We start from the raw sequence: 230,661 nt of genomic DNA, 5'->3' as shown, positions 1-230,661 counted from the left end.
GCGGGACAAAGGCGCGCGCTCGGTGGTCACCGTGAGTGCCGCGGGTTGACACAAGAGGCATCATGCGATCACTCCACCCCGATCAGCATCACGGCGTCACTCTGACCGCCGGGGTAACTCACGAACTCCACCTCCGGCCGTTCCGCCCGCAGTCGCTCGGCGAGCTCCGCCGCCAAATCGGCGGGCGCGCTGTCGCCGGCCAGCACGGTGACCAGCTCCCCGCCGACGGCCAGCATCCGGTTCAGCACCGCCAGAGCCGCGCCGAGCACACGCTCCCGCGGCGGCTCGGTGCCGCCGACACGCTCGACCAGCACCACTTCGCCGTCCACGAACCCGATCAGGTCCCCGGCGTGGGCCCGGCCCACCCAGGTGATCGACTCCTCCCGCGCGACGGCGAGCTCACCGCGGCGGGTGGCAGCCGCGGCCTCGGCCATGGCCACCACGTCGTCGTTCGCGCGCCGGCCGGGGTCGTGCACCGCCAGCGCCGCCAGCACCTGCACCGGGGACACGCACGGGATCACCACGACGTCCCGGTCGCCGATCATCCGATGCCCGGTGGTGGCGTCCACGGCAGCGGTCAGCTCCGGCGTCGCGGCCAGCACGGTGACGTGCCCGACCGCGCGCTCGGTGATCAGGCCGAGCAGTTCCTCCACGCTCGGCACCGTCTGAGATCGGACCGCGAGCACCGCGATCCCCTCGGCGCGCAACAGTTCCGCCAGCGGCTCACCGTGGACCACGGCCACCACCTCGCGATCCGGCCCGGCCGGCTCCAGCGGGGTCGGCGTGATCAGCGGCTCCACCCGCACCTGGCGGGGACGGCCGTAGTCCAGCCCCGCCTCGATGGCCGCGCCGATATCCGCGCAGTGCACATGTACCGCGTAGCCGCCGCTGCCGTCCCCGGCCACTGTGACGCTGTCCCCCAGCCCGCTCAGCCGCCGGCGGAAGGCGGGCAGGTCGGGCTCGCCCTCCAGCAGGTACATGACCTCCCAGGCGTATGGGGCGGGACCGGCCTCGGGAGCAGGTGCGGCCTCGCAGGAGCGGACGGGCTCGGTCGACGTGCCGCTGACCACGCCGGCCAGCGCGTCCAGCACCGCGACCAGCCCGCGGGCGCCCGCGTCCACCACCCCCGCGGCGGCGAGCACGGGCAACTGCCGCGGAGTCTGCTCGAGCGCCTCCGCGGCGGCCTTCGCGGCGAGCGTGGCCACGTCGCCGGGCGGGCGACGCTCGCCCGCCACGGCGCTCGCGACCGCGTGCATCACGCTCAGCATCGTGCCCGCCACCGGCCGCGCCACCGCCTCCGTGGCCACCTTGTCCGCGTGCACGAAGGCCTCCGCCAGCGCGGAACCGTCCAGCTCCGGCAACCGCCCGGCCGAGGCGGCCAGGCCGCGCAGCACCTGGGACAGGATCACGCCGGAATTGCCCCGGGCCGAGCGCAGGGCGCCCCGCGCGAGCACCGACAGCGCATGCCCGGCCCCGGTGACTTCGGGCTCGGCCGCCAGTGCGGCCTCGGCGCCGGTCATCGTGTGCAACAGGTTGGACCCGGTGTCGGAGTCGGCGACCGGATAGACGTTGATGTCGTTGATCGCCGGGCACAACACGTCGAGGCTGTGCACGCAGGCCCGCGCCCACGCCGCCACCGACGCCTTGTCCACGCCAACCTCCTCCCAGGTCAGCCCCAGGGTAGCGACCCGGTCGGACAGTTCCCGGGCCTACTGGTTACTATGGTCGAGCTTGACTTTCCCTGATCAATTGAGGAGTTCGACGTGGCTGCCGTGTGCGACGTCTGTGGCAAGGGACCCGGCTTCGGTAAGTCGGTCTCGCACTCCCACCGGCGTACCAACCGCCGGTGGAACCCGAACATCCAGACCGTGCACGCCAAGATCGGTCTGTCCCAGCGTAAGCGCCTGAACGTGTGCACCTCGTGCCTCAAGGCCGGCAAGGTGACGCGGGGCTGACCGCGAAGCTTGGGTGGCGAGTGCTCGTGGAGAGCACTCGCCATTTTTTCGCGGTCAGGTGTCTTTTGGGGGTCGAACCCCCAAACCCCCGCCAGGGGGCGAGCCCCCTGGACCCCCGGCGGTGGTCACCTTTACGAGTTGAGTCCTGAGTCCCGCTTTGCGAGTTGGGGGTCCGTGGGGCGTTCGTTCCGTCGTTGGGGGCTTTTGGCGTGGATGAGGTGATGAGGGGCGGGCGGTTTTCGGCGCCGGTACGGCGTGGGTCCGTTGTGGAGCGTACGGCGAGTAGTCCGAATGTGCGTGCTCTGCTGGGGCAATTCGAGCGCGTCGGGTTCGAGTTGGCGCCTCGATATCTGGGCAGCTCGGATGACGGGACCCGCGACTTCGTCGGGTTCATCCCGGGCGAAGCGGCACACTACCCCTTGACCCGGCAGCAGCGGTCGGACGAGACCCTGGTCTCCGCGGCTCGGGCCGTGCGGGCGATGCACGACGTCACGGAGGATTTCCTCGCCCGCCTGCCGGTCGACGGTTGGCGCTATCGAGAGGTCGGCACACCCAGTCGCGTCGACTGCATCGGACACCACGACCTCGCCCCGTGGAACATCCTCTTCGACGGCACGCGCGTGACCGGCATCATCGACTGGGACTTCGCCGCCCCCTCGAACCGCGCCTGGGACCTGTCCTACCTGGCCCACCGATTCGTCCCACTGTCCTCGCCCCGGCTGACCAAAGCGTTCGGCTGGTACGCGGAACCGGACCGTGCCGCACGTCTACGGCTACTCGCCCGCACCTACGGCCGCGAGATCACGCCCGCCGAACTCCTCGATCTGGCCGTGGTACGGCTGTCCGCGATCGCCGCCAACATCGAGCAGCGGATCCGCGACAGCGATCCGGCGTTCGCGGTGCACCGCGACGAGCGGCACGCCGACGGGTACCGCGAGGACGTCCAGTACATCCTCCGGAACCGCGAGGCTTTGCTCCGCGGCCGCTGAGCCTCGTTCTTTACGGCAGTTTCCAGTCGACGGGGGTGGCGCCTTGTTGGGTGAGCAGGTCGTTGGTGCGGGAGAAGGGGTGTGAGCCGAAGAAGCCGTTGCGCGCCGACAACGGGCTGGGGTGCACCGACTCGACACACGGGTAATCGCCCAGAAACCGCTTGAGGCTGCGCGCGTTGCTGCCCCACAGGATCGCGACCAGCGGCTTTCCGCGCCCGGCGAGCGCGCGGATCGCCTGGTCGGTGACCTCTTCCCAGCCCTTCTTCTGATGCGAGTTCGGCTTGCCGGGCTGCACCGTCAACGCCCGGTTGAGCAGCAGCACGCCTTGCTCGGTCCACGGCGTGAGGTCACCGGTGGACGGCATCGGGTGGCCGAGATCGTCGCAGAACTCCCGAAAGATGTTCTGCAGGCTCTTGGGCAGCGGCCGGACATCCGGCGCGACCGCGAAACACAACCCGATCGGGTGGCCGGGAGTGGGGTACGGGTCCTGCCCGACGATGAGCACCTTCACCTCGTCGAACGGCTGCTTGAACGCCCGCAGCACGTTCTCCCCGGACGGCAGGTACCGCCGGCCCGCCGCGATCTCGGCGCGCAGGAACTCGCCCATCGTCGCGATCCGGTCGGCCACCGGGGCCAGCGCCTGTGCCCAACCCGGATCCATGATCTCCTGCAACGGTTTCGCAGTCACTGCCCCTCCGCGAGTTCGCGCGCGCCCGTGTCCTGTGCGGGCTCGGCCCCCACACCCCGGCTGGGGGCAAGCCCCCAGACACTCCGCCCTGTGGGGGCTCCGCTCCCACACCCCCGACTGGGGGCAACCCCCTTGACCGTGTCGACCCGGCTACTCATCACGGTGCGCACCTTATCGTCCCCGCGGAGTCGTCGATCACCCGTCCAGCCGTCGCAGCTGCTCGCGGAACAGCTTGGCCCGCCGCACATAGCTTTCCACCACCTGCTGGATGGACTCCGGACCGAAGAAGGTGTTCGGCCGCATCTTCGCGGGGACCCCGAGGGCGATGTGCCCGCTGTGCACGTGCGACCGGTACGAAAGCACCGCGCCCGCGCCGACCATCCCGCCGTCCTCGACAACGCTTCCGTTGAGCACCACCGAACCGGATGCGATGAGACAGCCGGTGCCGATCCTCGCACCTTCGACGTGTACCGCGTGCCCGATCGCGGAGCCCGGGCCCAGAATGGTCGGCTCCTCGCGCGTGCAGTGGAGCACGCAGCCGTCCTGCACGTTCGACCGCTCGCCGATCTCGATGTACCCGTAGTCGCCGCGCAGCACGGTCTGCGGCCACACCGAAGCGAACGCGCCGATGCGCACGTCACCGATCACCGTCGCGTCGGGATGGACATACGCCTCGGGGTGGATGCTGGGCTCCTTGTCGCCCAGTGCGTAGATGGCCATGGCACCTCCAGTTCACGCCACCCCGATTGGATCACGAACCGGCCATTCGCTCCCACTGTCCATAGTCGACACCCGGGTGCCGGAGCTCAGGCGAGGTGCTTGGCGAAGCAGACGCAATCCGGTTCGTCCCGGTAGATCCCGAAACCCGGGATCCGGTGGTAGCCCGACGACTCGTAGAGGGCGATCGCCTCCGGCTGCTTCTGGCCGGTTTCCAGCCGGACTCGGGCCAGCCCGGCTTCGGCGGCCGTCCGCTCCAGTTCGGCGAGCAGCGCGCGGGCGAACCCGTTGCCCCGGGCGGAGGCGGCCACGTACATCCGTTTGATCTCGGCCTCATCGCCGTGCACACGCCAGCCACCGCAGGCCACCGGGGCGCCGTCGAGATAGCCGACGAGGAAAATACCTTGCGGTGGCGCGAATTCCGCCGGATCGACCGGCGTGGTGTCCGGCCCGCCGTAACGCTCGACGTACTCCTGCTGGACCTCGGCGATCAGCTTCACCGCATCCGGGGCGTCGAAAGGCACCATACGAAGCTCCATGGCACTGATCATCGCCAGTGTTCCCAACCACTTTCCTCGTGATAGGGCTCACCATCGACCGTCAGGCCGGAATCCGGCACCGTCACCGCACCGATCCGCCGCCAGCCGTCGGGCAGTTCGGCGAACGGCGGGAAGGTGGCCGCCAGCGCGTGGTCTTCACCACCGGTCAGCACCCACCGCAACGGGTCGGCGCCGAGCGCCGTGCCCACCTCGGTGAGCCGTCGCGGCACGCCCACCTGGTCGGTGCGCACGTCGATGCCGACCCCGGAAGCCTCGGCGACGTGCCCGAGATCGGCCAGCAGGCCGTCCGAGATGTCGATCATCGAGGTCGCTCCGGCGCCGGCGGCCGCGGGACCGGCCGTGTAGTCCGGCTCCGGTACCCGCTGGGCGTTCACCACATTGACCGGTGACCGGAAACCGCGGCTGAGCACCGCAAGCCCCGCGGCCGCCCAGCCAAGCCGGCCGTGCACCGCGACGATGTCCCCGGGCCGCGCGCCCGAGCGCGTCACCGGCGGACGACCGCCGAGATCACCCAGCGCCGTCACGCTCACCACCAACTCCTCGGCACGCACCAGGTCACCGCCGGAGACCCCCACACCGGCCCGGTTCGCCTCGGCCCACATGCCGTCGACGAGCTCCGTGACCAGCGACGCGGGGGTGTCGCCGGGGCAGCCCAGCGCGACCAGGACCGTCGTGGGCACCGCGCCCATGGCCGCCACGTCGGCCAGGTTGACCGCAACCGCCTTGCGCCCCACCTGTTCGGGCGTCGACCAGTCCAGGCGGAAGTGCACGCCCTGCACCAGCATGTCCGTGGTGGCGACCACCCGGCGGTCCGGCGCGCTGAGGATCGCGGCGTCGTCACCCGGGCCCAGCAACGTACTGTCCGGTTGTCTTCGACTCTCGGTCACCGTCCGGATGAGACCGAACTCACCGAGGCCGGCGACCGTGCCGTCATCCGTCGTCATCGGACTTTCTCCTCTGTCGTCACCAAAGTGAGATCACCTATCGTCGCTGCGAGTGGGGTAGGTTCGTATTTCTCGTTCCTACCTTGAGTCCGATGAGGAAGACGAAGGGGCGCGCCGTGGTTCATGCATACATCCTGATCCAGACCGAAGTCGGAAAGGCCGCCGCGGTTGCGGAGGAGATCGCCAAAATTCCCGGTGTCGCCACATCCGAGGACGTGACCGGCCCCTACGACGTCATCGTCCGTGCCGAAGCCGACAGCGTCGACCAACTGGGACAGCTCGTGGTCGCCAAGGTGCAGGGCGTGGAGGGCATCACCAGGACGCTCACCTGCCCCGTGGTACATCTTTGACCATGCAGGACACCGCCGGCGCCCCGCCCCGACGCCTGATCGTCGTCGCGGCGGTGGTAGCCGTCATCCTGGCTGCCGGCATCGCGGTGGCCGGAATTTTCGCCCGTTCCGGAGGGCAACCCGGCACGGGACCGCTCGCGCTCCCGTCGGTGCCGGCGCCGGAGGCGGGTTCGCCCGAGTGCGCCACCCTGCTGGGCGCGCTTCCCCTCGAGTTGACCTCCGGCGGCACCACGCTGGTCCGCCGTGAGCTGGCCGCGCCCGCCCCGGCCGCGACCGTCGCCTGGGGCGAGCAGGAAACCGTCGTGTTGCGGTGCGGACTGGAACGGCCGCCGGAGCTGACGCCGACCTCGCAGTTGCGGGTCGTTTCCGGCGTGCAATGGTTGCCGGTACTCGGCGACGGCTCGACCACCTGGTACGTCGTGGACCGGCCCGTCTACGTCGCACTGACGGTACCGGGCTCGGTGGGAACCGGACCGCTGCAGGACGTCTCCGGCGCCGTCGCGACGAAACTTCCCCCGCAGCCGCTGCGGTTCTGAATTCGATCACCACCAGCCGCCGGGCTGGGAAAAGCTCGATTTCCTCGAGGACGTCGACGAACCTATCCGGGTACTGCCGGGCTTCCTCCCTCGAGGCGTCACGAAGATCCTTGGCGCGGACTGCGAACCGGCAGAGAAATCCGATGAACTCGTCGAGGCCGGCGTTCACGATTTCGCCGTGCGGTTCTTCCCCGGGCAGGTAGACCAATACGGCATACCCGTCACGAAGGTCGAGACAAAAACGCCCGTGATCGTCGCCGGGCAGCCGCCCGGGCACGATGGCCTCCTTGCGGTCATCCGGCACGTCGAATCGAGTAATGCCGAAGAGGCCGGGCGATCCAGAAGTCTCCGTGGTGAAGACCGCGTCGCCGCGAGTCCCACACTCCCGTAGCGCGAGTCCCACACCCCGGTAGCGCGAGTCCCACACTCCCGTAACGCGAGTTCCACCTTCCCGTTGGACGGGAACGTAGGACTCGCGCTACGGGAAGGTGGGACACGCACGACGGGAACGGGGGACACGCACGACGGGAAGGTGGGACTCGCGGGACGGGAACGGGGGACTGGCCCGGGCGTTAACGCAGGCCGGTGCCACGGGCGAGCGCGGTCTCCACGAGGGTGGTCAGCAGGGTCCGGTAGTCCATGCCGGTGACCTGCCACATCTTCGGATAGGCCGAGGTGGCGGTGAAACCCGGCATGGTGTTGACCTCGTTGATGGTCAGCTCGCCGTCCTCGCCGACGAAGAAGTCCACCCGGGCCAGCCCCTGGCAGTCCAGCGCCTCGAACGCCTGCACCGCCAGCGCGCGCAGCCGCTCGGTGACGACGTCGTCGAGCTTGGCCGGAATGTCCAGTTCGGCGTCTTCGCCGATGTATTTGGTTTCGAAGTCGTACCAGGCCCCCGCGTCCTCCGACAGCACCCGGATCTCGGCGGGCAGTGATGCTTCGATGCGGCCGTCCGGGAACTCCAGCACGCCGCATTCGACCTCGCGGCCGGTCACCGCGGCCTCGACGAGCACCTTCGGATCGGTCTGGCGGGCCAGTTCGATCGCGGCGTCCAGCTCCGCCCAGTCACCGACGCGGCTGATCCCGATCGACGAGCCCGCCCTGGACGGCTTCACGAACACCGGAAGGCCGAGCCGCTCCCGCTCCGCGGTATCCAAAGTAGACTGTCCACGACGCAGTGACGCGTAGCGGCCAACCGGAAGTCCCTCCGCCGCAAGGAGTTTCTTCGCATACTCCTTGTCCATCGCGGCCGCGCTGGCGAACACCCCGGCGCCGACGTACGGGATCCCGGCCATCTCCAGCAGGCCCTGGATCGTGCCGTCCTCACCGAACGCGCCGTGCAGCACCGGGAAAACCACGTCCACGCCACCGAGCGCCTCGGCTCCCGGTTCGACGGCGACCAGCTCGCGCACGGTCGGGTCGCCGGCGAGCACCAGCGCCTGCCCCCCGTCCACGGACGGCAGCTCGCGGCCGCGGATCTGAAGCGCGTTCGGATCCGAACTGCCCAGTACCCACCCGCCTTCCGGGGTGATGCCGATCGGCACGACCTCGAACCGTTCCGGATCGAGATTTGCCAGCACGCTGCCCGCCGATACGCAGGAGATGGTGTGCTCGGTGCTTCGGCCGCCGAACACCACGGCCACCCGCGTTTTCCGTGCGCTCATTGCCCCTCCGCGAGTTTGCGCGCGACCGTGTCCTGTGGGGGCTCCGCCCCCACACCCCGGCTGGAGGCAACCCCCCAGACACTCCGCCTAGCGGGGGCTCCGCCCCCACACCCCCGGCTGGGGGCAAGCCCCCAGACACTCTGCCCTGCGGGGGCTCCGCCCCCACACCCCCGACTGGGGGCAAGCCCCCAGACCCCCTTGACCATGTCGGCAGGGCGCTTCTGACGAGGTCGGGTCACGTCATTCACGATGGCGCCCCGCCGCCCCGACCGCGGGGCCTGACGGCGGCGCGCTCCATGGTCGGCTTGGGAGCCGCCGCGGCGGCTTGACACTGGCCTGCTCATGAGCGATCACCCTACCGGGGGCTCAGCACAACAGCCGGACGAGCACGGTCAGGGCGTGGCGCAGCGACTCGCGGGAACAGCCCGCGTATCCGATCGCGACACCGAAGGCGTAGGGCTTCCCGGCGAAATGCCGGGCGAGGCCGTCGAGGCGGATGCCGCGAGCCTGCGCCGCGGCCAGCCGGTCCCGTTCCATTTCCGCCGAAGCGAGTGGTACTACCAGATGCGCCCCCGCGTCGTCACCCAGCACCGCGATGTTCGCCGCCTTCAACGCGCCGACCAGCAGCGCGCGCCGCTCGGCCAGTTCCCGACGCAGCTTGCGGAGGTGACGGCCGAGATCCCCGTGCCGGGCCAGTTCCACCAGCACGCGCTGCCCGGCCGGCGCCGGGCGGATGCTGGTGTGGTCCCGGTAGGCCAGCACGGCCGAGGTGACCGCGCTCGGGGCCACCATCCAGCCCGTGCCCAGCGTCGGGGTGAGGATCTTGCTGGTGGTGCCGAGATGCACGACCACATCCGGGGCGAGCGCGGCCAGCAACGGCAGCGGCGCGACGTCGAAACGCAACTCACCGTCGTAGTCGTCCTCGATGACCAGGAGGTTGTCCGCCCGGGCCCGCTCCACCAACTCGACCCGGCGGGCCGCGCTCATCCGCGCGCCCATCGGATAGTGGTGCGCGGGCGAGCAGTAGACGGCTCGGGCGTTCGACGGGATCCCGTCCGGCCGCATTCCCTGCTCGTCGACCGGCACCCCGACCACGCGCAGCCCGGCCGCGGTCATCACCTGCACCGCCCGCTGGTAGCCCGGCTCCTCCACGGCCACCACGTCGCCCTTGGCCAGCACCGAGGTGGCCAGCTCCACCACGGCCGCGGTGGTCCCGCCGGTGGCCACCACGGAATCGGTGCCGACGGCGAGACCACGGTGCCGCAGCAGATGTTCGCCGATCGCCGCGCGGTACTCGGGCAGCCCGGCGCGCGGCGCGCGGGTCAGCGGCGGCGCGTCGGCAGCGGCCCGCCAGGCCCGGCGCCAGGCCGCCCGGTCGATGCCGGCGGCCCACGGCGTGCCGGGACTCAGGTCGAGCAGGTCGTCGGTTTCGGGCGCCGCGCCTGGCAGCGCCGGATGCGCAGGGCGGTCCTTGGGCGGCGAGGTGGTCACGTAGGTGCCGGAGCCACGCCGGCCCGCGATCCAGCCTTCGGCGTGCAACTGCTCGTAGGCGGCCGACGTGACGGTGCGGCTCACCCCGAGCCGCTGCGCGAGCGCGCGGGTGGACGGGAGCCGGTCACCGCCCCGCAAATGCCCGTTGGAGGCGGATTTTCGCAGCGCGTCCGCGAGTTGCACCGCGAGCGGCACCTCGGATTCGCGGTCGAGCGTAACGGGAAGCGCGGTAGGCACGGGCGGGATTGGACTTCCTCTTTGATCCAGCAATGGCCCTTTGACAAGGCCACTATACAAGGCAGGCTTGGCCCGTGACATCCGTGAGTCGACCCGCGGCACTCACCCCGACCACCGAGCGCGCACCTCCGTCTCGCCAGGGGGACGGCGGGCGCCCCATCGCAAACCTTGACCCGACCCCTTAGGCAGCGCCCCGTCGACATGCTCTGCCCCCACAAGGCAGAGCGTCTGGGGGCTTGCCCCCAGACGGGGGTGCGGGGGCGGAGCCCCCACAGGACACAGTCGCGCGCAAACTCACGAAGGAAGGGCCCCATGACCAGCTTGTCACCGACCCCGCGGAGCACCCTCAGCCGCAAGAAGGAACGCGCGGCCACCGACCGCCAGGCCCTCTACGACGTGCTCGACGAGGGCCTCGTCTGCCATCTCGGCCTCATCCTGTACGGGGCACCGGTCGTGCTGCCGACGGGATACGGCCGCGACGACGACCGGCTGTATGTACACGGTTCGACCGGTGCGACGAGCATGCGCGCGGCCACCGGGGGCATCGACGCCTGCGTGACGGTGACACTGCTGGACGCGATCGTCTATGCGAGGTCCATCAACAACCACAGCATGAACTACCGCAGCGCGGTGGTGCACGGATGCGCGCGCCCGGTCGAGGAACGTGCCGAGAAGCTGCACGGGCTGCGCGTGATCACCGAGCACCTGGCGCCCGGGTCGTGGGACCACGCGCGGGAGGTCAACGCCAAGGAGTTCGCCGCGGTCGAGGTGCTGGCGCTGGATCTCACCGAGGCGTCGGTCAAGATTCGTACCGGCGCGCCCGTCGACGACCCCGAGGACGTCGCGACCGGCACCGCATGGGCCGGCGTGCTGCCGGTCCGCACGACGTTCGGGGAACCGATCCCGGCCGATTACGTCCCGGCGGGCTCTCCCATCCCCGCCCACGTGGCGGGGCGGTGCCTCGATTCCTCGCGCACCGGACCGGCGACCGGGTCCAGCTGAAACGCTCGCATGCGCCGGCCGCCCGAGCGGTAGACATGGATGCTGACCGCCGGATCCGGGCCTTCGTTGCGGACCTGGTGTACGTAGCCGGGCCCGAACACGCGGGACTGCCCGGCCGCCAGCCGGTGTAGTTCGGTGATCGCCCGGCCGTCGGGGGCGCGCCGCGCCACGGTCTCGCTCAACCGTCCGCTCACCAGGGTGAACGCACCGGTGGAGCCGGCGTGGTCGTGCAGGCCGGTTTGTTGTCCGGGAAGCCAGCTCAGCAGCCAGATTTCCTGGTCGCCGTCGCTTTCGACGAGCGCGGAGAAGCGCCGGTCGGGGTCGTAGCGGAGCAGGCCACGCCAGCGGTCGCGGTCGCTGGCGTAGGCCAGCGCGACGCGCACCGGATGGCGCAGTAACGGGTTTTCCGGGATCGAGACGGTGTTTTCCGGAACAGCGAACATGAAGCGGTGTCCTTGGGTGGGTGGGGCGGTTTCGGCGGATGGGGCGGGTCACCGGCAAGGACACAGCGCGCTGGCGACCCGGCGGAGGCCGACCCAGCCTCGCCGTGCGGTAGCGCCACGCGTCAACATGCCCTCGAGGAAACCAGCCCCGCGCGCGGTCCGTCAAACCGGTTCCACCAACCGGGTAGGCCACCCGCACCGGCCACTATGGACATCTGACTGGCCGGTGACGACCCGCCGGAACAATTCACGACCACTCGTGTTTTCGTTGCCGCCCAAGCAGTTCCGCCCCCACCTTGCGGGGGTCGACGCCCTCGTGGCACACCCGCCGCATCGCTTCGGTGAGCGGCATGTCGACCCCGTGCGCCAGCGCCAGCTCGTGGATCGACGTGCAGGACATCACACCCTCCGCGACCTGCCCGCCGGTGGCCTCCTGCGCCTGCGCCACGGTCTCGCCACGGCCGAGACGTTCCCCGAACGTGCGGTTGCGCGACAGTGGTGACGCGCAGGTGGCCACGAGATCGCCGACCCCGGCCAGCCCGGCGAAGGTCAACGGGTCCGCACCCAGTTTCGCGCCGAGACGCGCTGTCTCGGCGAGCCCGCGCGTGATCAGCGTCGCCATCGTGTTGGCGCCGTAGCCGAGGCCCGAGGCCATGCCGCAGCTCAGCGCGATCACGTTCTTGCACGCCCCACCGAGTTCACAGCCGATCACGTCGGTGTTGGTGTAGGGCCGGAAGTACCCGGTCGAACTCGCCCGCTGGATCGCCATCGCGCGGTCGTGATCGGCGCATGCGAACACCGCCGCGGCGGGCTGTTCGTGCGCGATCTCCCGGGCCAGGTTGGGTCCGGAGACCACCACGACGTCGTCGGCGACCACGCCGGTGACGTCGGCGATCACCTCGCTCATCCGCTTCAACGTGCCCAGTTCGACGCCCTTGGCGAGGCTGACCGGGATCGCGCCGGGCGGCAGCAGTTCGCGCCAGGCGAGCAGGTTCGCCCGCAGGCTCTGGCTGGGCACCGCGAACACCACCGCCTCGGCTCCGGCCAGCGCCTCGCCCGCGTCCGCGGTCGCGGCCAGCCCGGCGGGCAACGTCACGCCGGGCAGGTACCGGGAATTGGTGTGGCGGCGGCCGATCTCTTCGGCGACCTCCGCCCGGCGCGCCCAGATCGTCACGTCACGACCGGCGTCGGCGAGCACCTTCGCGAATGTCGTTCCCCAGGAACCCGCGCCGAGTACGGTGATGCGGCCCACGGCCCCTTCCGGCTCAATGGTCATGTGGACGCGTGCCCCTCATTTCGTGGCCGACTTGGGCTTCTCCGCCGGCGGTTGCTCGCCGCGGATCTCGGCCAGCAGGCCGGTCACGCGATCCATCAGCAGGTCGGTCACCTCGCGCAACACCGCCGCGGTCGGCTCCTTGTCGCGGTATGCGGACAAGTCGACTGGCTCGCCGACCGCGTGCGTCACCGTCTTTCGCGGGAAGAGCCGGAGCTTCTTGCGGTAGAAGTCGAGCACGTCCTGGGTGCCCCAGCGGGCGATCGGAATCACCGGCACGTCGTTTTCCAGCGCCAGCCGGGCAGCCCCGGTGAAGGCCCGCTTCGGCCAGTGACCCGGCTCCTTGGTGACCGTGCCCTCCGGATAGATCACCACCATCTTGCCCTCGCGCAGTGCCTGATGTGCCGCGCGCAGGCTGTCGCCCGCCGTCGACGACCCCCGGTAGACCGGAATGCCGCCGGAGCCGAGGAAGATCCGGCCGAACACCGGCGCGGAGGCCACGCTGTCCTTGGCCATGAACCGGGGCACCCGCTTGTGGCGGTGCACGAACACCGCGTCCACCGCCGGGTCCATGTGGGAGACGTGGTTCAGCACCAGCAGCGCCCCGCCCTCCCGCGGGATCCGCTCGCCTCCCTGGTAACGCCGCCGCGCGAGCCAGCTGACTGGATAGAACAGGGCAGCGGCGGCTCCCACCCAGAAGCCACCCTTCTCGCGACCGGACAAAGCGCTCCTCCTGCTGTGGTGTGTGCGGCTTGGAGGTGATCCTAGGCCGCCGCATCGGGAAAGATGGGGACGTGGCCCCGGTCGACCTGATCGTTCCGTTGAAACCGCCCCGCCTTGGCAAGACCAGGCTGCGGGGCGCGGTCGACGAACCCGCCCATGCCGACCTCGTGCTGGCGCTGGCGGCGGACACGCTTTCCGCCGCGCTCTCCGTGGTGCGCCGGATCCTGGTGGTCGCGGCCGACCCGGCGGCGGTGGCGCCGCTACGCCGGCTCGGCGTCGAGATCACGCGTGAGGACCGCCCAGGAGACCTCAACGCGGCCCTGCGGCACGGCGAAGCGCTGCTGCGGGCCGACGACCCGGCCTCGGTGATCGGCGCGATACAGGCGGACCTGCCCGCCCTGCGCTCCGGCGAACTGGCCGCCGCGCTCGCCGAGGCGGCCGGGCGCCGGGTGTTCGTCGCCGATGCCGACGGCACCGGCACGACGCTCCTGCTGTCGGCTCCGGGTGGCCCGCTGGACCCGGAGTTCGGGGCCGGTTCCGCCGACGCGCACGCCGGCTCGGGCGCGATCGCCCTCCACACCGCGGCGCCGACCCTGCGCCGCGACGTGGACACGCCGGCGGATCTGGCCCGCGCCGAGGAACTCGGCGTCGGCCGGTGGACCGCCGCGGTGCTGTGGGACCGGAGGGTCGCGTGAAGCTCTTGCGGCCGTTCGACGAGCTACTCAAGTTCGTCGCGCGGGTCGCCGCCGAGCTGTTCGAGGGCACCAGCGGAGTATCGGCAAACGAGGCCGTTTTGAGGAAGAATGCCAATGTGAGCAGCGAAGAGTTCCCCCCGGCCGAGCGCACCGGACGTCCGGGCGCGGCGGCTGCACCCCAGTTTCGCGCCGTTCCCTCCGCGCCACCGGCGGTCACCGCGACGGCCCCGGAGGAGGGCGCGCTGCCCGACGACCGGTACTTCAACCGGGAGCTGTCCTGGCTGGACTTCAACGCCCGGGTGCTGGCACTGGGCGAAGACTCGTCCGAGCCACTGCTCGAGCGGGCGAAGTTCCTGGCCATCTTCGCGTCCAATTTGGACGAGTTCTACATGGTCCGGGTGGCCGGGCTCAAGCGCCGCGACGAGACCGGGCTGCCGGTCCGCAGCGCCGACGGGCTCACCCCGCGCGAGCAGCTGGCCTACATCGCCAAACGCAACCAGGACCTGGTCGCCCGGCACACCCTCGCCTTCGAGGACGGGGTGCGGGTCGAACTGGCCAAGCACGACATCCACATCGTCAACTGGACCGACCTCGACGGCGCCGACCGGGCCCGGCTGTCGGCCTACTTCATCGAGCAGATCTTCCCCGTGCTCACGCCGCTGGCCGTGGACCCGGCGCACCCCTTCCCCTACATCTCGGGCCTGTCGCTCAACCTCGCGATCACCGTGCGGGACCCGGAGGGCGGCACCGAGCGGTTCGCCCGGGTGAAGGTGCCCAACAACGTGCCGCGGCTGATCCGGGCGGAACGGCAGCGGGAGACCCGCACGGCGACCTTCCTGCCGCTGGAGGAACTGATCGCCGCGCACCTCGGCGACCTGTTCACCGGCATGGAGGTCATCGAGCACCACATCTTCCGCGTCACCCGCAACGCCGACTTCGAGGTCGACGAGGACCGTGACGAGGACCTGTTGCAGGCGCTGGAACGCGAACTCGCGCAGCGCCGGTTCGGCCCGCCGGTGCGCCTGGAGATCGCGCAGGACATGAGCGACCACATGCTCGACCTGTTGCTGCGCGAGCTGGAGGTGGACCCGCGCGACGTGGTCGAGGTGCCCGGCCTGCTGGACCTGACCTGCCTGCACCAGTTGTCCAGTTTGGACCGCAAGGAACTCAAGGACCGCCCTTTCGTACCGGCCACGCACCCCGCGTTCGGTGAGCACGAAACACCGAAGAGCGTGTTCGCCACGCTGCGCGAGGGAGACGTGCTGGTCCACCATCCCTACGACTCCTTCTCCACCAGCGTCCAGCGGTTCATCGAGCAGGCCGCGCACGACGACCAGGTGCTGGCGCTCAAGCAGACGCTCTACCGCACCTCCGGTGACTCGCCGATCGTGGACGCACTGATCGACGCGGCCGAGGCGGGCAAGCAGGTGGTGGCGCTGGTGGAAATCAAGGCCCGCTTCGACGAGCAGGCCAACATCACCTGGGCACGCACGCTGGAGCGCGCCGGGGTGCACGTGGTGTACGGGCTGGTCGGCCTGAAGACCCACTGCAAGATCGCGATGGTGGTGCGCCAGGAAGGCTCGGCGATCCGGCGCTACTGCCACCTCGGGACCGGCAACTACAACCCCAAGACCGCCCGGATGTACGAGGACCTCGGGCTGCTCACCGCCGACCCGGCCATCGGGGCCGACCTGACCGACCTGTTCAACGTGCTCACCGGGTACTCGCGGCAGGAGACCTATCGCAACATTCTCACGTCACCGGGCGGTATCCGGCGCGGCATCCTGCGTCTGATCGCGGAAGAGATCGAGCGCAAGCACGCCGGAGAGGACGCCGGTATCCGTATCAAGTGCAACTCGCTCGTCGACGAGCAGGTCATCGACGCGCTTTATCACGCGTCCCGTCACGGCATCACGGTCGATGTGATCGTGCGGGGTATTTGCGCGCTGAAACCCGGGGTGCCGGGATTGAGCGAGAACATCTCCGTCCGTTCGATTCTCGGCCGGTTCCTGGAGCATTCGCGGATCTTCCATTTCCGGGCCGGCGAGACGCACTGGATCGGCAGCGCCGACATGATGCACCGGAATCTGGACCGCCGGATCGAGGCGATGGTGTCGGTCCGGGACCCGAAACTCACCGTGCGGCTGGACCGGATCCTCGACTCCGCGCTGCATCCGGAAACCCGCTGCTGGGTGCTCACGTCTTCCGGTGAGTGGACGCCGTCGCCGGCCGACGGCTCCAAGGTGCGCGACCACCAGGTCGAGTTGCTGAAGGCCAGGCAAGGAGTGGACGGGTGAGGAAGGAGCGGTCTGGCGAGACCAGGGCGGCCGGTGCCCTGCTGTGGCGGGAAACCCGGGACGGGGTGCGGATCGCGGTGGTGCACCGGCCCGCCTACGACGACTGGTCGCTGCCCAAGGGCAAGCTCGATCCCGGTGAGACGCTGCCGGAGGCGGCGGTGCGGGAACTGGCCGAGGAGACCGGATACCGCGCCACGCTCGGGCGGCGCCTGCGCACGGTCCGATACCCGGTGGCCGACGGCACGAAAACCGTCGTCTTTTTCAGCGCGGCCGCGGGCGCGGGGGCCTTCTCTCCCAACGGGGAAGTCGACGAGTTGCGCTGGCTGAGCCCGCACGAGGCGGAGACGATGCTCAGCTACGGTACCGACGTCGACGTGGTGCGCTCGTTCACGCTGCTGCCTGCCTCGCTGACGACTCTTCTCCTCGTCCGGCACGCGAAGGCCGGGAAGCGGGACGAGTGGGGCGGAGAGGACGATCTGCGGCCGCTTTCGCCCGCCGGGCTGCGGCAGGCGCAAGGGGTGCGGAAACTGGCGCCACTGTTCGGTGTGGACCGGGTGTTCTCGGCGCCGCCGTTGCGGTGCAGGCAGACCGTCGAGGGCATCGTGACGGATCTCGGGGTACAGATCGGACTCGAACCCGCACTGTCGGAACGCGGCTACCTGGCGGACCCGGCGCGCGGGCGGTCCCGGTTGAGCGCGATCGTCGCCGCGGGCGGGACGCCGCTGGTGTGCAGCCAGGGCGGGGTCATTCCGGACGTCGTCGGCCTTCTCGCCCGGCGTGCCGGCATCGAACTGCCCACGGGCAAAGGAGACGCCCTGCCGTGCAAGAAGGGTTCGGTGTGGGTGCTGTCCTTCCGTCCCGCCGCGGACAACGGCGGCCCCCTACTCGCGGCAGCCGACTACTACCCCAGTGCGCTGCCCTCTCCCACGCCGGTGCGGCGCTGAGGGAGGAAGGGGGTCTGGGGGCTTGCCCCCAGTCGGGGGCGTGGGGGCGGAGCCCTCACAAGACACAGCGGTCTGGGGACTTGCCCCGGACGACCCGGCCTGCCGGGAGTCGCATTGGGACCCCTTCGACCCCCGGCAACACGTGAAGAACACCCGGCCCAAACGTAAAGGCAGGGCCCGCACTTGGCGAAAGTGCGGGCCCTTGCCGTTCCTGTGAGAGATTGCCGGACTTACTTCTTCTTCCTGGCGGCGGGCTTCTTGGCCGCCGTCTTGGCCGCGGTGGCCTTGGTCGCGGTGGCCTTGGCCGCGGTCTTCGGCGCCGCCTTGGCCGCCGTCTTGGTCGCCGCCGTCTTCTTCGCCGTGGTGGTCTTGGCCGCGGTCTTCGGCGCCGCCTTGGTCGCCGCGGCAGCGCGGGTCCGAGTGGTGGTACCGCGCGTGGTGGTGCTGCGGGTGGCCGTCGGCCGGGTGGTGGTCGCCCGGCTGGTGGTCCGCGTGGCGGTGCCCGTGCCACGGGTCGACGCGGTACCGGCGCGCTTGACCGCGGTGGCCTTCGGCAGCTTCTTGGCGCCGCTGATGACATCCTTGAACGTGGTGCCGGCGCGGAACGCGGGCACGTTCGTCTTCTTCACACGCACGGTCTCACCGGTGCGCGGGTTGCGCGCCGTGCGGGCGGCGCGAGCGCGCTTCTCGAACACACCGAAGCCGGTGATGTTCACCTTCTCGCCCTTGTTCACCGTGCGGATGATGATGTCCACGAGACCGTCGACGGCCTCGGACGCAACCTTCTTGTCGCCCAAACGCTCGGAGAGCGCCTCGATCAGCTGGGCCTTGTTGGCCATTACAGTCCTCCATGAAGAACTACTTGTCATACGGCCACATCGGCCGACTTGCGCACACGGTATTACCAACCGACGGAAAATTCCAAACGGCACGCGGAATTTTTTCTCGCTCGGGCCTGGTTTCCGCCTCTTGAGCGACCCTCCAGGGGGCTTCCGCGTGCCGTGGAACGCGCCGCAAGTAGCTCCGGATTCCCTTGCTGAGCAGCGAATCTCCGGCTAGGAGGCGGCCGGAATCGTGGTCACCGGCCGCCAGGCGGGCCGCCCGGCCTCGAACTTGTCGATGTCATCGGCGTGTCGCAGCGTCAGCGCGATGTCGTCGAGCCCTTCGAGCAACCGCCAGCGGGTGTAGTCGTCGATCTGGAACGGGGCGGTGAAGTCCTTGGCTCGCACGGTCTTCTCCGCCAGGTCCACGGTGACCTCCGTCCCCGGCTCGTTCTCCAGGATCTTCCACAGCTGCTCGACATCGGCCTGCTCGCACTGGGCGGCCAGCAAACCCTGCTTGCCCGCGTTGCCGCGGAAGATGTCGGCGAACCGGGACGAGACGACCACGCGGAACCCGTAGTTCATCAGCGCCCATACGGCGTGCTCGCGGGACGAACCGGTGCCGAACTCCGGCCCGGCGACGAGCACGCTGCCCGAGGAGAAGGGTTCCTGATTCAGGATGAAACTCTCGTCCGCGCGCCAGGCCGCGAACAGCCCGTCCTCGAAGCCGGTCCGGCTGACCCGCTTGAGGTAGACGGCCGGGATGATCTGGTCAGTGTCCACGTTGGACCGGCGCAGGGGCACCCCGACGCCGGAGTGGGTGTTGAACGGCTCCATGGCAAGACTCCTTGTCTGGTCTCCAGTCCGATCTGGGTGGGTGCTAGCTGCGGCCGGCCTCGACCGGCAGGTCCTCCGGGGAGGACAGCGTGCCGCGGACCGCGGTTGCGGCGGCCACCAACGGGGAAACCAGGTGTGTGCGGCCCCCCTTGCCCTGCCGGCCCTCGAAGTTCCGGTTGGAGGTAGACGCGCTCCGCTCGCCGGGCGAGAGCTGGTCCGGGTTCATGCCAAGGCACATGGAGCAGCCTGCCTGCCGCCACTCGGCGCCCGCGGCGAGGAAGACCTTGTCCAGCCCCTCGGCCTCCGCGGCCTGCCGCACCCGCATGGAGCCCGGCACCACCAGCATCCGCACCCCCGAGGCCACCTTTCGGCCACGCAGCACGTCCGCGGCGGCCCGCAGGTCCTCGATCCGGCCGTTGGTGCAGGAGCCGAGGAACACCGTGTCCACCGCGATCTCCCGCAGCGGCATGCCCGGGCGTAGATCCATATAGGACAGGGCCTTCTCCGCCGCGACCCGCTGGTTCTCGTCGGCGATCCGGGCCGGGTCGGGCACCGTCTCCGCCAGCGGCAGTCCCTGTCCGGGGTTGGTTCCCCAGGTGACGAACGGCGTCAGCTCGCTCGCGTCGAGGTGCACCTCCGCGTCGAACTCGGCGCCGGGGTCGGTGCGCAGCTCGCGCCATTCGGCCAGCGCGGCGTCCCAGTCGGCACCCTTCGGCGCGTGCGGGCGACCTTTCAGGTAGGCGAAAGTGGTCTCGTCCGGCGCGACCATGCCGGCGCGCGCGCCCGCCTCGATCGACATGTTGCAGATGGTCATCCGGGCTTCCATGGACAGCGCTTCGATCGCGCTGCCCCGGTACTCCAGGACGTAGCCCTGGCCGCCGCCGGTGCCGATCTTCGCGATGACGGCGAGGATGATGTCCTTCGCCGTGACGCCGGGGCGCAGCTCGCCATCCACGGTGATCGCCATCGTCTTGAATGGACGCAGCGGAAGCGTCTGTGTGGCCAGCACGTGCTCGACTTCCGAGGTGCCGATGCCGAAGGCCATCGCCCCGAAGGCGCCGTGGGTGGAGGTGTGGCTGTCGCCGCAAACCACTGTCATGCCGGGCTGCGTCAGGCCGAGCTGCGGGCCGATCACGTGGACGATGCCCTGCTCCGCGTCGCCCATCGGGTGCAGGCGGACGCCGAACTCCTTGCAGTTGCGGCGAAGCGTCTCGACCTGGGTGCGGGACACCGGGTCGGCGATCGGGAGCTCGATGCCTTCGGTGGGCACGTTATGGTCCTCGGTGGCGATGGTGAGGTCGGGTCGCCGGACCTTGCGTCCCGCCAGGCGCAGCCCGTCGAACGCCTGCGGGCTGGTGACTTCGTGCACCAGGTGAAGGTCGATGTAGAGCAGGTCGGGCTCCGCGCCTTCACCACGGCGCACGGTGTGCGCGTCCCACACCTTCTCGGCCAGTGTGCGGGGCCGGGTGGCGGTCATCTGCGCTCCTCCCACGAGGTAGGCGGGAATCGGGCGGCCCGCCGCCGGGCGGCGGCACCGAAGACTTCCCGGAATGTGGACTTCCCATGATTCGGGAAGATAGTATCGCTTCGTGGGACAGCATAGCCCTTCTCAACAGCACAGTGGAATCGGAGTTCTGGACAAGGCCGTCGCCGTATTGCAGGCGGTCGCGGAAGAGCCCTGCGGGCTCGCCGAACTCTGTTCCCGCACCGGACTTCCCCGTGCCACCGCGCACCGGCTGGCCGTCGGCCTCGAGGTGCACCGGTTGTTGCGCCGCGGGCCGGACGGCCGGTGGCGGCCCGGCAACGCGCTCGCCGAACTCGCCGGCGGCAGCACCGATCCCCTGCTCGACGCGGCCGGTTCGGTACTGCCCAAACTCCGCGACATCACCGGGGAAAGCGTCCAGCTCTATCGCCGCGACGGCGTCCAGCGCGTCTGCGTGGCCACCGCCGAGCCCATGAGTGGCCTGCGCGACACCGTTCCGGTGGGCTCCCGCCTGCCGATGACCGCGGGCTCCGGCGCCAAGGTGCTCGCGGCATGGGCGGATTCCCACACCCAGCGCGCGATTCTCGCCGACGCCGTGTTCGGCGAGCGCACCCTGTTGGAGGTCCGGCGGCGCGGCTGGGCGCAGAGTGTGGCCGAGCGCGAGCCCGGGGTGGCCAGCGTTTCCGCGCCAGTACGGGACTCCGGCGGCTCGGTCGTCGCCGCGGTCTCCGTTTCCGGTCCGGTGGAACGCATCGGGCGCAAGCCGGGCGTGCGCTGGGCGGCCGACCTCCTCGCCGCCGCGGACGCCTTACAGGAACGCCTCTGAGGCACCTTGTTCAGCGTCGGGGTGGTCGGTGTAACTGAGAACGCAGATCATTTCGCGCCGTGGCGAAGCGAATCCGCGTAACGTGGACGGGTGTTTGTCCTGCCGCCGTCGATTCGATCCCGGATCGACTCCTGGCTGGCGTCCTGCCGCCGACTACCACTGCACCTGCTCGTCCTCTGCCTTTTTCTCGCCGCTCTTCTCGTCATGGCCGGGTCGTGGGTTCGAGCCCGAACCAACGCCTGTCGACCCCGGATCGACTCCTGGCTGGCGTCGTGCCGCCGACTACCACGACGCCAGCTCCTGCTCTGCCTTTCCCTTGCCGGCGTTCTCGTCGTGGCCGGGGTGTGGGGCGGAATTGCAGCGCTCCGTGACACACCACAGCCGCCGCGTGCCGATCCGCCCCCGCCGTTCGTCGTCCCGGAGCTGACGCCGCCATCACGATCGGCGATCCCGGCCGCCGCGCAGATTCCCGCGGAGCGCGATCCATGGCTCGCGTATCTCGCGTCCGCAACAGACGTGCCGCTGCGAGCCTTGAGCGCCTACACCGACGCGGAGGCGAAAACGCGGGCTACCGATCCCGGTTGCCACGTGACCTGGGCGACCCTCGCCGGGATCGGGCGGACCGAGTCACACCACGGGAACCACGGCAACTCCAGCCTCGGCGCGGACGGCGTGGCCTTCCCGCCGGTGTTCGGCCCCGAGCTCGACGGATCTCCTGGGCTGCTTGCGATCGCCGATACCGACGGTGGCCGGCTCGACGGCGATCCCGTCTGGGACCGCGCGGCCGGGCCCATGCAGTTCCTGCCGCAAACCTGGCAGAAGTGGGGCATGCGTGCCTCCGGCGACGGCGCCGCGCCCGACCCGCAGAACATCGACGACGCCGCGCTGACCGCCGCGCGGTACCTGTGCGACAAGGGTGGCGATCTCGCGAACCCGGCCGGCTGGTGGGGGGCGGTCCTGACCTACAACAACTCCGTGGCGTACGGCCAGGAAGTGTTCAGCAACGCCGACGCCTACGCGCGGGCCGCACTGAAGCCATGAAAGTCGCGCCCCAGCGGGGAACTCGGCGACCTCAAGCCGGCACACGGGCGCCGGTAACCTGCGACACAGCTGCCCGAACCCGGAACACACAGGCCTGAACCCGGAACACACGCGCCTGAACCCGGAACTCGGCCGCCCGAACCGGGGACACGCGCGCTGGAAGCGGGGACACGCATCGAGATGGCTAGTTGACGCAGTTCTGGCCGCCGGCGGTGATCGGTGGCGGAGTGTTACTTGTGGACGGTGGCGTCTCGATCGACGGTGGCGAGCCGGCGACGCCGTCGTGGGCCGCCTGACTGTCCGGCCCGGTGTACTCGGAGCCGAGCAGGATCCGCAGATGCCCGGACCGCAGGCCGGGATCGGCCGTGACGCCGACCCCGCGGCCCAGGTACTCGGCGACCTTCTCGGCATCCGCGCGCGCTCCACTCGCGTACTCGACCACGGTGGCCGTTGGCGACGCGACGTTCGCGGTGGTGCCGGCGGTATACCCGTGGCCGCTCAGATCCCCCAGCACGCGGGCCGCCAGGCCGTCGGCACCGGTGCCGTTGTCCACATCGATCGTCACCCCCGCCGTCCCCTGCAGGCTCAGCGGTGACCCACCGGACACATCGGGCGCTCTGGACTGCACCGCCACCGTCCCGGCCGCACCGATCGCACGGGCGATGAACGTCTTGACCGCGGCCGGATCGACCTCGACCGCGCTGCCGTCCGACGTCTGATAGTCCACATTGATCACCGGGATGGTCTGGAACTGGATCTTGCCGGCGCTGAGGTTGCGCAGTTGCTCGGCGAACGACAGCACATCCCAGCCCTGGTCGATGGTGACGCTCCTCTTGAGCGCGTCGACGAGTTGGTTCAGCTTCGCCGGATTGGCCAGCGTGCCCGCGGACAACACGGTGCGCGCCATGCTCGCCATGAACGCCTGTTGCCGCCTGATCCGGTCGAGGTCGCCGTCCGGCAGGCCGTGTCGCTGGCGCACGAACGCCAGCGCCTGCGCGCCGGAGACGGTTTGGGGTCCGGCCGGGAACCGCGCGCCGGAGTAGCTGTCGTCGACCGGGGCGTTGAGGCACACCGGAACCCCGCCCACGGCCTGGCTGATGTCGTAGAAACCGACCAGGTTCACCGAGGCGAAGTGGTTGATGGTCAGGCCGGTGAACTGCTGCACCGTCTGGATCGCGTTCTTGGCGCCGGCCTGCGCGGCTTCGACGTTCAACTGTGCGCCGCCGACTCCCCGGGCACGCAGGCTGTCCGCCGCGGCGACCTGAGCGTAGGTGTACGCGGAATTAATCTTGTGCATGCCGTAGCCGCCGGCCAGCCGCACGTAGGAGTCGCGCGGGATCGAGAAGGCGACGACGTTCCCGCCGCCGGCGGGAACGTGGATGAGGATCATCGTGTCGGTATTGTCACCGCCGTCCCCGCTGCCCCCTGCATGCAGTTGATCCAGAATGGACTGCGGGAGCGGGTTGCCCTGGGCGTCGGTCCGCGTGTCCAGGCCGACCAGCAGGATGTTCTGCTCGTCTGCGGTGCCCGCCGCGGCACCCGGATCGATGACGTCCGCTATCGACAGGCCGCTGATCAGCCGGTGCAACTGGGCCCAGCCCAGGAAGGTGACGCCGAACACGAGCAGAGACACCATGCCGACCGCCACCCGGCGAACAACACGTGACACAGCCACTCCATCAGTCAATCACTAGCGGTATTCCGACACCGTAAAAATTAAGTAGAGAGACCTATTCAAAACGCGAGACAAGCACGCTTGGTGACACGGCACAACGCTGTACGTGGGCGGGGAGGCAGGCCGCCATCGCGGTCGACTGGCAGCCGACAAGGACACGTCACGGCCTGGCTACCCGAACACGTTCCGAAATGATGAGAACAAACGTTCGAGCGGGTGTACCTTGGAGTTATGAGCTTCGGGCTTCAAGGATCGCTGTTCGGCGTAACCGACGCCGTCTCAGTCGGCCCGCTCGACGACCTTCGCCGCACCCAGCTCGCCCAGGGCGCGTGGATCGACCTGCTGCCCGGCTGGCTCACCGGCGCGGACGTGCTCTTCGAGCGCTTGGCCGCCAACGTGCCCTGGCACGCCGAACGGCGGCGGATGTACGACCGCGTGGTCGACGTACCCCGGCTACTGTGCTTCTACGACCAGCATGACCCCCTGCCCGATCCCGTGCTGGCCGCCGCGCGATCCGCCCTGAGCAAGCATTACGCGGACGAGCTGCGCGAGCCGTTCCGCACCGCGGGCCTGTGCTTCTACCGGGACGGGCGCGACAGCGTGGCGTGGCACGGCGACACGATCGGCCGGGGCGCCAAGGAGGACACCATGGTCGCCATCCTGTCGGTCGGCGCGCAGCGCACCCTGCTGCTACGGCCACGCGGCGGCGGGGCGACCGTCCGCCAGTCGCTGGGGCCCGGCGACCTCATCGTCATGGGTGGCTCGTGCCAGCGCACCTGGGAGCACGCCATCCCCAAGACCAGCCGGCCGCTCGGTCCCCGGATAAGCATCCAGTTCCGCCCCCAAGACGTCCGCTAGAGCTGTTGTGGAACTCGGTGGTATTTCAAAGCGGCGGAGCCGCTTGCTGTGGGCCGTGCACTTGCACCGCTGCGGGTTCTGAGGCGGTTCCTGGCGAGGACAGCGCCGACGTGGTGAACTGGGACATTCATGAGGAGGCGATCCCGGAGCCAGGGACCGCCTCAGGTTCCGCCACCCGCACCGCAACGCAAACCAAGTTCAATACAGTCCTAGAAGCGTGCCCACTTTTGGCGGGCGGTGGCCCACGCGTGGTCCCACTGGCTGCCGCGCCGGCGGTCGAGGATCAGCCGGCCCGCCCAGTACCCGGCCACCAGCACGGACGCCGAGGCCAGCCAGAAGAACGCGCCGACGACGATGCCTGCGGTGGTGATCTCGGTGGAGTTCAGTGGTGCCGGCGCCGGGTCACCGGACGCCGTGAGCCACAACGGGACGGGCTTGCCCGCCGGGGTGCCCGGGTCCGCCGGGATGGCCCCGGTCCGCTCGGACCCGTCGGGTGCGGTCCACCGGGCACGCACACCGGGAGAGCCGTTGTCGACGATGCTGTTGTCGGCAGCCGGCGTCGGCACCGGCACGGCCTCGAGCAACGTGGCGGTGACGAGGTGGCGGGTGGCGTGCTGTTGCTCGGAGATCGCGGCCTGCCCGCGATAGGTTGCACCACCGACGAAGACCGCCAGCGGTAACGCGATGAGCATGCCGAGCACGACGACGAGCAGCATCGCGCCCTCGACCCGGTCAGAACGCCTGGCCAGCGGGTTGCGACCAGGATGAATACGGCGCCAGAATCGGGCAGACCACCCGAACGGTCCGTTCATTGGCTTCATTCCCCCTTTCTCGTGGACATGGCCCACACTGTGCCGATACCCACTTTGCCGCGCGAGTACCCGAATCGGCTCGCAAACGAGACCGAGGCCGCTGTGAGCTACCCGTCACAGCAGCGGGAAAGGATCACGCTTGGCACACTCAATGCTGGCACGGCCGGGGCGGATCGCAACATCATCCGAAAGCATGGCCCTTCGCGGTAACGCTACGTCAGGTCTGAACCACGAGGTGCCCGGCGCGGACCGGTCAAGCATCCATGCCGCCCATGTCCGGGAACGAGCCGCCCCGGCCCGCGCCGGCTGCGAAACGGCCCGCCCCGGAAACCGCGTCGGCCGCCAGGGAAACCGTTCCGTGCCGCCATTCCCCGGCCATCGCCGCCTCCTCGGAAAGACCCTCCTGGTCCAGTACCGAAAGCCGGTCCCGGCGTAAACAGGTCTGCGGGAATCGCGCGAGGCCGGCGGCGAGCTCCTCGGCGGCCGCGCGCTCTTGGCCGGCCGGCACCACACGGTTGGCCAGCCCCATCCGCAATGCCTCCGCCGCGTCTACCGCCCGCCCCGTAAGGATCATGTCCATGGCGTGGCTCGTGCCGATGAGCCGGGGCAGGCGCACGGTGCCGCCGTCGATCAGCGGCACCCCCCAGCGACGGCAGAACACCCCGAACACCGCGTCCTGAGCGGCGACCCGGAGGTCGCACCACAGGGCCAGTTCCAGCCCGCCCGCCACGGCGTGCCCGGCGACGGCGGCGATCACCGGCTTGCCCAGCCGCATCCGGGTCGGCCCCATCGGGCCGGGTCCGTCCGCCTCGACCCGGTTCATCCGGGCGGTGCCGAACGCCTTGAGATCCGCGCCGGCGCAGAATGTGCCGCCTTCGCCCCACAACACCGCGACGAAGGCACTGTCGTCGGCGTCGAATTCATCGAAGGCGCGGTGAAGCGCGGCGGCGGTCGGACCGTCGACGGCGTTGCGCGCTTCGGGCCGGGACAGGATCACCGTGGACACCGGACCGTGACGCTCGACGCGTACTGTCTGCTCATTCATGACGCCGACCGTAGCCCCCGTACGCAGGCGAAACCTTGTAGGTCTGGACCATATGGATCAAGGCGCGCGGGAATCCGGGGCCGGCGGCTGGGCCGGGACGTCGGATCGCACGATGGCCACCGGGCAGGGTGCGTGGCGGGTCAGCCGCTGGCTGGTCGAACCGAGCAGTAGTCCGGTCACCGCACCGTGTCCGCGGCTGCCCACCACGATCAGCCGCGCGTGCTGCCCGTAGTCCAGTAGCACGGGCCCGGGCCGGCCGCGCACCACGACCTGATCGACCGGCACGTCCGGAAACCGTTCCCGCCACGGGGAAATCTGGTCCTCCAGCGCTTGGCGCTCCCGCTCGTGCTCGGCGGCCGCGTCCGCGGGGATCCCGCTCCAGGTCCGCACGACCGTCAGCGGCGCGCCGGCCAGCGCCGCCTCGGCGAATGCGAAGTCCAGCACGACCGAGTTCGCCGGTGAGCCATCGACACCGACGAGCACCGGACCGCGCTCCGCTGCCGCGCCACGCACCACGACGAGCGGGCAGCGGCCGTGCACCGCCAGCGCCAGCCCGAGCGAGCCGACCAGCAGGCCGCCGGCCGCGCTCAGCTGCCGCGAACCGAGCACGGCCAGGCTCGCGTGCCGGCACTCATCGAGCAGCACCACTCGCGGATCGCCGGTCCGGATCTCCGTTTCCACGCTCACGTGCTGCTCGGCCTCGGTCGCCGCTCTCGCCGCGCGGTCGAGCAGTTCGGTCCCGAGACGCCACATCTCGACGCGCGCCTGGGCTCCGGTGAGCTCGAATTCGGGGAAGTCCCAGCCGGGCGTCCAGTAGACGTGCACGAGCCGCAACGGGACACGGCGGCGTGCCGCTTCCCGTGCACCCCACTGCACGGCGTCCATTGCGGATGCCGAGTCATCCACGCCCACCAGGACCTGGTCGGCCATCTGACCAGCCTTTCCGAGCCGGCGGAACGGAAGGGAGGGGAGGAAGTCACTAATCCGGTTGCCGGTGGTCGCCCCGGCACGTGATGCTGTGGCGCACCGAGAACGAAGTGGCGGGCCGGCGGGCAGTCCGGCTACCCGCACACGTTCCGAACAGCGCAGAAGGGATGCCGAGAATGTTCACCGCGGTCGAGGGTGGGCGGGTACCGATCAGGATGTGGGCCGACCCGGCGTCGGTCGAGGACGCCGCCATGCGTCAGTTGCACAACGTCGCGAACCTGCCGTGGGTACATGGCCTGGCCGTGATGCCCGACGTGCACTACGGCAAGGGCGCGACGGTCGGCAGCGTGATCGCGATGCGCGACGCGGTGTCCCCCGCGGCCGTCGGGGTCGACATCGGCTGCGGGATGAGTGCGGTACGCACGTCACTGACCGCCGCGGACCTGCCGGACGACCTGGGTCCGCTGCGGCGGCGGATCGAATCGGCGGTGCCGGTGGGATTCGCCATGCACACCAGGCCGGTGAACCCCGCGGTCGTGCCCGGCCTCGGCGGGTGGGACCAGTTCTGGTCGTCGTTCCAGCATCTGCACGAGGGCGTCCAGCGCCTGCACGACCGCGCTCGGAACCAGCTCGGCAGCCTCGGTGGCGGCAACCACTTCATCGAGGTGTGCCTCGAGCAGGGCGGCCCGGACGCCGGCCGGGTTTGGCTGATGCTGCACTCGGGTTCCCGGGGCATCGGCAACGAGTTGGCCAAGCGTCACATCGACGTCGCACGGCGGCTGCCGCACAACGCGGACCTGCCCGATCGCGACCTCGCGGTGTTCGTCGCCGGCTCCCCGGAGATGGCGGCCTACCGGCGCGACCTGTTCTGGGCGCAGGAGTACGCGGCCCGCAACCGCGCGACCATGGTCGCGCTCGTCCAGCGTGCCCTGGCCGAAACGGTGCCGGGCGTGCGTTTCGACGAGCCGATCTCGTGCCACCACAACTACGTCGCCGAGGAAACCTACGAGGGCGTCGACGTGCTGGTGACCCGGAAGGGCGCGATCCGGGCCGGCTCTGGTGATCTCGGCATCATCCCGGGCAGCATGGGCACCGGCTCCTACATCGTGCGGGGTCTCGGCAACGAGACCTCCTTCCACTCGGCTTCGCACGGTGCGGGGCGCCGGATGTCGCGGACCAAGGCGCGCAAGACGTTCAGCGAAGCCGACCTCGCGGCCCAGACCACCGGTGTGGAGTGCCGCAAGGACGTGGGCGTCGTCGACGAGATTCCCGCCGCGTACAAGGACATCGAGTCGGTCATCGCCGCGCAGGAAGATCTGGTCGAGGTGGTCGCCCAGCTCAAGCAGGTCGTCTGCGTCAAGGGCTGACCCCGCCCACCCAACCCCGCACACACCTCCCCCAACCCGGCACACACCCGCCCGAACCCGGCACACACCCGCCCGAACCCGGCACACACCCGCCCGAACCGGGAACACACCTGCCCGAACCGGGGACACAGAACAGAACCCGTGTCCCCGGCTCAGGAACCCGAATTCCCGCTCCAGAAGGGTGTGTCCCCAGCTCAGGAGGATGAGTTCCCGATTCAGGAAGGTGAGTTCCCGATTCAGGAAGGTGAGTTCCCGATTCAGGAAGGTGAGTTCCCGATTCAGGAAGGTGAGTTCCCGGTTCAGGAAGGTGAGTTCCTGGGTCAGGAAGGGGAGTTGTCGGTTCAGGGGGTTGTGGGTTCGGGGCGGAGACGCTGGGCGAGCGGCGTTGAGATCGTCCATTGTGGCCGGATCTCGTGGTGCGCCGGCCGGCCCGGCCGATCAGCCGTGAATGCCGGTGAGGGCGAAGAACTCCTGGCGCGAGCGGGCGTCGCCGCGGAGGCGGCCGTGGAGGGTCGAGGTGACCGTGTTGGACCCGGTGGCCTGCACCCCGCGCAGGGTCATGCAGGTGTGTTCGGCCTCGATGACGACCCCGACGCCCTTGGGGTTCAGCTGCTCACGCAGCCAGTCCGCGATCTGCTTGGTCAGCCGCTCCTGCACCTGCGGGCGGCAGGCGAAGTACTCGACGACCCGCGCCAGCTTCGACAGGCCGAGGATGCGATCGCCGGGCAGATAGCCGACGTGCGCGACGCCGACGAACGGCAGCAGGTGGTGCTCGCATACCGAACGCACGGGAATCGACCGCGCGAGCACAAGCTCGTCGTACCCCTCGTCGTTGGGGAACGTGGTCAGGTCGAACGGCCGGGGCGCGAAGAGCTCGGCGTAGGCGGAGGCCATCCTTCGCGGCGTGTTCCGCAGCCCTTCCGAATCGATCGGTATGCCCAGCGCGGTGAGGAACCGCGCGGCCGCCGCTTCGGCGGCATCCAGGTCCGGGCCGGTCTCCGGCTCGTGGACCACGTGCAACGCGGACGAATCGTGCATCGGGCGCCTGCCTTTCCCTATAAGACCAACCGGTGTTGGTCTTATTAAACGCAAGGGTCACGGGTTGCAGGTAGCCACGGTAGACGAACGGTTGCGACTATGACTTTGGGCGATACTGCGGACGCGCTGCGTGTCCGCGGGTAGCTGGCGTCAGGTTCCGGGCGCGACCACGGTCTGAGCCATCAGGATCCGGTGCGCCTCCTGCGCCGCCTTCGCGGCCCGGCCGCCGCCAGGCTCCTCCCCCGGAGGCTCCTCCAGGCCGCGGGCCAGCGCGGACACCGCCTCGGTCAGGGCCTGCACGGTATCCTCCAGCGCGGTCAGGCGTAGCTGTTCGGCCGGCGCCCGGGGTGCCGGTGCCGCGACGGGCACCTCGCCCTCGAGTTGACCACGCAAACCGGCGGGCAACACCGCGAAGACATGGTCGAGCTGCCCAGGCGAAAACCGTTCCCGCAGCGCACCCGAAACCGCGGCGGCGGTGTCCGGCACGTCGGCCGGGCCGATCCCGGCCTCCCGGGCGAACAGGCTGGTGAACTGGTTCGAGTCGTAACGAATCGGCACCCGGCTCGGCGCCCATCCCTCGAAGTACACCCCGCGCAGGAACTCCGGGAGCTGGGCTGCCAGGTGCGCCGCACTGTCCACGGAAAGCCGGTCACGAACCAGGTGAAGCCAGGCCCGCAGCGCGCGGTAGGCGAAGTCGCGGTCGTCGGTCCCCAGCCGCGCGGCGATCACGTTCAGCCACTCGTGGGCGGTGTGCTGGGCATGCGCGAGAGGGTCGTGCTGTGGCGCCATGGCGGTTTCTCCTGTGCTTGTTCTTCTTCTCCTGTGCTGGTGTTCTCAGGGGATCAGAAACGTCCGTTGCGCGGAGTCGATCGCCTGTCGCAGTTCGCGGCGAGACAGGGAATGCGCGCCGCACTCGCAATGGGCGGGCAGTTCGTCGTCGGCGTGCGGAGCCCCGTCGAGGAGATCCACGTACTCGATGCCGCGTCCCTGCGTCCCGTGCGCCACATCGACGAAGTCACGGTTGCCATGGGGCCGCTGGCCGACCACGGACACGAACACTGGTCCCGGTTCCGTCTGGTAGACGGTGGCAACGTGGTGACTGTCCGAACACCGGACGCGCAGGAGCACATGGTCGCGGCGGCCCGCACCGAGCGCGTCGATCGCCTTGACCGCCAAGCGGCGTCGCTCGCTGGGGGAAAGGTAACCCATGGCAGCGATATTCGACGCCGGGACCGCTGACCGGGTAGGGGCGAAGGTAACTTACGAGCGGGTATCACCGCGGGTGAGCGGTCAGCAGCCCGTCGGCGTCGCGCTCGACGCGCGTGGAGAACCGGCGGCTGATGTGGTCGACTGTGGCCCGCAGCCACTCCGCGTCCGCGCCGGGAGCGTGTTCAAGACGCAGGTTGCGCGCCCGCATCGGCGCCATGCGCAACGAGATCAGTTCGCCCGCGTCCAAGGTGGCGAAATACAGCAGGCGCAGGTCGTCCCGATACTCCTCGTAGCCGCGGATGCCCTCGTAATCGTCGACGGTGTCGCCGCAGCCGTACAGGACCAGCCTGCCCCGGTACACCTCGATCGGGCGCGGGTGGTGCGAGGAGTGGCCGTACACGATGTCGACGCCCCGCTCGACGAGCCGGTGCGCGAACCGGACCTCGCTCGCGCCGACGTCGTATCCCCAGTTGGGTCCCCAATGCAGAGAAGCGATCCCGATGTCTCCGCGGCCCTTCACCGCCTGTACGCGGTCCGCCAGTTCGTCGGCGCTGCGGTCGGAAAGGTCGGGGAGGAAGGCGATTCCCGGCCGGTCCGGCCGCGCCGCCCAGTCCGCCGGGACTCCGGCCGATTCCATCCCGGCCGCCGCGACCACCACCCGCCGTCCACTCTGGACCTCTGCCACCGCGGGCCGGACGGCTTCCGCGGCGTCGTGACCGGCACCCGTCCCGCGCAGCCCGGCGGCGGAGAGCACACACAGCGTGTCCGTCAGCCCCGCCGACCCGAAGTCGAGCACGTGGTTGTTCGCCAGCACGCACACGTCCGGCCGGACCGCGCTCAGGCAACCGACATTTCCCGGACTCATCCGGTAGTGCACGGCCTTGCCCCGGTCGAACTCACCGTCGGCGGTGATGCCGGTCTCCAGGTTGAGCACGCGGACGTCGGGCGCCAGCTCGTCCAGTAACCGCAGCGCCTCGCCCCACGGCCAGGCGAAATCGGCGGGACGCGGGATCGGCCCGTTGGCCTGCTCGGCGAGTTTCACATAGACACGCGCGTCGGTGACGAACCGTTCGACCAGTGCGGGATCGCCCGGATGCGGAAGGATCTGGTCGACGCCCCGGCCAAGCATCACGTCCCCGCACAGCAAGACCGTGACCACCCCGACGAGTATCCGTCGACGGCCGGGACACGGGCAGGGACCCCGGTCCCGGGGTCGGTTGACCTTCGGCCCGCGAACAAGCGAGCCCGCGAACGCGAGCTATGCGGTGTTCCAAACGCGATCAGATTTGGGTAGCCGGGCCGTGACTCCGCGGTGATCCGCGTCTTTCCCAGACCGGCGGCCTACCTCCCAAAACCCGAGACCTCCGGCGCGGCCCGTGGTCGTCCTGGGCGGACTTTGAGATGCGCTCAGGCTGCGAGGTCGAGCGAGCTGGGGTCGCGCAGTTGCATCAGCGCCCGCTGTTCGAGCCGCCGCACCCGGGCGCTGGTGAGCCCCACGTGTTCGGCGGTTTCCCGCAACGTGTGCGGCCGGCCGTCACCGAGCCCGAACCGGTAGGCGACGATCTCTCCTTCGACCGGGGAAAGGGTGCGCAGCAACTTGTCGACCTGAGCCGCTGCGGCGGCACGGTCGATCTCGGCGTCCGCCTGCGACTCCGTGCCGGCGATCAGGTCACCGAGGCTGGTCTCGCCGTCCTCCCCCACCGGGGTGTCCAGGCTGGCGGTGACGCGGCCCACCTGCCGCAATTCCGCCACGCGGGCGGCGGTGAAACCGGTCGCCTCGGCCAGTTCGTCCACCGTCGGATCGTGATCCAGCTGCTTCACCAGCTCACGCCCCGCCCGGTCGAGCTTGGCGAGATCGTCGGCAGCGTGCTCGGGCACCCTGATGGTGCGGCTGCCGTAGGCCGTCCCGCGCTGAATCGCCTGCCGGATCCACCACATCGCGTAGGTGGAGAACTTGTATCCCTTGGCGTAGTCGAACTTCTGCACGGCCCGCATCAGGCCGAGATTGCCTTCCTGAATCAGGTCAAGCAGTTCGAGCCCGTGGGCACGGCGCTTCCTGGCCGCGGCCACGACGAGCCGGAGGTTGGCCCGGATCATCTGCTCGCGGGCCCGCACGCCGTCCGAGGCGACCGCTTCGAGATCCGCCCGATCGACCGCCGGCGGGTTTTCACCGTCGTCGGCCTGGCGTAGCAGTTCCTCGGCGTACACACCGGCCTCGATGCGCTTGGCCAGCCTTACTTCCTCGGCCGCCGACAACAGCGGAATCCGGCCGATACCATCGAGATAGTGGCGAACGGCGTCGTGCTCTTCGGCAACCCGCTCGGCCCGGCGGCGAGTTTTCGTCGCTTCCATCAGCCTCCCTTCACGGTTACTTCAACGTGACTTCGCGCGGAGGCATTCCCGTTTATCGTGCTCGCCCCGTGGGTGCGGCAAGTCCGGCCGCGACAAAGGCACACAGCCGGCGGACGGCGGCTGCGGACGGTCCCGCGCCGGGCGGGCGAACCGACTGTGGTGCGCCGAAAGCCTGCAGGATCAACTGGACCGCGAGCACCCAGCGCTGTTTCGCTTCGCGCACGGTGAGATCCGGGCAGGCCGCGCGCAGCAGTCCCGCCCACGGCGCGAGCCCGAACCAGCGGGAGGTCCATTCGGGACGGTGGTCGCCGAGCACGACCCTGGCCAGCAGGTGCAGGTGCAAGCGGCCCAGCCGGTGTTTGGCGAGCCCGGTCAGCGGGGCGACCATCGCCTCGACAAGTTCGGCCACCTGCGCCGGAGGCTGCGACAACTCGCCGAGCGACCGCTCCCACAAGGCGGCCAGCCGGGTCTCCAGCAGGGCTTCGATCAGCTGTTCCCGGGAGCCGAAGTGGTAATGCACCGCGGCCGGGTTCATCCCGGCGGCCGCGTTGATCGCGCGAACGGAGACCGCGTCGCAACCGGACTCGAGGAAAAGTCGTTCTGCCGCGTCGAGCAATCTTTCGCGGGCCCCAGGATCGGTGACGGGAGTCACGCACAGCAGTAGAGCATGTTTCCTCCGTGCACTCAATCAGTGTAATTCACAACACCCAATTCAATGATTGAAGCGGCGTTTGGAGCGATCTCACAACGTTCCGGTCACGGCTTGGAGTCCGATGCTCGCCGCGGCGACCGAGATCCACAACGCGCCGCCGAGCAGCAGTGGCCGTATTCCCGCCTTGCGCACGGTCGACAGTCGCAACGTCAACCCGATCCCGGCCAGCGCGGTGGTGATCAGGAAGGTGGCCACAAAGGACAGCACGGGATGCCAGGACCCGGGGATCACGCCCAGCGTGTCGAGGGTCGCGGCCAGCAGGAAGCCGACCAGGAACAACGGAATGATCTTGCGCCACGGGATGCCGCGAAGGCGGAACCCGCCGTCGGTCTGCTTCCGGGCTTGGAGCGCGGCCAGCACGATGACGATCGGAATGATCATCAGGGTGCGCGTCAGCTTCACCACCGTCCCGTAGTCACCGGCGTCGCCCCCGTAGGCGAAAGAGGCGGCCACCACCGACGACGTGTCGTTGATGGCGGTTCCGCTCCACAAGCCGAAGGCGTGGGCGTCCATGCCGAGCAGGTGGCCGATCGGCGGGAACAGCAGGACGGCCGCGATGTTGAAGGTGAAGATCGTGCCGATGGCGTAAGCGATCTCGATCTCGGCGGCCCCGATGACGGCGGTCGTCGCGGCGATCGCCGACGCGCCGCAGATCCCGGTCCCGACGCCGATCAGGGTGCGCGCGTTCGCCCGCACGCCGAGCAGGCGGCCGAACAACCACGCCCCGAGCAGCGCCACAACGAGCGTGCCGAGCATGACCGGCAACGACTCGCCGCCGACCCGGACCACTTCGGCCAGCGACAGGCCGGTGCCGAGCACCACGATCGAGATCTGCAACACCGGTTTCGACGCGAAGCCGTATCCAGGCTGGAGGGTGGGTGCGCGCAGGCCCGGGATCACCGCGGCGACGACGGCACCCAGCAGGATGCCGAACACCGGGCCGCCGACGATCGGCGCCAGCCGCCCGAGCAGTGTCGCGACGACGGCGACCGCCAGCGCCACCAGCAGGCCGGGTGCCACCGCGCTCACCTTCCGCAGGCCGCGGACGCCCCGCTCGGACCGCTGACGTGCCAGGGCTTGCGCCATGTTCCCTCCCAGCTAAATGTACGAACATTTAATGGGACAGAAATGTACGCTCATTTGGGCCGCGATACCGTACGACTGTGACGTAGGGCGCGCCCGGAACCGGTTGCGCGCGTGCGGGGGAGGCGCTACATGGCGGTACGAGCACTGGATCGGACGAGCTCGCAACCTCTCTGGCACCAGCTGCGACAGCAGCTCCAAGCCCGGCTTGAGGCGGGCGAGTTCGCCGACCGGTTCCCCGGCGAACTCGCACTGGTCGAGGAGTACGGGGTGAGCCGCCACACGGTCCGGCAGGCGCTGCGGCAACTGCGGGAGGACGGCGTGATCATGGCCACCCGGGGTCGCCAGCCGCGCGTGGCACCTCCCGCCGAGATCCAGCAGCCGCTCGGCGCGCTCTACAGCCTGTTCGCCGCGGTGGAAGCGGCCGGGCTGACCCAGCACAGCGTGGTGCGCATGCTCGACACCCGCGCCGACGCCATCGTCTCCGAGCGTCTCGGCCTCGAGGCATCCACCCCGCTGGTCTACCTCGAACGCCTGCGCCTGGCCGGCGCGGAACCGCTCGCGCTGGACCGCATCTGGCTGCCCGCGACGGTCGCCGCTCCCGTGCTGGAGGCCGATTTCACGCACACGAGCCTCTACGGCGAACTCAGCAGGCGCACCGGGATCCGGCTGGACAACGGCCGCGAGGAGGTCCTCGCGGTCGTCCCCACCACGGCCGAGCGCGCACTGCTGAGGTGCGGGCCGGACACCGCCGCGCTGTCCATCAACCGGCTGGGCCGCATGGGCGAACGGCCCCTCGAGTGGCGGCACACGCTCGTTCGCGGTGACCGGTTCTCGCTCACCGCCGACTTCTCGGCCAAGACCGGCTATCGCCTCCGGTAGATCTGCAGAAGAATCTCCTTGCCAGTAAGTGTTCTTCCCTGGCCCGAAGCTCGTCCGTGATTTAGTTCTGTGACAGAATCATATTGGTGAGACGCTTCGTCGTGAAACCGAGCGAACGACCCCGGCCGGCGCGCGTGCGGGAGCACCCGAACGCGGGATGGTTCGCGGTGGCGACGGTGTGCTTCGGCGCGTTCATGGGCCAGCTCGACGCGAGCATCGTGACGTTGACGTTTCCCTCCCTGCAGCACGAGTTCGACGCGCCGCTGGCCGCCGTGCAGTGGGTATCCCTGTCCTACCTGCTGACGTTGGTCGCCCTGCTGCCCGCCGTCGGCCGGGTGGCCGACGCGGTGGGCCGGAAGCTGGTCTACGGCAACGGTTTCGGCATCTTCACCGCGGCGTCGGTGGCCTGCGGCCTGGCACCCGGCCTTGGCTGGCTGGCCGGTTTCCGGGTGCTGCAGGCGGCGGGCGCCGCGATGCTGCAGGCCAACAGCGTGGCGCTGGTGGTCGGCAGCGTGCCCAAAACGAAGGTGCGCGCCGCTCTGGGCGTGCAGGCGTCCGCGCAGGCGCTGGGCCTGGCCCTCGGGCCGGCGCTGGGCGCCGAACTGGTCAGCACGCTCGGGTGGCGGTCGGTGTTCCTGGTGAATGTGCCGGTCGGGGTGGCCGGCATCGTGGCGGGACGGTTCCTGCTGCCGCGCACCCGGGAACGGACACCTCTCGGCCGTTTCGACCACGCCGGGCTGGCACTGCTCGCGCTGGCATCGACGGCGCTGCTACTGGCCCTCTCGGGCGTCTCGGGCCTGCGGATGCCCGCACCGGCCGTGGCGGCGCTCGCGCTGGTGGTTCCGCTCGCTGTCGCGGGTTACGCCTGGCGGGAACGGCGGGCCGAAAATCCGCTGATCGACCTCGCCACACTTCGGCCCCCAGCAGTGTCGCTGGGACTGCTCGGCGCGCTGTGCGGCTATCTCGTGCTGTTCGGCCCGTTGACGTTGTTCCCGCAGACGCTGGGCACGCACGGACCCGCGGGGCTGGTCCTGGCCTGTCTGCCGGCCGGGTTCGGCGTGGCCGCGGTCTCCGCCGAACGCCTGCTGCCGCCCGGAATCGGCACGCGCGCTCGCATCCTGCTCGGCGCGGCGGTGGCGGCACTCGGCTGCGGCATCCTGGCCGTGGCGCCCCCATCGGCGGGGCTGGCCGGCGGGATACTGTTCGGGATCGGCATGGGATTGGGTGTCTTCATTCCGGCCAACAACTCGTCGATCATGGGAGCGATCCCGCGGCGGATGGCGGCGACCGGAGGTGGGCTGGTGAACCTGGCGCGTGGGCTCGGCACCGCGTTCGGCGTGGCACTGGTCACCCTGTGCCTGCACTTGGGCAACGGCGCACTGGCCCTGCTCTCACTCGCCCTGTCCGGTGCCGTCGCGGCCGTCACGGGCCTGGCCGGCGGCGGAACCCGGACCGTTCGGCCATGAGCGGCTGCTTCTGGCGGAGCCACCCGCAGACTCGCGAAGGAACACCATGAGCGCACCGGACACCGAACTGGCGGACGTGGTCGCGCGGCTGAGACGGGCGATGCGGCGCGCGGCCCGCGGCGCCGACCCGGCCAACCCGCTGTCGGTCGCGCAACTGGAGGTCCTGTCCTACCTGGCCGAAAGTCCCGGCGCGCAGCCGAGCCAGGTGGCCCGCGCGCTGCGCCTGGCGCCGAACTCGGTCACCACGCTGGTGAACGGCCTGGCCACGCGAGAGCTGGTGACCCGGGCCAGCGGCGACAACGACCGGCGCACGGTGCGCCTCACGCTCACCAGAAGCGGCGAGCGCGCCGTCGGTGTCTGGCAGGCGACCAATGCCGCGATCCTTCGCGGCGCGCTCGCCGACCTCCACCCCGGTTGGCGGCAGCTGCTCACCGCCGCCCTGCCCGCACTCCGCGAACTCATCACCGCCATCGACCAACTCACCGACCGCGACCGGCCATAACCCGCGTGTCCCCGCTCCAGGACCACGAGTTCCCGCCTCAAGCACCCGAATTCCCGCCCCAGGTCCACGAATTCCCGACTCAAGCACGCGTGTCCCCGCTCCAGGACCACGAGTTCCCGCCCCAGGCAAGCGTGTCCCCAGCCCAGGCACGCGAGTTCCCGGTCCAGCGCGCCCGTGAACCCGGAACTCGGCGTCCTGAAGCCAGAACTCAGCGTCCTGAAACGGGGACACGGCGTCCTGAAGCCAGAACTCGGCGTCCTGAGGCGGGGACACGGCGTGGGGCTTGACCTCGACCTGGATCGAGGTGTGAGAGTGGTGGGCATGACGGTGTGGATTTGTGGCACCTGTGGAGTCGAGCATCCGGACACCGACCAGCCGCCCTCCGGCACGTGCGAGATCTGTGCGGACGAGCGCCAGTGGGTGCCCACGACCGGTCAGGTGTGGACGACGCTGGAAAAGCTGGCCGCCGACGGCCACCAACTGGTGCACGAGGAAGTGGAGCCGGGCATCCACCGGCTCAACCGGGACCCACGGTTCGGCATCGGGCAGTGGACGTACCTGGCGCAGACCAGCCAGGGCAACCTCATGTGGGATCCACCGAATCACTTCGACGAGCCGCTGGCGGCCAAGATCGACGAACTCGGCGGAGCCGCGCTGATCGTCGCGAGCCATCCGCACATGTACGGCTCGCAGGTGAGCTGGAGCCACCATCTCGGCCGCATCCCGGTCCTGGTGCACTCCGCGGACCGGTCGTGGGTGCAGCGGGAGGACCCGGTGATCCGCGAGTGGAGCGGCGCCGAAGAGGTCCTGCCGGGGGTGACCATCATCGCGGCCGGCGGGCACTTCCCTGGCTCAGCGGTGGCGCACATCGCGAGCGGGTCGGGCGGGGCCGGCACCCTGCTGACCGGGGATACCGTGGTCCCGGTGGCCGCGGCGGGCTGGGTGACCTTCATGCGCAGCTACCCGAACGACATCCCGCTGTCCGCGGGACTGGTGCGCCGGATCGTGGAGCGCCTGGAGCCCTACGAGTTCGACCGGCTCTACGGCCTCCTGGGCGGAGCGGTGCTCTCCGACGCGAAGGGCGCGGTGCGGCGGTCGGCCGAACGCTACATCGGCTGGGTGAGCGGCGCGAACGACCATCTGGCCTGACCGGGGGTGGCCTCGGCCGGGCGGCCACGCGGACGCCCGGCCGAGGCCGCACGCCTGTCCGGGCGGGGCCGCGGCAGCTCGTTCTCCTCAACCGGGAACACGCGCGCCTCAACCGGGAACTCTGCGCCTCAACCGGGAACACAGGAACCTGAACCCGGAACACGCGTGCCAGAAACGGGGACACGCCCGAACCCGGAACTTGCCCGCCGGAAACGGGAACACAGACGCCTGAAGCGGGAACGTGGGCGCCTGAAGCGGGAAGGTGGGCGCCTGAAGCGGGAAGACGGATGCTGGGGAAGACGGGTACCTGAGGCGGGGACGCGGCGGGGCGGCGATCACCTGGTGAGACGAGGTGCGCGAAGGTTCGAGTGCCTTTTAGCGTGGGGCGTCGTTCATCCCTGACGTCCGTTCTGGAGTGTTGATGTCCGCGCCCACCGATTCGTTACCCGCCGGAAGGTTCCTGCTCTCCTCACCCACCTCGTGCGCGGCGCCGGCTCCGGCACCGGAGGAGCCGGTGCGCGTGGTGCCGCTGGTGATCGCCGCGATCCTGGCGGTCGGGTTGAGCTGGTACGTCTGGGCATCCTACGGCGGAAAGTTCGGCTTGCTGCTGGTGATCGGCCTGTTCCTGGGGCTGGCGCTGTTCCATTCGAGGTTCGGGTTCACCTCGGCCTGGCGGCAACTGGTCGCGGTCGGCAACGGCACCGGGCTACGGGCACACGCCTTGCTGCTCGGCACCGCCGCGACCCTCATCGCGCTGATCGCCGGAACGGGTACCGGATTGTTCGGCGTCACACCGAAAATCACCGCGAACCCGATCGGGCTCGGCCTCTTCGCCGGCGCGGCGATCTTCGCCATCGGCATGCAACTCGGCGGCGCGTGCGCGTCCGGCACGCTGTTCGCGGTCGGCTCGGGACAGTCCACGATCGTGCTGACCCTAGGCGGGTTCATCGCCGGTTCGGTGCTCTACACGTGGGCATATCCGATCTTCACGGGCTGGCCACAGGTTTCCGGGTTCCTCCTCGCCGATCACGTCGGGTGGTGGGGATCCTGGGCGATCACCATCGGCGTGCTGCTGGGCATCGTGGTCGTGACGCGGGTGATCCAGGCGCGGCGCACGCCGCCACCACTTGGCTCGGTCCCCACCGCACGGGGGTTCGCGCGCGTGTTCCGGGGCTCGTGGCCGCTGCTGGTCGGCGCCGTGGTGCTCGCGGTGCTCGCCGCGGCGGTGGTGCTGGTGTCCGGGGGCACCTGGGGCGTCACGTTCGCGTTCGCGCTGTGGGGAGCGAAGCTGCTGCAGTTGCTGGGACTGCACCCGGAGACGTGGGAGTTCTGGCAGACCTCCAGCAACGCGAAGTCCCTCGCGAGTCCGATCTGGACGGACAAGACGAGCCTGACCGACATCGGCATCATCGTGGGTGCGGCCGTGGCCTCCGCGGCGGCGGGCGCCTGGAAGATCCGCGCGGAGATCCCGTGGCGCACCGCCGTGGCCGCGGTGCTGGGCGGGATCCTGATGGGAGTCGGGGCGCGGCTGGCCGGTGGCTGCAACATCGGCGCCTACCTGGCCGGCATCTCGACCGGCAGCCTGCATGGCTGGCTGTGGGGTGTGTTCGCGCTGCTCGGCACGTGGGTCGGGCTCAAGATCCGTCCGCTGTTCGGCCTCGGCAACCCGAAGCCGACCGACAGCGTCTGCTGACCACAAGGCACGAACGAGCCCCGCACCGGCCATCGGTGCGGGGCTCGTTGCCGCCGGCCGGCCCGCACCATCAGCGTCCTCTTCGGACAGTAACTCGTCAGCACGGCCCGCTCCTCCGGTCGGCGCACGGCGGTGAGTAGGGTCAGGAGCGAGTAAGACACGGCCCGAAGCGGGACGGGAGGTGCGTGACGGCATGCTCCGTGGTCTTTCGGCCCATGGGTGCTGACGAGGGCCGCTGGGGCACCTTCGACTGTGAGCGAACAGTGTTGTTCGTGGCCAGGACGATGACCTCGGCGATCCGCCTCCTCGAAGCGTGGGACATCTTCCGCGGGGATTTCCGCGTGAAGGTCGTATTCACGGTCGACGACACGTCCCGCTTCAGCACGGGCGTCCCCGCGCTCCTGCGCACCGCCGGCGTGCCGGAAGTCCTGCCGTGGGAGAACCTGCGCGAAGCATCGTTCGACCTGGCGGTCTCGGCCAGCGAGAACATCGACTTCTCCGCAGTGAAGTCCCGCACTGTGGTATTGCCGCACGGCTTGGGGTTCAACAAGTACGTGCCGGACGTCCGGGGCTCGGGCACGCGTCTCGCGGGACTGCCACCGGCCGAGGCGTTGCGCAGCGGGCGTGTCGTGGTTGTGTTGTCCCACCCCGAACAGGAACACCAACTGCGCGCTGCCTGCCCGGAGATCGCCGGGCACACCGCGGTGACCGGTGACCCCACCTACGACCGGCTACTGGCCAGCGAAGGGCTACGAGACCGCTACCGTCTCCGGCTCGGCACCGGAAACCGTCGGCTGATCCTGCTCAGCTCCACCTGGCGCGCGGAGTCACAGCTCGGGCGCTGGCGCACGTTGCCGCTGCAACTGCTGGCCGAGCTGCCAGCCGACGAGTACCAGGTCGCCGCCGTGCTCCACCCGAACATCTGGGCCTGGTACGGCGAGGCTCAGGTACGCACCTGGTTCGCCGACGCCGTCGAGGCCGGGCTCGTGCTCCTCCCACCGGACCAGGGGTGGCAGGCCGCGCTGGTGGCCGCCGACCAGGTGGTCGGCGATCACGGGTCGATGAGCCTGCATGCCGCCGCGCTGGGAAAACCTCTGCTGCTCGCCGCGTACGGCACCGAGGTCGTGCCCGGCACGCCCATCGACGAACTGGGTCGCACCGCCGGGCATCTCGATCCGCGCCACGGGCTGCGGGAACAGCTCGACAAAGCCGCCGCCACGCACGATCCCCGGCGGTTCGACGGGCTCACCGCGCGGGTCTTCGCGCACGTCGGGGATTCGACCCGGCGACTGCGCGACCTGCTGTACGCCGAACTCGACCTCGCCCCGCCGCGAGCCGATCCCCCATTGCTCCGCGCCGCCGACGCCGAGATCGAACTCCGGCCGGTCACCGCGTTCGATGTCTACACGGCCTTCACGGACGCCACGACGATCACCATGGTCCGGCATCCGCGGGCCGCACGCCGCGTGGCCGAGGCGGCCCCCGCCGACGAGCCGGTCGTGCGCGAAACGGTCCGGCACCTGATCGTGGACGAGGAGGAACTCGATCTCCGTCTCACCCAGAACGCGTCCGTGCTGACCCGGCGGCTGACAACCGATGTGGACACCACAACCGCCTGGACCGCAACGATGCTGCGCAACTTCCCCGGCGCCATCATGGCCGCTGCCGGTGTTCCCGGCGGCTGCCGGGCTTTGCTCCGGGACGGGCGCCGGGTCGACGTCGCCGCTGGGAAAACGGACGCGATGGTCCTCGCCTCGGCGATCTACGCCGCGTTGCTGGCCGAGCGCCTCACCGACGGCCCGCTCATCGTTCGGCTCGGTGCGGGCGAATTCCCGCTGTCCGTCACGGTCACGCCTCCGGCAGGCCGGCCAGCTTGACCCGCAGTCGCTCGGCGTCCGGGCCGCCCAGGTCGGTGTGGATTTCCACCGCACGTCGCAGGGCTTCGCGCCCGTAGGCCGCGTCGCCGGCGCTGATGGCGATTTCGCCGAGCGCTTCCCACGCCTGCGCCTCGAAATGGCGATGACCGCCGAGCAGACCGATCGCCTGCCGGAGCGCCTCGACGGCCTCGGTGTCACGCCCGAGCCTGCCCAGGGTGGTGCCGAGGGTGGTCAGGACCCGTCCCCGCATCCGCTCGTCGTCGACCTCGGCGACGAGATCACGTGCCCGCTCCAGCACGTCCAGCGCTTCGGCCCACCGTGCCCGCATGGCGAGAGAACGACCGTGGAAGTAGGTCGTGAAGGCAACACCGCGACCGTCGTCGGCGCCGGCGAACAGTTCGAGCGCACGGTCGTAGGCCTGGTCCGCCGCGGCCGGCTCGGCATGGTCACGGTAGCGGGCCACCATTTCCCACACCGACGCGAGCAAACGCGGGTTGCCCGCCCGCTCGGCGAGTGGCAGGGCCGCGTTCAGTTCCCGCCCGGCCCGGTCCAGATCGCCCAGCTCCGTCCAGGCCCGGGAACCGAAGCTGCGCAGCCTCGCCTCGGCAGCGGCGTTCTTCCCGAGGTGTGCGGAATTCGCGCCGATGGTCGCGGACTCGGCCCAGTCCACCAGGTAACGGCGGGAGACGTACAGCGCCGTCACCGATTCGGCCAACTGCCAGCACATGTCGTGCCAACCGCGGTCCGCGGCCGCCTTCATCGCGGCCAGCAGGTTCGCTCGTTCCGCATCCAGCCAGTCCAGCGCGCGTGCCTTGGGGTGCTCGCCGGCGAACGGGTCCGTCACTCCCCGCACGATTTCGGTGGACGGGGTGATGCGCAAGCGCCCCGAGTCCATCGCGGCGAGGTCCGCCGACACCGTGCGGATCAACAAATACCGCACTGTCCGGTGCAGCGCGTTGATCTGCTCGTCCTCGGAATCTTCCACGTGCGCCTGGTCAATCGCGTGACGCCGCACCAGGCCGTGAAAACCGCACCTGCCGTCGGCGTTCTCGCTCAGCAGGCCCGCGCCCACCAACAGGTCCAGCAACTCCTCGGCCACGGCCTGCTCGGCGCCGGCCGCAACGGCGATCAGTCCGAGGTCGAAATCGCGGAACGGCAACGCGCCCAGCAGCCGGTACATCCGCTGCGCGGCCGCCGGCAGGTCACGGTAGGACAAGCTGAATACCGCCGAAACCCTCGCCTCCCGGCCGACGGACAGCGCGGCGAGGCCCCGGCTGGTGTCCGCGATTTCCGCGCACAACGCCCGGACGCTCAGGCCCGGCCGGTCCCGCAGCCGGGCCGCGGCGATCTCCAGCGCGATCGGCAACCGGCCGCACAACTCGACGAGTTCGGCCAAGGCGTCCGGTTCCTCGCCCGCCCGCCGGCACACACCCTTGATCAGTCTTTCGCCACTGGTCTGGTCCAACGGCTCCAGCCACAACAACTCCGCTCCGTCGAGAGACAGTTCGGGCAGCCGGCCGGTGCTGGTCACCAGCACCGCGCTCCCGGGCGCGGCCGGCACCAGCGGTCGTACCTGGCCGGTCTCGGTGACGTCGTCGAGCATCACCAGGACCGGCTCATCCGCCGTGTGTGACCGGAACAGCTTGGTGAGTTCCGCCAGGCTCGACGGGATGACCGCGTCGGCCACGCCCAGCGCGCGCAGGCAGGACACCAGCGCGTCGCTCACCGCCGGTTCGGAGCCGCCGCGCAGTTCCGTGAAGTTGATGTAGAGAACGCCACCGGAATAGGACTCGCGGACCGACTCGGCCAGCCGGAAGCCCAGCGCGCTCTTGCCCACCCCCGGCATGCCGCCCACCACCAGGATCCGGGGCGGCCGGCGGCCGCCGACCTCGACCAGGCGCCTGGCCCTGGCCAGTTCCCGCCGCCGGTTGACGAACCGGCCCTTCGCGGCCGGAACCTGGCAGGGCACCCGCGTGCGGTGGGGCGCGGGCGCCGACGCCTGGGTCAGCACGACCTTCTCGATCCGGCCGGCCTGCACGACCGCACCCGCGGAACCTGGCATCAGGTTCCGTACCTCGAGCGAGTCTTCCGGCCCGTCCGACCCCACCCCAGCGGTCATGTGGTTTCCTCCGCGAGTTTGCGCGCGACCGCGATCGTGTCGCCAGGTCGCTCCTGACGAACCCACCGTGACCGGCAATCTACGCTAGGCGATCACGAGGCCACAACCGTACCGGGACGACTGGACACAGTGGACAGAGCGCTCCGGCGGGATCAGGCGCCGAAGCGGAACACGGCCGGATTCCGCGGCGGAGCCACGTCCGGTCGCGCCCACGCGCTCAGCTGTGCGGCGATCTCCGAGTAACCGAGCTTGCCCGTCGACGCCGCGATGACAAGGTCGTACGCCTCGTCGTCCGGCGCATCGAGATCAACACCGTTCACGCCGTAGAAAACGAAGGTGGCCATCCAGGCGAGCCGCTTGTTGCCGTCGACGAGCGCATGATTTCGCACCACGAACTCCAGTAGCACCGCGGCTTTCTCGTGCAGCGTGGGGTACGCATCCTGCCCGAACACGGAAGCCCGTGGCCGGTGCGCCGCCGCGTCCAGCAGTCCGACGTCCCGAATGCCCGGCACGCCCAGGTCTTCCGCGAGTGCCAAGAGGTCGTCGGTCGTCAGGTATTCGACGGTCATTGCGCCAAGCGTTCGAGCAACGCCGCGTAGCGCTGACGCCCCTCGGCCGACAGTGCCCGGACCCGGTCGTCCCGGACCCGGCGAGCGGCCGCATCAGTGATCGCGCGCACGGCTGCTTCGTGCTTGCTCACGCCTTCCGCCTCGGCCAGCAGCGCGAGCGCACGTTCTTGCTCCTCTGTCAGCCGCAACGTCATCGCCATGAATCGATGCTACCGCCGTGGTAGCAAGATCAAAACTGCCCGACTCACACTTCCAGCCTGAGCAGTTCCTTGAGGGCGTCGTCGATGAACCTGGTGTCCTCCGGATTGAGGCCGCCACCGGCGAAATGACCCCACGCCCCCGGAATGACCCGCAGTTCGGCCCGCGGCATGTGCTTGACCTCCCACTCGTTGTCCTCGGGCGGGAAATACAGATCCTGCTGGGCCGGCATCACTATCGCGGGCATCCGGATGGCCGCGAGCGCGTCTTCGACGCCGCGGAACCCCGGTGTCCTGCCGACGTCGGCGTTCTGCCAGGTCCACAGCATGGCCAGCAGGTTGTTCGCGTCACGCTTGAGGAACAGGCCCTCCCAGAAGGAAACCAGGAAGTCCTCCAGCGAGGCGAAGCCCAGCGGATCCCGCTCGTAAATCGTTTCCCGGTAGAACTGCTGGCTGAAGCCCCAGCCGGCATAAACCCGCGACATCGCGCGGATCCCGATGTCGGGCTGCCGGTCGTACCGGCCCCCCGCGTAGGCCGCATCGGCGGTGAGCGCCGCCTTGACCCCTTCAAGGAAGACAATGTTGTGACGGCTGGTCTTCGCCGAACCGCAGAAGGGGAGGATTCGCTTGACCATGTCCGGGAAGCTGACCGCCCACTGGTAGGTCTGCCCCGCGCCCATGGACCAGCCGGTCACCAGCTCCAGCCGCTCGATGCCGAAGCGCTCCGTCACCAGACGGTGCTGGAAACGCACGTTGTCGTACATGGTCACCCGCGGAAACGACGCGCGGTCGTGCGGCGCCGGCGTGTTGCTCGGCGAGGAAGACAACCCATTGCCGAGCATGTTCGGAATGATGACGAAGTATTTCGCCGGGTCGAGCGCCATCCCTTCGCCGATGAGCCATTCGTTGTCGTAGTGCTGTCCGGAGTACCAGGTCGGGTAAACGATCGCATTGCTCTTGTCAGCGTTGAGCTCACCGTAGGTCTTGAACGCCAGTTTTGCGTCACTGAGCGTGGCACCCTGTTGCAACCGGACGTCGCCCAGCTCGAATATTTCGTAATCCATTCCAGCCTCCCTGCCGAATTGCGTCGGTCGCGGACGCGTCATCCACTGTGGAGTATGAAGTCAGGACTGTGGGCGTGCAAAAAGGACAGCCTGCGGCACCTCCTCGTCCGGGTCGAGCAGCATTTGGGCTTCGACGGCGAATCCGGCGTCGCGCAGCCAAGTCGTCACCTGGTCCGGCCGGCGGCGGTGGACGTGGACCTTCATCGGGTGGCCGCCGTAGCCCTCGGTCTTCAGCCGTGACTGGTCACCGACGTGAAAACCGAGCTGCAGCAGTCCGCCCGGGCGCAGTGCGCGGTGGAAGTGCCCGAAGACTCCTGGTACTTCGTCGTCGGGTATGTGGATCAAGGACCACCAGGCGAGCAGGCCGGCGACCGACGCGTCGGGGAGATCCGGATCTGTCATCGAGCCCACCTCGAACCGCACACCGGGATGGTCACGCCGGGCCACGTCGATCATTCCGGGCGAGAGGTCGATGCCGAAGGCGTCGATGCCAAGGGCGCGCAGGTGGGCGGTGACGTGTCCCGGTCCGCAGCCGATGTCCGCCACTGGGCCACCGCCGGCGGAGGACACCAGGTCGGCGAACAACGTCAGCGCCGCTCGCAGGTACGGCCGCTCCGCCAAACTGTCGCGCAATTGGCCGGCATAGCTGACCGCGACCGTGTCGTAGGAGGTTCTGGTGTCGGCCAACCAGTCGTCCGTCTGCACCATCCGCACGGTACTCGAACTTTTGGGGATATAGCGCAACTTTGCGGCAAGCTCGCCATAACGAGCACAAAACACAACCGCCGCCGACCGATTCGGTCGACGGCGGTTGTGCTGTCTGTACCCCCGATGGGATTCGAACCCACGCTACCGGCGTGAGAGGCCGGCGTCCTAGGCCGCTAGACGACGGGGGCTTGCGAGAAGAAACTTACCAGAGCAAGATTTTCTCTTCGCAGCTGGGGTACCAGGACTCGAACCTAGACTAACAGAGCCAGAATCTGTCGTGCTGCCAATTACACCATACCCCAACGGGACCGCTCCGCTTCGCGAACCGGCTCGGTACCGCCGAGAAGAAATATTAGCCCATCGCTCGCCGGCGCTGGAAACCGGGGGCGGATGATCACCGCTGCGCGGGCACGCCGATCCGGGCGAACTCGCTGACCAGCAGCTGAGGCAGTTCGTCGAGGCCGCCGATGACGTGCACGCCCTCGGGCACGACCTCGTGGTCCGAGCCGCCGCGGTCGAGCCAGACACCCTCCAGGCCGGCGTCGCGGGCGCCGACCGCGTCGGTGTGCAGTTTGTCACCCACGTGCGCGGCCTCCTCCGGGCTGCAGCCCAGGGTCGCGCAGACCGAGTGGAACATCACAGGATCGGGTTTGGCGACGCCGAGTTCACCGGCGATCGCCACGTGATCGAAGAACCTGGCCAGACCGAGATCGGTAAGCTTGGCCCGCTGATGGCCGCCGGAGGCGTTGGTCACAGCGGCCAGGCGCACACCGGCGGCGCGCAGCCAGTCGAGGCAGGGCAGCACATCCCCGAACAGCCGCCATGATCGCCGGACGAGTTCCTTGCGCCGCTTTTCGAAGCCCGACACGTGCTCGGCGTCCACCATCACACCCAGTTCGTCCAGAAAACACTGCGTGCGTCTGAAATGTGCGGCGGCGTAGTCCAGCTCACCGGACACCACGAGTGCGGTGTGCCGGTCGGTGACGCGCTCCCAGAGCGGCCAGAGATCCGCACGGCCGAGGAGGGTGGCCAGGGCGCACCGGCCGGCCGCGGTGAAGTCGATCAAGGTGTCGTCGATGTCGAGGCATACCAGCCGGAGGCTGGGCGGGGTCCACGGGTCGGCCGGGGTGTTGAACGGGGTGTCGGGGGCGAGGGTGAGGGTGCGGGCGAAATCCACCCAGCGAGGCTAGGCGAAGCAGCGTCTCAGCGATTCGACCGACAAGGTGATTAGCCCGGAGATTTCTCGCTCGTGACGCTCTACTCTGAGTTGCCCGGGACCGCGCGCTGGAGCCGCTCGAGTGAAACCTCCCGGCCGAGCAACTCCATCGATTCGTAAAGAGGAGGAGAAACCGTACGTCCGGTCACCGCCACGCGAACCGGCGCGAACGCCTTACGGGGCTTGAGTCCCAGTCCGTCCACCAGCGCGTCCTTGAGGGCCTGCTCGATTTGCGACGCCTGCCACTCCGGCACCTGACGCAGTGCCTCGATCGCGCTGCGCAACACGGGCTCCGAGGCGGAACCCAGCGCCTTGGCGGCAGCGTCCTCTTCGGGCGCGAAGGTCGCCTCGTCGACGAACAGGAAGCGCACCAACGACGCGGCGTCCGACAGCACCGTCACCCGCTCCTGCACGAGCGGCGCGATGGCGCGCAGTTTCGCCAGTTGCTCGTCGCTCGGCCGCTCCGGCAGCACGCCCGCGGTGACCAGGTATGGCACCACGCGCGCGGCGAAGTCGTCCGCGGCCAGCGCCCGCAGGTGGGTGGCGTTGATCGCTTCGGCCTTCTTCAGGTCGAAACGCGCGGGATTGGCGCTCACTTTGGAAATCTCGAACGCGTCGATGAGCTCGTCCACACCGAACACGTCCCGGTCATCCGCAATGGACCAGCCAAGCAGCGCCAGGTAGTTGAGCAGGCCTTCGCGGATGAACCCGCGCTCCCGGTAGTTGAACAGGTTCGACTGAGGGTCGCGTTTGGACAGTTTGCGGTTGCCCTCGCCCAGCACGTAGGGCAGGTGACCGAACTCGGGAGTGAAGTCGGTGACGCCGATCCGTTGCAGCGCCTGGTAAAGCGCGAGCTGGCGCGGGGTCGACGGGAGCAGGTCCTCACCGCGCAACACATGCGTGATACGCATGAGAGCGTCGTCCACCGGGTTGGTCAGCGTATACAGCGGATCGCCGTTGGCCCGCACCAGAACCGGGTCGGGGATCGTGCCGGCCGGGAAGGTGATCTCGCCGCGGACCAGGTCCGTCCAGCCCAGATCGGTGTCGGGCATGCGCAACCGCAGGACCGGCTGCCGCCCTTTGGCACGGAACGCGGCACGCTGCTCGTCGGTGAGATCGCGGTCGAAGTTGTCGTAGCCCAGCTTCGGGTCCTGGCCGGCGGCCTTGCGGCGGGCCTCGACCTCTTCGTTGGTCGAGTACGCCTCGTACAGCTCACCGGCTTCGAGCAGCCGCGCGGCGATGTCGGCGTAGATGTCGCGACGCAGGCTCTGCCGGTACGGCCCGTATTCCCCGCCGGCGTCCGGGCCCTCGTCCCAGTCGATGCCGAGCCAGCGCAGCGCGTCCAGAAGCTGCTCGTAGGACTCCTCCGAGTCCCGCGCGGCGTCGGTGTCCTCGATCCGGAACACCAGGGTGCCGCCGTGGTGACGGGCGAAGGCCCAGTTGAACAGCGCCGTGCGGACCAGTCCGACGTGCGGGGTCCCCGTCGGTGAAGGGCAGAAGCGTGCGCGAACCGCGATGTTTGTCATAGCCCGATCAGCCTATCCCGCTTGACCGTACGGCCACACCGGGCCATCCTGGACTTATTCAACACATGATGAAAAGGGGGCCTCCGATGCGCGAGCACACGAACTGCCTCGTCGTGGGTGGCGGACCGGCCGGGATGGTGCTGGCACTGCTGCTCGCCAGGGCCGGCGTGGACGTGACCGTGCTGGAGAAGCACGGCGACTTCCTGCGGGACTTCCGGGGCGACACGGTCCATCCGTCGACGATCCGGCTCATGGACGATCTGGGCCTCGGCGAGAAATTCGCCGCACTCCCGCAAAGCAAGCTCACGACGGTGTCGATTCCGGACGAGGAAGGCCGGGACATCGTCATGGCCGACTTCCGCGTTCTGAAGCACCACCCGTACGTCGCGATGGTGCCGCAATGGGACCTGCTCAACCTGCTGGCCGACGCCGGCCGCGCCGAGCCGCACTTCCACCTCCGGATGAACACCGAGGCGACCGACCTGGTTCACGAAGGCGGGCGGATCGCCGGCGTGCGGTACCGGACGACCGACGGCAACACCGGAGAGCTGCGCGCGAACCTCGTGGTCGGCTGCGACGGCCGGTGGTCGGTGGTCCGCAGGCTGGCGAACCTGCGGCCGAAGGAATACCCGGTGCCGATGGACACCTGGTGGTTCCGGCTGCCCCGCGAAGGCAACGAGCGGCCCGGGCTCACGCCCGGCATGCGCCGCGGGCATTTCGCGGTGGTGATCCCGCGCGAGGGCTACTTCCAGATCGCCTACCTGGCGCCGAAAGGGATCGACGAGCAGCTCCGTGCCGAGGGCCTGGACGCCTTCCGAGCCCGGATCGCCGCGGTGCTGCCCGAGTTCGCCGACCGCGTCGACAAACTGGAGTCGATGGACGAGGTCAAGCACCTCGACGTCCGGCTGAACCTGTTACGGCGCTGGCACATCAAGGGCCTGCTGTGTATCGGTGACGCGGCGCATGCGATGTCGCCGATCGCCGGCGTGGGGATCAACCTCGCGGTGCAGGACGCGGTGGCCACGGCACGGCTGCTCGCCGGGCCACTGCTGCGGGGACGGTTGACGAGCGCCGACCTGGCGCGGGTGCAGCGGCGCCGCTGGCTGCCCACCGTACTGGTGCAGGGACTCCAGCGGGTCATGCACGCCGGAGTCGTGCGGCCCACACTCGACGAGCAGCGCAACGGGCCGCCTCGGCAGGTCGTGAGGATCATGAACCGGCTCCCCGGTCTGCGCTTCGTGCCGGCCTACCTGATCGGAATCGGCTTCCGCCCCGAGCGCGCCCCCGGCTTCGCCCGCCGCCCCGCCTGACCCAGCAATCTCGTCGCCGCTGGTCAAGGACCGGTTGTAATGAGTGACCCGTTCCTCCCGAAAATTGGCATAAACGGGTCACTCACGCGAAGTCGATCGGGAACTTCCCAGCGGTCGCTAAGCCGGCTGGGCGGGGTTGGTGAGGGTGCCGATGCCTTCGACGGTGATGGACACCTGCTGTCCGGCGGAGATCGGGCCGACTCCGGCCGGTGTGCCGGTGAGGATCACGTCGCCGGGCAGGAGCGTCATCACCCCGGAGATGAACTCGATCAGCTCGGGAACCTTGTGGATCAGCAGCGAGGTCCGGGAGTCCTGCTTGACTTCGCCGTCGACCTCGGTGCGCAGGGCCAGATCGGACGGGTCGAGGGAGGTCTCGATCCACGGGCCGAGCGGGCAGAAGGTGTCGAAGCCCTTGGCGCGGCCCCACTGGCCGTCGGCCCGCTGCAGATCACGGGCGCTCACGTCGTTGGCGACGGTGTAACCGAGGACGGCGCTCAACGCCCGGGACGCGGGCACGTTGCGCAGCGGCTGCTGACCGATCACCACCGCCAGTTCGCCCTCGAAGTCGACCCGTTCCGACGCGGCGGGCAGCTTGATCGCCGCGTTCGGGCCGATCACACTCGTCGACGGCTTGAGGAAGATCATCGGCGAGCTCGGCACCTCGTTGCCGAACTCGGCGGCGTGGGCGGCGTAGTTGCGGCCCACCGCGATCACCTTGGTCGGCAGGATCGGCGCGAGCAGCCGGACGTCGGCCAGCGGCCACCGCTTCCCGGTGAAGTTGGGCCGGCCGAACGGATGTTCGGCGATCTCCAGGGCCTCGGCGTCACCGCCCTCGCCTTCGATCGAAGCGAACGCGACGCCACCAGCATGAGCAATCCGAGCTAGACGCACACGATCACCTTAATATGCGCTCCATCGCACCGGCTCGCACGCCACCGGCCGACCGCCGGTACCGGCGCGAGTCCCACACTCCCGTAGCGCGTGTCCCACACTCCCGTAGCGCGAGTCCCACACTCCGGTAGCGCGAGTTCCACACTCCGGTAGCGCGAGTCCCGCCTTCCCGTTGGACCGGAACGTGGAACTCGCACGACGGGAACGTGGAACTCGTACGACGGGAACGTGGGACTCGCGCGACGGGAACGTGGGACTCGCGCCGGCTATATGCGAAGGCTCTTGTGAACCAGCGCGTCGCACAGGGCCAGCCAGCTGGCTTCCACGATGTTGCCGTGCACACCGACCGTGGTCCACTCCCGCTCGCCGTCACTGGACTCGATGAGCACGCGGGTCACCGCATCGGTGCCGGGGTGGCCGGCCAGGATCCGCACCTTGTAGTCGGCCAGCTCGACTCGGTCCAACCACGACAGGTGTGGCGTCAGCGCCTTGCGCAGCGCCGCGTCCAAGGCGTGCACCGGGCCGTTGCCCTCCGCGGTCGCGATCACCCGCTCGCCACCGACGTGCACCTTGACGGTCGCTTCGGAAACCACCTCGCCGCCCGCGTGGTGGTCGAGCACCACCCGGTAGGACTCCAAAGTGAACGGTTGCTCGGCCGGCCCCTCGATCTCCTGACGCAGCAAGAGTTCCAGCGACGCGTCCGCGGCCTCGAAGGACCAGCCTCCGGCTTCCAGCCGCTTCACCTTGTTGACCGCGCTGGTAAGCGCCTCCGGCCGGCCGGCGAGGTCGACCCCGAGTTCGCGTCCCTTGAGCTCCAGGCTCGCCCGCCCGGCCATCTCCGTGACCAGGACCCGCATGTCGTTTCCGACCAACGCTGGGTCGATGTGGTTGTACAGCAACGGGTCCACCTTGATCGCGCTCGCGTGCAGCCCCGCCTTGTGGGCAAAGGCCGACCCCCCGACGTAGGCATGGTGGGCGTCGGGTGCGATGTTCGCGATTTCGGCAAGAGCGTGGGAGACGCGGGTCAGCTCGGCCGCGTTTCCGGCCGGGAGCACCGGCATATCGAGCTTGGTCACCAGGTTTCCCGCCACCGCGAACAGATCGGCGTTGCCCGCGCGCTCACCGTAACCGTTCGCGGTGCACTGCACGTGCGTCGCACCCGCCTGCACGGCGGCGATGCTGTTGGCCACCGCACAGGAAGTGTCGTCCTGGCAGTGAATGCCGAGCCGGAATCCGGTCCGTTCGGAGACCGTGCGCACGGTTTCGGCGAGACCCAGCGGAAGCTGGCCGCCGTTGGTGTCGCACAGCACGACCAAGTCCGCACCGGCAGTCATCGCGGCGTCCAGCACCCGCAACGAAGTGTCGGAGTCGTAGGCGTACCCGTCGAAGAAGTGTTCCGCGTCGAGGAAGACTCGCCGCCCCTCCCCCACCAGGAACGACACCGTGTCCGCGACCATCGCACAGGCTTCGGGCACGTCCACGCGCAACGCGCGTTCGATGTGCCTGCGGTCGGATTTCGCCACCAGCGTCACCACCGGAGCCTGCGCGTCGAGCAGCGCGCGAACCTGGCCGTCCTGCGCGGCGGTGGTACCGGCCTTGCGGGTCGAGCCGAACGCGACCAGCACGGCGTGCTTGAGAATCAGCTCACCGGCCGCGGCCTTGGCGAAGAACTCGGTGTCCTTCGGCAGCGCCCCCGGCCAACCGCCCTCGATGAACCCCACGCCGAGTTCGTCGAGCAGCCGCGCCACCGCGAGCTTGTCGGCCACCGAGTACGAGATTCCCTCGCGCTGCGCACCGTCACGCAAAGTTGTGTCGTAGAGGTGGAAATCGTCGCCGAGCGGCGTGCCTGCGGGCTCCGTGCGGGTCAAGACTCTTACTCCTTGCGGGATGGAAGGTGTTGCGGGACAAACAAAAAACCTCCCGCAGGGTGCGAGAGGTTTGCGCGCCGCGTGTCCATTGGGGACTACCCAGCGCGCCTGCCGATAATGATCACGGCCAAAGTTGCCATACCGGCATCATGCCACACGCTCGGTGCGGCCCCAACCTTCGACCCGCTCGAGGCCACCATGGAAGAGATCATCATTCCCGCCCAGGTGGCCCCGAGCCCACTGATCAGGACCCGGTGCGGGCGTTGGACGAGACGAGCGCGGCCAGCCGGTCGCCGATGGCGTGCGTGGAGCCGGGGTTGTTCTGGTCACGAGTGGCGAGGTCGAAGGCGACCGACGCTTCGATGCGGCGGGCCGACTCACGCTGGCCGAGGTGATCGAGCAGCAGCGACACCGACAGCACCGCCGCGGTCGGGTCCGCCAGGCCCTGGCCGGCGATGTCCGGCGCACTGCCGTGCACGGGCTCGAACATGCTCGGGTTGCGGCGCGTGATGTCGAGGTTACCGCTTGCGGCAAGGCCGATTCCGCCGGTGACCGCGGCCGCGAGGTCGGTGATGATGTCGCCGAAGAGGTTGTCGGTGACGATCACGTCGAACCGGGCGGGGTCGGTCACCAGATGGATCGTCGCGGCGTCCACATGGGAGTAAGCGACGGTGACATCCGGGTGTTCGAGCGAGACCTCTTCGACGATCCGCGACCACAGCGAACCGGCGTGCAGCAGCACGTTCGTCTTGTGCACCAGGGTGAGGTGCTTGCGCGGCCGCTCCTGGGCCCGCTTGAACGCGTCGGCGACCACGCGCCGGATACCGAACGCCGTGTTGACGCTCACTTCTGTCGCGATCTCGTGTTCGGTGTCCTTGCGGAGCAAGCCGCCGTTGCCCGCGTACGGCCCCTCGGTGCCTTCGCGCACCACCACCATGTCGATTTCGGCCGAGGTGTCCGCCAGCGGGCCGCGCACGCCCGGGTAGAGCCGAGCCGGGCGCAGGTTGACGTGGTGATCCAGCTCGAACCGCAAGCGCAGCAACAACCCGCGTTCCAGGATGCCGCTGGGCACCGTCGGGTCGCCGACCGCGCCGAGCAGGATCGCGTCGTGCTGGCGAAGCTCGCCGAGCACCGACTCCGGGAGCAGTTCACCGGTCGCGTGCCAACGGGACGCTCCGAGGTCGTAGGTGGTCGTCTCCACCGAGGGCGCGACCTCGCCGAGAACCTTGAGCGCTTCGGTGATCACTTCGGGTCCGATCCCATCACCTGGGATCACCGCGAGCCGCATTCCAGACACCTCCGTCGACCGGTGCACTGGGGCTTCACTGCCCCCGTGGCACGAAAACTCCAGCGACGGCAGGTTACCGGCAGTCGCCAAAGGACCGAAGCGGCACCACCCTTAAGACTGAATTTCCCGCCTGACGAGACACTCGGACAGCGCAGTGGGTGGATCGTGCTTCTTGGCGGGGCGACCGGAACCAAGGTTCCTGCCGCCCCGCCAAGAAGGCGAATCTAGTTCACAATGCGAGATGCGTCACGGCAGCGGCCGGCCGGGAACTCCGACGACGCCGGCCCGCTTGCCGGAGGCGTTGTGGTGTTCCAGGACCAGCAAGCCCATGGCCCGGTCGTGCGCCGCCGCCGCGGGATTGCGGTTGACCATCAGCGTGGTGCCGGGCTCCGCCGCGAACACCAGTGCCGGGTCGCCACCACCCTGCACCGAGTAACCCGGCGCCAGCGGGTCGAACGACATCGGCGTGCTCACGCTGTCGATCAGCCCGTCCGTGCTTCCCGGTGCCACGTAGAAGCCGACCGTGCCCACGGTGTAACTGATCCGGTGCGACGCGGCGGCCGGATCGATGCCGAGCGCGGTGAGGCTGACCGGCAACACGATCACGTTGGTGTCGAAGACATTCGTGTCCACATCGCCGAGTTCGGCGTTGACCGCCTCCACATCCACCGACGGGAAGCCCGGCTTGTTCAGGTCGACGGTGTTCACCAGCAGTAGATCGGTCCCCGTGGCCTTGGTCACAAAGGACTCGAAGTCCGGCCGGCCGTCGCCGTTCACGTCGATGTCCACGAACGGAATCGTGTTGCTGCCGAGGTTCGCCCAGTTACCCCAGGTGGTGAGGCCGAAGGCGAGCAGCGCGTCCTGAGGCCGGCCCTGGCTCCTGGCAAGCGGCGCCGTCGTAGCCGCGCCGACGTACTGCAGGTCGCCGCCCTTCGCGGTGTCGTTGATCGTGCAGTGCTGGGTCAGGTTGCTCCGGCAATCGGGCAGTTTCGGCGAGGAAGCCTGAAGTTCGAGCACGCTGACCAGCGACTGGTACCGCTGGCTTCCGCTGCCCTGGTTCAGGCCCCGCCCGCTCAGGTTGAGCGCCGCCTGGTTGCCCTGGAAGGAAACCGAGTCCGGCGTGGTGATGTCCGCGACCGGCTTCGGCGCCGAGTACACCGGAACCCGCAGCGTCACGCCGCTTCCCTGCGGGGTCAGCACCACGCGGCCCGAAGCGTCCGCGAGGAACTGCCGCGCCAGGCCCGCATGCTGTGCCTCCACGGTGGGGTCGATCACCTTGCGCAGGGCCGTGGGGTCCGTGATCCGCAGCGTGATGCCGACCGTCGCGGTCCCGCCCGGGTTCAGCGTCACGGAGTCCGTCGACAGCTGGTACTCCACGCCGGGGAGGTCGGTGATGCCCTGGTAGGCCACGTTGAACCGGGCCGCTTGGTCGCCCTTGTTCGCCACCTTGATGGTCTTGGTCAGGGTGACCGGCCCACCGGCCTCGACGGTGCCGAAGTTGACGCTCACCGCGCCCGGGTCGTCCTGGACGTAAGCCAGCACCGACGTGTTCAACGCCGCATCGGCGTCAATACGGCCGCTGCCGACCCGTTGCGGGGCATAGGTTTTCCCGTCCTGCGTGATGTCGTGACCGGCGGTGTTCATCACGGCCGCCTTCACTTCCTCGACCGACCAGTCCGGATGCGCCTGCCGCACGAGCGCGGTGATGCCCGCGGTGTGCGGGGTGGCCATCGACGTTCCCGACAGCACCGCGCGGCCGTTTCCGCTGCCGCGGAACGCCGACGAGATGGTGTCACCCGGCGCGGACACGTCCGGCTTGAGAGCCGGGCCGCGCACGCCTCGTGAGGTGAACGAGCTGGGAGTGTCCACAAGAGACTTGTCGTTGGTCTGCAAGTTCGTCCGGCCGTCGCCGTAGAGACGGACGGCGAGGGTGCCGGCGTCCAGCGCGGGCCGCATCTGCGCGGTGGCCGAGCCGGTGAACTGGAACATCGGCACCGCAGCGTTGCCGGCGATCCCGGCGTTGAAGTTCTCCAGTGCCGACGACAGCAGCGCCCCGGTGGCCCCGGCCGCCTGCGCATTGTTCGCGCGCACGGCCGAACCGCAGGCGCGGGTCGAGTCGTTGTCGTCCCATTCCAGCCACACGAACTTGCCGGTGACGGCGGCCTGGTCGGTAGCGGAGTAGGGCGCGCAACCGTCCGCGTTGGCGGACGAGAGCTTCACCACAGGGCTCGTCTGGTCCAAGCCGTCGTATCCGGTGAAGTCCTGACTGTACTGACCGGCCTTCGAGCCCGCGATGTCAGAGGGAGTGGTGACGTCGGCGGCGTCACGCAGCACCGACGAGTCACGGCTGCTGGCGACCGTCAGCGCTTCGACCGTGTTGCCAGGAGAACCGGCGGCGTCATAAAGGTCTCCCGCGTTTCCGGCGGCGATGACCGGCAACACGTTGTTCTGGACCAGCTTGCGCACGAACAGCGAGTCGGGGTCGTCCGGCGCCCCGAAGTCGCTACCCAGTGACATGTTCACGATGTCGAGGTGGTCGGTGAAGTCACCGTCGCCGTTCGGGTCGAGGGCCCAGTCCATCGCCTGCGCGGTCACGTTCGTCGATCCGCTGCAGCCGAACACCTTGATCGCGTACAGCAGGGATTTCGGCGCGGTGCCGGGACCGACCCGCATCGCGTCGAGCTGGTCCGCGGTCAGCGTCTGGTAGTCGCCGGTGAACGTCTTGCCGTCGGCCGTGACGCCGAATCCGCCGGCCGTCCCGGCGACGTGCGTGCCATGCTCACCACAGGCGAGCGGGTTCGGGTCCGGCTTGGGCACCGTCACGGCACCGCTGCCGCTGGCGTCGTAGTCGTCGCCGACCAGGTCCGTGCCGCCGACCACCTTGGCACTGGGGAAAAGCGGGTTCGGCTTGGTCCGGTCAACCGACTGGTAGGCCTCTTTCGTGCCCGGACCGCCGAAGTCGGCATGCGTGTAGTCGATACCGTCGTCGATCACGCCGATCCGGACGCCATCACCGTTGCGTCCGGTCTGCTGCCACGCGGCGAGCGTGTTGGTCAACTGGTCGGCACTGTTGTTGTCCCGGGTCTTGGGCACCACCGTGCGGATCGAGACCACATCGTTGCGCTGGGCCAGTTCGCGGATCTTCGCCGCGTCCGCGGTCACCACCACACCCGCAATCGCGTTCGAGGTGTGGTAAAGCTCCGTGGTGCGCGCGTCGGCAGCACGTAGCTGGCCGACGATCGTGTTGACCAGACCGGCAACCCCGGCCTTGGCCGCGTTCGCCGCCTGCTTCGCCTTGTCCCGGCCGGAGCCCTTGCTCTGCTCGGCGTTGAAGGCGTCCACCGCGGGCTGTTTCGCCAGCTCGATGAACGCCGTGGTCTGGCCCTGCGCGGCGGCCAGACGCGGGGAAAGCTTGCCCTGCAACCCTTTCGGGTCGAACTTCGCGGGCGCAAGCCCCTGGGCGAGGCTGTCCTGCGCGGACGCGGCACCAGGGGCAAGAACCGTTATGGCAAGTGTGGTGGCGAAGACGGCCGCAGCCGACCGCCCGGGAAATCTCCTCATGCATCCACTCCCTGATCAAGGCGAGGATGCGAACTTAGCGGACTCATCGGGCGAACCACTAGGGCGTACCGGAATAATCCGACTTTCGGCGGGTCAGCACTCGCCCGCCACTAGCCCATTCGGAACTCAGCGGCCCCAACCGGGAACTCACCAACCGCAACCCGCAACTCACTGGCCGGAATCGCCAACTCAGTGGCCTGAACCCAGAACTCACCGACCTGGACCGGCAACTGCGCGCTGTACCGACAACTCAGCGGGCTGAACTCAGAGCAGGCGAAACCCAGGAACTCAGCGGACTGAACCCAGAACTCAGGCACCTGAACCCGGAACTCAGCGGACTGAACCGGGAACTCAGTCACCTGAACCCGGAACTCAGCGGGCTGGACCGGGAACTCAGGCACCTGAAGCGGGGACACGCCAGGTCCCGGCGTGTCCCCGGTTCAGGAAGGTGAGTTCTGAGTTCAGGAAGGTGAGTTCCCGGTTGGGGCGGGCGAGTTCTGGGTTCAGGAAGGTGAGTTCCGGGTTGGGGCGGGCGAGTTCCGGGTTCAGGCGAAGTTGACCGCGCGGATCGTGCGGGCGCCGACCGTCGCGGCGATCGGCTCCAGCAGGTGCGCGTCCACGTCGCGGTCCACACGCAGCAACATCACCGCGTCCGTGCCGTCGGTGGTCTGGCTGATCTGCGCGGCCTCGATGTTGACCCCGGCCTCGCCGAGGAGGGTGCCGACGCGGCCCATGATCCCCGGACGGTCGGGGTACTCCAGCAGCAGCACGTGTCCCTCGGCGCGCAGGTCGAAGTGGCGGCCGTTGACCTCGACCAGCTTCTCCACCTCGTCCTTGCCGGTGATCGTCCCCGAGGCGATGCTGGTGCTGCCATCGGCGTGCACCGCCCGAACGGTGACCACGCTGCGCCAGTTGGGGCTTTCCGGCTCGGTGACGACCTCGACCTTCACGCCCATCTCCTCGGCCAGGCTCGAGGCGTTCACGAAGGTCACCTGGTTCTCGACGACGCTGGAGAACACACCGCGCAGCGCGGCGAGCGGCAGCACGCCGACGTCCTCGCCGGACAGTTCTCCGCGGACCAGCACGGTGACCGACGCGGGCGCCTTCGGGCTGAGCGCGGATACCACGGTGCCCAGTTTCTGGGTCAGTGGCAGGTATGGGCGCACCTCCTCGCCGACCTTGCCGCCGCCGGGCACGTTCACCGCGTCCGGGACGAAGTCGCCGCGCAGTGCCAGCAGCGTGGAACGCGCCACGTCGGTGCCCGCGCGGTCCTGTGCCTCGGCGGTCGAAGCGCCCAGATGCGGGGTGACGACGACATTCGGCAACTCGAACAGCGGGCTGGAGGTGATCGGCTCGGTGGCGAACACGTCGATGCCCGCGCCGCCCACGTGGCCGCTGCGGATTGCGTCGGCGAGGGCGTCCTCGTCGATCAGGCCGCCGCGGGCCGCGTTCACGATGAGCACACCGGGCTTGGTCCTCTTCAACGCCTCGGCGTCGATCAGGCCCTTGGTCTCCGGGGTCTTGGGCAGGTGCACGGAAATCGCGTCAGCGCGCGAAAGCAGGTCGTCGAGGCTGACCAGCTCGACCCCGACCTGCGCGGCGCGAGCGGCCGACACGTACGGGTCGTAGGCGATGATGGTGGTGCCGAACGCGGCGAGCCGCTGCGCGAAGAGCTGGCCGATCTTGCCGAAGCCCACCACGCCGACGGTCTTGCCTTGCAGTTCGACACCACTGAAGGAGCTGCGCTTCCACTCGCCGCCACGCAGGCTCTGGTCGGCCGCGGGCACCCGGCGGGCCACCGCGAGCAGCAGTGCCACGGCGTGCTCGGCGGCGGACACGATGTTGGAGGTCGGCGCGTTCACCACGAGGACGCCGCGGGCCGTTGCCGCGGGTACCTCCACATTGTCCAGTCCCACGCCCGCCCGGGCGACGACCTTGAGGCGGCTGGTCGCGGCGAAGACTTCGGCGTCGACCTTCGTGGCTGAGCGGACGAGCAGCGCGTCGGCCTGCTTGACCGCTTCGAGGAGCGCGGGACGGTCCGTTCCGTCGACGTGCCGGACCTCGACCTCGTCCCCGAACACGGTCAGCACGGACGGGGCGAGCTTTTCGGCGATGAGAACGACGGGTTTGCCGGAATTGGTCACGATTGGGCTCCCAAGGGAAAAACGCTGCTGACAGCCCCGAAGTCTAGTCGCCGCGCGCGAGGCGGTTTAACGGGCGCGCAACCCGGTGAAGACGAGGTCGAGGAGACGGTCGAGGCTCGGTCCGCCGTCGGGCGCGCGTTCGCTCGCCCACGCGGCGGAGTGCACCATGAGGAGCACTTCGGTGACGGTCACATCACCCCGCAACTCGCCGGCCGCCCGCGCCCGGTCGACCAGGCGGGCCACCGCCGACCGCATGGCGTGGCAGGCGGCATGGAGGTCTGAGGACGGGTCGTTCATCGCGTCGGCCACCGTCCCGGTCAGGCCGCGGTAGCTGACCGTCGCCTCGACCATGGCCTTCGACCAGTCTTTCAGCGCGTCGAGCGGCGAAGGATGGTCAAGAAGCTCTTCCGCGGCGGCCGCACGGTCGGCGAACCGTTCCCGCAGCAGGGTCTCGAGCAGTGCTTCCCGGGTCGGGAAATGGCGGTAGAGCGTGCCGATGCCGACTCCCGCGCGCCGCGCGATTTCCTCCAGGGAGGCGTCGACGCCGCGTTCGAGGAAGGCGCGTTTCGCCTCTTCCAACAGCCGCTCGTAGTTACGACGGGCGTCGGAGCGCATGGCACGGGTCATCGCCGACCAGTCTAGGAAGCGGTCCGGCAGCCGCGAGGACCCGGCACGAGAAATCCGGAGGGGCCCTGTTTTTTCGGAGGATACCTCCGGTAAGGTCGAACCGGAGGTGCCCTCAGGTTAGGAGAATCGACATGAAACCCGCACTCGGACCGGTCGGCGTGTGGCTCTACGGCGGCAGGCCGGCCACGATCGCCCAGCGGCGAAACGCACTCACGCGCATCGACCGGCTCGGCTACGGCTCGGTGTGGTACGGCGAAGGGGTCGGCGGGCGCGACGCGTTCGCGCGCGCGGCGATCCAGCTCGCCGCAACCGAACGGCTGGTGGTGGGCACCGGGATCGCCAACATCTGGTCCCGGCCCGCGCCGACCATGCAGGCCGGCGGCCTCGCGCTGGCCGAGGCATACCCCGGCCGGTTCGTGCTCGGCATCGGTGCCGGCCTCGCTGCGCAGGCCGAGCGGGTGGGCGAGAAGTTCGAAAAACCGTTGACACACATGAGGAACTACCTGTCCGAAATGGACTCCGAAGCGGCACTGAACCCGCCGCCCGTGCCGTTTCCCCGAGTGCTGGCCGCGATCGGGCCGAAGATGCTGGAGCTGTCGCGGGATGCGGCGGACGGCGCGCACCCGTTCTTCATGCCCCTCGAACACACCGTGCAGGCCCGGGAGATCCTCGGCCCCGGCAAGCTGCTCATTCCACACCAGTCGGTGTTCCTGGAGCCCGATCCCGTCAAGGCGCGGCACACCGCGCGCGAACTCCTCGGTGTGGTGCTGAATCAGGGCGCACCGGCCTACGCCAAGGCGTGGCGGCGGTTCGGTTACGCCGAGGACCGGGAGACCATCAGCGACCGGTTCGTCGACGCCGCGATCGCCTGGGGCGACGAGGAGGCGATCGCCAAGCGGGTCAACGAACAACTCGACGCCGGCGCGGATCACGTGCTCGTCTCGCCGGTCGCGCCGGACCTCAACGCAGCGGTGGACCAGTTGGAGCGACTGGCTCCGGCGCTGGGACTGACCTCGAACTGACCCTAGACAATCGGAGTGAATGCTCCGTATGTTGTTCCGGAGTATCCACTCCGATTGGGGGTTACTATGGCCACATCACCCCGCGAGGTCTTCGAGCGCCTGTCCCAGGGCATCGCCGAAGGCCGCTTGACCGAACTCGCCGACCTGTACGCCGAAGACACCGTCGTCGAACACCCGCAACGCCCGCCGGCCGGTTCCCACATCGTGGGCCGGAAAGCGGTCGCGGACCACTTCGCCGCTATGGGCGGGAAAGTCACCATGCGCGCCCGTGATGTGGTGATCCACGAGACGACCGATCCCGAGGTGATCGTCGCCGAGTACACCTACGACGGGATGTCCGGCCGACCGTTCACCAGCGCCAACGTCCAACTGCTGCGGGTGCGCGACGGACTGATCGTGCATTCGCGGGACTATCACGACTATCTCCGCATGGCCGCCGCGGGCGGTGGGCTCGACGGGCTCGCGAAGGCGTACGCGGATTTCGCGCCGGAGTTACCCGCAGAGGTCACGCGACTCGAACCCCGCACCGCGATCGAGCGGGTCATGCTCGGGGTCACCTCTGGGGCCAATCCGGCGGACGAGTATGCCGAGAACGCCTACGTGACGCACCCGTTCCACCCGAGCGCGCCGCCTCTTCGCGGGAGGGAAGACCTTCGCGCGCACTTCGCGGAGGGCCGCGGCACCGGGCTCCGGCCGCACAACGTGGTCTCCTACGCCACGACCGATCCCGAAGTGGTGATCACCGAATTCGCCTACGTGGGCACCACACGGGCCGGGCGGCCACTGGTGACGCAGAACATTTTCATCACCCGCATCCGCGACCGGTTGATCGTGGAATCCCGCGACTACGGCGACCATCTCGCCGTCGCCGCGGCCACCGGGACCCTGCCCGACCTCTTCGCCGCGGCACGAGCCACCGTCGCCGCGTAACCGCGACGATGGCGCAGAACTCGGACGCCCGAACCGGGAACTCACGTGCCCGAACCGGGAACTCGCGCGCCTCAACCGGGAACATGGACGCCTGAGCCGGGGACACGCCAACTCCCGGCGTGTCCCCGGCTCAGGCGCGCGAGTTCTGGCCTCAGGCACACGAGTTCCGGGCTCAGGCACGCGAGTTCCGGGCTCAGGCACACGAGTTCCGGGCTCAAGCACGCGAGTTCCGGGGCCAGGCACGCGATCTGGCCTCAAGCACATGAGTCCCGGGGCCAGGCGCGTGAGTTCCGGGCACAGGCGCGTGAGTTCTGGGGTCAGGCGGGTGAGAGTTGCGGGGGCAGGCGGGTGAGGACTGGGGCAGGCGCGGGCGGGGAGGCGAAAGAAGGCCACCCCGGGGCGAGAGTCGCGCCCGGAGTGGCCTTGGGGGGAAACGTCAGGCGGTTTCCGTGATGGGACGGTCCACCCAGGACATCAGGCCACGCAGCTTCCGGCCGGTCTCCTCGATCGGGTGCTGCTCGCCGTCCTCCTGCAGCTTGCGGAAGTTCGGGCGGCCCGCCTCGTCCTCGGCCACCCATTCCCGCGCGAAGCGGCCGTCCTGGATCTCGGCCAGGATCTGGCGCATCGACTCCTTGACCTCGGGCGTGATCACGCGCGGGCCGCGGGTCAGGTCGCCGTACTCGGCGGTGTCCGAGATCGAGTACCGCATCCGCGCGATGCCGCCCTCGTACATCAGGTCCACGATGAGCTTGAGCTCGTGCAGCACCTCGAAGTAGGCGATCTCCGGCGCGTAGCCGGCCTCGGTGAGCACCTCGAACCCGGTCTGCACGAGCGCGCTGGCGCCACCGCAGAGCACCGACTGCTCGCCGAACAGGTCGGTCTCGGTCTCCTCCTTGAACGTGGTCTTGATGACCCCGGCCCGCGCGCCGCCGATCGCCGCGGCGTAGGACAGCGCCAGCGCCTGCGCGTTACCCGACGGGTCCTGCTCCACCGCGATCAGGCAGGGCACGCCCTTGCCGTCGACGAACTGACGGCGTACCAGGTGGCCCGGGCCCTTCGGCGCGACCATCGCGACGTCCACATTGGCCGGTGGCTTGATCAGCTCGTACCGGATGTTGAAGCCGTGGCCGAAGAAGATCGCGTCACCGGCGTTCAGGTTCGGCTCGACGTCCTCGGCGTAGATGAAGCGCTGCTTGGTGTCCGGCGCCAGGATCATGATGAGGTCGGCCTCCTTCGAGGCCTCGGCCGGGGTGAGCACCCGAAGGCCCTCTTCCTCGGCCTTGGCGCGAGACTTCGACCCCTCCGGCAGACCGATGCGGACATCGACTCCGGAGTCGCGCAGGCTCAACGCGTGCGCGTGGCCCTGGCTGCCGTAACCGATCACGGCGACCTTGCGACCCTGGATGATGCCCAGATCGGCGTCGTCGTCGTAGAAGATTTCGACTGACATGAGGGGAACAGCTTCCTTTCTCAATTACATTGCGACATGGTCGTCGAGGACGGCTATCGCGCCGAGGTGGCGGCGATGGAACGCGCACCCCGGCCGACGGCCACCATGCCGGACTGCACGATCTCACGGACGCCGTAGGGTTCCAGCATCCGCAGCAGCGCCGACAGCTTGTCGCTGGTGCCGGTCGCCTCGATGGTGAGCGCCTCGGGTGCCGCGTCGACCACCTTGGCACGGAACAGCTGCACGGTCTCCAGCACCTGGCTGCGCACGGTGGCGTCGGCCCGGACCTTGACCAGCAGCAGTTCGCGCTGCACGGACGTGGCCTGCTCCAGCTCCACGATCTTGATCACGTTGACCAGCTTGTTGAGCTGTTTGGTCACCTGCTCGAGCGGTAGCTCTTCGACGGCGACCACGATCGTCATCCGGGACACCTCGGGGTTTTCCGTGGGCCCGACGGCGAGGGATTCAATGTTGAAACCACGGCGGGAGAACAACCCGGCGACCCTGGCGAGCGCCCCGGGCACATTCTCCACCAGCACGCTCAGTGTATGGGTACTCACTTGCTCACCTCGTCGTCGTCGAACAGCGGCCGGATACCGCGGGCCGCCATCACCTCGTCGTTGCCGGCGCCGGGGCCGACCATCGGCCACACCTGGGCGTCCTTGCCGACCACGAAGTCGATCACCACCGGCCGGTCGTTGATCTCCATCGCGCGGCCGACGACCTCGTCCACCTCTTCCCTGCTCTCACAGCGCAGGCCGGCACAGCCCAGCGCCTCGGCGAGCAGGGTGAAGTCCGGGATGCGGTGCTTGTGGGTGCCGAGATCGGTATTCGAGTAGCGCTCGGAATAGAACAGGTTCTGCCACTGGCGCACCATGCCGAGGTTGCCGTTGTTGATCACAGCGACCTTGATCGGAGCTCCCTCGATCGCGCAGGTGGCCAGCTCCTGGTTGGTCATCTGGAAGCAGCCGTCGCCGTCGATCGCCCAGACCTGCTTGCCCGGCTGCCCGAACTTCGCGCCCATCGCGGCCGGCACGGCGAAGCCCATCGTGCCGAGGCCACCGGAGTTGATCCAGGTGCGCGGGTTTTCGTACTTGATGAACTGCGCGGCCCACATCTGGTGCTGGCCGACGCCCGCGGCGTAGATCGCGTCGGGTCCGACCAGCTCGCCGATGCGCTCGATCACGTACTGCGGCGACAGCGTCCCGTCCGCGGGCCACTCGTAGCCGGCGGGGAACGTGCCGCGCCACGAGTCGAGCTGAGTCCACCACGCGGTGAGGTCGGGCTTGCCGGAACGCTCGGTCTCCGCCTTCACCGCGTCGATCAGCTCGTTGATGATCTCCGCGCAGTCGCCCACGATCGGCACGTCCGCCTTGCGGTTCTTGGAGATCTCCGCCGGGTCGATGTCGGCGTGGACGACGGCGGCGTCGGGCGCGAACGAGTCCAGCCGCCCGGTGACCCGGTCGTCGAACCGGGCGCCGAGCGCCACCAGCAGGTCCGCCCGCTGCATCGCGGCCACCGCCGCGACGGTGCCGTGCATGCCCGGCATGCCGAGGTGCTGCGGGTGCGAGTCCGGGAAGGCGCCGCGCGCCATCAAGGTGGTGACGACCGGGATCCCGGTCAGGCTGGCCAGTTCCGCCAGCTGCTCGGACGCCCCGGCCTTGATCACGCCGCCACCGACGTAGAGCACCGGCCGCTGCGCGCCGGCGATCAGCCGAGCCGCCTCGCGCACCTGCTTGCCGTGCGGGCGCAGCGTCGGGCGGTAACCGGGCAGCCGCAGCTCCGGCGGCCAGGAGAAGGAGGTCGTCTCCTGGAGCACGTCCTTGGGAATGTCCACCAGCACCGGGCCGGGCCGGCCGGTCGCGGCCAGGTGGAACGCCTCGGCGATCACCCTCGGGATCTCCGCCGGGTCGGTGACGAGGAAGTTGTGCTTGGTGATCGGCATCGTGATGCCGCAGATGTCGGCTTCCTGGAACGCATCGGTGCCGATCAGCGCCCGCGTCTGCTGGCCGGTGATCGCGACCACGGGCACCGAGTCCATGTTCGCGTCGGCCAGCGGGGTGACCAGGTTCGTGGCACCGGGACCCGAGGTGGCCATGCACACGCCGACCTTGCCGGTCGCCTGCGCATACCCGGTCGCCGCGTGGCCGGCGCCCTGCTCGTGCCGGACCAGCACGTGACGGACCTTGGTCGAGTCGAGCAGGGGATCGTAGGCGGGCAGGATCGTGCCACCCGGAATACCGAACACGACCTCCACCCCGACCGCCTCGAGCGACCGCACGAGCGACTGCGCACCGGTGACCCGGACCGGGGTGCCGGCCGGCGGGGTGGGCTTGGGGCGCGGTCCGAGCTGGGCGGGCGACGGCGCGGTCGGTGCCGATCGCGAGGTGGCGCTTGTCATCAGTTCTGCCTCGGGCTCTCTTGGGGCTCACTCGTTCGGGTAGTCCTGTGCGGGCAACAAAAAACCCCCGCCGACCAGGAGGTCGCACGAGGGTCGCGCGTCGACGCAGCGGGCTGTTTCCCCTAAGCGTCGACGCGCCAGGGAAGTACGATGCCGTTCTGCGATGTCACAGGCATGACGTTAACGGCTCGCCGCGAGGAGTGTCAACTCCTCGGGATCGTGATCCCGAATACTGGGCAGCCCTACTGTCGGACTCACACTCTTATTCAGAACGTGTTCGGGTAGCCAGGCCGTGACATCCGTCGTCGGCTGCCGGCCGGCAACGTTGGCGGCTTGGCTCCCCGCCCCCTGCCGGGGCGTGGGGGGCGGTGCCCCCACAAGGCGCCGTTGTTCTCCGTCACCACAGGCGCCCGACTCGCGTATTGAATATCGTTGCGACTCCACGGAGGGCCCACTTGAGCCGCGGCGGAGCACGGAGTGCAACCATCATGACGTGGCCGAAGAGAACGAAGGGCGCAAGGCGATCTTCCGGATACCCGTGATCGCCCTGTTCGGAGTGGCGTTCCTGATGGTCTGCCTCGCGCCGACCGCGTTCGCCGATGTGCCCGGACTGTGGGTGCTGTATGTCGTTCCGCTCGCACTGCTCGTCTTCGTGGTACGAACCCGGACCGTGGCGACCGCGAAGGGCCTGACCGTGCGGACCATGTTCGGCCGCCGCGAACTGCCGTGGGAAGCGCTCAAGGGGTTGGCCATCACCGGCCGCGCTCAGGTTCGTGCGGTGCTGACCGACGACACCCAGGTGCCGCTGCCGACCGTCCGAACCCGACACCTCCCGGTCATCTCACTGGTCAGCGAGGGCCGGTTCGCCGACCCCAGCGGTCTCACCGACGACCTCCTCGGGAAAGCCAAGGACGGCGAAGCCGCAAAAGATGGCGAAGCCCCCGAAGACGGTGAAACCACAAAGGACGGCGAGGCCACCAAGGACCGGGACACGACCAAGGACGGCGAAACCACCGACGAGAAGCAGGCTGACGACGAGTAGGCATCGGCGTCCAACCACGAGACGCGCGATGGAACGCCGGGCGTAGCCTGATCGCATGCCTGAGCTGCGATCCCGAACCACGACCCACGGCCGCAACGCCGCGGGCGCCCGTTCCCTGTGGCGGGCCACCGGCATGACCGACAGCGACTTCGGCAAGCCCATCGTGGCGATTGCCAACTCCTACACCCAGTTCGTGCCGGGCCATGTGCACCTCAAGGACCTCGGCGACGTGGTGGCCGAGGCGGTACGCGAGGCCGGCGGCGTGGCCCGCGAGTTCCACACGATCGCGGTGGACGACGGGATCGCCATGGGGCACGGCGGCATGCTCTACTCGCTGCCCTCCCGCGAGATCATCGCCGACTCGGTGGAATACATGGTCAACGCGCACCAGGCGGACGCGCTGGTGTGCATTTCGAACTGCGACAAGATCACGCCGGGCATGCTCAACGCGGCGATGCGGCTGAACATCCCGACGGTTTTCGTCTCCGGCGGACCGATGGAGGCGGGCAAGGCGGTGGTGCTCGACGGCGTCGCGCATCCCTCCAGCGACCTGATCACCGCGATCTCCGCGTCGGCGAACTCCGCGGTCGACGAGGACGGACTGTCTATTGTGGAGCGGTCGGCCTGCCCCACCTGTGGTTCCTGCTCGGGCATGTTCACCGCGAACTCGATGAACTGCCTCACCGAGGCGCTCGGGTTGTCGTTGCCCGGAAACGGCTCCACGCTGGCCACCCACGCCGCGCGGAAGCGGCTGTTCATCGACGCCGGGCGCACCGTCGTCGAACTGGCCAAGCGGTGGTACGAACAGGACGACGAGAAAGCGCTTCCCCGGTCGATCGCGAACAAGAAGGCGTTCGAGAACGCGATGGCGCTGGACATGGCGATGGGCGGCTCGACGAACACGGTGCTGCACGTCCTTGCCGCCGCGCAGGAGGGTGAAGTCGACTTCACGATCGGCGACATCGACGCGATCGGCCGGAAGGTGCCGTGCCTGTCCAAGGTCTCGCCGAACTCCGACTACCACATGGAGGACGTACACCGGGCCGGCGGCATCCCCGCGATCCTCGGTGAACTGCACCGCGCCGGGCTGCTGAACTCCGACGTGTACGCGGTGCACTCGCCGTCGCTGGAGACCTGGCTGTCCACCTGGGACATCCGGGGTGCTTCGCCGTCGCCGGAGGCGGTGGAACTGTTCCACGCCGCGCCCGGCGGGGTCCGCACGACCGAGGCGTTCTCCACCGAGAACCGCTGGTCCTCTTTGGACACCGATGCCGCCGGTGGCTGCGTGCGCGACGTCGAGCACGCCTACACCAAGGACGGTGGCCTGGCCGTCCTGCGCGGCAACATCGCCGAAAACGGCGCGGTGATCAAGGCGGCCGGAATAGATGATGAGGCGCTGCTGCGTTTTCAAGGCCCGGCCCGGGTGGTGGAAAGCCAGGAGGAGGCCGTGTCGGTCATCCTCAGCAAGACCATCCAGCCCGGTGAGGTGCTGGTGGTGCGCTACGAGGGTCCCGCCGGCGGTCCCGGGATGCAGGAGATGCTGCACCCGACCGCGTTCCTAAAGGGCGCCGGGCTCGGCAAGAAGTGCGCACTGATCACCGACGGCCGGTTCTCCGGTGGCTCGTCGGGCATCTCGGTCGGCCACATCTCGCCCGAGGCCGCGTCCGGCGGCGTCATCGGCCTGGTGGAAGACGGCGACCAGATCCTCATCGACGTGCCCGAGCGGAAGCTGGAACTGCTGGTCGACGCCGACGTCCTGGCCGAGCGCCGGGCGAAGATGGAGGCCAGTGAGCGCCCGTGGCAGCCCACCAGCCGACAGCGCCCGGTCACCGCGGCGTTGCGCGCCTACGCCCGGATGGCGACCTCTGCGGACACCGGCGCCGTGCGCGACCCGAACCGCTGACCGGCCCCGCTGGTTTCCTTGCCTGCCAAGGAAACCAGCGGCCGATCAGGTGGCTTCAGCGGAAGACCACGACGACAACGACCACCGCCGCGGCGGCGAGTGCGATGCCCAGGAACGCCAGGGGCACCGGGTTACGGCGCCACCGTGTGTTGACGTCGAGCGAAACTCGGCCGGGCCCGGTGAACAGCAGGCCGAACGCCATCGCGGCGAGCATCAGGTGGTATTCGAAACCGTTGCCGTCGAGGAAGAAGCCGTTGTCGTACTTCAGGTAGACGGCCAGCGCGGTAAGGGCCAGCAGCACCGAAGCCGCCGCCGGGGTGAACAGGCCCAGGATCAGCAGCCCGCCTCCGGCGATCTCGGCGATCCCGCCGAGCCAGGACAACAGCGTGAGCTGGCTGGTGAAGCCTTCCCCGGCGAGTTGGTGGGCGAACTCGCTGATGCCCGGCCCGCCGAACGTTCCGAACACCTTCGCCAGGCCGTGTGCGCCGAGCGTGCCGCCGAGCGCGAGGCGCATGATCAGCAGCCCGAAGTCGAGGCCGCCATGCCAGCGGTTCGACGGGCGCGTGTCCTCGTAGTCGTCCTCGGAGCCCGCCACCACGGTCGTGTCCTGCGAACCCGTGGTGTTGTAGTACCCGGAATCCGAGAACAGATTATGTCGGCCGTACTCATCATCATGAGCTGTCACGCGCGGCAGAGTAGGCCATTTCGCGACAGAACGCACCCTCCTGTCCCCGATCCATATTCGCCATGCGCGAGATTGCGCGGCCGTTCACCGTTCGCGTACCGGGCGATTTCCTGGTCGCGACCTCGCACACCTGACGCCGCACACCCGCCGTGCGGGGTCGGCACGAAGCGCCGTCCACAACGGATGATCAGCGGGCAGCGGCCCGGGGCCGGTCACGTCGAGCCCGGCCGCACTGGCGGCGGTGAGCGGTCGTTGCCACCATCGTCACCCCGCACGTCGAACGGCTCCAACGGGCGGCGAAGCTGCCTGCCCAGGCCCCGCACCGACGATCGGCACCGGCTTGCCCTGCCGCGCGGAGCCCGCGCAACAGCATTCGAACGCGAGATCGGCACCCGGTTGAGGAGAGTACTTACCCATGGCTCACGTGTGCGGCTCTAGGGTAGAGGCCTATGCGCGCTCGGATGGGGAGTGTTCCGTGGCTGCTGGCAGCCTGCGGTCTTCTGCTGTCCGGGTGCGCGAAGTTCGACGACCGCGCGGCCGGGCAGGTCTACCAGCCGGCACCCGCGTTGTCCGCGCCCGCCGGCCCTCAGCCGAAACTGCCCGTCGACGGCGACTCGGGCAGCGGCGCGCCCGGTCCGGCTGCTCCCCGTACCCCTGTCCCGCCGCCGCAGGGCTGCACCGACTACGACCAGTCGGTCATCGCGACCTGTCTGGACACGGTCTCGGCGGTGGCCGCGTTGCCCGGCGACGCGTCCTCTCCCAGCGGCCTCGCCGCCGAACGCAAGACCGGTCGCGTGATGCAGGTCGCCGCCGACGGCCAGCCGTCACAGCTGGCGAAGCTGACCGTGGACGCCGTCGGTGACGGCGGCCTGACCGGCCTCGCGCTGTCCCCCACCTACGACGAGGACCAACTGGTCTTCGCCTACATCACCACGGCCACCGACAACCGGGTGGTCCGCTTCACCCGCGGGCAGCAGCCCAAGGCCGTCCTCACCGGAATTCCGAAGGGCCCGACCGGCAACCGCGGCGCCTTGGCCTCCGACGGCAAGGCCCTGCTGGTGGCCACGGGCGACGCCGGCAACCCCGCCGCGGCCGCCGACCCGAACTCGTTGGCCGGCAAGGTGTTGCGCATCGACACCTCGGGCAACCCCGCGCCGGAGAACCCCACGCCGGGCTCCCGGGTGTTCGCTTCCGGCCTGCACTCGCCGGGCGGCCTGTGCTCCTCCGCCGACGGCTCCCGGCTGTGGGTGACCGACCGCGGCCCCAGTCAGGACGCGCTGTACCGCGTGCCGTCCGGCGGCGCACTCGCGGCGCCCACGTGGACCTGGCCGGACCGACCGGGCCTGGCCGGTTGCGCGGACAGCGAGCAGGCGGTCGTCATCGCCACGTCGAGCACGCCCGGCGTGCAGGATCTGCCGATCGCGCCGGACGGCTCGGTCGGCGGGACACCGAAGAGCGCGCTGGACGGCAAGGAGGGTGCCGGTTACGGCCGCCTGGGCGGGATCGACGCGATCGACTCCCGGTACGCGCTGGTCGGCACGGTGAACCGGGACGGCGGGCAGCCGGTGTCCAGCGACGACCGGGTCGCCATCATCCAGATCCCGCCCAACCCCGCAGGCGGTTCCGGCAAGGACTGACCCGCCCGGTAAGCCTCACGGATCGGTCAGCTCCTCGTCGTCGATAGCCGCCAAGCGATCGGCGATATCGTCGGCGAATCACACGAGGAGGCGGACGAGGCTCCGGCGGTCCTGCTCGGACCAGTCGGCGAGCGCTTCGGTGAACCAGCCGAGCAGGGTCTTCAGGTAGCGGCCGGCCTGAACTTCACCCGTCCCGAGCCGCCGTCGGGGGCCTTCCGGGATCCGGCGGCGCAACGCGAACTGATCGCTTCGGTCTTCAGGATCAAGCCTCGCGCTGGTCGGTGCCTACGTACTTGCGGGCGAACTGGCCGCGACGCCCGACCACGCAGCAGCGTTCACGGCCTGTGAACGCCGGATCCGGGAGTTCGTGCACCTGAACCAGGCGCTCGTCACCGAAGGGAACGCGGTGATGTTCCCCAGCACGGCCGAAGCCCTGACCCAGCGCAACGAAGCACTGCGCAATCTCACCGCCATCCCGGCCGGCCCCGAACGGCCCGAACACTCCGGGCTGGTGCTTCCCGATTTCGAGGGCGGGACCCAGCGGATCTCCTGAGTCCGGTGGGGACTTCAGGAGATCCGCCGGGCCTTCGGCGTCATGCCGCGGCGGCGTAGCGAGCGGGCGTCGAGGACGGCGGCCACGAGCGAGCACCCGCCGGCGACCATCGCGAGGTAGCGGCCGATCCCGCCGTTGATCCCGACTCCGCCGTCCGCGAGCAGCGCACGGGTGTCCGCTCCGAACTCGTGATCGATGGCCAGCCAGGCGAGCACCATCAGCAGCACCGCGACCGCCGACGCGATCAGCCACAGCTGCGCCAGCCCGCTCAGCCGGGCCGCGCGGCGCTGGCCGAACACCGTCACCGCGATCCCTGCGAACAGCAACAGCAGCGGCCCGAACCAGGCGAGGAACCCGACGGTCCAGGCGGTGCGGGCCACCTCGGCGGCGGGCAGCTCACGCAGCGCCTCCTCGACGTCCTGCCGGGTCGCGGACAGGTTGGTCCACGGCGCGAACAGCGCCGCGAACGCGACCAGCCCGGCCACGAGCCCGGCCCACTCCCGCCCGGAGACCAGCTTCGGCGAAAATCCCATGGCTCAGCGGTTCGTCACTGGCCGACACGCTCGAGGATCAGCTCGCGCACCCGTTTGGCGTCGGCCTGGCCCTTGGTGGCCTTCATCACCGCGCCCACGATCGCGCCGGCGGCCTGCACCTTGCCGCCCCGGATCTTGTCCGCCACGTCCGGCTGCGCGGCCAGCGCCTCGTCGACTGCGGCCAGCAGGGCCGAGTCGTCGGAAACGACCTTCAGGCCGCGCTTCTCGACGATCTCGTCGGGCTCGCCGTCACCGTCCAGCACGCCCTTGACCACTTCACGGGCGAGCTTGTTGGTCAGTTCGCCCGAGGAGACCAGCTCGGTGACCCGGGCCACCTGCTTCGGGGTGATCGGCATCGCGGTCAGCTCGACCTCGCGCGAATTCGCTTCCTGCGCGAGGAAGTTCACCCACCAGCCGCGCGCCTCGCCGGGCTTCGCCCCGGCCGCGACGGTCGCCTCGACGAGCTCCACCGCGCCGGAGTTGAACAGGTCGCGCAACTCCTCGGGGGTGAGCTGCCACTCGGTCCGGATGCGTTCGCGGCGCGCGGCCGGCATCTCCGGCAGCGTCGCGCGGAGCTGCTCGATCCACTCCCCCGGCGGCGCGATCGGGACCAGGTCGGGTTCGGGGAAGTACCGGTAGTCCTCCGCGGTCTCCTTGGTGCGCCCCGGCGAGGTGGTGCCGTCGGCCTCCTGGAAGTGCCGGGTCTCCTGGGTGACCCGGCCATTCGCGGCGAGCACCGCGGCTTGCCTGGTCATCTCGTAACGCACGGCACGTTCGACACTGCGCAGCGAGTTGACGTTCTTCGTCTCGGTGCGCGTGCCGAACTCGCTCTCGCCCTTCGGCATCAACGAGACGTTGGCGTCACAGCGCAGCGACCCCTGGTCCATCCGGACGTCCGAGACGTCCAGGGCACGCAGCAGGTCCCGCAGCGCGGTGACGTAGGCGCGGGCGACCTCGGGTGCCCGGGCGCCGGTGCCCACGATCGGCTTCGTGACGATCTCGATGAGCGGAACGCCCGCACGGTTGTAGTCGAGCAGCGAGTGCTCGGCGCCGTGAATACGGCCGGTGGCGCCGCCGACGTGCAGCGACTTGCCGGTGTCCTCCTCCATGTGCGCGCGCTCGATGTCCACGCGCACGACCTCGCCGTCGTCCAGCGTCACGTCGAGGTAGCCGTTGAAGGCGATCGGCTCGTCGTACTGCGAGGTCTGGAAGTTCTTCGGCATGTCCGGATAGAAGTAGTTCTTCCGCGCGAAGCGGCACCAGGACGCGATCTCGCAGTTGAGCGCGAGACCGATCCGGATCGCCGACTCCACGGCCTTGCCGTTGACCACCGGCAGCGAGCCGGGCAGGCCCAGGCAGGTCGGGCAGACGTGCGTGTTGGGCTCACCGCCGAACAGGTTGGGGCAGCCGCAGAACATCTTCGTCTTCGTGTTCAGCTCGACGTGCACCTCGAGCCCGAGCACCGGGTCGAACCGCTCGACGACCTCGGCGTAGTCCATCAGGTCGGCCACCGCCGTCATGAAGCTGTCTCCTTCGCAAGCTTGCGCGCGACCGCGATCGTGTCGACAGGGCGCTGCTGACGAGCAAAAGTCTCGTTGAGCGAAACGGCGCCCCGCCGCCCCGATAGCGGAGACAGGCGCGCGTGGTAGTTGCCTGAAGCACCGCGACTCGCCATAGCCGGTGTCACACGGCCCCCTTCAGCTCGGGAAGCCGGTCCAGCACGGGCTCCCGCGCGGCCTCGTAGGCGGCGCCGACCCGGTAGAGCCGGTCGTCGGCCAGCGCCGGCGCCATGATCTGCAAGCCCACCGGCAGGCCGTCGGAGTCCGAAAGCCCGCTCGGGACGCTCATGGCGGCGTTGCCGGCCAGGTTCGACGGGATGGAGCAGATGTCGGACAGGTACATGGCCAGCGGGTCGTCCACCCGCTCGCCGATCTTGAACGCGGTGGTCGGCGTGGTCGGCGAGACCAGCACGTCGACCCGCTCGAAGGCCGCGTCGAAGTCACGGCGGATCAACGTGCGCACCTTTTGCGCGGAGCCGTAGTAGGCGTCGTAGTAGCCCGAGGACAGCGCGTACGTGCCGAGCATGATGCGACGCTTGACCTCGGGGCCGAACCCGGCCTCCCGGGTCAGGGACATGACCTCCTCGGCGCTGCGCGAACCGTCGTCGGAGACCCGCAGGCCGTAGCGCATCGCGTCGAAGCGGGCCAGGTTGGACGAGCACTCGCTCGGCGCGATCAGGTAATAGGCCGGCAGGGCGTAGCCGAAGTTCGGGCAGGACACCTCCACGACCTCGGCACCGAGCGCGCGCAACTGCTCGACGGCGGCCTCGAACGAGCGCTGCACGCCCGCCTGGTAGCCCTCCCCGCCGAGTTCCTTGACCACACCCACCTTGATACCGGTGAGGTCACCGCGCAGACCTTCCCGCGCGGCCGCCACCACGGGCGGGACCGCCGCGTTGATGGACGTCGAGTCCATCGGGTCGTACCCGGCGATCACCTCGTGCAGCAGCGCCGCGTCGAGCACCGTGCGGGCACACGGACCGGCCTGGTCCAGCGAGGACGAGAACGCCACGAGCCCGTAGCGGGAAACCCCGCCGTAGGTGGGCTTGACGCCGACCGTGCCGGTCACCGCCCCGGGCTGGCGGATCGAGCCGCCGGTGTCCGTGCCGATGGCCAGCGGGGCCTCGAACGCGGCGAGCGAGGCCGAGGAGCCCCCACCGGATCCGCCCGGGACGCGGGAGTGATCCCACGGGTTGCGCGTCGGGCCGAACGCGGAGTTCTCCGTGGAGGAGCCCATGGCGAACTCGTCCATGTTCGTCTTGCCGAGGATCGGCAAGCCCGCTTCCCGCAGCCTCCGCGTCACCGTCGCGTCGTACGGCGGGATCCAGCCCTCCAGGGTGCGCGAGCCGCACGTCGTCGGGATGCCGCGCGTGGTGAGCACGTCCTTGAGCGCCAGCGGCACGCCGGCGAGGCTGGACACCGGGGCGGCCCCCGAGTCCAGCGCGCCGTCGACCGCGCGGGCGGCCGCCAGCGCACCCTCGGCGTCGACGTGCAGGAACGCGTGCACGGACTCGTCCACCTCGGCGATCCGGTCCAGATGCGCCTGGGTGACCTCCGCCGCGGAGACCTCGCGGGAGTGGATCTTCTCGGCCAGTTCGGCCGCGGTCAGCCTAGTTAGATCGGTCACTGTTCCTCCCCCAGAATCCGCGGCACGCGGAAGCGCCCGTCTTCGGCCGCGGGCGCGCCCGAGAGCGCCTCCTCCTGGCTCAGGCAGGGCTGGACGGCATCGTCGCGGAAGACGTTGGTGAGCGGCACGGCGTGCGAGGTCTGCGGGATGTCCTCGGCCGCGACCTCACCCACCTTGGCCACCGCATCCAGGATTTCATCGAGCTGACCTGCGAAAACGTCCAGCTCCTTGTCGGTGACCGCCAGCCTGGCGAGCTTGGCGAGGTGCGCGACCTCTTCGCGGGATATGTTGGGCACGCGGGTTACTCCCGGGGTGTGCTGTCGGGTGAGTCGGTAAGCAGCAAGTCTATGGCGGGCGGTGACGAGGACTCGACTGGGTTATGCACAGCTTGCACGCGAAACGGTTTCGGAACGCAGTAGTCCCTCCCCGTTCGAGCATGGTTCTGTCACAATCGGCGACCGGAATTCACCTTCAGCGCGACCCACAGCAGAGAGGGGATGGCCGTGTCCTTCCTGATCCGGGTACAGCTCCCGGACACCCCAGGGACCCTCGGCGCCGTTGCCACGGCGCTCGGCCTGATCGGGGCGGACATCCTCAGCGTGGACGTGGTCGAGCGCGGCGGCGGGCTGGCCATCGACGACCTGGTCATCGAACTGCCCTCCGGCCGCCTGCCGGACGCGCTCATCACCGCGGCGGAAAGCGTGCCCGGCGTCGAGGTCGACGCGGTACGGCCCTACGCCGGCGTGCTGGACAGCCACCGTGAACTGGAACTGGTGGAGGAAATCGCGGCACAGCCGGCCTCCGGCCTGTCCATCCTTGTCGAGGGCGTGCCCCGGATCGTCCGGGCCGGCTGGTCGATCGTGGTCGAGCACACCGACGATGGGGTGCAGCGCCTGGCCTCCTCGTGCGCGGCCCCCGAGGCACCCATCACCGACCTGCCCTGGCTGCCGCTGGAGCGGGCCACCGTGCTGGACGCGGAGGAACCCTGGGTGCCCCAGACCTGGCAGGAGCTGGGCACCGAACTGGCCGCCACCCCGCTGGGCAAACCCGGCAAGGCACTGCTCGTCGGGCGCCCGGGCGGCCCGATATTCCGGGCCGCCGAGGTCGCCCACCTGGCCCACTTCGCCGGCATCGTCGCCGTCGTCCTGGACGGATGACTTTCGGGCTCTCGTGGGCGAGCAGCCCGAGTACTTCCACGGCACGGTCCTCGATCGCCAGCGTCGCGTACTCGATCGTCATGTTCGACAGAGTGGCGGCCTGCGAAGTCCTCCTCGGAGGTCACCAGCCGACCTCGCGGAGTACCCAACCTCCAAGAGCGTGACAGTAGTGAGGCGGACAAGTCCTCGGTCGGACACGTCGTGCCCACAGATCGACGTCGGGGCTCGCCCCCAAACGCACCAAGGGCAGATTTGTCGATGAGCCACTGGGTTTCCAACCCGCTGTTCACTCCCAGGCGCGGGCCATGACGTTCGGATCGGCGAGGTCCGAAAACGTGTGAGCGAACTGCCGGAGGTCGGCTGCGGCAACGGAAGATGCCGACCGCTGCGCACCGTGGTTCAACTCCCAGTACCTGACTCGTCCTTGTTTCTGCCTCCCCAACCTCGGATTCAGCTTCCCTAACCGGGGACACGGTGCCTGGGCGGGGCTAAAGGGTCAGGGCGAAGGCGCGGAGCCAGAAGGTGGGGTGGGGTTCCCAGTCGCGTTCGGGGAGGCGGCGGAAGCCGATGCGGGTGTAGAGCCGGTGCGCCGCCTGCATCGTCTCGAGGCTGCACAGCACGACTCGTTTTGCGCCGAGTTCATGGGCGCGCTCGATCACGGCACGAGTCAGGGCCTCGCCGACGCCCCGGCGCCGGGCGGCGGGAGCGGTGGCGAGCATGCGGAACTCCAGTTCGCCCTCGCGGGAGATCTCCGCGTAAGCGGTGCCTGGCCGCACCACTGTCACCGAACCCAGCAACTCGCCGTCCCCGGTCACCGCGACGAGTAGTTCGGCCTCTGTGGCGCGGCGCTCGGCGTCGGCGAGCACAGCCTCGTATTCGGGCTCCACTTGGAGCAGCTCGTCGTCCCGATAGGCGGCCACGGTCAGTTCGCCCACCGCGTGCAACTCCTCGGCCCGCGGCGGCCTCACCACGAACTCACTCACTCTGTGTTTCCCCAATCTGCGCGCGACACCGACCTCCGCAGCGGGGACTCACCCATGGTTGCCCCCATCTGCGCGCGATCTCGGCGTGCTCACTTGTCAGCGTCACCGGGCTCGCCGGCCGGCAACGCGACCTCCGCCGCCGCGTCCGGGCCACGGTCGAGCAGGACCTGGAAGCCGGCCTCGTCCAGGACCGGCACCTTGAGCTGGACCGCCTTGTCGTACTTCGACCCCGGCGCGTCCCCGACCACCACGAACGCGGTCTTCTTCGACACCGAGCCCGCGGCCTTGCCGCCCCGGGCCATGATCGACTCCTTGGCCTCGTCGCGGGAGAACCCGGCCAGCGAACCGGTGACCACGATCGACAGGCCCTCGAGGTTGCGCGGCACCGACTCGTCGCGCTCCTCCGCCATGCGCACCCCGGCGCGCCGCCACTTCTCGACGATCTCGCGATGCCAGTCGACGGTGAACCACTCCCGCACCGCGTTCGCGATGGTCGGCCCGACGCCGTCGACGTCGGCCAGCTCCTCCTGGCCGGCCGCCTCGATCGCGTCGAGCGAGCCGAACTCCCGCGCCAGCGCCTGCGCCGCGGTCGGCCCGACGTGCCGGATGGACAGCGCCGCGATGACTCTCCACAGTGGACGATCCTTGGCCGTCTCCAGGTTGGCCAGCAGTCTCCGGGCGTTGGCCGACAGCTCACCTTCCTTGGTGCGGAACAGCTCGACCTGCGACAACGCTTCCTCGTCGAGGCCGAAGATGTCGCCCTCGTCGGCGATCACACCCGAGGAGATCAGCGCGGCCGCCGCCTCGTAGCCGAGTACCTCGATGTCGAACCGTCCGCGCCCGGCCAGATAGAACAGCCGCTCGCGACGCTGCGCCGGGCAGTACTGGGAATTCGGGCAGCGGATGTCGACATCGCCTTCCTTCTGGTAGGCCAGCGGCGTGTCGCACTCCGGGCACCGGACCGGCATCACGAACTCGCGCTCGTCACCGGTGCGCACGTCGACCACCGGCCCCAGCACCTCGGGGATCACGTCGCCCGCCTTGCGGATGACCACCCGGTCGCCGATCAGCACGCCCTTGCGCTTGACCTCCTCGGCGTTGTGCAGGGTCGCCATGGCGACGGTGGATCCGGCGACCTTCACCGGTTCCATCACCGCGAACGGCGTGACCCGCCCGGTCCGGCCCACGTTGACCTGGATGTCGAGCAGCGTGGTGGTGGCCTCTTCGGGCGGGTACTTGTACGCGACCGCCCACCGCGGCGCCCGCGACGTCGTGCCGAGACGACGCTGCAGCGACACCTGGTCGACCTTGACCACCACGCCGTCGATTTCGTGCTCGTTGTCGTGCCGGTGCTCGCCCCAGTACCGGATGTGGGCGAGTACCTCGTCCGCGGTGTCGAAGACCTTGGTGTTGGCCGAGATCGGCAGCCCCCAGGCGGCCAGCGCCCGGTAGGACTCCGACTGCCGGGTCGGCTCGAAGCCGTCGCGTTTGCCGAGGCCGTGGCAGATCATCCGGAGCTTGCGGCTGCGGGTGACGCGCGGATCCTTCTGCCGCAACGAACCGGCGGCCGTGTTGCGCGGGTTCGCGAACGGCGGCTTGCCCGCCTCCACCAGCTTCGCGTTGAGCTCGGCGAAGTCCTCGACCCGGAAGAACACCTCGCCGCGCACCTCGATGAGCTTCGGCACCGGGAACTCGTCGCTGTGGTGCAACTGTTGCGGCACCTGGTCGAGCGTGCGCACGTTGAGCGTGACATCCTCGCCGGTCCGCCCGTCGCCGCGGGTCAGCGCCCGGGTGAGCTGCCCGTCCTCGTACAGCAGGTTGATCGCCAGGCCGTCGATCTTCAGCTCGCACAGGTACTGCGTGGCCCCACCGACCTCGCGCTCCACCCGGTCGATCCAGGCGAGCAACTCGTCGGTGTCGAACACGTTGTCCAGGCTGAGCATCCGCTCCAGATGGTCGTAGGCGGCGAAGTCCGTGGAGAACGTGCCGCCCACGTTCTGGGTCGGCGAGTCGGGCGTGGCCAGGCCCGGATACTCGGCCTCCATCCGCTCCAGCTCGCGCACCAGCTCGTCGAACTCACCGTCGGAGATGGTCGGCGAGTCGAGCACGTAGTACCGGAACTGGTGACCGCGGATCTCTTCCGCGAGCGCGCCATGCCGATCGCGCACCTCGGCGGGCACGTCGGTGACGTCCTGGGCAGCGTTTTCGGTCACGGTGTGGCTTCGGCCTCGCTTCGGCTCGGCGCCCCGGATCGGCGTACCGGGGCTGGCTCTGTCCCAACCTTAACCGTGCCCACCGACAACTTCCGGCCTCCGCCGGACCCGCCTGTGCTTCCCAGCGGCGGCGATCACGCATCTTTCGAAGCCAGGCCACGCACCAGTGCACGCAGCTCCAGCAACGTGATCGCCCCCTCGGGCTCGCGGTCGGCGAGCTCCACCCGGCGCAGGCGTTCCGCCGCCAGCCGCTCGCCCAGCGTGGCGTCCAGCGGCAGGAAGGTCAGCGCCCGGCGCGCCGCCTCGTCCAGCGCGGCCACGCCGGGATGGTGCACCACGACGTCCACCACGGACTCGGCGGAGTCCACCACCGCCGAGACCCGGACATCGGCCAGCGCGATCCGGTGCGCACCGAGGTTCACGGTGACCTCGCTGGGATCGGGTACCGGCGGCACGGAGTCGTGGTACTCCCAGATGGGGTCCTCCTCCGGCGCGGCCGCCCGCCACGCGTCGGTGTAGACCCGCAGCCGGGGATCCTCCTGGCCGGTGATGACGAGCGCGTAGATCGCGCGCTGCCCGCGCTCCAGGGAGAAGTGCAGGTCGGGGTGCAACCGCGCGACCAGGCGGCACAGGTCGTGCTCTACCCGGTGCGGCTCGCGGTCACCGAGCGCGGCGTTGACCTCGGGCAGCAGCTCGAACCAGTCGCGCCAGAACTCGACCGCGGCCGCCGTGGGATCGCCCGGGACGTCCTGCTGCGGCCACGGTGTACGCGGGTCCGGCGCCTCTTGGGCCCCCTTACCGGACCGGCGGCGAAACAGTCGCATCCTGCAAGTACTACCAGCCTTCCGGCGGCTCCACGAACGCCTTGCCCAGATCGCGGGTCAGCGAGAGCGCCCGCCGCAGCCAGGAGTTCGTGGCGCCGGCAAAGCCGCAGGTGGGGGTCGGCACGGCGCGATCGGCCAGGATCGAGCGGTTGAAGCCCAGCCGGTCCACCAGCTGAAACGCGGGTGTCGCGACGTCGCGCAGCGTCGGCGGCTGCTCCGGCTCGAGCGCCGGGACCAAGCCGAGGAACAACGTCGTCCCGCTGTCCCATGCCTCGCCCAGCTCGTCGAGGAGTTTCGCGGGTACCCCGCCGAGCAGCGTCGCGTCCAGCGCGATCCCGCCGGCTCCGGCCGCGCGCAGCAGCGCGATGGGCGGCTTCGGCGCGCAGCTGTGCACGACGACGGGTTGGCCGGTGATCTCGCCCGCGCGGGCGACCACGGTGCTGAGCAGATCCTGCGCCTCGGCCGCCGCGACCGCGCCCACGGTGCCGTATCCCGACGGCGTGGGCAGCGCCCCGGCCAGCACGTCGGGCAGCATGGGCTCGTCGAACTGGACGACGACCCGAGCGCCGGTGCGGGCGGTCAGCTCGGCCACGTGAGCGGCCAAGCCCTCCAGCATGGACTCGGTGAACTCGCGGACCGCGCCACGGTCGGTCAGTACGCGGTGGCCGCGGGGCAGTTCGATGCCCGCGGCGAGGGTCCACGGTCCGGCGAGCTGGGTCTTGAGCACCGGCGGCCGGGCGTCGTTCAGCGCGTCGAGATCCCAGCGGAGCAGGTCGACCCCGCGGCGGTGATCCCGTCCCGGTCGCGCGGCGACCCGGTAGCCGGTGGGCACCACCTCGACCGCCAGGTCGACCAGCAGCGCGGCGGTGCGGCCGAGCAGGTCGGCGCCTACCCCGCGTGCGGGCAGCTCGGGCAGGTGTGGAAACTCTGGCAGTTCGCCGAGGACGATGGCGGCGGCTTCGGCGGGATCGGTGCCCGGCATGGAACCGATCCCGGTCGCGGCGCCGCGAGGCCAGGCGTGTTCACTCACACCACAATTGTGACGGAACGTTGTTCGAAGGCGAGATGGGCACAGTGGTAGCGGAGACAACACTGTCCTGCGGGGGCTCCGCCCCCCATACCCCGGCTGGGGGCAAGCCCCCAGACACTCCGCCTTGTGGGGGCGGGGAGGCCGGCCGCCGTCGTCCTCGACCGGCGGCCGACCACGGAAGTGACGACCCGGCTACCCGCACACGTTCCGAACAACAGCGGCGGAACGTCCGCGGTGGCCATCGCGGTACCCGGAAAGAGCGCAGAATCGAGCCCAGGAGGTGAACGGTGATGAGGGTGGCCCTGGCGCAGACGGACTGCCGTCTCGGTGACGTGGCGGGAAACCTGACGTCGGCCGAACGGCTGATCAAGGAGGCGGCCGCCCAGGGCGCCGGCCTCGTGGTCTTCCCCGAGTTGAGCCTGACCGGCTACGCGCTCGGTCAGTTGGCCGACGACATCTCGCTGTGGCCCGACGACGCGCGGCTCGCCGAGCTGTCGCGGCACGGGCCGGACGTGGTGATCGGCCTGCTGGAGGACGGCCGGATCCGGCGGCACAACTCGGCGCTGTACCTCTCCAACGGCGAACTGGTGCACAACCACCGCAAGCTCTACCTCCCCAACTACCTGATCTGGGAGGAACGCAAGCACGCGAGCCCGGGCCAGCACGTGCGCGCCTTCGACACCCGCTTCGCCCGGATGGCGACGCTGATCTGCAACGACGCCTGGCAGCCGATGCTGCCCTGGCTCGCCGCGCAGGACGGGGCGGAAATCCTCATCGTGCCCACCAACTCGGCGGCCAAACTCACCGGCGGCTCGTTCGACCCGGCCGAGTACTGGCACGACCTGCTCACCTTCACCGCGCGCATGCAGCAGTGCTGGGTGATCTTCGTCAACCGGGTGGGAGACGAGGCCGGCGTGCGGTTCTGGGGTGGGTCGCGGGTGGTCGACCCGTGGGGCTCGGTGGTGGCGATGGCGCCGACCTGGGAGGAGGCGCTGTCCGTGGTCGAGATCGATCCGCTCGCGGTACGCCGGCGGCGCCGGGAGATTCCACTGCTGGCCGACGCCCGCCTGGGATTGTTGCGGCGCGAGCTCGACCGGCTGATAAACGAAAGCGGCACGGATTAACACCCCGAATTCCGACATTTCCGCGCAATTCGCCAGAGTGCTCCCACCATGGCTTTTGCCTCGCTACGCTGTACACGTATGACTAGTCATTCGCGGCAGGCCGGTGGTGGCACGCTGTTCACCGAGCCGGTCCTGGTGGTACGCCAGAAGGCGAGGCTGATCGAGGCCTCCGCCGAATTCGGCGTCTTCGACCAGCACGGCCGGCCGCTGGGCAGCGTGGTCGAGGTCAACCTGACCCGGCTGCAGAAATTGATTCGAATTCTGCCCAAATACAACAAATGCCGGACTCGAACTTTCGAAGTACGGGATATGGGCGGCAGTGTCGTGGTGAAGGTCACGCGGCCGGCGAAAACGCTCGAATCGCGCTTCATGGTGACCCGGGCGGACGAGACCCCGATCGGCGAAATCGTCCAGGAGAGCGAACTCGGCGGTATCCGTTTCTCATTCGTCACGCAGGGTCGGACCATCGGCGGCATACAGGCGGAGAACTGGTGCGCGTGGGACTTCTCGATCATCGACGACACCGGCGCCGAACTCGCCCGGGTCACCAAGGCCTTCGGCGACCTGGTGAAGGAGGAGTTCGCGACGGCGGACAGCTATGTCGTCGAGATGCACCGGAACGTCGCCGGCCCGCTCGCCAGCATGGTGGTCGCCTCGGCATTGACCATAGACACCGCACTCAAGCAGGACGAACGGAACAAGTGACGGGCGTCTCACCGTGGGCAGGTGGACATCCACCGCGCCGCGCCCGAAAGTGAGTCCGTGGAACCCATCGCCGAGGATGACGCCCGCGCCTGGACCGAGCCCGGAATCTACGTCGTGGCGCCCGGCGTGTACCGGATTCCCCTGCCCCTGCCCAACGACGGGCTGCGCGCGGTGAACGTCTACGCCCTGACGGACGGCTCCGATCTGGTGCTGATCGACTCGGGCTGGGCGCTGGACCAGGCACGCGAGCAGCTGGCCACGGCGCTGCACGGGATCGGCGCGGGACTCGGCGACATCAGCCAGTTCCTGGTGACCCACGTCCACCGCGACCACTACACCCAGGCCGTGGCGCTGCGCCGCGAGTTCGGCGGCAAGATCGCGCTCGGCGAGCTCGAGCAGGCGTCGCTCGAGCTGTGCGCCGACCCGGACGCGCTGCCGATGGCCACCCAGCTCGGCCAGCTCCACCGGGCCGGTGCCGACCCGGTCGTCGACACGTTGCGGCAGATGTTCGGTGGGATGAGGCGCAACACCGACGCGATGATCTGGGAGACCCCCGACGAGTGGCTGACCCCGGGCAGGCGCAGCGTGCTCCCGGGACGCGACCTCGATGTCGTGCACACCCCGGGACACACCGCGGGACACGTCGTCTTCGACGACGGCGCAGCCGGCCTGATGTTCACCGGAGACCACGTTCTCCCCCACATCACGCCGTCCATCGGCTTCCAGCCGGGAGGCGCCGAACTGCCGCTGCGCGACTTCCTCGACTCGCTGCGCCTGGTGCGCGGGATGCCCGATCGCCGGATGCTCCCGGCGCACGGCAAGGTTTCCGACAGCGTGCATCAGCGCATCGACGAGTTGCTGGACCACCACGAGGAACGCCTGGCACGAACGGCGGAGACCATCGAGCAGGGGGCGACCACGGCCTACGAAGCGGCGCTGCGCCTGGCCTGGACCCGCCGCCGGCGCCGGCTCGGCGAACTCGACCCGTTCAACCAGATGCTCGCGGTCAACGAGACCGGCGCGCACCTGGACCTGTTGGTACACCAGGGAAAACTCGCCGCGACCGAGGAATCGGGCGTGCGGCTCTACCGGCTGGGCTGACTCGTGACCGGCATCCTCCGTCAGGTCCTGGACCCGGGCTCGCCGGAGTTTCCGTCCTTTGTGGAACACCTGAGTACGCCCACCAGCAGACACATCATGGAAAGCGACCATCCGTAACTGGTCACCATGAACCTCGTGCCTGGAATTCCTCACCCGATGACCTGCGGGTCTTCATGCCACGACACAGACTGATGAGCGAGGTAGTATTACGTGGTAGGCGTAATACGTGCAACAGGGGGGGAGGCGAGTGTCATGCTGCTGAACAGCAAGGGACAGGTGACGATCCCGGCGCACCTGCGAGCCAAGTACGGCCTGCATGCCGGTGACGAAGTCGAGGTGGTCGAGGTCGACGCCACGCTGCGGATAGTGCGTTCCGAGGGGGCGGAAAGCAGGGGGCAACGGCTGGTACGGCGGCTCCGGAACACGGCGACCGGCCGGGACGTGGCCGGCATGAGCACCGACGAGATCATGGCGCTGCTTCGTGGCGAGTGACCCCGCGGCCATTCGGCCCACCACCCTGCTGGACTCTTGCGTGCTGCTGGACGTCATCACCGGCGACGAACAGTGGGCCGACTGGTCGGCCGGGCAGATCGCGGCAGCCATGGACACCAGCCGGGTCGTGATCAATCCCCTGGTCTACGCCGAGGTCTCGGTCGGCTACGAGACCGTCGAGGAGTTGGACGAGTTGCTCCCGGCCGGCGACTACGAGCGGGAGCAGCTGCCCTACCTGGCCGGCTTCGCCGCCGGGAAGGCGTTCCTCCGGTACCGCCGCAATGGTGGTGACAAGCGATCACCCCTACCAGACTTCTACGTCGGGGCGCACGCCGCGATAGCGGGCTATCGGTTGCTGACCCGTGATGCCCGCCGGTATCGCACGTACTTCCCGACCATCGAGATCATCGCGCCAGTTCCGCCCGATGACGACACAGCCGAGTGAACCGCTGGTGCGCGGGCGGCATCGCCACCCCATCACCGGGGAATCGGGCGTGCGGCTCTACCGAGTGGATTGACTCATGATCGACATCAGGCGCGCGCAGCAAGACGACGTGGCGGCCATCGTGCGGCTGATCGCCGACGACCAGCTGGGCGCCAAGCGGGAGTCGCTCGACGATCTCCGGCCCTATCTCGATGCCTTCGCCTCGATCGACGCCGACCCGAACCAGTTGCTCGCGGTCCTCGACGACGGGGGTGAGGTGATCGGGACGCTGCAGATCACCTTCATTCCCGGGCTTTCGCGGCGTGGCGCCACCCGCGCGCTCGTCGAAGCCGTTCGCGTCCGGGCCGACCGGCGCGGGGGCGGGCTCGGCGCGACCCTGATGAAATGGGCGATCAACGAGGCCCGCGGCCGCGGGTGCGCGCTCGTCCAGCTCACTTCGGACTCCTCCCGCGTCGACGCGCACCGCTTCTATGAGCGCCTCGGCTTCCAGCAAACCCACGCCGGGTTCAAGCTTCCCTTGTGAGCCCGGCAGGCCACACGCTGCTTGCCGTTCTCGCGGTACAGCTCGTTGGTGGAGTCGAAGAACCACGGGTGCTGACTACCCTGACAGAAGTGGACCTGCGAGCCGACGAGGAGGACAGATGATCTTCATAACCGTGAAGTGGCAGGTCAAGCCGGAGCACGCGGACAACTGGCCCGCGATCACGCGCGAGTTCACCGAGGCGACGCGTGCCGAGCCCGGCTGCCGCTGGTTCGACTGGTCCCGCAGCCTGCAGGACCCGAACGAGTACGTCCTGGTCGAAGCCTTCGCCGACGACGCGGCCGCGGCACACGTCAACTCGGACCACTTCAAGAAGGCACAGGCCGAGCTGCCGCAGTACCTGGTGAAGACGCCGGACATCATCAACACCCGGATCGACCAGGACACCTGGTCGGAGCTGGGTGAAATGCACGTCGAGCACTGAGCGTCCGGAGTGCGGGCAAAAACCGGGCCGCTGGGAAATCCCAGCGGCCCGGCCTTCTTTCACGCCGTGGCGGCGAACTGCGCCGAGTAGAGGCGGTAGTAGGCGCCGCGGGCTTCGAGCAGTTCGTCGTGGGTGCCCTGTTCCACGATCTGGCCCGACTCCATCACCAGGATGAGGTCGGCGTCGCGGATCGTGGACAGCCGGTGCGCGATGACGAAGCTCGTGCGTGACGAGCGCAGCGCCGCCATCGCGTTCTGCACCAGGCGTTCCGTCCTGGTGTCCACCGAACTCGTCGCCTCGTCGAGGATCAGCAACGACGGGCTCGCCAGGAAGGCGCGGGCGATCGTCAGCAACTGCTTCTCCCCCGCGCTGACGTTGCTGCCCTCGTCGTCGATCACCGTGTCGTAGCCGTCCGGCAGGGTACGCACGAACCGGTCGACGAAGGTCGCCTTCGCCGCGGCGACGATCTCCTCGTCGGTCGCGCCCGGCTTGCCGTAGGCGATGTTGTCGCGGATCGTGCCGCCGAACAGCCACGTGTCCTGCAGCACCATGCCCACCTGCGAACGCAGGTCTTCTCGGCGCAGCCGCGTGATGTCCACGCCGTCGAGCGTGATCCGGCCCGAGTCCAGCTCGTAGAAGCGCATGATCAGGTTGACCAGCGTGGTCTTCCCGGCCCCGGTCGGTCCGACGATCGCCACCGTGTGCCCCGGTTCCGCGACCAGCGACAGGTTCTCGATGAGCGGCTGGTCGGTCCGGTAGGAGAAGCTCACGTTCTCGAACTCCACCCGCCCGCGGCGCTGTGCCGGGTCCTCGACCGGCACGGCGTCGGTGGCGTCGGGCTTCTGCTCCTCGGCGTCGAGAAGCTCGAAGACCCGCTCCGCCGAAGCGACCCCGGACTGCATCAGGTTCGCCATCGACGCGACCTGCGTCAGCGGCTGGGTGAACTGCCGCGAGTACTGCAGGAACGCCTGCACCTCGCCGAGGCTCATCCCGCCGGAGGTGATCCGCAGCCCGCCGACCACCGCCACCACGACGTAGCTGAGGTTGGACAGGAACATCATCGCCGGCATGATCAGCCCGGACACGAACTGCGCGCCCGCCGCCGCGCCGAACAGCTCGTCGTTGCGGCGCCGGAACTCGGCCTCCGACTCCCGCTGCCGCCCGAACACCTTCACCAGCTGGTGCCCGGTGAACGCCTCCTCGATATGCGAGTTGAGGACACCGGTGTTCTTCCACTGCGCCACGAACAGCTTCTGCGCACGCTTCCCGATCCGGGCGGTGATCACCGCCGAGGCCGGGATCACCAGCAGCGCGATCACCGCCAGCAGCGGCGAGATCGAGAACATCATCACCAGCACGCCAAGGACCGTCAGCACGGAGGTCAGCAACTGGCTCAACGTCTGTTGCAGCGTCTGCGCGACGTTGTCGATGTCGTTGGTCACCCTCGACAGCACCTCGCCGCGTGGCTGGCCGTCGAAATAGCGCAATGGCAACCGATGCAGCTTGTCCTCGACATCGGACCGCAGCCGGTACACGACCCGCTGCACCACACCGTTGAGCAACCAGCCCTGCGCCCAGCTGAACACCGACGACGTCAGGTACAGCCCGATGACCCACGCCAATACGTGCGCCAGCGCCGTGAAATCGATGCCCGCGCCGGGCACGTGACGCAGGCGCCCGAGCAGGCCGTTGAAGATGATGTCAGTGGCCTGGCCCAGAATCTTCGGTCCCGCAACGGAAAACCCGATACTGGTCACGCCCAGCGCGACCACCGCCACCAGCTTGGCCCGTTCGGGCCGCAGCCGGCCCATCAACCGCCGCGCGGAGGAACCGAAGCTCTTCGGCTTGCTCACCGGCGCCGTCATACCGGGTATCCGGCCGAACCCGCCGCCACCGCCACCCTGCGGTCTGGACGTCGTCGTGGTCGCGCTCATCAGGCGGCCTCCTCGGTGTTCATGCGGGACACCCGCACCCGGTCGGCCCACATGATCGGGGCTTCGCAATTGTCGATCATGCGGCCTCCTCGATGTTCATCTGCGACTGCACGATCTCCACGTAGGTCGGGCACGTCTCCAGGAGCTCGCGATGGGTGCCGAGTCCGGCGATGGTGCCCTCGTCGAGGGCGATGATCTGGTCGGCGTCGAGGATCGTGGACACCCGCTGGGCGACCACAACGACGGCGGCCTGCTCGGTGTGCGGGCGCAACGCGGCCCGCAACCGGGCGTCCGTGGCGAGGTCGAGCGCGGAGAACGAGTCGTCGAACAGGTAGATCTCCGGCCGGCTCACCAGCGCTCGCGCGATGGAAAGCCGTTGCCGCTGCCCACCGGAAACGTTCGTACCACCCTGCGCGATCGGCGCGTCCAGGCCGCCGGGCATCTCCTCCACGAAATCGCGGGCCTGCGCGATCTCCAACGCCTGCCACAGCTCTTCTTCGGTAGCGTCCGGATTCCCGTAGCGCAGGTTGCTCGCGACCGTGCCGGTGAACAGGTACGGCTTCTGCGGCACCAGGCCGATCCGGCTCATCAGCACATCCGGATCGAGCTCCCGCACGTCGACACCGTCGACCAGCACGCTGCCGTCGGTCACGTCGATCAGCCTCGGGATCAGCGACAGCAAGGTGGTCTTGCCCGTCCCGGTGCTGCCGATGATCGCGGTCGTCTTGCCCGCTTCCGCACGGAAGGAAATGTTGCGCAGCACGGGATCCGCCGCACCCGGGTAGCGGAACTCGACGCCGCGGAACTCCAGCTCCGCCTGTGCCCGCAGCTCACGCACGGGCGCGGACGGCGGAGTCACCGATGGCTCGGTGTCCAGCACCTCGTTGATGCGCTCGGCGCAGACCGCGGCACGCGGGATCATGGTGGAGATGAAGGTCGCCATCATCACCGACATGAGGATCTGCAGCAGGTAGTTCAGGAACGCGGTCATCGCGCCCACCTGCATTTCCCCGGCGTCGACGCGATGTGCCCCGAACCAGAGCACGGCGACGCTGGAGGCGTTCAGGATCAGCATCACGGTCGGGAAGATCAGCGCCTGCAACCGGCCCACCCGCAACGCCGTGTTGGTGAGCGTGGTGTTGGCGTCGGCGAACCGGTGTGTTTCCGCGCGTTCGCGGACGAAGGCACGGACCACCCGGATACCCGACAGCTGCTCGCGCAGCACGCGGTTGACCTGGTCGATCCGCTCCTGCATGCGGCGGAACTGCGGCACCATGCGCATTACGATCGACCCGATGGCGACCAGCAGCACGGGCACGCAGACCAGCAGGAGCCACGACAGGCCGACGTCTTCCTTGAGTGCCAACACGATCCCACCGATGCACATGATCGGCGCGGTGACGAACATGGTGCAGGCCATCGCCACCAGCAGCTGCACCTGCTGTACGTCGTTGGTGGTGCGCGTGATCAGCGACGGCGCGCCGAACCCGGCGACCTCGCGGGCGGAGAACTCGCCGACCCGGTGGAAGATCCCGGACCGGACATCCCGGCCGAAGGACATCGCGGCGCGGGCGCCGAAGTAGACGGCGCCGACGGAGCAGACGATCTGCAGCACCGTCACGCTCAACATCCAGCCACCCGTCGACAGGATGTAGCCGGTGTCCCCCTTGGCTACCCCGAAGTCGATGATGTCGGCGTTGAGACTGGGCAGGTACAGCGATGCGATGGTGCCGACCAGCTGCAGCACCAGCACGGCGGTCAGTTCCTTGCGGTATGGGCGCAGGAACGTGCGTAACAAGCGGTTCAGCAATGAGACCCCCGGTCAGAGAAACGAACCGTATCTAATAATGGTAGAGTAGACCCGTCACGATAAGAAACGCAACGTATTTTAAAGGGGCAGCGTGGCGGAGACGAAGACCCGGCGCCGGGGCGCCGAGTTGGAGCAGGCCATTCTCGACGCGGCCTGGGCCGAGCTCAACGAAGTGGGCTATACCAGGTTCACCATCGAGGCGGTCGCCGCCCGCGCCGAGACCAGCAAGCCGGTAATCTACCGCCGCTGGCCGAATCGCGCCGAACTGGTGCTCGCGGCCTGGGAGCACAGCGCGCCGATCCCGCCGCGGGAGCTGCCCGACACCGGCTCCCTCCGCGCGGACCTGGTCTACGTCTTCACCCGCATCGCGGACCGGGCGAACAGCATCATGGGCGAGGTGATCGCGGGCGTGATGGGCGAGACCTTCCGCCACCCGGAGGTCATCGAGGCGTTGCGCGCCCAGCTCACCAGGTCCTCGGAACTGACCGACACGATGAACACGATCGTGCGACACGCGATCGATCGCGGTGAACTCGCGCCGGTCCGGCTGCCATTGCGGGTGGCGCGGTTACCGCTCGACCTGGTCCGGAACGAGTTGATGCTCTGCGGCGAAGCCGTGCCCGACGAGATGATCACCGAACTCGTCGACGAGATCTACCTGCCCTTGCTGCGCGGACTGCCGCCGGCCTGAACCAGACCTACTCGGTGGCGGCGATCTTGGCGCTGCCCAGGACGAGGTCGCCGTCCGGGTCCGGGCGGTAGAGCACGACCACCTGGCCCGGCGCGACGCCCCGGAGCGGCTCGCGCAACTCGATCCGCACACGGTCACCATCGGCTTCCGCCACGGCGTCGGCGGTCCCCCCATGCGCCCGGACCTGGATCACGCACTCGGTCGGCCCGTCCAGCGGCCGCTCACTCGGCCAGATCGGACGGTCGGCGTCGATCCGGCGCACGGCGAGTTGTTCCACCGAACCGACCTTCACCGTTCCCGACACCGGTTCCAGCGACAGCACGTACCGCGGCCGGCCGTCCGGCGCGGGCTGGTCGATGCCCAGGCCCTTGCGCTGCCCGACGGTGAACCCGTGCACGCCGGTGTGCCGGCCGAGCACGGCGCCGGTCTCGGCGTCGACCAGTTCGCCCGGGTGCGAGCCGAGCCGGTTCTCCAGGAACTTCTTGGTGTCCCCGTCGGGGATGAAGCAGATGTCGTGACTGTCGGGCTTGCGCGCCACGGCCAGGTCACGCCGCTGCGCCTCGGCCCGGACGTCGGACTTGAGCGAGCCGCCGAGCGGGAACAGCGAATGGCGCAGCTGCTCCGGCGTGAGCGACGCGAGCACGTAGGACTGGTCCTTGCCCTCGTCCACGCTCCGGCGCAGCTCCGGCACGCCATCCACAATGGACAGCCGAGCGTAGTGGCCGGTGGCCACCGCGTCGAAGCCGAGCGCCATCGCCTTGTCCAGCAGGGCCTCGAACTTGATCTTCTCGTTGCACGTGACGCACGGGTTGGGCGTGCGGCCTGCCGCGTACTCGCCGACGAAGGTCTCGACGACCTCCTCGGTGAACCGCTCGGCGAAATCCCAGACGTAGAAGGGAATTCCGAGCAGGTCGGCGGCCCGGCGGGCGTCGCGCGAGTCCTCGATCGTGCAGCAGCCGCGCGCGCCGGTGCGCAGCGTGCCGGGCTTGGCGGACAGCGCCAGGTGCACCCCGACGACCTCGTGCCCGGCGTCCACGGCGCGAGCCGCGGCCACCGCCGAGTCCACTCCCCCGCTCATCGCGGCCAGTACCCGCATCACACCTCCTGAGCGCGTGCTTTCGAAGCGTTGTCCGGTGTCCCGGCCGGTTGTTTGCGCATCCCGGCCAGCCCCGCCTGCCGGGCCCGCGCGACCACGGCGCCGATCTCGCGCGCCAGGGCGTCCACGTCGGCCCGGGTCGAGGTGTGGCCGAGGGAGAACCGCAGCGAGCAGCGCGCCGACCGGGCGTCGCAGCCCATGGCCAGCAGCACGTGGCTCGGCTCCGCGACGCCCGCCGTGCAGGCCGAACCGGTCGAGCACTCGATTCCCTTGGCGTCCAGCAACATCAGCAGGCTGTCGCCGGCGCAGCCGGGGAAGGTGAAGTGTGCGTTGCCGGGCAGCCGCCCCTCGCCCAGCGGCGCCCCGTTGAGGATCGCGTCCGGCACCTCGGCCAGCACCGACTCGACGAGCGCGTCGCGCAGGGCGGCAACGTGGTCGGGCGGCCCGGCCACCGCCACCCGCACGGCCGTGGCGAAGGCGTGGATCGCCGGAACGTCCAGGGTGCCCGACCGGACGTCGCGCTCCTGACCGCCGCCGTGCAGCAGCGGCATGCACGGCGTGGACCGGCCGAGCAGCAGCGCGCCGACGCCGTAGGGACCGCCGAGCTTGTGCCCGGTCAGGGTCAGCGCGCTCACCCCGCTGGCCGCGAAGTCCACCGGCACGCCGCCGACCGCCTGCACGGCGTCGGTGTGTACCGGGATGTCGTACTCGGCGCAGATCGCGGCCAGCTCGGCCATCGGGTTGATCGTGCCGACCTCGTTGTTCGCCCACATCACGGTGACCAAGGCCACATCCGTGGGATCCTGCTCGATCGCCTTGCGCAGCGTCTCGGGCAGCACGCGACCGTGCTCGTCGACATCGAGCCAGCTGACCTGGGCGCCGGCGTGGTCGGCCAGCCACTGCACCGTGTCCAGCACGGCGTGGTGCTCCACGGTGCTGGCCAGCACGCGGCGACGGGCCGGATCGGCCGAGTTACGCGCCCAGAAAATGCCCTTGACCGCCAGGTTGTCGCTCTCCGTGCCACCGGCGGTGAAGATCACTTCGGACGGCCGTGCGCCGAGCGCCTCGGCGATCGCCTCCCGGGCCTCCTCCACCACGCGTCGCGCCCGCCGGCCGGAGGAATGCAGCGACGAAGCGTTGCCCACCATGGACAGGGCCTCGCTCATCGCCGCTATGGCCTCCGGCGCCATCGGGGTGGTCGCCGCGTGATCAAGGTAAGTCATTTCTCCACCAGGGTAGACCTACCGGGTTCACTCGCGCGTGGGCCACCGCCGCGTGACGAACACCCCGAGCAGCGCGATCACGGTCAGCAGGACGGCCAGCGCCGCCAGCGCGGGCGAGGGGTGCTCGGCCGAGGCCAGGAGGGCGAGCAGCACGCCGCCCAAGCCGACGGTGACCGCCGAGGACACCCAGTCGGAAAGCTGCATCGCCGAGGTGTTGAAGCCGCGCTCGGCCTCCGGGGAGAACCGGAGTAGCAGCAGCGACAGCGACGGATACGCCGTGCCCATGCCAGCACCGCCGATGACACCGCCCAGAAACGCCAGCCAGCCGGGAAACCACGGCTGTGAGACGAACGCGAAGATCACCAGCGCCACCGCCACCAACCCGAACCCGAGGCGGAGTGCGACCTCGCGCGACCAGTCGGGATGACGGCCCTGCACCGCCGCGGCGGCCGACCAGCCCAGCGCGCACACCGTCAGCGGCAGCCCGGCCAGCGCCGGGCTGTACCCGTGCACCGCGCTCATGGTCAACGGCAGGAACGCTTCCATGCCGGCGAACGCGCCGCCCAGCAGCCCGCGCGCCGCGACCACGGTGGGCAGGCCGGGCCGGGCGGTGACGGTGCCCGGTGGCAGCAGGGTGCGCAGCGCCCAGGCCAGCACGATCAGCCCGCCCGCGCCGTAGGCGAGCGCGGCCGGCGAGGGGTGCTGGGCCGCCCAGGTCAGCACGGCGACCCCGACCGCGGCCCCGACGGCCGCCCACACCCCGGCCCGCCGTCCTTCGCCCGGCGCCTCGGTGCGCAGCCGCCGCGCCAGGGGGATCAGCATGACCAGCGCGAGCAGCGCCGGCGGGACCAGCCCGAGGAAGACCCAGCGCCAGCCGACGGTCTCGGTGACCAGCCCGGCCAGCGACGGGCCGACCATCGCGGGCACCACCCACGCGGCCGCGTTCGCGGCGAACATGGCCGGCCGCTCGCGGTCGTCGTAGACCAGCGCGATCATCAGGTAGATCGCCACGATGACCGTGCCCGAGCCCAGGCCCTGCAGCACCCGCCCGGCCAGCAGCACGAACATGTTCTGTGCGAAGCCACACAGCACCAGGCCGGCCACGAAGATCGCGGGCCCGGCCACCAGCGAAAGGCCTGGGCCACGCCGGTCGCAGATCCGGCCCGAAAGGACGGTGGCCACGACGCTCGCGACGAGGAACGCGGTGAACGGCCAGGAATACAGGGATTGGCCGTGCAGGTCGGCGACCAGGGTCGGCATCGCGGTCGCGACGCCCATGCTCTCGAAGGCGATCAACGTGACGACGAGCAGGCTCGCCACGGTGGTGGCTCGGTGGGCAGGCGTCCAAAGCACGCCCCGAGGCCGGGGCGGGTCGGTTGCGATCACGCACTCGACTCTGCCACCTCCAGCGCAGTCGAGGTCAATGTCCGCGCGGGGAAAGCATGTTCGTGGATGACCGGGCCGAGTGCGGCGTCGTCCGGAGGTGCAACCCCCAGGCTCCCGCGATCGCGGCCTGTGCCAGCGCGGCCAGCTCACGACGGTCCATCGCGCGGCCCGGCGCGATCTCCGGACAGATGTACATCTGGAGCACCAGCCCGTGCAGCCGGATTACCCGGCGCACCGAGTCGATCAGCGAATCCGCGCCGATGAACGCCGGCTGCGTGGTTTCCCGCCCATCCGCCAGGCGGTAGCGCAGGGCGATCGGGCGCACCGGCACACCGCCGTCGATCGCGGCCTGGAAGGCCGCCGGGGCGAACCGTCCGGTCGCCAGGCCACACCACGTCGTCCCCTCCGGGGTCACGTTCACCAGCGCCCCGCCGCGCAACGCCGTGGCCAGTTCCGCCATCGTCGCCGGGAGCGTGGAAAGCCGTGCGCGGTCCAGGAAAATGCTGCCGCCCCGGGCGACCAGACCACCGAGCACCGGCCAGTCCGCGATCTCCCGCTTCGCCAGCGCCCGCATCGGGCGCACCGCGTTGACCGCCACGATGTCCAGCCACGAGATGTGGTTGCTCACCACCAAGGCGCCGCGGCCCGGCTCCGCGTCCGCGAACCCGCGCCCGCCATGCACCACCAGCCGGACCCCGAACGCGCGCAGCACTCCCCGGAAGACCAGGCCCAGCAAGGTGTTTCGGGCCCCGCCGCGCAGCACCACCAGGACCGGCAGGGTGGCGAACGCGAACAGCAGCACCGCGCACGCCGCGATCACCCGCAGCGCGCGGCGCGGCGGCGAGACCGTGGGCGCGCCGACCGTCAGGCACCCGTCGCCGCACGGCGAAACCGGCATCCAGGCGTGGCTCACCGCTGTTCCCCGAGGAAGAACTTCAGGTAGCGCTCCTCGACCTGGTGGAGATCCAGCAGCGTGAAGAAGTCCGCCACGCCGAAATCGGGGTCGTGCGCCGGCGGCCCGCACACCTTGGCACCGAGCCTGATGTAGCCCTTGAGCAGCGGCGGCAGCACCGACCGGGAGGGCCGTGAGACGCCCTCAGTCGCCCACGGACGCAGGGGCCGAACCCGGTGTTTTTCCGGCGCGTAATGCTTGGCCCGGATGACTTCCCAGACACCGGCGGCGTAGGTGCCGCCGTCGGTCAGTGGCACGGACGCGCACCCGGCGAGGTAGCGATGCCCCGCCAGCAGCATGTACCGGCCGATGCCCGCCCACACCAGGCTCACCACGGCACCGCTGCGGTGGTCGGGATGCACGCACGACCGGCCGGTCTCGACCAGCGAACTGCGCAGCCCGGCCAGCGCGCTCAGGTCGAACTCGGTGTCGGAATACCGCCCACCCGCCGCGACGGCCCCCGCCGGCGGCAGCATCCGGTAGGTGCCGACGATTTCGCCGGTGTCGTCGTCCCGCACCACGAGGTGGTCGCAATGCTCGTCGAAGCGGTCCACGTCGAGGCCGTCGACCAGCGAGTCGAGCTTCGCGCCCAGCTCTTCGGCGAACACGCGGTGACGAAGCCTTTGCGCGGCAACGACTTCCTCACCGCCGGAGGCGACGAGCAAGGAGTAACGCGACGCCTGGTTGCCACCCGAATTCGTGCTGACCAGTACCTGCGGCTGTGCGTGCTTTTCCGCGAGTTTGCGCGCGACCGTGTCTTGTGGGGGCTCAGCCCCCACACCCCGACTGGGGGCAAGCCCCCAGACCCCCTTGACCGTGTCGACGGGGCTCGCGTACTGGTCACCTTGATTGCGGCCACCTGAGAGAAAGCTGCTCACGCACCCAGGTGTACTGGCGCGACAGCAACCTGGAGCAGACCTTCCGGATGACCACTGTGTGCACGTTGGGGAAACAACGAAAAACCCGGGTCTCCCCGTGGGGAGACCCGGGTCCGCGCCGCCGGCTCAGCCCTTGCGCTTGGCCACTTCGTCGGTGAGCTGCGGGGCGACCTTGAACAGGTCGCCGACCACGCCGAAGTCGGCGATCTCGAAGATCGGCGCCTCCGGGTCCTTGTTCACCGCGATGATCGTCTTCGAGGTCTGCATGCCGGCCCGGTGCTGGATCGCGCCCGAGATGCCCAGCGCGATGTACAGCTGCGGCGACACGGTCTTACCGGTCTGGCCCACCTGGAACTGGGGCGGGTAGTAGCCGGAGTCGACCGCGGCCCGCGAGGCGCCGACCGCCGCGCCCAACGAGTCGGCCAGCTTCTCCACGACCGCGAAGTTTTCCGCGGAACCGACACCGCGGCCGCCGGAGACCACGACCGATGCTTCGGTGAGCTCCGGCCGGTCACCGCCCACCACCGGCTCCACGCCAGTGATCCGCGCCGACTTCGCCGGGTCGGTGGCTGGGACCTCGACGGTCTCCTCCACCGCGGCGCCCTCGGCCTGCACCGCTTCCACGCCACCCGGACGAACCGAGATCACCGGGAAGCCCTTTGCCGACGAGGACTTCACCGAGTATGCGCCACCGAAAATGGACTGGTCCACGGTGCCGTCGGCGTGCACGCCGACCGCGTCCACCAGCAGGCCGCAGCCCATCCGTGCCGCCAGCCGGCCGGAGATTTCCTTGCCTTCGGCGCTCGCGCTGACCAGCACAGCCGCGGGCGCGGCCCGGCCAGCCAGCGCGGCCAGGGCGTCCACCTTCGGCGTCACCAGGTAGGAAGCCGCGTCGTCGGATTCGGCCACATAAACCTTCGCGGCCCCGTAGGAGCCCAGCGCTTCCCTCAATTTGCTCGCGGTGCCCGGCGCACCGACCACGACCGCGGCGGGCTCACCCAGCTCGCGGGCGGCGGTCAGCAGCTCGAAGGTCACCTTCTTCACCTCGCCACCCGCGTGGTCGACGAGAACGAGAACTTCAGCCATCGATGAGTCTCCTGTTTCCGCAATCCTCAGACGAGCTTCTGACCGACCAGGTACTCGACGATCTTCACGCCGCCGTCGCCGTCGTCTTCGACCCGCTGGCCGGCCTCGCGCGGCGGCTTCGGGGCGGCTTCGATCACCGTGGAGGACGCGTTGGCGAGACCGACCTCGCCCGCGTCGATGCCGAGGTCGGCGATCGTGAGGGTTTCGACCGGCTTCTTCTTCGCGGCCATGATGCCCTTGAAGGACGGGTAACGCGGCTCGTTGATCTTCTCCGTGACGCTGATCAACGCGGGCAGGTTCGCCTCCAGGGTGGCGCGGCCGTCCTCGGTCTCGCGCACCCCCTTGATCGTGCCGCCCTCGACGGTGACCTCGCGCAGGTGCGTCAGCTGCGGCAGGCCGAGCAGCTCGGCGACCACCGCGGGCACGGCGCCGCCCCGGCCGTCGGAAGCCTCGTTGCCGGTGATGACCAGGTCATAGGACTCGACCTTGCCGATCGCGGCGGCGAGCACCTTCGCGGTGGCGATCAGGTCGGAACCCTTGATCGCCTCGTCACTGACGTGAATGGCCTTGTCGGCGCCCATGGACAGCGCCTTGCGGATGGCATCGGTCACCCGGTCCGGTCCCACCGAAACCACGGTGACCTCGCCCTCACCGGCCTCCTTGATCTTGAGCGCCTCCTCGACGGCGCGCTCGTTGATCTCGTCGAGCACCGCGTCGGCGGACTCGCGGTCCAGCGTGTGGTCGCCTTCGGCGAGCTTGCGCTCCGAATAGGTGTCCGGCACCTGCTTGACCAGGACAACAATCTTCGTCATGGGTCCCCTTCGACCTCTCGGGTAACCAGCTCTACTCGGCGGTAGCGTAGAAAACTTTTCCCTCCGCGGCGCGCCGAGGTGACTGCATTCACCTGGATACGCCATCTACTGGGACGATCGTCCCGGTTTATCGGGACGGACCAGAGGTCGATGGGCTTCAAACTTTGCCCCTTTCGGGCTAGCCTCGCACTCTGTGTCGAACCAGGTAGCGATCGTGACGGACTCGACCGCCTCACTACCCGAACAGCTCGCCCAGCAATGGGGCATCAAAGTCGTACAGCTCCAGCTACTCGTGGACGAGGAGACCAACGACGAGAACCGGTACGACCGCCATGAACTGGCCACCGCCCTGCGCGCCGGGCGGCGGGTCGCCACCTTTCCCCCGGATCCGGGCGCCTTCTTCTGGGCCTACCAGGAAGCGGCCAGCGCCGGCGCGAGCGCGGTGGTCAGCCTGCACATCTCCGGACGGATGTCGGCCACCGTCCACGCGGCCCGCCAAGCCGCCCAGCAGGTGCGAATTCCCGTCCACATCATGGACAGCCAGACCACGGGGATGAGCCTCGGCTTCGCGGTGCTGTCCGCGGCGCGAGCCGCCGGCGCGGGCGCGCAGGCCGACCGGGTTCTCGAGGCCGCCGCCCACCGCTTCCGCCACAGCACCGAGCTGCTCTACGTCGACACGCTGGAATACCTGCGACGCGGTGGCCGCATCGGCGCGGCGGCCCACCTGATCGGCAACGCCTTCTCGATCAAGCCGTTGCTGACCGTGCGCGACGGCGAGGTGGCCCCGCTGTCGCGGGTGGCCGGTGCGACGCGTGCGCTGTCCCGGCTCATCGAGCTGTCCGTGGCGCGGGCCGGGTCCCGCCAGGTCGAACTGGCCGTCTCGCACTTCCTGCAGAACGGGCGTGAGCGACAGGTGGCCGAGCAACTGCGGCATCGGCTGCCCAACGTGCGAGACCTGGTGATCGCGGAGGTGAGCACGGTCGTCGGGGCACACGTCGGCCCAGGTGCGTTGAGCGTCACCGTGTCACCGGTGTAACACGCACCGCCATTCACCCGATAGGGTTCCCCCGCAGCGCTAGCGAAGGAGCCAGTTGGTGCCAACGGGGATCACACCAGTCGACTCGCTCAGCACGGACCGGCATGTGGTGGACGAGACCAGACGGTTCTCGTCGGCGCCCTTCGACGGCCGGCCGGTGCTCACCGCGGGCGAGAGCGACCTGGATCTCCGGCTGTTCCACACCACCTACCTGCCGTCCTTCGCGACGGCCGAAGCGCTGGTGGAGAACCACCGCCCGATCGAAGCGGACCTCGCCTGGCTGCGGCTGACCACGCCCGGCGGTGTGCCCACCGCGCTGGGCCTGCTGGCCGTGGGCACCGACCCGAGCGCGCACGTCCCCGGCGCCTACCTCCAGTTCATCCGGTACCAGGGGGTCGACCTCGATGCGCCCGTGGTCGACCAACAGGAGCTGCGCGGAAACCTGGTCACCACCGCCGAGGCACTGTCCGCGTTGCTGTCCGCCCACCTGCGCACCCGGCTGGCCGAGGGCGAGGGCTTCCGCGAGGAGCAGCTGACCGACTTCCCGCCCGAGGCACTGCGGGAGACGTGCATGAACGCGATCATGCACCGCGACTACGAGAACTCCCACGCCCCGGTGCGGATCGCCTGGTTCGACGACCGGATCGAGGTGACCAACCCGGGTGGCCCCTTCGGGCAGGTCCGCGCCGACAACTTCGACCGGGTCAACGACTACCGCAACCCCGGGCTGGCCAGGGCGATGAAGAGCCTGGGCTACGTCAACCGGTTCGGGCGCGGCATCTGGCGCATCCGGTCGGCCATGGCGCGCACCGGCGGCCCGACCCCGGAGTTCCACATCGGCCCGTCCTCCTGGTCGGTCGTCCTGCGCAAGTGGCCCTGAGGCCAAGCAGGAGCATCATCCGGCATGCGCGTCAGATGGCGTCGAGTGCCACCTCCTCGTACACCCGGTCCCACCAGGTGTCCATCTCGAACGCCGGTGGGTCGAGCGCACGCAGGCGGTCGCGGATCTCGAGCCCGAAGGCGACCCGTGCCGCTTCGGCGGGGTCGTCCTCGTCATCGTCGTCCTCCGGCTCGAGGTGGTCGAAGTCGTCGACGTGCTCGCACCGGTAGTCATACGCGGCCAGCGCGTCGAGGAACGCGATCAGCGAGGAGTTGACGAACCGGGGTTCCGGCAGCGAGTCGTCGAGCACCAGCACTCGCCCCTCGCTGTCGAGAACGTACTGGAGTTCCACGTACGCAGGACTCGACTGGGCGCCGATCTGGCCCAGCCGCCAGTACCGTGCACCCGAGTCCTCGGAGAACTCCTCGAACGGAGCGCCAACCGTGCTCGGGTAGAACTTCGCCGCCTCCTGAGGAAGCCCGAACCGCTGGGCCACCCGCAGCGCCTCGCGCACGGGCAGCGGCCAGCTCTGCGAGACAGCGGCGAGAGAAGGGTCCAGTTCCATAACTCCCGACTCTTCCCATGAGTCGGACGTCAGCCACTGAGGCTTGTACTCCACGCGAACTCCACTTCGTGTTGCTGCACCGCTCACAACTGCGTCGCCCGATCATCGTCAGTATCCGCTCGGGCTCGATGATCCACGATGCCTGTTACCTCCGATGGTAATTGGGAAGACTTTGTCGCAGCCGAAAGGCCTGGGCTACAGCAATCGGTTCGGACGCGGCCTGGCGCATCCGTTCGCCGTGGCACGCAACGGCAGCCGTCGGTCATCCTGCGAAATAGCGCCAAGAGCAAACCGCGTCCGCGCGGCCGGTACGAAATACCGCCATCAAACGAGTGAAAGGGCTCCCACTCTGATTGTTTGGATGAAATGGTGAATACCTCGACAAGAAAGGAATGCGCATGACGACCGTTGCTCAGAATGACCGGTTCACCGACGAACCGCTGGCCGGGGACAGCGCGCAGTTCCCGCTGTCGCGGGGGTCGATCGCCTCGGGCGTGGACGAGTGCCCCTCCCCTGCGGGCACGCGCCCGTGGGGCCTGCGGAGAATGGCGCCGATCCCGTTCGAGGGCGTGCCCAGCCCCGCGGGTCACTACGACCACGAGCGGCAAGTCCGGGTCGACGGCGAAGGCCGGCCGCTGATCGAGATGGGGCCGCCGACCGCGCCCACAACCGGCCAGCAGGACGGCGACGAGGGTCCGTCCGAGGAATATCTCAACGACTGACCATGTCTGTGCTCATCTTGGCCGCGGAGCGGGACCCGAGCGCCGACACGATGGTGCTCGCGCTGGAAACACGCCGGGTCGAGGTGCACCGGATCGATACCAGTTGGTTCCCCACACAGCTGAGCCTTTCCGCTCAGCTGCGCGGGGGCCGCTGGGCCGGGCACCTCCGGACCCCGCACCGCACGATCGACCTGGAAGAGATCCACGCTGTCTGGTACCGCTCACCGCGCGCCTACCGGTTTTCGCCCGAGCTGAACAGCGCCGAGCGGGAGCACGCGAAAGTCGAGGCGAAGTACGGGTTGGGCGGGGTCCTGATGTCGCTCCCGGCCCGGTGGGTCAACCATCCCGCGCGCCTCGCCGACTCGGCCTACAAGCCGTTCCAACTCGCCGTGGCAGCTCGCTGCGGCTTGCGGGTAGCCGACACGCTGATCACCAACCGCCCGGCGTCCGTCGAGGAATTCGCGACCGAGGGCCCAGCGGTGACCAAAATGCTGGGTGCCATCTCCATTGTCGAGGGCGACGTGAGGAAGTTCGCCCACACGGCGATCGTGGATGAAGCCGCGCTGCGGGACATTCGCGGTATCGAGCACACCTACGGCGCGCTCGACTTCGTCATCGGGCCGGACGACACCTGGACATTCCTGGAGATCAACGCGGCCGGACAGTACGGCTGGATAGAAGTCGAAACCGGGGCGCCGCTCACCGACCAACTCGCCGATCTCCTCACGAAAGGCACCCAGTGACCACTACCGAAACCGGTTGGACCAGCCGCGCCCAGCGGCTCGCCGACCTCCTGCGCGACCGTGGCGACATCCGTTCCCCACAGTGGCATGAGGCGGTCGCCGAAGTGCCGCGCCACCTGTTCGTGCCCCACGCCTACGAGCAGGACGACACCGGTAACTGGACATCGTGGGACACCGCCGGCCGGCTCGACCGCGTGTACGCGCCGGAAACGCTGGTCACGGCGCTGGAGGAGCGTGACGGATATCAGGCCGCGGTGTCGTCCAGCACCAAGCCAGACCTCATGGTGCGGATGCTCGAAACCCTTGATGTGCGCGACGGCCACCACGTCCTGGAAATCGGCACCGGTACGGGCTACAACGCAGCGCTCTTGTCGCACCGGCTCGGCGACGACCGGGTGTTCTCCGTGGATGTCGACCCTGGATTGGTCGCGCTCGCCCGGGAGCGTCTCGCCGCCGCCGGCTATCGGCCAACCCTCGCCGCGGTCGACGGGGAAGCCGGCCTGTCCGAGCACGCGCCCTACGATCGGATCATCGCGACCTGTTCCGTGCCGGCAGTCCCGTGGTGCTGGGCCGAGCAACTCGCGCCCGATGGGGCGATCCTCGTGGACTACAAGCTCGCAGTCAGTGCCGGGAACCTCGTCAACCTCCGCCGTCGCAGCGACGTGTTGGAGGGGCGATTCACCACCTGGTGGGCAGGGTTCATGGAGATGCGGCACCCGCAAGACCGGCCCATCCCGGCACCCCGCGTCTGTTATGCGGAAGGCGAACGACGCTGGCACACCACGGCACCGGTCCCGCCGTGGCAGAAGCTTGTGGTGTGGTTCCTCGCGCACCTCGTGGGCCTGCCCCGCGGCGTGGTGTACGGCTCACTGCTCGATCCCGACACCCGAGAACCAACCGCCGCCACGCTGGCAGCACCGGACGGCTCGTGGGCCCGGGTCGGCCTTGCCGACCACACGGTGACCGAGGCGGGGAAAACGTCGCTGTGGGAACCGGTCGAGTCGGCGTACCGGCTGTGGCTGGCCACCGAACGTCCCGGCTGGGCCTGACGGTAAACGCGGACGGCCGGAACACCCTGTGGCTCGACAGCCCTACCAGCCCCCACACCTGGCCGTTGGAAAGCGGCTCACGATTGATCTCGTAATCTCCCGAGTCGTCGGCGTCGGGCGGGTGCTGGCGATGTGGACATGGTCATGAACCTGTCGACCGATTCGTACGTGCCCAAGATCGGCTCGCTGCCGGCCAAGGCCAGCCGCGATGAGGCTCTGGCATATATCGAGCGACAGATCGGCCGTCTCGACACGAGGGCTGGTTACTCCTTCTGCGCGGCGGACAAGGACACCGACGAGGCGCTTGGGACAGCCGAAGCCGTGGAATGTCGCCTCCGTGCGTACGGCCGAAGTTGCGGGTTACGAGCAGGAGGGTCTTCTTCGCAGCCACCAGGTGATCAACGGGCAAGCGCGTGGACATGCTCCGCTACGCCGCGATCAGGCCGACCGGCTAGAGCGGCACCCGGCCCACCGGGTTGGGTCGGTCATCCTGCGCAGGTGGCACCGACCTCAAGTAGGGTCCCTCGGGTGGTCACGTCACCGGAAGCGCTACACCTGACCGGCGAACGCACGGTCCCCGGCGTCCCCGAGGAGAATTACTGGTTCCGGCGCCATGAGGCGGCGTATCGCGCGCTGCTGCCCTACTGCGGGGGCGCGACGGTGCTGGAGGCCGGCTGCGGTGAGGGCTACGGCGCCGGCCTGATCGCCGGGCGGGCCGAGCGGGTGCTGGCGCTCGACTACGACGAAGCCACCACGACCCACGTCGCACGGCGTTATCCACAACTGTGGACGGTTCGCGCGAACCTGGCCGTCCTGCCGGTGCGCTCGTCCACTGTGGACGTCGTGACGAGCTTCCAGGTGCTGGAACACCTGTGGGACCAGGCGGGGTTCCTGGCCGAGTGCCACCGGGTGCTGCGGCCTGGCGGGCGGCTGGTGGTCACCACGCCCAACCGGCTCACCTTCACGCCGGATTCGGACACCCCGCTCAACCCGTACCACACCCGGGAACTCGCACCGTCCGAACTGGACGAGCTGCTCGGGCAGGCCGGGTTCGCCGTCGAGGCCCCGCACGGCCTGCACCACGGACCGCGCCTGCGTGCCCTCGACGAGCGCTACGGCGGTTCGATCATCGGCGCACAACTCGACGTCGTGCTGGGCTCGCTGCCGGGCCAGGCCGCCTGGCCCTCCGGGCTGCTCGCGGACGTCGCCGGCATCACGGCGGACGATTTCGAGCTACACGGCGAAGACCGCGACGCCAGCCTGGATCTCGTCGCGGTGGCGGTGCGACCTTGACCGGCCGGACCGAGGGGACGTTCTGCCTGGTCCTGCACAGTCACCTGCCCTGGCTCGCGCACCACGGTTCCTGGCCGGTCGGCGAGGAATGGCTGTACCAGGCGTGGGCGCATTCCTACCTGCCGGTGGTGGACCTGTTGCGCCGGTTCGCCGAGGAGGGCAGGCGGGACGTGCTCACCCTCGGCGTGACCCCGGTGCTCGCCGCCCAGCTCGACGACCCGTACAGCCTGCGCACGTTCCACGAATGGCTTGGCCACTGGCAGCTACGTGCCCTACAGGCGAGCACGCTCTGGCGCGACGACCCGCTGCTGCGCGAGCTGGGCGCGGCCGAGTACCTGACCGCGATCCGCGCGACCGAGGACTTCGAAACGCGGTGGCGCAACGGGTTTTCGCCGACCCTGAGGTCTCTTGTGGACTCGTCGGTGATCGAGCTGCTCGGCGGGCCGGCCACGCACCCGTTCCAGCCGCTGCTGGATCCGCGCGTCCGGGCGTTCGCGCTGCGCACCGGTCTCGATGACACCCAGCTGCGGATCGGGCATCGCCCGGCCGGCATCTGGGCGCCCGAATGCGGTTACGCGCCGGGTATGGAGGAGGGCTACGCGGCGGCCGGGGTACGCCGCTTCCTGGTGGACGGGCCGTCGCTGCGGGGTGACACGTCCGCGCCGCGCACCGTCGGCTCCTCCGATGTCGTGTGCTTCGGCCGCGATCTGGAGGTCACCTACCGGGTCTGGTCGCCGAAGGCCGGCTATCCCGGGCATGCGCACTACCGCGACTTTCACACCTGGGCCCACGAGGTCGGCCTCAAACCGTCGCGCGTCACCGGTAAGCAGGTCCCCCCGGCCGCCAAGGCGCCCTACGATCCCGCGCTCGCCGCCGACACACTTCGCTTGCACGTCAAGGACTTCGTGGACACGGTGGTCACCAGGCTGCGTTCGCTGCGGGAGCGGCACGGTCGCGAGTCGCTCGTGGTCGCGGCCTACGACACCGAACTGTTCGGCCACTGGTGGCACGAGGGCCCGGCGTGGCTGGAGGGCATCCTGCGGGCGCTGCCGGAGGCGGGCGTGCGGGTCACCACGCTGGGCGGCGCGCTGGAGGCCGGGCATCTCGGCCCGCCGGTCGACCTCCCCGCCTCGTCCTGGGGCTCCGGCAAGGACTGGCGGGTCTGGGACGGGGAACAGGTCTCCGACATGGTTCAGTCCAATGCCGCGCTCCAGCGGCGTCTGCTCGCGTCGGTGCCGCCCGCCGGCGGCCCCGGTGCGCACGCGCGGAACCGGTTGGCGGATCTGGCCGTCAGCGAGGCGCTGCTCACGCTGTCGAGCGACTGGGCCTTCATGGTGACCAAGGATTCGGCGGCCGGCTACGCGCGCGACCGGGCCCGGGTGCACGCCGAACGTTTCGACCGCGTCGCGGCGCTGCTGTCCGAATCTTCCGGAGGTGCCGAGCCCCAGCGGGAGATCAAGCGATTGCTCGCCGAGGACAACCCGTTCGGCCACCTCGACGCCCGCGGCCTGACCCGTCCTTGACCCGCGTGTCCCCCATTCCCGACCCGCGTGTCCCACCTTCCCGTCGCGCGTGTCCCCCATTCCCGTCGCGCGTGTCCCACGTTCGCGTCGCACGTGTCCCATCCGAGGCTCCTACCCACTCACACGCGAAGGTGGAACTCGCGCGACGGCAGTGTGGAACTCGCGCGACAGGAATGTGGGACTCGCGCGACCGCAGTGGGGGACTCGCGCGACGGGAGTGGGGGACACGCGCGACGGGAACGGGGGACTCGCGCGGGGGGCGGGCCTAGTCTGAGCCGGCTTGAATTACCGCACGGTTTCGTTGTGCGACCACGGAAAGGTCGGGCTTGACCACCCGGCGGTCGTAGGTGAGCAGGCCGTTGACCTCGTTCTCCACGTCCGTGAGCTGGGTGTAGATCGCGCCGGACAGGCCGTTGGACCGCACCAGGTTCTCCAGCTCCTGGCTGATCTCGACATACCGCTGCGTCAGCTGCTGCTGGCTCGTGGTCATCTCGTACGCCTGCGGCTCCCCCGGCCACACGTGCCCGGGCATGACCAGGCCGAGGCCGCCGTACTCACCGTCCACAGTGGCCCGTGCGTCGTGCACCGTGGGGCTGCCGGGGCCGACGTAGGTGTGATCGTCGTAGATGTTCCCCGCGCCCGAATCGGGATGCGAGTAGCAGCAGTTGACACCGCTGTTGGCGTCCACCAGGCGGGTCGGGTCGGCGGCCGAGACCATGTCGGCGATGCGCGCCGTGTCGTACTCGCCCCACCCTTCGTTGAACGGCACCCAGCCGATGATCGAGGTGGTGCTGCGCAACTGGTCGATCATCGCCTGCAGCTCCCGCTCGAAGTTCTCCTGCTGGTCGGGCGGAGGCGGCGGCTGCGGCGCTTGTGGCAAGGAGAGGTCCACCGGTAGCGACGGCATGTCCTGGAACACCAGCACGCCCAAATGATCCGCCCAGTAGTACCAGCGGGCCGGCTCGACCTTGACGTGCTTGCGAACGAAGTTGAAGCCCAACTGCTTGATCTGGTCGAGGTCGGAGCGCAACGCCTCGTCGGTGGGCGCGGTGTAGATCCCGTCCGGCCAGAAGCCCTGGTCCAACGGCCCGTGCAGGAACGTGATCCGGCCGTTCAGCGCGATCCGGGGGCGGCCCTGGGCATCGGGGACCAGCCCCACCGTGCGTAGCCCGCCGTAGCTGCGCGCCTGGTCCACGGTCTTGCCGTCGCTGTCCAGCAGCCGCACGGTGATGTCGTAGAGGTACGGGTCGTCCGGCGTCCACAGCTGCGGCCGGGACACGTCCAGCCGCAACGGCTGGCCGGCCTCGCCGCTCGCCCGCGCCACCTCGGCGCCCCCGGCATCGTTCACCACGATCTCGGCCCGCTGGTCGGTCACCCCGGAAACCGTTGGCGTCACGGTGAACCCGGTGAGATCGGGCGTGATGTCCAGCTTGTCGACGTGCGCGGCGGGCACCGGTTCCAGCCACACCGTCTGCCAGATTCCGGACGAACCGGTGTAGAGGATGCCGCCCGGTGTCGCGCGCTGCTTGCCCACCGGGAACGGCGCCGCTTCGTCACGGTCCTCGGCGCGCACCACGATCTCCTGCGGCCCACCGGGTTTCAGTGCGTCGGTGATGTCCGCGCTGAACTCGGTGTAGCCGCCCTCGTGGGTGGCGACCTCCGTACCGTTGACCCAGACCGTGGCGGTCTGGTCAACCGCGCCGAAGTGCACCAGCACCCGCTGGCTTCCCCACGCCGCGGGCACGGTGAACGTGCGCCGGTAGGTCATCACGTCGTCGTGCCGCCCGATCCCGGACAGCGCCGACTCCGGCGGGTAGGGCACCAGGATCTGCTCGGAGCCCTGGTACTCCCAAAGACCGTTGAGGTTCTGCCAGTCCGGCCGCACCAGCTGCGGGCGCGGGTAGTCGGGCAGCGCGTTGTCCGGACCGACCTGGCTTGTCCACGGTGTGTTCAGCGGTGGCGTCTTCGGTGACCACCCCGCGGCGTGACCCGGCGAAATTCCCGCAAGTGCCATAACGAGGGCGACGATACCGGTTAGCACAAATGCCGGAAGGTTGTGCCGCCACCCCGTCATGCCCACCGCGTACCACCCCTTTCCGACCAGGCTGTCGCGCGTCGCCTCCGCACGCGGAGAAGTGCGGTCTGACAAGTCCGGCCTCCTACCGTGACCAATATCACGAAGACCGCCTCGGTGCTGTTCGGGCTGTTCTGGTTGTAGTTGACCAGTGAGTAACCTGCCCGCATGCGTGTGCTGATGCTGTCGTGGGAGTACCCGCCGGTCGTGGTCGGTGGGCTCGCCCGCCATGTGCACGCCCTGGCCCGTCATCTGGCCGCGGCCGGGCATGAGGTGGTCGTGCTGTGCCGGCACGCGGCGGGCACCGACGCCGGCACCCATCCCAGCAGCGACCGCGTGGTCGACGGCGTCCGGATCATCCGGGTCGCCGAGGACCCGATGCACGTCACCTTCGAGCGGGACCTCGTGGCGTGGACCCTGGCCATGGGCCACGCCATGATCCGGGCCGGGCTGCGCCTGTTGCGCACCTGGCGGCCCGAGGTGGTGCACGCGCACGACTGGCTGGTCACACATCCCTCCATCGCCTTGGCCGAAACGGCCGGGACTCCCCTGGTCGGGACTATTCACGCCACCGAAGCCGGGCGCCACTCGGGCTGGCTCTCGCATCCGCTGAACCAGCAGATCCACTCCGTGGAGTGGTGGCTGGCCAACCGATCCGATGAACTGATCACGTGCTCGGAGGCGATGCGCACGGAGGTGGCGCACCTGTTCGACGTCGCGGGCGAAAGCATCACCGTCATCCACAACGGCATCGAGCAACGCGGCTGGCAGGTGCCGGCCGGCGAAATCGACCACGCCCGGTCGCTCTACGCCCCGCACGGCGAGCCGCTGCTGCTCTATTTCGGCCGTCTGGAATGGGAAAAGGGCGTGCAGGACCTGCTCGCCGCGCTGCCCGCCATCCGGCGCGCCCACCCGGGGACCCGGCTGGTCGTCGCCGGTCAGGGCCGCCACCGCGACGAACTGGTCGAGCAGGCCCGGAAGCTGAGCATCAGCGACGCGATCTCCTTCGCCGGGCACCTGCCCGACCGCGAGTTGCGCGCCGTCCTGGCCGCCGCGGACGCCGTCGTCCTGCCCAGTCGCTACGAACCTTTCGGCATCGTCGCGCTGGAGGCGGCCGCGGCGGAGGCTCCGCTGGTGGCCTCCACGGCGGGCGGGCTGGGCGAGGTCGTCATCGACGGCGTCACCGGGCTCGCCTTCGCGCCTGGTGATGTCGAGGCCCTCACCGCCGCGGTGGACACCGTCCTGCGTGACCGTCCGGCCGCCGCACTTCGTGCCCGCACCGCGCGGGCTCGTCTCGCCGCCGACTTCGACTGGACCCGCATCGCCACCGCGACCGCCGGCGTCTACCGGCGGGCCCGCCCGAACCCGGAGTTCGAACACAGCCGCCCGAAGATCCCCACGGGCAACGCCTTCGAGCCCTGAGCCCGTGTCCAGCTTGTGCTTTCAAAGCGGCGGAGCCGCTTGCGGTGAGGCATGGCAACCGGCACCCCGCACCGCCACGCAAACCAATTCGAGACAGCCTCTAGCTAGTTGGTGGTGAGGTAGCGGGCATAGGCGCCGGTCGTGAGGAAGCTCGGCAGCTTCTCGCCGAGCGCGGTCTCCTCGAAGATCTCCCGCGCGTCGTCCAGCCGGTGGCCCTCGCCCGCATCGGCGCGGATGGCGTCGAGCTCCTGGTCGAGGAAGTCGCGAACCAGCTCAGGGGTGATCGCCGTGCCGTCCGCGAGCTTGGTGCCGTTGCGGATCCACTGCCACACCTGGCAGCGGGAGATCTCCGCGGTCGCCGCGTCCTCGACGAGGTCGAAGATGGTCACCGTGCCGGTACCGCGCAACCAAGAGTCGATATAGCGCAACGCCACGTTTATGTTGTCACGCAAGCCTTTCACGGTGATCTCGCCACCCGCGCTCGCCACGTTCAGCAGGTCTTCGGCGGCGACCTCGACGTCCTCGCGCAGCTGCCCGAACTGGTTCGGCCACCCGCCGAGCACCTTGTCGAAGACCCTTTCGCACATGCCGACCAGCGCGGGATGCGCGACCCAGGAACCGTCGAACCCGTCCGCGGCCTCGCGTTCGGCGTCCTGGCGGACCTTCGTGATCGCCTCCCGTGCCCGGTCCGCGTCCTCGCCGGGAATGAACGGGGTCATGCCGCCGATCGCATGCGCGCCCCGTTTGTGGCAGGTGCTGACCAGCAGTTCGGTGTAGGCACGCATGAACGGCACCGTCATGGACACCTGCGCCCGGTCGGGCAGCACGAAGTTCGCACCGAGCGAGCCCAGGGTCTTGATGATGCTGAAGATGTAGTCCCAGCGGCCCGCGTTCAGCCCCGACGCATGCTCTCGCAGTTCGTAGAGGATCTCCTCCATCTCGAAGGCCGCGGTGATCGTCTCGATCAGCACGGTGGCCCGGATGGTGCCGCGCGGGATGCCGAGTTCCTCCTGCGCCAACAGGAAAACGTCGTTCCACAGGCGAGCTTCGCTGTGGCTTTCCAGCTTCGGCAGGTAGAAGTACGGCCCGCTGCCCCGGGCGATCAGACGGCGCGCGTTGTGGAACAGGTACAGACCGAAGTCCACCAGGCTCGCCGAGACCGGGCGCCCATCGATGCGGAGGTGCTTTTCCACCATGTGCCAGCCGCGCGGGCAGACGGCGATGGTGGCCGGACGATCACCCAACTCGTAGTGTTTGCCCGACTCGGCGGTGAAGTCGATGTCGCGGCGGATCGCGTCGAACAGGGTGAGCTGGCCGTTGATCACGTTGCGCCAGGTCGGCGCGGTCGAGTCCTCGAAGTCCGCGAGCCACACCCGCGCACCGGAATTGAGCGCGTCGACCGCCGTCGCCCGCTCGGGCGGCGCGGTGATCTCCACCCGCCGGTCCTCCAGTCCCGGCGCGGGCGGGGCGATCTGCCACGACGGGTCGCTGCGGACCCACCGCGTGTGCGGCAGGAAGTCGAGGGTTTCCTTGCCCGACGCCAGCTTCTCGCGGCGCACCCGGCGGGCGTCGAGGAGTTCACGCCGCCGGCCGGCGAACTCGTTGTCCAGCCGGGCAATGAACTCCAGCGCGGCGGGCGTGAGGATCTCGTCGAACCGCTCCCCGGACGGGCCGGCGACGCGGATGGGCGACGTGAACGAATGCGACATGGCGAGCCTTCCGTCTTGTTCAAAACGTGAGGTGCCTCCGGCCGGCACCGGCCGGAGGCACCCGCGAGGTCAGTGGAACTGGGCCTCTTCGGTGGAGCCGGTCAGTGCGGTGGTCGAGCTGTCCGGGTTCAGCGTGGTCGAGACGAGGTCGAACCAGCCGGTGCCGACCTCGCGCTGGTGCTTGGTCGCGGTGTAGCCGCGCTCCTCCGCGGCGAACTCGCGCTGCTGCAGGTCCACGTAGGCGGTCATGCCGTCGGTGGCGTAGCCCTTGGCCAGGTCGAACATCGAGTAGTTCAGCGCGTGGAAACCGGCCAGGGTGATGAACTGGAACTTGTAGCCCATGTGGCCGAGCTCGCGCTGGAACTTCGCAATGGTCGCGTCGTCCAGGTGCTTGCGCCAGTTGAACGACGGCGAACAGTTGTAGGCCAGCATCTGGTCCGGGTACTTCGCCTTGATCGCCTCGGCGAAGGTGCGCGCGACCTCGAGGTCGGGCTCGGAGGTCTCCATCCACAGCAGGTCCGCGTACTCGGCGTAGGCCAGGCCCCGGTCGATGCACGGCTCGAGGCCGTTTCGCACCTCGTAGAAGCCCTCGGCGGTGCGTCCGCCGGTGAGGTACTTCCGATCGCGCTCGTCCACGTCGCTGGTCAGCAGGGTGGCGGCCTGCGCGTCGGTGCGGGCGACGATCAGCGACGGCACGCCCAGCACGTCCGCGGCCAGGCGGGCGGCGTTGAGCGTGCGTTCGTGTTGCTTGGTCGGGATCAGCACCTTGCCGCCGAGGTGGCCGCACTTCTTCTCCGAGGCGAGCTGGTCTTCCCAGTGCACGCCCGCGGCGCCCGCCGCGATCATCGCCTTCATCAGCTCGAACGCGTTGAGCGGGCCGCCGAAGCCGGCCTCGGCGTCGGCCACGATCGGGGCGTACCAGTCGATGTCGGTGACACCCTCCGCCCAGGCGATCTGGTCGGCGCGGCCCAGCGCGTTGTTGATGCGGCGGACCACCGCCGGCACCGAGTTGGCGGGATACAGGCTCTGATCCGGGTAGGTCTGCCCGGCCAGGTTCGCGTCCGCGGCCACCTGCCAGCCGGACAGGTAGATCGCCTTGAGGCCGGCGCGAACCTGCTGCACGGCCTGGTTGCCGGTGAGCGCGCCGAGCGAGTGGACGTAGTCCTCGGTCTGCAGCAGCCGCCACAGCCGTTCCGCGCCTCGACGGGCGAGGGTGTGCTCCTCGACGACGCTGCCGCGCAGCTTGATCACATCGGCCGCGCTGTAGGAACGCTTGACGCCCCGCCACCGGGGGTCGTTCGCCCACTGCTTGGCCAGTTCCGCGGCGGCCCGCCCGAACTCCTCAGTCATCAGACTTTTCCCACCTTTGCGAATGTTGCGATGAACCCGACCTCTCGCCTTTGACCATGACATGCGCTGCAAGAGCGCCGCTACGTCGCCAATTTGCCAATTTCTGCGAATTTTCCCTAGGATGTTTGTAAAAGTTGCGAAGAGCAGGTTCGCAAGGCTGTCACTTAACCGTTTTCTTGATCGGTAAGGTCCGGAAAAACTGCGGAGGGAGCCCCCGTGGAGAAGACTTTTGCCGGTGCCAAGCTCCGGCACCTGCGCGAGAGCCGGGCGATGAGCCAGGCCGACCTGGCGCGCCTGCTCGAGATCTCGCCCAGCTACCTCAACCAGATCGAGCGCAACTCGCGGCCGCTGACCGTGCCCGTCCTGCTCCGGATCACCGAGGCCTTCGGCGTGGACACCGAGTTCTTCGCCAGCAACGACACCTCTCGCCTGGTCGCCGACGTCCGCGAGGTCCTGATGGACGAGGCGATCGGCGTCACGGTGACCAAGAGCGACCTGACCGACCTGGCCACCAATCTGCCCTCGATCGCGCAGGCGCTGGTCCGGCTGCACCGCAACTACCGCAACGCGGTGGAGACGACCGCGGCGCTGGTCACCGAGAACGGCATGGGCCTGCACGGCAGCGCCGCCGCACCGCTGCCGCACGAAGAGGTCCGCGACTTCTTCTACGCGCGCGAAAACTATGTCGGCGAACTCGACGAGCGTGCCGAGCGGATGGCCGAGGAGATGGGCCTGCGCCGCGGCGACGTGCACCGGGTCCTGCACGACCGGCTGACCGACCACTACGGCGTGCAGATCACCACCGAAGGCATCGACGAGAGAACCGGCGAGAAGCACCGCTACGAGCCCGCGGCCCGCGTGCTGCGGCTCGGGCCGAGCCTGCGGATCGGGCAGCGCGCGTTCCGCATGGCCTCACAGATCGCGCTGCTCGAATATGACGATCTGATCGACGAACTCGCCGACTCGTGGGCGTTCTCCGGACCGGCGGCGCGGTCGCTGGGCCGGGTCGGGCTGGCCAACTACTTCGCGGGCGCGCTGATCCTGCCCTACGGCCCGTTCCTGTCCACCGCGGAGCGCTACCGGTACGACATCGAGCGACTGTGCGACCACTTCGGGGTCGGCTTCGAGACCGTCTGCCACCGGCTGTCCACGTTGCAACGGCCCAAGATGCGCGGTGTGCCGTTCTCCTTCGTCCGGGTCGACCGGGCCGGGAACATGTCGAAACGGCAGTCGGCGGCCGGGTTCCACTTCTCCCGCGTCGGCGGCGCGTGTCCACTGTGGAACATCTACGAGGCGTTCACCTCACCCGGCAAGGTGGTCACGCAGATCGCCACCCTGCCCGACGGCAAGAGCTACTTCTGGGTCGCCCGGACCGTCGCGCGCAACATCGGCGGCTACGGCAGCCCGGGCAAGATGTTCAGCGTGGGGCTGGGTTGCGAACTGCGGCACGCGCACCGGCTCGTCTACTCGACCGGGCTCGACCTCGACGACCGGGAGGCGGCCACGCCGATCGGCATGGGCTGCAAGGTGTGCGAACGCCCGGCCTGCCCGCAGCGGGCGTTCCCCACGATCGGCAAGCAGCTCACGGTCGACGAGAACACCAGCACCTTCGTGCCCTATCCCGCCGTGCCGAAGAACTGAACCGGCAGCGTCGCGCAACGCGAGTCCCCCGTTCCGGTAGCGCGAGTCCCACACTCCCGTAACGCGAGTCCCACACTCCGGTCGACCCGAACGTGGGACGCGCACGACAGAACGCGGAACTCGCGCAACCCGAACGTGGAACTCGCGCTACGGGAACGTGGGACACGCACGACAGGAACGTGGAACTCGCGCTACGGGAACGTGGGACACGCACGACAGGAACGTGGGACACGCGCTACGGGAACGGGGGACACGCACGACAGGAACGTGGGACACGCACGACAGGAACGTGGGACACGCGCTACGGGAACGGGGGACACGCACGACGGGAACGGGGGACACGCACGACGGGAAGGTGGGACACGCGCGGGCGGGGCGGGTTCTAGGCTGGCGGCGTGGCAACGAAATTCCAGCTGCTCACCGTGTGCGGCAGCACGCGGTCCGGCTCGACGAACGCGGCAGTGCTGCGCACGGTCGCGGCGGTCGCGCCGGAGGGCGTCCGTCGTGGTCGACGGCTACGACGGCCTGACCGATCTCCCGCACTTCGACCCCGACCGCGACCGGGACCGGAGGTACATCAGCACGGCCGTGTGGTAGACGACGAGCGTGGCCTCCGGCGGCGCCTGCGCGGCCAGCGCCGGCAGGTCGGTGCGAAGATCACCCTGGACCACGCGTGGCGGGTCCGCGCGGGCGATTTCCAGGGCGGCTCGCAGCCGCGGGCGGCGGTCCCCCTCGCCGGGCCAGATCAGCGCTTCGAGCCAGGCGCAGTCGTCCGGATCGGACACGTCGAGCGGATTGAGGTCGAGCCCGGCGCGCCAGACGACCTCGGGTAACCGGTCCGGGCATGGGGTGGCCGCGTTGGCCTGGCAGGAAAACGTCGGGTTCCCGGGGATCACGTGGGAGCCGTAGTCGTAGCCGTATTTCTCGGGCAGAAGGCACAGTCCCGCCGAGGCGCCGACCTCGATCAACGCAACAGGTTGCGGTAGCGCGGCCAGCACCGGGAGGAAGGCGGCGCAGCGCGCAGGTTCGTTGGTCTGCGTGCTGCGCCGCCTCATCACGTCGCGGATTTCCGCGGCCCGCTCGGCGAACACGGCCGCGAAGCGCGGCCAGCCCCCGATCGGGCCGTCGAGGTACTGCACCGCTCCGAAGAACAAGTTCGGCTGCCGCTTCGATGGCGGCAACTCGGCCAGGAACTCGATCATCCGTGGGTCTTCCGCCACTTTCGCGGCGATCTCCACGTACACCGGTGATCTTCCCCGGGCCTCGTACCGGGCGAACCGGCGGTAAACCCGGGCGATCCGTTCCTTCGTGCCCTCGTCGGCCATGGCTCAAGCATCCTGGCCACGACCCGGTCGCGGCCAGAATGTCACCAGGCTCACAGGGCCGGCTCAGGCAGTGGCGGCCGCGGGCCGGGTGTCGGCCTGTCGCCGTACTTCGGGCAGGAAGAAGGTACCGACGGCGCAAATCAGGCAGAGAACTCCACTGTAGACACAGACAAGCCAGGGCTGGCCCGCGCCGGCGTCGGTGAGCGCGGCGGCAACGAACGGGATCGTGCCACCGACCACAGCGCCGGTGATCTCGCGGCTGAACGTGACCGCGGTGTAGCGGACCCGGACGTCGAACAACCCCGACAGCATGCCCGCCTGGGACGCGAGCGTCATGTCACAGCAGAGGGTGAAGATCATCACGAGGCCGGCCCAGACCACGACCGGCGTACCGGTGTCGAGCATCCAGAAGAACGGGTAGACGAGGATCGTGCCGGCGACGGAGCCGATGATCATCACGCGCCGGCCGCCGATGCGGTCGGTGAGCCAGCCCGCGGTCGGGATGGTCACGAGTTTGCACAGGTTGGCGATGATGATGCCGACGAGCCCGATCCACGCCGGCGCACCGACGGTCTTCGACAGGTAGGTGAGCGCGTAGACCGAGGGCAGGTAGCTGAGCACGTTGGGCGCGATGCTCATGAGCATCGCGAGCGGAACCCGTCGCCCGCTGAGCCGGAGCATCTCGGTGAACCGGCCGCGGACCACGCCCCGCTCCCGGACCGCCTCCGAGAACTCCGGGCTGTCCTCGACCTTACGCCGGATGATGAAGCCGGCCGCGGCCAGGACGACGCTCAGCAGGAACGGCACCCGCCAGCCCCAGGAGAGGAACGCGCTCTCGGAGAGCAGGCCCTGGAAGAGGAAGAAGATCGCGGTTGCGATGACCGACCCGACGGCGTTGCCCACGCTGGGGATCGAGGCGTTGAGGCCGCGGAAGCGTTTGTGGGCGTGTTCGGCCGACAGAAGCATGGCGCCGGCGTACTCGCCACCCGCGCCGAGGCCCTGGAACACCCGAAGCACCACGAGCAGCACCGGGGCGAGGACGCCGACCTGGTTGTACGTCGGCAGGCAGCCGATGAGGACCGACGACGCCGCCATGAGCAGCAGCGTCACGAACAACATCTGGCGACGTCCGAAGCGATCGCCCAACAGGCCGATGATGACACCGCCGACCGGGCGGGCGAAGAACCCGACCGCGAAGGTCGCCAATGAGGCGAGGGTCGCGACTGTGTCGTTGCCACTGGGGAAGAACACCTTCGACAGGACGAGCGCTGACGCGGTGCCATAGAGAGAGAAGTCGTACCACTCGAGCGCGGTGCCGACGGTGGAAGCGAGGGTGGGCCGGGTGAGCCCGCGAGTTCGCGTCATTGCTGAACCTTCCGTCGATGAACGACCGCGACCATAACGAGGCTACTTGTCAAAAATCAAGCTTCTTGTACTTCCTTCACGTTATTTGTAACGTTAAGAGCATGACGCTCTCACCATCCCGCTCAGATCGCGATCTCGGGGATCAACTGCGCGACGCCCTGCGAAGCACCGACCCCGCACTGTCCCGGTTCAACCCGCTGCGCCGGATCCTCGCCCACGACGACTTCAACTCCGGCCTGCACGGCTGGGTGGAACTCGGCGGGAACTACAACGGGCGGGGCGACTACGAGTCCCTCGACCGCCACTTCCGGGACTTCCGCCCGCCGCAACTGTCCTCTTGCGACTTCTTCGACGTCGGCACCCATGGCGCGATGTCGGGCACCTACGCGCTCAAGCTCGCGACCCGCCCCTACCCCGGTCACACCGCGACAGCGATCCGCCGGCTGACCATGAGCGGCCGCGGCCTGCTGCAGATCGAGGCGTACCTCGCCTACAAGGCCGAGGCCACGGTCGGCCCCGATGCCGCCAACGAGTTCGGCGACATGACCTGGGACGGCAACAAACACCCGTCCGAAGCCGAGTTCGGCGCCTTCACGGTCGCGACCGACCTCTGCGGCGACGGCGGCCTGCGCTACCACACGGTGGCGCGGTACCAGAACGCCGACGCCGAGGGCCGGATGCTGCGTCAGTGGATGTACCCGGTCGTGCCGGAACCGACCCCGCGGGAGCACTACGAAGGCAAGGTCGACTACCCCTACGCCGCCGACTTCACCGCCCCGAACCCGGAAGACTGGCGGGTCTACGGCGAACCGCAAGAGCTGTGCATGAACGAGGTGCCGACGAAGGTCAACTGGCACTACCTGCGCTGGGTGATCGACACCGACGCCCGCCGCAACGTCGAACTCCAGCTCAACGACCAGACGATGGACTGGTCGCACGTGCCGGTGCCGCCGTATGAGGAGCGGTACGGCTCGCTGGAGAACCTGCTCAACTTCTACTTCTCCGTGCGCACGCTCAGCGGGCGACGCAACTTCCTCTACCTCGACTCCGTTGTGATCTCGGCAGATTGGTGACCGGCATGCGTGAATCCCAGACCGCCGTCCTCGAACGTGGCATCCGCCTGGAGGACGAGTTCGCGACCGAACCCTTCGAGGTCGCCTGGGCCGGCGAGGCCCGCTGGTTCGTCCAGTTCCTCGAACCGTGCGACGACGCGACTGTCACGCTGACCACCCAGGTTTCCGCCGATGGCCTCGCCTGGGTCGATCACGAGTCGCCCGCCGTCAAGGCAGAGGCGAGCGGGGTGATCACCGTTGGAGTCCGCGACTTCGGCCACTGGCTACGACTGGTGGTGCAGCGCTCCGGCGGCTCGACCGCTCCACTCACGCGGGTCTACCTCGCACTCAAGGAGTGAGACTGTCTTGAAATGGCTTGTGTGGCGGTGCGGGTAGCGGGACCCGGCCGCCCACAGCACGGCTAAATCTTCTCCGGCGGGTGGTGGATAGAGTGATGGGATCTTGGAAGGAGTCCGAGGCGAGCACGATGGATCACGATGCGACGAAGCACCCTGAGTGACCTCGCCGAGAACCTCGGCCTGTCGGTCAACACAGTCTCCCGGGCCTTGCGGGGAAAGGACGGCGTGAGTACCCGCACTCGCGAGCTCGTCCTCGAGGAGGCCGTGCGGATCGGGTATGTCACGGCCGGCGCGTCCCGGCCCGTCCCGGCCCCCGCCGCGGAAAGCCGCACGAGGTCACGGACGATCGGGCTGACGATTCCTTCCTCCACCCACATGTTCGCCTCCGAGCTGATCGGGGCGATCGAGGCCGGCGCTCGGGCGGCCGGCTACTCGCTCGATCTCTTCAGCACGGAGGAGAGCGAGAGCCAGGAGTCGGACATCGCGGCCCAGATCGTCGACAGCGGCCTCGCCGGCGCCGTCGTCATCCCCGTGCAGGGAGAGCGTGAGCCGTGGGCGAGCGTGCGCGCCGAAGGCATTCCCGTCGTCGCCGTCTCACGCGAGATCGACCACCTCGGCGGTGACTTCGTCGGAGTGGACAGCGAGGCCGGTGAATACGCCGCGGTCCGGCACCTGCTCAGCCGCGGCGCCCGGTCCTTCGTCAGCTTCGAGGAAGACCTGGCGATCAGCACCATCGCCAACCGGCAACGCGGATTCGTTCGTGCCCTCGGCGAGGTCGAGGGCACGAAATCCCGCACGGTCCCGGTGCCGACACGGCGGTTCGAGACCGGAGAGTCCGACTGGCGCCCGGAGGAGGCCTACCGTGCCTGCCTCGAGTTCCTGGAGACGGGCATCGCGTTCGACGCCGTCACGGTCGGGGACGACTACTTCGCGCTCGGCGTCGTCCGGGCTCTGGCCGAGCGGGACATCCGCGTTCCCGAGGACGTACGCGTGGTGGGTTACGGGGACCACCCGTATTCCGCGTGGATGCGTCCCTCACTCTCCTCGATCCGGCTGCCGACCCGGCTGATCGGCGAGCTTGCCGTCGCGCTCGTGCTGCAGCGGGTCGCCGGAGAAGTGAGCCCGCCGGTCCGGCGGCTGATCAAGCCCGAACTCGTCGTGCGCGAGTCGAGCGGGCCGCGCCCCCTCTCGGGTGCCTGACCGCTTCGCCGCCGGCTCAGGAGTCCTCGAGCAGCTTCTGCAGCGCCTTGTCCGCCTTGCGGGCCATGTCCCGGACCGCCTCGCGTCGTTCGGCGTCCGCCTCGTAGTCGGCGCGCCGGTCACGGACGACGCGGGCCGGGGAGCCCACGGCGATCGAGTAGTCGGGAATGTCACCGCGCACCACCGCGTGCGCGCCGAGCACGCAGCCCCGGCCGATGCGGGTGCCGCGCAGCACCGACACCTTCGTACCGATCCAGGTGTCCGGCCCGATCCGCACCGGCGACTTGACGATCCCCTGGTCCTTGATGGGCTGCGTGATGTCGGTGGTGACGTGGTCGAAGTCGCAGATGTAGACCCAGTCGGCGACCAGGGCCGCCTTGCCGAACTCTATGTCGAGATAACAGTTGACCACGTTCTGGCGGCCGAACACCGCCTTGTCGCCGATCCGCAGCGACCCCTCGTGACAACGGATGGCGTTGCCGTCACCGATGTGCACCCATCGCCCGATCTCCATCCGGCCATACCCCGGCCGGCTGTGGATCTCCACGTTCTTGCCGAGGAAGACCATGCCGCGCAGGATGATGTGCGGGTTGGCCAGCCGGAACTTCAACAGCCGCCAGTACCGCACGAGGTACCACGGGGTGTACGCGTGGTTACGCAGCACCCAGCGCAGTGAGTCGATGGTCAGAAACCGCGCCTGACGGGGATCGCGACGCGCCCGCCACCAGCCCCGCGCCCGGGAAAACACGGGCGCGCCCCACATCGATGTCATGGCTCGAGGTTAGAGTGCGGTTTGAACGTGGTGCGGTCCGAGGTGACCGCGGTCGGAGGGAGATGCTGTCCGGTGGGCCAGAAGCTGATCATCGACACCGACCCGGGTGTGGACGACGCGTTCGCGATCGCGCTGGCGGCACTGAGCGAGGACGTGGAGCTCCTCGGCGTGACAACGGTTTTCGGCAACGTGTCGCTGCCGGACACGACCCGCAACGCGCTGCGCCTGCTCGCCCTGTGCGGGCGTTCCGACGTGCCCGTCGGCGCGGGTGCCGACCGTCCGCTGGTGCACCCGCAGCGAAGCCGCGCCACGCGGATCCACGGCGCGGACGGACTCTCCGGACGCTCGTCGATGCTGCCGGAGCCCACGCGGGAAGCGCACCGGTCAGGCGCGGTGAACCTGCTGGCCGAGCTGCTCGAGACCGCGGACGAGCCGGTCACCATCGCCGCGATCGGACCGTTGACCAACATCGCGCTGCTGCTCGCCACGCACCCCGGCGCCCGCGAACACATCGACCGGATCGTGATCATGGGCGGCGGGCTGAACGGCGGGAACAGCACGCCGGTGGCCGAATTCAACATCTGGAGCGACCCCGAGGCCGCCCGGCGCGTGCTGGTCGAGGAGGACGTGCCGTGCGTCCTGGTGCCGCTGGACCTGACGCTGCGCTGCGCGGTGGATTCCGCGTGGCTGGCCAAGCTCGCCGCGGCCGGCGCGGTCGGCTCCGCCCTTACCGCGCTGACCCCGGACTACGTCGCCTCCTATCGGAAAGTGCTGGGCTTCGATGGGATGGCCATGCACGACGCGGTCGCCGTCGCGGAGGCGATCCGGCCCGGCATCCTGCGCACGGAGCCGTTCCCGATCGAGATCGACTGCACCTCGGGGCCCGGACGCGGCGCGACGCTGGTGGACCGCCGGCCCGGCCTGGCGCGCGACGAAGCCGAAGGACCAGTACCGGCAGGCACCGTCCACGTCGCCGTCGACACGGACCTGGACGGGCTGCGGGCTTTCGTGCTCGACCGACTCTCCCTGCCCTGACCCGCTCCCCCCGCTCCCCCGCCCTGACGTGCTCGACCGGCCCTCCCTGCCCTCACGTCCTCGACCGGCGCTCACTGCCCTCACCAGCCGCGCCGAACCGCCGATCCAGTAAGCGCTTTCCAACCCGTGTCCCCGCCTCCAGCCCCCGAGTTCCGGGCTCAGGCACCCGAGTTCCGGGCTCAGGCACGCGAGTTCCGGGCTCAGGCACGCGAGTTCCGGGTTCCAGCAGCTGTGTCCCCGGCCCAGGCACCCGAGTTCCGGGTTCCAGCAGCCGAGTTCCGGGCTCAGGCACCCGAGTTCTGAGTTCCGGCGCCCGAGTTACACACCTTTCGTCGGTATCACCCGGCGGGGACGACGCTGGGACGCGCCAAAGCCGGAACTCACCGCTCCGAACGGGGAACTCGGGCACCCGAACCGGGAACTCATACGCCTGAAGCGGGGACACACGCGTCTTGAACCGCGAACTCAGGCGCCTGAAGCGGGAACTCGGGCGCCTAAAGCGGGAACTCCGGCGCCTGAAGCGGGGACACGGCGTCCTGGGGCGGGGACACGCGTGACGGAAACGGGGACACGCCGGGCGTAACGTGCCTTGACATGACACGGGTCGGGCAACCGGTACACCGGATCACCGGAGTGTCCCTTGTGGATGGCACGGTCGCGGACGTCACGGTGGAGAACGGCATCGTGACAGCCGTGGACCCGGCTACCGCATCCGTGGACCCGACCGACGCACCTGTGGGCCCTGCTACCGCACCTGTGGGCCCGGCGAGCGCGGGCGTGGATCCCGCGGGCGCGGCCGGGGAGGCGGGTGGGGACGGAGACCTTTCGCTGCCCGGGTGGCTGCTGCTCAGCGCCACCACCGAGCCGCACGCCCACCTGGACAAGGCGTTCAGCTGGCGAGGGTGCGAGCAGACCTACGGCGACCTGCGTGCCGCCATCGCGAGCTGGTGTGCCTACGCGGAGACGGTGACCGGCGAGGACGTCTACCGCCGGGCCCGGCGCGCCCTCAGCGCTTACCTGGCCAACGGCTGCACGACGGTCCGCACGCACGCCGACATCCTGCCCGGCCCGGAGCCGTTGCGCGGCATCGAAGCGATGACCCGGCTCCGGGACGAGGTCCGCGAGCTGATGGACGTGCAGGTCGCGGTGCTCATCCCCGAAGGCACCCCGGAACCACTCATCGCCGGCGCGATCGCGCTCGGGGTGGACGTGCTCGGCGGATGCCCGCACCTGTGCGCGGATCCGGTCGCGGAGACGACCTGCCTGCTCGATCTCGCCGAACGCTTCGGCCTCCCGGTCGACCTGCACACCGACGAGCAACTCGGCACCGATGTGCTGTCCATCCGGGAGCTGTGCCGCCAGGTTCGCGCCCGCGGCCTGCGGCAACGGGTGATCGCGAGCCACTGCGTCAGCCTGGGCTCGCTCGAACCCGAACAGCTCGCCGATGTCATCGCCGAGGTTCGGGCGGCCGGAATCGGCATCGTGAGCCTGCCGATCACCAACCTCTACCTGCAGGGCCGCGAGCACGCCCGGTTCCGGCCCCGCGGCCTTCCCGCGTTGCGGGCTCTGCTGGACGCCGGGGTCGACGTGGCGGCCGGCGGCGACAACCTGCGCGACCCGTTCAACCCGATGGGCCGCGCGGACCCGTTCGAGACGGCGTCCCTGCTGATCACCGCCGGGCACCTGGACGCGGCGTCGGCGCTGGCCACGGTCACCGACGGCGGACGGACCGCGCTGGGCCTGCCGCAGGGCGGGCCTGCCGTCGGCGCGTGCGCGAACTTCGTAGCGGTGCGGGCGGATTCGCTCACCGACGCGCTGGCCGGTCCCGGCGACGCCCGCATCGTCGTCCACAACGGACGGTTGGTGAGCAGAACCGTCGTGGACCGGCAAACCGCCCTGACCACATCCGTCGCGAGGCCGCGGTGAGAACGAAGGTCGAGACCGGGGGCGCGGGACCCCGTCCAGAGTGACCGCGAGCCGTGTCGACAAATCGCCGGTTAGCGAGACCCCACAATTTTCGGCCGCGGCAGGTGGCGAGTCCCGCCGTTTCCGTACCGGGCAGTAGTGGACAAGGTTAGGAGTTGGCGCCCCTACGTCGAGGGGCGCCATGCCCTGCTGTGTCCGTTGTTGTTTGGAGGCTTAGTCGGTGTTCAGCCGCATCGCCATAGTCAACCGCGGAGAGGCCGCCATGCGGCTGATCCACGCCGTCCGCGAGCTCAACGCCGAGACCGGGGCTTCGCCTGTCGAGACCATCGCGCTCTACACGGAGGCCGAGCGAACGGCGACCTTCGTCCGGGAAGCCGACCACGGCTACTGCTTGGGGCCCGCCTCCGCCCGCCCGTACCTGGACCACGCCGTCCTGGAACGCGCGCTGCTGGAGACCGGGGCGGACGCGGCCTGGGTGGGCTGGGGATTCGTCGCCGAAGACCCGGCCTTCGCCGAACTCTGCGAGAAGATCGGAGTCACCTTCATCGGTCCCAGCGCCGAGGCCATGCGCAAGCTCGGCGACAAGATCGGCGCGAAGCTGATCGCCGAGGAGGTCGGCGTGCCGGTGGCGCCGTGGAGCCGTGGTCCCGTCGAGAGCCTCGACGCGGCGCTGGCCGCCGCCGAGCGGATCGGCTACCCGCTCATGCTCAAGGCCACCGCGGGTGGCGGCGGGCGCGGCATCCGCGTGGTCCGCGACGCCTCCGAGCTCACCGACGCCTACGAGCGGACCAGCCTCGAAGCCGAACGTGCCTTCGGCAGCGGCGTCGTGTTCCTGGAACGCCTGGTCACGGGGGCCCGGCACGTCGAGGTGCAGGTGATCGCCGACGGGCAGGGCACCGCCTGGGCGCTGGGCGTGCGCGACTGCTCGGTGCAGCGCCGCAACCAGAAGATCATCGAGGAGTCCTCCTCCCCGGTCCTGGCCGCCGAGCAGGCGGCCGAGCTCAAGGCCGCGGCGGAACGTCTCGCGCTGGCCGTGGGCTACCGAGGCGCGGGCACCGTCGAGTTCCTCTACCACCCCGGCGAGCGGATGTTCGCCTTCCTGGAGGTCAACACGCGCCTGCAGGTCGAGCACCCGATCACCGAGGCGACCACGGACTTCGACCTGGTCAAGGCGCAACTTCAGGTGGCATCCGGCGGCCGGTTGAGCGGCGCCGCGCCGGCCGAAGCCGGCCACGCGATCGAGGCGCGGCTCAACGCCGAGGACCCCGATCGCGACTTCGCGCCGGCGCCCGGCCGGATCGTCCGGCTCGACCTGCCCAGCGGCCCGGGCATCCGGGTGGACACCGGGGTCGGCGAAGGCGACACGATTCCGGCCGACTTCGACTCGATGATCGCCAAGATCATCGCCTACGGCCGCACCCGCGACGAGGCACTGGGCCGCCTGCGCCGAGCAATCGCCGAGACGACTGTGATCATCGAGGGTGGCGCCACCAACAAGAGCTTCGTGCTCGACCTGCTCGACCAGCCCGAGGTGATCGACGCCAGCGCCGACACCGGCTGGATCGACCGGGTGCGCGCCGACGGCCGTCTGGTGGCCAGCAAGAACTCCGGCATCGCGCTCGCCGCCGCCGCGATCGAGGCGTACCAGGACGAGGAACTCGTCGAACGCCAGCACCTGCTGTCCACCGCGCACGGCGGGCGGCCGCAGGTCCAGCACGACGGGGCCCGCACCATCGACCTCAAGCTGCGGGGTGCCGGTCACCGCGTGACGGTCGCGCAGGTCGGGCCGCGCCGGTTCCGGGTGGGCATCGGCGACGCCCCGACCGTGGACGCCGAGATCGAGCGGTTCGACGACCACACCGGCCGGATCGCCGTGAACGGCAACCGGTTCCGGCTGGTCACCGCGACCCACGGGCCGATCCACCTGGTCGAGGTGGACGGGGTGACCCACCGGGTGAGCCGCGACGAGGGCGGCGTGGTGCGCTCCCCCGCCCCGGCGCTGGTGGTCGCGACCCCGGCTGAACCCGGTGCGGAAGTCGAGGCCGGCGCACCCGTGCTGGTGCTGGAAAGCATGAAGATGGAGACGGTGCTGCGCGCGCCCTTCCCGGCACGGCTCCGCGAATGCCTGGTCTCGGTGGGCAGCCAGGTCGAGACGGGGGCGCCGCTGCTGCGACTGGAACCACTCGGCGAAGGTGCCGGGGAGGCCACCGCCGGCCCGGCCTCCTCCGGCGCCGATCTCGAACTCCCGCCGGAGCCGAGCCTGTCGGCCGAGGCGCGGGTCGCCCGCGGCATCGCCGACCTGCGCAGCCTCCTGCTCGGCTACGACGTCGACCCCCACGACGAGCGCCGGGTGCTGTCGGGTTACCTCGCCGCGCGGGCCGAGCTGGCGCACCGCCCGCTCGAGGAGGAGGTCGAGCTGCTGGGCGTGTTCGCCGACCTGTGTGAGCTGAGCCGTAACAAACCGGTCGGCGAGGAGCACAAGGCGGACACCCGCGTACACAGCCCGCGCGAGTATTTCCACGCCTACCTGCAAAGCCTCGATGTCGAGCGGGCCGGGCTGTCCGAGACCTTCTCCAACCGGCTGGCCCGCGTGCTCGGCCATTACGGCGTCGAAGACTTCGAGCGCACGCCGGCCCTGGAAGAGGCGGTCTTCCGGATCTTCCTCGCGCAGCTGCGAGCCTCCTCCGACGTCGTGATCGCCACGACCCTGCTCCAGCGGTGGCTCACCGAGCCGCCGCCCGGCTACGGCCTGCGCGAGGTGGTCGGCCAGATGCTGGAGCACCTGATCCTGGCCACCCAGCTCCGTTTCCCGGTGGTCGGCGATCTCGCCCGCAGCGTCGTGTTCCGCTGGGCCGCGCAGCCGATGCTGCGCCGCAAGCGCGCCGAGGTGTACGCGGGCGTCCGCAACCACCTGAGCTACCTCGACCGGCATCCCGGCACGCCCGACCGCGCCGACCGCATCGCGAAGATGGTCGGCTCGCCCGAACCGCTGGTCCGCCTGCTCGGCCAGCGGATGCGGCGGCCGGGCGGGGACCATGGTCCCATGCTGGAAGTGCTCAGCCGCCGCTACTACGGCAACCGCTGTGCAGGCGCGCGCTGCCACCAGGTCGACGGGCGCTCGTTCTTCACCGCCGAGTACGACCGTGGCGCCGGGGCGTTCCGGTTGGTGGCCGCGGCGACGGACTTCGCCGAGCTGCCCGAAACCCTGCGCGTCGTCGCGGAGCTGGCCGGCTCGCCGGGCTTCGTCGCCGACATCTACCTGACCTGGCACGACCAGCCGGACGTCGACGCGATGGCCGAGGCGCTGCAAGGCGTGCTCGACGCCGCCAAGCCGCCGGCCGCGCGCGTGACCATGACGGTGGCCGGGCCGCCCGGCGCGGTCATGCACCACCACTTCACGTTCCACCCGGAAAGCGGCGAGGACCGGCTCATCCGCGGCCTGCACCCGCTGATCGCGGAACGCCTGCAGTTGCATCGGCTGCGTGACTTCGACCGCACCCGGCTGCCTTCGGCGGACGAGGAGGTCCACCTTTTCAAGTGCGTCGCGCCGAACAACCCGTCCGACGAGCGGCTCGTCGCGATGGCCCAGGTGCGCGACCTGACCCCACTGCGGGACAACGAGGGCCGGATCATCGCGCTGCCCGCGCTCGAGGGCTCGCTGGAAGCGTGCCTCGACGCGATCCGCAAGGTCCAGGCGCAGCGCCCGGCGAAGAAACGGTTCGACACCAACCGGATCTTCATCTACGTGTGGCCGCCGAGCGAGCTGACCATGGACGACCTCAACGGCCTGGCTCGGCGCGTGGCGCCGACGACGGCCGGCGCCGGCATCGAGGAGGTTCAGTTCCTCGGACGACGCCGGGACAGCGCGACCGGCGAGCTGGACGACATCGCCGTGCGGATTTCCTACGACAACGGCCTTCAGCTGTCCGTGGGCGAGCCGAGCACCGAATTGATCCAGCCGCTGGACGACTACCGGCAGAAGGTGCTGCGCGCGCGGCGACGCGGCACCACCTACCCCTACGAACTGATCGACATGCTGGCCGGGCCCCGTGGCGGCTTCGTCGAACACGACCTCGACGACACCGGCGTGCTCGTCCCCGTCGAGCGGCCGAAGGGGCACAACAAGGCGGCCATCGTCGCGGGGGTGGTGAGCACCCCGACCGAGCGCTATCCCGAAGGCGTCACGCGGGTCGTGCTGCTCGGCGACCCGACCAAGTCGCTCGGCGCGCTGTCCGAGGCGGAGTGCTCGCGGGTGATCGCCGCGCTCGACCTGGCCGATCGGATGCGCCTGCCGCTGGAATGGTTCGCGCTGTCTTCGGGCGCACGGATCTCCATGGACTCCGGCACCGAGAACATGGACTGGGTGGCGGCCGCGCTCAAGCGGATCGTGCGGTTCACCCAGGACGGCGGCGAGATCAACGTCGTGGTGGCCGGGATCAACGTCGGCGCCCAGCCGTACTGGAACGCCGAGGCCACAATGCTCATGCACACCAAGGGAATCCTGGTGATGACGCCGGACTCGGCGATGGTGCTGACCGGCAAGCAGTCGCTGGACTTCTCCGGTGGCGTGTCGGCCGAGGACAACTTCGGCATCGGCGGGTACGACCGGGTGATGGGCCCCAACGGCCAGGCGCAGTACTGGGCGCCGGACCTGCACGCGGCCCGCAACGTGCTGATGGCGCACTACGACCACACCTACATCGCGCCCGGCGAGCCCGGACCGCGGCGGGCGACGACCACCGACCCGTTCGGCCGCGACATCTCCGGCTTCCCGCATGCCATACCGGACAGCGACTTCACCACGGTGGGCGACATCTTCTCGCGGGAGACCAACCCGGATCGCAAGAAGGCATTCGACATCCGCACGCTGATGCGCGCGGTCGCCGACGCCGACCACCCGGTCCTGGAGCGCTGGGCGGGCATGGCCGACGCGGAGACCTCCGTGGTCCAGGACGTGCATCTGGGCGGCTGGCCGGTGTGCCTGATCGGCATCGAGTCCCGCTCGGTGCCCCGGCGCGGCTTCCCGCCCACCGACGGGCCGGACACCTACACCGCGGGCACCCTGTTCCCGCGTTCGTCGAAGAAGACGGCGAGGGCGATCAACGCGGCGAGCGGGAACCGCCCGCTGGTGGTGCTGGCCAACCTGTCCGGCTTCGACGGCTCGCCGGAATCCATGCGTAGTCTGCAACTGGAGTACGGCGCGGAAATCGGACGGGCGATCGTGAACTTCCGCGGCCCCATCGTGTTCTGCGTGATCTCGCGGTACCACGGCGGCGCTTTCGTGGTGTTCTCCAAGGCGCTCAACCCGAACATGACGGTGCTGGCGGTGGACGGCTCGTTCGCGTCGGTCATCGGCGGCGCGCCCGCGGCAGCCGTGGTGTTCTCCGGCGACGTCAACACGCGCACCGCGAACGATCCGCGCGTGGTCGACCTCCAGGCCCGCCTTGCCAAGGCGAGCGGTGCCGAACGCGCCGCGCTGGCCACGGAGCTCGCGGAGGTCCGGGCCGCGGTGCGGGCGGAGAAGCTCGGCGAGGTGGCCGGCGAGTTCGACGCCGTGCACAGCATCCAGCGCGCCGTGCGCGTCGGCTCGGTCGACGCGATCATCCGCCCGGAGGAGCTTCGCCCGCGGATCATCGCCGAGATCGACCGGCACCTGTCCCGCTGACCCAGGTGGGGGCCGCCGGACCGGCGGCCCCCACGTTCAGGTGAAGGACAGGACCAGGCGCGTGTGGGTCTTGTCGAGGACGTACCGGTCGGCCAGTTCACCGGAGGGCCTGATCGGCGAAGATTCGCCGAGTTGCCCGTCCGGTCGTGCCGGGTCGGGCCCCGGCCGCCGCCTGCTTCTGCGCCGCCGCACAAGAGAGTGCGCCGCAATCACACTGTCCGATGTGGACGCTGGGAAGGCGTCCACGCGCAGGCCGGCACCGCCCGGCCGGCCTGCCGCGTCCCAGGCCCGGATCTCCCCGGCCAGCGCGGTAGCCAGCTCCGCGCCGCGCGGCCCGTAACCGAGCGCGGTGAGCGTGTCCTGCCGGCCGAGCAGGGCCAGGCTGTCCGTGGCGGAGAACCCGGCCGTCAACCACCGTTCCCCGATACTCAGCGACAGCTCGGAAAGGTGCGACCGGCGCGCGGTGGCCGACTCGGACAGCGTGCACCAGCCCGATCCGCGGATCGCGAGCCACAGGCCGAGCCCACCGAACACCTCGCGCGAATCGACGGTCACCTCGCTGTCCCGGCGCACCGGCGGCTCGGTGAACGCGGCCAGGACGGCCTGCCGGTCGAGGCTTCCGCCGCGTGGCAACGTGATGGTCAGCCCGGTTTCGCAGTCCAGCACGTCGGTTCGCTCGGGACCGGCGAACGCGCCGCGCAGCCGCATGAACCCGCAGGGCAGGGCGGACCGGCCCGCCCAGTAGCCGTCCACGGCGTCGAACGCCACCGATCGCTGGGGCCCGCCGAGATCCAGCGGGGCCACGAGGCGGCCGCCCGGTGCGAGCTGGTCCAGCCAGGCGGGCGCGAGGTCCCACACGCCGACCGTGGCGATGATCCGGTCGTACGGGGCACGTTCGGGATGGCCGGCCACGCCGTCCGCGCAGACCACGTCGACGCCACGACATCCGGCACTTGCCAGGTTCTCCCGCGCGCCCGCGACGAGGTCCGCGTCGATGTCGACGCTCACCACCTCGCCGCCGGGCGAAACCAGCTCGTACATCAGCGCCGCGTTGTAGCCGGTGCCCGCGCCGATCTCCAGGACGCGGTGCCCGGGCGCCAGGCCGAGCTGGTCCAGCATCAGGGCCATCATCGCGGGCTGGGACGAGGAACTGATGGCCTGGCCATCGACGTCGCGCTTGGTCACGATCGCCTCGTCCTGATACGCCGTCTCCGCGGCGATCTCGGGCAGGAACAGATGCCGCGGCACGGTCTCGAACGCGCCGAGCACCCGCTCGTCGACCATGCCCACGCCGTCCCTCAACCGCCGGACGAGTTCCTTTCGCAGCGCCGCCGAACTGGTTGACACCCGATAATCGAAGCATGACAAGGTGAGAAGGGGAAAGAGATGGGACTGGCCAAGGTCTGGGTACGCACGTTCACCGACGGGCTCATTCGCGCTGACCGGATCATCGAGCTGTCCGCGCATCCGGCACCCGCGCTTTCCGGCAAGACCGCACACTGGCTGGTCGACGCGACGCTGGCCGTATCGATCGGCAGTGGCACCGGGGAGGGGCTGAACATCAGCGCGCTGCACCGGACCCTGATCCAAACCCGAGCCGAACCCGTCGGTGCGCTCGAAGCGTTCGCGCAGTTGCTGGCCCGCCTGCACGACAGCGACCCGGCGGGGGTGGTCACCGCGCGGGTCGGGGACTCCGCCGGCGCGGACACGGCCGGCCACGTGGAGTTCACCTTCACGAGGTTCGCCGACGCCGGGGACACGACCAGCGCGGGCGATCACGTCCTCGGGTGACGGGGCACCAGAACCCGGAACTCACGTGCTCCAACCGGGGACACACGTCTTGAACCGGGGGCACACGCGCCCGAACCCGGAACTCGCACGCCCCAACCGGGGACACACCGACCTGAACCCAGAACTCGCGTGCCCAAACCGGGGACACGCGTGCCCGAAGCGGGGACACGCCAGCCTGAAGCCGGAACTCGCGTGCCTGAACCCGGAACTCACGTGCCCCAACCCGGAACTCGCGTGCCTGAAGCGGGGACACGCCGGCCTGGAGTGTCGGCACGACCTGTGTCCCCGGCTCCGGCGCCTGAGTTCCGGGTTCAGGGGAGCGAGTTCTGGGCTCCGGCGCCTGAGTTCCGGGTTCAGGGGTGTGAGTTCTGGGCTCCGGCGCCTGAGTTCCGGGTTCTGGGGTCGGGGTGTCGGTTCCGGGGTGTGGGTTTTGGGGTCAGGGGTGTTCGGCGGCTTGGCGGAGCCAGCGGAGGTCGATCTTCCCGCTCGGACTCCGCCGGATCTGGGGTACGAAGACAACTTCCCGCGGCCGCTTGTACCCGGCCAGCACGGCGCCGACGTGGTCGATGACCGTCTGCGCGTGCAGTTCCGTACCGGGACGCCGGGCGACGACGGCGACGATGCGGTGGCCCCACCGCTTGTCCGGCACGCCGACGACGTTGACGTCCTCGACCGCCGGGTGCCGGGCGATGACCTGCTCGACCTCCTCGGCGAACACCTTCTCCCCGCCGGTGTTGATCACACGGCTGTCCCGGCCGAGCAGGATGACCGACCCGTCCTCGGCCAGGGTCGCCAGGTCGCCGGGGACCACGTACCGCGTGCCGCCGACCATCCGGAACGTCTGTGCGCTGTGCTCCGGATCGTCGAGATAGCGCGTCCCCTCCTGGGCAGGTGCGGCGAGCCGGCCGACCTCGCCCGAGCCGGGCACGACGTCGCGGCCCTCGTCGTTGATCACCCGGCACCCGGGCAGCAGTTCGAACCGGGAGGTGACCGACTTCCGGCCGCGCGTGGTGACCGATTTCGCGAACGGACCGCCCTCGGACGCGGCGACGCTGTCCTCCAACGCGGCGTCGCAGTGTTCGAGCAGCCGCGCCTTCACCTCCGCGCTCCAGGTCACGCCGACGCTGACCATGCGTTTGAGGCTGCTCAGGTCGTATGAACGACGGTCCAGCGCGTCGGCCAGCGGCACGGTGAACACGTCGCCCACCACGACCAGGACGGTCACGCGCAGCCGCTCGATCTCGGCCGCCAGCTCGTCCGGATCGTAGGAGTGTGAACGCAGGTAGGCGACCGTGCCACCGCCGAGCAGGCAGCCGAGGCTCAGGTACATCCCCGTCCCGTGCATCAACGGCGGCGCGACCAGCGTCACGGCCCCGGACATCTGTCGCGCGTTGTTGTCGACCACGGAGAACAGCCACCGGTGCGTCGACACGACCCCTTTCGGCCGTCCCGTCGTGCCGCCGGTGAACATCAGCCACGAGTCGGAGCCCGACCGCTTGATCCGCGGCATGGGCGGGTTCTCTTCGATCGCCCGCTCGTAGTCCAGCGCGGCACCGGGGCTGGATCCCAGACGCACCAACGTCTTCAGGGCCGGCAGGCGATCGGCCACGGCGGTGACCCGGTCCTCCAGCGAGACGTCGAACACCAGCGCCTCGGCCCCGGCGTCGGAGAGCAGGTCGAACAGTTCGCCTTCGCGGTACCGGTAGTTCACGTTCACCGGCATCGCGCGCACCTTCATGATCGCGAACAGGGTTTCCAGGTATTCCGGCCCGTTGTACAGCGCGATGCCGACGCGCGAGCCTTCCCCGATGCCGCAGGAGGAGAACAGCGCCGCGAGCCGGGCGGCGCGGTCGTCGAGGTCGCGCCAGCTCCGCCGGATGGCCCCGTGAATGATCGCGGTGCGGTCTGGAGCCCGGTCGGCTTCCGCTTCGAACAAGGTCGCCAGGTTTTCGTCCATTCGAATCCCTTCCGGGACGCCAAGGGTGGTCCGTCCCCGGCCCCGAAGCAAGACCCACTCTCGCCAGCCGGAAGGGAGCCTTTGGCGGAACCCTCGGCTGCCTGGTCAAGATGAGTGCTCGAACCCGCCGGAGAAAGGCAGGAGACTTGGCGGCAGGGCTCGGCGGAGCGAGGTCGGATGGGCGGGTTCCGGACATGCGCTGAGCGTTGCTAATAGCTCTGAATAGGAGCTAGCTTGGTGGGATGGCCACCACGCAGCTGGCCGAGAACCTGATGACGCGAATCACGAGCCTGCGCCGGGCCGTTCGCAGCCACGTCCGGACGCGGTTGCCCGGCGAACCCCTGCGCGGCGCGCAGGCCGAGTTGCTCCGCACGGTCGAACAGCAGCCGGGCATCGGCGTGGCGGCGGCCGCCCGCTCGCTGCACCTGGCCGGCAACTCGGTGAGCACCCTGGTCAACCAGCTCGTCGAAGACGGGATGCTGCAGCGCAGGATCGATCCGGCCGACCGGCGAGCGGTCCGGCTGGAGCTGACCCGCGCGGCGGAGGAACGGCTGGCGACCTGGCGCCGGACGAGAACCGAATTCGTGGCGGGTGCACTGGAAACCCTGTCAGCGGACGACCTCGACGCGATCGAAGCGGCGCTTCCGGCGCTCGGCAAGCTATTGGAGGCCCTATGACACCCGCGGTGCGCTGCATCGGGATCCGGCATTCCTTCGGCGAACACCTCGCGGTCGACGACGTGGACCTGGACATCGCGGTCGGCACGGTGTTCGGCCTGCTCGGCCCGAACGGCGCCGGAAAGACCACCACCATCCGGATGATCACCACGCTGCTTCCGGTCAAAACCGGCACCGTCGAGGTGTTCGGGCTGAATGTCACCCGCCGGAAGATGGCCGTTCGCCGGTTGATCGGCTATGTCCCGCAACAGCTTTCGGCGGACTCGTCGCTCACCGGCCGGGAGAACGTGGCCCTGTTCGCCCGGCTGTTCGACGTGCCGCGAAAACGCCGCGCCGAGCAGGTGGACGCCGCGCTCGACGCGGTCGGCCTGCTCGGCGACGCCGGCCGCCCGGCGTCCGGCTACTCGGGCGGCATGATCCGGCGGCTCGAACTCGCGCAGGCCCTGGTCAGCTCGCCCCGGCTGCTGATTCTGGACGAGCCGACGATCGGCCTCGACCCGGTCGCACGGTCGAACGTGTGGGAGCGGATCCAGGCGGTCCGTGCGGAAACCGGCATGACGGTGCTGGTCACGACCCATTACATGGACGAAGCCGAGCAGTACTGCGAACGGATCGCGCTCATGCACCGCGGCCGGATCCGCGCGCGCGGGACCCCCACCGAGCTCCAGACCCGGCTGGGGCCGGGGTCCACATTGGACGACGTGTTCCGCGCGATGACCGGTGAGGAGTTGGAAGAGGCTTCAGGAGGTATGCGCAATGTCCGTGCAACTCGCCGAACAGCCCGCCGCCTGGGTTAGGTTTCCCGCCCGGGTGGGCGCGATGTGCCTGGTGGAGCTGCAGAAGATCCGCCGGGACCGCTCGGAGCTGATCGCCCGCGCGATCCAGCCCGCGTTGTGGCTGCTGATCTTCGGTCAGACGTTCACCCGCCTGCGCGTGATCCCCACCGGTTCGGTGCCCTACCTGGACTTCCTGGCGCCGGGCATCCTGGCGCAGTCGGCGTTGTTCATCTCGATCTTCTACGGGGTCCTGATCATTTGGGAGCGTGACGCCGGCGTGCTGGCGAAGCTGCTGGTGACGCCGACCCCGCGGACCGCGCTGATCGCGTCGAAGGCGTTCGCGGCCGGCATCCGTGCCCTGGTTCAGGCCGTGATGATCCTGATCCTCGCGGCGCTGCTGGGCGTGGCGTTGACCGCGAACCCGTTGAAGCTGCTGGGAATGGCCGTGGTGCTCGTGCTCGGCTCCGCGTTCTTCTGCTGCCTCTCGATCGTGATCGCGGGCCTGGTGATGTCGCGCGAGCGCCTGATGGGAATCGGGCAGGCGATCACCATGCCGCTGTTCTTCGGTTCCAACGCGCTCTACCCGGTGGACGTGATGCCGCCGTGGCTCCAGGTGTTCAGCCGGGTCAACCCGCTCAGTTACGAGGTCGACGCCCTGCGTGGGCTGCTGATCGGCGCGCCGGCGCACCTGCTGGCCGACTTCGGGGTGCTCGTCCTGTCGGCCGTGGTGGCGATCGGCGCCGCGTCGGCACTGCTCGGCCGCCTCGCCCGCTGATCGCACACGCCGATCGGGCAGACTGCTCTGTCGTGAGCAATCCTGTATCAAGTCGCGGCTGTCGAGGTGACCAGCACGCGCGCCCCCGTCAGGTCCCGCGTCTTGTAGGGGCTCCGCCCCCACACCCCCGACTGGGGGCAAGCCCCCAGACCCCCTTATCGCGGCGGCGGGGCGCCCGTGTCGAGGACGTGTCGCGCTCTCGGATGGAGCGCCCCGTCGACACGATCGCGGTCGCGCGCAAACTCGCGAAGGAACAAGCGTGAGTGGAACGGTTCTCGTGCTCGGCGGTCGCAGCGAAATCGGCCTCGCGGTCGCGCGGCGGCTGGTGGAAGCGCCCGACGGTGCCCGCAAGGTGGTGCTGGCCGCCCGGCCAGGCAGCGACCTCGAACCGCCGGAGCGAACCCTGCGCCAGGCGGGCGCCACCGATGTGGTCCGGGTGGAGTTCGACGCGGACGACGTCTCCCGGCACCGGAGTGTGCTGGACGAGATCTTCGCCCAGCACGGGCCGGTTTCCGTCGTCGTAGTCGCCTTCGGCGTGCTCGGCGACCAGCGGCGCGCCGAGACCGACACCGCACATGCACTGTCCATTGTGCACACCGACTACGTGGCGCACGTGAGCGTGCTGACCGAGCTGGCGAACCTGCTGCGGGAACAGGGAAACGGACAGCTCGTGGTGTTCTCGTCGGTGGCCGGGGTCCGGGTGCGGCGCGCGAACTACGTCTACGGCTCGGCGAAGGCCGGGCTCGACGGGTTCGCCAGCGGGCTGGCCGACGCCCTGCACGGCAGCGGCGTGCGTCTGGTGCTGGTGCGGCCGGGCTTCGTGATCGGCCGGATGACCGAGGGCATGCGCCCGGCCCCGTTCTCCAGTACTCCGGACCGGGTCGCCGCGGCCACGGTCGCGGCGCTGCGTCGTGGCCGCGGCGAGATCTGGGTTCCGGCGGTGCTGCGCCCGGTGTTCGCCGTTATGCGCGTGCTCCCTCGGGCTGTTTGGCGCCGCCTGCCGCGATGACTCGCGCTGGAGTGCGTTTCAAGTCCGTGTTTCCGCCGCAGGTGACCACGGGCGCGCGCCGAAGGGTCTCGAATTTGGGGAGGCAGGCCGCCGACCTGGGCAGGCAAGGATCATGCGGAAGTCACGGCCTGGCTACCCAAATCCGATCGCGCGCCCTTTGAAACACTGCTCAGCGCGCCGTCGGCGTCCGCCGGCAGCTTGCGCTGGGCCGCCCCGAGAACGAACAGCAGCGCCGCCATCAGCAGCGGGAACAAGGCGAACACGTAGAACGTGCCCCGCGCGGTGAAGCCGCCGTCGAGCAGGACACCGGCCAGCCACGGGCCGAGCATCGCGCCGAACTTGGCGATGGAGGTCGCCCAGGCGGCGCCGTTGGCCCGGATGGCCGGGCGGTAGAAGATGCCGGCGATGCTGTGCATGCCGCCGTGGCCGCCGATGATGAAGATGTTCGCCAGCATCAACACCGCGATGTAGGGCGCCTTGCCCAGCGACAGGAGCCCGATGGCCAGCAGGCACGGCACGCCGAGCAGTGGCATCAACGCGATGGTGCGGGCGCCGCGGTTGTCGACGAACCGGCCGAGCAGCAGCTGGCCGACCGCGCCGGCCACGGACGAACACGCCGCGATGATCGCCGCCGTGGCGGTGGTGAAGCCGAGCCGCTCGTTGAGGATCGGGCCCCAGAACGCCAGGTAGAACACCACCGCCGACGAACACATGTAGGCCACCCACAGGACGCTCGTGATGAGGGCCAGCTTGTCGCGGAAGAGTTGCTTGGGCGTGAAGCGCTTCTTGTCGACGATCCCGCCGGAGATGAACCGGGTGCCCGGCTCGAACCGCATGCCCGGCACCACCCGCCGCAGGATCTCCGCGATCCGGTCGTGCTTGAGGTCCTTCTGCGCCAGGAACTTCACCGACTCCGGCAGCACGAAGATCACCGGGAGGAGGACCAGCAGCGAGCAGATGCCGCCGACCAGGAAGACCGATGGCCAGCCGTAGTGCGGGATCAGCAGGTTCGAGACCGGCCCGCCGGCCGCGCTGCCGAGGCTGTAGCCGACCATGATGATCACCACCGAGGTGGACCGGAACCGCGCGGGTGCGAACTCGGTGTTGAGCGCCCAGGTCAGTGGCAGCACGCCGCCGAGGAAGGCCCCGGACAGGAACCGCAACGCGATGAGTTCGGGGTAGTTCCGGGAGAACACGAACAGGATCATGAAGATGCCGAACCCGGCGATCGAGGCCATGATCGCGGGCCGGCGCCCGATCCGGTCGCCGGCGTAGCCCATGCCCAGCCCGCCCAGGAGCGTGCCGACCAGCCCGATCGTGCCGAGCGTGCCCAACTGGGTGTCGGTCAGCTGGAAATCCTTTTCGATGTACCGGCCGGCGAAGGACAGGATCTGGAAGTCGAACCCGTCCAGAAAGGTGATGGCCCACGAGACGGTGAACAAGCTGATCCAGAACCGGCCGGCCCGTTGTCGTTCGATGATGGGCTGGACGTCAACAGTGGTGGTCACTACCGGTCTCCTTTGACCTCGACAATGCCCGCGTCGGCGTCTACGCGAACCCAATCTCCCGTCCGGATGAGCTCGACCGGGTCCCGGTCGAAGCCGGTCATGCTGGGTACGCGCGTGACGACCGCGCCGAGCGCGGCCTTCGTCGTCAGGTGCGTGAACAACATGGCCAGCGGCGCGGTGCCCAGCAAGCGCGTGCTCTGGAAGAAGCCGGACCAGCCCGACGACCCCTTCGCTCCGGGGAAGACGAGGATCTTCCCGGTGAACGACACCCCGGACAATTCGTGGCGCCGCTCGATGATGATGCCCTTGACCGGGTCGATGCCTCCCCAGCCGGAAATGGTCTCGTGCGAGACCAGCGCCTCACCCTCGGCCACGCCCGGCACCACCTTCCTGCCGTGCAGTACCAGCCTTCCGTCCTTTCCGGACCCGCTCATCGCAGTTCTCCCGTCCAGCGGCCGGTGACCGCGGCGTCGACGCAGTCCTCGAGGGTGCCGAACCAGGCCTCGATGCCGAGGATCGCCGGCAGGTAGTGGGCCTGCTTGGCCGAGTCTGTGGCGAACACCCTGGTGCCTTCCGGCGCCGAGCGGGACATCGCCGGACACGAATCGGTCAGTACCCGGCCGCCGGCCCGCTCGATGGTCTCGGTGTAGCCGCTGCGGTCGGCGACGACCTTCAGCGCGCGCGGCAGCATGATCCACAGCTGGGTTCCGGAGTTCAGCCTGCGGCCCTCCAGCGCCCGGGCCGCGCGCCAGACCTGGTCGATCGAGGCATGTGGGCAACCGAGCAGCACGAAGTCCACCTCGGCGCGGTTGCCCTGGGAGTTGAGGTTCTCGTAGGTGGCCCGCCGCTCGCGATGTCCATAGTGGACGGCTTCGGGCAGCTTCGACGAGCGGAAGGCGGCCTCGACCGTCGGAGCCTCGGGTGTCACGCCCGGAATGTGGTAGAGCTCCACCCCGCCGGAGGACGCGGCCGCCGCGCCGAAATGCTTGAGGTCCACCAGTTCCGGCTGCCCGAGCGCGCCCACGACGACCGGGCGTTCCTCCTGCACCAGGTCCCCGGCGAAGTAGCCGAGCAATCCCCAGTCCAGGAAGTCCTCGACCGCGACATCGACGTCGATCAGGTGGGTGCCGTGGCGGTTGGCGTCGAGGTGGTTGCCCCAGCAGGGAATCTTGCCGGTCAGGCCGGCCGCGCCGGTGGACGCGCCGCCCTCGCAGTTGGTGCGGGCGCCGAGCATCGAGTTCGCGTACACCACCGCGGAGGACTCCATCCACGCCACGTGCTCACCGCGCACCGGCAGGTTCCCCACCTGGTACGGCGTGCAGGTGGCGAGGATGTTCACCCCCTTGCGGCTGTAGAAGGACTCCGCGTCCGCCTGCAATTCCACGTACTGCTTGGGATACGGCGCGATCCCGACCGAGTCGTCGCTGAAGCCGTGCTGGAGCTGGCAGGTCGGCACCCGCATCGGCGGGACATCGAAGTCGGCGTCCGAGTCCAGGTTGATCACCGCGAACGCCTTGTCCCAGCCGTGTTCGGCGACCAGCTTCGACTTCGCCGGCGACGGCTGGGTCATGGTGCCGGCGACGTTCCGCACGTCGCACAGGTGCTCGCAGTCCAGTGCCTCGCCGTAGCGCACGAGCAGATCCATCGCGGCGGCGACGGCGGGTCCTTCAGCGCCGTCGAGCATCCCCTTCTCGTCGTCGGTCAGCTTCATACCTGCAGCTCCCTCACCGGATCGGGACGTGCCATGACGATGTCGTTGGTTTCCGGGCTGCGGGACATGGCCAGTGTCATCAGAACACCACCGAGAACAATAAGCACAAGCGGCGCGAAACGGTAGGGCATTATGTTGCCGAGGCCGAGCAGCCAGAAACTGTAGAGGCCGGGCAGGAGCAGGCCGCAGGTATAGCCCACGCTGTACCCGGTCGACCGGATATGCAGCGGAAACCGCTCGTTGAGGTAGGTGATCAGCACGCCGAGCGGGCCCGAGACGAGCGTGTTCGCGATGATTCCGAAAATCGCGACCAAGACGAATGTCGCGTTCCGCTCGGCAAAAACCACCATCAACCCGAAGGCAATTGTCGTCGCCACGGTGACCGTCAGCGATATGCCGAACAACAACTTCTTGCGCCCGATCCGCTGCCCCAGCGCCGAAAAGGCCAGAATGACGAAGAAGGTGATCGAGCTGTTGATCACGTTCAGCACCGTCACGCTCTCGGCGTCCTGGTGAAGCTCCCCGGTCAGCAAGGACGGCATCAGGGAAACCGGCATCTGGGCGGCGAACCAGTAGCCCGAAGTCAGCAGGAAGACCTGACCGATGGTCTTGCGGTGCTCACCGGTCAGGAGTTCGCGAAGCGGCATCTTCGCCTGCGCGCGCCGCTGGGCCCAGTAGTGCTGGTTGCCTTCCGACACCTTCAGGTAGTGAACGAAGTACACGATGCCGAGCACCACGCCCAGGAAGAACGGCAGCCGCCAGCCCCATGACAGGAAGCTCGCCTTGGGCAGCTTCTGCAGCGCGAAGACCTGGATCAGGCTGATGATCACGAATGCGGCCGGCGCGGCGGCGGCGATCAGGCCGCCGACCAGGCCACGGCGCTCCCGCGGCGAATGTTCCAGCGCCAGCGGGATCGGCGCCGCGTAACCACCGCCGAGGAAGATGCCGGCCACCAGCCGCAGCAGCGCGAACCCGATGACAACGGTGAAACCCCAGGTCGCGTAGCCAGGCAGCAGGCCGAGTAGCAACGTGCAGACGGTGAACCCACCGGCGGCGATCAGCGTGACGCGCTTGCGGCCGAGACGGTCGGCCAGGTTGCCGAAGATCAGCCCGCCGATCGGGCGGCCGAGCAGGCTCGCGCAGAACAGCAGGGTGCTGACGGTGACCGAAGTGGACGGTGACATCGACGGCGGCAGGAAGTAGCTCATCGCCGCCGGCAGGACCAGCGCGGGAAGGTAGACGTCGAACGTGTCGACGAACATCCCGAATATTCCGCCGGTAATCGAACGGTTCATGGCTCACACCCAGTGTTATCCGGAACGTGTTCGGGTAGACAGGCCGTGACTTCTCCTCGTCGGCTGCCGGTTGACCACGGGGGCGGCCTGCCTCCCCGCCCACGTGAGGGGGTCTGGGGGCTTGCCCCCAGTCGGGGGCGTGGGGGCGGAGCCCCCACAAGACACAGCGGTCTGGCGGCTTGCCCCCAGTCGGGGGTGTGGGGGCGGAGCCCCCGCAAGACAGCGTTGTGGTGGGTCACCAAACGTGCTCATCTCACGTTTCGAATCGCCCTCACTCCCTCCTTTGTGGTCACCTGCTTCCGTCGTTGCTCACCCCGGTCTCCCGTATTCAGCCGCCGCGCAGCACGGCGCCCTTCTGCAAGGGCGTGACCGTGCCGCGGTAGATCGACAGCCACCCTCGCGGATCCGCGACCTCGGCCAGGCCGGACCGGCGCCGCGCGAGCACGTCGCCGGGAACTTCGAGGTTCACCGTCTTCGCCGCGACGTCGATGGCGATGCGGTCGCCGTTTTCGACGAGCCCGAGCGGACCGCCGTCGGCGGCCTCGGGCGACACTTCGCCCACCACGATGCCCTTGTTCACCAGACCCGACAGCTGCCCGTCGGTCACCACCGCCACCTTGCCGGTGAGCCCGGCGCCGTCCAGCGCGAACACCGGCCGCGAGGCCATGCCCATCCCCGGGCTGCCCTTGGGCCCCTGCCCGCGCAGCACCAGCACGTGTCCTTCGCGGACCTCGCCAGCCCGCAGGCCGGCCATCGCGTCGTCGACCGAGTCGTACACGATCGCAATGCCGGTGAAGGTGAGCTCGCGTTCCTCATCGACCGCGAGCTTTACGATTCCGGTGGCCGGCGCGAGGCTGCCGCGCACCACGACCACGGCCGGCCGCCGGGCCAGCGGATCGCCCGACGGGCGGATGATCTCCTCGTCGGAAACCTCGACCTCGGCGAGATTCTCGCCGACCGTGCGCCCGGTGACGGTCAGGGCCGAGGTGTTCAGCCGGCCTTCGAGTTGCTTGAGCACACCCGCCGCACCGCCCGCCGCCTCGAACGCCTCGATCGGATGCGGGCCGTTCGGGCGGACCGCGGTCAGCAGCGGCACGCTGTCGGCGTACTCCTCGAACAGGCGGTAGACGTCGACGTCGCATTCGGCCTCGGCGGCCACCGCCTGCAAGTGCTTGACGCAGTTGATGGATCCGCTGATCGCGAGCACGGTCATCACGGCGTTGGCGAAGGCGTCGCGGGTAAGGATCCGCCGCGGCTTGAGTCCGGTTCGGACCATTTCCACGATCCGCCGGCTCGCCGCGGCCACCGTCGCCCACATCGCCGGGCTGTTCGCCAGCACGGGTGTACTTCCCGGCAGGGCCATGCCGAGCGCCTCGCACACGATGTGCATCGAGTTCGCGGTGCCCATTCCCGCGCACACGCCCGGCCCGAGCACCGCGGCCTCGCTCATCTCGGTCAGGTCGCCGAGCCCGATCCGGCCCTGTGCGAGGTGACCGGCGGCGAGGAAGACATCCTCGATATCGCAGTGCGCACCGCGAAAGGTGCCGGCCGGCTGGTACCCACAAGCGACGATGATCGTGGGAACATCCAGCCGGCCGGCGGCCATCAACTGCGCCGGCGCGGTCTTGTCGCACGACGCCAGGCAGATCATGCCGTCGAGCAGGGCGCCCTCGACGGCCGCTTCGATGTCGTTGACGATGAGGTCCCGGCTGGACAGGATGTAGCCGCCGCGCCCGCCCGCGCTGTGGATGAAGTCCGACGGCGCGGTGGTCCGGATCTCGAACCCGAGCCCGCCTGCCGCGCGGATCTCCGCCTTGACCCGCCGGGAGATCTCGTCGAGGTGGCTGTAGCAGATGGCCAGGTCCGACGACGAGTTCACCACCGCGATCTTCGGTCTCGTCATGTCCTCATCGGACAGTCCGAGGGCGCGCCACTGCGCGCGCCGGGTGGCCCAGCGGGAAGTACCGGCCTCGAAGTTGCTCCGCAGGTCCATGGTTCAGTCCAGGTTCTCGGTGAGCCGGTCGTGCAGGTCGGCGGGTTTGACGTCGTGGACGCTTTCCTTGCCCGCCAGCTCGAGCGCGTGCGCCGCGCCCGCGCCCATGGCAGCGCAGGGACCCATCACGCGGATGCTGGACAGTGCGGCTGCGTCGCCGTCGACACAGCGACCGGCCGCGACCAGGTTGTGCACGTCCGGCGCGAGCATGCTGCGCAGCGGAACGTAGTGCAGGTGGTCGGGCTCGAACAGCTCCCACACATAGCCCTCCGCGCGGTCGTGCAGCTCGATCGGCCACGCCGTGCGCGCCACCGAGTCCTCGAACCGGTGCCCGGTCCGGACCTCGTCGAGGGTCAGCTGGTGCACCGCGGCAAGCCAGCGGGTCTGGCGACGGCCGGGGAAACCGTAGGCGCGGACCTTCGCGTCACCGAACGCCTTCGGGAACTCGGCACGCAGGAACGCCACCGCCCGGTCGGCCTGGGCCCGGCCCTCGAGCTGGGCGGCGGAGGCGTGGACGGGGTCGAGCGGCGCTTCGATGTGGGTCATGTTCATGACCGCGGTGTTGCGGCCGGGGAAGAAGAAGGCGAGCCCGTCATGCCGGGTCAGCCCGTATTCCCCGGCCTTCTCGCCGACCCGCTCGGCCAGCTCGTCCCGGCCCGGCTTGTGGTTCTCGTCCAGGTTTTCCAGGACGAGCTGCTGCGAGCCATAGATCGTGCGCTCGGGGATCCGGCAGGGGAGGCCGGCCTCCCAGGCGAGCGCGGCGTCCCCGGTGGAATCGACGAACCCGGTGGCACACACGGTGATATCGCCGTAGCGGGAGGCGAAGGACACCGATTCGATGCGCCCGTCGCGCAGTTCGACATCCTGGATCACCGCGCCGAGAACCACCTTGACGCCGAGGGAGCGGATCCGCTCTTCGATCCAGCGGCCCAGCACGACCTCGTCGTAGAAGACGGTCATCGTGTGGCTGCGGTTGAAATGCAGGTCACCACCGGGCCCGAGATCGGCGAAGATCTCGTCGAACATGCCATGAGTGAGTTGCCGGTACTCGGGCGCGTTCCCGAAAACCCCGGCGAACAGCCCGATCAACGAGTTGACCATCTGCCCGCCGAGGACCGGCAGCGCGTCCACGAGCACCACGTCCCGGCCGAGTTTCGCGCTTTCGATCGCCGCGGAAATACCCGCAACGCCGGCCCCGACGATGCAGATGTCGCCGGTGACCTGGTGGGCGGCGGTGCCCTGCCGCTTGCGGACGGTGTCGACCTTCAACTCGGTCAGCGGGTGCGGCATCGGCGCTCCTGTCCACGGTGACGGTTCAGTCAGCGTAGGAAACGCTTGCCGCGCAACGGAAATAAAGCCTTCGCCTACCAGGAATAAATGCGGTTTATGCCAGGAGGCTGTGCAAGGCCCGAGACGAGCACGCTTGTGACACGGCCGGCTATCCGGTGACCAGGGTCGAGCCGGTGGCGAAGAGCGCGGCACGCACCGGGTAGAAGTAGGTGGAACCGTCGTCGCCACCGGAAAGCAGCCCCTGTGCCTGGTTGCCGGCGACCAGCGGCGAGCCGGAGTCGCCCGCCCCGGCGTGGAGGTCCGTCTTGATCGCCCCGACGACCTCGCCCTGCTCGTAGCGGACCGTCTGGTTTCTCGCTTCGATCCGGCCGCAGGTCCAGCCGGTGGTCGACCCGTCCTTGCACACCGACGCGCCGACCGGCGCCTCGATCGAGCCGGCGACCCGGGTGCCGTTGGCGAGCCTGCCCAGCGGCATCCAGTTCGGGTTCACGCGTGCCAGCGAGTAGTCCTCGCCGGGGAAGCTGTAGGTGACGAAATAGCCCATCGGCTCGCGGTTGTACCCGCTGATCGACCTGCCGTTGGCCGCACAGTGGCCGGCGGAAAGGAATCCGATGGTCACCGCGAACCCGACGGAGCACCGGATATTGGCGCCTACGTAATACGCGTCGCCACCGCTGACACCGAATTGCGGTCGCGGCGACTGGGCGCGCTCGACGACGAACGCGTCGGGCGCCCCCGACTGGGCGAGGAACCGCTCGGCCTCGGCCCGGTGGCCCGGCTCCACCCCCACGGTGACCCGGTTGTGCTCCGTGTCCACTCCCCAGCTCGTGATCGACCTGGGCGCGGCCGCCTCCCGTGCGTTCAGCCGGGCGACCATCGCGTCGAGCTGGCGGGCGCTGTAGCGCACCTGCCGGACGTCCGCGCCGCTCGCCCGCACCAAGCCCAGTTTCGCGGGATCGGTGACCGCCACTTCGAGGCGTCCGGCGCCGGGGCGGAACATCGCGCCGCCGAACGCGTCGCCCAGCTGTGACCGCAGGGCCTGCTCCAGCCGGCTCGCCCTGGTCGAGGCGGTGAGTTCGTCTACCGCTTGGTCGTGGGTGAGCCCTAAATCGCGTTGCATCGCGGGCAGCAGGCCCGCGTTCAGCGGAACGAACGAGGGTAGGGCGTCCGCCGGTTGTGCGGCAAGTGAGGCGGTGGCCACGATGGCCATCACCACGATGGGGACCTTCATGTTCCCTCCCTGATCAATGCCAGAGGGAAATGACCTTGTGAATGACGCTACGACCACCCCGTCGCGTGCGCGTCACCCTAAGGAGTGGGAATCGTCCCCAGGAGTATAAACCGGCTCAACCTTCCACTGTGGACGATCAGTGGCGGCCCAACAGCCCGCCGAGCACGTCGTCGAGGAGACCGCCGATCACACCGCCGGAAGGCGAGGGATCGGTGCTGCCCGGCCCGGTCTGGTCGGACGGCGGTGTGGTGGTCGTCGGTTGACTGTGCGATGAGGACGAACTGGTGCTCGACGGCGCGTTGTCGCTCGTGGTGGACAGTGTCGTGGACGAGTCGGTGCTCGTCCTGGACGCCGGCCGGTTGTCGTGGTGCCCCCTGCCGCTCCGGGAGCTGGGCTGCTCCGAGGCGGACGTGCCCCCAGCCGTGGCGCCGCCATCGGGCGCGGCGCCCAGCGTCGTACTGCTGCCGACCGGCGTCGTCGGCATACCGCTGGACAGCAGTGACGAGTCGGTGGCGACCGAACTGGACGGCGGATCGATGACTGCCCCACCGCCGGCGCCCCCGGCGAGCGGAGCGATCGTGTTGTTGTCGGAGTGGCCGGCGCCGAACACGGTCACGGCGAGCCCGGCCAGTGCGGCCACCCCGGCCGCGACCGCGCCCACCTTCACGGCGCGGCGGCGTTCCCATTTGCCTTCCCGATGCAGCAGCTCGGCGACCGGGATGCGTTCGGTCGGCGTGTCGTCCGCCTCCACGACCGCAGGAAACTCCTGGGTCAAGCCCTCACGGCGCAGTATGTCGGCAACCGTCACGCGCTTTTCATACTCGGACACGCCTTCGCCCCTCCGTTCCTCGCTGTCGGCATATCTTGGCCGCCGTTACCAGTTCGTGTCATAGAGAGTGATCCAAATCACGTCAATCTTTGGCGATCCGCAGCGCCGAGGCCCGGCGGGAGCGCGGCGGTGGCCGCCAACCATACTTTGCCAACGGAGGTGAATGCCGATGCCGGTCCGCAACCCACTGCGGTCGTTGGTGCGCATAGCGGACTGGTTCGAGCAACGCGGCGTCTACGTGCCCGGCGAGGACAACCACACGGTGGATCCGTGGCGGGACTTCGGCTGGCTCATCGTCGTCTGGCTGATCGCGATCGGCGCGTTGATCCTCTTCTTCGCGGTCGCCACCTAGCGGTGATCATGGCCCGGCGAGTGGAGCCCGTCACTCTTCCTGCCAGGCCGGTCACGGCTCGGCCACAGCCCTACACCAGGTCTGCCTCAACCCCCCGTTCCGGCTCGTCCCGACGGGCGCGGAAGGCCACAGTGGAGCGGGCCCGGCAGAAGTAACTACCTCGGATGGACTACCCGCGGGCCCTCATCACGAGTAAAGGAAGTGGGCTGGAGTGCGCACACCGAGCACCCTGGTGGCCGCGTTCATCTTGTCGGCCGTTGCCGCTTGCGGTGCGTCGGCGCAGGTGACCAGCGGCTCGACGAGCACCAGCAGTCAGCCGTTGGCCCAGGACGCGCGACCCCGCCCGCAGACCATGCACTTCGGCGACCAGTACCGCTTCGGCGACGGCCTGACCATCGTGATCTCCAGCCCCAAGTCGTTCAACCCCAGCGGCGGCGCCTACCCCCGCAGCAACCGGGCCGTCGCGTTCGAGATAGCGATCCGCAACGACAGCACCCAGCCCTACCAGTTGTCCGGGCTGTCGGTGTCGGCCACCATCGACGGCGCGGTGGCCAAGCAGTTGATCGACTCCACACAGGGCTACGGCGGGGTCGTGGACGCGGGGAAGGACGTCCAGCCCGGCCGCGACACGCGCGTCGCCCTGGCCTTCGCCGTGCCCGACCAGCCCTCTCCCATCGAGCTGACCGTGCGGCCCGCGGCGACCAGCGAGGCGGTCGCCGTCTACAGCGGCTCGACGTGACGTGTGTCCTGGGAGTGCGAGCCCCAGAAGTAGGCTCGGGCCATGAGCGACCAGCAACGGCTTTCCGCCGGTGACGCGGCACCCGACTTCACGCTGCCCGACAGTGAAGGCAAGAACGTCTCACTGTCCGACTACCGCGGCCGGCGGGTCATCGTGTACTTCTACCCGGCCGCCGGCACGCCGGGGTGTACCAAACAGGCCTGCGACTTCCGCGACAACCTCGCCGAGCTCAACGATGCCGGCTACCAGGTGCTCGGCATCTCGCCGGACAAGCCGGCAAAGCTGGCGAAGTTCGCCGAAGCCGAGGGGCTGACCTTCCCGCTACTGTCCGATCCGGACAAAACGGTGCTCACCGAATGGGGTGCCTTCGGGGAGAAGAAGAACTACGGGCGGATCGTGCAGGGCGTGATCCGGTCCACCTTCGTGGTCGACCCGGACGGGACGATCGCCAAGGCGCTCTACAACGTCCGCGCCACCGGCCACGTCGCCAAGCTCATCAAGGACCTCGCCATCGCCTGAGGGCCGCCGATCCCGGATGTGGGGCCGAGCCCCCGCCGGCAGGGCCGGTCCGGAAGGCACCGGTTTTGGAGCAAGGTGGATTTGCTCCAAAACGAGCGTCGGTGCGGCCGGGCCGGGACCTGCCCGGCGATGATCACGACCCGTCAGCGTGGTAGGTGTCGAGCAACTGGCGTTCCGCGACGTCCAGGTATTCACCGAGCATGTGCTCGGCCTGCACGCCGTCGCCCGCACGCAGCGCATCGAGGATGGCTTCGTTGAGGTCCAGGTACGGCTCGTGGAACGGCTGCGGGTCCGCCATCACATGGAACACCAGCCGCATCTCGGCAAGCATCCCGCGCATCAACTCGTCCACCCGGGCACTCCCGGCGAGGGCGGCGAGCCCTTGGTGGAAGTGGATGTCGGCACTGCCGAGTTCGCGCCATGCCCGCCGCTTGGCCGCGTCCCGGCCCTCCTCGACGGCGACCTCGGCCTGCCGCAGCCGCTCCCCCGGCGGCTCGGTGACGGCACGGACGATGGCACATTCGACGATCTTGCGCAGCCGGTAGAGATCGGCCACGTCCTCGGCGCTCAGCACCCGCACGAAGACGCCGCGGTTGAGCTCGTGTACGAGCAGGCGCTCGTGGGTCAGCAGCCGGAACGCCTCCCGCAAGGTGTTACGGGAAACTTTCAACGCACCCCCGATGGCCTCCTCCGACAGCCGGGTGCCCGGCTGGAAGAACCCTTCGGTGATCCTCTCACGCAGGAGATCGGCGAGACGTTCGGCGATACTCGTGCGACCCAGCAATGCCTGGTCGGACGCCAGCCCGGCCAGGGTGGGCAGGGCCTCGCTGCTCAAGGCGGCCTCCGGAAGTCGGCAAGTGTGTGGACTCAAGTTAACCAGCCGACATCGGGACGGTCCAACACGCCTATCGACCGAATGGCGTATCACAGGATTTGAGTATTGCCTTCTTGTTCAACAATCTCTACCTTGTGTCTCATCTCACTATCGCGAGCAGATCGGATGAAAGAAATGACCGGACCCAGCACCGCGCTCGGCGACCGCCGGTCGCTGCGTCGCGCGTTCGTGGCCAGCCTGTCCGGCACGAGCCTCGAATACTACGACTTCGCGGCCTATTCCGTGGCCGCCGCGACCGTTCTCGGCAAGCTGTTCTTCCCCTCCGGCGACGACCTCGCCGGGACCATGCTGGCCTTCACCACCTACGCGGCCGGCTATCTGGCCCGGCCGTTGGGCGGGTTCATCTTCGGCCGGCTCGGCGACGTGCTGGGCCGCAAGAAGGTCCTGGTCTACACCCTCCTGCTCACCGGGATCTCGACGTTCCTCATCGGTGTGCTCCCCACCCATGCCTCGCTCGGCGGGTTCGCCGCGGTGCTGCTGTTCGCCCTCCGGTTCGCCCAGGGCGTCGGGGTCGGCGGCGAATGGGGCGGCGCGGTGCTGCTGTCCAGCGAGTTCGGCGACGAGAAGCGACGCGGTTTCTGGGCTTCCGCCGCACAGATCGGTCCGCCCGCCGGAACCCTGCTGGCCAACGGCGTTCTCGCGCTGCTGGCGGCGGTGATGAGCGCGGCGTCCTTCGAGGCGTGGGGCTGGCGGGTCGCGTTCCTGCTCTCCGCCGTCATGGTCATCTTCGGTCTCTGGCTGCGCCTGAAGCTCGAAGAGACGCCGGTGTTCGCCAAGATCGCCGAGCGCGGTGAGAAGCCGAAGGCCCCGGTGACCGAGGTCTTCCGGCACGAGCCGCGCGCCCTGATCGCCGGCATCCTCGTCCGGATCTGCCCCGACGTGCTGTACTCGCTGGTCACCGTGTTCGTGCTCACCTACATGGTGACCAAGCTGCACCTTTCGCGAAGCGAAGGGCTGGGCGCGGTGATGATCGGTTCCGCGGCGCAACTGTTCCTGATGCCCGCGTTCGGCGCGCTCTCCGACCGAATCAACCGCCGGAAGCTCTACATCATCGGCACGATCGCGGCCGCGATCTGGCCGTTCGTGCTCTTCCCCATGATCAACACCAAGTCGTTCGTCATGATCGCGATCGCGGTGGTGGTCGCGCTGGCCATCCACGCCCTGCTCTACGGCCCGCAGGCCGCCCTGATCACGGAGCAGTTCTCGGAGCGCCTGCGCTACACCGGAGGCTCGCTGGCCTACACCCTCGCCTCGGTCGTCGGCGGCGCGGTGGCTCCGCTGGTGTTCACCGCATTGCTGGCCGGATCAGACACCTGGGTGATCATCGCGGGCTATGTCACCGTGACCGGTGTCCTCACCATCGCGGGCGCGGTGCTCGCTCGCGAACCCAAGGTCACCGAGAGCCTGACCACGCCGGAGAAAGTTTCGCAGTGACGGTCACTCTCGGCCTGGACTGCTCGGCGTAGCCGACCCCAGCGGCTACGCCGAGCAGGCAGACTCGGTGTCCAGGCCGGCTCGAATCCGTCCCTGCGATAAGCGTGCCCTGCCGGGTTCTCCGGCAGGGCACGTCCATGTTGCGCCAAGGATGCGAAGCCGCGGTGGCACAAGGCATTTCGATCTGTGGGCTGATCGTTGGCCACCGTGGCCTCGCCGATCCCGGGTGATCAAGCGTGGGCGAGTTGCCGCAGCGCCGGAACCAGGGCCCGCAAGGCGCGACCGCGATGGGACTGCGCGTCCTTCTCCGCGGGGTCGAGTTCCGCGGACGTGCGGGTCTCACCCTCGGGCACGAAGATCGGGTCGTAGCCGAAACCGTTGGTGCCGCGAGCCTTCCTGGTCAACGCGCCCCGCCACTCCCCACGGACGACGGTCTCCTCACCGCCCGGGACGACGAGCGCGGCGGCGCAGACGAAGGCCGCTCCCCGGCGCTCGTCGCCGACGTCGGTCAGTTGCGCCAGCACGAGATCGAGGTTCGCCCGGTCGTCGCCGTGCTGCCCCGCCCACCGCGCGGACAGCACGCCGGGCATGCCGTTCAACGCGTCCACGGTGAGGCCGGAATCGTCGGCCACGGACGCCAGCCCCGTCGCGGCGGCCGCGTCGCGGGCCTTCGCGAGTGCGTTCTCCTCGAAAGTCGCGCCGGTCTCCGGGGCCTCCTCGAACTCGTCGACATCGGCGAGCCCGAGCACCTCCAGTCCGGACACCTCCTCGACGGCCAGGATCCGCCGCAACTCGGCGAGCTTCTTCTGGTTGCGAGTGGCCAGCAGTACGCGGGTCACTTCGCCCCCTTCGACTTCTTGCCCGCCGGCGGCTCCGGCAGCACGCCCGGGTAGGGCTCGGCCAGCGCCTTGGCCTGCCTGCGCGTCAGTTCCTCGCAGCCGGCCAGCGCCAGGTCCAGCATCTTGTCCAAAGTAGACCGCGTGAAGGTGGCGCCCTCGCCGGTGCCCTGCACCTCGATCAGCGTGCCGGCGTCGGTGGCGACCACGTTCAGGTCGACCTCGGCTCGGGAGTCCTCCTCGTAGGGCAGGTCGAGGCGCACGCGCCCGTCCACCACCCCGACGCTGATCGCGGACACCATCGCCGACAGCGGCTGCGGGTCGGCCAGCCGGCCGGCCGCGCCGAGCCAGGTGATGGCGTCGGCCAGCGCCACGTAGCCACCGGTGATCGCGGCCGTGCGGGTTCCACCGTCGGCCTGGATGACGTCGCAGTCGAGGTGAATGGTGTTCTCGCCCAGCGCCGACAGGTCGATGCAGGCGCGAAGCGCGCGCCCGATGAGGCGGCTGATCTCGTGCGTCCGGCCGCCGATGCGGCCCTTGACCGACTCGCGGTCCCCGCGGTCGTGGGTCGCCGAAGGCAGCATCGCGTACTCGGCGGTCACCCAGCCGAGGCCGGTGCCGGCCCGCCACCGAGGCACGCCCTCGGTCACGCTGGCCGCGCACAGCACCCTCGTCCTGCCGAACTCGATCAGCACGGAGCCCGCTGGCCAGTCCTGGTATCCGCGTGTGATCTTCACATCGCGAAGCTGGTCGTCGTTCCTGCCATCTTTTCGCACCACGCCGCCAGCCTAGAACCCCGAGCGGCCGCGCGGTCAGCTGCGCCGGTTTCGCTACGCGGAGCCACCCGTCACGGGGTCCCTCCGGCGACCTGAACCAGGAACTCATCGACCTGAAGCCGGAACACGGCGACCTGAAGCGGGGACACGGCGGCCTGAACCGGGAACTCATCGACCTGAAGCGGGAAGTCGGCGACCTGGGGCGGGGACACGGCGGCCTGGGGCGGGAAGTCGGCGGCCTGGGGCGGGGACACGCGGGTGGGCGGTCACACCGGGTAGGTGGCGCCCGGCTCGACGAGGACCGTGGCGGGGAATTCCGCGCACGCCTCGGCGAGGACGGCATCGCGGTCGCTCCACGGCGCCACGTGCGTGATCAGCAACCGGCCCACGCCGGCGCGGCGGGCCAGCTCGCCGGCCTGCCTGCCGGACAGGTGCATGCCCCCGGGGCGGGTCGGCGAGTGGGTCCACGTCGCCTCGGAGAGCAGGACATCGGCCCCGTCGGCGAGTTCGTCGAGCGCGGGGCACGGCCCGGTGTCACCGGTGTAGGCGAGCGTGCGCCCACCGTGACGCACGCGCACGCCGAACGCCTCGGTCGTGTGGTCGACCGGCAGCGACCACATCTCGAACGGTCCGATGTGGACACCGACGCCGGGGCGCAGCGGGTGGAACGCGAACACGTCGGACAGATCGGTCTCGGCGAGCTTGGCTTCGCTGGGGGCATACGCGGCGGCCAACCGTGCCGGCGCGTTGCCCGGTGCGAACACCGGAAGGCGACGCTCACGCATGTCGTAGGGCGGCTCGGGATGCTTGCGGCGCAACACCGTCAGTGCGGTGAAGTCGGCGCAGTGGTCCGGATGCAGGTGGCTGAACACGAGCGCGCCGAGACCGAACGGGTCGTGCCGGGCCTGGAGCTCGGCGAACGTGCCGTTGCCGAGTTCGAGCGCGAGCAGGAAGCCGTCGGCTTCCACCAGGTAGCCGGACGCGGGCGTGCCCGGCCCGGGAAGGCTTCCCGAACAGCCGAGCACGGTCAGTCGCACGGCGGCACCTCGTCAGGCGGTCAGCACGGGTGAGAGCCCGAAGCCCAGGAACCGGCGGGCCAGGCGCGAGAACGGCTCGGGCGAGCCGGTGGCGACGAACTCGTGCTGCGGCGGGGTGTCCCGCTCCACCAGCAGGTCGAGTTCGGTGAGCACCCGGACGACGTCCTTGGCGGTTTCCTCCGCGCTGGACACCAGGGTCACCTCCGGGCCCATGACGATCTGCAGGACACCGGTCAGCAGGGGATAGTGCGTGCAGCCGAGCACAAGGGTGTCCACCTCGGCGCGCAGCAACGGCTCGAGGTAGCCCTGCGCGAGCCCGAGCACCTGCCGGCCCGAGGTGATGCCACGCTCGACGAAGTCCACGAACCGCGGGCACGCGACGCTGGTGACCTCCACATCGCGCGCGGCGGCGAACGCGTCCTCGTAGGCACGGGACCGGACCGTGCCTTCGGTGCCGATCACGCCGATCCGGCCCGTGTGCGTCGCCGCGACCGCCCGGCGGACGGCCGGCAGCACGACTTCGATCACCGGTACGTCGTACCGCTCGCGCGCGTCGCGCAGGCATGCGGCCGAAGCCGTGTTGCAGGCGATCACCAGCGCCTTCACGCCGTCCGCGACCAGCTTGTCGAGGTTCGCCAGCGCCAGTTCGCGTGCCCGCGCGATGGGGAGCGGGCCATAAGGGTTGTTCGCTGTGTCGCCGACATAGCGGAGCTGTTCCTGAGGCAACTGGTCGAGCATCGCCCGTGCGACCGTCAGGCCCCCGACACCGGAATCGAACACGCCGATGGGCTCCTCACGACTGATCACTGCCCCTCCGCGAGTAAGACGCCGTGGTCACCTTGGTTGCCGCGATCTGACCGAGCGCTGATCACGCCACGAGGTTACCTGGCGCTCGCCGCCGTTGGGACCTGGCCGCGAACCACGCCGCGAGCACCCCGCCGATCGCGCCGAACAGGTGAGCCTGCCAGGACACGCCCGCCTTGCCGGGCAGCAGGCCCCACAGCGTGCCGCCCCACAGCACGAGCAGGACCGCGGCCACCAGGAGTTGGCCGAAGCTGCGGTTGAAGATGCCGCGCACCAGCAGATACGCCAGCCAGCCGAACGCCACTCCGGAGGCACCGATCGTCGTGGTTCCCGGGTCACCGGTCAGCCAGACCCCGAGCCCGCTCACCACCCACACGGTCGCGGTCACCGCGGTCCACCTGGCGATCCCGGTTGCCATGGCCAGGAACCCGAACACCAGCACCGGAACGGTGTTGGCCAGCAGATGCGCCCATCCGGCGTGCACCAGCGGCGCCCAGATCACCCCGTCCAGGCCGTCCAGCGTGCGCGGCACGATCCCCTGCCGCTCCAGCCAGCCACGGGAGACCAGATCGGCGATCTCGACGAGGTACAGCAGCGCGGTGAAGGAGAAGATCACCAGCGCCGCAATCTTGGGGTGCGGCGGCAGGATTCGCTGGCCGGAGCGAACGGGTGCGGGGACGGGCGACGTGCTCATAACTTTCACGGTACGTACCCGGCGTGGGCCATGCCTCGGAAGAAATCCCTGATTTCCCAGCTACGCCCAGAGCTGGCCGTCAAGGCGTTCGGCCGCCTCGTCGAGAGTTCCGCTGTAGGCGCCGGTGGACAGGTACTTCCACCCCGCGTCCGCGACGATGAAGGCCACGTCGGCGGATTCACCACGCGCCACCGCTTTCTCGGCGACGGCCAACGCGGCATGCAACACGGCACCGGTGGAAATTCCCGCGAAGATGCCCTCGTGCTCCAGCAGTTCACGGGTGCGTCGCAGCGCGTCGTATGCGCCGACCGAGTAGCGCCCGTTCAGCACCGTGGCGTCGTACAACTCGGGCACGAAGCCCTCGTCCAGGTTGCGCAGCCCGTAGACCAGCTCACCGTAACGCGGCTCGGCCGCGATGATCTGGACGCCGGGTTTCTGCTCGTGCAGGTAGCGGCCGACGCCCACCAGGGTGCCGGTGGTGCCCAGCCCGCCGACGAAATGCGTGATCGTCGGCAGGTCCTTGAGCAGCTCCGGTCCGGTTCCGCGATAGTGCGCGTCGGCATTGGCCGGGTTGCCGTACTGGTAGAGCATCACCCAGTCCGGGTTCTTCTCCGCCAGTTCCTTGGCTCGCCGCACCGCCTCGTTCGACCCGCCGGCGGCCGGTGAGAACACGATCCGCGCGCCGTATGCCTGCAACAACTGCCGGCGCTCGGCCGAGGTGTTCTCCGGCATCACGCACACCAGGCCGTAGCCCTTGAGCTTGGCCGCCATGGCCAGCGCGATGCCGGTGTTACCCGAGGTCGGTTCCAGGATCGTGGCGCCCCGGAACAGCTTGCCCTCGCGCTCGGCGGCTTCGATCATCGCCAGCGCCGGCCGGTCCTTGACCGACCCGGTCGGGTTGCGGTCCTCCAGCTTGGCCCACAGCCGCACTTCGCGCGACGGCGAGAGCCGGGGCAGGCCCACCAACGGGGTCCCGCCCAGGGCGTCGAGCAACGACTCGTACCGAGCCATCAGCACCAACCGCTCAGCGCATACCGCCGGCCACGGCCGGCAGGATCGTCACCGTGTCGCCGTCCTTCACTTCGGCGTCCAGCCCACCGGAGAACCGCACGTCCTCGTCGTTGACGTAGACGTTGACGAACCGGTGCAGCTTGTCTTCCTTCACCAGACGGGCCTTGACACCGCCGTGCCTGGACTCGATGTCGTCGATCACCTCGAGCACCGTCTTGCCGGACGCCTCGACGGACTTCTGCCCGCCGGTGTGCGTACGCAGGATGGTCGGGATGGACACGGTCACGGCCATGGGGTTACCTCCGCTTGGATCTCTCTAGGTGCTGACGTTCGGGGAGCGGTCGTTATTCCAGGATCTCGACGGGCTCTTCGGTGATGACGCCGTCGACGATCCGGAACGAGCGGAACTCCTGCTTCTCCGGTTCCCGGGTGGAGACCAGCACGTAGTGCGCGTCCGGTTCGGAGGCGTAGGACACGTCGGTCCGCGACGGGTAGGCCTCGGTCGCGGTGTGCGAGTGGTAGATCACCACCGGCACCTCGTCGTTGGCGTCCATCTCCCGGTAGAGCTTGAGCAGGTCACCGGAGTCGAACTCGTAGAAGGTGGGCGACCGGGCGGCGTTGAGCATCGGGATGAACCGCTCCGGCCGGTCGGAGCCTTCCGGCCCCGCGATCACCCCACAGGCCTCGTCCGGATGGTCCCGGCGGGCGTGCGCGACAATCTCGTCGACCAGTTCACGGCGGATCCGAAGCACGACAACATCTTAGGTGCTGGACAAGGGGTGTTCACGGAGTGAGAAGTAGCACCTCAGGACGCCAGGGCTGACCGATCAGCGCGTCGATCAGCGCCGCCCCGAGGTACACCAGCCAGCGCATGGTGACCTCCGCCTGCCCGCTCGGTAACCGCTCCCAGGTCTGGAGATTCGGTTTCCATCTCGGTCGCCCGAGCACCAGAGCTTGGGCATGCGTATAGGTGACCAGCCAGTCGTGGGCGGCTCGGCGGTTCATGGTGAACGCGGCCTGACCGGCCCATTCGGTCGCCACGCGCCGCACGGTCGCGGTGACCGTCTCCCGCATGGCATCACCGTGCCGCTGCCGGAATGCCATGCTTTCCTCCTTCGTGTCATAGGCGTCCGGAAAGAGGTGTTCGTCAGCAAGCCTTCTGGCGCGCCGGAAGGGGCGCCGTGCCTCTTGCGCTTCCAAGGCGGCGAGGAGTTCTTCCGCGACGGTACGCAGGCAAACGGCTACGTTCGGCGACATTTCGACGAAAACTCCGTCACCGGCTGGACTCACGGTCAAGCAGTCATGCATGCGCACTCCCCCGCACCGTGGCGCGGATTCCCCACACCTGGAATCGGGAGACGAGTTCCTCAGCCTGCTCGCGGCCCGCACACCAGGTCAGCAGCGCTTCACCGGTGGTGTGGACGTCCCGGACCAGCTCGGCAGCGCGGTCCAACGGCAGGCCGAAAACGGTGTGCACGACATAACCCACACCGACGAAGGTGTTGACGTCATCGTTGTGCACGATCACGGCCCATGGCCGCTCTTCTTCCATGACCGGAGGATCTTCGCCCGGCCGTTTCCCGTTACCGGCGGCCCTACTTCGTGAACGCTTCGGGCCAGATGTCACGGTAGGCGGGCAATTCTGCGGCGGAGACCGCGGACAGCAGGCCGTGGACCATGGCGCGAGCGAACACGCGAGCCGCCGCGGAGCACAGTTCGTTGAGCTGGAAAGGCCGTAATGCCGGATCCGCGGGCAGTTCCCGCGCCCCGGTCGCCAGCGCGAAAACCGTGTCGCCGTCGTACATCGTGTGCGCGGGGCGAACGGCTCGCGCCAGCCCGTCCTGCGCGGCGACGGTGAGCCGCCGGCACTCGGCCTTGGACAGCGCGGCGTCCACCGCGACGACACCGATCGTGGTGTTCAGGTCCTGCCGTTCACGCGCGAGCACTTCGCCGGGCCGGTTCGGCCACACCACACCGAAATCGCCGTGGTCTGCCGCGAACGGCACGCCGGTGTCGAGCCGGACGGCCTCCCCCGCCGCGTTCACCACCGCGAGCGCGCCGACGGTGTAGCCGTTCACGACCTCGCTCGCGGTGCCCACACCGCCCTTGAGCGAGCCCACTTTCGCGCCCGTCCCGGCGCCCACCGTGCCCTGCACGACCGGCCCCGGCGAAGCGGCTTCGCAAGCGGCATAACCGAAAGACGCGTCGGGCCGGTTTCCCCAGTCGCTGCGGGGCAGGTCGAAGATCACCGCCGCCGGCACGATCGGCACCACCTCGTGCGCCGCCGTGCCGACCGGAAAACCGTGGTCGCGCTCGGAAAGCCAGCGCATCACGCCGTCGGCGGCGGCCAGCCCGTACGCGCTGCCACCGGACAGGCAGATCGCGTGGACCTGCTGAACCAGGTTCTCCGGTTCCAGCAGGTTCGTCTCTCGCGTGCCGGGTGCGCCCCCGCGCTGGTCCACCGCCGCCGTCGCGCCCTGGGGAACGAGCACCACCGTCGTTCCCGTCGCCCAGCCCGATTCGAGGCGGTGATGGTGCCCGACGAGCACACCGTCGACGTCGGTGATCATCCGGCGAGCGCCCGGACGAGACTTTCCTGGACCCAGGTCAGCCAGTGGTAGACCCCCAGATGTGGCGAGCGCGGGTCCTCCTCGGGTAACTCGTCGGGCATGTCCTCCGTGACGTCGAGGGCGGTGCCCAACGCGAGCCGAACGTCGTTCAAGGCCGACAACCACGCGTCGGCCTGCTCGTAGGTGAGCCGGACGTCACCACCGTCACGCGGCAGTGTCTCCATGACCACGGCCGCCACCCCGACCTTCGCCTCGACGAGTTCGGGCTCGTGCAGCGAACGCAGCGCGGAAGCCGAGTCCAGGCTTTCCTTGCTGGGGTTGTCCGGATCGAGCTTGTGGTAGTCGGGCAGCAACCGGGACAGCACCGGATCGTCCGGCGACTCCGACGGCCCGGTACGGATTCCGGTCAGCTCCGCGAGCGGATCCTGGGGAGCCTCTTCGGCGCGGGCCCGCAGCATGTCCTCGAGCTGGCTGACCAGCCCGCGCAGCACCGCCGCCTCCTGCTGCTCGAAGCCGGCGAAGACCTTGCCGCCCCGCTTATGCCAGTCCCTCATGCGTGCTCCATGGTCGCCCAGAGTCCGGCGGCGTGCAGTTTGGTGACGTCACCCTCGACCTTCTCCTTGGTTCCGGACGACACGATCGCGCGCCCCTTGTGATGCACGTCCAGCATCAGCTTGGTCGCGTGGTCCCGGCTGTACCCGAACAGCTTCTGGAACACGTATGTCACATAGGACATCAGGTTGACCGGATCGTTCCACACGACGGTCTGCCACGGTCTGTCCTCGGCACCGAGGTCGGCCCCGACTGGATCAACCTGCGTCTGTTCGGCTTCGACAGGCGTGGTCATACCCACCATGTTGTCACGTAACCGACAGCCGGTGGACCAGTGGGCGGTCCGTTCGGGTGATTCGTAGGCTGATGCCTATGGGTCTGGATGAAACATTCGGCAGCACCGCCCTGCTCACCGACCATTACGAGCTGACCATGCTCGCCAGCGCGCTCGCCGACGGCTCCGCGGCCCGTGACTGTGTGTTCGAGGTTTTCGCCCGCCGGCTGCCCGACGGGCGGCGCTACGGCGTTGTCGCGGGCACCAACCGAGTGCTCGACGCGATCGCCGACTTCCGGTTCACCGACGCCGAAATCGACCAGCTGGCCGCGACCGCGGTCGTCGACGACGCGACGCTGAAGTGGCTCGCGGGCTACCGGTTCAGCGGAGACATCGACGGCTATGCGGAAGGCGAGCTGTACTTCCCGGGCTCCCCCGTTCTCACCATCCGGGGCAGCTTCGCCGAGACCGTCGTGCTGGAAACCCTCGTCCTGTCGATCCTCAACTACGACAGCGCGGTCGCCTCGGCCGCCGCGCGGATGTCCGCCGCCGCGCACGGCCGCCCCATCATCGAGATGGGCGGGCGACGGACGCACGAGTACGCCGCGGTGGCCGCCGCGCGCGCCGCCTACCTGGCCGGTTTCGCCACGACGTCCAATCTGGAGGCCGGCCGCCGCTACGGCATTCCGACCCGCGGCACCGTCGCGCACGCCTTCATGCTGTTGCATGACACCGAGGAAGACGCCTTTCGCGCGCAGGTGGCGAAGATGGGGGCCGACACGACACTGCTCGTCGACACCTACGACATCACCAAGGGAATCGAGACCGCCGTGGCGGTCGCCGGCACCGAACTCGGCGCGATCCGGATCGACTCCGGTGATGTCGGCGTGCTGGCCCGCAAGGCCCGTGAACAACTGGACGCCCTGGGAGCGCGGGACACCCGCATCATGGTGTCGGGCGATCTCGACGAGCACGCGATCGCCGCGCTGCGGGCCGAACCCGTGGACGCCTACGGGGTCGGCACCTCGGTGGTGACCGGGTCGGGCGCGCCGACCGCCGGCATGGTCTACAAGCTGGTCGAGGTGGCCGGCCGGCCGGTGGCGAAACGCAGCGAGAACAAGGCTTCCCGCGGCGGGCAGAAGGCCGCGCTGCGCCGGCACAAACCGACCGGCACCGCGCTGGAAGAGGTCGTCTACCCGGCCGCCCAGCCGCCTCAGCTCGGAGAGCACGACCGCTTGCTGCACATTCCGCTGGTGCGCGGCGGGCAGCCGGTGGACGGCCTGCCCACCCTGGACGACGGGCGGGCACTGTTGCGGCGGGGCCTGGTGAGCCTGCCGTGGGAGGGCCTCAAGCTGTCCCACGGCGAACCCGCGATCCCCACGATCTTCCGGTAGGCGCGAGACTGGGGGCAAGCGAGTGCGGGAGGCGTTCGTCGATCGCGCGTCTTGAAAGACACAGAGGGGATGAGATGAGTAACGCACTGATCGTGGTGGACGTGCAGAACGACTTCTGCGAGGGCGGCTCGCTGGCGGTCACCGGTGGCGCGGAAACCGCCGCCAGGATCACCGAGTTGCTGGGCGAAGGTGGTTACGACCACGTGGTCGCCACCCGTGACTACCACATCGACCCGGGCGCGCATTTCAGCGACCAGCCCGATTTCGTGACGTCGTGGCCGCGCCACTGCGAGGCGGGCACGCCCGGCGCGTCGTTCCACCCGGCGCTCGATGTCGGCCCGATCGACGTGGTGTTCTCGGCAGGCCAGTACAGCGACGGTTATTCCGGTTTCGAGGGATCGACCTACTCGGGCGAAGGGCTCGCCGACTGGCTGCGGGCGCGTGACGTGACGGAGGTGGACGTGGTCGGCATCGCCACCGACCACTGCGTCCGGGCGACGTCACTTGATGCGGCCCGCGCCGGGTTCTCGGTCCGGGTGCTGCTCGACCTGACCGCGGGTGTCGCCCGGCCGACCGTGGACAAGGCCCTCGACGAGTTGCGTGCCGCGGGCGTGACGCTCACCGGAACGCCGAGGGTCGGCTGATGCCACCGATGCTGCGGAAACAGAACATCCGATTTCGCGAGCGGCTCGCCGCCAGCAAGGTGATCGCCATCCTGAGCGCCGACGACACCACCTACTTCGCGGATGTGGCGCAGGTGCTCTATGAGTGCGGAGTCCGGGTCATCGAGGCCGCGCTGACCACGCCCGGCGCGCTGGACGCGATCGGCGCGATGCGGCTCGAACTCGGCGCGGACGCGATGATCGGCGCGGGCAGCGTACGTACCCAATCCGATGTGGACGATTGTGTCGCGGCGGGCGCGGAGTTCCTGGCCACCGCGACCTACGCACCGAAGGCGCTGGACCGGGCGCAGGCGTACCGGGTGCCGGTGGTCTGCGGGGCGCTCACGCCGACGGAGATCGACTCCGCTTGGCGCCGCGGCGCGGCGGCGGTCAAGGTGTTCCCGGTCGCCCAGGTGGGCGGGCCGGACTACATCGACGCGGTCCGCGCACCACTGCCGGAGATCCCGCTGGTGCCCGCCGGTGGGGTACGACTGTCCGATGTGGACGCATACCTCGGCGCGGGCGCGTTCGCCGTCGCGGTCGCTTCGCCGCTGACCGGCGACGCCCTCTGCGGCGGCCGGCTGGACGAATTGGCGAAGCGCGCTGACGAACTGGTGGCGACCGCCGGGAAATACGTGTAGCCCTCGCCATCGGCTGCCCGGTCGGCAACCCCTGGCGGGATCACCGGGACGTGTGGTCGGCGCCCGTGGCCGGTCTTGACGGTGGGGGCCGGTAACGTCTGTGTGCATGCCCGCCCGCACCGCATTCCCCGGCATCAACGAGCTCCTGACGCACGCCGTCGAGGCGCTCGGTGGAGCCGAGCGCGCGGGCCAGGTCAAGATGGCCGAGGCCGTCGGCCACGCCATCCGCACCGGCGAGCACCTCGCCGTGCAGGCCGGCACGGGCACCGGCAAGTCGCTGGCCTACCTGGTGCCCGCGATCCGGCACGCGGTGCAGAAGGACACGACGGTCGTGGTCTCCACGGCCACCATCGCGCTGCAACGGCAGCTCGTCGACCGCGACCTGCCGCGCCTGGCGAAGGCGCTTAAGAAACCCCTCGGCCGGGAGCCGACCTTCGCGATCCTCAAGGGCCGCCGTAACTACCTGTGCCTGCACCGGCTGGACACCGGCGCGCCGGAGGAGCCGGAGGACCCGGGCCTGTTCGATCCGTTCGCGGTCTCCCGGCTGGGCAAGGAGGTCACGCGGCTGCGTGAGTGGTCTTCCGACACCGAGACCGGCGACCGCGACGAGCTGGTGCCCGGTGTGTCCGAACAGGCGTGGCGGCAGGTTTCGGTGACGGCGAGGGAATGTCTCGGGGTCTCCCGGTGCCCGGTCGGCACCGACTGTTTCGCCGAGCGCGCACGGGCCGAGGCCGGGCGGGCCGACGTCGTGGTGACCAACCACGCGCTGCTCGCGATCGACGCGCTCCAGGGCTACCAGGTGCTGCCGGACCACGACCTGGTGATCGTCGACGAGGCACACGAACTGGTCGACCGGGTGACCTCGGTCGCCACCGGCGAGCTCACCAGCTCGATGATCGCGATCGCGGTCCGGCGGTGCGGCAAGCTCATCGACGGCGCGGTCGCCGATCGGCTGCAGGAAGCCAGCGAGGGCCTGGCCATCGTCCTGGAGGAGCTGCCCGCCGGGCGGATGGATGCCCTCCCGAAGGCGTTGGAGGGCACCCTCAAGACGGTGCGTGACGGTGCGCATGCCTGCCTGACGGCGCTCGGCTCCGACCGGAAGGAAGACGTCGGCGAGGCCACGGCACGCAAGCTGGCGCGCTCCCAGGTCGAGGAAATCCACGACACCGCGACCCGCCTGCTCGACGCGTTCGACGAGGACCTCGCGCACCAGCGCGACGTGGTGTGGCTGTCCAACGACCGGTTCGGCGCCGGCAATCGCCCACCCATGCTGCATATCGCGCCGCTTTCGGTGTCGGGCCTGCTCCGCGAGCGGGTGTTCGGCATGGCCACCACGGTGCTCACCTCCGCGACGCTGTGTCTCGGTGGCGCCTTCGACACGCTGGCCCGGCAATGGGGGCTGCCGCCCTCGCCGGCGCAGCGCGCCAAGGCGGAAGGAACCGCCACCGACCAGGCGCCCCCGGCGGACGACGAGACGCTCGCCTGGACCGGGCTGGACGTCGGCTCGCCGTTCGATCACCGCAACAACGGCATCCTGTATGTGGCCAAGCACCTGCCGCCACCGGGCCGCGACGGGCTCGGAAAGTCCACTTTGGCGGAGATCGCGGAGCTGATCGACGCGGCGGGCGGGCGCACGCTGGGCCTGTTCTCGTCGATGCGGGCGGCCAAGCAGGCCGCCGAGGAACTGCGCGAGCGGATCGGGCACCCGATCCTGTGCCAGGGCGAGGACGCCACGTCGCTGCTGGTGCGCAAGTTCGCCGAGGACGCGCGCACCTGCCTGTTCGGCACCCTGTCGCTGTGGCAGGGCGTGGACGTTCCGGGGCCTTCGCTGCAACTGGTGATCGTGGACCGGATCCCCTTCCCCCGCCCGGACGACCCGGTGTCCTCGGCCCGCCAGCGCGCCGTGGAGGCCCGCGGCGGCAACGGTTTCCTCACCGTGGCGGCCACGCATGCCGCCCTGCTGCTGGCGCAGGGAACGGGCCGGCTGCACCGCTCGGTCGCGGACCGGGGCGTCGTCGCCGTGCTCGACTCGCGGCTCGCGACCGCGCGGTACGGCGGTTTCCTGCGTGCCTCGCTGCCGCCGTTCTGGCCCACCAGCGACCCGGAGGTGGCGCGTGCCGCCCTGCGGCGGCTGGACGCGTCGGCGTCCGATGTGGGCGGCTGAGGATGACGAGGCTCACGCGGGTGACGGAGAGCGGGGAACCTGGCCCCGACGCCGCGACCGCCGCCCCCGCGTGGGGGCCCAGCGGCTGCGGCGCTACGGTAAAGCGAGCGTAAGGACGGAGGAGCGCCGTTGTCTCAGGAGCCGCCGCAAGCCAGGTCCCGTTCGGTCAGCGTGGACGACGTGGGGGTTCGCCGGCAGCTTGCCGACGGCAGCGAGGAGTCCGTCACGTGGGCGGATTTGTCGTCCGTGGTGATCAGGGTGATTCCCGAGGGGCCGTGGCGGGAGGACGTGTTCCTCATGCTGGCCGGTGCGGACGGCACCGGCACCGCGGTCCCCAGCGGCGATCCCGCGGCCGACGCCCTCATCGAGCGCTTGCAGACGCTGCCGGGTTTCGACAACGACAAGTTCGTCGAGGCCATGACGACCGATGCCGACGAGGCATACCTGGTCTGGAAAGCCGACCCCGCGCCCAACTAACCCGCCCCCGCTTCCGATCCGCGTGCTTCCAGCCCGCGTGTCCCCGCCCCAGACACCCGAGTTCCCGGCCCAGGCGAGCGAATTCCCGGTTCCAGCCCGCGTGTCCCCGCCTCAGGCACCCGGGTTCCCGGCCCAGGCGGGCGAGTTCCGGAATGTCTACTGCGGACTATCCGTAGCAAACATTCATTCCTCCACAACGGAGCACGACAGACAGGGTCAGGGCCAGCGGGCGAGGACGGTGACCGTGCCGGGGTCGACCTCGGTGAAGCCCGCGTCGCGAACGGCGATGACGCGGCGCGAATGCCATGCGCCGGCCGGGTCGTCGCCCGGATGCAGTTGCTTCCACTCGTCGATCGTGGGCGTCCGCACCGCACACGCGTAGCCCATCTCGGCCCATGCAGCGAGTTGCTCGGGCCCCAGCAGCGCGGCGAGGATCATCGTGCCGTGCCCAACCTGGGCCGCGGCCTTGCCGACGGTCATCTGGACCTCGGGGTTGAGCAGCAGCAACGGCCGGTCCTCCGGTGCCGGACCCGGATCGTCCGAGGGGAGGTCGCTGCCCGAAATCTGCAGGCGGGCGATCTCCTTGGGCACCTCCACCACACGCCCGGGCACCAGCGCCCGCGCCTGCGCGCCATCCACGGTCACGGTGACGCCCGGAAACTCCTGCGCGGCCTGCCAGTGCGCGCCCCGGGCGCGGCGGGCGACTTTGCGGATGTGTCCGCTCACCCACGCATGTACCGCGTCGTGCCACTCCCCGCCCGGCCGCGCGCGCTCGTCGAGGCACAGCGCGACCGCCGCGGTCGCCGCGGCTTCGAGCAAGGGTGTCCGGCCCGGCGGTTCGGCCTTCTCCAGGCGCATGACGATGGGCATCGCGCGGATCTCTTCCGGGGAAGCCTCCGGCAGCGCGGTGTCCTCGGCGGGCAGTCCCGGCCAGTAGGCGTACCGGGCCGCGAGCGGGGCCAGCACGTTCATGGCCGGTACAGCTCGAGCCCGTCGGCCGCGTCGGCGGCCTCCACCTCGGCGCGGGTGACACCGAGCACGAACAGCACTGCGTCCAGGTACGGGTGGGACAGCGCGGTGTCCGCGACCTCCCTGAGCGCGGGCTTGGCGTTGAACGCGATACCCATGCCGGCCGCCCGCAACATGTCGATGTCGTTCGCGCCGTCACCGACCGCCACGCACTGGGCGAGCGGGATTTCGTACTCGGTGGCGAAGCGGCGCAACGCGGTCGCCTTGCCCTCGCGGTCGATGACCTCGCCCACCACCCGGCCGGTGAGCTTGCCGTCGACGATCTCCAGCTCGTTCGCCGCGGCGAAATCGAGGCCCAGTTCGTCGACGATCTTGCTGATGACCCGGGTGAAGCCGCCCGAAACCACCCCGCACCGGAACCCGAGCCGCTTGAGGGTGCGCACCGTGGTCCGCGCACCCGGCGTCAGCATGACGGTACGGGCGACCTCGTCCAGCACCGATTCGGGCAAGCCCGCCAGCAGCGACACCCGCCGCTCGAGGGACTCGGTGAAGTTCAGCTCGCCGCGCATGGCCGCTTCGGTGATCTCGCGCACCCGGGGCTCGACCCCGGCGTGGGCGGCGAGCATCTCGATGACCTCGCCCTGAACGAGCGTGGAGTCCACATCGAACACGATCAGCCGCTTGGCCCGGCGAGCCAGCCCCGCCCGCTCGACCGCGATGTCGAGGCCGCCGGAGGAGGCGACGTCGGCGAGCACGGAACGCAGCTCGTCGTCGGCCTGGTCGGTGTCCTTGGCCACCGACAGGTGGACCTCCAGCCCGGTGACCGGATAGTCCGCGATCCGGCGGATCGCGTCGATGTTGGCACCAAGGTTCGCGATCCGGCGCGCCACGTCGGTGAACGCGCGAGCGGTCAGCGGGCGCCCGAGAATGACCACGACATGGCTGGAGCCCTGCCGCGCCGGCGCGAACGGGTCCTCGCCGATCGCCTCGCCGATCCGCACCTCGACGTGCATGGCGACGGTGGCCATCGCCTGCTCGACGGCCTCCTGCAGCGCTTCCGGATCGGTCTCCACCCCGACCAGGACACCCAGCACGAGCTGACCGCGGATCACGACCTGCTCGACGTCGAGCATCTCCACACCGTGCCGGGTGAGCGCCGCGAACAGGACGGACGTGACGCCCGGCTTGTCCGGCCCGGTGGTCGTGATCAGGACGGGCGTCATGACGCTTCCTCGGACACGCGGCCACTGCGCGCGCTCAGGTAACGCCCTGGTGACGGACTCACTGTTCGCCCGCGTTGTCCTTGTCGTGTGAGCCGGGGATGACCGCCTCGGTGAGGACCTGCGATGGCGTCTTCGCACCGCCATGCAGCTTCGCCTTGCCGGTGAAGGTGATCTCGCCTTCGCGGTGCATCCGCTCGACCATGTGCGGGTAGTGCAGCTCGAACGCGGGCCGCTCGGACCGGATCCGGGGCAGCTCGGTGAAGTTGTGCCGAGGCGGCGGGCACGAGGTGGCCCACTCCAGCGAGTTGCCGTAGCCCCACGGGTCGTCCACCGTGACGATCTCGCCGTACCGGTACGACTTGAACACGTTGTAGATGAACGGCAGGGTCGACGCGCCCAGGATGTAGGCACCGATGGTGGAGATCGTGTTCAGCGTGGTGAACCCGTCGGTGGACAGGTAGTCGGCGTACCGGCGGGGCATACCCTCCGCGCCCAGCCAGTGCTGCACCAGGAACGTGCCGTGGAAGCCGATGAACGTGGTCCAGAAGTGGAGCTTCCCCAGCTTCTCGTCCATCATCCGGCCGGTCATCTTCGGGAACCAGAAGTAGATCCCGGCGAAGGTCGCGAACACGATCGTGCCGTAGAGCACGTAGTGGAAGTGCGCCACCACGAAGTAGGAGTCCGACACGTGGAAGTCGATCGCCGGGGCGGCGAGCAGGACACCGGTCAGACCGCCGAAGAGGAACGTGACCAGGAAGCCGATCGTGAAGATCATCGGCGTCTCGAAGCTCAGCTGCCCCTTCCACATGGTGCCGGTCCAGTTGAAGAACTTCACGCCGGTGGGCACCGCGATCAGGAAGGTCATGAACGAGAAGAACGGCAGCAGCACGGCGCCGGTCGCGTACATGTGGTGCGCCCACACCGCCACCGACAGCGCGGCGATGCCCAGCGTCGCCCAGACCAGGCTCTTGTAACCGAACATCGGCTTACGGGAGAACACCGGGAGGATCTCCGATGCGATGCCGAAGAACGGTAGAGCGACGATGTACACCTCGGGATGGCCGAAGAACCAGAACAGGTGCTGCCAGAGGATCACACCGCCGGTCTCCGCGTCGAACAGATGCGCGCCGAGGTGGCGGTCGATGAGCAGGCCCATCAGCGCCGCGGTGAGGATCGGGAACGCGATCAGGACCAGCAGGCTGGTGACCAGGATGTTCCAGGTGAAGATCGGCATCCGGTACATGGTCATGCCGGGCGCCCGCAGGCAGATGATCGTGGTGATCATGTTGACCGCGCCCAGGATGGTGCCCAGACCCGACACGACCAGCCCGGAGAGCCACATGTCGGCGCCCACCCCGGGCGAGTGGATCGCGTCCGACAGCGGGGTGTAGGCGAACCAGCCGAAGTCGGCCGCGCCGCCCGGGGTGAGGAACCCGGCCACCACGATGATGCCGCCGAACAGGTAAAGCCAGTAGGAGAACGCGTTCAACCGCGGGAACGCCACGTCGGGCGAACCGATCTGCAGCGGCATGATGAAGTTCGCGAACCCGAACAGGATCGGTGTCGCGTACAACAGCAGCATGATCGTGCCGTGCATGGTGAACAGCTGGTTGTACTGCTCATTGGACAAGAACTGCTGTCCCGGGCGGGCCAACTCGGTGCGGATCAGCATGGCCATCGCGCCGCCCACCATGAAGAAGGCGAACGACGTGATCAGGTACATGATGCCGATCTGCTTGTGGTCCGTCGTGCGGAACAACCGCAGCACGAACGAACCCTTAACCGTCTCCCGCGCCGGGTAAGGTCGCGTGGCGATCGGCTGGGGGGCTACGGCTGTCACTCCCTGCCTCCAAGACTTCGTGGTGGTCACCGGCGTTCGGATCGTATCCCTCGCCATCAACGGGGTTGTGCACCGGCTGGGAGGATCTGCCGATGACCGACCGATTCACGGCCGCCGGACTCGCCGCCGCGGTGGCGGTGGGGCGCCGCCTCGGCCTGCCCCACGACGACCCTCAGGTCCTCGCCACGAAGGCGAATGTGCTGGTCAGAATGGGTCCAGTGGTCGCACGGGTGCCCGCGACGACGCTGCTCGCGCGCGCCGACACCGCCCAGCGGCTGGCCTGCGATGTGATCCTTTCTACATTTCTCGCCGACCGTGGCGCACCGGTCGTGGCGCCCTGGGAGGACCCCGGACCACACTTCGCCAATGGGTTGCCGGTCACGTTGTGGCCTTTCACACGCCACGACCCCGGCCATCGGTTCACGCCCGCGGAGGTGGCGGCGGCGTTGGCGGAACTGCACGGGCCGCTGCGCGAGTTCCCCGGCAAGCTGCCCACCGGCCCGGTCACCGAAGTGCGCCGCTGGCTGGACCGGCTCGACGGTGACGTGCCGGTCGCCCGGCTGCGCGAGATCCTCGACGAGCTCGTGCTCGAGGGGCCGGTCCAGGCGCTGCACGGCGACGCGCACGTGGGGAACCTCCTGGCCACCCCGGCCGGCCCGCGGTGGCTCGACTTCGAGGACACCTGCCGCGGCCCGCTGGGCTGGGACCTGGCCTGCCTGGCGCTGAGCGGCCGGGTCGACGGGAGGGCAGCCGTGGCCGCCTATCCGGGCGAGATGCCCGATCTCGCCCCGTTCCTGACCCTGCGTTCGCTGCTCGCCGTGTGCTGGCGGTTCGTGGTGGCGAGAAGGTTCCCGGAGCGGCTCGGTGAAGCGCACGCCGCGCTCGCGGAATTCGTCGGCACGTCCGGATAGCGCGACGCGGACGGTCACTGGGGGCCGGCGCCGGCTTCGTTTTCGATCCGGTGCTGCTCCACCAGTCCCTCGAACTGGTCGGTGTCATCCTCGTTCACCGAAACCGGCCGGGTCTCGCCCGCGATGGCACGTACCCGCCCTGCCACGTCCGCGGCCTGTCCTACGGTTGCGTAGATGCCCAGAATGAGGGCGACGGTCTCCTCCTCATCGCCGACAATAAAACCCCATGGCACGTCACAGGGGCCCGCGTGCATCTCGTCGGCGCACAAAGCTCGCGCTATCGGGGCTTGCAACGCGAGCGCCTCCTCACCGTTCGCGAACCCGTGAATCCGGACTTCGTACAGACGGCGCATCTCCAACGCCACGGGCCCTCCACCCCCGATACCGAAACAGCCACTCGAAGGCTAGCGCATCCATGATATTGACGGATTCGCAATCCAGGGACGACCCAGATCTTTCCTGGATACCACCGGCGAAAAGACCGCAGTTGTTCGATATGTCGACGTGGGACCTCATCCGCGAGAAGGGGAGACGATCAGCATCCGTGACGCATCGCCGACCGGGTTTCAACCCGGCCAACTGCTTCAGGCCAAGTGACTGTTGGGGGCATCAGATATCGGTGACCAGTTTTACGGGCTGTCCGGCCCGACCGGCCACGGTCTCGAAATCGCGGTCATCACACAACACGGTGAGACTTTCCTGCTCTGCGGTGGCAGCAATCAGCAGGTCAACAGGGCCGGCCGACCGATGTTTTCCGGTCTCCGTGAGTCGCTGCTGAACCTCGGCCGCGCGCTGCCAGGCGTGGTCACTCATCGGCACCCTGCCGAACAAATCGTGGAGCAGCCGCACCTTTTCCAGACGATCCGAAAGCGACCGCGCGGAAAAGAGGAATTCCAACTCGACAACCGGACAGGTCGCGACGACACCGGCGATAAGCTGATCTGACCACGCGCTCCGAAGCTTGGGCTCCCGCAAAATCCGGCATCCGAGATACCTAGTGGCTAGGTCGGGTAGTTCGTTCGCTCAACCGGAGAAGCGGCGTTCCCACCACGACACGATGGCATCGGAAACCGCGCCGGGGGCTTCGAGCGGGGTCAGGCGGGCCGCGCCGGCGATGACCACCAGTTCGGAGTCCGGCAGCGCGTCCGCCATCGCGCGGGCGGCTTCGGGTGGGGTCAGCGAGTCCTCCTCCCCCACCACGACCAGCGTGGGCACGTCAAGGCCGGTGAGCACGTCGAAGGAGTCCGGCCGGGCGGCCATCGCCCGCAGTGCCCACGCCACCCCCGAGGGCGACTGTGATTCGATCAGGTCGCGGACACTCCGTGTGACGTCGGCTGGGGCCTTGTCCGACAGCAGGTTCGGCAGCATCGAGTCGGCAAGCCAGCCCCCGATCCCTTCGGACTCCGCCCGTTCCGCCGTGACCAGGCGGTTGCGGGCGGCCTCCGGCGAGTCGGCGCTCGCCCGTGTGTCGATCAGCACGAGCCCGCCGACGCGTTCCGGAGCGATCCGAAGAAGCGCCATGGCCACGTAGCCGCCGAGGGAGCAGCCACCGAGCACGACCCGGTCCAGCTGCAGCTTGTCCAGCAGAGCGAGCAGATCTCGCGCCGCGTCCGCGAGGCCGGGCTCGCGGACGGTGTCGGGCAACGGCGTGCGGCCAAGACCGCGCTGGTCCGGGGTGATGAGCCGGATTCGGGCCGTCAGCGATTCGCGGAGCGGGTTCCACATCCGCGCGTCGAACGGGTACGCATGCAACAAGACGAGCGGCAGATCGGCCATGCGCCCATTGTGACCGACACCGCCGCGACGGCCGTGCTGTGACGCGGCTGCGCGGTGATCAGCGGCGGCGGGTGGGACCGCGACGCGCCCGTGCTTCCCAGCACCCGCGGTGCCAGTGCCGCCGGTCGGCCACCGAGCCGGTCTCGTCAGCCGGCCACGCCACCACGTGCGGCGTGCCCGGCCGGATCTCATGGTCACAGCCGGGACACCGGTACACCTTCACCGCCTGCGCGCCCGGCACGGTGCGGACCAGCCAGTCGCCGTCCGAAGCGGCCTCCGCGCGGGCCCATCCCGCGGTCGCTCCGGGGTCGCGACGATCGGAATGGGCGGCGCGCTGGGGCCGGTTACGTCGGGGCACGTGGCCCACGGTAACCGCCTACTCGACCCTCCGGCCACGAGCATGGCACGTCCAAATTGGACCTTGGCGGCGGAGGTGCGTGGCCGGAAGCGGGACGCCTCCGCCGCCGCCACGGTCATTGCGCGATCTTGCGGGGGAAGGTCAGCGCCACCAGGAAGGTCACACCCGCGATCAGTGTGGAGGCGACGAACGCGGCGGTCATGCCGGTCACCAGGGTCTGCGCGGCGGGGCCGACCACATCCCTGGTCGCCGAACCGAAAACGGTGACCAGGATCGCCAGGCCGAGCGTGGCCCCCAGTTGCTGCATGGTCTGCAGCACGCCGCCCGCGGCCCCCGCGTCCCGCGCCTCGACCGTGCCCATGATCATCACGTTGAGCGGGGTGAAGGCCAGGCCCATCCCCACGCCCGTGAACAGCATCGACAGAAACAGCGTCGGGAAGTACGCGGTGTGCACGCCCAGCCCGGTGAGCAGCGCAAGCCCGCCGGCCATCAGCACGGTGCCCACCACCGCCAGCCGTTTCGGGCCGACCCGCGGCAGCAACCGCGGCATCAGCCGGCTCATCGTGAAGACCAGCAGCGCCATGGGAAGGAAGGCGAAACCGGTGCCGAGCGCACCCAGGCCGTTGACCTCCTGCAGGTACTGGCTGAGGAAGAAGAACGTCGACATACCCGCCATCGGCCCGAGCAGGAAGTTCAGGTATGCCTTCAGCCGGGTGCGGTCGGCGAACAGCCGGAGCGGCATCATCGGGTGCGCCGAGCGGATCTGGACGATCAGGAACGCGGCGAGCAGGGCCACGCCGGCGGCCAGCCAGACCAGGGTCGGGCGGTCACCCCACCCGGCGGACGCGGCATGGATGAACCCGTACACCAGCGCGCCGACACCACCGGTCGCGGTGACCGCGCCGAGCAGGTCGAGGCGGGACGGGTGCCGTTCGGGTTCCGGCACGAAGCGGGCCGCGAGCACGACGATGGCGACGCCGACGGGCACGTTGATGAACATCACCGAGCGCCAGCCCAGCCACTGCGTGAGCAGGCCGCCGAGAATGAGCCCGACCGCGAACCCGGCGCTGGACATTCCCGAGAACAGCGACAGCGCGCGCATCCGCTCGCGGGATTCGGTGAAGGTCGTGGTGAGCAGGGCGAGGGTGCTCGGTCCCGCGGCGGCGCCGCCGACGCCCTGCAGGATCCGGGCGAGGATGAGCCAGGTCGGGGACTCGGCCAGGCCACCGGCGAGCGAGGCCAGGGTGAACAGGGAGATTCCCGCGATGAACACCCGGCGCCGGCCGAACAGGTCACCGGCCCGCCCGCCGAGCAGCAGCAGGCCGCCGAAGACGAGCGTGTAGGCGCTGAGCACCCACGACAGGCCGGCAGCGCTGAAGTTCAGGTCGGACCGGATCCGCGGCAGCGCCACGTTCATGACCGTGGCGTCGAGCACGATCATCAGCTGGCAGGTGAGCAGGGTCGCCAGCACAATGCCGGGCCGCTGCCGGGTTTCGGCCGGTGGAGCGTTTACGGACAGGGTTGTTCCAGACAAGAAGTGCTCCATTGGGGTTCACGAAGTAAGCGGACAGGCTCTCCACTTCCGCTGGAGCTATCATATGGAGAAGCTCTCCGGATGCGCAACCCAATCCGGAGAATCTGTCCGGTTGAGTCAGGAGGCCGCCGATGACAGCACCCCGGCCGATGCGCGCGGACGCGCGCCGGAACTACGAACGGATCGTGGCCACGGCCCGGGAGGTGTTCCTCGACCAGGGGCCGGAGGCACCGCTGGACGACATCGCCCGTAAGGCCTGCGTCGGGGCCGGCACCCTCTACCGCCACTTCCCGCGCCGCGAAGACCTGCTGGAGGCCGTCTACAGCGACGACATCAAGCGGCTCAGCGACCTGGCCTACCAGTTGCTCGAGGAGCACGAGCCTCGTGAAGCGCTGGCGCTGTGGATGCGCGAGCAAGTCGGCTTCGCCCTGCGGAAACGCGGGCTCGCGACGGCGCTGAAGGCCGCGATGGACTCCGACTCGGCGACCTTCAAGCTGTGCAAGATCGTGATGGCCGAAGCGGTCACGGCGATCCTCGACGCCACGCAGAAAGCCGGTGTGGTGCGCACCGACGTGGAGCCACGCGATCTTCTCCTGCTGGCCCACGGCGTGGCCGTGGGCACGGAGGCGAATCCGAGCGCCACCGAGCGCCTGCTCAACGTCACCCTGGACGGGCTGAAGCCGCAAACATAGCAGCCGTGCCGACGCTATTCCCGGTAGGCGACGGCGAGGGGGATCAGCCGTTCGGCATCGGTGATGGAACCGTGTTGACCGACCAGGGCCGACTCCTCCGGCTCGGCCTGGCGTCGCAGCATGCCGAACCCGCCGCGGGCCAGCACGAGCACGTCCCCGATCCTCGGCCGCACCCGCTCGCTCACCGCCGGGCCGAACCAGCCCGCGGCGATCGCCTCCTCCCTGGTCACCACCCAGGCCCGGTCGCCGAACGTTTCGCGCCAGGCGGCCAGCACGTCCGCCGTCGCGCCTTGTCCACTGTAGACATGACGGGCGCGCACCTCGCCACCGATGTCGCGGACGCCGTCGAACAGTTCGGGCATCCGGTCCAGATCCACCACGGTGCCGTCCATCCTCACCATGCCGTGATCGGCCACCACGGCGAGCAGCCGGCCCGGCGGCAGACCGTCCACAACGGACTCGACCAGCCGGTCGACCTGGCGCAGCTGCATCCGCCAGGCGGTCGAGGACGGGCCGTAGAGATGGCCGAGCAGATCGAGCCGGCCGTGGTAGGCAAAGCAGAAGCCACCCGCACGCCCCAACGCCTCCAGCGTGGCCGCGGCGAGGTCGCCGAACGCATGAACGCCGACGTAACGGGCACCGCGCTGAGCGGCCCTGGTCAGGGCCGAGCGGGCGAACCGCGCGTCGGACACCACGCGGGCATCGACGCCGGCGGCCACCGCCCGGTCGAACGTGGTCGGCAGCGGCTGGACGTCCTCGGGCCGGAGGATTCCCGCCAGGTCCGAGCCGTCCGGATGCCGGCGCCAGCGGAGCGCGTTGATGACACCGGTCCCCGGCACGTCGAAGGTGTAACCGACCATCCCGTGCTCGCCGGAGCGCAGGCCGGTGCCGATCGCGGACAGTCCGGCGACCGTCGTGGACGGGAAACCGACCTGCAGGGGTGTCCGCCGCAGCGAGGCCAGCACCGGCGCTTCGGCGGCGTGCTCGTCGAGCAACTCCCAGCCCAGGCCGTCGACCAGCAACACGCAGGCCCCGGAAAACTCGCCGAGGCCGAGGGTGTTGGTGAACTCGCCGACGCCGAGCACGGCGAGCACCGACGGCACCACCTCGGCGAGATGCGGCCGATCGTCCACGATTGGCAGTTCCACAACCCTTAGTTTGTCAAAATTTTCTGGCCTTGTCGGATATCAGGTCGACAACTCACTGGTCAGTGGGTGTAGTCGTGGAATCCCTTGCCGGTCTTGCGCCCGAGACGGCCCGCGGTGACCAGGTGTCCCAGCAACGACGCGGGCGCGAAACCGGGTTCGCTGAACTCCTGGTAGAGGGTTCGCTGTATCGCCAGTGAGACGTCGAGGCCGACCACGTCGAGTACCTCGAACGGCCCCATCGGCAAGCCGCAGCCCACCTTCATCGCGGTGTCGATGTCCTCGACCTGCGCGTAATTCGCTTCGAGCATCTTCACCGCGTCGTTGAGGTACGGAAAGAGCAACGCGTTCACGATGAAACCGGCGCGGTCGGTGCAATGCACCGGATGCTTGCCAGCCGCGGCGCAGACGGCGTGCGCGGTGGCCACCGCCTCGGGCGCGGTGGCGATCGTGGCCACCACCTCGACCAGCTTCATCACCGGAGCGGGGTTGAAGAAGTGCAGCCCGACCACGTCCGGCATGCGACCGGTCGCGGCGGCGCAGTCGATGACCGGCAGGGACGACGTCGTCGTGGCCAGGATCGCGCCCGGCCGGGTCACCCTGTCCAGCGCGGCGAAGACCTCGCGCTTGACCATGAGTTCCTCGGCGACCGCTTCCACCACGAGGTCCACTTCGGACAGTGCTGCGAGGTCGGTCACCGGCTCGATCTTCTCCAACGCCGCCCGGCCGGCCACTTCGGACAGCTTCCCCTTGCGCACCGCCCGGCCCAGCGAGCCGCTTACCTTCTCCAGCGCGGCTTCGGCCTTGTCCCGGGTTCGAGCGCGCAACACCACGTCGTACCCGCACTTCGCGAAGACCTCCGCGATGCCGGCCGCCATGGTCCCGGCGCCGACCACGCCCACCCGGCCGACCTCGCGCACCATTGCGGAATCCACTGTGGACAGCGGGACCGCGTCGACGACGACCGGCGAGTCCTTCGCGTCGTAGGTGTAGAACCCCCGGCCGCTCTTGCGGCCGAGCAAGCCCGCGGTGATCATCTGCTTGAGCAGCGGGGTCGGCGCGTGCAGCCGGTCGCGTGACTGGTGGTACATCGAGTCGAGGATCTCGTAGGCGGTGTCCAGCCCGATCAGGTCCAGCAATGCCAGTGGGCCCATCGGGTACCCACAGCCGAGCCGCATCGCCGCGTCCAGGTCCTCTCGGGTCGCGTAGTGCTGCTCGAGCATCCGCACCGCGTGGTTGAGATAACCGAACAACAGCGCGTTGGCGATGAACCCGGCCCGGTCGCCGATCACCACGGGTGTCTTGCCGAGGCGCTCGGCGAAGGCGACCACCTGGGCGGTCACGTCCGGCTCGGTGACCACGGTGCGGACGATCTCCACCAGCTTCAGCACCGGTGCGGGGTTGAAGAAGTGCATCCCGACGACCTTGCCCGGCCGCGAGGTGTGCACGCCGATCTCCGTCACCGACAACGAAGAGGTGTTGGACGCCAGCACCACCTCCGGGCCGACGATCTTGTCCAGTTGCGCGAACACCTCGGCCTTGCGGTCCAGGCTTTCCGGCACGGCCTCGATCACGAAGTCCACATCGGCGAGGTCAGTGAGCGCGGTGGTGTAACTGATGCGCTCCAGCAGCGCGGCCCGGTCCGCCGGGTCCAGCTTGCCACCGGCCACCGCCCGTTCACTGGAGCGCTCGATGTGCCGGCGGCCGCGGGCCATCCCGTTCCGGTCGAGCTCGACGCCCACGACGTGGAGGCCGCACCGGGCGAGCACCTCGGCGATCCCCGAGCCCATCGTGCCGAGTCCGACCACTCCGACGCGCGCGATCACCATGGCGACCTCTCCAGTTACCCACTGGTAACCCAACCATGGTGCCACGACCGGGCATTTCGCGCGAACGCGAACGATTTTCCTGCCCCGCCACCCGCGGAGCCACGCAAGGCTTCCGAAGAGTCTTCAGCTCGACGGCAACTGCGGCCAGGCTTGCGCCGCCATCGCGCGCACGATGGCGCACGGGTCCTTGCCGCCCACATTGCTCAGGTTCACGTAGGTCTCGGCGACCGCGACCTGGCCGTCCTTCGCCCCGGGAGCGGGACCGATCACCGTGTCGACCAGGCAGAAGGCCGGACTCGTCGGGGTGACCGTCGACGACCGGTTGCCGATCGTCTCCGTGGTCGTCCGAGGCAGCGCCTCCGGCGGCTTGTCGATATAGAACCACAACGCCGCGCGTACGCCGATACCCGAGTTCGACCACCGGCAGCGATGCTTCGACGGGTTCTGCTCACGCTGCAGCGGCAGGCCGGTCTGCTGTTGCACCAGCGAGTCCGGGATGAGCGTGCACGCATCGACCGTGCCCAGCGATCCCGGGGCGAAGGTGAGGTGCGTGACCTTTTTCTGCGTCACCGCGGTGACCACGCCGTTGAACACAGCGGTGGCCATCGAGCACAGGTCCTCGCTGCTCACACTGCCGGACGGATTGTCCAAATAGGAGTAGATGTCCAGGTCGATACCGTCGGGAAAGGACAGGAAGTAGGTGCAGCTGCCGTACCCGCCGCCGAGGTCACGCTTCGCGACCAGACCGCGCGGCAACGTCTTGGTGGGGTCCGGTACCCGGCCAGGTTGCGGGCCCTTGGCCAGGAAACCCAGCTCTATGTCGACCTTCTGGCCATGGAGCTGTCCCTCCACATAACAGTCGTCGTACGACGACACGGGCTCGCTCACGTCGGTGACCCCGGCGCCCTTGGCCGCCTGGGCATCGAACATGCTGCAGTAGTCGATCGTGGTCAGATCGCCGAACACGGCACTGGCGGTCAGCGGCGTCCTTTCCTCCTGAATCTGACGCGCCACCGCCTGATTCGGCGACGCCGACCCCGTGATCGTCGTGGTACACCCGGCAAGCACCAGCGCAACCGCGCACAGGGCAAACGCCCCCAGATACCGAGCCATCTCGCGCATCCTCCAGTCCGAACGATTTCCGCCTTGGGTGGCGCTCAATTCAACGGCAGTTGCGGCCAAGCCTGGTTCGCCATCGCGCGGGCGACCGGGCACGCGTCCTCCAGACCGCCCAGGGAGACGTAGATCTGGGCGACCGAAACCGCACCATTCTTCGCCCCTGGAGCGGGGCCGAGCACCGTGTCGATCTGACAGTAGTCCGGAGGCGACGCGTTGACGATCGACGAGCGGTTGCCGATCGTCTCGGTGGTTGCCGGCGGTGTCGCCGCCGGTGCTTTGTCGATGTAGAACCACAACGCCGCACGCAAGGCGCGATCCGTGTTCGCCCACCGGCAGCGGTGTTTCGACGGGTTGGCCTCACGTGGCAACGCCACGCCGGTCCGCTCGTGCAGCACGGCGGCCTGCTCGCGCACCAGGGAATCCGGGATCAGCGTGCAGGGGTCGACCGTGCCCAGCGATCCGGGCGCGAAGGTGAGGTGGGCGACCTTCTTCTGCGTCACCGCGGTGACCACACCGTCGAGCAGAGCGGAGTCCAGCGAGCACAGGCTCTGGGAGATCCCGGTTTCGGCCGCTGACGAACCTTCCTGGCCATCTTCAAGGTAGGAGTAGATGTCCAGGTCGATGCCATCCGAAAAGGACAGGTAGTTGCCACAACTGCCGTACCTGCTGGTGAGATCGCGCTTCGCGACCAGACCGTGCGGCAGTGTTTTGACGGGGTCCTTCATCCGGTTGGCCTGCTGGTCCTTGTCCAGAAAACCCAGCTCGACGTCTATCTTCAGGCCCCGCAACTTGCCCTCCACATAACAGTCGTCGTACGACGACACGGGCTCGCTCACGTCGGTGACCCCGGCATCCTTGGCCGCCTGGGCATCGAACATGCTGCAGTAGTCGATCGTGGTCAGATCGCCGAACACGGCACTGGCGGTCAGCGGCGTCCTTTCCTCCTGAATCTGACGCGCCACCGCCTGATTCGGCGACGCCGACCCCNTGATCGTCGTGGTACACCCGGCAAGCACCAGCGCAACCGCGCACAGGGCAAACGCCCCCAGATACCGAGTCATCTCGCGCATCCTCCAGTCATGCCGGACGCGCGAGTTGTGACGATCAGCGCGCCGATGTATCAGAGACGTTGCCGGGCTCGTCGAAGTTCCGCTCCGCGAGGTCTTTTATCGCCTGCAGGGCCTGCCCGGCCTGCGCCCCGCGCGCGGAGATCTCGAGGCGGTCGCCCTTGCGTGCGCCGAGCGCCATCAGCGCCAGCACGCTGCGCGCGTCCTCCTCCTTCTCGCCCAGCCGGACCCGGACCTCCGCGTCCAGCTTGGCCACGCTCCGGGCCAGCAACGCGGCCGGCCGGGCGTGCAGGCCGATCTCGTTGGTGAGCACCAGGTCCAGTTGTTCCGTGCCCGCCTCCGCGGGCACGGCCTCCGGCGCCTGGGCGCGCGTACCACCCGCGGCCACCGCGGCCGCCACCACACCGTCCCGGGTCGTCCCACCCTGGGCGGCGACCGCGGCCGCGACCGCGCCCTCCACGAACGGCGCGTCGGCGAGCACCGCGACCGGGTCGTCCAGCGACTCGACCACCAGCTCGGCGGTCATCTGCGCGCTGCCCAGGTCGTAGAGCAGCACCACGCCGTCACCGGAATCGGCCCGGGCGACCGCCGCCGCGACGGCTTCGTAGTCGGTGCCGATACCGCCGTCGGGCAGGCCGCCGGCCGGAACGAGCGTGACGTCCGGAGCCATCTGCGCGGCCACCTCCGCCAGTCCTTCGGCGAGCTTGGCGCTGTGGGAGACCAAAACCAGCCCGACGCTCATCGGGCCTCCGCCAACGCACCGAGGATCAAGGCCGTGGATCGTGCCCCTGGATCGAGGTGACCGGCGCTGCGCTCACCGAGATAGGACGCTCTTCCCTTGCGCGCCACCATGTCCACAGTGTCCTCCGCACCCTTCGCGGCCGCGGCGGCCGCGGCCGCGAGCACGGCGGTCACGTCGGCGCCCGTTTCGCCCACGGCGGCCTCGGCGGCGGCGACCGCGGGGATCAGCGCGTCGACCATCGTCTTGTCCCCCGCCACGGCCTTTCCGCGCGCCTGCACTCCCTCCAGGGCCGCTCGCAACGCGGTCGCCACGGCCGGGCCGTCCATCTCCTCCACGGCACCCAGCGAGGTCGCCGCGCGCAGAAAAGCCGTACCGTACAACGGTCCCGCGGCACCGCCGACCTTGGAAATCAACGTGGTCGCCGCCAGCTTCAGCACCGCGCCAGGGCCATCCGGCACCTTGTCCTCCAATGTGGACACTATGGCGGTGAAGCCCCGGTTCATGTTCTCGCCGTGGTCACCATCGCCGATCGCCCGGTCGAGCTCGATCAGCTCGATCCGGTGCTCGGCGATCACCCCGGCGGCGGCATGCAGCGCACCCGCGATGTCCTCGGCGGTGCATCCCATGTCAGACCCCCCATCGCAAGGCCGGCGTGTGAACCGGCGCGTCCCACAGCTCGATCAGATCGTCGTCCAGTCTCAGCAGGGTGAGGCTGATGCCCTGCATCTCCAGGCTGGTGATGTAGGGGCCGACCAGCCGCCGCGCGACGGTGATGCCGCGTTCGGCCAGCAGCCGCTCCGCTATGCCATGCGCCAGGTACAACTCGATCGGCGGGGTGCCGCCCATCGAGTTGGTGAACAGCAGCACCCGGTCGCCGTCGGCGAACGGCAGGTCCTCCACCACCGCGTCGAGCATCCGCGTCACCAGGGCCTCGGCCGGTTCGGCCTTGATCCGCTCGCGGCCGGGCTCACCGTGGATGCCGATGCCGAACTCGATCTCGTCCGCGCCGAGGTCGAAGCTCGGCGTGCCGACATGCGGCACCGTCGGCGCCGCGAGCGCGACCCCGATCGAACGCACCTGCCCGATCACCTGGCGCGCCAACGTTTCCACGACGTCCAGCGAGTCACCACGCTCGGCCGCGGCACCGGCGATCTTCTCCAGCAGCACCGTCCCGCCCACGCCGCGGCGTCCCGCGGTGTACGTCGAATCCGCGACGGCCACGTCGTCGTCGATCACCACGCTTCGCACGTCGAGACCGTCCGCCGCGGCCAGCTCGCCCGCGGTCTCGAAGTTGAGCACGTCTCCGGTGTAGTTCTTCACGATCAGCAGCGCACCGGCCTCCCCCGTGGTCGCCTCGACCGCGGCCTGCACGGCATCCGGCGTGGGCGAGGTGAAGACGGCGCCCGGGACGGCGGCGTCCAGCATTCCCCGCCCGACGAACCCGCTGTGCAACGGCTCGTGCCCGGAGCCGCCACCCGAGATCACCGCGACCTTTCCGGACACCGGAGCGTCCGCGCGGATCACCACCGCCGGGTCCTCCCGCACCCGCACCAGGTCGGCATGCGCGGCGGCGAGGCCACGCAACGACTCGGTGACCACCGTGGACGGATCATTGATGATCTTCTTCATCGTGCTCGCCTCCGTTGGCTGCGCTCCTGGACCTTGTTATCACGTGCGCGGCAGTTTGGGGAGCACAGAACGGATGATCTTGGTCGCTTGCCGCGGACACCGTCCGAAGTGTCAGTGTTGTTCAGAACGTGTGCGGGCAGCCAGGCCGTGACATCCATCGTCGCCCGCCGGTTTACCGCGAGGGCGGCCTGCCTTCCCGCCCCCGTGCAGTGCTGTGGTGCGTTGCGCGGGTGCTCATCTCACGTTTTCAATGGTGTTCTATCAGTACTCACTGACGATAGCCTCGCCGCCGTCGTCCCGCTCCGGACAACGCTGCTATTCGCCGTTGGGCGGCTCGTCGGGCACGCGGATCGGCCGCAGCACCGTCCACAGTACGAACAGGGCCGCGAAGACGAGCATGCCGATCCCGGCCCACAGGTTGATGTTGACGCCGGCTGCCTTCGCGACCTGGTGGGCCGGCGTGAACGCCAGCCCCATGACGGTCAGGACCAGACCGTAGACCCCGATCAGCAGCGCGATGATCATCCGGACGTCGAACGCGGCCCGGTGGGTGCGCGGGGGTTCGTCAGCCATGAGTGCTCCTAGAAGATGACGTTCAGCGCGATCACGAGGGCCAGAGCGATGCCGGCGAGCAGGCCCGGCCTGCGGTACCAGCCGGCGTCCTCACCGGTGGTCGCGTGCTGCCGGGCCGTCTTGGGGGTCAGCGAGTAGACCAGGCCGACCAGTTCCGTATCGGCCTTCGGCTTGGTGGCAACGGTGACCACCACGCTCACCACGATGTCCACCACGAACGCCACCGACGCGGCGATGAAGCTGGTGCCCTGGCCGGGCAGCGTGAACACGCCGACCTTGCTGAGCACGAACACCGTGACCGCCGAGGCCGTGCCGAGCACGAGCCCGGACCAGCCGGCGTGCGGGGACATTCGCTTCCAGAACATGCCGAGGATGAAGGTGGCGAACAACGGCGCGTTGAAGAACGAGAACAGCGTCTGCAGGTAGTCCATCAGGTTCGAGTACGACGAGGCGATGAACGCCGTGCCGATGGCCAGAATGGACGCTGCGGCGGTGACCCCGCGGCCGAAGTTCAGGTAGTAGCGGTCCGACCGGTCCTTCCTGAGGTAGGTCTGCCAGATGTCGTAGGTGAACACGGTGTTGAACGACGACAGGTTCGCCGCCATCCCCGCCATGAACGAGGCGAGCAGACCGGCGACCGCGATGCCGAGCATGCCGTTGGGCAGCAGATCGCGCATGAGCAGCAACAGCGCGTTGTTGAAGGTCGCCCCGCTCGGAGCACCCTTGCCGGCTATCAGCGCGGCCTTGTTCTCGCCCATCAACTCGGTCACCGTGACCGCGGCGATCATGCCCGGAATGATCACGATGAATGGTATGAACATCTTGGGAAACGCGCCGATGATCGGCGTCCGGCGGGCGGCGGACATGCTCTTCGACGCCATCGCGCGCTGTACCTCGACGAAGTTCGTCGTCCAGTAGCCGAAGGAAAGCACGAACCCGAGGCCGAAGACCAGGCCGAGCACCGACAGGAAATTGCTGGTGAACCCGGTGAGCTGGTTGCCGGGCCACGAGTGCAGCTGCGCCGCGCCGCCCGGGCCGTTGGTCACCTTGTCGACCAGGCCCTGCCAGCCGCCGACCTTGACCAGGCCGACCACGGTCAGCGGCACCAGCGCGGCCACGATGACGAAGAACTGCAGCACCTCGTTGTAGATCGCGGCAGACAAGCCGCCCAACGCCGTATAGGTCAGCACGATCAGCGCGGCCACCACGATGGACAACCAGATCGGCCACCCGAGCAGCAGATTGACCACACTGGCCAGCAGGTAGAGGTTGGCGCCCGCGATCAGGATCTGGGCCAGCGCGAAGCTGATGCCGTTCACCAGGTGCGCCGCGGAGCCGAAGCGTCGCCGCATGAACTCGGGCACGCTGCGCACCTTGGAGCCGTAGTAAAACGGCATCATCACGATGCCGAGGAACAACATCGCCGGGATGGCGCCGATCCAGAAGTAATGCGCGGTGGGCAAGCCGTACTCGGCCCCGTTGGCCGACATGCCCATGACCTCGACCGCCCCGAGGTTCGCCGAGATGAACGCCAGCCCGGTCACCCAAGCCGGCAGCGAACGACCGGACAGGAAGAAGTCGAGACTGCTGGACACTTGTTTGCGGGCCAGATAGCCGATGCCGAGCACCAGCACGAAATAGAACGCGACCAACACGTAGTCGATCACATGCGCGTCAAGTCGCAGGTTCGCTGCGGCCAGGACATGCACCGGCGTACCTCCGGAGTCAACATCATCTAACAGGTGAGGTGACAACCGAACGTTACTACCACGTAGTCGATCGTGCTGACCATAAGCGCCCGAGCAGGCCGACTTCCTCAGCCCTCAGGGCTCCTAGAAGCCGGCGTTCAGGGCGATCGCGAGAGCCAGGACGACGCCGGCGAGCAGGCCTGGCCGGCGGTACCAACCGGCGTCCTCACCGGTGGTCGCGTGCTGGCGGGCCGCCTTCGGGGTCAGCGAGTGCACCAGGCCGACCAGTTCGGCGTCGGGTTTCGGTTTGGTGACAAGGGAAACCACCACGCTCACCACGATGTCCACCACGAACGCCACCGCCGCGGCGAGGAAGCTGGTGCCCTGGCCGGGCAGCGTGAACACGCCGACCCGGCAGAGCAGGAAGATCACGACGGCGGCAGCCGTGCCGACCACGAGACCGGACCAACCCGCATGCGGCGACATCCGCTTCCAGAACATGCCGAGGATGAAGGTGGCGAACAACGGCGCGTTGAAGAAGGAGAACAACGTCTGCAGGTAGTCCATCAGGTTCGAGTACGTCGACGCGATGAACGCCGCGCCGATGGCCAGGATCGCCGCCCCTGCCGTGACCCCGCGCCCGGTGGCCAGGTAGTAGCGGTCCGGACGGCCCTTCTTCAGGTAGGTCCGCCAGATGTCGTGGGTGAACACGGTGTTGAACGAGGACAGGTTCGCCGCCATCCCCGCCATGAAGCAAGCGAGCAGACCGGCGACCGCGATGCCGAGCACGCCGTTTGGCAGCAGATCGCGCATGAGCAGCAACAGCGCGTCGTTGAAAGTCACCCCGCTCAGCGCATCCTTGCCCGCCAGACGGTGTCCAGACGCGCCTGGCGAGCCAGCCGGCGACCGTCGACCCCGGACCTGGCCGCGAACTCCAGAACCAACCGGGGCCCGGCTGCCAGCACGGTGCCCGGACTCACGGTCACGATCGTATTCCGGCGGCGCCGACCGAGATGTCGCTCGGGGGCGGGTCAGAACAGACGGAACTCGTCGGAGTCGGTGCCGCGCAAGGCGTCGTAGTCCAGCACCACGCAGCGAATGCCCCGGTCCTCGGCGAGCGTGCGGGCCTGCGGCTTGATCTGCTGCGCGGCGAAAACACCCTTCACCGGCGCCAACAGCGGATCACGGTTGAGCAACTCCAGGTACCTGGTCAACTGCTCGACGCCGTCGATCTCACCGCGCCGCTTGATCTCCACCGCGACACTGGCCCCGGCCGAATCCCGGCACATGAGGTCCACCGGGCCGATCGCGGTCGGGTACTCCCGGCGCACCAGCGACCACCCTTCGCCGAGCGTGGTCACGTGCTCGGCAAGCAACTCCTGCAGGTGCGCCTCGACGCCGTCCTTCTGCAAGCCGGGATCGACACCCAAGTCGTGCTTCGAGTCGTGCATGATCTCGTCGATCGTGATGACGAGCTTCTCACCGGCCTTGTTCTGCACCGTCCAGATGTCCGGGTCTTCAATCAGCCAGCACGGCGGCGACATCCAGTTGAGAGGTTTGTAGGACCCGCCATCCGAGTGGACGAGAACCGAGCCATCGGCTTTCACCATGAGCACCCGATTGGCCATCGGCAGATGCGCAGTCAACCGGCCGACGTAGTCGACCTGACAGCGGGCGACGACGAGCCTCACCGGGCCCACCCCCTCGGCCGGACGGCCATGGGCAGGTGGGCGGTCAGCCGGCCGGCGTAGTCGATCTGGCAGCGAGCGATGACGAGAGGCACCCCGCAGAGGGTAATGGGAACGGCCAAGATCGCCCCCAGTCGGGGTGCGGGGGCGGAGAGTGTGGACGCTTGCCCCCAGCTCCCCCGGCCGGGGGTGTGGCGCATGTCCGGAAGACGCCGACGGCTCGGCACACTTGTACGCGTGGATCCCATACAGCAGCTGAACTCGGTCGAGGTGTATCGCAACCACTGGATGACGGTCCGGGAGGACGGCATCCGGCGGCCCGATGGGTCCAGCGGCGTCTACGGCGTGGTGGACAAGCCGGACTACGCGCTGGTCATCCCGATGGACGGCGACCGGCTGCACCTGGTCGAGCAGTTCCGGTATCCGGTCGGGCTGCGCCGCTGGGAGTTCCCCCAGGGCACCGCGCCCGATCTCGCCGAAGTGCCCGCCCACGAACTGGCGGCCCGCGAGCTGCGTGAGGAGACCGGGCTGATCGCGGGCCGGCTGGAGGAGCTCGGCCTCCTCGATGTCTGCCCCGGCATGTCCAGCCAGCGTGGCCGGGTCTTCCTGGCCACCGAGCTCACTGCCGGACCGCACGAGCGGGAGCCTGAGGAGCAGGACATGCGAGCGGCGTGGTTCGCCCGCGACGAGTTCGAGAAGCTGATCGAGCAGGGCGAGATCACCGACGCGCAGTCGATCGCCGCCTACGCACTACTCCTGCTCCGCGAACGCCGCCCGTAAGACCGCCCCACCCGCCCCCAGAACTCGGCCGCCCGAACCCGGAACTCGGCCGCCCGAACCCGGAACTCAAGTGCCCGAACCCGGAACTCAGGTGCCGGAACGCGGAACTAAAGTGCCGGAACCCGGAACTCGCAGTCCCCAACCGGGGACACACCGGGCTCCGGCGTGTCCCCGGTTCAGGCAGGCGTGTCCCCGGTTCAGGCAGGCGAGTCCCCGGTTCAGGCCCGCGTGTCCCCGGTTCAGGCCCGCGTGTCCCCGGTTCAGGCCCGCGTGTCCCCGGTTCAGGCAGGCGTGTCCCCGGTTCAGGCCCGCGTGTCCCCGGTTCAGGCAGGCGTGTCCCCGGTTCAGGCCCGCGTGTCCCCGGTTCAGGCCCGCGTGTCCCCGGTTCAGGCCCGCGAGTCCCCGGTTCAGGCAGGCGAGTCCCCGGTTCAGGCAGGCGAGTCCCCGGTTCAGGCAGGCGAGTTCCCGGTTCAGGCAGGCGAGTCCCCGGTTCGGGCCGGCCGGAACCCCATCACCCGGCCGACGTCAGCTGGACCACTCCGGGCGTCGCTTTTCCAGGAACGCGGCCATCCCTTCCTTCGCGTCCGGCGTCTGAGAAGCGGCGGCCATGACCTCGACCGCGATCCCGTAGGCATCGGCTTCCGGCCGGTCGAGCTGCGCGTACAGGGTTTGCTTGCCCAGCGCCTTGCTCTCGCGGCTGCCCCGCGTCGCCCGGCCCAGCAGTTCGGCTACGGCGTCGTCGAGTTCGTCATCCGGCACGACCCGGTTGACCAGGCCCCAGTCGAGCGCGGTGGCCGCGTCGATCGGGTCGCCGGTCAGCGCCAGCTCCATCAGCCGCTTGCGCCCGACCGCGCGGGCCACCGGAACCGCCGGGGTGTGGCAGAACCAGCCGCCCTTGCCGCCGGGCAACGCGAAGCCCGCCGATTGAGCCGCCACCGCGAGGTCACACGACGCCACGAGCTGGCAGCCGGCCGCGGTGGCCAGGCCGTGTACCCGGGCGATCACCACCTGCGGCACCGACTGGATGGTGCGCATCACCTCGGTGCAGAGCCGGAGGAGTTCACGGGTGCCGGCGAGGTCCCGGGCCGCGACGTCGCCGAAGTCGTGTCCGGCGGAGAACACCGGCCCCGCCCCGGCCAGGATGATCCCGGTCGCGTCGGATTCGCCGGTCTCCCGGAAGGCCCTGGCCAGCTCGCCGAGATGGTCGGCGGACAGTGAGTTGCGCCGCGACGCCCGGTTCATCGTGATCGTGACGGTCGGGCCCTCGCGCTTGATGAGGATGTGCTCGTACTCGGCCATACCCTGACGCTACGTCCACACTCCGCCACAGCGGAAGACGACTTTATGCGCGATCGACGACCGCGTGGAGGAACTCCTGGGTGCGGGGGTGACTCGGCGCGGTGAACAGCTCCTCCGGTGGCGCGCTTTCGATGATCTGGCCCTGGTCGAACATCATCACGCGGTCGGAGACGTCGCGGGCGAACTGCATCTCGTGCGTCACGCAGAGGAACGTGATGTTCGTGGTCGAGGCGATGTCCTTGAGCAGCTTGAGCACGCCGGCGACCAGTTCGGGGTCGAGCGCGGAGGTCACCTCGTCCAGCAGCACTATCTCCGGCCGCATCGCGAGCGCGCGGGCGATGGCGACGCGTTGCTGCTGGCCACCGGACAGGCGGCTCGGATGCTCCTTCGCCTTGTCGCTCAGCCCCACCATCTCCAGCAGGTCGACCGCGCGTGCCTCGGCCTCGCCGCGGGACAGCCCGAGCGCGCGGATCGGTGCCTCGGTGATGTTCTGCATCACGTCCATGTTGGGAAACAGGTTGAACTGCTGGAACACCATCCCGATCCGCCGCCGCATCCGGCGCAGGTGCTTCTCGTTCGCGGGCACCAGCTTTCCGTCCCGCTCGAGGTGGGTGAGGCATTCGCCGCCCACGTGGATCGTTCCGCCGTCGACCCGTTCCAGGGTCATCAGCAGCCGGAGGATGGTCGTCTTGCCCGAACCGCTCGGACCGATCAGGGTCACGAACTCGCCGGGCGCGACCGTGAAGTCCAGATCCCGCAGGACGACGTGGTCCCCGTACTTCTTGAGGACCCGGGAGAACCGGACCATCTCAGAGGTGTCCGACACGACGCTCCAACTTTCTCACCAGAATCGACGACGGATAGCTGATCGCCAGGAACAACAGGCCGGCGAGCGTGTAGGGCTCGATCACCCGGAACGTGTCAGCACCCTGTTCCTTGGCACGGTTGAGCACGTCGAGCACCCCGATCCCGATCAGCAGCGGGGTCTCCTTGAACATGGAGATCGTGTAGTTGCCGAGCGCGGGAAGCACCCGCGGAACGGCCTGCGGCAGCACGACTCCCGTCCAGACCCGGGCGGGCGGCAGGCTCAGCGCTCGCGCGGCCTCCCACTGTCCTTTCGGAATGGCGTCGATCCCCGCGCGGTACACCTCGGACGTGTAGGTCGCGTAGTGCACGCCGAGGGCCAACACACCGGTGATGAACGGCGACGGCTTGATGTCCAGCAGCGGCCACAGCAGGTAGAAGATCACGAAGACCTGGATCAGCAGCGGAGTGCTGCGCACCAGTTCGGAGAACAGGTACACGGCCTGGCTGAGCACCGGAACCTTGGATCGCCGCACCAACGCCAGCACCAGACCCAGCACGTAGGCGAGCACCGAGCCGAGCACGGTGAGCTCGAGCGTGACCAGCAATCCCTTCAACAGCAAGGGAATCGAGTCGTAGGCGTTTTCCCAGTCCCAGTTCATCCGCCCACCTCCACCTTGGCGGCGCGGCGGCGGAACAACCTCGACCGCGCGACCGGAGTACGCCCGAGCCGGCGCGCCATGACCCGTTCGAGGAAACGCATCACGGCGGTGATGACGATCGCCAGCAGGAGATACCAGAGCAGCTCGACCACGTAAATGAAGACGAGATTGCTACCGAAGACCGGCCGCAGCAGCTCGCCCTTCTCGGTGATTTCCCCGGCCGAGATGAAGTACAACAGCGCTGTGCTTTTCAACAACTGGATGAAGAGGTTGTTGAACGGCGGCAGCATCTCCACGAGCGCCTGCGGCAGGAGCACACGGAACATTCGCTGCGCCGGACTGAAGCACAGGGCTACCGCACCCTCACGCTGCGCTCGGGGAACCGACTGCACGGCCCCGCGCACGATTTCCGCGCCATAGGCACCGTGGTTGAGGCCGAGCACCAGGATCCCGACGGCCAGCGGAACGAGCTTGAACCCCACCAGCGCCGGGAGCACGAAGTACAGCCAGAACAGCTGGACCACTTCGGAAGTCCCGCGGAATCCCTCGACGTAAATCCGGGCGATCACCCGCACTGTCCGCGACGGCGACAGCATGGCCAGCCCGGCGACGAACGACATCACAATGGTCAGTGCGATGCCGCCGGCCGCCGCCGCGATCGTCACCGGAACGCCGTTGAGGATCGAGGACAGAATATTCGAATATGGTCCAGACACGTTGGCTTCCCAGGATCAGGCGGCGCACAACTGTTCGGTCGTCAGGCTCGGGCTGGGAACGTTCGCCTCGGTGAAACCGAACGGGGACGCGATGGTCAGCCATTGCCCGCTGCTGTGCAGGTTGGCCAGCTGGGTGTTGAACGCCTGCTGAAGCGAGGTGTCGTCCTTCCGGAACACGAAGCCACCGGCGGAAACCACCGGCTTTCCCTTGTCCACCGGCGTGAACCCTTCCGTGACCTCCACTCCGGAACCCGGATTCTGTTTCACCAGCCACTTGAGCGAGATGTCGGTGAGTGCGGCGCAGTAGACGCGGCCCGCGGTCACCGAACGCAGCATGTTGTCCTGGGTGTCGAGCGTGGTGATGTTGCCCTCCGGCACCCCGGCGTCGGTCGCGTATCCCTTTTCCACGGCCCCGGACAGCACCGCGACGTTCAGCCCCTTCGCGGCGACGTCCTGCAGCGTCTTGACGCCCTGGGGATTTCCGGCCGGCACCAGTAGCGCCGTCATTGCCGAGTAGTCCGGATTGGAGAACAGTGCGGCCTTGCACCGCTCCGGCGTGATGTTCATGCCGGCCGACACCACGTCGAACTGTTTCGCGTTCAGCGCCGGAATCAACTGGTCGAACGGGACTACGCTGGCCTGCACATTGTCGATACCCAACGCCTTGAAGACGGCCTTCGCCACCTCGGGCGCTTCACCGGTGGTCTTCCCTGACGAGTCGGCGAAGCCGTAGGGAGATTCGTTTGCGATGCCGATTTTGATCGTCTTGGAGTCCTGCGCGGTCTTCAGCGTGTCCCCGCTGCTCGTGCTCTCGCAGGCCGCGAGAGTTACGACGGCAGCCCCGGCAAATGCCGACCACTTGAACAAATCCCGCCGCGTCCACTCACCGTGCGCCATTGCCGCACCCCTTTTCGTTCGTGTTGCTCACCGAACGTAGGGGGTACATCCGGATGGGTCAAATTCCGTCACCCATTGTGACGACACCAAACAGGCGCAACCGAATCGCGCAGATAGCTGCCACGAACCGCAGAAACTGCTGGTCAGTACGGGTGATTGCGGGCCGGTACCAAGGCGTTGGCTTCGACACATCTCGATCACGAAGAGTTCTCTTTATCACCGCTTGTGGTCCCCCAACGGAGGGAGGCGTGGGACCGCTTCAGCCGTGAGCCCGCGGCCCGGTGAGCTTCACCCCGACAAGCCGTGCGCCTCACGGATCAGGGTGACAATCCCGTCCATGATGGTGTTCAGCTCGTAGTCCTTCGGCGTGAAGACCCGGGCGACCCCCCGGTCCGCCAGCAGCTGCGCGTCCTCGGCGGGAATGATCCCGCCGACGATCACCGGAATGTCGCCGGCGCCTGCCACGCGAAGGCCGTCCACGACCTCGGGCACCACCTCGAGGTGCGAGCCGGACAGCACGGACAGCCCGACCACGTGCACTCCTTCCTGCACCGCGGCCGCGACGATCTGCTCCGGGGTGAGCCGGATCCCCTGGTAGATCACCTCGAACCCGGCGTCCCGGGCCCGGACGGCGACCTGCTCGGCGCCGTTCGAATGCCCGTCGAGCCCCGGCTTGCCGACCAGGATCCGCAGGCGCTCGCCAAGCTCCTCGCCGGTCGCCCGCACGCGTTCGCGAACCCGGGCCAGCTCGCCCGGCTCGCCGCCGCCCGACGCGGCGGACACTCCGGTCGGCGCCCGGTACTCGCCGAACACCTCGCGGAGCGCACCGGCCCACTCCCCCGTCGTCACCCCGGCACGGGCGCACTCCAGGGTGGGCTCGAAGAGGTTCGCCGTGGTCTTCGCGGCCTCCCGGAGAGCGGCCAGCGCCCGCTCGACGGCGGTATTGTCCCGTTGCTGGCGCCAGTCTTCGAGCGCCGCGACCGCCTTTTTCTCGACCGCTGAATCGACCGTCTCGATCGCCTTCGCACCCTCGGCCTGCAAAGGACTGGGTTCGGTGGATTCGAATTCGTTGACGCCGACGATGATCCGCTCGCCCGCTTCCACCGCGCGTCGATAATCGGCGAGCGAGGAGACCAGCTGCGACTTCATGTAGCCGCTTTCCACCGCGGCGACGGCACCGCCCCTTTCCTGCACCCGCTCGATCTCCGCACGGGCATCCTCGACGATCTCGGCCACTTTGGTCTCCACGACCCGCGAACCGCCGAAGATGTCCTCGTATTCGAGCAAATCCGTCTCATACGCGAGCACCTGCTGCATGCGTAGCGCCCACTGCTGGTCCCATGGCCGGGGCAAGCCGAGTGCTTCGTTCCAGGCGGGCAGCTGGATCGCGCGGGCGCGCGCGCCACGCGACAGCGTCACCGCGAGCATTTCCAGCACGATTCGCTGAACGTTGTTCTCCGGCTGCGCCTCGGTGAGGCCGAGTGAATTCACCTGGACCCCGTACCGGAATCGGCGCAACTTCGGATCGGTGACGCCATACCGTTCGCGCGTGATCTCGTCCCACAACGCCGCGAACGCCCGCATCTTGCAGAGCTCCTCGACGAACCGCAGCCCGGCGTTGACGAAGAAGGAGATCCGGCCGACGACCTTGGCCATATCGGACTGGTCAACCTGCCTCGAGTCCCGCACCGCGTCCAGCACGGCGATCGCGGTGCACAGCGCGTAGGCGACTTCCTGGGTCGGGGTCGCCCCGGCCTCCTGCAGGTGATAGCTGCAGATGTTGATCGGGTTCCACTTCGGCAGGTGGTGCACCGCCCAGGCGATGACGTCGGTGGTCAGCCGCAGGCTCGGCGCCGGCGGAAAGATGTAGGTGCCGCGGGAGAGGTACTCCTTGACGATGTCGTTCTGCGTGGTGCCGGCCAGGCCCGCCAGCACCTCGTCACCGCCCTGTTCCCGCGCGACGGTGACGTAGAGCGCGAGCAGCCACATCGCGGGCGCGTTGATCGTCATCGACGTGTTGGCCTTGGCGAGCGAGATGCCGTCGAAGAGCCGCCGCATGTCGCCGACGTGCGAGATCGGCACGCCGACCTTGCCGACCTCGCCCCTGGCCAGCGGGTGGTCGGCGTCGTACCCGGTCTGCGTCGGCAGGTCGAAGGCGACCGAGAGCCCGGTCTGCCCCTTCGCCAGGTTGCGGCGGTAGAGCTCGTTGGACGCCGTGGCGGAGGAATGCCCGGCATAGGTGCGCATCACCCAGGGGCGATCGCGCTGATGATCCGTGGGGTAGGGCATGGCGCGCCTCCAGCCTTGGGGTTCTGCCTAATCCTACTTTTCGGTAACTTGCGCTGCACGAGGTGAAATCGGCACGAACGGCGGTAACCTGAGCGCCCGTGACGTGGACTTCCTATGGCACTTACCTGATTTTCGTCGTACTGGTCGTCCTCGCGCCGGGCCCGGACACGATGGTCACCCTCAAAAACGCCCTCGCGGGTGGCACGCGGGGCGGTCTGCTCGCCATCGCCGGGATCGCCGCCGGCAATTTCGTGCAGGGCACGGCCGTGGCCCTCGGGCTGGGCGCGCTGATCGTGCGGTCACAGCCACTGTTCGTCACCCTGCGCTGGGCCGGCGTGGCCTACCTGTGCTACCTCGGCTTCCAGGCCCTGCGTGCCGCGCGGCGCGGTGACTACCGGATGTCCGACGCACTGGGTTCGCGCAGTTCCGGGTTCCGCCGCTGGCGCGAGGGATTCCTGTCCAACATCACCAATCCGAAGGTGCTCGCGCTGTACCTGTCGGTGCTCCCGCAGTTTCTCAACCCCGAACACGCCACGACCTGGGACGCGCTCGTCCTCGCCTACACGGTCGTGGTACTCGGCGGAATCTGGTTGCTGGTGCTGATGCTTCTGGTGCACCGTATCCGCGCCCTGCTCCAGCGGCGGAAGGTGCGCCGCACCCTCGACGCGGTCACCGGCACCGCGCTGATCGGCTTCGGCATCGCCCTGGCCGCGGATTCATGACCGCTCCTGGCCTGCTCGCGAGGCCGTCGATGAGCCTTCCGACTTCTCCTTGCCCGCAGGCGCCGGCGGTGCCGGGGCAGCGGGCTTGCGAGTCGGACCGGTGATGACGGATTCCACCGGGTAGGCCTCCTCGTCATGCACCGCCGGGTCACCGGATTCCAGCACGGCCTCCGGCGCCCGCAGCTTCATGAACAGGCCGAGAAATCGCAGGATGAGGAAGGTGATCAGCGCGTCCCAGACGATGACGGTCAGTGCCGCGCCGGCCTGCCAGAGCAACTGTTTCGGGTTCCCGTAGAAAAGCCCGGCGTAGGAAGTGTTGGCGGCACCGTTCTCGCCGACGTAGACGACGATATTCGGATCAGCCAGAAAGCCGACCAGCAGGCCACCGCACAGCCCGGCGACACCGTGGGTGTGCACCACTCCGAGCGCGTCGTCCACCCGCTTGAACAGCCGCGTCCGGCCCAGCTTGTTCCAGGACAGCCAGACCACGGACGAGGCGATCAATCCGATCAGCAGCGCGCCGAGGCCGTTCACGAACCCGGCGGCGGGGGTGATCGCGACCAGCCCGGTGATCATTCCGTTGATCGCGCCCAGGAAGTTCGGCTTGCGCTCCACGCCGAAGCACATGTCCATGATCAGCCAGGTGATCAGGGCGGTCGCGGTCGCCAGGTTGGTGTTGATCACGGCCGTCGAGGCGTCCGCGCCCGCGAAGTACGGGTCACCACCGTTGAACCCGTTCCAGCCCAGCCACAGGATGCCCGCACCGACCGCGGCCAGCGGCAGGTTGTTCGGCACCGCGCGAGCCCGGTCGCGCGCCAGCCGCGGGCCGATCACCGCCGCCGCGACGAACCCCGAAGTGCCCGCGGCGAGGTGGATCACGTAGCCGCCGCTGTAGTCCAGCGAGCCGCGCTGCGCCCACCAGCCGCCACCCCACAGCAGGAAGGCGTTGACCGAGTAGGCCAGCGTCGACCACAACGGTACGAACAGCAGCCACACCCGGAAGTTGATCCGGCCGACGACGCTGCCGAGGAACAGCAGCGGGGTGATGGCCGCGAACACGAACTGGAAGTAGGCCAGCGTCGTCTGGGAGAACCGGAAGTCGGGCATCAGGCCGGACAGCAACGGAATGGTCGCCTGGTGCTGCGTATTGTCACCGAGCAGCGTCTTCGGCACCCCGATGAACGCGCTCAGAATGCCGGGCCCGAGTTTCAACGGCTGGCCGAAGCCCATGTTGAAACCCCACAGAACCCACACGAGAAGCACCAGGGAAAAACCGGTGAACGCCATCAACATGGTGTTCACCGCCCACTTCTTCTGCACGATCCCGGCGTAGAGAACGGTGATTCCCGGCAGGCTCATCAGCCCGACCAGCGTGGCGGCCATGAGTTGCCAGGCGTTGTCCCCGGCGCTCAACCAAGGGGGATAGGGGGACATACCCTCACCCCTTCCGCGTGGTCTATTTCACGGACAGCGAAGGAATGGGCGCCACTCAATACGCAAGATCGACGCCCATGGTGACAGACAACAACGCTGCACGTGGGCGGGGAGGCAGGCCGCCGCCGTGCTCGACCGGCAGCCGACAACGGATGCCACGGTCTGGCTACCCGCACACGTTCTGAACAACAGAGTGTGCCCAGCTTGGTATTACGTTCGCGTGACAGGGTGTTACAGCCGCATTATCTGAGGTTACAAACGAGAAACTGTTCCTTGCGGCCGGCAGGAGACCTAATCCAGGCGGCTGTGTCCCCGTTTCAGGCGGCTGTGTCCCCGGTTCAGGAGCCTGTGTTCCCGGTTCAGGAGCCCGTGTCCCCGGTTCGGGCAGCTGTGTCCCCGTTTCAGGCGGCTGTGTCCCCGGTCCAGGCGGCTGTGTCCCCGGTTCGGGCGGCTGTGTCCCCGGTCCAGGCGGCTGTGTCCCCGCGGTTCGGGCAGCTGTGTCCCCGTTTCAGGCGGCTGTGTCCCCGGTTCAGGAGCCTGTGTTCCCGGTTCAGGAGCCCGTGTCCCCGGGTTCGGGCAGCTGTGTCCCCGTTTCAGGCGGCTGTGTCCCCGGTCCAGGCGGCTGTGTCCCCGGTTCGGGCAGCTGTGTCCCCGGTCCAGGAGCCCGTGTCCCTGGTTCACGAGTTCGTCGCGTCGGTGCGGAGGTGGGACGGTTCTGGCGGCGTGCCTTGCCGGGGTAATCCGGCCTTCGGTATCTGTTGTTCCCAACCCGGAACTCAAGTGCATGGACCGGGGACACGCGCGCCTGGACTGGGAACTCGGGTGCCTGGACCGGGAACTCGGGTGCCTGAGCCGGGGACGCGGGTGCCTGGACCGGGAACTCGGGTGCCTGAGCCGGGGACGCGCCAAGTGTTGGCGTGTCCCCGGCTGGGGAGGGTGAGTTCTGGGTTGAGGTGGGTGAGTTCTGGGTTCAGGGTGGGTTCTGGGGCGGCTTCGATACAGGACCCTAGATCCGTTCGCCTTCCCCATGCACCCGGTCGATCCGGGCGCCGAGACGGTTCAGGTTCTCCACGAAGTGCGGGTAGCCACGGTCGATGTGGAACACGTCCCAGACCTCGGTGACGCCGTCGGCGCACAGGCCGGCCAGCACCAGCCCGGCTCCGGCCCGGATGTCCGACGCCCAGACCGGTGCGCTGGAGAGGGTTTCGACCCCGCGCACCACCGCGTGATGGCCGTCCGTCCGCGCGTCCGCGCCCATCCGGACCATCTCGTCGATGAACCGGAACCGGGCCTCGTAGACGTTCTCGGTGATCATCGAAGTGCCCTCGGAGACCGCGGACAGGGCGACCGCGAACGGCTGCAGGTCGGTGGCGAACCCCGGATAGGGCAGCGTCACGAAGTCGACCGCCTTGGGCCGGTTCCCCTGCACGACCCGGAAGCCCTCGTCGTCGAACGGCGTGACCTCCGCCCCGGCCAGCCTCAGCTTGTCCAGCACGAGGTCCAAATGATGCGGGTTCACCCCGCGGACGGTGAGGTCCCCGCGCGTCATCGCGGCCGCGAAGGCCCAGGTGGCGCCGACGATCCGGTCGCCGATCACCCGGTGCTCGGTCGGGTGCAGCTCTTCCACGCCGTGCACGGTCAGCGTCGAGGTGCCCGCGCCCTCGATCTTGGCGCCCATCTGGACGAGCATTGTGCAGATGTCGGCGATCTCCGGCTCACGGGCGGCGTTGTCGATCACCGTGGTGCCCTCCGCGAGCACCGCGGCCATCAGGATGTTCTCGGTGGCGCCGACGCTCGGGAAGTCGAGCCAGATCTGGGCGCCGCGCAGCTCGTCGGCCTTGGCCACCACGCAACCGTGCTCGATCGAGCTGGTCGCGCCGAGCGCGCGCAGGCCGTTCTGGTGCATGTCCAGCGGCCGTGAGCCGATCGCGTCGCCGCCCGGCAACGCGACCACGGCCCGCTTCAGCCGGCCCACCAGCGGACCGAGGACGCACACCGACGCGCGCAGCTTGCCCATCGCGGGCGAGTCGGCGCGGTGCGAGAGCTCGCTCGGGGTGGTGATCTGGGCGGTGTCGCCGTCGATGGTGACCTCGCAGCCGACGCTGCGCAGCACGTCCGCCATCAGCGGGACGTCCAGGATCTGCGGACAGTTGGTGATCGTCGTGGTGCCCTCGGCGAGCAGCGCAGCCGCCATCAGCTTGAGGACACTGTTCTTTGCCCCGACAACCTCGACCTCGCCGACCAGCCGGGCACCGCCATGCACGTCGAAGTGCTCGCTCATGGCCGACATAATGCCTGCCCGGGCGTCCCCAGCCTCGGCCGGGCATGCCCTCCACATTGGCGGCGCAAACCAGCCGAAAGTGTGAAACACTACGCGCTCTCGGAACGATGAACGCCTGGTGGTTAACCCTTCTGGGGGAGGAATTGAGCGAACTCAGCGGCACCGTCGCCCCGTCACTCCCCGAAGTTCACCGCACCGAGGTCGACGGGGTACCGGTGTTCTGGAACACGGGCACGGGGCGGCTGAGCGCGAGTCTCATCTTCGGGGTCGGGCTCGCACACGAGACGTTCCTGGAAACCGGTATCACCCACCTCGTCGAGCATCTTGCGATGCGGACGGTGCGCACCGCGCATTACGAGAACAACGCGAGCACCGAAGTCCTGCACACCAGTTTCGACGTCACGAGTAGCCCGGAGACGGTCACCGAGCACCTCCACCGGATCTGCGCCGGCCTGAGCCACCTCAACACGGCTCCGCTCGAGGTGGAGCGCGGCGTGCTGATGGCCGAGCAACGCGGCGACGGACCGGGCGTGGTCTCCTGGCTGCCGTCGTCACTGTGGTTCGGCAACCGGGCGTTCGGCCTGGCCGGCAACGTGCAGGTGGCCCCGATCCGGGCCGATGCGCAGCGCGTGGCCGAGTGGTGTGCGGAGTGGTTCCACCGCGGCAACGCCGCGCTCGTGCTGTCCGGCCCGCCCCCGGCCGGGCTGCGCCTGCCGCTGGCCGACGGCCCGCGGCGGCGACCCCCCGCGATCCGCCCCTTCGAACTCGCGGCACCGGCCAGGACCGCGATCCCCAACGGCGTCGTGGGCTGCGCGCTGGTTTCCTGGACCGCGCCGATGGCCTGCGCCGCCGGCGTTCTGGTCGCGCGCCTGACCGACCGGCTGCGGCATCTGGAAGGACTCGTCTACGACATCGGCTTCGACCACCAGCTGATCGGCCCGCGGCGCGCGGTGCTCGGCTTCGGCACCGACGTAGGGGACAAGTACGCGGCGCGGGTCGTCGCGGCGATCCGCGCCGAGGTGGCCGAGCTGGGCCGGACCGGGCCGACCCCGGAGGAGATCGCGGCCGACCGGGCCGGACTCGCCGAGCAGGTGGCCGAGCCCGGCTTCGCGCACTATCGCGCGTTCGACGCGGCGATGAGCGAGCTCACCGGTTGGCCGTCGGCGGCCGAGCACCAGGACCTGGTCCTGCGCGGCCTGACCGCGCGTGAGGTCGCCAAGGCCGCCCGGGAACTGGCCGCACGGCTGGTACTGTGCGCGCCCGAACGCCACCTGCCCGCGGACCTGCCCGAACTGCCGGGCAGCCCGCTGCCCGCCGTACCCGGTAGGGAGGCCAGGCGTGCGCTGGTCGGTTCGACCGCGCCGCGCGGGCTCCGCCTGGTCGTCGGCGACGAGGGGCTTTCGACGTTCTACGGAGACAGCCCCGTGCCGGTGTCCGTGGTGCGCTACGACGATCTCGCCGGGGTCGGCGTCGAGCAGACCGACGGCCAGCTGCCGATCCTGCATCTGTTCGGCTCCCACGGCGGGTCCATCACCCTCCGGCCCGGGGACTGGCGGGGCGGACGGGCACTGGTCCGGCAGGTACGGGCCCGCGTCGATCCCGCCCTGTGCTTCGACGCGCCGGACCCCATGCGCCTGTTCGAACAGTCCTGAACGCGGCTCTGATGAGCATCGGGTTCCGTTTTCCAAGCAGCGAAGCCGTAGTCTCTGATACATGGTGGTGCGGATCAATCGGGTTTACACGCGAGTTGGCGACAACGGCACGACGGCGCTGGGCGACGGGTCACGGGTGCCGAAGACCGAGCCGCGCCTGGCAGCGTATGCCGACGTCGACGAGACGAACTCGGTGATCGGGGTCGCCCTGGCCCTGGGCGGGCTGCCGGAGGACGTTTCGGGCATCCTCCGGCGTATCCAGAACGATCTGTTCGACGTCGGGGCCGACCTGTGCTCGCCGGTGACCGACAACCCGCCATATCCGCCCCTGCGCATCACCGACGCCTACATCGAGCGGCTGGAGGGCTGGTGTGACGAGTTCAACGAGCGCGTGCCGAAGCTCAACTCGTTCATCCTCCCCGGCGGCACGCCCGGCGCTGCCCTGCTACACCAGGCCAGGACCGTGGCCCGCCGGGCCGAGCGCGCCGGCTGGGCGCTGGTCGAGAGCGACCCCGACCGCACCGGCACGCTCGCGGTCAAGTACCTCAACCGCCTGTCCGACCTGTTGTTCATCCTCGCGCGGGTGGCCAACCCCGACGGGGACGTGCTGTGGCGACCCGGCGGGGAACCCGAGCACTGACCGCCACATCCGCACCGACAGCTCGTCACGCCGGGCCATCGACCGGCTCAGCCCGCAGGCCATGAACACGCCCAGGGCGGCCAGCGCCACCGCATAGGCGATCACGCCGAGCCCGACCACCCACAGCAGCACGGTCCGCAGTGCGGGCAGCAGCACCAGCGCGGGCGCGATGGCGAGTGCCACCACGATGAACGCGGCCGATCCGGCCTGGTCCAGCCGCAGTACCAACCTCAACCAGCGGTGCTTGCGATTCGCGCTCCTCATGGCCCACCTCCTGTGTCGCCAAGCCTTTCGTCAACACCGAAACTAGGCCAACGGCGGAGGTTGCGCGATTACCTCGCGGGTAATTCAGGAGGCGCGGGGAATGCGATGGCCGGGCGGGGCGGACTCCAGCCAGGACAGGAAGCCGGTCAATGCACCGGGGCCCATCGCGAACTCGATGGGCCCCGTGCGCTCGGATTCACAGCGCAGAACGGTGGAATCACCCGGAACGGCATATGCCTCGGTCCCGGCCGGATCACGCCGGCCGACCACCACCAGCCGTGCGCGGTCGAACACCCGGTCCGGACCGGTGCGCAGACTCCACACGCGATACCAGGCGAATACCTCGCCCTCGTACCGGCCGATGCCCAGATGCCAGCCGGACCGGACATTGTCGGGATTCCAGCGCAGAGCCACGCTCACGCCGCCGTTACGGCGCATGCGGACCCAACGCAGGACGTACCAGGCCGCGATGACGATCAAGCCGAGCAGGAGAACCAGGATCACCACGGCGATTTCCACGGTCCGCTCCCGCTCGTCGCCGGGTCAGGCCGCGTGGCCGGAGGCCGGGAGCGTTACCGGACAATCAACCACGTCGGCCTCCTTTTCATGCGCGTAGAAATATCGTACAACTTACAAGGAACGCGATTCAAAACGCAGGGCCGACGCCTGGGTGTCAGAGAAAAGCGGACAAACAGGCCACCGTCGTGCCGACCGGCGGCCTGCAACGGATATCACGGCGTGACTACCCGCACACGTTCTTTGCGAAACGTAATGTGCTCACGCCTCATGGCCAGCCGCGCGCAGGCGCGCCTTGGCCATCAACCGCACATCCTCGTCGTCGGACTGCAGGTCCACTCGTGCCTGCTCGACGTCGATCTCGTCGCGCAACTCGGCGGACTCGACGAGGATGCTCACGCCCGACTCCGTCACCGAAAGGAACCCGCCGTGTACCGCGGCGAAGATCTCACCCTCCTCGGTGGAGTCGATCCGCACCACTTCGGCCTCGGTCAGCTCGGCCAGCAACGGCACATGGTGAGGCAGAACACCGATTTCGCCGATCGTGGTCCGGGCGAACACGAAGGTGGCCTGGCCGGACCACACCTCCCGTTCCACCGCCACCAGCCGGACGGACATCTCAGCCACGAGTGAACTCCTTGTCTGCGGCTAGAGTCTGGGATGCCCCGGCCGCGGCAACCGGGTCCACATCGGACACCGGCACCGCCGCCGGGGCGATCGCCTACTTGCTGAGCTCGTGGGCCTTCTTCTCGACGTCTTCCAGGCCACCGACCAGGTGGAACGCCTGCTCGGGCAGGTGGTCGTACTCACCCTTGGTGATCCGGTCGAACGCCTCGATGTTCTCCTTGAGCGGCACGTTCGAGCCCGGCTGGCCGGTGAACTGCTCGGCCGCCATCATGTTCTGCGACAGGAACTTCTCGATCCGGCGGGCCCGGCCGACCAGCTGCTTGTCCTCTTCGGACAGTTCGTCGATACCGAGGATCGCGATGATGTCCTGCAGGTCCTGGTAACGCTGCAGGATCCGGATGACCTCCTGCGCCACCCGGTAGTGCTCCTCGCCGACGATCTGCGGGTCGAGAATGGTGGAGCTGGAGGCCAGCGGGTCCACCGCCGGGAAGATGCCCTTCGAGAACACCGTACGGGAAAGTTCCGTGGTGGCGTCCAGGTGCGCGAACGTGGTGGCCGGAGCCGGGTCGGTGTAGTCGTCCGCGGGCACGTAGATCGCCTGCATCGAGGTGATCGACCGGCCACGGGTCGAGGTGATCCGCTCCTGCAGCTCACCCATCTCGTCGGCCAGCGTCGGCTGGTAACCCACCGCGGAAGGCATCCGGCCCAGCAGGGTCGACACCTCCGAACCCGCCTGGGTGAACCGGAAGATGTTGTCGATGAACAGCAGCACGTCCTGGTTCTTCACATCGCGGAAGTACTCCGCCATGGTCAACGCGGACAGCGCCACCCGCATACGGGTGCCCGGCGGCTCGTCCATCTGGCCGTAGACGAGCGCGGTGTTCTTGATGACGTCCGCTTCACGCAGCTCCAGGATCAGGTCGGTACCCTCACGGGTACGCTCACCGACCCCGGCGAAGACCGAGGTACCACCGAAGTTGCGGGCGATCCGGTTGATCATCTCCTGGATGAGCACCGTCTTGCCCACGCCGGCGCCGCCGAACAGGCCGATCTTCCCACCACGCACGTACGGGGTGAGCAGGTCGACCACCTTCAGGCCGGTCTCCAGCATCTCGGTGCGGCCCTCGAGCTGGTCGAAGGAGGGCGCCGAGCGGTGGATGGCCCAGTGCTCGAGGTCCTTGCCGAAGCCCGGCTCGTCGAGGCATTCGCCCAGCGTGTTGAACACGTGGCCCTTGACCTCGTCACCGACCGGGACCTTGATCGGGTCGCCGGTGTCGAAGACCTCGACGCCGCGGACCAGGCCGTCGGTCGGCTGCATCGAGACCGCCCGCACCAGGTTGTCGCCAAGGTGCTGGGCGACCTCCAGGGTCAGCGTCTTGGCCAGGTCGCTGAAGGTGACCTCCGCCTTGAGCGCGTTGAACAGGGCGGGCACGGCCTCGCGCGGGAACTCGACGTCGACCACCGGCCCGGTTACCCGGACCACGCGGCCGGCCGCCTTGCCGGTCGTGGCGCTGTCGGAAAAGGCTGCGGGTGCACTCATATCAGTTGTCACTTCCTGCGGCGGCGAGCGCGTCGACACCGCCGACGATCTCGCTGATCTCCTGGGTGATCTGGGCTTGGCGGGCTCGGTTGGCCTCGAGGGTGAGGTCGCGGATCAGGTCGTTGGCGTTGTCCGTGGCGGCCTTCATCGCGCGACGGCGCGACGCCGATTCCGAGGCGGCCGACTCCAGCAGTGCCGCGAAGATCCGCGTCCCGAGGTACTTCGGGGCGAGCGAGCGGAACAGCTGGTCCGCGTCCGGTTCGAACTCGTACAGGGTCCTGACCGCGTCCTCGGCGCCATACTCGACCTCCAGTGGCGCGAGCCGCCTGGCGACCGCGGTCTGGCTGAGCATGTTCTTGAACTCGGTGTAGACGACGTGCAGCTCGTCCACCCCGGCCAGCCGGTTGGTCTCCTCCTCACCCTCGGCGAGGTAGGAGCCGCGCGCCTGTTCGTCCTCGTCCGACCCCGCGCGGAACGCGCGCATCAGCGGGCCGGTGATCTCGGCCGCGTTGAGGTAGGCCGGCTGCTCCGAGAATCCGGTCCAGGACGCATCCACGTCGCGCTGCCGGAAGCGGTAGTAGTTGAGCCCCTTCCGGCCGATGACGTAGAGCCGCGTTTCCTTGCCCTGCTCGCGCAGCAGCGCCTGCAACTCCTCCGCCCGGCGCAGCACGTTGGCGTTGTAGCCACCGCACAGGCCCCGGTCGGAGGTCACCACCAGCACCCCGGCCCGCCGCACGGTCTCCCGCTCGACCAGCAGCGGGTGGTCGAACCCGGAGGCGTCGGCCAGCGCGCAGAGCACGTTGGTGATCTCCTCGGCGTACGGCCGAGCCGCTTCCACCCTGGCCTGCGCCCGGCTGATGCGGGATGTGGCGATGAGCTCCTGCGCCTTGGTGATCTTCCGCATCGACTGAGTCGAGCGGATCCGGCGGCGAAGTACCCGAATCTGTGCTGGCATGCTCGATTATCCGATCACTTCTTGACCGGCGCGGGACGGCTCACCCGGACCGACTCGCGCTGCTCTTCGGACTCGTCCATCGCCTCGGCCGGCGCCTCGTTGACCACGGAGCCGCCCGCGGAGGTGGTGAAGCCCTTCTTGAACTCGTTCACCGCGTCGACCACGCGCTGCTCGGTCTCCTCGGAGAACAGCTTGGTGTCGCGGATCTCCGCGAGGATGCCCTCGTGGCTGCCGCGGACGTGCTCGAGGAACTCCGCCTCGAACCGGCTGATGTCCTCGATCGGGACGGTGTCCAGGTGCCCGTTGGTGCCCAGGTAGATCGACACCACCTGCTCCTCCACCGGGAACGGCGAGTACTGCGGCTGCTTGAGCAGCTCCACCAGACGGGCACCGCGTTCCAGCTGCGCCTTCGACGCGGCGTCCAGGTCCGAAGCGAAGGCGGCGAACGCCTCCAGCTCGCGGTACTGCGACAGGTCCAGCCGCAGCGAACCGGCGACCGACCGCATCGCCTTGACCTGCGCGCTACCACCGACCCGGGAGACCGAGACACCGACGTTGATGGCCGGCCGGACACCCTGGTTGAACAGGTCGGTCTCCAGGAAGCACTGGCCGTCGGTGATCGAAATGACGTTGGTCGGAATGTAGGCCGACACGTCGTTGGCCTTGGTCTCGATGACCGGCAGGCCGGTCATCGAACCGCCGCCCAGGTCCGCGGACAGCTTCGCGCACCGCTCCAGCAGCCGGGAGTGCAAGTAGAACACGTCGCCGGGGTACGCCTCGCGGCCCGGCGGGCGGCGCAGCAGCAGCGAGATCGCGCGGTAGGCCTCGGCCTGCTTCGACAGGTCGTCGAACACGATCAGCACGTGCTTGCCCTGGTACATCCAGTGCTGGCCGATGGCCGAACCGGTGTAGGGCGCGATGTACTTGAAGCCCGCGGAGTCCGAGGCCGGGGCGGCCACGATCGTGGTGTACTCGAGCGCGCCGGCGTCTTCCAACGCCTTGCGCACCGAGGCGATCGTGGAGCCCTTCTGGCCGATCGCCACGTAGATGCAGCGAACCTGCTTGTCGGGATCGCCCGACTCCCAGTTGGCCTTCTGGTTGAGGATGGTGTCCACGCAGACCGCGGTCTTGCCGGTCTTGCGGTCACCGATGATCAGCTGGCGCTGGCCGCGGCCGATCGGGGTCTGCGAGTCGATCGCCTTGATGCCGGTCTGCAGCGGCTCGCTCACCGGCTGGCGCTGCATGACCGACGGCGCCTGCAGTTCCAGCACCCGGTTTTCTTCCGCGACGATCTCGCCGAGCCCGTCGATCGGCGCACCCAGTGGGTCCACCACGCGGCCGAGGAAGCCGTCACCGACCGGCGCCGAGAGCACCCGGCCGGTGCGCTTGACTTCCTGGCCTTCCTCGATGCCTTCGAAGTCACCGAGGATGACGACACCGATCTCGCGCTCGTCCAGGTTCTGGGCGACGCCGAGCACGCCACCGGGGAACTCCAGCAGCTCCTGGGTCATCACCGAAGGCAAGCCTTCGACGATCGCGATGCCGTCGTAGGTTTCCACGACGGTTCCGACCTCTTCCCGTGCGGTCTCGGTCGAGAAGTTCGAGACGTAGTTCTCGATCGCGCTCCGGATCTCGTCCGAGGAGATCGTCAGCTCCGCCATGTCCTTTTCGTCCCTGCTCTAGTGGGTTGATCTTTGCTTGTGTCCGGCTCCGGCTCAGGCCGGCAGCCCACGCGCGGCCTGCGCCAGACGGCTGGCGATGCTGCCGTCGATGACCTCGTCGCCGACGCGTACCACGAGCCCGCCGAGGACCTCCGGGTCCACCTCGATCTGCACCGAGATGGTCCGCCGGTAGATCTGCGAGAGCACACCGGCGAGCCGGTCCTCCTGCTCCGCGGTCAGTGGTGCCGCGGCCGTCACGTGCGCGACGGTCCGCTCCCGCCGGGCGGCCGCCAGCTCGGCGAGCTGGCCGACCACTACGTCAAGGCTACGGCCTCGAGGCACGCGAACGGCCTGTTCGAGGAGGTCGAGGGTGTCCTGACCGACTTTGCCGTCGAGCACGGAGTGCAGCAGCTCCAGCCGCCGCTGCGCGGGCGCCTGTGCGTCCGACAGCAGCGTGCGCAGCCGGTTTTCCGACTCCAGCACCCGGCCGAAGCGGAACAGCTCGTCCTCGGTCTCGTCGAGGGTGTTCTCCCGCTCGGCGGCAACCAGCACCGCCTGCCGGCCCAGCAGCTCGACGGTGTCGGCCAGGTCGGCGGCCCGCGACCAGCGCAGCACCGCGACCTCGCGCAACACGGACACGGCCAGATCGCTGATCTTGCCGGCGAAGACCCCGGTGGCGAGGTCACCGCGGACGGACTCGGTGGTCGCCGGGTCGGCAAGGTGCCGCAGGAGCGTGCGCTCCCGTGCCAGCACACCGATCACGGCGGACAACTCGCCGCCGAGCCGGCGCAGCCCGGCGGTGTCGACGTCGGCCGTCAGTGCTTCGAGCCGCTCACGCGCCGTCGCCAGGGATTCCCGGCTGGTGGCATGCATCACGAGCCTCCTTCGCCCGCCGTGGCGCCCGCGCCGACGGTGGTCTCGCCGGGTTCACCTTCCCGCGCCGACACCTGCTCGAGCTCGTCGAGGAAGCGGTCGACGGTGGCCTGCCGGTTGCCGTCCTGTGCGAGGTGTTCCCGCACGACGCGCCCGGCGAGTTCCGTGGACAGCCGGCCGATCTCGGCCCGCAGCTCGCGGATGGCCTGCTGGTGCTGCTGCGCGAGATGGTCCTCCCCGCGCTGCTTGATCCGCTCGACCTCCTGCTCGGCCCGGACCCGCAGTTCCTCGACGATCCGCTGCGCGTCCGCACGGGCCGCGTCCCGGATCTTCGCGGCCTCGGTCCGCGCCTCGGTGACCGCCTCGGCGTACTTCTTCTCCGCCTCGGCAAGCCGCTCGTCCGCGCGCTTGGCCTCCTCGATCTGCTGGCGGATGGCCTCCTGCCGGTCGCGCATCATCTTGCGGACCGGAGGCACTGCCTTCCACCAGAGCAGGCCGATGATGAGCGCGAACGCGAACAGCGAGCCGATGTACCTGGCGATGTCCATGAGTCAGTCTCCCTTTCGGGCCTGACCGGCGCCCTGCTCGGCGAGGAAGGCATCGATGGTCTCGCGGTGGGTTTCACCAGCGATGACGCCCTCCCCGACCACACGGCCGGCCAATGCGGTGGACAGGCTCGGAACGGCCTCTCGCAGCTCGCTCAGCACCTGCTCCCGCTGCGCGGCGAGGTCTTCCTCGCCGCGCCGCAGGATGTCCGAGATCTCCGCCTGGGCCCGCTCCCGGTGCTCGTCGAGAATGCGCTGGCCCTCGGCCCGCGCCTCGTCCCGGATGCGGTTCGACTCCGCGCGCGCCTGCGCCAGCTCCTCGGCGTACTTCGCCTTCGCGGCTTCGAACTTCTCCCCTGCCTGACGGCTCTCGTCGAGCTGCCGCTGCAACATGTCGTGCCGTTCGGCCATCGCCTTCTGCACCGGCGGCAACACGAAGCGCCAGATCACGAGCAGCACGAGCAGGAAGATGATCAGCTCGACGAAGAAGGTGCCGTTGGGGAGCAGGAAGTTGTTCCCCTCGGCCAGCACATCGCGCGACATGATCAGCCCTTGCCCAGCGAGAAGACGAACAGCGCCATGAAGGCGAGGTTGATGAAGTAAGCCGCTTCGACCAGACCCACCGTGATGAAGAACGGGGTGAACAGCCGGCTCTGGGCCTCCGGCTGCCGCGCGATCCCCGCGATGAACTGGCTACCGGCCAAGCCGTCACCGATACCGGCACCGATCGCGCCGCCGCCCAGGATCAGCCCGCCGCCGATCATGGCTCCAGCCATCGTGATCGCGGTGTTGATGTCTGCCATGACTCTCCCTAACCGATTTTCCTTGAAACGCTTTTCGGACTATTGACTATCCAGACCCGGAGTCGCGGTGAACTCAATGCTCATGCTTCTCCATGGCCTGTCCGAAGTAGAGGATCGTAAGCAACGCGAAGATGAAGGCCTGGATAAATCCGACGAACAGGTCGAAGGACTTCCAGATGAAGTTCGGTGCCCAGAGGATATAGGCGGGGAACATCGCGATCAGCGACACCAGAATGGTGCCGGCGAACACGTTCCCGAAAAGCCGCAGTGACAGCGAGACGGGCTTGCTGATTTCCTCGATGATGTTGATCGGGGCCAGGAACGACACGTGGCCCTTGACCAACTGCTTGGCGTGCTTGCCCGCGCCGCGGCGGCGTGCGCCGGCCACGTGCGTCCAGACGAAGACCAGCAAGGCCAGCGCGAACGTGAAGTTGGTGTCCGACGCCGGTGGCGGGATGATGTCGGCGGTGTCCGTCTGCGCGGGCAGCACCGAAAGCCAGTTCGCCACCAGGATGAACACGAACAGGGTGACCGCCAGCGGCACCACGAAGGGTGCCACCCGGACGCCGATGCTGCTCTCCACCTGTCCACGCACCCAGGTCGTGACGGACTCCCAGAACAGTTGGATGCCGCTGGGCACCCCCGCGGTGACCTTCGCACGCAGCAGGAAGCCCAGCGCGATCACGACCGCCGCGGCGATCACCGTCGCGATGATCGTGTCCGCGTTGAACGTCATGCCGAACAGTTCGAATGTCGAGTGGTGCCCGACTTCGACCTCGGCGGCGAGAACTTGGTCAGTCATTGCTGGCGAAGCTCCTTAACTACGGTTCCAGCCGTGCTGGCGGTGATGATGAACTGGAACACGGCCAATCCCACGAACACACCGAGGCCATCCGGACGGACGAGCAACCCGATGCCGACCGCGAGCACGGTGATAACCGCCAACCTACCGACCGCGGCGAACGCCAGAGCGCGCTTGTTCGGATTCTCCGTGATGGTGGCACGCGAGACGGATCGCTGGACGAGCCGGGTGTTGAGCAGGCCGAGCGCCAGGCCGAGACAGCCGAAGACGCCCATCAGGATGTGGCCGAGCAGACCGGTGGCGAGCAGACCGAGTGCCCCCATCGCCCCGGACATGATCAGGGGGCGCCGGAGGTTGAGCATTTTGCCGCCGGGTATGGACGACACGGCGTTCGAAGCTGACACGGCTAGACCCTCGACCTCACTAGCGGAACTTCCGGAACTGCGAATAGGCGACCGTGCATGCTGTCACGATGCCAACCGCGAGCCCGGCGAAAACGAACGCCGGGGAAGTGTGTAAACGACTGTCGGCGAAAAAGCCAAGTACGGTGAACCCCACCACGAGGACGACGATCGTGGACCCCAGGCCGATGAGCTCTGCGGGACTCGGCGACTTACCCGGCACGGCGCGCCTCCTGTTCCGGTCAAGGCCGGGGACGCAGACGCCGGCCGGTGGGTCGACGCGGAGGTGAACACCTCACCTTCGGCTGCTACCAGCGCGCCCAACCTGGCTCCTTCCGGTTCTCCCGGCCGGCGTTAACTCCGCCGGGGGAATCGTCACGATCTGGACTTAACGTACCCGATACGTTTCGGACACGCGCAGGCGGGCATCAGTCCCTCGTTACCGGGACCGCGCAGGACTCGCAACCGGTGCCCGGGAACGGATCCCTCGCAAGCATCGGCCGGGGCGACAGCGCTCGATCGCCACACTGCTGGTCGGGGGTCCGCCACCGGGAGATCGGCTCGAGCCGCCTCTCCACGCCGTGGAGAGTACCAGCCGGGTACGACACGCCGTACAGGCGTACTCTTTTCCGGCTTCCTGACGCGGCCTGTGCTTGCTTCACGCTCCTCATGTCCCACCTCCGATGTCGCCGAACCCGTCATTGACACCGAAACTACGTGGGGGACAGAGGTTGCGCGATTACCTCGCAGGTATAGCCGCGCGCCGGTCCGCCACCCTACTCCGGTGCGCGTCCGAGTCGATGATCGACCCCGTCAGCCCGTGGTCGAGTTCTGCGCCCGCCTCAGGCGGGGGATCACCGACACGATCGCCGCGACCACGATTCCCGCGCCGACGATCCAGCCCACGGTGGCCTTGTCGAACAGAGTGAGCGAGACCGCGCCGAAGCCCAGCAGGCCGGCCCACAGGTAGATGAGCAGTACCGCGCGCCGCTGGGAATGCCCGATCTCCAGCAACCGGTGGTGCAGGTGCATCTTGTCCGCCGCGAACGGGCTTTCCCCGCGCCGGGTCCGGCGGATCACGGCCATCACCAGGTCCAGCATCGGCAGGAACAACACCGCGATGACGACCAGCAAAGGGGCCAGCAGCGCGATCAGGTCGGAGCCGCCGAACCGGATGTAGTTGATCTTGCCGGAGGCGGAGGTGGTGGCGCCGGCGAGCATCAGGCCGATCATCATCGAGCCGGAGTCACCCATGAAGATCCGGGCGGGCTGGAAGTTGTGCGGCAGGAAGCCGAGGCACGCGCCGGCCAGCGTGGCGGCGATCAGCGCGGGCGGGTAGGTGCCGACGTCGCCGCCGGCCGAGGAGAGCAGGCCGATGGAGAAGGTGGCGGTGGCCGCGGCCGCGATCAGGCCCAGGCCGGCCGCCAGCCCGTCCAGGCCGTCAACGAAGTTCATCGCATTGACCAGCACCACCACCAGCAGGACCATCAGCAGGCCACCCTGGTTGTTGCCGAGGATCACCATCGAGCCGAGCGAGTTGCCGTTGCCGCCCCAGGGCACCCAGAAGGCGTTCCACTGCACCCCGAAGATGACCAGGATCCCGGCACACAGCACCTGGCCGGCCAGCTTGGTCCAGGCGTCGATCTCGAACCGGTCGTCCAGCGCCCCGATCAGCACGATCACCGCGCCGCCGATGAGCACGCCGACCGGGTCGAACGAGAACTCGAAGGCGCGGCGCAGCACCGGCAGCTGGTGCGCCATGGCCATCCCGCCGACCACGCCCAGGTACATCGCGATGCCGCCCATCCGCGGGATCGGCTTGACGTGCACGTCGCGGGCACGCGGGTTGGCGATCGCGCCCGCCCGGATGGCGAACCGGCGGATGAGGCCGGTGAGCAGGTAGGTCAGCGCGGCCGAGATCAGCCCGACCAGGATGTACTCGCGGATCGGGAGACCGGCGGTAGCAACGGGAGTCATCGCAAGGGCTCTCGAGGGCTCAGGAGTTGGCGGTCACCGGCACACCGAGCACTTCGGACACCGCCTCGGCGCTCACCGAGCCCTCCCGCAACAGGACGGGTTCACTGCCGGTGAGATCGACGATCGAGGACGGCACCGGCTCGCCACTCGGCCCGCCATCGAGATAGACCGACACCGTGGTGCCGAACTGCTCCTGCGCCTCGTCGATGGTGGCGGCGGGCGAACGGCCGGAGATGTTCGCGCTCGACACCGCCATCGGGCCGACGTCGCGCAACAGCTCCAGCGCCACCGGATGCAGCGGCATGCGGAGCATCACCGTGCCACGCGTGGCGCCGAGATCCCACTGCAGGCTGGGCGCGTGAGGCAGCACAATGGACAGATCACCGGGCCAGAATGCCTCGATCAAAGCCTTTGCCTGCGAGGAAACTCCCAGCACCAGTCCATCCACTGTGGACCACGAACCGACGAGCACGCCGACCGGCATGTCCGGACCACGGTGCTTGGCCCGCAGCAGCCCGCGCACCGCCTCGGCGTCGAAGGCGTCGGCACCGATGCCGTACACGGTGTCCGTGGGCAAGACCACCAGCCTGCTCGAGCGCACCGCGCCCGCCGCCGCCGTGAGTCCCTCGGCCCGGCTTTCGGCCCGGTTACAGTCGTACACCGCCATGCAGGGAGCCTATCGCCCACCCGCAACGCCGGGCCGGCAAGGCCACACAACCGCGTGAGACCGTCAGGGGCTGGTGGCGCGGCGGGCGGTGACGAACCGCGGGCGACCGGCCAGATCGGGGTGGTCGGCCACGTCGGTGAGCACCTTGCGGGCCGCTACCAACGACGGGACCGCCGAGCCGTGGGTGTCGTCGTGCTCGATCGCGACGCCACCGCCCGGCTTGAGCAGACGCGCGGCGGTCGCGATCACCTGGCGGATCACGGCCAAGCCGCCGTCGGCGGCGAACACCGCCTGGGGCGGATCATGGTCGACCACCTCGGGGGGCAGGTCACCGCCGGGCGGCACGTACGGCGGGTTGCACAACACGAGGTCCACCAGCCCGTCGAGCTCGGCGAAGATCGTGGGGTCGCCGACGTCACCGGAGTACAGCCGGATCGGCGTGTCCCCCGCCGCGGCGCGGGCATCGGCGTTGTGGCGGGCCCAGGCCAGCGCGTGCGGGTCGACGTCCACCGCGTAGACCACCGCGTCCGGCCGGGCGTGCGCGACCGCCAGCGCCAGCACGCCAGACCCGGTGCACAGGTCCACGACGAGGGGGTATTCGCGGCCCTTGAGCAGGGACCGTCCCCATTCGAACACCAGCTCGGTCTCCGGGCGCGGGATGAACACACCCGGACCGACGTCGACCGTGATCCCGCCGAGCGCCGCCCAGCCGGTGAGGTACTGCAGCGGCACCCGTTTGGCGCGCTGCGCGACGAGCTGGCCGATCGCGTCGATCACCGGCGGATCCACCAGCGGAACGAGCGGCAGGCGCCCACGCTCGACCCCGAGCACGTGCGCGGCCAGCAGCTCCGCATCATTGCGGGGAGACTCGACGCCGGCAGCCTCGAGGATCCTGGTCGCTTCGAGGATCGCGAGTCTCAACGGCTGCCGTTTCACCCCTTTACTTTCCCACAGCGCTCTCCCACCGTGCCTCACGAACCCGCCGTGGCCAGGCGCTCTTCGCGATCGGCCCGGGCCAGGGCGTCGAGCACGGCGTCCAGGTCACCATCGAGAACCTGGTCCAGGTTGTAGGCCTTGAAATTCACCCGGTGGTCGGAAATCCGGTTCTCCGGGAAGTTGTAGGTCCGTACGCGCTCGGAACGGTCGACCGTGCGCACCTGCGACCGCCGCGCGTCGGCCGCCTTGCTGGCCGCCTCCTCCTCGGCGATCGCCTGCAGCCGGGCCTGCAGCACCTGAATGGCCCGCGCCCGGTTCTGGATCTGGGATTTCTCGTTCTGGCAGGACACCACGATCCCGGTCGGCAGGTGCGTCACCCGCACCGCCGAGTCGGTGGTGTTGACGCTCTGCCCGCCCGGTCCCGACGACCGGAACACGTCGATCCGCAGGTCGTTCGGGTCGATCTCGACCTCGACTTCCTCCGGTTCGGGGTAGATCAGCACGCCGGCCGCCGAGGTGTGGATGCGGCCCTGCGACTCGGTCGCCGGCACCCGCTGCACCCGGTGCACGCCGCCCTCGAACTTCAGACGCGACCACACGCCGTCCACGTCGGCGCCCTTGCCCTTGATCGACACCGTGACGTCCTTGTAGCCGCCGAGGTCGGAGTCCACCGAGTCGAGCACCTCGGCCTTCCAGCCGTGCCGCTCGGCGTAGCGCAGGTACATCCGCAGCAGGTCACCCGCGAACAACGCGGATTCCTCGCCGCCCTCCCCCGACTTGATCTCCATCACGACGTCGGAGGAATCGTAGGGGTCGCGCGGCAGCAGCAACTCGGTCAGCCGGGACTCCAGCGCCGAAATGCGGCCGGTGATCTCCTGCGCCTCGGCGGCGAAGGCCGGGTCCTCGGCGGCGAGCTCCTTCGCCGCGGTGAGATCCTCACGAGCGACGTCCAGCTCTTCGACGGCCTTGACCACCGGAGTCAGCTCGGAATAGCGGCGTCCGAGTTTGCGCGCGCGGGCCTGGTCGCTGTGCACGGCCGGGTCCGCGAGCTGCTTTTCCAGCTCGGCGTACTCGTCGAGCAACCCCCGCAGAGATGACGAGTCCACAGCCTTACCTCTTTCGCATTACGCCCTCGCGGTAAATGGTCCACTCACAACGACCATCGCACATGACAGGTGACCACCGGCGGGGGTCCAGGGGGCTCGCCCCCTGGCGGGGGNCTGGGGGNTCGACCCCCAGAAGACACAGCGGAGAGATCATGGCGAAGCGCCCTGCGCGAGCAGGGCGCCGCCAATCTCGCAGCACCTATTTGTCGGCGTTGGTGTTCTTCTGCCGCTTGCCGTAGCGCGCCTCGAACCGCGCGACCCGGCCACCGGTGTCCAGAATCTTCTGCTTGCCGGTGTAGAACGGGTGGCAGGCGGAGCAGATTTCCACGTGGATGTTGCCGGAGGCCTTCGTGCTCCGCGTGGTGAAGGTGTTACCGCAGCCACAGGTCACCGTGGTGACCACGTACTCAGGGTGGATACCGCTTTTCATGGGGTCCTCTCTTGCTGGCCGCCGGGTCCTCGTCGCGAGGTGAACCGGTGCCGGACATTCAGCGGAATGATTCTCGCAGACCACACAACGGGCCACGACCGGAGGGTATTCCCGCGCCCCCGCGTCGCGGCGGGGGCGCGGGGACGATCAGTCGTCGTCGGTGCCGAGCGCGGTCTTGGATACCTGCATCAGGAACTCGATGTTGGTCCTCGTCTTGCGCAGGCGGGACAGCAGCAGGTCGATGGCCTGCTGGGAATCCAGCGCGTTGAGCACGCGGATCAGCTTGTGGTGCACGGCCAGCTCGTCCGGCGAGAGCAGCAGCTCCTCCTTGCGGGTGCCGGAAGGCTGGACGTCCACCGCCGGGAACACGCGGCGCTCGGAGATCTTGCGGTCCAGCTTGAGCTCGGCGTTGCCGGTGCCCTTGAACTCCTCGAAGATGACCGTGTCACCGGTGGAACCGGTTTCCACCATCGCGGTGGCGAAGATGGTCAGCGAACCGCCGTTCTCGATGTTGCGCGCCGCGCCGAGGAACCGCTTCGGCGGGAACAGCGCGGTCGAGTCGACACCACCGGAGAGGATCCGGCCCGACGCCGGGGCCGCCAGGTTATAGGCGCGGCCCAGCCGGGTGATCGAGTCGAGCAGGACCACCACGTCCATGCCCATCTCCACCAGGCGCTTGGCGCGCTCGATGGACAGCTCGGCGACCGAGGTGTGGTCTGACGGCGGGCGGTCGAAGGTGGAGGCGATGACCTCGCCCTTCACCGACCGCTGCATGTCGGTGACCTCTTCCGGCCGCTCGTCCACCAGCACGACCATCAGGTGGCACTCGGGGTTGTTCGTGGTGATCGCGTTGGCGATGTCCTGCAGGATCGTGGTCTTACCGGCCTTGGGCGGCGACACGATGAGCGCGCGCTGCCCCTTTCCGACCGGCATCACCAGGTCGATCACGCGGGTGGTGAGCTTGTGCGACTCGGTCTCCAGACGCAGCCGCTCGTTCGGGTACAGCGGGGTCAGTTTGGTGAACTCCGGGCGCCGCTTGGCCTGCTCCGGCTCCAGCCCGTTGATCGTGTCCACCCGCACCAGCGGGTTGAACTTCTGCCGTTGCTGCTCGCCCTCGCGCGGCTGCTTGACCACACCGGTGATGGCGTCACCACGGCGCAGCCCGTACTTGCGGACCAGCGACAGCGACACGTACACGTCGTTCGGGCCGGGCAGGTAACCGGAGGTACGCACGAACGCGTAGTTGTCGAGCACGTCGAGGATGCCGGCGACCGGCAGCAACACGTCGTCCTCGCGGATCTCGGTCTCCTGGCCGCCCTCGGCACGGCCACCACGGCCACGACGGCGGTCCCGGAAGCGGCGGCCACGACGGCCACCTTCTTCGTCATCCTGGCCGCCATCGGCCGTCGCCTGCCCGCCCTGCTGGGCGCGCTGACCGGCCTGGTTGCCGTTCTGCTGACGGTCCTTCTGCCGGCGTTCCTGGCCGGACTGTCCCTCGCCGCTCTGGCGGTCACCGCCCTGGCGGTCACTGCCCTGGCGGTCACCGCTCTGGCGGTCACCGCGCGACGACTGGCCGGTCCCCTCCGGGCTGCCCTGCGCGCGGCCGGCACCACGCCGACGCCGGCTGCCGGCCTCGCGGCGACCGCCGTCCTCGGCCGACTGTGACTCGGCCTGCTTCTCGGCGGCGGGCTGCGGCTCGGCCTGCTTCGCCTGCTCAGCCGGGCGCTCGGCGGCCGGTTCGGCGGGCTTGTCCGCCGCCGGCTTCTCCGCCGCGGGCTTCTCCGCAGCGGGCTTTTCGGCCGGTACCGCCTTCAGGCCCTCCAGGGGCAGCGTGTTGTCGGCGTTGGCGCGGATCGAAGGGCGGCGCGGGGACTTGCCCTGCCGCTCGCGGATGGCGGCGATGAGATCGCCCTTACGCATCCCCTTGGTGTCCGCGACGCCCAGTTCGTTGGCGAGTTCGCGCAGGTCGGCGATGACCATGCCGGACAGTCCGCCGGTGCGGCGCTTGGGTGCGGCCGTGCCGTTCGCCGGACTTGCCGACTCCGCGGCTCCAGCGCCCTGTTCCAGGTCGCCGCTCAAAAGATCGGTGTTGCTCACACATGTCCTTCCTGACCGATCCACGCCTCCAGGTGGATCAGCGGACGACCGCTCGCGGCTGATCGCGAAGCGGCTTTGTCGTTACCCGGTGCGGCTTCTCCAGCCGAGACCGCAGGTCACAGCGGCGGAGCCGCCACACGGGAGGGTTGCCGTCACCGTATCGGCTCAACGAAAGATGCGATCCGGGAAGGACCCCCGGGACTCACACCGGTGCGGACTGCGCACGGTGATCGAACGCCCCCGAGCGTAGACCGACCGGCGAAGCGGTGCAACAACCACCCCCGGTATGGCGCGAATCCGCCGCAACCATGCTACCGGGTCGTGACCTGCACTCCGGCCACATCCACCGACAGTTCGGTGACTTCGAAACCTTCAACGTCGACAGCCGCCGGCATTATTCCGTCCGTGGTCAGCGCCAGCACCGACGGCCCGGCCCCGGAGATGGCCGCCGCGATCCCGGCTTTCCGCAGGTCATGGACCAGTTGGGCGCTGCGCGGGTACGCCGGCGCGCGGTAATCCTGGTGGAGGCGGTCCTCGGTGGCCGGCAGCAGCAGCGACGGGTCGTGGGTCAGCGCGTGCACGGCCAGCGCGGCCCGGCCCGCGCAGAACGCCGCGTCGGCGTGAGGCACCTGCGGCGGCAGCAACCCGCGCGTCTGCGCGGTGGCCGATCTCACGCCCGGCACGGCCACCACGGGCCGCAGACCGGGATGCGGTTCGAGACGCTCGGCGTGGAACCGGCCGCCCTCGCACCACGCGATGACCAGGCCACCGAACAGGCTGGCCGCGGCGTTGTCGGCATGTCCCTCGAATTCGGCGGCCAGCTGCAGCGCCCCGGCGTCGACCGGCTTCGCCGCCAGGGCGTAACCGGCCGCGATCCCGGCGACCACGGCGGCGGCCGACGAGCCCAGCCCCCGGGCGTGCGGAATCGCGTTCAGGCAGCGCAGGTGCAGGCCGGGCAGCGGCCGGCCGAGATGCTCGCACGCGCGCCGGATCGCGCGCACGACCAGGTGGGTCTCGTCGGTCGGCACGTCCTCGACCCCGTCCGCACCGGCGTCGACGACCTCCACCCGCAGGCCGGACCCGGTCTCCCACAGCTCGATCACGTCGTGCAGGCCGAGCGCCAGGCCCAGCGCATCGAAACCCGGCCCGAGGTTCGCCGTGGACGCGGGCACCCTGACCTTCAGCGAGGCCAGGGTCATTTTTCCTCCGCGAGTTTGCGCGCGACCGCAATCGTGTCGACGGGGCGCTCCTTGTGGAATCGAATCACCTCCGCGACTTGGGCGCCCCGCCGCCCCGCTGGCGGGACAAAGGCGCGCGCTCGGTGGTCACCGTGGTTGCCGCGAGCCAATAACGTACGGGGTTTCATGAGAGCTCCAGCGCGGTGGCCACCGCGCGCGGGTCCACCGCCAGCGGCTCCACCTCGACGTTGCCCTCCAGCGCGGTAGCCGGGTCCTTGAGGCCGTGCCCGGTCACCGTGCACACCACGGTCGAGGACTTCGGCAGGCGCCCGTCGGCGGCGGTGACCAGCAGCCCCGCGACGCTGGTCGCGGACGCCGGCTCGACGAACACCCCCTCGGTGCGGGCCAGCAACCGGTACGCGTCGAGGATCTGCGCGTCGGTGACCGCCTCGAACAGGCCACCGGACTCGTCCCGGGCCTTCACCGCGGTGGCCCAGGAAGCCGGGCTGCCGATGCGGATCGCGGTGGCGATCGTCTCCGGATCGGGCACCGGCTCGCCACGCACCAGCGGCGCGGCTCCCGCGGCCTGGAAGCCGAACATCCGGGGAGCGTGGTCGATGACGCCGTCCCCGGCGTACTCGGTGTATCCGGCCCAGTAAGCGGTGACGTTGCCCGCGTTGCCGACCGGCAGGCAGTGCACGTCCGGCGCCCGGCCCAGTACGTCACAGATTTCCAGCGCGGCGGTCTTCTGCCCGGCGATGCGCGCCGGGTTCACCGAGTTGACCAGCGTGACCGGATAGTCGACCGCGGTCTTGCGCGCGAGTTCGAGACAGTCGTCGAAGTTGCCGTCGATCTGCAGGATCCGCGCCCCGTGCAGGATCGCCTGCGCCAGCTTGCCCATCGCGATCTTGCCCTGCGGGATGAGCACCGCGCAGGTCAGCCCGGCGCGGGCGGCGTAGGCGGCCGCCGAGGCCGAGGTGTTCCCGGTCGACGCGCAGATCACCGCGCGCAGGCCACTGGCCAGCGCGTGCGTGATCGCCACGGTCATCCCGCGGTCCTTGAAGGAGCCGGTCGGGTTGGCGCCCTCGACCTTGAGGAAAACCGTGCAGCCGGTCAGTTCGGACAGATGCGGGGCGGGGATCAGCGGTGTGTTGCCCTCGCCAAGGGTGATGATCCTGGCGCCAGGCGGAACCGGCACCCGGCCGGCGTAGGCCTCGATGATCCCGGGCCACCCGGGGTTGACGGTCATAGCTGTGCGTCCTTCCGCACTCGCGAGGCACACATGTGGACTCGTCGCATGTGTTCAGTCCTCGCCTTCCACCCGCATCACGCTGACCACCTCGTGGACTACGTCCATTTTGCCAATTTCTTCGACGGTGGCCTCCAGCGCGGCCTCCGGCGCCAGGTGCGTGACGATGACCAGGCTCGCGGTCGAGGTCCGGTCCCGCTGGCGGACCGCCGCGATGCTCACCTCGTGTGCGGCGAACACGTGCGCCACCTGGGCCAGCACGCCCGGCCGGTCGGCCACGTCGAGGCTGATGTGGTAGCGGGTCGGGGTCTGCAGATGAGGCCGCACCGGCAGCGCCGCGTGCGCCGATTCCCGGGGACCGCGCCCGCCGAGGACCCGGTTGCGCGCCACCGCGACAAGATCGCCGAGCACCGCGCTGGCCGTGGGCGCACCTCCCGCGCCCTGGCCGTAGAACATCAGCTCGCCCGCCGCGTCGGCCTCGACGAACACCGCGTTGAACGCGCCGCCCACCGCGGCGAGCGGATGACTGCGCGGAATCATCACCGGATGCACCCGGGCCGAGACCGACTCCGTGCCGTCGTCCGCCGTGACCCGCTCACAGATCGCCAGGAGCTTTACCGTGCGCCCCAACGCCTTCGCGGCGGCAATGTCGAAAGAGGACACTCCGGCGATGCCCTCGCGGTGCACGTCCGAAGCGGTCACCCGGCTGTGGAACGCGAGCGAGGCGAGAATCGCCGCCTTCGACGCCGCGTCGTAGCCGTCCACATCCGCCGTCGGATCCGCCTCGGCATAGCCGAGCCGGCTGGCTTCTTCCAGGGTCTCCGCGTAGTTGGCGCCGGTCGAGTCCATTGCGGACAGAATGTAGTTGGTGGTGCCGTTGACGATTCCCATCACCTTGGTGATCCGGTCACCGGCCAGCGATTCACGCAGCGGGCGCAGCAGCGGGATGGCACCCGCCACGGCAGCCTCGAAGTACAGGTCCGCGCCGGCCGCGTCGGCAGCCTCGGACAGCTCCGCGGAATACTCGGCGAGCAGCGCCTTGTTCGCCGTCACCACGGACTTTCCCTTGCGCAGCGCGGAAAGCAGCCAGCCACGCACCGGCTCGATGCCGCCGATCAGCTCCACCACGACGTCCACATCGGACTCGACGAGCGCGCCCGCGTCGGCGGTCAGCAGGTGCCTCGGCAGCTCCGGATGCTTGTCCGGGCGGCGGACCGCGATCCCGGCCAGCTCCACCGGCGCACCGGCACGCGCGGCGAGCTCGTCGGCCTGCTCGGTGAGCAGACGGGCCACCTCGCGGCCGACCGTGCCACACCCGAGCAACGCCACCCGCACCGTCCGACCGTCCACAGTGGACACCTCACTCACTGTTCCTCCGCGGGCTTTCGCGCGAGGCCGGTCATAACGCCTCCAGGTACAACATGTCTTCGACGGTCTCCCGCCGGAGCAGGAGCCTCGCCTCGCCGTCACGAACCGCCACGACCGCGGGCCGGGGCTGGCGGTTGTAGTTGCTCGCCATCGAGTAGCAGTACGCGCCGGTGGCGGCCACCGCCAGCAGGTCGCCCGGGCCGAGGTTATCGGGCAGCCAGGAATCCCGCACCACAATGTCGCCGGATTCGCAGTGCTTTCCCACCACGCGGGACAGCGCCGCGTTCACCTCCGCCGCTCCCCCGTCGTCGCTGGCGCGAGAGACCAGGCGGCAGTCGTAGACGGCGTCGTAGAGCGCGGTGCGGATGTTGTCGCTCATCCCGCCGTCGACGCTCACGTACCGCCGGACCTGTCCGTGGCCGAGTTCGACATGCTTGATGGTGCCCACCTCGTACAGCGTGACCGTGCCCGGCCCGGCGATCGCGCGGCCCGGCTCCACGGCGATCCGCGGCACCTCCAGACCCTCGTGCTCGCACTCCTTGGCGACCATGATCCGGAGCTGCTCGGCGAGGAACTCGGGCGGCGGCGGATCGTCGTCGGCGGTGTAGGCGATGCCGAGGCCACCGCCGAGGTCCACCGTCGACAGCGACTCGAGCGCCGTGTCGCCGTGCTCCTTGTGCAACTCGGCGAGCAGGCCGACCACCCGGCGGGCGGCGACCTCGAACCCGTCGGCGTCGAAGATCTGCGACCCGATGTGGCTGTGCAGGCCGACGAGCTTCAGCGAAGATGCGTTGAGCACCCGGCGGACCGCCTCGGCGGCGTCCCCGGAAGCCAGCGAGAAACCGAACTTCTGGTCCTCGTGCGCGGTCGCGATGAACTCGTGCGTGTGCGCCTCCACACCCACCGTGACCCGCACCAGCACCGCCTGCACGACGTCGCGGCGCGCGGCCACGTCAGCGAGCCGGGCGATCTCGAAGAACGAGTCGAGCACGATCGTGCCGACCCCGGCATCGACCGCGGCCTCCAGCTCGGCGACCGACTTGTTGTTGCCGTGGAAGGTGATCCGCTCCGGCGGGAAGCCCGCCCGCAACGCCACCGCCAGCTCGCCGCCGCTGCAGATGTCCAGGCTCAGCCCCTGCTCGGCCACCCAGCGGGCGATTTCGGTGCACAGGAACGCCTTCGAGGCGTAGTGCACCAGCGCCGGGTCGCCGAACGCACGGGCATGCTCGGCGCAGCGGGACTTGAAGTCGTTCTCGTCGACCACGAACAGCGGCGTGCCGTAGGTTTCGGCGAGCTCGCGAACGTCCACGCCGGCCAGCCGGACCGCGCCGTCGGGCTCGCGGGCGGCGTTGCGCGGCCAGACGCTCGGGTGCAGCCGGTCCAGCTCGTCCGCTGTGGACGGTGGGTGGCCGGCCGTGTCGGCGTGCGGATGGACTTCGGCGTGCCGGGGTCCTGCCGGGTGGACCATCATCGACCTCGTGCTTTGTTCAGAACTTGTGCGGGTATACAGGCGGCCGGGCGCGGGTCAATCGCGAAACTCACCGCGGATCACATCCGTTCCGGCGCGGACACACCGAGCACGGCGAGGCCGTTGGCCAGCACCTGCCGGGCCGCCTCGCACAGCGCGAGCCGGGCGAAGGTGACCGGGGTCGCCTCTTCGTCGCCCTGCGGCAGCACCCGGCCCTTCGCGTCGCGGACGCCCACGTCGTAGAACTTGTGATAGGCGCTGGCCAGGTTCTCCAGGTAGCGGGCCACCCGGTGCGGCTCGCGCAGCTCGGCGGCCGTGTGCAGGACCTTCGGGTACTCACCGATGGTGCGGATCAGATCGCCCTCGCGCGGGTGCGTGAGCAGGCTCAGGTCCGCGTTCGCGTCCAGCTCGAGCCCGAGTTCGGCGGCATTGCGCTGCAGCGAGGCCAGCCGCGCGTGGGCGTACTGGACGTAGTAGACCGGATTTTCGTTGCTGTGCTTGCGAAGCAGATCCAGGTCGATGTCCAGGGTGGAGTCCACCGAGTAGCGCGACAGCTCGTAGCGCGCCGCGTCCACCCCCACGGCCTCGACCAGGTCCTCCATGGTGATCACGGTGCCCGCCCGCTTGCTCATCCGGACCGGCTTGCCCTCGCTGAACAGGTTGACCAGCTGTCCGATGAGCACCTCGACCACGTCCGGGTCGTGCCCCATCGCGGCCGCCGCCGCCTTGAGCCGGGCGATGTAGCCGTGGTGGTCCGCGCCGAGCATGTAGATGCAAAGGTCGAACCCGCGGCCCATCTTGTCCTTCAGGTAGGCCAGGTCCCCCGCGATGTAGGCGGGGACGCCGTCGCTCTTGATGACCACCCGGTCCTTGTCGTCGCCGAACTCGGTGGAGCGAAGCCACCACGCGCCGTCGGCGTGATACAGGCTTTCGGACGCCTTCAGCTCCTCGACCGTGCGGTCGACCTCGCCCGAGGTGTGCAGCGAGGTTTCGGAGAAGTACACGTCGAAATCGGTGCCGAACTCGTGCAGGCTCCGTTTGATCTCGTCGAGCATCAGCGCCATGCCGACCCGGCGGAAGACCTGATGCCGCTCCTCCTCCGGCAGCGCGAGCGCGCCGGGCTCCCGGCGCAGGACCTCGGCGGCGATGTCGACGATGTAGGCGCCCGCGTAGCCGTCCTCCGGTGTGGGTTCGTCCTTCGCCGCCGCGATCAGCGAACGGGCGAAGCGGTCGATCTGGGCGCCCGCGTCGTTGACGTAGTACTCGCGCGTGACCTCAGCGCCCTGCATGGCCAGGATGCGGCCGAGCGCGTCACCGATCGCGGCCCAGCGCGTGCCGCCGAGGTGGATCGGCCCGGTCGGGTTCGCGGACACGAACTCCAGGTTGATGCGGCGGCCGGCCAGCGCGTCGCCGGCGCCGTACTTTTCCCCGGCGGCGAGCACCTGACGGATCTGCTCGCCCTGCGCGGCCGCCGCCAGGCGGAAGTTCAGGAAGCCGGGACCGGCGACCTCGGCGCTGGCCACCCCCTCGTCCTTGGCGACCTCGTCGGCCAGCGCCTGCGCGAAATCGCGCGGGGGCAGCCCGACCTTCTTCGCCACCTGCAGCGCGAGATTGGTCGCGTAATCGCCGTGCTCCGGGTTCCGGGGGCGCTCGATCGTGACGCGTTCGGGCAGGGCGGCGTGGTCGAGGCCACGCGCGGAAAGTACCTGCACGGCGGAGGAACGAACGAGGTCAGCGAGCACGGCGGGAGTCACTCCGCGAGTGTACGGCCGGGCATGCCGGAGGGACGGCCCAGGGATAGCGGCCGGGAAACCGGCTCACCACGGTGGGTATGGCTATAACACACTGGCGGTGGGCGGCCGCTGACAGCAACCAGACACCCGGTCCTTAGACTTCAAGGCATGTCCAGCGGCACGAAGAAGAAGGGCACACCGAAGAAGGTCGCCAAGGCGACCCGGACTTCGGTGGTCGCCAAGCGCGGCGTGCCCTGGGGCACGATCGTCGCGGTGGTGGCGGTGGTCGCACTGGCGGCCGTCGTGATCACGTATTACCTGGTCCAGTCGGCGCCGAAGCGGGCACTCGCGGAATGGACGCCGTCGGCGAGCAACCCCGACCCGTCGACCAAACTCGCCGGTATCGTGATCAAGCCCTACTCCGGCAGCGTGCACATCCTGCCGACCGAACGGGTGGCCTACGACCAGTCGCCGCCGTTCGGGGGCCCGCACGACGGGTACTGGGCGGCGTGCACCGGAACCGTGTACCCGAACGCGGTGCGTTCGGAGAACATGGTGCACTCGCTGGAGCACGGCGCCGTGTGGATCGCCTACAACCCGGACCAGGTGAGCGGGTCGGCGCTGGACACGCTCAAGGCCAAGGTGCAGGGCAAGCCGTACACCATGATGTCGCCCTACCCCGGCCTCGACCGCCCGATCTCGCTGCAGTCCTGGGGTCACCAGCTCAAGGTGGACAGCGCGGACGACGTCAAGATCGACGAGTTCATCACCGCGCTGCGGCAGAACACCAGTACCTACCCCGAGATCGGCGCCTCCTGCGACGCGCTCGGACCGGGCATGTTCGACCCCAGCAACCCGCCGGCGTTCGACCCGAACCCGCCCGGTCCCGACGCCAAGCCGATGGACTACAAGGGTTCCGCCGGAACCCAGCAGGACATGGGCGCCGCTGCATCCGCCCCGGCTTCGGCCCCGGCCTCCGCACCCACGCCATGACCGCGAGCGCCGAGCACGACCTGGTCGTCGAAGCCCGGCCCCCGGCCTGGTCCCGGCCGGTCGTCATCGGTGCGGCGATCATCGCCGTGCTGCTGCTCGGCGCGGCGCTGGGCATGTTCCTCACCCAGCGCGCGCTCAGCGGCGACGACCAGGCCGTGCCGGCCGCCGGTTCGATCGACGTCGGCTTCGCGCAGGACATGTCGACCCACCACACCCAGGCCGTCACGATGGCCAACTGGGAACGCGACCACACGACCGACCCTGAGCTGAAACAGCTGGCGTTCGACATCGAGAGCACCCAGTTGGAGCAGATCGGCCGGATGAAGGGCTGGCTGATGTTGTGGAGCCAGCCCGAGCAGTCCACCGGCGCGCCCATGGCGTGGATGGCCGGGCCCACCGGGCATGGCGGGATGAACATGGGTGGGTCGCCGGCCGCCGCGGGCAACGGCCTGATGCCCGGCATGGCCACCGATGCCGAACTGGCGAAGCTGCGCTCGTTGTCCGGCAAGGAACTCGATGTCTACTTCCTGCAGTTGATGTTGCGCCACCACCAGGGCGGCACGGATATGGCGCAGTACGCGCACGACCACGCCGCGCAGCCGGCGGTGCGCACGCTGGCGCAGAGCATGCTGATCTCGCAGGGCGCGGAGATGGATCAGATGAAGCTGATGCTGGCGGCGCGGGGCGCCCAGCCGCTGCCCTGAGCCTTCACCAGGACAGCTCCTGGCAGCGCCGGGCGGACTCGCGTGTCTCGACCTGGATGGTCGCGTGGTCGATCGAATAGCGCTCCGCGAGCAGGGCCTGCGCGGCGGCCAGCACCCGGGCCGGTTCGGCCGCCGGGTCGACCGCGAGGTGCGCCGAGGCGACCTCCATGCCCGAGGTGAGCGTCCAGACGTGCAGGTCGTGCACGTCGGCGACGCCCGTGAGACCGCCCAGTTCGTGGCTGACCTTTTCGACATCGACCTCTGCCGGCGCGTGCTGGAACAGGATGCGCAGCGCGCGGGCAGCCAGCTTGGCGGTGCGGGGCAACACGAACAGGCCGATCGCGACACCGATGAGCGGGTCGGCGTAACGCCAGCCGGTGAGCATGGTGATCGCGCCGCTGAGCAGCACGCCGAATGATCCGATGAGGTCGGCCAGCACTTCGAGGTAGGCACCCCGGATGTTGAGGCTCTCCTTCGCGCCGCTCCGCAACAGCCCGAACGACACGAGGTTCGCCGCGATACCCGCCGTCGCGGTGAGCAGGACCGGCAGCCCGGGCACCGCGGGCGGCTCACTGATCCGCCCGATCGCTTCGACGAGCACGTACCCGGCGACCCCGAACAGCAGCACCGCGTTGGCTAGCGCGGCCAGGACCTCACCCCGGTACATCCCGAACGTGCGCCGGAACGTCGGGCCGCTGCCACGCGCCAGCACGATCGCGATGAGCGAGATGCCGAGCCCGAAGACGTCGGTGAGCATGTGGGCGGCGTCGGAAATCAGCGCCAGCGAGCCCGTCAGGGCCCCGACGACGACCTCCACGACCAGGAACGCCAATCCGACGCCCAGCGCGGCGCCCAGCCGCCAGAGGTAGCGCCCGGAGGCGCCGGCATGCGCACCGTGTCCGTGTTCCATGCAGTCGCCTCCTCTCCTCATATATAGTGACATGCGCATGTATGCAGCACAAGCAGCTCGCGCCACCAGAGGTGACCACCCGAGTGGTCCGAAAAGCCGATGCGCTAAGCTTTCGTTGTCGCAAAGCGATGAAGCCCTCGTAGCTCAGGGGATAGAGCACTGCCCTCCGGAGGCAGGTGTCGCAGGTTCGAATCCTGCCGAGGGCACATAGGTCTGAACACGAAAAATCGGCCCCAACCAGCGAGAACGCCGGTTGGGGCCGTTCTTCTTCTACCCGGCCGGTCCCGATCAGATACGGCCGAATACCGCCGTCAGCGTGCAATGCACGTGCGCGGTCAGTTTGGGGTGCCCGAGCGCCGCCTGAACGTGTCGTCGGGCAACCGTCTCCTGCCCGTAGAGCATCGCGGCGCAGATCTCCATCAACACCAGTCATGCGGTCGGCGTGCCGGGCCATACCCATAGACCTTGACGTGGCGCCATAGCAACGCAGTCAACTCGGGCGCCCCGTTGTCACCTGGTCGACACTCGTGTTAAATGTCGGCCGTGCGACCTAAAAATAGGCCAGGCGGCCGAACATTCGCGGACGAGGCGCGGCGTCGACAGTTGGTGGAGTGCGCGATCGAGGTGATCGCCGAGGAGGGGTTCGCGCAGGCATCGCTGGCGAAGATCGCGCAGCGCGCCGGGGTGGCCAAGAGTGTGGTGTCGTACCACTTCGCCAACAAGGACGAGTTGGTCGAGCAGGTGTTGATGGCCGTCTCGACGGCGAGCGCCGAGATGTTGCCGGAGCGCATGGCGGCGGCCGGCACCGCGCGGGACAAGCTGCGGGTGATCATCGAGTCGCTGGTGGAGTTCATCGACTCGCACCGCACATATGCCCTGGCCGCATTGGAGGCGGCGAACATGAGGCGTTCGCTGCCGGGCCGGCTCCAGCTGGTGACCGACCGGAAAAGTGGCGTCGGCGACGACATCCAGCGACTTTTCGTCGAGGGCCAGGAAAACGGTGAGTTCGGCGAGTTCGATTCGCACGTGCTGGGCGTGATGTTCGGGCAGGCCATCGAGGCGGTCGTGCTGGAGGCCGCGCTCGATCCGGACGCCGACCTGACCGCCTTCGCGGCCGAACTGGTGGCGATGTTCGACCGTGCGACAAGGAGAGAGACGGGGAGAAAATCGTGAGCAAGGGCAAGAAGGCGCTGATCGTTGCTTTTGGTTCCCGCGGCGATGTGGCCCCGACGGCCGGGGTCGGGGCTCGGCTGCGCGAGGCCGGCTATGACGTGACCCTGGCCGCGGACAAGGCGTTCGCCACGCTCGTGGAGGACGCGGGGCTGGGATTCCATCCGCTGATCGGGGACGCGCGTGCCGCGGCTGCGTCGGAGTTGCACTCCGACGCAGTCCGAGATGGCATGGCTTCCCGGAGTGGTGCCAAGCTGCTGAAGGCGGCTAAACAGTTCATTCGCGCTCTGAACATCAACGTTGCCGGCATCACCGCCGACAGCGGCGCGGACATCGTGCTGTTCAACGCACTCGGCGCGGCCGCCTATCACGTCGCGCAGGCACGCGGCATCCCCAGCGTCGGCCTGCACCTGCAACCCCAACAGCCCACCGCCGAACTGCCCCCCACGACGCTCGGCCATTCCCTCGGCCGGCTCGGGAACCGACTCGCCACCGGGCTCATCCGCTTGTTCGAACGGATGTACTTCGCCGACATCAACGACATCCGCGCCGAGCACGACCTGCCCCCCACGACGCCGGCCGCCACCTACCGCAAGCAGGCCGCCGAACAGTGGCCGATCCTCCACGGCATCAGCCGCCACGTCGTACCCCGCCCGCGCGACTGGCGCCCCGGCCTGGAGATCGTGGGCTACTGGTGGCCGACCATGCCATCCGGCTGGACGCCACCCGAGGACCTCCGCCGGTTCCTCGACGCCGGCCCACCGCCGGTGTTCGTCGGGCTAGGCAGCACCAACCCCGGCAACCCCGAACACCTCAGCGGCGTTGTCACCGCGGCGCTGCGGCGAGCCGGGCAGCGCGGCGTCATCCAGGCCGGCTGGGCAGAACTGTCCACAAGCGACGATGACATGCTCACGATCGGCGACGTGCCGCACGAATGGCTGTTTCCCCGCATGGCAACGGTCGTACATGCCGCCGGCGCCGGCACCACGGCCGCCGGACTGCGCGCCGGTGTTCCCACCGTGCCCGTCCCGGTCACCCGCGACGGACCGTTCTGGTCCTACCGCCTGACCACGCTCGGCGTCAGCCCGGGTGCCATTCGGTTCAAGAAACTGACCATCGACAGCCTCGCCGACGCCGTCCGGGAAGCCGTCACCAACCCCGTATACACGCGACGAGCGACGGAGCTGGCCACCAACATCGCAACCGAGGACGGTGCCGGCCAGGTCCTCACCACCGTCACCAACCTCACCTGAGCCGCCGGACGGCTCACGGCAGATGAGCGCACTCCTGCTGAATCAATAGGACTTTTCCCCCACCTGTGGACAGTCCGTGGATAGACCGGCGTACCCCCGAACGGTTCGATCCCGTTTCCACGGATCAGAGGACCAGCGGAGGTTTGCTCGGATGCACCCCCGGAGGCAGGTGTCGCAGGTTCGAATTCTGCCGAGGGCACCCAGGCCAGAGCGTTGTTTCGGTGCGCCAAGATCACTTCTGGGGCACACACCGCGTGATTCAACAGGTCTGCGATCTCGTCCAACTGATCCGGCACCAGGTGCCGACGAAAGAGGCGTGATCGAGACGCCATCAGGCGACCGGATGGCCCCACCAAGCAGGCCGTTTGATCGGGACCACGACGCGCCCAGGCACCAGCAGCGCTGTCCAGATTAAAGGTTTGGCTGGAGCCACGACCCCTGCGATGCTGCGCGCATGGGCAGGTCATATATCGACTTCGGAGGCCAGGGCTTCTGGACACGCGACGGGTATGCGGAACTCTGGCTTTATCTGATTTGCGTCGAAATCGAAGCCACACCGTCAGCGCCGCTGTGGCTTCGTCACGCTCGTGAGCGTTGGTACATCGAGGCAACGGCCGGTATCGGCGGCTGTATCTCTCCCATGTTCGACAGTCACCTAACCGACGACGAGCGGGTGAGAGTCGTTCTCGGGTTACACGACGAAGCGCGCCGACGCGTGGAGTCCTATGGTGAAGTCCTGCCCCGCGAGGTAGCCGAAGGCATTCCTTGGTTCAGTGGCAACTATCCGACCGCGCACCTGTTGACCCAGTTTGACCTCTTCGATCGCCTGCTTCGACGCGAGTACATCGTGGACGACGAACCTGGGCCAACGCTCACCCAGGACGAACACGACCGCATACACCGTTACGTGCAGCAAGGTAAGACACTCACCGAAGCCCTCGCTCTGCTCCAAGCAAATGGTTCGTAACGAGAGCCACCGCCCCGTCGAACCAGTCTTTTACCCGGCCAGTCCTGACCCAGTACGGGCGTCAGCGTGCATTCGCGGGTTAGCCACCGTGCCTAACAGCGGCGCTCGGCGCGATCCTCCGTGGCCTGTCCGCGGCGCGCTGTGCCCGGCTTCGCCTGCTCCACCACGGCACCGGTGGCGTGGTTACGTCACCGTTCGGCGCGACCGGTCCGGCGGCACCACCACCGGTGCGCGGCGAGCCCGGCGGCCGAATGTAGTGGGCTCCCGCCGATGATCAGCAATGGCCTCGACCACGCATCCGACGACGATTTCGCCGAAGGCCGGATACACCGGCCAGGCCAGGAACTCGCGAACGTCCCGCCGACCATGCAGCCCGCGCCAATCTCAACCGAACTCCAGATCACCCAAACGTGTATCGAACGTACGTCCTAAAGTTGATAGCATGGTGGCATGTCCGAGGTGGCTCCCGTTTCCCGGTTGTGGCAGGTTCCCGATGGGGACCTGACCGCGCTGTTGGTGGCGTGTGAGCAAAAGCTGCGGACCGGCTACGCCGAGATGCTCGCGATCGTGGGGGAGATCCAGCAGCGCGGGTTGGGCAAGTCCTTGGGGTTCAAGGACAATGTCGCGTTC

At 69.1% G+C, this 230,661-nt stretch carries 216 protein-coding genes, 3 tRNA genes and 2 pseudogenes; 76 read left to right on the top strand and 145 right to left on the bottom strand.

Annotation, left to right across the window (positions count from 1 at the left end; translation table 11 throughout):
• Positions 1-68 precede the first annotated feature (68 nt).
• Positions 69-1,652: a DAK2 domain-containing protein gene (locus A3CU_RS0135875; protein ID WP_043843697.1), complete on the bottom strand. Its 1,584-nt coding sequence runs from the start codon at positions 1,650-1,652 to the stop codon at positions 69-71.
• A 111-nt stretch (positions 1,653-1,763) separates the two neighbouring features.
• On the opposite strand from A3CU_RS0135875, the gene rpmB reads away from it, so the two are divergent.
• Positions 1,764-1,955 carry a 50S ribosomal protein L28 gene (rpmB, locus tag A3CU_RS0135870; RefSeq protein ID WP_027946289.1) on the top strand — a complete coding sequence of 64 codons (192 nt, stop codon included), beginning with the start codon at positions 1,764-1,766 and terminating at the stop codon, positions 1,953-1,955.
• A gap of 293 nt (positions 1,956-2,248) precedes the next feature.
• Positions 2,249-2,944, top strand: a complete 696-nt coding sequence (locus A3CU_RS48405; RefSeq protein ID WP_052372745.1) for a phosphotransferase — start codon at positions 2,249-2,251, stop codon at positions 2,942-2,944.
• 10 nt (positions 2,945-2,954) lie between these two features.
• Here the strand turns inward: A3CU_RS48405 and A3CU_RS0135860 are convergent, their stop codons facing one another.
• The 4 genes from A3CU_RS0135860 to A3CU_RS0135845 all read right to left on the bottom strand — a co-directional run bounded on the left by A3CU_RS0135860 (position 2,955) and on the right by A3CU_RS0135845 (position 5,853).
• Positions 2,955-3,632 (bottom strand): uracil-DNA glycosylase, encoded by a 678-nt coding sequence (locus A3CU_RS0135860; protein WP_027946288.1) that lies wholly within the window; start codon positions 3,630-3,632, stop codon positions 2,955-2,957.
• A gap of 195 nt (positions 3,633-3,827) precedes the next feature.
• Positions 3,828-4,352: a gamma carbonic anhydrase family protein gene (locus A3CU_RS0135855; RefSeq protein ID WP_027946287.1), complete on the bottom strand. Its 525-nt coding sequence runs from the start codon at positions 4,350-4,352 to the stop codon at positions 3,828-3,830.
• Positions 4,353-4,438: 86 nt separating this feature from the next.
• On the bottom strand, positions 4,439-4,888 hold the full coding sequence (locus tag A3CU_RS0135850) for a GNAT family N-acetyltransferase (RefSeq protein WP_027946286.1): 450 nt from the start codon (positions 4,886-4,888) through the stop codon (positions 4,439-4,441).
• 8 nt (positions 4,889-4,896) lie between these two features.
• Positions 4,897-5,853, bottom strand: a complete 957-nt coding sequence (locus tag A3CU_RS0135845; RefSeq protein WP_027946285.1) for a thiamine-phosphate kinase — start codon at positions 5,851-5,853, stop codon at positions 4,897-4,899.
• A gap of 116 nt (positions 5,854-5,969) precedes the next feature.
• Between A3CU_RS0135845 and A3CU_RS0135840 the strand changes: the two genes are divergently transcribed.
• Together A3CU_RS0135840 and A3CU_RS0135835 are read left to right on the top strand one after the other, a co-directional pair.
• Positions 5,970-6,203: an Lrp/AsnC family transcriptional regulator gene (locus A3CU_RS0135840; RefSeq protein ID WP_027946284.1), complete on the top strand. Its 234-nt coding sequence runs from the start codon at positions 5,970-5,972 to the stop codon at positions 6,201-6,203.
• A gap of 2 nt (positions 6,204-6,205) precedes the next feature.
• On the top strand, positions 6,206-6,739 hold the full coding sequence (locus A3CU_RS0135835) for a DUF3515 domain-containing protein (RefSeq protein ID WP_027946283.1): 534 nt from the start codon (positions 6,206-6,208) through the stop codon (positions 6,737-6,739).
• 572 nt (positions 6,740-7,311) lie between these two features.
• Here the strand turns inward: A3CU_RS0135835 and A3CU_RS0135830 are convergent.
• The gene (locus A3CU_RS0135830) at positions 7,312-8,403 is read right to left on the bottom strand and encodes a D-alanine--D-alanine ligase family protein (RefSeq protein WP_027946282.1); all 1,092 of its coding nucleotides are present in this window, start codon (positions 8,401-8,403) and stop codon (positions 7,312-7,314) included.
• A gap of 366 nt (positions 8,404-8,769) precedes the next feature.
• On the bottom strand, positions 8,770-10,140 hold the full coding sequence (pdxR, locus tag A3CU_RS0135825; protein ID WP_027946281.1) for a MocR-like pyridoxine biosynthesis transcription factor PdxR: 1,371 nt from the start codon (positions 10,138-10,140) through the stop codon (positions 8,770-8,772).
• 303 nt (positions 10,141-10,443) lie between these two features.
• Here pdxR and A3CU_RS0135820 point away from each other — a divergent pair, with 303 nt between their 5' ends.
• A complete protein-coding gene (locus tag A3CU_RS0135820) occupies positions 10,444-11,133 on the top strand; it encodes a pyridoxamine 5'-phosphate oxidase family protein (protein ID WP_027946280.1) in 690 nt (229 codons plus the stop codon).
• Here the strand turns inward: A3CU_RS0135820 and A3CU_RS48400 are convergent.
• From A3CU_RS48400 to A3CU_RS0135805, 3 genes are all read right to left on the bottom strand, one after another.
• Positions 11,043-11,576 carry a cysteine dioxygenase gene (locus A3CU_RS48400; RefSeq protein WP_052372743.1) on the bottom strand — a complete coding sequence of 178 codons (534 nt, stop codon included), beginning with the start codon at positions 11,574-11,576 and terminating at the stop codon, positions 11,043-11,045. The two genes, A3CU_RS0135820 and A3CU_RS48400, sit on opposite strands and share 91 nt — an antisense overlap.
• A 247-nt stretch (positions 11,577-11,823) precedes the next feature.
• Positions 11,824-12,852, bottom strand: a complete 1,029-nt coding sequence (locus A3CU_RS0135810; protein WP_043843693.1) for an NAD(P)H-dependent glycerol-3-phosphate dehydrogenase — start codon at positions 12,850-12,852, stop codon at positions 11,824-11,826.
• 15 nt (positions 12,853-12,867) lie between these two features.
• A complete protein-coding gene (locus tag A3CU_RS0135805; protein ID WP_027946278.1) occupies positions 12,868-13,572 on the bottom strand; it encodes a lysophospholipid acyltransferase family protein in 705 nt (234 codons plus the stop codon).
• A gap of 71 nt (positions 13,573-13,643) precedes the next feature.
• On the opposite strand from A3CU_RS0135805, the gene cofC reads away from it, so the two are divergent.
• The 3 genes from cofC (at position 13,644) to A3CU_RS0135790 (ending at position 17,508) form a co-directional block, all read left to right on the top strand.
• A complete protein-coding gene (cofC, locus tag A3CU_RS0135800) occupies positions 13,644-14,267 on the top strand; it encodes a 2-phospho-L-lactate guanylyltransferase (protein ID WP_043843691.1) in 624 nt (207 codons plus the stop codon).
• Positions 14,268-14,383: 116 nt separating this feature from the next.
• Positions 14,384-16,564, top strand: coding sequence for an RNA degradosome polyphosphate kinase (locus A3CU_RS0135795; RefSeq protein WP_027946276.1), 2,181 nt, complete (start codon positions 14,384-14,386; stop codon positions 16,562-16,564).
• Positions 16,561-17,508 carry an NUDIX hydrolase gene (locus tag A3CU_RS0135790; RefSeq protein WP_084144127.1) on the top strand — a complete coding sequence of 316 codons (948 nt, stop codon included), beginning with the start codon at positions 16,561-16,563 and terminating at the stop codon, positions 17,506-17,508. The genes A3CU_RS0135795 and A3CU_RS0135790 overlap by 4 nt, the downstream gene beginning before the upstream one ends.
• Before the next feature lie 230 nt (positions 17,509-17,738).
• Here A3CU_RS0135790 and A3CU_RS0135785 read toward each other — a convergent pair whose 3' ends face one another.
• From A3CU_RS0135785 to leuC, 3 genes are all read right to left on the bottom strand, one after another.
• Positions 17,739-18,347 carry an HU family DNA-binding protein gene (locus A3CU_RS0135785; protein ID WP_027946274.1) on the bottom strand — a complete coding sequence of 203 codons (609 nt, stop codon included), beginning with the start codon at positions 18,345-18,347 and terminating at the stop codon, positions 17,739-17,741.
• A 216-nt stretch (positions 18,348-18,563) separates the two neighbouring features.
• A complete protein-coding gene (gene leuD, locus A3CU_RS0135780) occupies positions 18,564-19,166 on the bottom strand; it encodes a 3-isopropylmalate dehydratase small subunit (protein ID WP_027946273.1) in 603 nt (200 codons plus the stop codon).
• 43 nt (positions 19,167-19,209) lie between these two features.
• Positions 19,210-20,643 (bottom strand): 3-isopropylmalate dehydratase large subunit, encoded by a 1,434-nt coding sequence (gene leuC, locus A3CU_RS0135775; RefSeq protein WP_027946272.1) that lies wholly within the window; start codon positions 20,641-20,643, stop codon positions 19,210-19,212.
• Between the two features lie 112 nt (positions 20,644-20,755).
• On the opposite strand from leuC, the gene A3CU_RS0135770 reads away from it, so the two are divergent.
• Both A3CU_RS0135770 and A3CU_RS0135765 read left to right on the top strand, forming a co-directional pair.
• Positions 20,756-21,475, top strand: a complete 720-nt coding sequence (locus A3CU_RS0135770; RefSeq protein ID WP_043843689.1) for an IclR family transcriptional regulator — start codon at positions 20,756-20,758, stop codon at positions 21,473-21,475.
• Between the two features lie 90 nt (positions 21,476-21,565).
• Positions 21,566-22,516, top strand: coding sequence for a lysozyme family protein (locus tag A3CU_RS0135765; protein WP_245617486.1), 951 nt, complete (start codon positions 21,566-21,568; stop codon positions 22,514-22,516).
• Positions 22,517-22,700: 184 nt separating this feature from the next.
• Here A3CU_RS0135765 and A3CU_RS0135760 read toward each other — a convergent pair whose 3' ends face one another.
• Positions 22,701-24,185, bottom strand: a complete 1,485-nt coding sequence (locus A3CU_RS0135760; protein WP_156960731.1) for an LCP family protein — start codon at positions 24,183-24,185, stop codon at positions 22,701-22,703.
• Between the two features lie 237 nt (positions 24,186-24,422).
• Between A3CU_RS0135760 and A3CU_RS0135755 the strand changes: the two genes are divergently transcribed.
• Complete coding sequence (locus tag A3CU_RS0135755) at positions 24,423-25,049, top strand: alpha-ketoglutarate-dependent dioxygenase AlkB (RefSeq protein ID WP_027946268.1); 627 nt, start codon at positions 24,423-24,425, stop codon at positions 25,047-25,049.
• 209 nt (positions 25,050-25,258) lie between these two features.
• On the opposite strand, the gene A3CU_RS0135750 is transcribed toward A3CU_RS0135755, so the two are convergent.
• The 3 genes from A3CU_RS0135750 to A3CU_RS48395 form a co-directional block, all read right to left on the bottom strand.
• Positions 25,259-25,861: an Rv1733c family protein gene (locus tag A3CU_RS0135750; RefSeq protein ID WP_027946267.1), complete on the bottom strand. Its 603-nt coding sequence runs from the start codon at positions 25,859-25,861 to the stop codon at positions 25,259-25,261.
• Positions 25,862-26,114: 253 nt separating this feature from the next.
• Positions 26,115-26,906: a crotonase/enoyl-CoA hydratase family protein gene (locus A3CU_RS0135745; RefSeq protein ID WP_027946266.1), complete on the bottom strand. Its 792-nt coding sequence runs from the start codon at positions 26,904-26,906 to the stop codon at positions 26,115-26,117.
• A 57-nt stretch (positions 26,907-26,963) separates the two neighbouring features.
• A complete protein-coding gene (locus A3CU_RS48395; RefSeq protein ID WP_043843686.1) occupies positions 26,964-27,836 on the bottom strand; it encodes a universal stress protein in 873 nt (290 codons plus the stop codon).
• 173 nt (positions 27,837-28,009) lie between these two features.
• Between A3CU_RS48395 and A3CU_RS0135735 the strand changes: the two genes are divergently transcribed.
• On the top strand, positions 28,010-29,200 hold the full coding sequence (locus A3CU_RS0135735; protein WP_027946265.1) for an RtcB family protein: 1,191 nt from the start codon (positions 28,010-28,012) through the stop codon (positions 29,198-29,200).
• Positions 29,201-29,638: 438 nt separating this feature from the next.
• On the opposite strand, the gene folE is transcribed toward A3CU_RS0135735, so the two are convergent.
• The 7 genes from folE to A3CU_RS0135700 all read right to left on the bottom strand — a co-directional run bounded on the left by folE (position 29,639) and on the right by A3CU_RS0135700 (position 35,597).
• Positions 29,639-30,238 carry a GTP cyclohydrolase I FolE gene (folE, locus tag A3CU_RS0135730; protein WP_027946264.1) on the bottom strand — a complete coding sequence of 200 codons (600 nt, stop codon included), beginning with the start codon at positions 30,236-30,238 and terminating at the stop codon, positions 29,639-29,641.
• A gap of 150 nt (positions 30,239-30,388) precedes the next feature.
• On the bottom strand, positions 30,389-31,027 hold the full coding sequence (locus tag A3CU_RS0135725; protein WP_027946263.1) for a DUF2267 domain-containing protein: 639 nt from the start codon (positions 31,025-31,027) through the stop codon (positions 30,389-30,391).
• 45 nt (positions 31,028-31,072) lie between these two features.
• The gene (locus A3CU_RS0135720) at positions 31,073-31,447 is read right to left on the bottom strand and encodes a hypothetical protein (protein WP_245617485.1); all 375 of its coding nucleotides are present in this window, start codon (positions 31,445-31,447) and stop codon (positions 31,073-31,075) included.
• Between the two features lie 64 nt (positions 31,448-31,511).
• Positions 31,512-32,606 carry a CapA family protein gene (locus A3CU_RS0135715; protein ID WP_281174186.1) on the bottom strand — a complete coding sequence of 365 codons (1,095 nt, stop codon included), beginning with the start codon at positions 32,604-32,606 and terminating at the stop codon, positions 31,512-31,514.
• A 248-nt stretch (positions 32,607-32,854) separates the two neighbouring features.
• Positions 32,855-33,799, bottom strand: a complete 945-nt coding sequence (locus A3CU_RS48390) for a sigma-70 family RNA polymerase sigma factor (protein ID WP_043843684.1) — start codon at positions 33,797-33,799, stop codon at positions 32,855-32,857.
• 52 nt (positions 33,800-33,851) lie between these two features.
• A complete protein-coding gene (locus A3CU_RS0135705) occupies positions 33,852-34,451 on the bottom strand; it encodes a TetR/AcrR family transcriptional regulator (RefSeq protein WP_052372740.1) in 600 nt (199 codons plus the stop codon).
• Positions 34,452-34,541: 90 nt separating this feature from the next.
• Entirely contained in the window at positions 34,542-35,597 is a 1,056-nt protein-coding gene (locus tag A3CU_RS0135700) for a YeiH family protein (RefSeq protein ID WP_027946259.1), read from the bottom strand.
• Between the two features lie 129 nt (positions 35,598-35,726).
• On the opposite strand from A3CU_RS0135700, the gene A3CU_RS0135695 reads away from it, so the two are divergent.
• The 6 genes from A3CU_RS0135695 to A3CU_RS0135670 all read left to right on the top strand — a co-directional run bounded on the left by A3CU_RS0135695 (position 35,727) and on the right by A3CU_RS0135670 (position 43,163).
• Complete coding sequence (locus A3CU_RS0135695; protein ID WP_027946258.1) at positions 35,727-36,476, top strand: GntR family transcriptional regulator; 750 nt, start codon at positions 35,727-35,729, stop codon at positions 36,474-36,476.
• Positions 36,477-36,562: 86 nt separating this feature from the next.
• Positions 36,563-37,942 (top strand): MFS transporter, encoded by a 1,380-nt coding sequence (locus A3CU_RS48385; protein WP_245617484.1) that lies wholly within the window; start codon positions 36,563-36,565, stop codon positions 37,940-37,942.
• Between the two features lie 46 nt (positions 37,943-37,988).
• A complete protein-coding gene (locus A3CU_RS0135685; protein ID WP_027946257.1) occupies positions 37,989-38,444 on the top strand; it encodes a MarR family winged helix-turn-helix transcriptional regulator in 456 nt (151 codons plus the stop codon).
• A 321-nt stretch (positions 38,445-38,765) separates the two neighbouring features.
• Positions 38,766-39,593 carry an MBL fold metallo-hydrolase gene (locus tag A3CU_RS0135680; protein WP_027946256.1) on the top strand — a complete coding sequence of 276 codons (828 nt, stop codon included), beginning with the start codon at positions 38,766-38,768 and terminating at the stop codon, positions 39,591-39,593.
• 421 nt (positions 39,594-40,014) lie between these two features.
• Positions 40,015-41,286, top strand: a complete 1,272-nt coding sequence (locus A3CU_RS0135675; RefSeq protein WP_027946255.1) for a YeeE/YedE family protein — start codon at positions 40,015-40,017, stop codon at positions 41,284-41,286.
• A gap of 215 nt (positions 41,287-41,501) precedes the next feature.
• On the top strand, positions 41,502-43,163 hold the full coding sequence (locus A3CU_RS0135670) for a hypothetical protein (RefSeq protein ID WP_043843682.1): 1,662 nt from the start codon (positions 41,502-41,504) through the stop codon (positions 43,161-43,163).
• Here the strand turns inward: A3CU_RS0135670 and A3CU_RS48380 are convergent.
• The 9 genes from A3CU_RS48380 to gltX form a co-directional block, all read right to left on the bottom strand.
• Positions 43,135-45,282, bottom strand: coding sequence for a tetratricopeptide repeat protein (locus tag A3CU_RS48380; RefSeq protein WP_052372738.1), 2,148 nt, complete (start codon positions 45,280-45,282; stop codon positions 43,135-43,137). The genes A3CU_RS0135670 and A3CU_RS48380 overlap by 29 nt on opposite strands.
• A 152-nt stretch (positions 45,283-45,434) precedes the next feature.
• Positions 45,435-45,851: a type II toxin-antitoxin system death-on-curing family toxin gene (locus tag A3CU_RS0135660; protein WP_027946253.1), complete on the bottom strand. Its 417-nt coding sequence runs from the start codon at positions 45,849-45,851 to the stop codon at positions 45,435-45,437.
• Positions 45,848-46,051, bottom strand: a complete 204-nt coding sequence (locus A3CU_RS0135655; RefSeq protein ID WP_027946252.1) for a CopG family transcriptional regulator — start codon at positions 46,049-46,051, stop codon at positions 45,848-45,850. Before A3CU_RS0135655 ends, A3CU_RS0135660 begins: the two co-directional genes overlap by 4 nt.
• Positions 46,052-46,095: 44 nt before the next feature.
• Positions 46,096-47,112 carry an alpha/beta fold hydrolase gene (locus A3CU_RS0135650; protein WP_027946251.1) on the bottom strand — a complete coding sequence of 339 codons (1,017 nt, stop codon included), beginning with the start codon at positions 47,110-47,112 and terminating at the stop codon, positions 46,096-46,098.
• A 60-nt stretch (positions 47,113-47,172) separates the two neighbouring features.
• The gene (locus A3CU_RS0135645) at positions 47,173-47,820 is read right to left on the bottom strand and encodes a class I SAM-dependent DNA methyltransferase (protein ID WP_043843680.1); all 648 of its coding nucleotides are present in this window, start codon (positions 47,818-47,820) and stop codon (positions 47,173-47,175) included.
• Between the two features lie 115 nt (positions 47,821-47,935).
• Positions 47,936-48,008: transfer RNA gene (locus A3CU_RS0135640), tRNA-Glu, on the bottom strand.
• A gap of 42 nt (positions 48,009-48,050) precedes the next feature.
• Positions 48,051-48,122, bottom strand: a tRNA-Gln gene (locus A3CU_RS0135635).
• Positions 48,123-48,214: 92 nt separating this feature from the next.
• On the bottom strand, positions 48,215-48,913 hold the full coding sequence (locus tag A3CU_RS0135630) for an HAD family hydrolase (RefSeq protein ID WP_027946249.1): 699 nt from the start codon (positions 48,911-48,913) through the stop codon (positions 48,215-48,217).
• Between the two features lie 164 nt (positions 48,914-49,077).
• Complete coding sequence (gene gltX, locus A3CU_RS0135625) at positions 49,078-50,562, bottom strand: glutamate--tRNA ligase (RefSeq protein ID WP_027946248.1); 1,485 nt, start codon at positions 50,560-50,562, stop codon at positions 49,078-49,080.
• 86 nt (positions 50,563-50,648) lie between these two features.
• Between gltX and A3CU_RS0135620 the strand changes: the two genes are divergently transcribed.
• Positions 50,649-51,872, top strand: coding sequence for an FAD-dependent oxidoreductase (locus tag A3CU_RS0135620; protein ID WP_027946247.1), 1,224 nt, complete (start codon positions 50,649-50,651; stop codon positions 51,870-51,872).
• A 117-nt stretch (positions 51,873-51,989) separates the two neighbouring features.
• Here the strand turns inward: A3CU_RS0135620 and A3CU_RS0135615 are convergent, their stop codons facing one another.
• The 6 genes from A3CU_RS0135615 to A3CU_RS0135585 all read right to left on the bottom strand — a co-directional run bounded on the left by A3CU_RS0135615 (position 51,990) and on the right by A3CU_RS0135585 (position 62,251).
• On the bottom strand, positions 51,990-52,763 hold the full coding sequence (locus A3CU_RS0135615; protein ID WP_027946246.1) for a fumarylacetoacetate hydrolase family protein: 774 nt from the start codon (positions 52,761-52,763) through the stop codon (positions 51,990-51,992).
• A gap of 266 nt (positions 52,764-53,029) precedes the next feature.
• On the bottom strand, positions 53,030-54,631 hold the full coding sequence (gene cimA, locus A3CU_RS0135610) for a citramalate synthase (RefSeq protein WP_027946245.1): 1,602 nt from the start codon (positions 54,629-54,631) through the stop codon (positions 53,030-53,032).
• 244 nt (positions 54,632-54,875) lie between these two features.
• On the bottom strand, positions 54,876-55,919 hold the full coding sequence (locus A3CU_RS0135605) for a 3-isopropylmalate dehydrogenase (protein WP_027946244.1): 1,044 nt from the start codon (positions 55,917-55,919) through the stop codon (positions 54,876-54,878).
• Between the two features lie 246 nt (positions 55,920-56,165).
• Positions 56,166-59,480 (bottom strand): S8 family serine peptidase, encoded by a 3,315-nt coding sequence (locus A3CU_RS0135600; RefSeq protein WP_027946243.1) that lies wholly within the window; start codon positions 59,478-59,480, stop codon positions 56,166-56,168.
• A 545-nt stretch (positions 59,481-60,025) separates the two neighbouring features.
• Positions 60,026-61,624: a phosphoglycerate dehydrogenase gene (serA, locus tag A3CU_RS0135590; RefSeq protein WP_027946241.1), complete on the bottom strand. Its 1,599-nt coding sequence runs from the start codon at positions 61,622-61,624 to the stop codon at positions 60,026-60,028.
• Between the two features lie 66 nt (positions 61,625-61,690).
• Positions 61,691-62,251: a TetR/AcrR family transcriptional regulator gene (locus A3CU_RS0135585; RefSeq protein WP_027946240.1), complete on the bottom strand. Its 561-nt coding sequence runs from the start codon at positions 62,249-62,251 to the stop codon at positions 61,691-61,693.
• A gap of 131 nt (positions 62,252-62,382) precedes the next feature.
• Between A3CU_RS0135585 and A3CU_RS0135580 the strand changes: the two genes are divergently transcribed.
• Both A3CU_RS0135580 and A3CU_RS0135575 read left to right on the top strand, forming a co-directional pair.
• The gene (locus tag A3CU_RS0135580; protein ID WP_043843677.1) at positions 62,383-63,273 is read left to right on the top strand and encodes a TIGR03620 family F420-dependent LLM class oxidoreductase; all 891 of its coding nucleotides are present in this window, start codon (positions 62,383-62,385) and stop codon (positions 63,271-63,273) included.
• 66 nt (positions 63,274-63,339) lie between these two features.
• Positions 63,340-64,203 carry a nuclear transport factor 2 family protein gene (locus tag A3CU_RS0135575; protein ID WP_043843675.1) on the top strand — a complete coding sequence of 288 codons (864 nt, stop codon included), beginning with the start codon at positions 63,340-63,342 and terminating at the stop codon, positions 64,201-64,203.
• A 436-nt stretch (positions 64,204-64,639) separates the two neighbouring features.
• Here the strand turns inward: A3CU_RS0135575 and ilvC are convergent, their stop codons facing one another.
• From ilvC to A3CU_RS0135560, 3 genes are read right to left on the bottom strand one after another with little or no spacing between them, the layout of a single operon-like run.
• Positions 64,640-65,653 (bottom strand): ketol-acid reductoisomerase, encoded by a 1,014-nt coding sequence (gene ilvC / locus A3CU_RS0135570; protein WP_027946238.1) that lies wholly within the window; start codon positions 65,651-65,653, stop codon positions 64,640-64,642.
• Positions 65,654-65,706: 53 nt separating this feature from the next.
• Entirely contained in the window at positions 65,707-66,213 is a 507-nt protein-coding gene (gene ilvN / locus A3CU_RS0135565) for an acetolactate synthase small subunit (protein WP_027946237.1), read from the bottom strand.
• A complete protein-coding gene (locus A3CU_RS0135560) occupies positions 66,210-68,054 on the bottom strand; it encodes an acetolactate synthase large subunit (RefSeq protein ID WP_027946236.1) in 1,845 nt (614 codons plus the stop codon). Before A3CU_RS0135560 ends, ilvN begins: the two co-directional genes overlap by 4 nt.
• 493 nt (positions 68,055-68,547) lie before the next feature.
• Between A3CU_RS0135560 and A3CU_RS0135555 the strand changes: the two genes are divergently transcribed.
• Positions 68,548-69,096: a PH domain-containing protein gene (locus A3CU_RS0135555; RefSeq protein ID WP_027946235.1), complete on the top strand. Its 549-nt coding sequence runs from the start codon at positions 68,548-68,550 to the stop codon at positions 69,094-69,096.
• A gap of 55 nt (positions 69,097-69,151) precedes the next feature.
• Entirely contained in the window at positions 69,152-70,999 is a 1,848-nt protein-coding gene (ilvD, locus tag A3CU_RS0135550) for a dihydroxy-acid dehydratase (RefSeq protein WP_027946234.1), read from the top strand.
• Between the two features lie 55 nt (positions 71,000-71,054).
• Here ilvD (A3CU_RS0135550) and A3CU_RS0135545 read toward each other — a convergent pair whose 3' ends face one another.
• Positions 71,055-71,684 (bottom strand): DoxX family protein, encoded by a 630-nt coding sequence (locus A3CU_RS0135545; RefSeq protein WP_027946233.1) that lies wholly within the window; start codon positions 71,682-71,684, stop codon positions 71,055-71,057.
• A gap of 449 nt (positions 71,685-72,133) precedes the next feature.
• Between A3CU_RS0135545 and A3CU_RS0135540 the strand changes: the two genes are divergently transcribed.
• On the top strand, positions 72,134-73,321 hold the full coding sequence (locus A3CU_RS0135540) for a PQQ-dependent sugar dehydrogenase (protein ID WP_027946232.1): 1,188 nt from the start codon (positions 72,134-72,136) through the stop codon (positions 73,319-73,321).
• Positions 73,322-73,399: 78 nt separating this feature from the next.
• Here A3CU_RS0135540 and A3CU_RS53090 read toward each other — a convergent pair whose 3' ends face one another.
• Entirely contained in the window at positions 73,400-73,555 is a 156-nt protein-coding gene (locus A3CU_RS53090; protein WP_156960730.1) for a hypothetical protein, read from the bottom strand.
• A 133-nt stretch (positions 73,556-73,688) separates the two neighbouring features.
• Here A3CU_RS53090 and A3CU_RS55470 point away from each other — a divergent pair, with 133 nt between their 5' ends.
• Positions 73,689-73,874 carry a hypothetical protein gene (locus tag A3CU_RS55470; protein WP_027946231.1) on the top strand — a complete coding sequence of 62 codons (186 nt, stop codon included), beginning with the start codon at positions 73,689-73,691 and terminating at the stop codon, positions 73,872-73,874.
• A 14-nt stretch (positions 73,875-73,888) separates the two neighbouring features.
• On the opposite strand, the gene A3CU_RS0135525 is transcribed toward A3CU_RS55470, so the two are convergent.
• From A3CU_RS0135525 to gatC, 4 genes are all read right to left on the bottom strand, one after another.
• Positions 73,889-74,407: a hypothetical protein gene (locus A3CU_RS0135525; protein ID WP_027946230.1), complete on the bottom strand. Its 519-nt coding sequence runs from the start codon at positions 74,405-74,407 to the stop codon at positions 73,889-73,891.
• A 14-nt stretch (positions 74,408-74,421) separates the two neighbouring features.
• The gene (gatB, locus tag A3CU_RS0135520; protein ID WP_027946229.1) at positions 74,422-75,927 is read right to left on the bottom strand and encodes an Asp-tRNA(Asn)/Glu-tRNA(Gln) amidotransferase subunit GatB; all 1,506 of its coding nucleotides are present in this window, start codon (positions 75,925-75,927) and stop codon (positions 74,422-74,424) included.
• 163 nt (positions 75,928-76,090) lie between these two features.
• Positions 76,091-77,593 (bottom strand): Asp-tRNA(Asn)/Glu-tRNA(Gln) amidotransferase subunit GatA, encoded by a 1,503-nt coding sequence (gene gatA / locus A3CU_RS0135515; protein ID WP_027946228.1) that lies wholly within the window; start codon positions 77,591-77,593, stop codon positions 76,091-76,093.
• Complete coding sequence (gatC, locus tag A3CU_RS0135510) at positions 77,590-77,889, bottom strand: Asp-tRNA(Asn)/Glu-tRNA(Gln) amidotransferase subunit GatC (protein WP_027946227.1); 300 nt, start codon at positions 77,887-77,889, stop codon at positions 77,590-77,592. The genes gatA and gatC overlap by 4 nt, the downstream gene beginning before the upstream one ends.
• A gap of 207 nt (positions 77,890-78,096) precedes the next feature.
• Here gatC and A3CU_RS0135505 point away from each other — a divergent pair, with 207 nt between their 5' ends.
• On the top strand, positions 78,097-78,750 hold the full coding sequence (locus A3CU_RS0135505; protein WP_027946226.1) for an ACT domain-containing protein: 654 nt from the start codon (positions 78,097-78,099) through the stop codon (positions 78,748-78,750).
• Positions 78,751-79,238: 488 nt separating this feature from the next.
• Here A3CU_RS0135505 and A3CU_RS0135495 read toward each other — a convergent pair whose 3' ends face one another.
• The 4 genes from A3CU_RS0135495 to A3CU_RS0135480 form a co-directional block, all read right to left on the bottom strand.
• Positions 79,239-79,733 (bottom strand): GNAT family N-acetyltransferase, encoded by a 495-nt coding sequence (locus tag A3CU_RS0135495; protein ID WP_027946225.1) that lies wholly within the window; start codon positions 79,731-79,733, stop codon positions 79,239-79,241.
• An 89-nt stretch (positions 79,734-79,822) separates the two neighbouring features.
• Positions 79,823-81,946, bottom strand: a complete 2,124-nt coding sequence (gene ligA / locus A3CU_RS0135490; RefSeq protein ID WP_027946224.1) for an NAD-dependent DNA ligase LigA — start codon at positions 81,944-81,946, stop codon at positions 79,823-79,825.
• 134 nt (positions 81,947-82,080) lie between these two features.
• Positions 82,081-82,770 carry a hypothetical protein gene (locus tag A3CU_RS0135485; protein WP_027946223.1) on the bottom strand — a complete coding sequence of 230 codons (690 nt, stop codon included), beginning with the start codon at positions 82,768-82,770 and terminating at the stop codon, positions 82,081-82,083.
• Positions 82,771-82,780: 10 nt separating this feature from the next.
• A complete protein-coding gene (locus A3CU_RS0135480) occupies positions 82,781-83,800 on the bottom strand; it encodes a uroporphyrinogen decarboxylase/cobalamine-independent methonine synthase family protein (RefSeq protein WP_027946222.1) in 1,020 nt (339 codons plus the stop codon).
• Between the two features lie 290 nt (positions 83,801-84,090).
• Between A3CU_RS0135480 and A3CU_RS0135475 the strand changes: the two genes are divergently transcribed.
• From A3CU_RS0135475 to A3CU_RS0135440, 7 genes are all read left to right on the top strand, one after another.
• Positions 84,091-84,924, top strand: coding sequence for a nitrilase-related carbon-nitrogen hydrolase (locus A3CU_RS0135475; RefSeq protein ID WP_027946221.1), 834 nt, complete (start codon positions 84,091-84,093; stop codon positions 84,922-84,924).
• A 48-nt stretch (positions 84,925-84,972) separates the two neighbouring features.
• Complete coding sequence (locus A3CU_RS48370) at positions 84,973-85,629, top strand: LURP-one-related/scramblase family protein (RefSeq protein ID WP_084144125.1); 657 nt, start codon at positions 84,973-84,975, stop codon at positions 85,627-85,629.
• A gap of 57 nt (positions 85,630-85,686) precedes the next feature.
• Entirely contained in the window at positions 85,687-86,730 is a 1,044-nt protein-coding gene (locus A3CU_RS0135465; protein ID WP_027946220.1) for an MBL fold metallo-hydrolase, read from the top strand.
• Positions 86,731-86,982: 252 nt separating this feature from the next.
• On the top strand, positions 86,983-87,222 hold the full coding sequence (locus A3CU_RS0135455; RefSeq protein WP_027946219.1) for an AbrB/MazE/SpoVT family DNA-binding domain-containing protein: 240 nt from the start codon (positions 86,983-86,985) through the stop codon (positions 87,220-87,222).
• Complete coding sequence (locus A3CU_RS0135450; protein ID WP_052372736.1) at positions 87,212-87,667, top strand: type II toxin-antitoxin system VapC family toxin; 456 nt, start codon at positions 87,212-87,214, stop codon at positions 87,665-87,667. The genes A3CU_RS0135455 and A3CU_RS0135450 overlap by 11 nt, the downstream gene beginning before the upstream one ends.
• Positions 87,668-87,743: 76 nt before the next feature.
• Complete coding sequence (locus A3CU_RS0135445) at positions 87,744-88,190, top strand: GNAT family N-acetyltransferase (RefSeq protein WP_027946217.1); 447 nt, start codon at positions 87,744-87,746, stop codon at positions 88,188-88,190.
• 118 nt (positions 88,191-88,308) lie between these two features.
• Positions 88,309-88,632: a putative quinol monooxygenase gene (locus tag A3CU_RS0135440; protein WP_027946216.1), complete on the top strand. Its 324-nt coding sequence runs from the start codon at positions 88,309-88,311 to the stop codon at positions 88,630-88,632.
• 59 nt (positions 88,633-88,691) lie between these two features.
• Here A3CU_RS0135440 and A3CU_RS0135435 read toward each other — a convergent pair whose 3' ends face one another.
• Together A3CU_RS0135435 and A3CU_RS0135425 are read right to left on the bottom strand one after the other, a co-directional pair.
• The gene (locus A3CU_RS0135435; protein ID WP_027946215.1) at positions 88,692-90,566 is read right to left on the bottom strand and encodes an ABC transporter ATP-binding protein; all 1,875 of its coding nucleotides are present in this window, start codon (positions 90,564-90,566) and stop codon (positions 88,692-88,694) included.
• 76 nt (positions 90,567-90,642) lie between these two features.
• Entirely contained in the window at positions 90,643-92,376 is a 1,734-nt protein-coding gene (locus A3CU_RS0135425; RefSeq protein ID WP_027946214.1) for an ABC transporter ATP-binding protein, read from the bottom strand.
• A gap of 91 nt (positions 92,377-92,467) precedes the next feature.
• Between A3CU_RS0135425 and A3CU_RS0135420 the strand changes: the two genes are divergently transcribed.
• The gene (locus tag A3CU_RS0135420; RefSeq protein ID WP_027946213.1) at positions 92,468-93,067 is read left to right on the top strand and encodes a TetR/AcrR family transcriptional regulator; all 600 of its coding nucleotides are present in this window, start codon (positions 92,468-92,470) and stop codon (positions 93,065-93,067) included.
• A gap of 7 nt (positions 93,068-93,074) precedes the next feature.
• Here A3CU_RS0135420 and mnmA read toward each other — a convergent pair whose 3' ends face one another.
• The 7 genes from mnmA to A3CU_RS0135385 all read right to left on the bottom strand — a co-directional run bounded on the left by mnmA (position 93,075) and on the right by A3CU_RS0135385 (position 100,500).
• Positions 93,075-94,163: a tRNA 2-thiouridine(34) synthase MnmA gene (gene mnmA / locus A3CU_RS0135415; RefSeq protein ID WP_027946212.1), complete on the bottom strand. Its 1,089-nt coding sequence runs from the start codon at positions 94,161-94,163 to the stop codon at positions 93,075-93,077.
• The gene (locus A3CU_RS48365; RefSeq protein ID WP_052372734.1) at positions 94,163-95,386 is read right to left on the bottom strand and encodes a cysteine desulfurase family protein; all 1,224 of its coding nucleotides are present in this window, start codon (positions 95,384-95,386) and stop codon (positions 94,163-94,165) included. The genes mnmA and A3CU_RS48365 overlap by 1 nt, the downstream gene beginning before the upstream one ends.
• 27 nt (positions 95,387-95,413) lie before the next feature.
• A complete protein-coding gene (locus tag A3CU_RS0135405; RefSeq protein ID WP_425388309.1) occupies positions 95,414-96,769 on the bottom strand; it encodes an MFS transporter in 1,356 nt (451 codons plus the stop codon).
• 37 nt (positions 96,770-96,806) lie between these two features.
• On the bottom strand, positions 96,807-97,685 hold the full coding sequence (locus tag A3CU_RS48360) for a lysophospholipid acyltransferase family protein (protein WP_052372733.1): 879 nt from the start codon (positions 97,683-97,685) through the stop codon (positions 96,807-96,809).
• Positions 97,682-98,434, bottom strand: a complete 753-nt coding sequence (locus A3CU_RS0135395; protein WP_027946210.1) for a GNAT family N-acetyltransferase — start codon at positions 98,432-98,434, stop codon at positions 97,682-97,684. The genes A3CU_RS48360 and A3CU_RS0135395 overlap by 4 nt, the downstream gene beginning before the upstream one ends.
• A 294-nt stretch (positions 98,435-98,728) precedes the next feature.
• Positions 98,729-99,688, bottom strand: coding sequence for an electron transfer flavoprotein subunit alpha/FixB family protein (locus tag A3CU_RS0135390; protein ID WP_027946209.1), 960 nt, complete (start codon positions 99,686-99,688; stop codon positions 98,729-98,731).
• Positions 99,689-99,714: 26 nt separating this feature from the next.
• Entirely contained in the window at positions 99,715-100,500 is a 786-nt protein-coding gene (locus tag A3CU_RS0135385) for an electron transfer flavoprotein subunit beta/FixA family protein (RefSeq protein ID WP_027946208.1), read from the bottom strand.
• Positions 100,501-100,693: 193 nt separating this feature from the next.
• Between A3CU_RS0135385 and A3CU_RS0135380 the strand changes: the two genes are divergently transcribed.
• On the top strand, positions 100,694-101,536 hold the full coding sequence (locus tag A3CU_RS0135380; protein ID WP_027946207.1) for a DegV family protein: 843 nt from the start codon (positions 100,694-100,696) through the stop codon (positions 101,534-101,536).
• A 58-nt stretch (positions 101,537-101,594) separates the two neighbouring features.
• A complete protein-coding gene (locus A3CU_RS48355; protein WP_245617482.1) occupies positions 101,595-102,416 on the top strand; it encodes an ATP-binding protein in 822 nt (273 codons plus the stop codon).
• Positions 102,417-102,447: 31 nt separating this feature from the next.
• Here A3CU_RS48355 and A3CU_RS0135370 read toward each other — a convergent pair whose 3' ends face one another.
• On the bottom strand, positions 102,448-103,035 hold the full coding sequence (locus tag A3CU_RS0135370; protein WP_211246602.1) for an SUKH-4 family immunity protein: 588 nt from the start codon (positions 103,033-103,035) through the stop codon (positions 102,448-102,450).
• A gap of 344 nt (positions 103,036-103,379) precedes the next feature.
• On the opposite strand from A3CU_RS0135370, the gene tgmA reads away from it, so the two are divergent.
• From tgmA to A3CU_RS0135345, 5 genes are all read left to right on the top strand, one after another.
• Complete coding sequence (gene tgmA / locus A3CU_RS0135365) at positions 103,380-103,703, top strand: putative ATP-grasp-modified RiPP (protein WP_052372731.1); 324 nt, start codon at positions 103,380-103,382, stop codon at positions 103,701-103,703.
• 2 nt (positions 103,704-103,705) lie between these two features.
• A complete protein-coding gene (locus A3CU_RS0135360) occupies positions 103,706-104,446 on the top strand; it encodes an MvdC/MvdD family ATP grasp protein (RefSeq protein ID WP_027946204.1) in 741 nt (246 codons plus the stop codon).
• A complete protein-coding gene (locus A3CU_RS48350; protein WP_245617481.1) occupies positions 104,443-105,495 on the top strand; it encodes a methyltransferase domain-containing protein in 1,053 nt (350 codons plus the stop codon). The genes A3CU_RS0135360 and A3CU_RS48350 overlap by 4 nt, the downstream gene beginning before the upstream one ends.
• Positions 105,496-106,023: 528 nt before the next feature.
• Positions 106,024-106,788 (top strand): class I SAM-dependent methyltransferase, encoded by a 765-nt coding sequence (locus A3CU_RS0135350; protein ID WP_027946203.1) that lies wholly within the window; start codon positions 106,024-106,026, stop codon positions 106,786-106,788.
• Positions 106,785-108,311 (top strand): 1,4-alpha-glucan branching protein domain-containing protein, encoded by a 1,527-nt coding sequence (locus tag A3CU_RS0135345; protein WP_027946202.1) that lies wholly within the window; start codon positions 106,785-106,787, stop codon positions 108,309-108,311. The genes A3CU_RS0135350 and A3CU_RS0135345 overlap by 4 nt, the downstream gene beginning before the upstream one ends.
• Before the next feature lie 265 nt (positions 108,312-108,576).
• Here the strand turns inward: A3CU_RS0135345 and A3CU_RS0135340 are convergent, their stop codons facing one another.
• A complete protein-coding gene (locus tag A3CU_RS0135340) occupies positions 108,577-110,325 on the bottom strand; it encodes a glycoside hydrolase family 2 protein (protein ID WP_052372728.1) in 1,749 nt (582 codons plus the stop codon).
• A gap of 228 nt (positions 110,326-110,553) precedes the next feature.
• Between A3CU_RS0135340 and A3CU_RS0135335 the strand changes: the two genes are divergently transcribed.
• Positions 110,554-111,807: a glycosyltransferase family 4 protein gene (locus tag A3CU_RS0135335; RefSeq protein ID WP_027946200.1), complete on the top strand. Its 1,254-nt coding sequence runs from the start codon at positions 110,554-110,556 to the stop codon at positions 111,805-111,807.
• A gap of 104 nt (positions 111,808-111,911) precedes the next feature.
• Here the strand turns inward: A3CU_RS0135335 and aceB are convergent, their stop codons facing one another.
• Together aceB and aceA are read right to left on the bottom strand one after the other, a co-directional pair.
• Entirely contained in the window at positions 111,912-113,516 is a 1,605-nt protein-coding gene (gene aceB / locus A3CU_RS0135330) for a malate synthase A (protein WP_027946199.1), read from the bottom strand.
• A gap of 69 nt (positions 113,517-113,585) precedes the next feature.
• Positions 113,586-114,866 (bottom strand): isocitrate lyase, encoded by a 1,281-nt coding sequence (aceA, locus tag A3CU_RS0135325; protein ID WP_027946198.1) that lies wholly within the window; start codon positions 114,864-114,866, stop codon positions 113,586-113,588.
• Positions 114,867-115,082: 216 nt separating this feature from the next.
• On the opposite strand from aceA, the gene A3CU_RS0135320 reads away from it, so the two are divergent.
• Positions 115,083-116,507: a short-chain fatty acyl-CoA regulator family protein gene (locus A3CU_RS0135320; RefSeq protein ID WP_027946197.1), complete on the top strand. Its 1,425-nt coding sequence runs from the start codon at positions 115,083-115,085 to the stop codon at positions 116,505-116,507.
• Positions 116,508-117,022: 515 nt separating this feature from the next.
• Here the strand turns inward: A3CU_RS0135320 and A3CU_RS48345 are convergent.
• The gene (locus tag A3CU_RS48345) at positions 117,023-117,832 is read right to left on the bottom strand and encodes a DUF2332 domain-containing protein (protein WP_052372724.1); all 810 of its coding nucleotides are present in this window, start codon (positions 117,830-117,832) and stop codon (positions 117,023-117,025) included.
• 63 nt (positions 117,833-117,895) lie between these two features.
• Entirely contained in the window at positions 117,896-119,197 is a 1,302-nt protein-coding gene (locus A3CU_RS48340) for an MFS transporter (protein ID WP_043843672.1), read from the bottom strand.
• Between the two features lie 101 nt (positions 119,198-119,298).
• Between A3CU_RS48340 and A3CU_RS0135305 the strand changes: the two genes are divergently transcribed.
• The 3 genes from A3CU_RS0135305 to A3CU_RS0135295 all read left to right on the top strand — a co-directional run bounded on the left by A3CU_RS0135305 (position 119,299) and on the right by A3CU_RS0135295 (position 121,808).
• A complete protein-coding gene (locus tag A3CU_RS0135305) occupies positions 119,299-120,270 on the top strand; it encodes a DUF6772 family protein (RefSeq protein WP_052372721.1) in 972 nt (323 codons plus the stop codon).
• 5 nt (positions 120,271-120,275) lie between these two features.
• A complete protein-coding gene (locus A3CU_RS0135300) occupies positions 120,276-120,608 on the top strand; it encodes a hypothetical protein (protein ID WP_027946195.1) in 333 nt (110 codons plus the stop codon).
• Between the two features lie 138 nt (positions 120,609-120,746).
• Positions 120,747-121,808, top strand: a complete 1,062-nt coding sequence (locus tag A3CU_RS0135295) for a LacI family DNA-binding transcriptional regulator (protein ID WP_027946194.1) — start codon at positions 120,747-120,749, stop codon at positions 121,806-121,808.
• Between the two features lie 16 nt (positions 121,809-121,824).
• Here the strand turns inward: A3CU_RS0135295 and A3CU_RS0135290 are convergent, their stop codons facing one another.
• Positions 121,825-122,580, bottom strand: a complete 756-nt coding sequence (locus A3CU_RS0135290; RefSeq protein WP_027946193.1) for an acyltransferase — start codon at positions 122,578-122,580, stop codon at positions 121,825-121,827.
• A gap of 72 nt (positions 122,581-122,652) precedes the next feature.
• On the opposite strand from A3CU_RS0135290, the gene A3CU_RS0135285 reads away from it, so the two are divergent.
• The 3 genes from A3CU_RS0135285 to A3CU_RS0135275 all read left to right on the top strand — a co-directional run bounded on the left by A3CU_RS0135285 (position 122,653) and on the right by A3CU_RS0135275 (position 131,206).
• Positions 122,653-123,615 carry a nucleoside hydrolase gene (locus A3CU_RS0135285; protein ID WP_027946192.1) on the top strand — a complete coding sequence of 321 codons (963 nt, stop codon included), beginning with the start codon at positions 122,653-122,655 and terminating at the stop codon, positions 123,613-123,615.
• A gap of 594 nt (positions 123,616-124,209) precedes the next feature.
• Entirely contained in the window at positions 124,210-125,541 is a 1,332-nt protein-coding gene (locus A3CU_RS48335) for an amidohydrolase family protein (protein WP_043843670.1), read from the top strand.
• Positions 125,542-125,761: 220 nt separating this feature from the next.
• Positions 125,762-131,206 carry an ATP-binding protein gene (locus A3CU_RS0135275; RefSeq protein ID WP_027946191.1) on the top strand — a complete coding sequence of 1,815 codons (5,445 nt, stop codon included), beginning with the start codon at positions 125,762-125,764 and terminating at the stop codon, positions 131,204-131,206.
• Positions 131,207-131,242: 36 nt separating this feature from the next.
• Here the strand turns inward: A3CU_RS0135275 and fxlM are convergent, their stop codons facing one another.
• The gene (gene fxlM, locus A3CU_RS48330; protein ID WP_169739733.1) at positions 131,243-132,553 is read right to left on the bottom strand and encodes a methyltransferase, FxLD system; all 1,311 of its coding nucleotides are present in this window, start codon (positions 132,551-132,553) and stop codon (positions 131,243-131,245) included.
• A gap of 39 nt (positions 132,554-132,592) precedes the next feature.
• Here fxlM and A3CU_RS0135265 point away from each other — a divergent pair, with 39 nt between their 5' ends.
• Positions 132,593-132,997 (top strand): hypothetical protein, encoded by a 405-nt coding sequence (locus A3CU_RS0135265; protein ID WP_027946190.1) that lies wholly within the window; start codon positions 132,593-132,595, stop codon positions 132,995-132,997.
• A 436-nt stretch (positions 132,998-133,433) separates the two neighbouring features.
• Here the strand turns inward: A3CU_RS0135265 and A3CU_RS0135260 are convergent, their stop codons facing one another.
• Positions 133,434-134,954 carry an AMP-binding protein gene (locus A3CU_RS0135260; protein ID WP_027946189.1) on the bottom strand — a complete coding sequence of 507 codons (1,521 nt, stop codon included), beginning with the start codon at positions 134,952-134,954 and terminating at the stop codon, positions 133,434-133,436.
• Between the two features lie 242 nt (positions 134,955-135,196).
• Between A3CU_RS0135260 and A3CU_RS0135255 the strand changes: the two genes are divergently transcribed.
• The 4 genes from A3CU_RS0135255 (at position 135,197) to dprE2 (ending at position 138,191) form a co-directional block, all read left to right on the top strand.
• Positions 135,197-135,631, top strand: a complete 435-nt coding sequence (locus tag A3CU_RS0135255; protein ID WP_027946188.1) for a MarR family winged helix-turn-helix transcriptional regulator — start codon at positions 135,197-135,199, stop codon at positions 135,629-135,631.
• Positions 135,628-136,428: an ABC transporter ATP-binding protein gene (locus A3CU_RS0135250; RefSeq protein ID WP_027946187.1), complete on the top strand. Its 801-nt coding sequence runs from the start codon at positions 135,628-135,630 to the stop codon at positions 136,426-136,428. Before A3CU_RS0135255 ends, A3CU_RS0135250 begins: the two co-directional genes overlap by 4 nt.
• Positions 136,388-137,182 (top strand): ABC transporter permease, encoded by a 795-nt coding sequence (locus A3CU_RS0135245; protein WP_027946186.1) that lies wholly within the window; start codon positions 136,388-136,390, stop codon positions 137,180-137,182. The genes A3CU_RS0135250 and A3CU_RS0135245 overlap by 41 nt, the downstream gene beginning before the upstream one ends.
• 259 nt (positions 137,183-137,441) lie before the next feature.
• The gene (gene dprE2 / locus A3CU_RS0135240) at positions 137,442-138,191 is read left to right on the top strand and encodes a decaprenylphospho-beta-D-erythro-pentofuranosid-2-ulose 2-reductase (RefSeq protein ID WP_027946185.1); all 750 of its coding nucleotides are present in this window, start codon (positions 137,442-137,444) and stop codon (positions 138,189-138,191) included.
• A gap of 110 nt (positions 138,192-138,301) precedes the next feature.
• Here the strand turns inward: dprE2 and A3CU_RS48325 are convergent, their stop codons facing one another.
• From A3CU_RS48325 to A3CU_RS0135200, 8 genes are all read right to left on the bottom strand, one after another.
• Positions 138,302-139,699 carry an MFS transporter gene (locus A3CU_RS48325; RefSeq protein ID WP_052372718.1) on the bottom strand — a complete coding sequence of 466 codons (1,398 nt, stop codon included), beginning with the start codon at positions 139,697-139,699 and terminating at the stop codon, positions 138,302-138,304.
• The gene (locus A3CU_RS0135230; protein ID WP_027946184.1) at positions 139,699-140,133 is read right to left on the bottom strand and encodes an aconitase X swivel domain-containing protein; all 435 of its coding nucleotides are present in this window, start codon (positions 140,131-140,133) and stop codon (positions 139,699-139,701) included. The genes A3CU_RS48325 and A3CU_RS0135230 overlap by 1 nt, the downstream gene beginning before the upstream one ends.
• Positions 140,130-141,410 (bottom strand): aconitase X, encoded by a 1,281-nt coding sequence (locus A3CU_RS0135225; protein ID WP_027946183.1) that lies wholly within the window; start codon positions 141,408-141,410, stop codon positions 140,130-140,132. The genes A3CU_RS0135230 and A3CU_RS0135225 overlap by 4 nt, the downstream gene beginning before the upstream one ends.
• Complete coding sequence (locus A3CU_RS48320) at positions 141,407-142,705, bottom strand: MFS transporter (RefSeq protein ID WP_156960727.1); 1,299 nt, start codon at positions 142,703-142,705, stop codon at positions 141,407-141,409. The genes A3CU_RS0135225 and A3CU_RS48320 overlap by 4 nt, the downstream gene beginning before the upstream one ends.
• Positions 142,706-143,033: 328 nt before the next feature.
• Entirely contained in the window at positions 143,034-144,698 is a 1,665-nt protein-coding gene (gene ilvD / locus A3CU_RS0135215) for a dihydroxy-acid dehydratase (protein ID WP_043843668.1), read from the bottom strand.
• Between the two features lie 3 nt (positions 144,699-144,701).
• On the bottom strand, positions 144,702-145,988 hold the full coding sequence (locus A3CU_RS0135210) for an FAD-dependent oxidoreductase (protein ID WP_027946181.1): 1,287 nt from the start codon (positions 145,986-145,988) through the stop codon (positions 144,702-144,704).
• Positions 145,989-146,136: 148 nt separating this feature from the next.
• Positions 146,137-147,219 carry a S1 family peptidase gene (locus tag A3CU_RS0135205; protein WP_027946180.1) on the bottom strand — a complete coding sequence of 361 codons (1,083 nt, stop codon included), beginning with the start codon at positions 147,217-147,219 and terminating at the stop codon, positions 146,137-146,139.
• Positions 147,220-147,355: 136 nt separating this feature from the next.
• On the bottom strand, positions 147,356-148,048 hold the full coding sequence (locus tag A3CU_RS0135200; RefSeq protein WP_027946179.1) for a hypothetical protein: 693 nt from the start codon (positions 148,046-148,048) through the stop codon (positions 147,356-147,358).
• Between the two features lie 169 nt (positions 148,049-148,217).
• Between A3CU_RS0135200 and A3CU_RS0135195 the strand changes: the two genes are divergently transcribed.
• The 3 genes from A3CU_RS0135195 to bcp all read left to right on the top strand — a co-directional run bounded on the left by A3CU_RS0135195 (position 148,218) and on the right by bcp (position 149,658).
• The gene (locus tag A3CU_RS0135195) at positions 148,218-148,400 is read left to right on the top strand and encodes a hypothetical protein (RefSeq protein WP_027946178.1); all 183 of its coding nucleotides are present in this window, start codon (positions 148,218-148,220) and stop codon (positions 148,398-148,400) included.
• 211 nt (positions 148,401-148,611) lie between these two features.
• The gene (locus tag A3CU_RS0135190) at positions 148,612-149,139 is read left to right on the top strand and encodes a hypothetical protein (RefSeq protein ID WP_245617480.1); all 528 of its coding nucleotides are present in this window, start codon (positions 148,612-148,614) and stop codon (positions 149,137-149,139) included.
• A gap of 42 nt (positions 149,140-149,181) precedes the next feature.
• Entirely contained in the window at positions 149,182-149,658 is a 477-nt protein-coding gene (gene bcp, locus A3CU_RS0135185; RefSeq protein ID WP_027946176.1) for a thioredoxin-dependent thiol peroxidase, read from the top strand.
• Between the two features lie 133 nt (positions 149,659-149,791).
• Here bcp and A3CU_RS0135180 read toward each other — a convergent pair whose 3' ends face one another.
• Positions 149,792-150,493 carry a GntR family transcriptional regulator gene (locus tag A3CU_RS0135180; protein WP_027946175.1) on the bottom strand — a complete coding sequence of 234 codons (702 nt, stop codon included), beginning with the start codon at positions 150,491-150,493 and terminating at the stop codon, positions 149,792-149,794.
• Between the two features lie 174 nt (positions 150,494-150,667).
• Between A3CU_RS0135180 and A3CU_RS0135175 the strand changes: the two genes are divergently transcribed.
• Positions 150,668-151,987: an MFS transporter gene (locus tag A3CU_RS0135175; protein ID WP_052372716.1), complete on the top strand. Its 1,320-nt coding sequence runs from the start codon at positions 150,668-150,670 to the stop codon at positions 151,985-151,987.
• Positions 151,988-152,217: 230 nt separating this feature from the next.
• Here A3CU_RS0135175 and rdgB read toward each other — a convergent pair whose 3' ends face one another.
• The 14 genes from rdgB to clpS all read right to left on the bottom strand — a co-directional run bounded on the left by rdgB (position 152,218) and on the right by clpS (position 160,562).
• On the bottom strand, positions 152,218-152,826 hold the full coding sequence (rdgB, locus tag A3CU_RS0135170) for an RdgB/HAM1 family non-canonical purine NTP pyrophosphatase (RefSeq protein WP_027946173.1): 609 nt from the start codon (positions 152,824-152,826) through the stop codon (positions 152,218-152,220).
• The gene (gene rph, locus A3CU_RS0135165) at positions 152,823-153,602 is read right to left on the bottom strand and encodes a ribonuclease PH (RefSeq protein ID WP_027946172.1); all 780 of its coding nucleotides are present in this window, start codon (positions 153,600-153,602) and stop codon (positions 152,823-152,825) included. Before rph ends, rdgB begins: the two co-directional genes overlap by 4 nt.
• A 68-nt stretch (positions 153,603-153,670) precedes the next feature.
• Positions 153,671-153,853, bottom strand: a complete 183-nt coding sequence (locus A3CU_RS0135160; protein WP_027946171.1) for a hypothetical protein — start codon at positions 153,851-153,853, stop codon at positions 153,671-153,673.
• Positions 153,854-153,865: 12 nt separating this feature from the next.
• On the bottom strand, positions 153,866-154,636 hold the full coding sequence (locus tag A3CU_RS0135155) for an MBL fold metallo-hydrolase (RefSeq protein ID WP_027946170.1): 771 nt from the start codon (positions 154,634-154,636) through the stop codon (positions 153,866-153,868).
• Positions 154,637-154,648: 12 nt separating this feature from the next.
• Positions 154,649-155,443, bottom strand: coding sequence for a glutamate racemase (murI, locus tag A3CU_RS0135150; RefSeq protein ID WP_027946169.1), 795 nt, complete (start codon positions 155,441-155,443; stop codon positions 154,649-154,651).
• Between the two features lie 61 nt (positions 155,444-155,504).
• Positions 155,505-156,134 carry a rhomboid family intramembrane serine protease gene (locus A3CU_RS0135145; RefSeq protein ID WP_027946168.1) on the bottom strand — a complete coding sequence of 210 codons (630 nt, stop codon included), beginning with the start codon at positions 156,132-156,134 and terminating at the stop codon, positions 155,505-155,507.
• Positions 156,135-156,194: 60 nt separating this feature from the next.
• The gene (locus A3CU_RS0135140; RefSeq protein WP_027946167.1) at positions 156,195-157,145 is read right to left on the bottom strand and encodes a PLP-dependent cysteine synthase family protein; all 951 of its coding nucleotides are present in this window, start codon (positions 157,143-157,145) and stop codon (positions 156,195-156,197) included.
• 13 nt (positions 157,146-157,158) lie between these two features.
• Positions 157,159-157,437, bottom strand: coding sequence for a MoaD/ThiS family protein (locus A3CU_RS0135135; RefSeq protein WP_027946166.1), 279 nt, complete (start codon positions 157,435-157,437; stop codon positions 157,159-157,161).
• A 52-nt stretch (positions 157,438-157,489) separates the two neighbouring features.
• Positions 157,490-157,897: a M67 family metallopeptidase gene (locus A3CU_RS0135130; protein WP_027946165.1), complete on the bottom strand. Its 408-nt coding sequence runs from the start codon at positions 157,895-157,897 to the stop codon at positions 157,490-157,492.
• A 31-nt stretch (positions 157,898-157,928) separates the two neighbouring features.
• Entirely contained in the window at positions 157,929-158,453 is a 525-nt protein-coding gene (locus A3CU_RS55975; protein ID WP_063628956.1) for a DUF2017 family protein, read from the bottom strand.
• On the bottom strand, positions 158,446-158,697 hold the full coding sequence (locus A3CU_RS48310) for an ATP-dependent Clp protease adaptor ClpS (protein ID WP_043843665.1): 252 nt from the start codon (positions 158,695-158,697) through the stop codon (positions 158,446-158,448). The genes A3CU_RS55975 and A3CU_RS48310 overlap by 8 nt, the downstream gene beginning before the upstream one ends.
• A 43-nt stretch (positions 158,698-158,740) precedes the next feature.
• A complete protein-coding gene (locus tag A3CU_RS0135115; RefSeq protein ID WP_027946164.1) occupies positions 158,741-159,715 on the bottom strand; it encodes a P1 family peptidase in 975 nt (324 codons plus the stop codon).
• A complete protein-coding gene (locus A3CU_RS0135110; RefSeq protein WP_027946163.1) occupies positions 159,712-160,269 on the bottom strand; it encodes a DUF2017 domain-containing protein in 558 nt (185 codons plus the stop codon). Before A3CU_RS0135110 ends, A3CU_RS0135115 begins: the two co-directional genes overlap by 4 nt.
• Positions 160,266-160,562 (bottom strand): ATP-dependent Clp protease adapter ClpS, encoded by a 297-nt coding sequence (gene clpS / locus A3CU_RS0135105; RefSeq protein WP_027946162.1) that lies wholly within the window; start codon positions 160,560-160,562, stop codon positions 160,266-160,268. Before clpS ends, A3CU_RS0135110 begins: the two co-directional genes overlap by 4 nt.
• 77 nt (positions 160,563-160,639) lie before the next feature.
• Between clpS and A3CU_RS0135100 the strand changes: the two genes are divergently transcribed.
• From A3CU_RS0135100 to A3CU_RS0135080, 5 genes are all read left to right on the top strand, one after another.
• Entirely contained in the window at positions 160,640-161,935 is a 1,296-nt protein-coding gene (locus A3CU_RS0135100; protein WP_027946161.1) for a nicotinate phosphoribosyltransferase, read from the top strand.
• 74 nt (positions 161,936-162,009) lie between these two features.
• Positions 162,010-162,579 carry a nicotinamidase gene (locus A3CU_RS0135095; RefSeq protein ID WP_027946160.1) on the top strand — a complete coding sequence of 190 codons (570 nt, stop codon included), beginning with the start codon at positions 162,010-162,012 and terminating at the stop codon, positions 162,577-162,579.
• Between the two features lie 8 nt (positions 162,580-162,587).
• Positions 162,588-163,238: a bifunctional 4-hydroxy-2-oxoglutarate aldolase/2-dehydro-3-deoxy-phosphogluconate aldolase gene (locus tag A3CU_RS0135090; protein ID WP_425388308.1), complete on the top strand. Its 651-nt coding sequence runs from the start codon at positions 162,588-162,590 to the stop codon at positions 163,236-163,238.
• 106 nt (positions 163,239-163,344) lie between these two features.
• Positions 163,345-165,402 carry an ATP-dependent DNA helicase gene (locus A3CU_RS0135085; protein ID WP_027946158.1) on the top strand — a complete coding sequence of 686 codons (2,058 nt, stop codon included), beginning with the start codon at positions 163,345-163,347 and terminating at the stop codon, positions 165,400-165,402.
• Positions 165,403-165,531: 129 nt separating this feature from the next.
• Positions 165,532-165,879: a hypothetical protein gene (locus tag A3CU_RS0135080; protein ID WP_027946157.1), complete on the top strand. Its 348-nt coding sequence runs from the start codon at positions 165,532-165,534 to the stop codon at positions 165,877-165,879.
• Between the two features lie 216 nt (positions 165,880-166,095).
• Here A3CU_RS0135080 and A3CU_RS0135075 read toward each other — a convergent pair whose 3' ends face one another.
• From A3CU_RS0135075 to ctaD, 3 genes are read right to left on the bottom strand one after another with little or no spacing between them, the layout of a single operon-like run.
• Entirely contained in the window at positions 166,096-166,851 is a 756-nt protein-coding gene (locus A3CU_RS0135075; RefSeq protein WP_027946156.1) for a peptidyl-tRNA hydrolase, read from the bottom strand.
• Complete coding sequence (gene serB, locus A3CU_RS0135070) at positions 166,848-168,071, bottom strand: phosphoserine phosphatase SerB (protein ID WP_027946155.1); 1,224 nt, start codon at positions 168,069-168,071, stop codon at positions 166,848-166,850. The genes A3CU_RS0135075 and serB overlap by 4 nt, the downstream gene beginning before the upstream one ends.
• 58 nt (positions 168,072-168,129) lie before the next feature.
• On the bottom strand, positions 168,130-169,911 hold the full coding sequence (gene ctaD, locus A3CU_RS0135065) for an aa3-type cytochrome oxidase subunit I (RefSeq protein ID WP_027946154.1): 1,782 nt from the start codon (positions 169,909-169,911) through the stop codon (positions 168,130-168,132).
• Positions 169,912-170,003: 92 nt separating this feature from the next.
• Here ctaD and A3CU_RS0135060 point away from each other — a divergent pair, with 92 nt between their 5' ends.
• On the top strand, positions 170,004-170,822 hold the full coding sequence (locus A3CU_RS0135060) for a phosphotransferase (RefSeq protein ID WP_027946153.1): 819 nt from the start codon (positions 170,004-170,006) through the stop codon (positions 170,820-170,822).
• 14 nt (positions 170,823-170,836) lie between these two features.
• Here the strand turns inward: A3CU_RS0135060 and A3CU_RS0135055 are convergent, their stop codons facing one another.
• The 5 genes from A3CU_RS0135055 to A3CU_RS0135035 all read right to left on the bottom strand — a co-directional run bounded on the left by A3CU_RS0135055 (position 170,837) and on the right by A3CU_RS0135035 (position 174,490).
• Complete coding sequence (locus A3CU_RS0135055) at positions 170,837-171,187, bottom strand: hypothetical protein (protein WP_027946152.1); 351 nt, start codon at positions 171,185-171,187, stop codon at positions 170,837-170,839.
• 244 nt (positions 171,188-171,431) lie between these two features.
• Positions 171,432-171,797: a PIN domain nuclease gene (locus A3CU_RS51845; RefSeq protein ID WP_211246601.1), complete on the bottom strand. Its 366-nt coding sequence runs from the start codon at positions 171,795-171,797 to the stop codon at positions 171,432-171,434.
• Positions 171,798-171,845: 48 nt separating this feature from the next.
• The gene (locus A3CU_RS0135045) at positions 171,846-172,598 is read right to left on the bottom strand and encodes an alpha/beta fold hydrolase (RefSeq protein ID WP_027946150.1); all 753 of its coding nucleotides are present in this window, start codon (positions 172,596-172,598) and stop codon (positions 171,846-171,848) included.
• A gap of 58 nt (positions 172,599-172,656) precedes the next feature.
• Positions 172,657-172,956: a hypothetical protein gene (locus tag A3CU_RS0135040; RefSeq protein WP_027946149.1), complete on the bottom strand. Its 300-nt coding sequence runs from the start codon at positions 172,954-172,956 to the stop codon at positions 172,657-172,659.
• A 115-nt stretch (positions 172,957-173,071) separates the two neighbouring features.
• Positions 173,072-174,490 carry an MFS transporter gene (locus tag A3CU_RS0135035; RefSeq protein WP_281174185.1) on the bottom strand — a complete coding sequence of 473 codons (1,419 nt, stop codon included), beginning with the start codon at positions 174,488-174,490 and terminating at the stop codon, positions 173,072-173,074.
• A gap of 131 nt (positions 174,491-174,621) precedes the next feature.
• On the opposite strand from A3CU_RS0135035, the gene A3CU_RS0135030 reads away from it, so the two are divergent.
• The gene (locus A3CU_RS0135030) at positions 174,622-175,182 is read left to right on the top strand and encodes a TetR/AcrR family transcriptional regulator (RefSeq protein WP_027946147.1); all 561 of its coding nucleotides are present in this window, start codon (positions 174,622-174,624) and stop codon (positions 175,180-175,182) included.
• A 14-nt stretch (positions 175,183-175,196) separates the two neighbouring features.
• Here A3CU_RS0135030 and A3CU_RS0135025 read toward each other — a convergent pair whose 3' ends face one another.
• From A3CU_RS0135025 to nucS, 11 genes and pseudogenes are all read right to left on the bottom strand, one after another.
• Positions 175,197-176,330, bottom strand: coding sequence for an alkaline phosphatase family protein (locus A3CU_RS0135025; RefSeq protein WP_027946146.1), 1,134 nt, complete (start codon positions 176,328-176,330; stop codon positions 175,197-175,199).
• A gap of 59 nt (positions 176,331-176,389) precedes the next feature.
• Entirely contained in the window at positions 176,390-178,156 is a 1,767-nt protein-coding gene (locus A3CU_RS0135020) for a 3-hydroxyacyl-CoA dehydrogenase family protein (RefSeq protein ID WP_043843661.1), read from the bottom strand.
• Between the two features lie 123 nt (positions 178,157-178,279).
• Positions 178,280-179,269, bottom strand: a complete 990-nt coding sequence (locus tag A3CU_RS0135015) for a hypothetical protein (RefSeq protein ID WP_027946144.1) — start codon at positions 179,267-179,269, stop codon at positions 178,280-178,282.
• A 1,110-nt stretch (positions 179,270-180,379) separates the two neighbouring features.
• Positions 180,380-181,084: a dihydroxyacetone kinase phosphoryl donor subunit DhaM gene (gene dhaM / locus A3CU_RS0135005; protein ID WP_027946142.1), complete on the bottom strand. Its 705-nt coding sequence runs from the start codon at positions 181,082-181,084 to the stop codon at positions 180,380-180,382.
• Entirely contained in the window at positions 181,081-181,710 is a 630-nt protein-coding gene (gene dhaL, locus A3CU_RS0135000; RefSeq protein ID WP_027946141.1) for a dihydroxyacetone kinase subunit DhaL, read from the bottom strand. The genes dhaM and dhaL overlap by 4 nt, the downstream gene beginning before the upstream one ends.
• A gap of 1 nt (position 181,711) precedes the next feature.
• Entirely contained in the window at positions 181,712-182,713 is a 1,002-nt protein-coding gene (gene dhaK / locus A3CU_RS0134995) for a dihydroxyacetone kinase subunit DhaK (protein WP_027946140.1), read from the bottom strand.
• A gap of 315 nt (positions 182,714-183,028) precedes the next feature.
• Positions 183,029-183,286 carry a hypothetical protein gene (locus A3CU_RS0134990; RefSeq protein WP_027946139.1) on the bottom strand — a complete coding sequence of 86 codons (258 nt, stop codon included), beginning with the start codon at positions 183,284-183,286 and terminating at the stop codon, positions 183,029-183,031.
• 8 nt (positions 183,287-183,294) lie between these two features.
• A complete protein-coding gene (locus tag A3CU_RS0134985) occupies positions 183,295-184,995 on the bottom strand; it encodes a sodium:solute symporter family protein (RefSeq protein WP_027946138.1) in 1,701 nt (566 codons plus the stop codon).
• A 123-nt stretch (positions 184,996-185,118) separates the two neighbouring features.
• Positions 185,119-185,844, bottom strand: a pseudogene (locus A3CU_RS48305) (sodium:solute symporter family transporter); the annotation flags it as partial.
• Entirely contained in the window at positions 185,823-185,954 is a 132-nt protein-coding gene (locus A3CU_RS55295; protein WP_281174184.1) for a hypothetical protein, read from the bottom strand. The gene A3CU_RS55295 and the pseudogene A3CU_RS48305, both read right to left, overlap by 22 nt.
• A 51-nt stretch (positions 185,955-186,005) precedes the next feature.
• Positions 186,006-186,665 carry an endonuclease NucS gene (nucS, locus tag A3CU_RS0134975; protein WP_027946137.1) on the bottom strand — a complete coding sequence of 220 codons (660 nt, stop codon included), beginning with the start codon at positions 186,663-186,665 and terminating at the stop codon, positions 186,006-186,008.
• 234 nt (positions 186,666-186,899) lie between these two features.
• On the opposite strand from nucS, the gene A3CU_RS0134965 reads away from it, so the two are divergent.
• Positions 186,900-187,442: an NUDIX domain-containing protein gene (locus A3CU_RS0134965; protein ID WP_027946135.1), complete on the top strand. Its 543-nt coding sequence runs from the start codon at positions 186,900-186,902 to the stop codon at positions 187,440-187,442.
• A 525-nt stretch (positions 187,443-187,967) separates the two neighbouring features.
• Here A3CU_RS0134965 and A3CU_RS0134960 read toward each other — a convergent pair.
• From A3CU_RS0134960 to A3CU_RS0134935, 6 genes are all read right to left on the bottom strand, one after another.
• Positions 187,968-188,741, bottom strand: a complete 774-nt coding sequence (locus A3CU_RS0134960) for an enoyl-CoA hydratase-related protein (protein WP_027946134.1) — start codon at positions 188,739-188,741, stop codon at positions 187,968-187,970.
• A 43-nt stretch (positions 188,742-188,784) separates the two neighbouring features.
• Complete coding sequence (gene ehuA / locus A3CU_RS0134955; RefSeq protein WP_027946133.1) at positions 188,785-189,549, bottom strand: ectoine/hydroxyectoine ABC transporter ATP-binding protein EhuA; 765 nt, start codon at positions 189,547-189,549, stop codon at positions 188,785-188,787.
• A gap of 1 nt (position 189,550) precedes the next feature.
• Positions 189,551-190,207: an ectoine/hydroxyectoine ABC transporter permease subunit EhuD gene (ehuD, locus tag A3CU_RS0134950; protein WP_027946132.1), complete on the bottom strand. Its 657-nt coding sequence runs from the start codon at positions 190,205-190,207 to the stop codon at positions 189,551-189,553.
• Positions 190,204-190,923, bottom strand: coding sequence for an ectoine/hydroxyectoine ABC transporter permease subunit EhuC (gene ehuC, locus A3CU_RS0134945; protein WP_027946131.1), 720 nt, complete (start codon positions 190,921-190,923; stop codon positions 190,204-190,206). Before ehuC ends, ehuD begins: the two co-directional genes overlap by 4 nt.
• Before the next feature lie 15 nt (positions 190,924-190,938).
• Positions 190,939-191,820: an ectoine/hydroxyectoine ABC transporter substrate-binding protein EhuB gene (gene ehuB, locus A3CU_RS0134940; RefSeq protein ID WP_027946130.1), complete on the bottom strand. Its 882-nt coding sequence runs from the start codon at positions 191,818-191,820 to the stop codon at positions 190,939-190,941.
• Between the two features lie 288 nt (positions 191,821-192,108).
• Positions 192,109-194,109: a protein meaA gene (locus tag A3CU_RS0134935; RefSeq protein WP_084144117.1), complete on the bottom strand. Its 2,001-nt coding sequence runs from the start codon at positions 194,107-194,109 to the stop codon at positions 192,109-192,111.
• A 98-nt stretch (positions 194,110-194,207) separates the two neighbouring features.
• On the opposite strand from A3CU_RS0134935, the gene A3CU_RS0134930 reads away from it, so the two are divergent.
• Positions 194,208-194,831 carry a LysE family translocator gene (locus A3CU_RS0134930; protein ID WP_027946128.1) on the top strand — a complete coding sequence of 208 codons (624 nt, stop codon included), beginning with the start codon at positions 194,208-194,210 and terminating at the stop codon, positions 194,829-194,831.
• Here the strand turns inward: A3CU_RS0134930 and A3CU_RS0134925 are convergent.
• Both A3CU_RS0134925 and murA read right to left on the bottom strand, forming a co-directional pair.
• Positions 194,826-196,265 (bottom strand): ammonium transporter, encoded by a 1,440-nt coding sequence (locus tag A3CU_RS0134925; protein WP_027946127.1) that lies wholly within the window; start codon positions 196,263-196,265, stop codon positions 194,826-194,828. The genes A3CU_RS0134930 and A3CU_RS0134925 overlap by 6 nt on opposite strands.
• Positions 196,266-197,271: 1,006 nt before the next feature.
• On the bottom strand, positions 197,272-198,546 hold the full coding sequence (gene murA, locus A3CU_RS0134920) for a UDP-N-acetylglucosamine 1-carboxyvinyltransferase (protein WP_027946126.1): 1,275 nt from the start codon (positions 198,544-198,546) through the stop codon (positions 197,272-197,274).
• A gap of 143 nt (positions 198,547-198,689) precedes the next feature.
• Here murA and A3CU_RS0134915 point away from each other — a divergent pair, with 143 nt between their 5' ends.
• On the top strand, positions 198,690-200,198 hold the full coding sequence (locus tag A3CU_RS0134915) for a peptidase M16 family protein (protein WP_027946125.1): 1,509 nt from the start codon (positions 198,690-198,692) through the stop codon (positions 200,196-200,198).
• 61 nt (positions 200,199-200,259) lie between these two features.
• Positions 200,260-200,838, top strand: a complete 579-nt coding sequence (locus tag A3CU_RS0134910; protein WP_027946124.1) for a cob(I)yrinic acid a,c-diamide adenosyltransferase — start codon at positions 200,260-200,262, stop codon at positions 200,836-200,838.
• A 348-nt stretch (positions 200,839-201,186) separates the two neighbouring features.
• On the opposite strand, the gene A3CU_RS0134905 is transcribed toward A3CU_RS0134910, so the two are convergent.
• The 23 genes from A3CU_RS0134905 to argS form a co-directional block, all read right to left on the bottom strand.
• Complete coding sequence (locus tag A3CU_RS0134905; protein WP_027946123.1) at positions 201,187-201,621, bottom strand: DUF2550 domain-containing protein; 435 nt, start codon at positions 201,619-201,621, stop codon at positions 201,187-201,189.
• 258 nt (positions 201,622-201,879) lie between these two features.
• Positions 201,880-202,245 (bottom strand): F0F1 ATP synthase subunit epsilon, encoded by a 366-nt coding sequence (locus tag A3CU_RS0134900; RefSeq protein ID WP_027946122.1) that lies wholly within the window; start codon positions 202,243-202,245, stop codon positions 201,880-201,882.
• 94 nt (positions 202,246-202,339) lie between these two features.
• Positions 202,340-203,785: a F0F1 ATP synthase subunit beta gene (gene atpD, locus A3CU_RS0134895; protein ID WP_027946121.1), complete on the bottom strand. Its 1,446-nt coding sequence runs from the start codon at positions 203,783-203,785 to the stop codon at positions 202,340-202,342.
• Position 203,786: 1 nt separating this feature from the next.
• Entirely contained in the window at positions 203,787-204,740 is a 954-nt protein-coding gene (locus A3CU_RS0134890) for a F0F1 ATP synthase subunit gamma (RefSeq protein WP_027946120.1), read from the bottom strand.
• A 14-nt stretch (positions 204,741-204,754) separates the two neighbouring features.
• Positions 204,755-206,401, bottom strand: coding sequence for a F0F1 ATP synthase subunit alpha (gene atpA, locus A3CU_RS0134885; protein WP_027946119.1), 1,647 nt, complete (start codon positions 206,399-206,401; stop codon positions 204,755-204,757).
• Positions 206,402-206,455: 54 nt separating this feature from the next.
• Positions 206,456-207,274 (bottom strand): F0F1 ATP synthase subunit delta, encoded by an 819-nt coding sequence (locus A3CU_RS0134880; protein WP_027946118.1) that lies wholly within the window; start codon positions 207,272-207,274, stop codon positions 206,456-206,458.
• Positions 207,274-207,822 carry a F0F1 ATP synthase subunit B gene (gene atpF, locus A3CU_RS48300; protein ID WP_052372712.1) on the bottom strand — a complete coding sequence of 183 codons (549 nt, stop codon included), beginning with the start codon at positions 207,820-207,822 and terminating at the stop codon, positions 207,274-207,276. The genes A3CU_RS0134880 and atpF overlap by 1 nt, the downstream gene beginning before the upstream one ends.
• Before the next feature lie 3 nt (positions 207,823-207,825).
• Positions 207,826-208,362 carry a F0F1 ATP synthase subunit B gene (locus tag A3CU_RS48295; protein ID WP_063628955.1) on the bottom strand — a complete coding sequence of 179 codons (537 nt, stop codon included), beginning with the start codon at positions 208,360-208,362 and terminating at the stop codon, positions 207,826-207,828.
• Between the two features lie 2 nt (positions 208,363-208,364).
• Complete coding sequence (locus tag A3CU_RS0134865) at positions 208,365-208,622, bottom strand: F0F1 ATP synthase subunit C (protein WP_027946117.1); 258 nt, start codon at positions 208,620-208,622, stop codon at positions 208,365-208,367.
• 73 nt (positions 208,623-208,695) lie between these two features.
• Positions 208,696-209,424, bottom strand: a complete 729-nt coding sequence (gene atpB / locus A3CU_RS0134860; protein WP_027946116.1) for a F0F1 ATP synthase subunit A — start codon at positions 209,422-209,424, stop codon at positions 208,696-208,698.
• The gene (locus A3CU_RS0134855; protein ID WP_211246600.1) at positions 209,421-209,828 is read right to left on the bottom strand and encodes a hypothetical protein; all 408 of its coding nucleotides are present in this window, start codon (positions 209,826-209,828) and stop codon (positions 209,421-209,423) included. Before A3CU_RS0134855 ends, atpB begins: the two co-directional genes overlap by 4 nt.
• A 19-nt stretch (positions 209,829-209,847) precedes the next feature.
• Positions 209,848-210,048 (bottom strand): AtpZ/AtpI family protein, encoded by a 201-nt coding sequence (locus A3CU_RS55890; RefSeq protein ID WP_043843658.1) that lies wholly within the window; start codon positions 210,046-210,048, stop codon positions 209,848-209,850.
• A gap of 590 nt (positions 210,049-210,638) precedes the next feature.
• Positions 210,639-211,802, bottom strand: coding sequence for a glycosyltransferase family 4 protein (locus tag A3CU_RS0134845; protein ID WP_027946114.1), 1,164 nt, complete (start codon positions 211,800-211,802; stop codon positions 210,639-210,641).
• 19 nt (positions 211,803-211,821) lie between these two features.
• A complete protein-coding gene (locus A3CU_RS0134840; protein ID WP_043843656.1) occupies positions 211,822-212,469 on the bottom strand; it encodes an L-threonylcarbamoyladenylate synthase in 648 nt (215 codons plus the stop codon).
• Positions 212,470-212,532: 63 nt separating this feature from the next.
• Entirely contained in the window at positions 212,533-213,405 is an 873-nt protein-coding gene (prmC, locus tag A3CU_RS0134835; protein WP_027946112.1) for a peptide chain release factor N(5)-glutamine methyltransferase, read from the bottom strand.
• Between the two features lie 35 nt (positions 213,406-213,440).
• The gene (gene prfA, locus A3CU_RS0134830) at positions 213,441-214,511 is read right to left on the bottom strand and encodes a peptide chain release factor 1 (protein WP_027946111.1); all 1,071 of its coding nucleotides are present in this window, start codon (positions 214,509-214,511) and stop codon (positions 213,441-213,443) included.
• A gap of 199 nt (positions 214,512-214,710) precedes the next feature.
• Positions 214,711-214,941 (bottom strand): 50S ribosomal protein L31, encoded by a 231-nt coding sequence (rpmE, locus tag A3CU_RS0134825; RefSeq protein ID WP_027946110.1) that lies wholly within the window; start codon positions 214,939-214,941, stop codon positions 214,711-214,713.
• A gap of 147 nt (positions 214,942-215,088) precedes the next feature.
• The gene (rho, locus tag A3CU_RS0134820) at positions 215,089-217,038 is read right to left on the bottom strand and encodes a transcription termination factor Rho (RefSeq protein WP_027946109.1); all 1,950 of its coding nucleotides are present in this window, start codon (positions 217,036-217,038) and stop codon (positions 215,089-215,091) included.
• Positions 217,039-217,349: 311 nt separating this feature from the next.
• Positions 217,350-218,237, bottom strand: coding sequence for a homoserine kinase (gene thrB, locus A3CU_RS0134815; RefSeq protein ID WP_027946108.1), 888 nt, complete (start codon positions 218,235-218,237; stop codon positions 217,350-217,352).
• 163 nt (positions 218,238-218,400) lie between these two features.
• The gene (gene thrC, locus A3CU_RS0134810) at positions 218,401-219,465 is read right to left on the bottom strand and encodes a threonine synthase (protein ID WP_027946107.1); all 1,065 of its coding nucleotides are present in this window, start codon (positions 219,463-219,465) and stop codon (positions 218,401-218,403) included.
• A gap of 54 nt (positions 219,466-219,519) precedes the next feature.
• The gene (locus A3CU_RS0134805) at positions 219,520-220,824 is read right to left on the bottom strand and encodes a homoserine dehydrogenase (RefSeq protein ID WP_027946106.1); all 1,305 of its coding nucleotides are present in this window, start codon (positions 220,822-220,824) and stop codon (positions 219,520-219,522) included.
• Positions 220,825-220,864: 40 nt separating this feature from the next.
• Positions 220,865-222,304 carry a diaminopimelate decarboxylase gene (gene lysA, locus A3CU_RS0134800; RefSeq protein ID WP_027946105.1) on the bottom strand — a complete coding sequence of 480 codons (1,440 nt, stop codon included), beginning with the start codon at positions 222,302-222,304 and terminating at the stop codon, positions 220,865-220,867.
• Between the two features lie 77 nt (positions 222,305-222,381).
• Positions 222,382-224,055, bottom strand: coding sequence for an arginine--tRNA ligase (gene argS, locus A3CU_RS0134795; protein ID WP_027946104.1), 1,674 nt, complete (start codon positions 224,053-224,055; stop codon positions 222,382-222,384).
• Between the two features lie 147 nt (positions 224,056-224,202).
• Between argS and A3CU_RS0134790 the strand changes: the two genes are divergently transcribed.
• The gene (locus tag A3CU_RS0134790; RefSeq protein ID WP_052372709.1) at positions 224,203-225,027 is read left to right on the top strand and encodes a thioredoxin-like domain-containing protein; all 825 of its coding nucleotides are present in this window, start codon (positions 224,203-224,205) and stop codon (positions 225,025-225,027) included.
• Positions 225,024-225,731 (top strand): DUF305 domain-containing protein, encoded by a 708-nt coding sequence (locus A3CU_RS0134785; protein ID WP_052372707.1) that lies wholly within the window; start codon positions 225,024-225,026, stop codon positions 225,729-225,731. The genes A3CU_RS0134790 and A3CU_RS0134785 overlap by 4 nt, the downstream gene beginning before the upstream one ends.
• A gap of 4 nt (positions 225,732-225,735) precedes the next feature.
• On the opposite strand, the gene A3CU_RS0134780 is transcribed toward A3CU_RS0134785, so the two are convergent.
• On the bottom strand, positions 225,736-226,641 hold the full coding sequence (locus A3CU_RS0134780) for a cation diffusion facilitator family transporter (RefSeq protein ID WP_027946101.1): 906 nt from the start codon (positions 226,639-226,641) through the stop codon (positions 225,736-225,738).
• Between the two features lie 133 nt (positions 226,642-226,774).
• Between A3CU_RS0134780 and A3CU_RS0134775 the strand changes: the two genes are divergently transcribed.
• A tRNA-Arg gene (locus tag A3CU_RS0134775) sits at positions 226,775-226,847 on the top strand.
• An 82-nt stretch (positions 226,848-226,929) separates the two neighbouring features.
• Here the strand turns inward: A3CU_RS0134775 and A3CU_RS53075 are convergent.
• Positions 226,930-227,067: a hypothetical protein gene (locus tag A3CU_RS53075; protein ID WP_156960726.1), complete on the bottom strand. Its 138-nt coding sequence runs from the start codon at positions 227,065-227,067 to the stop codon at positions 226,930-226,932.
• A 180-nt stretch (positions 227,068-227,247) separates the two neighbouring features.
• Between A3CU_RS53075 and A3CU_RS0134765 the strand changes: the two genes are divergently transcribed.
• The 4 genes and pseudogenes from A3CU_RS0134765 to A3CU_RS48280 all read left to right on the top strand — a co-directional run.
• Positions 227,248-227,814, top strand: coding sequence for a TetR/AcrR family transcriptional regulator (locus A3CU_RS0134765; RefSeq protein ID WP_052372705.1), 567 nt, complete (start codon positions 227,248-227,250; stop codon positions 227,812-227,814).
• Complete coding sequence (locus A3CU_RS0134760) at positions 227,811-229,064, top strand: glycosyltransferase (protein WP_043843652.1); 1,254 nt, start codon at positions 227,811-227,813, stop codon at positions 229,062-229,064. Before A3CU_RS0134765 ends, A3CU_RS0134760 begins: the two co-directional genes overlap by 4 nt.
• Before the next feature lie 454 nt (positions 229,065-229,518).
• Positions 229,519-230,031 (top strand): hypothetical protein, encoded by a 513-nt coding sequence (locus A3CU_RS50290; RefSeq protein WP_052372704.1) that lies wholly within the window; start codon positions 229,519-229,521, stop codon positions 230,029-230,031.
• 450 nt (positions 230,032-230,481) lie between these two features.
• A pseudogene (locus tag A3CU_RS48280) lies at positions 230,482-230,661 on the top strand (hypothetical protein); the annotation flags it as partial.

Source organism: Amycolatopsis taiwanensis DSM 45107 (genome assembly GCF_000519205.1).
GTDB classification, from domain to species: Bacteria; Actinomycetota; Actinomycetes; order Mycobacteriales; family Pseudonocardiaceae; genus Amycolatopsis_E; species Amycolatopsis_E taiwanensis.
Note: the sequence above shows the minus strand (reverse complement) of the source record. Positions and strands in the feature narration are given on the sequence as shown.

Coding starts and splice junctions, on each gene's coding strand:
- A3CU_RS0135250 (WP_027946187.1), top strand. CDS start 135,628: ATGACACCCGCGGTGCGCTGCATCGGGATCCGGCATTCCTTCGGCGAA.
- A3CU_RS0135440 (WP_027946216.1), top strand. CDS start 88,309: ATGATCTTCATAACCGTGAAGTGGCAGGTCAAGCCGGAGCACGCGGAC.
- A3CU_RS0135620 (WP_027946247.1), top strand. CDS start 50,649: ATGCGCGAGCACACGAACTGCCTCGTCGTGGGTGGCGGACCGGCCGGG.
- A3CU_RS0135210 (WP_027946181.1), bottom strand. CDS start 145,988: ATGCCGCACCCGCTGACCGAGTTGAAGGTCGACACCGTCCGCAAGCGG.
- A3CU_RS48345 (WP_052372724.1), bottom strand. CDS start 117,832: ATGGCCGACGAGGGCACGAAGGAACGGATCGCCCGGGTTTACCGCCGG.
- gatB (WP_027946229.1), bottom strand. CDS start 75,927: ATGACGGCGGTGGCCGACCTGATGGACTACGCCGAGGTCGTCGAGCGG.
- A3CU_RS0135735 (WP_027946265.1), top strand. CDS start 28,010: ATGTTCACCGCGGTCGAGGGTGGGCGGGTACCGATCAGGATGTGGGCC.
- rpmE (WP_027946110.1), bottom strand. CDS start 214,941: ATGAAAAGCGGTATCCACCCTGAGTACGTGGTCACCACGGTGACCTGT.
- A3CU_RS0135300 (WP_027946195.1), top strand. CDS start 120,276: ATGCGTGAATCCCAGACCGCCGTCCTCGAACGTGGCATCCGCCTGGAG.
- A3CU_RS0135700 (WP_027946259.1), bottom strand. CDS start 35,597: ATGGCGCAAGCCCTGGCACGTCAGCGGTCCGAGCGGGGCGTCCGCGGC.
- A3CU_RS0135605 (WP_027946244.1), bottom strand. CDS start 55,919: ATGCGGCTCGCGGTGATCCCAGGTGATGGGATCGGACCCGAAGTGATC.
- dhaL (WP_027946141.1), bottom strand. CDS start 181,710: ATGGGATGCACCGCCGAGGACATCGCGGGTGCGCTGCATGCCGCCGCC.
- A3CU_RS0134880 (WP_027946118.1), bottom strand. CDS start 207,274: ATGCATGCCACCAGCCGGGAATCCCTGGCGACGGCGCGTGAGCGGCTC.
- A3CU_RS0135295 (WP_027946194.1), top strand. CDS start 120,747: ATGCGACGAAGCACCCTGAGTGACCTCGCCGAGAACCTCGGCCTGTCG.
- A3CU_RS0134865 (WP_027946117.1), bottom strand. CDS start 208,622: ATGGCAGACATCAACACCGCGATCACGATGGCTGGAGCCATGATCGGC.
- A3CU_RS0134780 (WP_027946101.1), bottom strand. CDS start 226,641: ATGGAACACGGACACGGTGCGCATGCCGGCGCCTCCGGGCGCTACCTC.
- A3CU_RS0135145 (WP_027946168.1), bottom strand. CDS start 156,134: ATGAGCACGTCGCCCGTCCCCGCACCCGTTCGCTCCGGCCAGCGAATC.
- A3CU_RS0135830 (WP_027946282.1), bottom strand. CDS start 8,403: ATGAGCGCACGGAAAACGCGGGTGGCCGTGGTGTTCGGCGGCCGAAGC.
- A3CU_RS0134925 (WP_027946127.1), bottom strand. CDS start 196,265: ATGTCCCCCTATCCCCCTTGGTTGAGCGCCGGGGACAACGCCTGGCAA.
- A3CU_RS0134790 (WP_052372709.1), top strand. CDS start 224,203: ATGTCCAGCGGCACGAAGAAGAAGGGCACACCGAAGAAGGTCGCCAAG.
- A3CU_RS0135095 (WP_027946160.1), top strand. CDS start 162,010: ATGAGTAACGCACTGATCGTGGTGGACGTGCAGAACGACTTCTGCGAG.
- A3CU_RS0135110 (WP_027946163.1), bottom strand. CDS start 160,269: ATGAGGGACTGGCATAAGCGGGGCGGCAAGGTCTTCGCCGGCTTCGAG.
- dhaM (WP_027946142.1), bottom strand. CDS start 181,084: ATGAGCGTCGGGCTGGTTTTGGTCTCCCACAGCGCCAAGCTCGCCGAA.
- A3CU_RS0135655 (WP_027946252.1), bottom strand. CDS start 46,051: ATGGCGATGACGTTGCGGCTGACAGAGGAGCAAGAACGTGCGCTCGCG.
- A3CU_RS0135245 (WP_027946186.1), top strand. CDS start 136,388: ATGTCCGTGCAACTCGCCGAACAGCCCGCCGCCTGGGTTAGGTTTCCC.
- A3CU_RS0135305 (WP_052372721.1), top strand. CDS start 119,299: ATGACGCTCTCACCATCCCGCTCAGATCGCGATCTCGGGGATCAACTG.
- A3CU_RS0135015 (WP_027946144.1), bottom strand. CDS start 179,269: ATGGCTCGGTATCTGGGGGCGTTTGCCCTGTGCGCGGTTGCGCTGGTG.
- A3CU_RS0135385 (WP_027946208.1), bottom strand. CDS start 100,500: ATGACGAAGATTGTTGTCCTGGTCAAGCAGGTGCCGGACACCTATTCG.
- A3CU_RS0135845 (WP_027946285.1), bottom strand. CDS start 5,853: ATGACGACGGATGACGGCACGGTCGCCGGCCTCGGTGAGTTCGGTCTC.
- A3CU_RS0135335 (WP_027946200.1), top strand. CDS start 110,554: ATGCGTGTGCTGATGCTGTCGTGGGAGTACCCGCCGGTCGTGGTCGGT.
- A3CU_RS0135175 (WP_052372716.1), top strand. CDS start 150,668: ATGACCGGACCCAGCACCGCGCTCGGCGACCGCCGGTCGCTGCGTCGC.
- A3CU_RS0135435 (WP_027946215.1), bottom strand. CDS start 90,566: ATGAGCGCGACCACGACGACGTCCAGACCGCAGGGTGGCGGTGGCGGC.
- dhaK (WP_027946140.1), bottom strand. CDS start 182,713: ATGAAGAAGATCATCAATGATCCGTCCACGGTGGTCACCGAGTCGTTG.
- A3CU_RS0135855 (WP_027946287.1), bottom strand. CDS start 4,352: ATGGCCATCTACGCACTGGGCGACAAGGAGCCCAGCATCCACCCCGAG.
- A3CU_RS0135820 (WP_027946280.1), top strand. CDS start 10,444: ATGACCAGCTTGTCACCGACCCCGCGGAGCACCCTCAGCCGCAAGAAG.
- A3CU_RS48400 (WP_052372743.1), bottom strand. CDS start 11,576: ATGTTCGCTGTTCCGGAAAACACCGTCTCGATCCCGGAAAACCCGTTA.
- A3CU_RS0135810 (WP_043843693.1), bottom strand. CDS start 12,852: ATGACCATTGAGCCGGAAGGGGCCGTGGGCCGCATCACCGTACTCGGC.
- A3CU_RS0135340 (WP_052372728.1), bottom strand. CDS start 110,325: ATGGCACTTGCGGGAATTTCGCCGGGTCACGCCGCGGGGTGGTCACCG.
- atpA (WP_027946119.1), bottom strand. CDS start 206,401: ATGGCGGAGCTGACGATCTCCTCGGACGAGATCCGGAGCGCGATCGAG.
- A3CU_RS0135205 (WP_027946180.1), bottom strand. CDS start 147,219: ATGAAGGTCCCCATCGTGGTGATGGCCATCGTGGCCACCGCCTCACTT.
- A3CU_RS0135585 (WP_027946240.1), bottom strand. CDS start 62,251: ATGACCCGTGCCATGCGCTCCGACGCCCGTCGTAACTACGAGCGGCTG.
- A3CU_RS0135135 (WP_027946166.1), bottom strand. CDS start 157,437: ATGGCCGTGACCGTGTCCATCCCGACCATCCTGCGTACGCACACCGGC.
- murA (WP_027946126.1), bottom strand. CDS start 198,546: ATGAGCGAGCACTTCGACGTGCATGGCGGTGCCCGGCTGGTCGGCGAG.
- ehuB (WP_027946130.1), bottom strand. CDS start 191,820: ATGGCGCACGGTGAGTGGACGCGGCGGGATTTGTTCAAGTGGTCGGCA.
- A3CU_RS48380 (WP_052372738.1), bottom strand. CDS start 45,282: ATGACCGCTGGGGTGGGGTCGGACGGGCCGGAAGACTCGCTCGAGGTA.
- A3CU_RS48320 (WP_156960727.1), bottom strand. CDS start 142,705: ATGAACCGTTCGATTACCGGCGGAATATTCGGGATGTTCGTCGACACG.
- clpS (WP_027946162.1), bottom strand. CDS start 160,562: ATGACCACGCCTGTCGAAGCCGAACAGACGCAGGTTGATCCAGTCGGG.
- A3CU_RS0135230 (WP_027946184.1), bottom strand. CDS start 140,133: ATGAGCGGGTCCGGAAAGGACGGAAGGCTGGTACTGCACGGCAGGAAG.
- A3CU_RS0135745 (WP_027946266.1), bottom strand. CDS start 26,906: ATGAATGAGCAGACAGTACGCGTCGAGCGTCACGGTCCGGTGTCCACG.
- A3CU_RS0135475 (WP_027946221.1), top strand. CDS start 84,091: ATGAGGGTGGCCCTGGCGCAGACGGACTGCCGTCTCGGTGACGTGGCG.
- A3CU_RS0135045 (WP_027946150.1), bottom strand. CDS start 172,598: ATGGCCGATCTGCCGCTCGTCTTGTTGCATGCGTACCCGTTCGACGCG.
- A3CU_RS0135525 (WP_027946230.1), bottom strand. CDS start 74,407: ATGGGATTTTCGCCGAAGCTGGTCTCCGGGCGGGAGTGGGCCGGGCTC.
- lysA (WP_027946105.1), bottom strand. CDS start 222,304: ATGATGGTCCACCCGGCAGGACCCCGGCACGCCGAAGTCCATCCGCAC.
- A3CU_RS0135660 (WP_027946253.1), bottom strand. CDS start 45,851: ATGACCGTCGAATACCTGACGACCGACGACCTCTTGGCACTCGCGGAA.
- A3CU_RS48395 (WP_043843686.1), bottom strand. CDS start 27,836: ATGGCCGACCAGGTCCTGGTGGGCGTGGATGACTCGGCATCCGCAATG.
- A3CU_RS0134840 (WP_043843656.1), bottom strand. CDS start 212,469: ATGGCGGTGTACGACTGTAACCGGGCCGAAAGCCGGGCCGAGGGACTC.
- A3CU_RS0135360 (WP_027946204.1), top strand. CDS start 103,706: ATGTCTGTGCTCATCTTGGCCGCGGAGCGGGACCCGAGCGCCGACACG.
- A3CU_RS0135575 (WP_043843675.1), top strand. CDS start 63,340: ATGGCCACATCACCCCGCGAGGTCTTCGAGCGCCTGTCCCAGGGCATC.
- A3CU_RS48365 (WP_052372734.1), bottom strand. CDS start 95,386: ATGACTTACCTTGATCACGCGGCGACCACCCCGATGGCGCCGGAGGCC.
- gltX (WP_027946248.1), bottom strand. CDS start 50,562: ATGACAAACATCGCGGTTCGCGCACGCTTCTGCCCTTCACCGACGGGG.
- A3CU_RS0135785 (WP_027946274.1), bottom strand. CDS start 18,347: ATGGCCAACAAGGCCCAGCTGATCGAGGCGCTCTCCGAGCGTTTGGGC.
- A3CU_RS0135755 (WP_027946268.1), top strand. CDS start 24,423: ATGAGCTTCGGGCTTCAAGGATCGCTGTTCGGCGTAACCGACGCCGTC.
- A3CU_RS0135725 (WP_027946263.1), bottom strand. CDS start 31,027: ATGGCGCCACAGCACGACCCTCTCGCGCATGCCCAGCACACCGCCCAC.
- A3CU_RS48390 (WP_043843684.1), bottom strand. CDS start 33,799: ATGGAAGCGACGAAAACTCGCCGCCGGGCCGAGCGGGTTGCCGAAGAG.
- A3CU_RS0135140 (WP_027946167.1), bottom strand. CDS start 157,145: ATGGCTCGGTACGAGTCGTTGCTCGACGCCCTGGGCGGGACCCCGTTG.
- ehuA (WP_027946133.1), bottom strand. CDS start 189,549: ATGGTCCGGTTCTCCCGGGTCCTCAAGAAGTACGGGGACCACGTCGTC.
- A3CU_RS48335 (WP_043843670.1), top strand. CDS start 124,210: ATGACACGGGTCGGGCAACCGGTACACCGGATCACCGGAGTGTCCCTT.
- A3CU_RS0135685 (WP_027946257.1), top strand. CDS start 37,989: ATGAGCGCACCGGACACCGAACTGGCGGACGTGGTCGCGCGGCTGAGA.
- atpF (WP_052372712.1), bottom strand. CDS start 207,822: ATGGACATCGCCAGGTACATCGGCTCGCTGTTCGCGTTCGCGCTCATC.
- A3CU_RS0135225 (WP_027946183.1), bottom strand. CDS start 141,410: ATGAAGCTGACCGACGACGAGAAGGGGATGCTCGACGGCGCTGAAGGA.
- A3CU_RS0135695 (WP_027946258.1), top strand. CDS start 35,727: ATGGCGGTACGAGCACTGGATCGGACGAGCTCGCAACCTCTCTGGCAC.
- A3CU_RS0134785 (WP_052372707.1), top strand. CDS start 225,024: ATGACCGCGAGCGCCGAGCACGACCTGGTCGTCGAAGCCCGGCCCCCG.
- A3CU_RS0135060 (WP_027946153.1), top strand. CDS start 170,004: ATGACCGACCGATTCACGGCCGCCGGACTCGCCGCCGCGGTGGCGGTG.
- A3CU_RS0135560 (WP_027946236.1), bottom strand. CDS start 68,054: ATGACAAGCGCCACCTCGCGATCGGCACCGACCGCGCCGTCGCCCGCC.
- thrB (WP_027946108.1), bottom strand. CDS start 218,237: ATGACCCTGGCCTCGCTGAAGGTCAGGGTGCCCGCGTCCACGGCGAAC.
- A3CU_RS50290 (WP_052372704.1), top strand. CDS start 229,519: ATGGGCAGGTCATATATCGACTTCGGAGGCCAGGGCTTCTGGACACGC.
- A3CU_RS0135540 (WP_027946232.1), top strand. CDS start 72,134: ATGCGCGCTCGGATGGGGAGTGTTCCGTGGCTGCTGGCAGCCTGCGGT.
- atpD (WP_027946121.1), bottom strand. CDS start 203,785: ATGAGTGCACCCGCAGCCTTTTCCGACAGCGCCACGACCGGCAAGGCG.
- aceA (WP_027946198.1), bottom strand. CDS start 114,866: ATGACTGAGGAGTTCGGGCGGGCCGCCGCGGAACTGGCCAAGCAGTGG.
- aceB (WP_027946199.1), bottom strand. CDS start 113,516: ATGTCGCATTCGTTCACGTCGCCCATCCGCGTCGCCGGCCCGTCCGGG.
- A3CU_RS0135195 (WP_027946178.1), top strand. CDS start 148,218: ATGCCGGTCCGCAACCCACTGCGGTCGTTGGTGCGCATAGCGGACTGG.
- A3CU_RS55975 (WP_063628956.1), bottom strand. CDS start 158,453: ATGCATGACTGCTTGACCGTGAGTCCAGCCGGTGACGGAGTTTTCGTC.
- A3CU_RS48370 (WP_084144125.1), top strand. CDS start 84,973: ATGGCTTTTGCCTCGCTACGCTGTACACGTATGACTAGTCATTCGCGG.
- A3CU_RS0135835 (WP_027946283.1), top strand. CDS start 6,206: ATGCAGGACACCGCCGGCGCCCCGCCCCGACGCCTGATCGTCGTCGCG.
- A3CU_RS0135020 (WP_043843661.1), bottom strand. CDS start 178,156: ATGGTGATCGCGCGCGTCGGAGTGGTCGGACTCGGCACGATGGGCTCG.
- A3CU_RS0135485 (WP_027946223.1), bottom strand. CDS start 82,770: ATGCGACTGTTTCGCCGCCGGTCCGGTAAGGGGGCCCAAGAGGCGCCG.
- A3CU_RS0135255 (WP_027946188.1), top strand. CDS start 135,197: ATGGCCACCACGCAGCTGGCCGAGAACCTGATGACGCGAATCACGAGC.
- A3CU_RS0135290 (WP_027946193.1), bottom strand. CDS start 122,580: ATGACATCGATGTGGGGCGCGCCCGTGTTTTCCCGGGCGCGGGGCTGG.
- A3CU_RS0134910 (WP_027946124.1), top strand. CDS start 200,260: ATGGTGGTGCGGATCAATCGGGTTTACACGCGAGTTGGCGACAACGGC.
- A3CU_RS0135680 (WP_027946256.1), top strand. CDS start 38,766: ATGACGGTGTGGATTTGTGGCACCTGTGGAGTCGAGCATCCGGACACC.
- A3CU_RS0135645 (WP_043843680.1), bottom strand. CDS start 47,820: ATGGTGCAGACGGACGACTGGTTGGCCGACACCAGAACCTCCTACGAC.
- thrC (WP_027946107.1), bottom strand. CDS start 219,465: ATGACCGTCAACCCCGGGTGGCCCGGGATCATCGAGGCCTACGCCGGC.
- leuD (WP_027946273.1), bottom strand. CDS start 19,166: ATGGAGCCGTTCAACACCCACTCCGGCGTCGGGGTGCCCCTGCGCCGG.
- leuC (WP_027946272.1), bottom strand. CDS start 20,643: ATGACCGCCACCCGGCCCCGCACACTGGCCGAGAAGGTGTGGGACGCG.
- A3CU_RS48295 (WP_063628955.1), bottom strand. CDS start 208,362: ATGTCGCGCGATGTGCTGGCCGAGGGGAACAACTTCCTGCTCCCCAAC.
- A3CU_RS0134990 (WP_027946139.1), bottom strand. CDS start 183,286: ATGGCTGACGAACCCCCGCGCACCCACCGGGCCGCGTTCGACGTCCGG.
- ilvD (WP_027946234.1), top strand. CDS start 69,152: ATGCCTGAGCTGCGATCCCGAACCACGACCCACGGCCGCAACGCCGCG.
- serB (WP_027946155.1), bottom strand. CDS start 168,071: ATGACGCCCGTCCTGATCACGACCACCGGGCCGGACAAGCCGGGCGTC.
- A3CU_RS0135750 (WP_027946267.1), bottom strand. CDS start 25,861: ATGAACGGACCGTTCGGGTGGTCTGCCCGATTCTGGCGCCGTATTCAT.
- bcp (WP_027946176.1), top strand. CDS start 149,182: ATGAGCGACCAGCAACGGCTTTCCGCCGGTGACGCGGCACCCGACTTC.
- A3CU_RS0134960 (WP_027946134.1), bottom strand. CDS start 188,741: ATGGCCGAGTACGAGCACATCCTCATCAAGCGCGAGGGCCCGACCGTC.
- A3CU_RS0134845 (WP_027946114.1), bottom strand. CDS start 211,802: ATGACTCCCGTTGCTACCGCCGGTCTCCCGATCCGCGAGTACATCCTG.
- A3CU_RS0135265 (WP_027946190.1), top strand. CDS start 132,593: ATGGGACTGGCCAAGGTCTGGGTACGCACGTTCACCGACGGGCTCATT.
- A3CU_RS0135390 (WP_027946209.1), bottom strand. CDS start 99,688: ATGGCTGAAGTTCTCGTTCTCGTCGACCACGCGGGTGGCGAGGTGAAG.
- A3CU_RS0135600 (WP_027946243.1), bottom strand. CDS start 59,480: ATGAGGAGATTTCCCGGGCGGTCGGCTGCGGCCGTCTTCGCCACCACA.
- mnmA (WP_027946212.1), bottom strand. CDS start 94,163: ATGCGGGTACTGGCCGCGATGAGCGGGGGAGTGGACTCGGCGGTGGCC.
- A3CU_RS0135850 (WP_027946286.1), bottom strand. CDS start 4,888: ATGGAGCTTCGTATGGTGCCTTTCGACGCCCCGGATGCGGTGAAGCTG.
- folE (WP_027946264.1), bottom strand. CDS start 30,238: ATGCACGATTCGTCCGCGTTGCACGTGGTCCACGAGCCGGAGACCGGC.
- ilvC (WP_027946238.1), bottom strand. CDS start 65,653: ATGTCAGTCGAAATCTTCTACGACGACGACGCCGATCTGGGCATCATC.
- A3CU_RS0135670 (WP_043843682.1), top strand. CDS start 41,502: ATGGGTGCTGACGAGGGCCGCTGGGGCACCTTCGACTGTGAGCGAACA.
- A3CU_RS48340 (WP_043843672.1), bottom strand. CDS start 119,197: ATGACGCGAACTCGCGGGCTCACCCGGCCCACCCTCGCTTCCACCGTC.
- A3CU_RS0135445 (WP_027946217.1), top strand. CDS start 87,744: ATGATCGACATCAGGCGCGCGCAGCAAGACGACGTGGCGGCCATCGTG.
- A3CU_RS48310 (WP_043843665.1), bottom strand. CDS start 158,697: ATGGAAGAAGAGCGGCCATGGGCCGTGATCGTGCACAACGATGACGTC.
- A3CU_RS0134935 (WP_084144117.1), bottom strand. CDS start 194,109: ATGCCCTACCCCACGGATCATCAGCGCGATCGCCCCTGGGTGATGCGC.
- A3CU_RS0135580 (WP_043843677.1), top strand. CDS start 62,383: ATGAAACCCGCACTCGGACCGGTCGGCGTGTGGCTCTACGGCGGCAGG.
- ehuD (WP_027946132.1), bottom strand. CDS start 190,207: ATGAACTGGGACTGGGAAAACGCCTACGACTCGATTCCCTTGCTGTTG.
- A3CU_RS0135720 (WP_245617485.1), bottom strand. CDS start 31,447: ATGGGTTACCTTTCCCCCAGCGAGCGACGCCGCTTGGCGGTCAAGGCG.
- A3CU_RS0134890 (WP_027946120.1), bottom strand. CDS start 204,740: ATGCCAGCACAGATTCGGGTACTTCGCCGCCGGATCCGCTCGACTCAG.
- A3CU_RS0135115 (WP_027946164.1), bottom strand. CDS start 159,715: ATGATCACCGACGTCGACGGTGTGCTCGTCGGGCACCATCACCGCCTC.
- A3CU_RS0135090 (WP_425388308.1), top strand. CDS start 162,588: ATGCTGCGGAAACAGAACATCCGATTTCGCGAGCGGCTCGCCGCCAGC.
- tgmA (WP_052372731.1), top strand. CDS start 103,380: ATGACGACCGTTGCTCAGAATGACCGGTTCACCGACGAACCGCTGGCC.
- A3CU_RS0135100 (WP_027946161.1), top strand. CDS start 160,640: ATGGGTCTGGATGAAACATTCGGCAGCACCGCCCTGCTCACCGACCAT.
- A3CU_RS0135650 (WP_027946251.1), bottom strand. CDS start 47,112: ATGGATTACGAAATATTCGAGCTGGGCGACGTCCGGTTGCAACAGGGT.
- ilvD (WP_043843668.1), bottom strand. CDS start 144,698: ATGGACCTGCGGAGCAACTTCGAGGCCGGTACTTCCCGCTGGGCCACC.
- A3CU_RS0135030 (WP_027946147.1), top strand. CDS start 174,622: ATGACAGCACCCCGGCCGATGCGCGCGGACGCGCGCCGGAACTACGAA.
- A3CU_RS0135085 (WP_027946158.1), top strand. CDS start 163,345: ATGCCCGCCCGCACCGCATTCCCCGGCATCAACGAGCTCCTGACGCAC.
- A3CU_RS0135075 (WP_027946156.1), bottom strand. CDS start 166,851: ATGAACGTGCTGGCCCCGCTCGCGGCCCGGTACGCCTACTGGCCGGGA.
- A3CU_RS0135675 (WP_027946255.1), top strand. CDS start 40,015: ATGTCCGCGCCCACCGATTCGTTACCCGCCGGAAGGTTCCTGCTCTCC.
- A3CU_RS0135455 (WP_027946219.1), top strand. CDS start 86,983: ATGCTGCTGAACAGCAAGGGACAGGTGACGATCCCGGCGCACCTGCGA.
- A3CU_RS0135260 (WP_027946189.1), bottom strand. CDS start 134,954: ATGGACGAAAACCTGGCGACCTTGTTCGAAGCGGAAGCCGACCGGGCT.
- atpB (WP_027946116.1), bottom strand. CDS start 209,424: ATGACTGACCAAGTTCTCGCCGCCGAGGTCGAAGTCGGGCACCACTCG.